Here is a 222,945-nt window from a genome sequence, read left to right as displayed (position 1 = left end):
GGCAGAACGCGCTGGTGCTCGGCTACGGCTTCATCGTGCTGGCGGGCACCATCGCGCTGCTGTACATCGCCTACAGCAAGTACGAGGACCCGTCCCTGCGGGAGCTGCGCAAGCGCCCCCGCAAGCTCGGCGACTTCCCGCCGCTGGCCGCCACGCCCCGGGTCAGCTTCCTGCTCGCCGTGATGGACGAGGAGGAGGCGATCGAGGCCTGCGTGCGCTCGATGGCCGAGCAGGACTACCCCGACGTCCAGATCATCGTGGTCGACGACCTCTCCACGGACGGCACCCGCGACGTGCTGCGCCGGCTGGAGGCGGAGCTCGGCATCACCGTGCTCTACCTGGAGAAGAACGTCGGCAAGAAGCACGCCCTGGTGCAGGCCTGCGCGATCGCCGACGGCGACGTCATGGCCTTCACCGACTCGGACTGCATCCTGGCGCCCGACGCGCTGCGCAAGTGCGTGGAGTCGCTCGTCCGACACCCCGAGCTCGGCGCCGTCAGCGGCCACTGCCGGGCGCTCAACGCGCCGCTCAGCCTCTTCACCCGGGCCCAGGACGTCTGGTACGAGGGGCAGTTCCGGGTCTCCAAGGCGGCGGAGTCCACCTTCGGCTCGGTGACCTGCGTCTCCGGCCCGCTGGCCGTCTTCCGCCGCGACGCGATCTACAACTACCTGCCCGCCTGGGCCGGTGACCGCTTCCTCGGCGCACCGTTCCGCTTCGCCACCGACCGTCAGCTCACCGGCTACGTGCTCGGCCAGAAGTGGAAGGGCCAACAGCTCAAGGACCAGTACGCCGAGTCCCCGTTCGTGACGGCCCAGGACTACCCGGCCCGCCAGTGGCGGATCGGCTACGTGCAGTCCGCCCGGGTGTGGACGAACGTGCCGGCCCGCTTCCGCCCCTTCATGAAGCAGCAGATCCGCTGGAAGAAGAGCTTCTTCCGCAACCTCTGCTTCACCGGCACCTTCATGTGGCGCCGAGGCCCCGGCCCGGCCCTGCTCTACTACGGGCACGTGCTCTGGGTGATCTCCGCGCCGATCATGGCCTTCCGGCACCTGGTGTGGGCGCCGGTCCACGGCATGGCCTTCCTGACCCTGCTGTACCTGTGCGGCGTGATCCTCAAGGGCCTCGTCTGGGGCCTGGCGTTCAAGTTCGACAACCCCGGTGACACCCGTTGGCGCTACCGGCCGGTGATGAGCCTGCTCTCCTCGCTGCTGCTGGCCTGGCTGCTGCCGTACTCGATCCTCACCATCCGACGCGGCGTCTGGTCGAGGAGTGCCACGTGAGAAACGCCCTGACCAACGCGGCGAAGTTCCTGGCCGCCGCCGTGACCACCGCCGTCGTGATCGCGATCTACGCGATCGTGCTCTCCCGAGGAAGCCTGCTGTGAACGCTCGCCGCCAGGCCGCCACCACCGCGCCGATGCCGCGCGGCTTCACCCACTGGATCTCCCGGCTGGTGCTCGCCCTCGCCGCGCTCGCGGTGCTGGCGATGCCGTTCTACGCGGGCTGGGAGTACTACACCTTCCGCCGGGACGTCACCCCGCAGGTCGCGCCGCCCGAGCTCCGCCTGGACCGGTCCACCCAGGCCGACTGGCACGGCGAGGCGGCCAAGCTGCCCGACACCGCCGCGCCCGTGGTGCTGACCTTCCACGACATCAACCCGCACAGCGACAGCCCGTACATCATCACGCCGCAGGCCTTCGACGAGCAGCTCACGGCACTGGAGGACGCGGGCTACCGCAGCCTGACCACCGACGAGTTCGTCGACTACCTCAAGGGCGGCCCGGCGCCGCTGCGTTCGGTCTACATGACCTTCGACGACGGCACCAACGGCCTCTGGGTGTACGGCGACCGGATCCTGGCGAAGCACCACATGCACGCCGCCTCGTACCTGATCACCGGCCGGGTCGACCACAACCGGCCGTACTACCTCTCCTGGGAGGAGATCTCCCGGATGGCCTCCTCGGGCCGCTGGGACTTCCAGGACCACACCCACGACCTGCACTGGCGCGGCGCGGTCGACGCCGAGGGCGCCCAGGCCTCCGCACTGGCCAACCGGCTCTGGCTGGCCGACAAGAAGCGGATCGAGACCGTCGGCGAGTACCAGACGCGCTTCCAGGGCGACATCGCCCAGTCGCTCGCCGACTTCGACGCGCACGGCCTGCCGAAGCCGCAGATGTTCGCCTACCCCTTCTCGGAGACCAGCGAGCGGGCCAACCTGCCCGTCCCCGGCCCCTCCCTCCAGGGCATGCTGGAGCAGACCTTCGCGGCCACCCTCACCGACGTCTCCAAGCGCCCGCTGCCGGCCGGCCGCCGGGCCGCCGGAGTCCGCCAGGTGCAGCGGCTGGAGGTCTACCAGAAGACCACCGCCAAGAGCCTGCTGGCCGAGATCGGCCAGTGGACCCTGGTGCCGCCGGTCGCCGACGACGCCCTCGCGAAGCCCGACGGCTGGGAGCACAACGACGGCACCAACGGCAAGGACATCGGCGCGCTCACCGGCGCCGGGCCCTACCCGAGCACCGGCGGTTACGTCTCCGCCGAATACCTCCCGCTCACCTCGGCGGACTGGAACGACTACACCGCCGAGACCACCGTCTCCGACCTCGCCGACAGCGACAACAACGTCGGCCTGACGGTCCGTACGGGCAGCGGCGACCCGCTCACGGTCAGCCTGAGCCGATCCTTCGTCGGCATCTACCGGGGCACCGGCGACAAGCGCGAGCAGGTCGCCACCAAGCCGCTGGTCGCCACCGCGACGCACCAGCTGAAGGTCACCGTCAACGGCAGCCTGACCAAGGTGCTGGTCGACGGCCGCACCGAGCTGAGCTGGACGAGCAAGGCCCAGGGCACCGAGGCCACCGGTGGCGTCGGCCTCAGCGTCCGCAAGGGCGCGGCGAGCCTGAACTGGCCGAAGTTCACCGGCCTCAAGATCGCCCAGACCCCGCCCAGCACCACCGCGGGCAACCCGAGCGCGCTCGGCGTCGCCCAGGCCGTGCTGCTCGACCCCGGCGCCAGCTGGGACTCGGCCCCCGGCCAGCCCTCCGGCATGAAGATCGGCGGCGACGGCCTGGCCCCGCAGGGCCTGGCGCTCTCCGACTACGCCGCGTACGAGCAGGCCCGCACCTCGGGCTGGACGAAGTACACCGTGCACGGTGTCATCGGCCGCCTGAACAGCCCGCAGGTCTCCGCCGCCGTCTGGGTCCGCGTCGGCAGCCCGCAGGCCGTCAGTGTCGAGGTCTCCCGGCGCGGTGTCCGGGTGCTCTCCGGCAGCGCGGACAGCCGCAAGGTCGTCGCGACCAAGCCGCTGGCCGACTCCGACCACCACGACATCGTCATCACGGTCGGCAGCGAGGCCACCTGGATCACGGTCGACGGCACGGTCCACCTCCAGCTCGCCGCCAAGGGCGAGACCGGCGGCGTCGCCTTCTCCGCCTACCGGGACGTCACCCGGCACGCCTGGCCGACCGCCAAGACCCTCAAGGTCCTTCCCGCCACGGAGGTTCGATGAGCACGCCGGAGCCCGAGGACGAGACCGCCCAAGAGCTCCGGCCGGCCGCCCGCCGCCCGATCTCGCGGCGGGTACTGCTGCTGGGCGGCCTCGCCGTCCTGCTCGGCGGCGGCGCCATCGCCGCCTGGGAGCTGTTCGGTGACCATGCGGACGGCAACGGTGACGACGGCGAAGACACCGACGCCTTCCGCGCCGCCTTCCCGCGCGACGGCCTGGTCACCAACGAGTACGCCTTCCGCAACCCCGACGCCAAGGGCGCCCACAACGACCCCGACTGGGTGGTCACCAGCGGCTCGCTCTTCGCCCACGGCGGAGCGGGCTGGACGGGCCTCCCCGACGGCCAGTCGCCGGGCGTCTCCTCCGACCAGCACAACGGCTCCTCGGTGTTCCGGCTGGTCACCAGACGCCGCGACTTCCGGGACTGCACCGTCAAGGTCGAGGTCCGGTTGCAGCCGCCCGGCACCACCTCCCGCACCCCGAAGCAGGACTGGGACGGCGGCCACATCTGGCTGCGCTACCGCGCCCCGGACGACCTGTACGCCATCAGCTTCCGGCGGCGGGACGGCGTGGTCGTGATCAAGCGGAAGACCCCCGACCCGGCCGGCATCGGCGCGGCCGGGGAGCAGGGCGACTACGTCACCGTCGCGGAGGGCAAGGCCGCCTTCCCGTACGGGGAGTGGCACACCGTCACCGCCAGCGCGGTCAACCACCCGGACGGCGTCCGGCTGGTGCTCGCGATCGACGGCCGCACGGTGCTCGACACCATCGACAAGGACGCCAAGCGGATCAGCCTCCCCGGCGGTGTCGGCCTCCGGGTCGACAACACCGAGCTGGACTTCCGCAACTTCACCGCCGACCCGGCGGCAGGTCTGTAGCACCTCCGACCGGCCGCCCGCTGTTCGCCCTCGGCGCAGCGGGCGGCCGGTTTTCCGCCGGACTGGGCCGTTCCGGTGGCACCGATGAGTACAAATGGCCCCGTACCGTACTCCTTGCCCCACCCCCTCCTCATATGATCAGAGCGACATGCGTCATCCTTGGTGATGCAAGTCATGAGGACAGGTACCGCCACACCCACCAGGAGGAAGCACGTGGACGACGTTCTGCGGCGCGCCGCGCTGTTCGCGGCTCTCGACGACGAGCAGGCCGGCGAGCTGCGCGCCTCCATGACCGAGGTGACGCTCGCCCGTGGCGAGTCGCTGTTCCACGAGGGCGACCCGGGCGACCGGCTGTACGTCGTCGCCGAGGGCAAGGTCAAGCTCCACCGGGCCTCGCCCGACGGCCGGGAGAACATGCTCGCCGTGCTCGGCCCCAGCGAGATGATCGGCGAGCTCTCGCTCTTCGATCCCGGCCCGCGCACCGCCACCGCCACCGCCCTCACCGAGGTCAAGCTGCTGGGCCTCGGCCACGGCGACCTCCAGCCCTGGCTGCACGCCCGCCCCGAGGTGTCCGTCGCGCTGCTGCGCGCGATCGCCCGGCGGCTGCGCCGCACCAACGACGTGATGTCCGACCTGGTCTTCTCGGACGTGCCCGGCCGGGTCGCCAAGGCGCTGCTCGACCTCTCCCGCCGCTTCGGCGTGCAGTCCGAGGAGGGCATCCACGTCGCCCACGACCTCACCCAGGAGGAGCTGGCCCAGCTGGTCGGCGCCTCCCGCGAGACGGTCAACAAGGCCCTCGCCGACTTCGCGGGCCGTGGCTGGCTCAAGCTGGAGGCCCGCGCGGTCGTCCTGATGGACGTCGAGCGGCTCTCCCGCAGGTCTCGCTGACGCACGCACGTGGGGAGGGTGGGGCGCAGAGATCTGCGCCCCACCCTCCCCACGTGCGTTCAGGCTCAGATGAGGCCGTGGTCCTCCAGGTACCCCAGCTGGGCCCGGACGGACAGCTCCGCCGCGGGCCACAGCGCCGGGTCCACGTCCGCGTAGACGCGGGCCACCACCTCGGCCGCCGTCCGGCAGCCGGCCTCGACGGCGGTCTCGACCTGGGCCAGCCGGTTGGCGCGGTGCGCCAGGTAGTAGTCGACGGCGCCGAGCGCGTCGACCAGCACCGGGCCGTGGCCCGGCAGGATCGTCCGGACGTCGCCCTCGGCCGCCATGGTGTGCAGCCGCCGCAGTGAGTCCAGGTAGTCGCCGAGCTTGCCGTCCGGGTGGGCGACCATCGTGGTGCCCCGGCCGAGCACGGTGTCGCCGGTGAGCACCGCGCCGTCGGCGGGCAGCAGGAAGGTGAGCGAGTCCGCGGTGTGTCCCGGGGTGGCGAGCACCCGCAGCTCCAGCCCGCCGATCTCCAGCGTCTGGCCGCCCCGCAGCCCCTCCGCCCCGAGCCGGTGCGCCGGGTCGAGGGCCCGCACCTCGGTGCCGGTGAGCTCGGCGAAGCGGGCGGCACCCTCCGCGTGGTCGTGGTGCCCGTGGGTGAGCAGCGTCAGCGCGACGCGCTTGCCGCGCTGCTCGGCCGTCTCGATCACCCGGCGCAGGTGCGCCTCGTCCAGCGGCCCCGGGTCGACGACCACGGCCAGCTCGGAGTCGGGCTCGGAGAGCAGCCAGGTGTTGGTGCCGTCGAGCGTCATCGGCGACGGGTTGGGGGCCAGGACGCAGTACGCCCGTGGGGTGGCCTCGCCGCCGACGGTGGCGGCGGGGTCACCCGGGAGGAGACCGCTCACCGGCCGCCCTCACCGATGAAGCCGAGTTCACGGACCAGGGGGCGCTTGCCGGGCAGCTCCGCAGGGCCGGCCTCCGGTTCGGCGGCACGGGGCGTCAGGCTCCGCGCGACGAACGTACGGGCGGTGAGGCTGCGGGCAGGCATGCTGCGCGGCGTCCGGGGAGCCACGTCGTTGTGGGTCATCGGGCGAGTCCTTCCTCGGCTGGGACGGTGTCCCTCGGTCTACTTGTCGACATTCTGATCGGGTGGACCGCTCAGGTCCGATGCTGGGGCTCCCCGCCTCAGCGGGGGAACTCACCGTCGATGGTCAGCTCCTCATACCCCGACCATCGCACTGTGATCCGCTCCCCGGCCAGCTCGGCCCGCCCCAGGACGGGCTCGACCTTCCGGTCGGCCGCCGCCGCGAGTGCCTCGTCGGCCGTGCCGCAGCCGAGCAGCTCGCGCAGCACCGTGACGGTCGGCGGCAGCATGCCGTAGCGGCCCTCCGCGTGGCCCCGGACGGCCTCGGCGGGTGCCAGCCACGCCGTCCGGTCGGCCTCGCCCACATCCCGGGCGGCCTGCTGGCCGGCCGGCAGCCGGGCGACGAAGAACCAGGTGTCGTACCGGCGCTCCTCGAACTCCGGAGTCACCCAGCGTGCCCAGCCCCCGAGCAGGTCGCTGCGCAGCACCAGGCCCTCGGCCTTGAGGAAGTCGGCGAAGGAGAGCTCGTGCGACTCCAGGGCCGCCCGCTCGGCCGTCCAGTCCCGGGCCTCGGTGACGGAGTCGGCGTCGGGCCCGCCCAGCAGCACCCCGGCCTCCTCGAAGGTCTCCCGGACGGCCGCGCAGACCACGGCCTGCGCCGTCGGGGCGTCCAGCCCGAGCCGCTCACCCCACTCGGCGGGCGACGGGCCGGCCCAGCCGAGCTCGGCCTCCGCGTCCCTCGGGTCGACCCCGCCACCGGGGTAGGCGTACATCCCGCCCGCGAAGGCCATCGTGGCGCGGCGGCGCAGCAGGTACGCCTCCGGGCCGTGCGCAGTGTCCCGCAGCAGCACGACCGTCGCGGCCGGCTTGGGCACGACGGGCGTCAGCTCGCCGGCCGCGACCGAGCGAATCCGGGCCGGCCAGGAGGGCGGCATGGGCAGCGAGCTTCGATGATCCATGCCCGGATGCTACGCACGCCAGGGGCGGGGTTGGAAGAGCCCAACCCCGCCCACTTACCGCTGCTGCTTCTTGCCTGCTCAGGCCCCGGCGGTGACCCGGACCTGAATCTCGACCTCGACGGGCGCGTCCAGCGGCAGCACCGCGACGCCGACGGCGCTACGGGCGTGCACGCCCGCCGCGCCGAGCACCTCGCCGAGCAGCTCGCTCGCACCGTTGATCACACCGGGCTGGCCGGTGAAGTCGGGGGCGGAGGCGACGAAGCCGACCACCTTGACGACCTGCTCGATCCGGTCGAGGTCACCGATCACGGACTTCACGGCGGCCAGCGCGTTGAGCGCGCAGATCTGCGCGAGCTGCTTGGCCTCCTCGGCCGTCACCTCGGCGCCGACCTTGCCGGTGTGCTGCATCTTGCCCGCGACCATCGGCAGCTGGCCGGAGGTCAGCACGTGGTCGCCCGAGCGGACGGCCGGGACGTACGCGGCGACCGGCGGGACCACCTCGGGGAGGGTCAGGCCGAGCTCGGCCAGCTTGTCCTCAACCTTGCTCATCAGCTCTTCTCCCGCTTGAGGTAGGCAACCAGCTGCTCGGGGTTGTTCGGGCCCGGGACGACCTGGACGAGCTCCCAGCCGTCCTCGCCCCAGGTGTCCAGAATCTGCTTGGTGGCATGCACGAGCAGCGGCACGGTGACGTATTCCCACTTGGTCATGGGGGTGACTCTAGACGAGTGGCGGCCCCCGGTGATCCGGATCCGCCACCGGCGTCGACCAGGTGCACAGGTGTGAGGTGAGCCACAAAGCGGGCATGAATCCGCCCGGCCGCCCGGGTGCTCCCGGCATCGGGGGCGGTCCCTGGTTACCCTCGCGGGAGGGCACCTGGTGGTGCAGTCCTTCGGAGACGGACGGAGACCGAGCGTGGCGAGCACCCCCGGCCCACCGGACCAACCCCCAACGGAGCAGCACGGAGCGGGCCGACAGCAGCCCGAGCAGCGCGAGCCCGACTGGGAGGGCGTGCGCCTGCACGTCGTCAGCGGCAAGGGCGGCACGGGCAAGACGACGGTCGCCGCCGCGCTGGCGCTGGCCCTGGCCGCCGAGGGCGGCCGCACGCTGTTGATCGAGGTGGAGGGCCGCCAGGGAGTCGCCGAACTCTTCGGCATCGCCGCCCTGCCGTACGAGGAGCGCAAGGTCGCGAGCGTCTCGCGCGCGCAGCTCGGCCTCCCGGGCGGGGGCGGCAGCGGCGAGGTCTTCGCGCTGGCCATCGACACCGAGCAGGCGCTGCTCGAGTACCTCGACATGTTCTACAAGCTCGGCCGGGCCGGGAAGGCGCTCCAGAAGGTCGGCTTCGTCGACTTCGCGACGACCATCGCGCCCGGCGTCCGGGACGTGCTGCTGACCGGCAAGGCCTGCGAGGCGGCCCGCCGCAAGGGCCCGGACGGGCGCCGGGCCTACGACGCGATCGTGATGGACGCGCCGCCGACCGGCCGGATCACCAGGTTCCTGAACGTCAACTCCGAGGTCGCCGGGCTGGCCCGGTTCGGCCCGATCCACGGGCAGGCCCAGGCCGTGATGCGGGTGCTGCGGTCGCCGGAGACGGCGGTGCACCTCGTCACGTTGCTGGAGGAGATGCCCGTCCAGGAGACCGTCGACGGGGTGTCCGAACTGCGCGAGGCGCAGCTGCCGGTGGGCGGGGTGCTGGTCAACATGGTCCGCCCGCCGATACTGGACGCCGCCGCCGTGACGGCCGTCGACGGCGACCACCGCGAGGAGGTCGCGCTCGCCCTCGCCGAGGCCGGCCTCGGCGGCCGGGCCCGGACGAAGAGCGGCGAGGCGGTCCGGGCGGCCGTCGAGCCACTGCTCGACCCGCTGCTGGCGCAGGCCCGGGAGCACGCCGAGCGGGTCGAGCTGGAGCGCGAGCAGCGGGCCGATCTCCAGCACCTGCGGCTGCCGACGTACGAGCTGCCGCTGCTCGGCGAGGGCGTGGACCTCGGCGGGCTCTACCGGTTGGCGGGCGAGCTGAAGCGACAGGGGGCGGCATGAGTACCCGGCAGACGGCTGCGCAGCAGGCAGCAGTGCAGCAGGCGGCGGTGCGGCGCGGCGCGGCGCAGCTGGACGTGGACGCGCTGATCGACGACCCGAAGACCCGGATCGTGGTCTGCTGCGGCTCCGGCGGAGTCGGCAAGACCACCACGGCGGCGGCGATCGGCCTGCGCGCGGCCGAACGGGGCCGCAAGGTCGTCGTGCTGACGATCGACCCGGCCCGGCGGCTGGCCCAGTCGATGGGCCTGACCGAGCTGGACAACACCCCACGGGTCGTCAAGGACGTCACCGGGCCGGGCGAGCTGCAGGCCATGATGCTGGACATGAAGCGGACCTTCGACGAGGTCGTGCTGGCCCACGCCGACCCGGAGCGGGCCAAGGCGATCATGGAGAACCCGTTCTACCAGTCGCTCTCGGCCGGGTTCGCCGGCACCCAGGAGTACATGGCGATGGAGAAGCTCGGCCAGCTGCGGTCGGCCGAGCAGTGGGACCTGATCGTCGTCGACACGCCGCCCTCCCGCTCGGCGCTGGACTTCCTGGACGCCCCGAACCGGCTCGGCTCCTTCCTGGACGGCAAGCTGATCCGGATGCTGACCGCCCCGGCGAAGGTCGGCGGGCGCAGCGCGATGAAGTTCCTGAACGTCGGCGTCGGCCTGCTGACGGGGACGCTGGGGAAGATCTTCGGCGCCCAGCTGCTGACGGACATCCAGACCTTCGTCGGCGCGATGGACTCGATGTTCGGCGGCTTCCGCGAGCGCGCGGACCGCACGTACCAGCTGCTCAAGGCACCCGGCACGGCCTTCCTGGTGGTGGCCGCACCGGAGCGGGACGCGCTGCGCGAGGCCGCGTACTTCGTCGACCGGCTGGCGGCGGACAGCATGCCGCTGGCCGGGCTGGTGCTCAACCGGGTGCACGGCACCGGCGCTCCGCAGCTGACGGCGGAGCGCGCGTTGGCGGCCGCCGAGGCACTGGAGGAGAACGGCTCGCAGACCAGCTCGGTGGCGGCCGAGACGCTGGCGGCCGGGCTGCTGCGCCTGCACGCCGAGCGGATGCAGGTGATGGACCGTGAGCGGCGCACCAGGGCCCGCTTCGTGTCGGTCTACCCGGACGTGCCGATCGTCGAGGTCGGCGCGCTCGCGGGTGATGTGCACGACCTCGCCGGCCTGCGCGAGATCGGTGAACGCCTGGGGCGGCCGGCTCCCTGACCGCGCTCAGGCCGTGCTCAGACTTTGCGCGGACCGTGCTCAGACCGCCTGGGCGTAGTCGGTGAGGATGATGCCCGTGGCGAGCGACTCCTCGTACTCCGTGCGTGCGGTCTCCAGCAGCCGGCGCCAGGACATCACCGTCGGCCGTCGGCGCAGCAGCGCCCTGCGTTCGCGCTCGGTCATGCCACCCCACACGCCGAACTCCACGCGGTTGTCGAGGGCGTCGGCCAGGCACTCGGTGCGCACCGGGCACCCGCTGCACACTGCCTTGGCGCGGTTCTGCGCCGCCCCCTGGACGAACAGTTCGTCCGGATCACTAGTGCGGCAGGCAGCCTGCGCACTCCAGTCGTCTACCCAGCCCATCCCGGCGCCGTCCTCTCCCGAATCGAGGCTCCCCCACGGCGGTAACGGCATATTCACCGTTGCCAGTTGAGGACGTTACGGAAGAACGACAGCGAGCAACAGCCCCGCCATGCCCAATCTCAAATGACCCGATCGGACTATGGGTATCTGACACCTCACTCGTTGGAGTGATCGCAGGTCGCAGGCCTTGTCAGGGCCGCCCGGACCACTCTCGTCACGCTCTGCCATGTCGGCGGGGGCAGTGGGGGCTACCAAACCGCCTGAATCAGTTCAATTCGGGCAAACCTCATCACCCACAAGAGTGATGATGATGAACGGAGTGCAGCTGTCGCAGTGTTGTGACAAGCGTAGGCGAACACCTGCCCCCATGTCCGGGATTCGGGCACGTAGTCTTCTCCCCATGGCATCTCAGCGATCAGCGGGGTCACCGCTTGACAAGGCCGGGCTCGGAGTGAAGCTCCTGGGCATCAGTGTGCTGGCCGGGATTCTGGTGGCCGGCATGGCCCTCCCGGCCGTCGGCGCACTCGGTCTGACCGCCAAGGACACCGCGGAGAGCCTCGGCAACCTCCCGGACGACTTCAAGCAGCCGCCGCTGTCGCAGGCTTCGTACATCTACGACAACAAGGGCAACCAGATCGCCAAGGTCTTCGACCGGGACCGCACGGTCCTCACCAAGGACCAGATGGCGCCGATCATGCGCCAGGCCCAGGTCGACATCGAGGACAACCGCTTCTTCGAGCACGGCGCCGTCGACGTCAAGGGTGTCCTGCGCGCCATAGGGAAGAACGCGGAGTCCGGCTCCGCCTCCCAGGGCGCCTCGACCCTGACCCAGCAGTACGTGAAGAACGTCAACGTGGAGAAGGCCGGCGACGACTCCGCCGCCTTCGCCGAGGCCACCAAGAAGAGCCTGGGCCGCAAGATCCAGGAGCTGAAGTACGCCATCAAGTTGGAACAGGACCTGTCCAAGGAGGACATCCTCACCAACTACCTGAACATCACCTTCTACAACCACCAGGCCTACGGCATCGAGGCCGCGGCCGGCCGCTACTTCAGCAAGAGCGCCAAGGACCTGACCCTCCCCGAGGCCGCGATGCTGGCCGGGCTGGTGCAGAACCCCTCGGCGTACGACCCGCTGGCGCACCCGAAGGCCGCCCAGGCCCGGCGCGACACGGTGATCAACAAGATGCTCGAGTACAAGCACATCACCCCGGAGCAGGCCAAGGAGGCGCTGGCCGCGCCGCTCGGCATCCACTACCGGGAGCCGCTGAACGGCTGCATCACCGCCTCGGCGGGGATGGGCTTCTTCTGCGACTACGTGCGCCACGTGGTCAAGCAGGACCCGGCCTTCGGCAAGACCGCCGCCGACCGGCAGAAGCTCTGGAGCCAGGGCGGCCTGAAGATCAAGACGACCATCGACCCGGACAAGCAGGCGGCGGCGTACAGCGCGGTCACCAAGCGGGTCTTCCCGACCGACGACGTGTCGGCCGCGATGACGATGGTCAAGCCCGGCACCGGCGAGATCCTGGCGATGGCGCAGACCCGCCCGTACGGCCTGGACGGCAAGCAGAACCAGACCGTCCTGAACCTCAACGTCGACCTCGCCATGGGCGGCGGCAGCGGCTTCGCCCCCGGCTCGACCTTCAAGCCGATCCTGGCTGCGGCGGCCCTGGAGGCGGGCATCCCGATCACCCAGGAGTACCCCTCTCCGCAGAAGATGGACTACCCCAAGATGTCCACCTGCGGCGGCACCTGGAACGAGAAGGGGGTGCCGATCGAGAACGAGAGCAAGAGCGAGGTCGGCCCCTTCCAGATGAAGGAGGCGATGGCCAAGTCGGTCAACACCTACTTCGTCCAGCTCGGCCAGGAGGTCGGCCTCTGCCCGATGAAGCAGATGATCAACAAGGTCGGCATCAAGAACCTGGCCAGCGGCGCCGCGATCAAGGAGGTCCCGTCCTCCGTCCTCGGCACCCTGGAGGTCAGCCCGCTGAAGATGGCCGCCGTCTACGCCACCTTCGCCGCACGCGGCCTGCACTGCGACCCGGTCGCGATCACCTCGGTCGTCAGCGCCGACAACAAGAACCTCGACGTGCCGAAGGCCAACTGCACCCAAGCGATGCTCGAGACCACCGCCGACGGCGTCAACACGCTGCTCAAGACCGTGACCGAGAAGGGCACCGCGGCCGGCATCAAGATCGACGACGGCCGCCAGTTCGCCGGTAAGACCGGTACCACCGACCACCGGTACGCCGCCTGGTTCGACGGCTACACCCCCGACCTCGCGACCGCCGTCTGGCTCGGCGGCCCGACCGGCAACGTCTCGATGCGCGACATCCACATCGGCGGCCACTACCGCGACCAGGTTTACGGCGCCGACGGCCCCGGCCCGATCTGGCAGGACGCCATGAACGACGTCCTCCCCGGCACCCCGAAGAGCACCTTCACCCTGGTCAACATCCCCGACCCGACCCCGACGCCGGACCCGAACGCCACCCCCACCGACACCCCGTCGACCCCGTCCAACGACGCGGCCACCAACGCGGGCGGCCTCATCGGCGGCGGCTTCACCCTCCCGCCGGGCACCATCGGAGGCGGCGGCGCCACCCCGCCGAGCGGCAGGCCGTCCAAGCCCGGCCACCACTAGGCACCAGCGCACGGAGAAGGGGTGCCCCCGGACTCTCGTCCGGGGGCACCCCTTCTGTCCTACTGTCCTACTTGAGCAGCGCGGCCTTCACGGCGGCGGCCACCCGGCCGCCCTCCGCCAGGCCCGCGACCTTCGGCTGCACCAGCTTCATCACCGCGCCCATCGCCTGCGGCCCGGACGCACCGCTCTCCGCCACCGCGGCGGCCACGATCGCGGCCAGCTCCTCGTCGCCGAGCTGCTTCGGCAGGTAGGCGTCCAGCAGCTCGCCCTCGGCCCGCTCCAGCGCGGCCGACTCGACCCGGCCCGCCGCGTCGAAGGCCGTGGCGGCCTCCCGGCGCTTCTTCGCCTCCCGGGCGATCACCTTCAGCACCTCGTCGTCCGAGAGCTCGCGCTTGGTCTTCCCCGCCACCTCCTCACTGGTGACGGCGGAGAGCGTGAGCCGGATGGTGGACGAGCGCAGCTCGTCCCGGGCCTTGATCGCAGCCGTGAGGTCCTCCTGCAGCTGCTGCTTGAGCGTCTTCATGCCCCAGATCCTCGCAGCTGGCGAATGCTCCCGCGCGCCAATTTCCCTCGTCGCCTTCCCGCGTCCCCTCCCGCGCCCCCGGAGCGCGCAGGTACCCGATTCGCAAAGACGGCGTGAGGGTGAACGGCTTTTTGCATGTCGATGCGGGCTGAGCGCCCGGCGGCCCTTGCCGAGGCGCAGGCCGCTCCCCTACTTTCGACCACCATGCCTGCCTCCCCGACGATCAGTGTGATTGTGGCCGCCTACGACCTCCAGGGGCACCTGGAGAACTGTCTGAAGTCGATCCTGACCCAGTCCTTCCGGGACGTGGAGGTCATCGTCGTCCTGGACCGGTCCGCCGAGTGCCCCGCCGAGCTGGTGGACGCCTACGCCCAGCGCGACGGGCGGGTCTCGGTCGTGCGACTGGACGACTCCGCCGGCATCGGCCGGATCCGCAACGCCGGGGCCGAACGCGCCACCGGCGACTACCTGCTCTTCCTGGACAGCGACCACGTCGTCATGAGCGGGACGCTCCAGGCCATGGCCGACCGGCTGCGAGCCGACGACCCGGACATCCTCCTCTTCGGACACACCCGCCTGCACCGCGGCCGCTCCTGGCCGGGTGCCGCGGCCGGGCTACTGGCCCAGCAGGGGTCACAGCCCTTCGCCGCAGCCGACCAGCCCGAGCTGTTCGGCGCGCCCGCCCACGCCTGGGACCGCCTGTTCCGCCGCGACCTGTGGACCCGGCAGGCCCTCACCTTCCCGGACGGTCTCCACGAGGAGATCGCGGTCGTGCACCGCGCCATGCTCGCCGCCGAGCGGATCACCGTGCTGAAGTGGGAGTGCGTCCAGCTCCACCGGCGGCACACCCAGCACCCCGCAGGATCACCCGGCGGCACCCACTTCGACGTCTTCGACCAGTACGAGGAGAGCTTCGGCCTGCTGAAGGAGCGCAGCGAGCTGGACGCGGCGGCCCCCTTCCTCTTCACCCGGATGATCCGTCACCACCTCTTCCTCCTCAACCTCTCCGGATGCCTCTCCCGCACCGAGCGCCCGCAGTTCTTCCAACGCGCCAGCGAGCACTACCGCCGCTTCCTCCCCGACCGCTACGAGCGCCCCGACGGCCGCGAAGGCGTCAAGTTCCAGCTGGTCGCGAGCGGGACGTACAACGCCTTCGGGGCCGCCAAGCTCCCCAACCTCGCCCGCAGCGTCGTCAGCCGCGTGCGGTAGGCGCGTCCGGTGGGCGCGTCCGGTGGGCCCGAGCGGTGGGCCCGAGCTCGTCCGCTGATCCGGGGTCAGGAGTACGAACCCCGTCGTACCGGTGAATGTCCGGCGTCTGCGACCATGGACCGATGCGACCGCTGTACTCCGTCCCCCTCGGAATCGCCGCCACCGGCGCCGCCTGCCTCGCCTACTCCGCCGGTTACGAGGTCCGCTCGTTCCGGCTCCGGCGGGTCGAGGTCCCGATCCTGCCCAAGGGAGCCCGCCCGCTCCGGGTGCTCCAGGTCTCCGACATCCACATGGTCGGCGGCCAGGGCAAGAAGCAGCGCTGGCTGCAGAGCCTGGCCGGGCTCCGGCCCGACCTCGTCGTGAACACCGGCGACAACCTCTCCGACCCGCTCGGCGTACCGGCGACCCTGGACGCGCTCGGGCCGCTGATGGACTTCCCCGGGGTTTACGTCTTCGGGTCGAACGACTACTACGGGCCCGCCAAGAAGAACCCTGCCCGGTACCTGAAGGCCCTGCAGAGCGGGGTGCACGGGCTGAACAACCCGGACGGCTCCGGACGACGCGGCATCACCGGCGCGGTCCACAACCCCTGGCAGAAGCTCCGCGACGGCTTCGACGCGGCCGGCTGGCTCGACCTCAACAACTCCCGCGGCCGCCTCACCCTGGCCGGCCTGGACGTCGAGTTCACCGGCCTGGACGACCCGCACATCCGCCGCGACCGCTACGCCGAGGTCACCGGCGGCCCCTCCCCCGACGCCGACCTCTCCCTCGCCGTCGTCCACGCCCCCTACCTCCGCGTACTCGACGCCTTCGCCGCCGACCGCTACCCCCTGATCCTCGCCGGGCACACCCACGGCGGCCAGCTCTGCATCCCCTTCTACGGCGCCCTCGTCACCAACTGCGACCTCGACGCCAAGCGGGTCAAGGGCCTCTCCGAACACCGCGCCGGCGGCCACCGCTCCTACCTCCACGTCTCGGCCGGCTGCGGCACCAACCGCTACACCCCAGTCCGCTTCGCCTGCCCCCCCGAGGCCACCCTCCTCACCCTCACCCCCCGCCCCTGACCTCCAGCTCAGAGCCACGCCGAATCGGATTTCGTCTCTCGGCGTGCGTCCGGTAGAGTTCTACTCGTTGCGCCGGACAAAGGAGCAACAAACGCAGGACCGGGGTGTGGCGCAGCTTGGTAGCGCGCTTCGTTCGGGACGAAGAGGCCGTGGGTTCAAATCCCGCCACCCCGACCCAGGTCAGAGGCCCTATCGGAGAAATCCGGTAGGGCCTCTGACGTATGTGCAAGCACGAAAGTACAGCAACTACTCCGGCTGCTGGCGACCTTCACCAATCGACGGGTCAGCCTCCCTGCGAAGCAAGCGGCCTGACAGACCCGGGTTCGACGTAATTCGTGGTTTCTAGAGGTCCTGCCGGGTTGAACACGCAGGTCATCGGGCTGCGGTGGGCCCTGAAGCCCAAGAGTGCCTAGAGACGCGATTTTTATGATTCGCCTGCGCTGGCCTGTGGCTTCGACCTATCGTCTGGAGTCGTGTACGTGAAGACGACGAAGCGAGAGAACAAGTCCGGGACGGTCCGGTACCTGCACCTCGCCCACAACGAGTGGGATCCGGCGAAGGGGCGGGCGGTGCCGAAGGTGCTGTTCACCTTCGGCCGCGAGGACGACCTGGACCGCGACGCGGTCAAGCGCCTGGTCGCGTCTCTATCGAGGCTGCTGGAACCGGGGGACGCCCTGGCCGCGACTGCCGCGTCGGACCTGGAGTTCATCTCCTCGGTGCCGTTCGGCGGCGCCTACGTGCTCGACCACCTGTGGCGCCGACTGAGGATCGACCAGATTGTGGCCCGGGTCGGGCAGCCCAAGCGGGGCCGGCGCCGGGACATGACCGCGACCGAGCGGGTGCTGTTCGCCCTGGTCGCCAACCGCGCGCTGGCCCCGTCCTCCAAGCTCGCGGCGGCGGAGTGGGTCACGAACGACGTGCACATCGACGGCCTGGCTGAGGCCGGCGAACAGGCCTGCTACCGGGCGATGGACTGGCTGCACGAGGTGAAGGACGACCTGGAGAAGCAGGTGTTCGACGAGGTCGCGAACCTGCTGAACCTGGAGGTGGACCTGCTGTTCTTCGACACCACCAGCACCTACTTCGAGCTCGAGGAGCCTGACGAACCGGTCGCCCGCGACAACACCGGCCGCAGGCTGGAGGGCGACGGCCAGGCAGACGACGACGCGAAGCCGGTCGGGTTCCGCACCTACGGCAAGTCGAAGGACTCCCGCGACGACCTGCCGCAGATCGTGATCGGCATGGCCGTCACCAGGGACGGCATCCCCGTGCGCTGCTGGTGCTGGCCGGGCAACGCCTCCGACCAGGCACTGATCCGGCAGGTCAAGGACGAGATGCGGGACTGGACCCTCTCCAAGATCGTGTGGGTGGCCGACCGCGGCTTCTCCTCGGCCGAGAACCGCCGCTACCTGCGCAAGGGCGACCACGCCTACATCATCGGCGAGAAGCTCCGTTCCGGGAGCCCCGAGGTGCAGGCCGCGCTGTCCCGGCAGGGCCGCTACCAGGACGTCGGCGAGAACATGCGCGTCAAGGAAGTGCGGATATCCGACACCGACCGGTTCGTGATCTGCCACAACCCCGAAGCGGCCGAGCGTGACCGGCACATGCGTGAACAACTCGTCGCCCAACTAGGCGACTTGATCGCCGGCACCGACAAGCTCAGCGACTTCAAGCGGGGTGAACTGCGCGGGAGGATCGCCGACAAGCCCGGCCTGAACCGCTACCTGCGTGCCACCCCGGCCGGCAAGCTCCGCATCGACCAGGCGAAGACCAAGGCCGAGGAGAACCTCGACGGGAAGTACCTCCTGCGCTGCTCGGACCCCCACCTGACCGCCGAGGACATCGCGCTCGGCTACAAGCAGCTGCTGGAAGTCGAGCGCGGCTGGCGCGACATGAAGCAGATCATCGACCTGCGGCCCGTCTACCACCGCCTCGAAGAACGCATCCGAGCCCACGTCATCCTGTGCTGGCTCGCACTCCTGTTGATCCGGATCACCGAGACCACCACCGGCGACACCTGGCCGCACATCCGACGCGAGCTCGACCGCCTCCACCTGGGCACCTTCGCCGGCCCTGCCGGAACCTTCCAGCAGGTCACCGCCCTGACGAAGCCCCAGCGAGACCTGCTCGCGAAGCTGCAGATCCCCGTCCCCAAGCAGGTCGTCGCGCTTCAGCCCGCAACCCGCTGACCAGCAGAAACGTGACCGCCTAGAGAAACGCCCTCCAGGCGGTTACAAGCATGTCCGCCCAGGTCAGACCCCGGATTCGCCACTCCAGGCTGCCGAATTATGTCGAACCCGGGACAGAGGATCGAGCTACCCGGACACCGGGCGGGAGACAGCCGCCTGGGAATCCGGCCAACCGTCCCGAGCTTCGCAAAGGCGCCTGGAACAGTTGACGGTCCGCGTACGGCTCGGGGACCGACCAGAGCACCCTTCCCCCGCTATCCGGAGGGCGCCGAACGCTCACCTGGCCCCACAGCAAGGCGGGTATCCCGATCCCGCCAGGTTCGAGCCGGACCGAGAGCAACCCGGGCATCACCGAAGGCTCTTCGCATGCCGGCACCGGACACTGGCTTCGTCTCCGGCGAACGGCTCTCCCGGATCCGGCCACGGTCGGGTCCGGAGACAGGTCCTCGATCATGACTGTGACCCTCAATGCCCGCTGCCCTGGATCCCGCCGTCCGGCACTCTCTTGTGCCCGTCGGCGTGCGGGCCGGACGCCTGGACAGAGCCTGGTGGCCCCGCTCGCGTGATCTTCTTCTCGAACTTCCCTCCCTGACAGCCGAACTCGGCGAGCGGTGGGTGGGGCCGGGTGACCCGAATCACCGTGAACCCCGCGCAGTGGCCGGTCATCCCTCGACGCATCCCGGTCACGGGGCGCACCGTCAATGCAGGCTGGTTCACCACCGAGTAGGACGAACACATGATCGCGGCGTACTCGTACGCCCCACGTCGGCTGAATCTGCTGGTCGCCCGCCGTCGACGGATGCCACGACGCCGCGTGGATGTCGGAGGCGGCCGACCCTGCCAGCACCCGGACCGCGAGTGAACTGCTCGCTGCCGGGACGTACGGCGGTGCCGCAGGGCCCTACTCCGACTTCCTGCCATCAGCGGCCGCGCCGGGTGCCGGCCTCGGCGAGGCCCGAAGGCGCGCGGACGTCGCCCGGAGCCGGGCTGCTTCCTGGCCGGCGCCGGCTTTGCCGTAGCCCGCGACCCCTTGTCCGGCCGAGGCCGGATGCGTCACTCGCGCGACCACTCGCTCTCAGCCTGGGGCTCGCCAATGGGGTCGGTCCCCTCCCAGAGACGGATCCTGATCGCCCGAGGGCCGGGAGCGGGGTGGGAGAGCGTGCGGACGAGTACCTCCCTCAGGTGGTTGGCCGCCTGCTGGGGCGAGCCGTCGTGCTCCACGGGGTTCGGCATGGGAGCGTCGTCGTGCCTGGACCAGCGGCCGCGGTCGTCCTGGGTCTCGAGTTCCCACGCGTAGCACGGCATCCTGGCCTCCTGTGACGACGGACCCCCTCGGACCGTAAGGGCCGGAGCGGGCGACGGCGACCGGTGGACGCCACTGCGCCGGTCAGTACTCGGAGCCGCTTCGCAGGTAGGTGCCTGTGACCTGGAGCCACGCCGAGACGCTGAAACACGCCTCGACCGCGTGCGGAGTGTCCTCGAAAACACGCAGGATCCGCAGTGCCCCGCTCGGGTGCAGGTGGTACTCGTACGTGAAGCCGTCGGTAGTGTCCTGGTACTGCATGTCCAACGGCCCCTTCGACGGCTCCGAGGGCGACCGGGCCTCGGTCGAGAGTTTCACGTAGACGGACATGTCCGTGCCTCGCATTCCCTGCCGGCCAGGGAAATCTGCGGGAGCTGACGGGCCGGGGCGTCATCACACGCATCCGTGTTGAAACCGCTGCTCACAGCAGGTCCGAGGTGCTCGGTCCGCGCGACATCGGAGCAGACAAGTCGGCACAGATGTCGCGTGAACGGTGCCACCACGCGCCATCGAGCGTCTTCTCGCGAAATCGCGTCGTCTCCGGACGGAGCAGGACCGTATGCAGCGAGTCCCATCCCGCTGTCCCCACGGTACTCCGCTCACACCCTCCGATCCGGCCGCCTCTGGACGCCACGGTGGAGCCGGGTGCCGGCCACCTCAGCGCCACTCGACCAGGAACAAGGTGGCGTCGTCACTCGTCCGCCCACCCCGCTGCTTCTTGAGGACATGGGAGAGCGCGCGCACGACCGCTCGTACACCGACCTCCGACCGCTCGACACGGTCGACCCAGTCGATGAGTTGCTCCTCCCCGAACTGCTCTCCGCCGGCACCGCGCTCCTCGACCAGGCCGTCGGTGAAGCACAGGACCCGGTCGCCGTGCCGCAGCACCCGCTCGCTGATCACCGGGTCCTCGCCACCGAACCCGACCGGCAGCGTCGTCTCGCTCGCCAACCGCTCGACCACGGCGTGGTCACGGATCAGCAACGGCTCGGGATGTCCCGCGTTGACCCACTGCAGGTGGCCGGTCGCGGTATTCAGACGCATCATCTGTGCTGTGACGAAGTGATCGGGCCCGAACTGTTCGGCGATGGCCCGGTCCATGAACGCATAAATCTCGGCCAGTCCGATGTCTGCGCGCCGGGCGTGCCGGTACGCGCCGATGGCAACGGTCGCCATGGTGGCGGCGTCAAGCCCGTGGCCCATCGCGTCGATCGTGGCAACGTGCAGGATGTCGTCGTTGAGCGCGTAGTCGATGCTGTCGCCGGCCACCTGGTAGGCGGGTTCGAGGATGCCGGCCACGGCGACCTGCGGGACAGTCATCGTCAGCGGGGGCAGCAGGGACCACTGGATCTCGGCAGCCACGCTCATCGGTTCGAGGCGCCGGGTCTGGAAGATCCGGTCGGTGTAGCTGCTCTTGATGATCAACAGAGCCGCGACCACACTGGCGAACCGGCGCAGGAACCGCCGGTCGTCGTCATCGACGGCGTCCACGGTGAGCGCCATCACTCCGACCTCGTCGCCGCCGCCCAGCAACGGCAGATACATCCGCACCCCGTCGGCTTGCGGCACCTCGACCAGCGCGCCGCGCAGGAAGGCCGCACCCGCATCGGAACCGCCGATCGGCTCGGGCTCCCCAGTGACCAGGCCCCGGCCCGGCAGCGGCACGAGCACCAGCTGGCCGTAGTCCTGCAGGAGGATCGACACGTCACGGCCGCCGAACCGGTCCAGCTCGCCGACGACCAACGGGGCGAGCAGCCGGGGCGAAAGCTCATGGGCCAGGTCGAGCAGCCTCCCCAGCGCATCGTCACGGAACCCCTCCGACCGGTCCGGCTCCCCAGCGCCGGGCTGCCGCTCACCGCTCATCTGCGCTCACCGCCGGTTCCATCCCGGTTGCACGGGCACCGGGAACAGCCTCGATCTGCCCCGACACCCGGGTGCGGTCATCAGGCCGGTCCTTCCATTACGCCCGACGCCGACGCACTTCGCTCGCTCGAACCCGCCGAGTCGCCCCCTTCCCGGACCATTGCGCCGCTCGGCTGCCGATTGGGGCGAGGAGGCGGATGGGATACCGGAGCCCGCATCCTGGCAAAGGCACGATGGGCGCTGAACCCGGACCTACCCGGCCCGACCGATGTCACCCGGCCGGGCCTTACGGTTGATCAACTACTCCGGCGCTTCCACATCCCTTTCGGTCGCAAACGTCGGCTGGCTCCCGTCATCACTGATCGTGTCATCGGGGTGCCTGCCGTCGAGCGTGGCACCGAGCTTCCGAAGCGCGTTACGCGTCTGCTCCGAGTGACCCGACGCTACCAGCGCCGCACTCCGGCCCTGCAGACTGAAGGCCCACCCCGGCATCGAGGTCGTATGCCGGGACGGGGCCGGGGGCTTCGCCCAGGCCGTCGCAGACACCGACCCCACAATCGTGCAGGTCTACGACCGCTGGCACCTGTGGCACGGCCTGGCCGAGGCGGTGTTGAAGGAGGTCGGCGCCCACAGTGCCTGCTGGGCCAAGGCCGTCCCGCCCCTGCGGGAGGGCACGCGTGCGCACACCACCCGCGAGCGGTGGCAGCAGGTCCACCAGCTGACGGGTCGAGGCCGACCGCGTCACCCTCTCCCCGCGCCGGGTAGCCCGCCTCCTACTCACCGACCCCTCCCACCCGTACGAGGACAAGCAGGTGCTGCGTGACCAGCTCGCCGCGCGGGACACGCCCTCCTACGCCGACGCATCCTGCTCAGCTGACGTCCGGCCAGAAACGATCACCCACTACGAAAATCTTGGTACGCCCAGGATTACGCCGTCGCAGGTCAGGACGGGTCTGAACCCCGGCGGACAGCGTTCGTGAGAATTGCCCCGGCGCGGATGGTGGCCGTCTGGTCAGGTGTCCGGGGTGGGTTCCTGTCGGCGGAGTTGCTCGTTGATGCGCAGGGCTTCTTCGAGTTGGTCTTCGAGGATGATGATGCGGCAGGCGGCGTCGACGGGTGTGCCCTGGTCGACGAGGTCGCGGGCGCGCATGGCGATCCGCAGCTGGTAGCGGGAGAAGCGGCGGTGGCCACCCTCGGAACGTAGTGGGGTGATGACGCCCTGCTCGCCGAGGGCGCGTAGGAAGCCGGCGGTGGTGCCGGTCATCTCGGCGGCGCGGCCCATGGTGTAGGCGGGGTAGTCGTCGTCGTCGAAGTTGCTGGTGGTGTCGGGGGTGTGGGGTCGGTTGGTTTCCGTGGTCACTGCACCTCTTTCTGGTACCTGGTTCGGGAACGCGTGGAGGGGCCCCGGCGCCATTGCGGCTCCGGGGCCCCGAAGGGGAACTTCACCATCTACCGGCCCTGGGCCGGTCCTTGTGTCCGCAGCTCCTCGGGGGAGGAGGGTTGCGGGGATCGCGTATGCGTGACCGGAAACCACCGTCCTTCGTACTGTGAGGGGTCTGCGGTGTCCGCCCGGACGAAGAACTGCTCATCTCACGGGCCGGGCGATCCTGATGGCGCTTGCGCCCTCCGTTCTTCCTCTACGGACATCCTGCGAACTGCTGGAACTTCGGTACTGCCAACTGCTGGTACTGCGTACTGCCTGGTTAACACGGGTACTGCTCGGTACTGCGTACTGCTGTGGTGGCCGTACCGGCCCACCGTCAGGTCCGGTAGCCAGCCCCGTCGCCCGTCCTGCTCCACTGCTTGGCTTGGAACCCCACTGCCCGGACCTCCCAGCACGCGCGCCCGCAGCCCGGCGCCTTTGCTGAGACCCTGCGTCCTGCACAATCATTGGTGACTGCGAATCAACTGCACCTGCGCTTACAGCGGTACCGCCGGTTGGTGGCCCCTGATCACTGCGGGCCACCTGGCACGGCCGCCAGTCCCGTCGCCGTCCTGCACCTGCCCTGGCTTCGCGACTCCGCCGCCGCACCCGGTTCTTGCGTCACTGCCTCACGCCCACCAGCTCGGCGTGTACTCGGGTACTGCCGTACTGCTTTCTCTACTCCCTGCGGTACCGCCGGTGGCGGCCCCTGATCACTGCGGGCCGCCCGGCCCGGTCGCCAGTCCTGTCGCCGCCCTGCACCAACCCTGGCTTCAGAACCCCACAACCGCGCCGACCTGCGAACTTCCTGTACTGCTCCCCCCAGTTCGTGTCTGGTGGGACCTGCTGACTGCTGACTACGAGAGGAACACTAGCCCCGCCCTGCCGTGATGTCTACTTCGGCCAGCAGAGATTTTTCCGTGTTCGACGAGGAGATAACCTTCGGGGTCGAGTCGGCGCAAACCGCGCCCCTCGTAACCTGCGCGACCACCAGAAGCCGACCGGCAGGAGGGGGCCAGCACCCCGTGACGACGATCCGAACACCCGAGCCCCACACCCAGGCACCCCTGCTCGCGGCGCTCGCCGAAGCCGTCCGCGACCGCGACGAACGGACCCTGCGCCGACTGCTGGCCCGCCTGGCGGAACAGATCGCCTTCACCGACCTGCCCAGCCTGCGCGGCGCGCTCGAAGCACGGCGCCGCGGCGGCCGACCGCAACCGCACCGGCTGCCCGAGCGGTCCGTGTAAGCCGGCGGGTGCCGCGAGGTCGCACGACTGACCATGCCGTGTAACGCTCGATGCTCGTACCGTCACCCTGCAGCACGGTGGGATCCCCGAGCGGAAGGCCCGGCTATGAGCGAGACCTCCGACAAGATGCAGCACAAGGCGCAGGAAGTCGTTGGTGCGGCCAAGGAAAAGGTCGGCGATGCGACCGGGAACGACCGCCTCAAGGCCGAGGGGCAGGGCGATCAGGCCGAGTCGAAGGTGAAGCAGGCCGTCGACGAGACGAAGGACAAGGCCCAGGAAGGCGTCGAGAAGATCAAGGGCATGTTCGACCGGTGACCCGGGCGGTCACAGGTCGGCGAGGGCGGCCAGGACCGCGGAGGTGTCCCAGCGGGCGATGGCGAGGGTGGTGTTGAGGGTGTGGGCGACGGCTTCGACGAAGGCGGGGCCAGTGACCACCCCTTGGTCCCGCTCCGAAAAGTACAGCAGCAAAGTACAGCGACCAGCCCAGCCGACAGTGGCCACCAACGCCTCTGCCACTACCTCTGAGCTGCACAGATGACCTCAGCGACCATACTGGCTGTAATTCGGGACGAAGAGGCCGTGGGTTCAAATCCCGCCACCCCGACCCAGTAACACCAGCTCAGGGCCGGTGTCCTTCACAGGACACCGGCCCTGACTGATTTCCAGGGGCTCCTCGGGAGAAGTCCTGGAGAAAATCTTGGAAACCCTCTTCGGAGCGAACCCCTACTGACCGGCCTTCAGCAGGACGCCCAGGACGCTCACGGGCAGACCCCTCAGCCGCCGGCTCGGGGCCGAGCCCCGAGCGGGCGGTTGGTTACCGGTTGCTCGGGGCCTCGGTGACTACGGAGCGGCAGCTCAGCAGCGGTGGAGGGATTCGCAGTCTTCCCAGCGGGTGTCGGTGTCCGGGGTGGCGGAGCCGGTGGACGGAGCCATCAGGGCGCGGGGGGCGACCGGGGCGGAGGCGGCGGGGGCCTGGTGGCCGGTGGCGAGGCGGACGGCGATGGCGTCGAGGATGCTGTGCGGGACGGGGCCCGTGAAGTTGTTCAGCATCGCGGTGAAGGCGAGGTGGTGGCCGTCGGGGGTGGTGGCGTAGCCGGTGAGGTTGTCGACGCCGCTCATGGAGCCGGTCTTGGCGTGGACGTTGTTGGCGGCGGCAGTACCGCGCATGCGGGCGGCGAGGGTGCCGCCGACGAGGCGGTCGGGGTTTCCGGCGACAGGGAGGGCGTTGTACCAGGCCTGGTACCAGGACTTGGTCTGGGCGACCTTGAGGAGGCCGGTCATCTTGGCGGGGGTGATCAGGTCGTAGCGGGACAGCCCGGAGCCGTCGACCTGGCGGCCGGCGGGGGTGGTGAGGCCGTTGGCCGCCAGGAAGTTCTTGATCTGGTTGATGCCGGCGGCCCAGGTGCCCTGGTCGGCCTTGACCTTGCCGATCTCCTTGGTGAGCTGCTCGGCCATTCCGTTGTTGCTGAGCTTGAGCATCGGCACGATGAGCTCGGAGAGCGGCGCCGAGTCGTGGCTGGCCAGCGGCTTGCTGTCCCGGGTGCCGGTGACGGCCCGGACGTCACTGTGGACGACGTGCACGCCGTGGCGCTCCAGAGCACCGGCAAAGACGTCGCCGGTGTAGACGGCCGGGTCCTCGACTGTCTCCCAGAAGGTGACGGGGGCGGCGCCGACCGCCAGGCTGCCGGTCAGGTCGAGCGAGTTGACGGAACGTCGGCGCTCGACATCGGCGGTGGTGGCGCTCCCCGTGGCACCCGTGGTGATCTTGCCGTTGAGCTGCATCGGCGTCTCGGCCGGGGAGAGACTCACCCGGGCGTCGTCCCCGGCGGTGGCGCCCGGGGTGACGGTCACCTGTACGGCGCCCATGGTGTACTCGGCGTCCGGGGCGACGGTGAGGCCGGATATCTGCGGGCTGTAGCTGTACGGCTGGTCGTCCCAGGCCCAACCGGGGCCGTACGGGGTGGAGTCGTAGCGGGTGCCGTCGGCGACCACGCGGCCGGTGACGGTGGTGATGCCGGAGGCGGCGACCCGGGCGGCGAGGTCGTCGAGGTCCTGGGGCCGCAGGCTGGGGTCGCCGCCGCCGCGCAGGAGGAGGTCACCGACCAGCACCGGCCCGTGCACGCCACCGGCGGTGCGGACCTCGGTGGTGAACCGGTGGTCGGCGCCGAGCAGATCGAGCGCGGCGGCGGAGGTGACGGTCTTGAGGGTGGACGCCGGGGTGAGCAGGGCGTCGGGCTGGTGCTTGTAGACCACCTGGCCGCTGTCGGCATCGATGATCTGCACGCCGGCCTGAGCGTTGGTCAGCCGGGCGTCGGAGAGGATCGTGTCCAGGTCAGCGGTGAGCGTGGGGTCGGCGGGAGCCGGGGTGGTGTCGGCCTGGGCGGATCCGGCGAGCAGGGATGCGGCGAGCATCACCACGGCGAGCGGCAGAGCGCGGCGCTGCAGACGTGCGGACAACAGGGACTCCAAGAAGCAGGTCGGCAGGGGCGGTTCCATCACGCCCCGGCCCGCGCGCAGGCGCGGGCGGTCGACCGAAATGCCCCCATTTGTCACGATCATGCTAGCAGCAGGAGATCACTCGATCTGATGGCATGTCATGGCTAGTCACGCGCTGAGGCCCGGAAAGGTTTCACCTCGGCGAACAGGAAGGCGAGAGGGAAGGCGCAGCTCGCGCCGCCCGGGGCTCAGCCACTCGAGGCGTGCCAGTGCGGGCGCCCCGACTCGAGGATGCAGGTGATCGATCGACCGTCAGCGGCGGTGGTGGTCTTTCCGAGATCGGCCTGTCGACAGATCTCGCCCTCCTTGTAGCAGTTGCCTGCGTTGCTCCGGATGCTGCACGTGCCCCCGCCCGCCGAGGTGCTGGTGACGTCTCCGCCGTCGGGCGTTCGGGGCGTGACAGCCGGAAGAACGGGTTGCGGTTCGACCGACGTCGGGCCTTCGGGGGAAGTTGCAGGCGGCTCGACGGTGACTGTCGTGGTGACCGGCGAAGGCAGAGCCGTAGGAGTCGTCACCGCCGGCGGGCTCCCCGGCGACGCCGGCGATGTGGGTGCTGTCGGTGCTGTGGGTGCCGTGGGTGCCGTCGGTGCTGTGGGTGCCGTGGGTGCCGTGGGTGTCGTGGGTGCGGTCGACCCACAGGCTGCGAGCGCGCACGAGGCGACGAGCCCGGTGAAGATCACGAGAATACGGCTGCCGTCCATAGTCGGAGACTAGGCCGGGTTCCCGATCCCGGCCCTCCGGGCTGCACCGTTCGCAGACGATCGAGCCGACCGAGGCCGGACTGAGGGGGGTGCTCAGGACATGGTCGGGCTGCGGCGTTCGAGGAGGGTGACGTCGCGCCAGGTGCCGTGGTGGCGGCCGATGCGTTCGCGGGTGCCGATGGTGCGGAAGCCGGCTCGGTGGTGGAGGGCCAGGCTGGTGGTGTTCTCGGGGAAGATGCCGGCCTGGAGCGTCCAGATGCCTGCGGCTTCGGTGGAAGTGATGAGGGCCCGGAGCAGTGCCTTGCCGACTCCCCGGCCGCGGGCGGTGGGGTGGACGAAGACGGAGTGCTCGACCACACCCTCGTACGCGCACCGGTCGGAGACCCGTACGACTGCCGTCCAGCCCAGAACCTGGCCGTCGGCATCGGCGGGCGCGAGAGCGACCAGGCGGTGGTCGGGGAGCTTGGCGGCGTCGAAGGCCGCCCAGGTGGGGGCGGCGGTCTCGAAGGTCGCGTTGCCTTCGTCGATGCCGAACTGGTAGATCGCCAGGACCTGTTGGGCATGCTCCGGCAGCATCGGGACGACCCGGATGTCGGCGGCGGGGTCGGAGTCGGGGGTCATGCCCGTGTCTCGATGCCGAGTTCGGCGATCAGGCCCCGGATGCGGTGCTCGATCTCGTCGCGGATCGGGCGAACGGCCTCGACACCCTGCCCGGCCGGGTCCTCCAACTTCCAGTCCAGGTAGCGCTTGCCGGGGAAGTACGGGCAGGCGTCCCCGCAGCCCATGGTGATCACCACGTCGGAGGCCTGCACCGCCTCGGCGGTCAGCACCTTGGGGGTCTCGGCGGAGATGTCGATGCCGACCTCGCGCATCGCCTCGACCACGGACGGGTTCACGGTGTCGGCTGGCGCCGAGCCGGCCGAGCGGACCTGGACACGGTCCCGACCGAGGTGGGTGAGGAAGGCGGCGGCCATCTGGGAGCGGCCTGCGTTGTGGACACAGACGAACAGCACGGACGGAACGGCGGGAGTACTCACGGCAAGTTCTTCCCTTGATCGCGAAGGAGTGAGAAGGAGCGAGAAGGCGTGCGAGGGAGAGCAGCGGGTCAGTGACCGGAGGTGGCGAGGTGGTGCTCGCCGTGCGGGACCACGACGACGTCGCCGGACGGCGCCGAGCGACCGAAGCACACCGCGACCAGGCCGATGCCGACGGCCGCGCCGACGAGCTGGGCGCCGACGAAGGGCAGCACCGAGCCGGGGGCGATCCCGGCGAAGGTGTCGGTGAAGGTCCGGCCGATGGTCACCGCCGGGTTGGCGAAGCTGGTGGAGGACGTGAACCAGTAGGCCGCACCGATGTAGGAGGCGACCGCGACCGGGGCGAAGTGCGCGCGGCCGGTCCGGGCAAGCCCGAAGATCAGCAGGATCAGGCCTGCGGTCGCCACGACCTCGGCGAGCCAGAGATGCGAGGCAGACCGCTCGTGGGCCGACAGGCGTACCAGCGGCTCGGCGAACATCGCGTCCGCCAGCACCGAGCCGCCGATCGCACCGGCGATCTGGGAGGGGACGTACGCGGCGACCTCGCGGAGACCGGGGCCGTCGCCGCCACGCCGACCGGTCCACCAGGCGGCGAGGGTGACGGCGGGGTTGAAGTGGGCGCCGGAGACCGGGCCGAGCAGGGCGATCAGTACGCCGAGGCCGAAGACCGTGGCCAGTGAGTTGGCCAGCAGCTGCACGCCGACGTCGTGGGAGAGCTCGGTGGCTTGGATGCCCGAGCCGACCACGACCGCGACCAGCGCGGCCGTCCCGACGAACTCGACGGCCGCGCGGCGGCCCAAGGGAGCGAGGTCGGTCATCTGGAGCCCCCGAGGGTGGCCGGAGCCGAGGCCGCCGGGGTCTCCAGCAGCGCCGACAGGCGGGCCAGGGCTGCGGGCAGCACCCAGTAGTAGACCCAGGTGCCCCGTCGCTCGGAGCCGACCAGGCCAGCTTCGCGCAGCACCTTCAGGTGGTGCGAGATCGTCGGCTGGGACACGTCGAACGGGCCGGTGAGGTCGCAGACGCACGCCTCGCCGCCCTCGTGCGAGGCGATCAGCGACAGCAGCCGCAGCCGCACCGGGTCCGAGAGCGCCTTGAACATCTTCGCCAGGTCGACGGCGGCCTCTTCACCCAGCGGCTCGCGGACCATCGGCGAGCAGCATGCCACCGCCTCGTCCTGGCCGAGCACCCGCAGTTCCAGATTCGACATACATCTATGTTGACAGCCATCTATGCGAGTGGCAACCTCGGCCATATCGACAGCTGTCGATATACGCCCGATCAGGGGAGACCGCCATGTCCCGCGTCCAGCTCGCCCTTCGCGTCGCCGATCTCGAAGGCTCGATCGCCTTCTACTCCAAGCTGTTCGGTGCCGAGCCCGCCAAGCGCCGCCCCGGCTACGCCAACTTCGCCATCGCCGAACCCCCGCTCAAGCTCGTCCTCCTCGAAGGCCGACCGGGCGAGGACACCCGCCTGGACCACCTCGGCGTCGAGGTCGCCACCACCGAGGACGTCACCGCCACCACCGACCGCCTCAAGGACGCGGGCCTGGCCACCTTCGAGGAGAACGACACCTCCTGCTGCTACGCCCTCCAGGACAAGGTCTGGGTCACCGGCCCCGGCAAGGAGCCCTGGGAGGTCTACGTCGTCAAGGCCGACGCCGAGACCCTCGGCAAGAGCGCCGCAACCGACGGCGACGGCGACGCCTGCTGCGGCAGCTGACCACGGGCGGGGCGTACGGACCGAGCGTACGGACGCCGGGTCAGCCGCCCGAGTAGCCCAGGGAGCGGGCGGCGGCGGCGAGGCGGCGCGCGGCCTCGGTCAGTTCGGCGGTGTCCGCTGCGGCCGCGAAGCCCAGCCGGACGTGGGTGTTCGGCGCCTCGGCCGGGAAGTAGCGGCGGCCCGCGTTGACGGCCACCCCTTGAGCCCGCGCCGCGTCCGCGAACGCCGAGTCGGTCAGCACCGTGCCGGCGAGTGCCGCGTCGGCGGGGACGGCAGGCAGTCGGAGCCAGAGGTGCAGGCCGCCGCCCGGCAGCCGTACGGGCGTCCAGCCGGGCAGTTCGCGCTCCAGCGCGTCGGCCAGCGTGGCGCACCGGTCGCGCAAGGCGGCGGAGAGGGCGCGTAGGTGACGGTCCCAGGCCGGGGTGCTGACGAGTTCGACGGCCGCCTCCTGCAAGGGCCGGGCGACGAAGAAGTCGTCGACCCGCCGCATGCCCTGCAGCCGCCGCATCACCGGGCCACGGGCGATCAGCGCACCGATCCGCAGGCTGGGCGAAGCCGGTTTGGTGAGCGAGGTCAGGTGGACGACGGTGCCGTCCCGGTCGTCGGCGACCAGCGGGCGCGGCACCGAACCGCCGTGGCCGAGGTGGCGGGCGAAGTCGTCCTCGATGACGAACGCCCCGGCGGCGCGGGCGATGTCGACGACCTGGCGGCGCCGGTCGGGCGCGAGCACGGTGCCGGTGGGGTTGTGGAAGGTCGGCTGGCAGTAGAGCAGCCGGGCCCCGGTCATGGCGAAGGCGTCGGCGAGCAGGTCGGGCCGGATGCCGTCGTCGTCCATCGGGACGGGTACGGGGCGCAGCCCGGCGGCGCGCGCGGCGGCGAGTGCGCCGGGGTAGGTGGGCGACTCGACCAGGACGGGGCTTCCGGGGACGGCGACCGCCCGGAACAGCATGGAGAGAGCGCCCTGGCCGCCGCCCGTGACGAGCACGTCCTCGGGGCTCACCCCGCTGCCGGCCTGGCGGGCGAAGATCGCGCGCAGCGGCGCCAGCCCGGTGGCCGGGGCCCGGTGCCAGGCGTCCGGACGGCGGGCGGCGCGGGCGAGCGCCGCACCGAGGGCCCGGGTGGGCTGGAGGTTCTCGTGCAGGTAGCCGCCGGAGAGGGCGATCACGCCTGGGGGCAGTGCGCCTGACTGGCCGTCGGTCTCGTCGGCGTCGGCGGCCGGGTCGTGATCGCGGCCGCTCAGGGCGACCGCCTGCCAGGAGGTGTCCGGGGCCTCGTCGGCGCGGCGGGGGCGGCGGGCCACGTACGTGCCGCTGCCGGGTCGGGTGACGACGGCGCCCTCGGCGGCGAGCTGGGCGATCGCACGGGAGACGGTGACCGGGCCGACGCCGTGACGGGCGATCAGGTCACGGCTGCTGGGCAGTCGTTCGCCGACGGCGAGCCCGGCGATCTGCGCGCGGAGCAGTGCCACCAGCACCTCAGTACTGCTACTGTCGGACATGAAGATAGACGATAGCGCTTTTCCCTCGGAGTCGGAACCGCTCCTCGACCTCGCCGCCCTGCGGGCCGACACCCCGGGCTGCGACTCGGTGATCCACTTCAACAACGCCGGCTGCGGGCTGCCGACCCGCCCGATGCTGGGGGCGATGCTCGACCACCTGCTCCTGGAGGCCACCATCGGCGGCTACGAAGCCGCTGCGGCCCGCTCCGAGGAGGTCGCCGACTTCTACGCCGCGACCGCCGCACTCCTCAACACCCGGCCCGGCAACATCGCCTTCGCGGGCAGCGCCACCCACGCCTACACCAAGGCCCTGTCCGCGATCGACTTCAACCCCGGCGATGTCGTGCTCACCACCCGCAACGACTTCATCTCCAACCAGATCGCCTTCCTCGCCCTGCGCAAGCGCCATGGCATCGAGATCGTGCACGCCCCCGACCACCCGGACGGCAGCGGCGTCGACGTGGCGGCGATGGCCGCGCTGATGCGCGCCCGCCGCCCCCGCCTGGTCGCCGTCACCCACGTGCCCACCAACTCCGGCCTGGTGCAGCCGATCGCCGAGATCGGCCGGCACTGCCGGGAGCTGGACCTGCTCTACCTGGTCGACGCCTGCCAGTCGGCCGGCCAGTACCCGCTCGACGTGGCGGAGATCGGGTGCGACCTGCTCACCGCGACCTGTCGCAAGTTCCTTCGCGGGCCCAGGGGTTCGGGCTTCCTCTACGTCTCCGACCGGGTACTGGGCGAGGGGTACGAGCCGCTCTTCATCGACATGCACGGCGCCCGCTGGACGGCCCCCGGCAGCTACCGGCCGGTCGACACCGCAGCCCGGTTCGAGGAGTGGGAGTTCCCGTACGCGACCGTCCTCGGATGCGCGACCGCCGTCCGCTACGCCCTGCGGGTCGGGCTGGAGCCGATCTCCCGTCGCACCCCCGCCCTGGCGGGGCGGCTGCGCGAACGGCTGGCCACCGTCCCCGGCGTGTGCCTGCTGGACGGTGGCCCGGCGCCCGCCGCACTGGTCACCTTCGCGATCGACGACTGGCAACCACAGCCGTTCAAGGCGGCACTGGACGCGCGGCGGATCAACTCGGCGCTGAGCTTCCGGGAGTTCGCGCAGTTCGACTTCGCGGACAAGGACGTCGAGTGGTGCCTGCGCCTGTCGCCGCACTACTACAACACCGAGGAAGAGGTCGACGAAGTCGCCTCTGCTGTAGCGGAGTTGGCTGCCAGCGGCGGCCGTACGACGGTGGGTTCCTGATGCAACCGGTCACCACCGCCGACGACGCCGAGGCTCCCGTCACCGCGCCCCAAAGCCTTTTGCGCAACGGGGACTTCCTCCGGTTCTGGCTCGGCGAGACGGTGTCACTGCTCGGCACCCAGGTCACCAACCTCGCCCTGCCGCTGACCGCCATCCGCGCCTTCGGCGCAACCGACGCACAGGTCGGGCTGCTGCGCTTCCTGCAGCTCGTCCCCTACCTCGGGCTCGCCCTGCTGATCGGGGTCTGGACCGACCGGGTGCGGCGACGGCCCGTCATGCTGGCCGCCAACCTGGTGCGGCTGGTGCTGCTCGGGCTCGTCCCGCTGCTCTACTGGCGGGACGCACTCGACCTCACCACGCTGCTGGTGATCGCCTGCGCGGTCGGCATCGCCTCCGTCGTCTTCGACGTGAGCTGGATGTCGTACGTACCGGTGCTGGTGCGAAGCCCCGAGCACTACGTCGAGGCCGGGGCCAAGATGGGCATCAGCTCCTCCGCCGCCGACGTGGCCGGGCCCGGACTCGCGGGCGTCCTGGTGTCGACGCTCACCGCGCCGGTGGCCCTGGTCGTGGACGCCTGCTCGTACGCGGTGTCGGTCGTCTCGCTGCTGCTCATCCGCACCCGCGAGCCCCGCCCCGAGCCGACGGCCGAACGCCACCTGCTGCGCGAACTCCGGGACGGCCTGGGCTGGGTGATGCGGAACGCCGTACTGCGGGCGCTCGCACTGGTCGGGTTCTGCTGCAACTTCTCGATGGTCACGGTGTGGACGATGTTCCTGCTCCACTGCACCCACGACCTGCGCCTCGACTCGGCCACCCTGGGCGGGATCTTCGCGACCGCCTCGGTGGGCGGGTTGATCGGCGCGGTGATCTCGGGTCATCGCGCGCTTCCCGCTCGGCCGCACCTACCTGATCGCCCAGTCCGCCCTGCTGCTCGGGCCCAGCCTGATCGCGCTGGCCGGCGGCCCACGGCCGGTGATGATCGCGATGTTCGTGCTGTCCTTCTTCATCACCTATCTCGGCCTGGGCGTGGCGGGCGTGATCATCGTCAGCCTGCGCCAGGCCCTCACGCCGCAGTCGATGATGGGCCGGATGACGGCCGCGTTCCGGACGCTGCTCTTCGGCGGCGGCGCGCTCGGCGGTCTCACCGCCGGGCTCCTCGCCGACCGGATCGGCGCCCGGGAGGCACTGACCGTCGCCGCGATCGGCTCGGCCGTGGTGGTCGTCGGCCTGGTCGTCTCGCCGGTCAGCCGACTGCACTCGCTGCCGACGGCCCCACCCGGGGAGGCCGAGGCCAAGGCCGGGACCAAGGCCCGGGAACGAGGCCCGTTCCAGGGCGCCCGGACGCCGTCGAAGCCGTGAGCCGCACGCCGCTGACGGGCTCCGCACGTGGCGGAGCCCGGTCGGCTCACGGCTGGATGTTGTGGTTGAGGTGGAACAGGTTGCCCGGGTCGTAGGCGCGCTTGGCCTCGACCAACCGGGCGTAGTTGTCCCGGTAGTTGTCGGTAACGCGTCCCTGGTCGTCGGCGCCCATGAAGTTCACGTAGCCACCGGGCAAGGACTCCGGAGCGAGCGCCGCGTAGTACTCCCGCACCCAGGCGGTGTTCGCGGCGTTGTCGGCCGGGTCGGGCCACATGCCGGCGATGACCGTCGCGAAGTTCGCGTCGCGGTAGGAGAACGCGGTTGCGTCCGGGGACACCCGGTGGCAGGCACCGTTGATCGGATAGATGTGGCAAGTCGCGTTGACGGTCGGCACCTTGGGGCCGTGGACCGCGTGCGCGGCGATCGCCGCATCGGTGAGTTCGGTCGCGAATGCGGCCTTCCAGTAGTGCTGGAGCCCCGGCGGCAGCAGCGCGTCGAACATCCCCTGGAGGGCCGGATACGGCATGGTCCCGGCGAACTCGAACGCCACCGGCGCCGCGTCCCGGAAGGGCTGGATGGCCTGTTCGCCCTGCTCCAACGGCCCGGACCAGCACAGCACTTCGAGGATGAAGGTGTCGCCGTGCCGGTTCTCCGGGATGAACGGCAGCGGGGGCGCGATCTGGAAGGCCGGGAAGGCTCCGAGCTGCTCGGGCGCCGTCGCGATGTACTCGCGGTAGTGCCGCAGCACCGCCTCCGTGTGCTCCAACTCGTGGAAGAAGAGCCCGACATGGACCTGAGACAGCGGGCTGAGTCGATACTCGAAGGAGGTCACCGCGCCGAAGTTGCCACCGCCACCGCGCAGAGCCCAGAACAGGTCGGGGTGCTCGTCCGCGCTGGCGACCAACAACCGGCCGTCAGCCGTCACCACGTCGGCCGAGAGCAGGTTGTCGCAGGTCAGACCGAGACCACGGGCCAGGTGGCCGAAGCCGCCGCCGAGCGTCAGCCCGCCGACCCCGGTCGTGGAGATGACCCCGCCGGTCACCGCCAGCCCGAAGGCATGGGTCGCCGCATCGAGGTCGGCGAGCGTTGCCCCGCCCTCGACCCGCGCCGTCCGCCCGGCCGGGTCCACCCTGACCCCGCGCATCCCGGACAGATCCGCCACCACGCCGCCCTCGCACGTCCCGTACCCGGGAACGCTGTGCGAGCCGCCTCGTACGGCCAGATCGAGCCCGCTCTCCCGGGCGAAGGCGACCGTCGCCAACACGTCGCCCGCGTTCGCGCAGTGCACGACGGCCGCAGGTTTCCGGTCGATCATCCCGTTGTAGACCCGGCGGGCCTCGTCGTAGGCGCCATCACCCGGAGTGATCACCGCTCCGTGCACCTGGCTCGCCAGTTCGTCCATCGTCGGTCTGCCCATCGCGTACTCCAACAGCCGTGCGGACCCCCTCGGTCGGCCGGAACGCGGCATACGCATGTCGACGCCGCCCCAAGGTCGGCTTCTTCCTACGCTACGCCTGCACGGCGCCCCGAGCAGCCCAGGCGATCCACGGGCCCGGCCGGGCAGTCCGCCGGCCCTGCCGGTCCCCCGCGCGGACGGACCCTCGCGCCCACCGGAGCCCTGCGTCCGGATCTGATTGAACATCAGTAGGGGTAGCACCACCTCGGATTGACGGGGTACCACGATTGGTTGGGAAGTGACGACGGAGAAGACTCAGGGCATGCGAACTCTCCAGCACACAGCAGTGCTCCTCACCGCCACAGCCGTCCTCTCCACCACCCTCCTCGGCCTGGCCGCCCCGAGCGCGGTGGCTGCCCCGAGCGCGGTGGCCGCGCCCCGGCCGGCCCCGCTCGCCTGGGGCAGCTGCGCGGGCTCCGGCCTCGATCCCCGCCAGCAGTGCGCCACCCTCACCGTGCCGCTGGACTACGGCGATCCGGGCGGGCCCGCGATCAGCCTGGCGGTGTCCCGGATCGCCGCCGGCTCGCAGCAGCGCCGGGGCGCACTGCTGATGATCCCCGGTGGGCCGGGCGGCTCGGGGGTGAACGGCCCGAGCAAGGCCGCCAAGCAACTACCGAAGTCTGTGCTCGACAGGTACGACGTGATCGGCTTCGACCCGCGCGGGGTCGGCAGGTCCACCCCGGTCGACTGCGGGCTGCCGCACGAGCTCCTGTCCCAGTCGAGGCTGCTCCCCTGGCCCGCCGCCGACGGCTCGATCACCGCCAACACCGCCACGGCCCGCCAGATAGCCGAGACCTGCGCCCGTAACGGAGGCCCGGTGCTGCGCAGCATCAGCACCGCCAACGAGGCGCGCGACATCGACCGCATCCGCCAGGCCCTCGGCGAGCGCAGGCTCGCCGCCTGGGGCGTGTCGTACGGCACCTACGCCGGGGCCGTCTACGCCACGATGTTCCCCCAGCACACCGACCGGATCGTGCTGGACAGCAACGACGACCCGGACCCGAGCCGGGTCGGCCGTGGCTGGCTGGCCGCCTACGCGACCGGCGCGGAGGACCGCTTCCCGGATTTCGCGGCCTGGGCGTCGGCCCCCGGCAATCCGGACCGGGTGGCCGATGACCCCCAGGCCGTCCGCAAGCTCTACCTCGATCTCGCCGCCCGGCTGGATCAACAGCCGATACCGTGGCCGGGCGCGAACCCGGACGTGCTCGACGGCAACGTGCTGCGCCAGACGATGTTGAACAGCCTCTACGCCGACGCCCAGTTCCCCGGGCTGGCCCGGCTGATGCTCGCCGCCGAGGGTCTCCGCCCGCTGCCCGCCGCAGTCACTCCTCCCGACCAGGCCGTGCAGAACAGCATCGCCGTCTCGGTCGGGACGCTCTGCAACGACGTCAGCTGGCCCAGCGCACCGGGCGACTACGCCCGCACCGCCGCAGCCGACCGGGCCGCACACCCGCTGACGGCCGGCATGCCCGCCAACATCATGCCGTGCGCGTTCTGGCCGTACCGCCCGGCCGAGCCCCCGGTCCGAGTCACCCCCGACGGCCCGGCGAACGTCGTACTGGTGCAGAACCTCCGCGACCCGGCCACCCCGTACGCCAAGGCCCTGCGCCTGCGCCAGGCCTTCGGCGACCGGGCCCGGATGATCACCGTCGACTCGGGCGGCCACGACGCGTACGCAGCCAACGGCAACGCCTGCGGCGACGTACTGGTCACCGACTTCCTGCTCACCGGCCACCGCCCCACACAGGACACCTTCTGCCCGCCCGCACCGCCACTCACCCCCAGCGCCCCGCACCGTGGATGAAGGCGAGTCCTGGGCGCGCCGGCGACACCAGGGCAGGCACCCGACCCAAAGTGGTGTGTAACATCGGCACCCCTTCGCCGCGTCCTTGACCCGTCAGGGTGTACGAGCAAGGGGTGGGGATGTTCCGCAGCAGTGCCACAACCGGCGGCGACGAGGCCGAGTTCCTCGCGTTCGCGACGGGGCGTCACGGCCAGCTCTACCGCTCGGCCTGCCTGCTCACCGGCGGCGACACCTACCTCGCCGAGGATCTGGTGCAGGAGACCCTGAGCCGGATGTACGCCGTCTGGCGCCGGACCAGTTGGCTGCCGGGGCTCTCGCTGGGCAAGCGGATCGACAACCCCGTCGCGTACGCGCACAGCGTGCTCGTCCGCCAGTTCCTCTCGCACAAGCGGCGGCTGAGCAACACCGAGCGGCCGAGCGGCGAACTGCCCGACCTCCCCGGCCGGACAGCCGATAACGACCTTCGGGTGGCCCTGCTCCAGGGCCTCGCCCTGCTGCCCCCCAAGGACAGGGCGGTGCTCGTCCTGCGCTACTGGGAGGACCGCAGCATCGAGGAGACGGCCGAGCTGGTCCGCTCCAGCCCCGGCGCCGTCCGCACCCGCAGCACCCGCGCGCTGGGCCGCCTGCGCGAGCTGCTCGGCGAGCACGAACTCGCCCTCCTCGGCTGACGCCACCCGCACGCCTCCCCTCCCACAGCCCCTCCGTACAGAGAGACGGTGCCCCGCCATGCCGGCCGACCCGCACCAGGACCGAACCGCCTTCGACGACGTCCTCTCCGATGCCTTCTCCCAGACCGGCGAGGCCTTCCGTCCGCCCGCCACGCCCCGGCTGGACGAGGTCGTCGCCGAGGGCCGTCGACTGCGCCGCCGCCGGGCGACCGGCATCGCCGGGGGCGTCACGGCGCTGGCCCTGATCGGCGCGGGCAGCGTCCTGGTCATCGGCGCCGGCGCCCCGGCCGCGAGCGGCCCGTCAACAGCGCTCGTGACCGGCCCCACCTCGACCCCGAGCCCGACCCCGACCAAGCCCAGCCCTTCAGCCACCCAGGCGGCCGCCCGAGGGCTGGCCCCCGGTCAGGTCTTCGCGGCCCTCAAGGCGCTGCTGCCCGCCGGACAGCTCACCGACACCGGCAACAAGTCGCCCGAGATGGCCGCCATGACCGCCAACTTCGCGAGTGCCGTCTTCGACGACGGCCACGGCAAGGCCGCCCTCTCCCTCAGCCTCTCCCGAGGCGCCTCACTCTCCGACGGCAACGCCGCCTGCCCGTCCAAGGCGTACATCCCGTACGACGACTGCCAGGCCAGCAGCCTGGCCGACGGCTCGGCGCTGGTCCTGCTCAAGGGCTACGAGTACCCGGACCTGCGGACGTCCACCAAGGCCTGGACGGCCACCCTGACCGGAAAGGACGGCCGGCGGATCGAGCTCACCGAGTGGAACGCGGCCCAGGACAAGGGCGCGTCCGTCAGCCGGGCGACGCCCCCGCTCGACTTCCCGCAGCTCAGCGCCCTGGTCAGCGACCCGTCGTGGAACGCACTGCTCGCAGCCGTCCCGCAGCCGCCGACGCACACCGGGCAGCGCCCGGCGGAGCCCACGAAGATCCAGATCCTGAGCACCGCCGCCGCCCTGCTGCCCGCCGGGCTGACCGAGACCGACCCCAGCGGGCAGGACGGCTTCGCGAACTTCACCGTGGACGACGGCCACGGCCGGAGCCTCGTCGAGATCAACGTGCAGGACTGGCGCACGCACATGCAAACCGCCGACGGCAGCCAGCAGCCGCCCGACCCCACCTACGCCCACGCCACCACTCTGCCCGACGGCACCAAGATCGCCGTCGACCCGAACGCCGACAGCGGCGGCAAGGGCGGCACCGGCCTGGTCCGCCGCAGCGTCGACGTGCTCCGCCCGGACGGCACCCGGGTCGTCATCGCGGCCCTCAACGGCCCGAGCCCCCGCCTCGCCGCCTCCCGGCCGCAGCCCGCGCTGACGCTGGACCAGCTGAAGGCGATCGCCACCAGCCCGACGTGGGTGCTGCCCGCAGACCACTGACCCGGCACGCCAGCGCTCCAGCTCCCCAGCCCCCTCACACAAGGCATCCAGACGACTACCTTGAGTGGCAGCCTTCCCTGATTCCTCTTAACTTCGAGCCGGTGCCACCGCGCGCCCACCGGCTCCGCAGGAATCCTGGAAGGCAGGCCACACCCCGATGCCGACACGTCCACCCCGTCTCCTCCCGTGCGCCGCAGTCGCTCTCCTCACCTGTCTGGGTGCGGCGCCCCCGGCCGTCGCCGCAGCACCCCCCGACCGAGGGACGAGCTGGCACCTCGTCCACCCGGGCGAGTCGATCCAGGCCGCAGTCGACTCCGCCCAGCCGGGCGACGGCGTCCTGATCCTCCCGGGCACCTACCGGGAGAGCGTGCAGATCACCACCTCGCACCTGACCCTCCAGGGGCTCGGCCAGGACACCGTACTGACCCCGCCCGACCAGGCCGCCCCGCCATCCACCCAACCGCCCACCGGCGCCGCCGACTGCGCCGCCGCCGGTCACGGACTGTGCGTCACCGGCACGCCCGAGCACCCCGTGGCGGGCGTCAGCATCGTGTCGCTGACCGTCCAGGGCTTCCTGAAGAACGGCATCAACGCCTCGGGGACGGACGGCCTCCATGTGCACGGCGTGCTCGCCCTGGCCAACGGGCAGCAGGGCATCAGCCAGGAGAAGTCCGTCCGGTCGGTGGTGCAGGACAACGACGCCCGCGACAACGGCCAGGCCGGGGTCTTCCTCGCCAACGCCGCGAACGAGGAGGGTGGCGCGATCGACACCCAAGGCGCCCTGGTCAGCGACAACCGGCTCAGCGGCAACCGGCTCGGCGTGGTGATCCGCCGAGCCCGTGAGCTAACCGTCGAGCACAACACGATCTCGGGCAACTGCGGCGGCGTCTTCGTCATCGGCGACGAGAACACCCCCCGGGCCGGCGCGCTGACCGTACGCCGCAACACGGTGACCGGGAACAACAAGTACTGCCCGCCCAACCCCCGGCTCGGCCTGATCCAGGGCACCGGCATCCTGCTGACCGGCGCCGAGGACAGCCTCGTCACCGAGAACCGCGTCGAGGACAACGCCGGCCCCTCGCCGATGTCCGGCGGCATCGTCCTCTTCCACAGCCTGGTCGGCACCCCGAACGCGCGGATCACCGTCCGCGACAACGTCGCCCTGCGCAACGGCCCGGCCGACCTCGCGGACCGCGACACCGGCCCCGGCAACACCTTCACCGGCAACACCTGCGGCGTCTCCGAGCCCGCCGGCCGCTGCTGAACCCCTCCCGCACAAGAGAGGTGGCCATGCCCACCACCAACACCAGCACCAGCACCACAGCCCCAACCACACCCACCACACCCCAATCCTCCATGCGCCTGCGCGAGTTGGTCTTCGGCGCAGCCTGCGCAGCCGCCGTCCGTGCGGCCGCCTCCCTGCGCATCGCCGATGCACTGGGCGAACACCCCATGAGCGTCGACGAGTTGGCCAAGGCCGTCGGGGTCGAACCCAGGCCGCTGCGCCGCCTGCTGCGCGCCCTGTCCTGCTACGGCGTCTTCACCGAGACCGCCGACGACAGCTACGCCCACACCGACATGTCGCGCCAGCTCCGCGAGGACGCGCCGGACAGCCTGCGCTACATCGCGCTCTGGTGCACCGAGCCGTGGACGTGGCAGGCGTGGCCCCGGCTCGACGACGCCGTCCGCACCGGCCGGAACATCTTCCCCGACCTCTACGGCAAGGAGTTCTTCGACTACCTGCACGACGACGCCGGGGAGTCCGCCCAGGTCTTCGACAAGGCCATGACGCACTCCTCCCGGCAGTCGGCCACCGATCTCGCCGGCTTCCTGGACCTCACCGGAGTCAGCACCGTCGCCGACATCGGCGGCGGCCAGGGGCACGTCCTGGCCAGCCTCCTGGAGAAGTACCCGGCCGTGCACGGCACGCTGCTCGACTTGCCGCAGGTGATCGCCCACGCCGACCCACGGCTCCGCCCGGGAGGCGAACTCGCTGGCCGGGCCCGGCTGGTGGCCGGTGACTGCCGGGCCGGCATCCCGGTGCAGGCCGATCTCTACATCATCAAGAACATCCTGGAGTGGGACGACGACAGCACCCGCCGCACCCTGCTGGGCGTGGTCGCCGCGGCCCGCCCCGGCGCCCGGGTCGTGGTGGTCGAGAACCTCGTCGACGACAGCCCCTCGATGCGCTTCACCACCGCGATGGACCTGCTCCTGCTGCTCAACGTGGGCGGCGCCAAGCACTCCAGGGAGAGCCTGCTCACCCTGCTGACCGCCGCCGGGCTCCGGGTCGACACCGTCCGACCGGTCAACCCGTACCTGCACGCCTTCGAGGCCACGGTGACCTGAACAACATCGCCTGAACAACTGAGATCCAGAAGGGGCGCGGAGAGATCTCCGCGCCCCTTCTGGATGATCAGTTGACCAGGTCAGGCTCCCGGTCGCTCCCAGCGGTAGAACTCACGGGCCATCGCGTCCTTGGGCTCGCGCCAGGTCGCGGGGTCGTAGGCCTCCACGTACGAGGTGAGCCGTTCGCTCACCTCGCGGAACTCCGGGTGTCCGGTCAACTTCGAGACGGCGGGGCCGGGTTGGCGGTCGGCCTCGATGAGGTGCAGATAGAGGTCGCCGAACTGGAAGAGGCTCCGGCCGGTCACACCGATCAGCTGCGGCAGTTCGCCGCGGTCCGAGGTCTCGAAGACCCTCGCGATGTCGGTGGCCGACCCGGGCTTCATCCGGGCGACGATCAGGGCGCGGTGCACGGCAGTTCAGTCCTTTCCGGCCTGCTTCTCGACCTTGTCCCGGATGAGCGCCAGCTGCGTCCGGGAGTTGCGGTTGATGTGGTTGGTCATGCCCTCGTCGTCGACCGGCGCGGTGGGCTTCATGGCGAAGTCCTGGATCCAGCGCATCCGGGTGCCGTCGGGCACCTCGGCGTACTCCCAGCGGATGTCCATGAACTCGAACGGCCCCGGCTCGACCCGCCGGGCCCGCACGGCGAGCGCGTCGCGGTCGGTCTCCCGCTCGGAGACCCAGCTCCAGACGGTGCCGTTCTCGTCGGGGTGCATGGTGAGCCGGAAGGTCGTGCGGGTGCCGTCGCGGTCGAGCACCTCCACGGCGGCGTACTCGCTGAAGAGCTGCGGCCAGTTCTCCAGGTCGTTGGTGATGTCCCAGACCAGGTCCAGCGGAGCGGCGATGACGATCTCGTTGTCGGTGTGGCCGGGCATCTCAGACTCCCTTGACGGCAGGCGAGTTGACGGCATCCAGCAGCTCCTGCGGTGTCCCGGGCAGGTCGCTGCCGAGCTTCAGGCCGTACCGGTTCTCCAACTCGGCGACGATCCCCAGCACCCCGAGCGAGTCGACCCCGAGCTCGTCGAAGCCGATGCCGGGCTCGGCGACGGTCTCGGCCGGGACGGTGACCCCGGCCCGGTTCTTGATCAGCAGGGCGAGTTCGTCGTACGTGAGTTCCATCAGGGTTCTCCTCAGGAGGTAGTGGCCAGCAGAACAGTCAGTCGGTGAGTACGTCGGTCAGAAGGTCAGTAGGTTCAGTAGGGGCGGCGCAGCACGAGCGCCGCGTTGGAGCCCATCAGGCCCCGGCTCAGCACCAGGGCGGTCCGCAGCTCGGCGGAGCGGGCGTAGCCGGTCACCAGGTCGATGTCGTGACAGAGGTCGGTGACGTTGGGGGTGGGCGGTACGAGGCTCTGCTCCATGGCGAGCACGGCGGCCGCGGTGTCGATCATCGGTGCCCCGCAGTACGCGCGGCCGGTGCCGGCCTTGGGAGCGGTGACGGGGACGTACGCGGCGTACTCGCCGAGTGCGTCGGCCAGGGCGAGGGCCTCGGCCCGGTCGGCGGCCGGGACACCGAGGGCGTCGGCGAAGACGACGTCGATCTCGTCGGGGGCGCAGTGGGCCTCCTCCAGGGCGCCCCGGATCGCCCGCGCCAGGCCCTGCCGGGATTCCTCCCAGCGCGAGGCTCCGGTGAACGTCGCTGCGTGGCCCGCGAGTTCGGCCCGGATGCGGGCGCCCCGGGCGCGGGCCGTGCTCTCCTCCTCGACCACGAACATCGCCCCGCCCTCGGCCGGCACGAAGCCGCAGGCCGCCGAGCTGAACGGCAGGTAGGCCCGCTCCGGGTCGTCGCTGAGGCTCAGCTCGGGGTATCCGAGCTGGCAGACCATCGAGTACGGGGCCAGCGGGGCCTCGGCCGCGCCGACCACGACGGTGTCGGCGCCGCGCCGGATCGTCCGGGCGGCGTGGGCGAGCGCGTCCAAGCCGCCGGCCTCGTCGCTGGCGACCACCGCGCAGGGGCCCTTGAAGCCGCCCCGGATCGAGATCTGGCCGGTGCTGGCCGCGTAGAACCAGGCGATCGACTGGTAGGGGCCGACGAACTGCGGCCCGGTGCCCCAGAGTTGCTGCAGCTCACGCTGGCCGAACTCGCCGCCGCCGGAGCCCGCCGCCGTGACGACGCCGATCCCGAACGGCGACCCTGCCTCCCGGTCGAGCCGGGCATCCTCCAACGCGAGGTCGGCAGCCGCCATGGCGTAGTGGGTGAAGCGGTCGGTCTGGACGAAGTACCGGCCCTCGATGGCCTCTTCGGCGTCGAACCCGCTGACCTGGCCGGCCACCCGGATCGGCAGGTCCTGACAGCCCTCACGGGTGACGGGGCCGAGCACACTGGCGCCCTCGCGGGTCGCCTTCCAGAAGTCGTCGGCCCCGATGCCGTTCGGGGCCAGCACTCCGATGCCGGTCAGCACGGCCCGGCGGCCGGGCAGTACGGCGCTCATGCCGCCGCCCCCGCGCGCCGGAGCACCACGGCGGACTGGAAGCCGCCGAAGCCGCTGCCGACGGAGAGCACGTTGTTCAGCGGCTTCGGCCGAGCCGTCCGGGGCACGTAGTCGAGATCGCACTCCGGGTCGGGTGTCTCGTAGTTGGCCGTCGGCGGCACCACGTTGTGGACCATCGCCAGGGCGCAGGCGACGAGTTCGATCGCCCCGATGGCGCCGAGCGAGTGCCCGACCATCGACTTGATCGAGCTCATCGGCGTCGCGTACGCGTGCGCGCCGAGCGAGCGCTTGACGGCGGCGGTCTCGTGCCGGTCGTTCTGCTTGGTGCCCGAGCCGTGCGCGTTGACGTAGTCGATCTCGCTGCTGTCGACCCGGGCGTGGGCGAGCGCGCGGTCGATCGCCTCGGACATCTCGCGGCCCTCCTGCGTCAGCCCGGTCATGTGGTACGCGTTCCCGAAGGTCGCGAAGCCGCTGATCTCGCAGTGCACCCGGGCCCCGCGGCGGCGGGCGTGGTCGAGCTCCTCCAGGACGAGCACCGCGCCGCCCTCGCCGAGCACGAAGCCGTCCCGGTCCGCGTCGAAGGGGCGGGAGGCGTGCGCCGGGTCGTCGTTGCGTTCGGAGGTCGCGTGGATGGCGTCGAAGCAGGCGACGGTGATCGGGGAGATCGGCGAGTCGGCGGCCCCGGCGACGCAGATGTCCGCCCGCCCGTCCTCGATGGCGTGGAAGGCGTAGCCGATCGCGTCCAGGCCCGAGGTGCAGCCCGTCGAGACGGTCTGCACGGGGCCGCGCGCGCCGGTCTGTTCGGCGACGGCGGAGGCGAGCGTGCTCGGCGAGAACGCCCGGTGCAGGTGCGGGTCGGCCTTGCGGTGGTCGACGGCCCAGCGGGCGCCGCGTTCGCTGACGGCGGTGTAGTCCTGCTCCAGCCGGGTGGTGCCGCCGACGGCGGTGCCGAGCGAGACGCCGACCCGCCAGGCGTCCTCGACGGCCAGGTCGAGCCCGGAGTCGCGGACGGCCTCGGCGGCGGCGACCAGGGCGAACTGCACGTACCGGTCGGAGCGTGCGATCTGCTCGGCGCTCAGGCCGCCGGCCACCGGGTCGAAGTCGACCTCGGCGGCGATCCGGGAGCGGAAGCCGGCCGGGTCGAAGAGCGTGATGCCCCGGGTCGCCGTCCGGCCGGCCGTGAGCAGCTCCCAGAACGCCGCGGTGCCGACGCCTCCGGGAGCCACGATGCCGATCCCGGTGACGGCCACCCGCCTGGTCATGCGACGACCCCGCTGTGCTCCGGCCGGTCGGGCGGCAGTGCGCCCTGGCCGTCCTCGGTGTCGACGTGCCCGAGCTCGGGCCGGGGGGCGAGCGGGCCGAGGTGGAAGACCATCCTGGCCTCGGTGCTGCCGACGTTGCGGAAGCGGTGGCGCATGTTGACCGGGATCATCAGGCCCTGGTCGGGGCGGAGCGGGTGCGGCTCGCCGTCGAGGTCGACCTCCAGCTCGCCGCACACGACGTACACGAACTCCTCCGAGTACGGATGGTAGTGCTCACCGATCCGCTCCCCCGGCCGCACGATGGCCAGGCCCATGAAGCCACTGGTCGCACCGACCGCCGTCGGGGTGAGCATCGCCCGCAGATCGCCGCCTCGGCGGCGGTTGGGCGCGACCTCGTCGACGTGCACGACACGTGGGTACTGGGTGGTCATGGCAACTCCTCACTCTGGTGACGGTGTGTCGGGTCCGATGGGCTCAGGCGTCCTTCGCCCGGCGGTCGGTGACCAGGGCCATCGAGCACTCGGCGGCGAACCGGGCCGTCCCGGCGCCGCTGCGCAGGTCGTGGCCGTCCAGCTCGACCAGGCGGGCGAGCACCGCCGTGGCACGCGGCCCGACCACCCCGAGCGCCAGGGCGGGCACCGACTCGGGCGCCGCCGTGAGGTCGACCACCCGGACGACGGTGTCCTCCCGCTGGAAGACGGTGGCCGCCGCGAGCGCCGGGTTGCCCTCCTCGACCGCCAGCCGGTCCTGCCTGGCCAGCAGCCCGGCCACCGCCGCGCCGCAGCCCGGCCGGACGGGGTACAGCAGGGCGTACCTGGTCACGGCACCCGGCTCGCCGTCGGCGGCCACATGGTGCACCGCCGGGAGGGCAGCGTGCATGAAGAACGCCCGCGCCGACTCCGGATCGCCCAGGTCGCGGTCCTGCTCCAGGTACGGGTTGATCGCCTCCTCCACCGCCCGTACCTCGGGCTGCATGGCGACGTGCCGCAGCGCGGCCCCCAGATCGCCCGCCACCTCGACGGAGCGCACCACCCGGTTGCCGCGCATGAAGAGCGAGGTCCGGCAGAGCCGGGTGTGCTCGTCCACCTGCGCCGCCGGGGAGCTGTAGCCGGCCAGGATGCGAGCCACCTCCCGCTCGCTGCCGGGCTTCACGGTGAAGGTCAGGGCGTGCCGCACGGTGCCGTCCAGCACCGGCTCCGGCCCGTCGTAGGTCTCCGACCCGGTGGTCTCCCGCATGATGCTGAACCGCAGCGAACGGGTGTCCCTGACGCACCCGTGCAGCGGCTTGACCATCGCCCGGTGCGCCTCGCTGTCCACCCAGGCCAGGAACGGCTGCGCGCTCTCCCACTCACTGGTGATCAGCCACTGCGAAGGGTCCTCGATGGACTGGCAGAGCTGGTCGGTGACATGGCCCGGCACTGCGGCCACCTGGTGGCGCAACTGCTCGTACGCCTGGAGGAAGCGCTGTTGCGCGCCGTCCATGATGTCGCACAGCAGGACGACGCGGAGCCTGCTGGGGGTGAGCCCGGGGCGGCGCGAGACGGGTTCGGTCAGGGTCGTCATGTTCCGTTTCTCCTTGGACGGTTGAGGCTCCCGGTGCCGAGGCCCCCGGTGCGTCTCTCTCGCGACTCAGGGTCACCATCGCTGAAGCCTGAGGTCGATCGTGCTGGCCCGGCGTGGGCGGCGCGAGGGCTGGAAGCCATCCGAGCGAAAAGGCCGCCGCCTGGCTCCGCTGACCGAGCGTGATCGCCCGGCAGGACGGAGTCTGGGAGCATCCGAACGCGCAGAGACTGGAGCTACCGATGAACCCGAAGGTCGACGCCGAGGTACCCGTCCTCGTCGTGGGAGGCTCGCTGGTGGGGCTGTCCGCCTCACTCTTCCTGGGCCGGCTCGGCGTACCGCACCTCCTGGTCGAGAAACACTCCGGCACCTCCCACCATCCGCGCGGACGCGGCAACAACGTCCGCACCATGGAGGTCTACCGGGCGGCCGGGGTCGAGCAGTTGATCCGCGAGGCGGCCTCCGTGCTGGCCGACAACCACGGCATCCTGCAGGCCGACACCCTCGCCGGGGCGGACCAGGAGTGGCTGTTCAAGGAGATCGACCCGGGCGGCGCGATGGCCCGCTTCAGCCCGACCGGCTGGTGTCTGTGCAGCCAGAACGACCTGGAGCCCGTGCTGCTGGAGCAGGCCCGCGCACTGGGCGGCGACCTCCGCTTCGGCACCGAGCTGCTCTCCTTCGAGCAGGACCCCGACGGGGTGACGGCCGCCGTGCGGGACCGGTCCACCGGCGTGCGGCAGACCGTCCGCGCCCAGTACGTGATTGCCGCCGACGGGCCGCGCAGCCCCGTCCGGGAGCGGCTCGCGATCGGGCAGACCGGGCGCGGCGACCTCTTCCACAACGTCAGCATCACCTTCCGTGCCAAGCGACTTGCCGATGTCGTGGGCGAACGGCGGTTCATCGCCTGCTACTTGACCAATCCCGAAGGCGCCGGGGCTCTACTGCCCGTCGACAACCGGGAGTTGTGGGTCTTCCACGCGCCCTGGCACCCCGAGCAGGGCGAGACGCTCGACTCCTTCACCGACGCGCGCTGCATCGCCCACATCCGGGCCGCCGCCGGGGTGCCCGACCTGGAGGTCGAGATCACCGGCAAGGCCCCCTGGCACGCCGCCGAGCGGGTCGCCGAACGCTACGGCGCCGGCCGGGTCTTCCTCGCCGGGGACTCGGCGCACGAGATGTCACCGACCGGTGCGTTCGGCTCCAACACCGGCATCCAGGACGCCCACAACCTGGCCTGGAAGCTCGCCGCCGTGCTCGGCGGCTGGGCGGGGCCGGGCCTGCTCGACACGTACGAGCAGGAACGCCAGCCCGTCGCACGGGCGACCAGCGCCCGCGCCGCCGCCCGCTCCGCCGAGCACCGCCACCCCGGCTACGCGGCGCTGCCCGGCACCGGGCGCCAGCAGAACGTGCTGGCCGTCGCCCTCGGCTACCGCTACCCCGTCGGCGCCGTGGTCGGCACCGACCCCGCCTCGCCGACCGTGCCCGACAGCTTCGAGGCCACCGGCGCCGTCCCCGGCTCCCGGGCCCCGCACCTCTGGGTACGCCGGGACGGCGTCCTGCTCTCCACCCTCGACCTCTTCGGGGACTCCCTCGTCCTCCTCACCGGCCCCGACGGCGCCCCTTGGCAGGCCGCCGCCCACCGGCTCGCCGACCGCGACCACCTCCCCCTCGGCGCCCACCGCTTCGAGGCCGACCTCACCCCCGAGCCGGGCGCCGACTGGGCCACCGCCTACGACCTCCGCCCCGGCGGCGCCGTCCTCGTCCGCCCGGACGGCTTCGTCGCCTGGCGTACCGAGACCCTCCCCGCCGACCCGGAGACGGTGCTCGCCGAGGCCCTGCGGGCCGTACTCCGCACCTGAGGCGCCAACGCGCCGCCGCGCCTATCGCTCGCGCCGGAGGACGTCCACCAGGGCGAGCAGGAGGGCCAGCAGGACGAAGCCCAGGGCCACCGCCAGGCCGCGCTGGAAGCCGCCCGCCCAGTCGCCGGGGTGGTCGGTGAGGGAGGAGAAGAAGACCGAGCCGACCGCCGCGACGCCGACCGCCGAGCCGATCCGCTGGGCGGTCTGCAGGACACCCCCGGCGCTGCCCGCGCGGGAGACGGGCACCTCGCTCAGGGTGAGGGTCTGGTTCGGGGCGATCACCAGGCCACTGCCGACCCCCGAGACCAGCAGCGGGAGGGCCGTCACCCAGCCGACGTGCGGCCCGGACCACAGGTGCACGGCCGCCCCCGCCGCCGTCAGCCCGAGGGCGACCAGCGCGAGCCCGGCCGTCACCAGCGGGCGCCCGTACCGGTGGACCACCCGGCCGCCGAAGGCCGCCGCCGCGCCGGAGCCGACCGCGAAGGGGGTGATCGACAGACCGGAGAGCAGTGCGCTGTAGTGCTGCCCCTCCTGGAGGTAGAGGCTGAAGATGAAGAACACCGCCGTGAACCCGGCGAAGTAGACCAGCGAGAGCAGCACTCCGAGCGAGTACGAGCGGGCCCGGAAGAGACTCAGCCGCACCACCGGCTCCCGGCGGCGCCCGTACCGCAGCTCCCAGCCGGCGAAGGCCGCGTACAGCACCGCCGCCGCGAGCACCAGCAGCCACTTGCCGCCGCCGTGCCAGTCCTCCTGGACGAAGGGCAGCAGGAGGAGCAGCGTGGCGGCCCCGAGCAGCAGCACGCCGACCGGGTCGAAGTCCCGGTGCCGCACGGCGGGCAGGCGCGGGGGCGGCAGCAGCCGGTAGGCGAGCGGTAGGGCGGCGACGCCGATCGGCAGGTTGACGTAGAAGACCCAGCGCCAGCCCTCGCCGGCGCCGAAGGCGGCGATCAGCAGGCCGCCGAGCAGCGGGCCGACGGCCGTCGAGATGCCGATCGCGGCGCCGAGCAGGCCGAACGCCCGTCCACGTTCGGGGCCCTGGAAGAGCTGCTGGATGAAGCCCGAGACCTGCGGCACCAGCACCCCGCCCGCCAGGCCCTGGGCCAGCCGGGCGGCGACCAGCCAGGCCTCGTTCTGGGCGGCTCCGGCGACCGCGCTGGCGGCGGTGAAGGCTGCGAGCCCGGCCATGAAGACGGCCCGGCGGCTGCGCGCGTCACCGAGCCGCCCGGCCGGGACGAGCGCCAGGCCGAAGGCGAGCGAGTACCCGGAGAGCACCCACTGGACACCGCTGTCCGACAGGTGCAGCCCGCTGCGGACGGACGGCAGGGCGACGTTGACGATGCTGACGTCCAGCAGCGTCATGAACCCGGCCACCAGGCAGACAGCGAGTGCCTGCCAACGGTGGTCGGTGCGCTTGACCGCCGACGCGCCGCTCGGCAGGGGTGGTGTGCTCACGACTCAGTATCCGAGCCACGGCGGGCAGCAGGCAGTGCGCCACGCTCACGACCGGCAATGAGCCGACTACTGCTGGTTACGCCAGGCCGAGCGCGCGGTCCTGCTCGGCCTCGGCCTCGCGGCGGACCAGGCGGAACCACATGAAGACCACGAAGGCCGCGAAGACGAACCACTCCAGCGTGTAGCCGAGGTTCTGGAAGGCCCGCAGGCTGAGGCCGTCGCCGCCCTGGGGCTGCACGGTCGGGACGGCGGTGAGGCCGTCCGGGACGGAGTCGGCGGCGACCCAGCCGTCGTACGTCGCGTACGGGAGGACGTTGACCAGGGCCGCCGGGCTGATCGTGCCCAGCTGTCCGGCGGGCAGGCCACCGGCCACCGCGCCGTTGCTGCCGGTGTTCTCGGGTGCCTGGAGGCGTCCGGTGACGCTCACCTGCCCGGTGGGGGCAGCGGGGGCGCGCGCGCTGTCGGGGGCGCCGGGGGCCCACCCCCGCACCACCGTGACGGCCCGGCCGTCGGCGGTGCGCAGCGGGGTGAGCACGTAGTACCCCACCTTGCCGCCCACCGCGCGGTCCGGGACGAGCAGCTGGTGCGCCTGGTCGTAGCTGCCCGTCGCGGTGACGGGACGGCCGACGGTGTCGGTGCCGACCTGCGGCTGCGCCTTGGTCAGCACGGTGTCCAGCGGTGCGGCCTGCCCGGGGGCGGCGGCCGTACGGGTGGCCTCGTGGTGGGTCGACGCCCTGGCCTCGAAGCGCCCGAGCTGCCAGGAGCCGAGCCAGAGGCAGACCGCGATGGCGACCAGTCCGACGGCGGTGCCGCCCAGCCAGCGCGGAGTCAGGAGAAATCGGTACACACCATCACCGTAACGACCGTCTCCGCCGCCCCGACCGCAGGGGTCACCCCCGGGTATGGCCCTGCTCGGTCTCGATCTCCTGCGGGGCCGCCCGGTAGAGGGTGCCGCTGTGGGCCCCCGGAATCGCGAGGGTGACGACGGCGCCGCCCGTCGGCGGGGTGTGGACCAGCGTGACGGGGCCCGACGCCGGGTCGCTGCCCTCGGGCACCAGGGCGAACTGCACCTGGTAGCCGTCCAGCGGGTCGAGCTTCAGGACGTGCGGGGCGGTCGTCGGGTCCGGCAGGGCCGGGGCCGGGTCGCCCAGGCGGTAGTCGAGGATCCGGATCTTCGGCTTGGCCCCCGCCGCACCGGCGATGTCGAGCCGGAGGCCGCCGCCGCCCGTCACGTTGCAGATGTGCGAGGTGGTGTTGAAGACGGTGATCCAGCCGTAGACCGCCCCGTGGGCGTCAGGCGGGGCGAGGTGGGTCGCCGTCTGTCCGAGATCCGCGCGCAGGCAGTCCGGGTAGCCGGTGGCGTCGGCGGCCGGAGGCGGGGGGGTGGAGGTGGCCCGGTGGTCGGCGTACGTCGACACGCCACCGGCCAGCAGCAGGACGGCGGCGGCGGAGACGCCGGTCGCGAGGGCCGTCCGCCGGGCGCGGCGGCGCGGCACCTCCCGGCGGATGCGGCCCAGGGCGCTCGGGTCGGGCCGCACCTCGGCCACCGAACGGTGCAGCAGGGCCCGGATCTCGTCGGCCCCGGCGTCGGCCAGGAAGTCGTCAGTCATTGGTCGTCCCCATCCGGAGGCGGAGGGCCGCCAGGCCCCTCGAGCCGTACGCCTTCACCGAGCCGACCGAGATGCCGAGCAGGTCGGCGGTCTGGGCCTCGGTGAGGTCCGCGAAGTACCGCAGCACGAGCACCTCGCGCTGGCGGCGTTGCAGGCCCTTGAGCGCGCGCTTGAGCTCGTCCCGCTCAAGCGCGTCGTACGCACCCTCCTCGGCGCTGGCCATGTCCGGCATGGGTTTGGGCAGCAGGCGCAGGCCGAGGATGCGCCGGCGCAGCGTGGAGCGGGAGAGGTTGACGACCGTCTGCCGCAGGTAGGCGAGCGTCTTCTCGGGGTCGCGGACGCGGCGCCGGGCCGCGTGCACCCGGATGAACGCCTCCTGCACGACGTCCTCGCAGGAGGAGCGGTCGTCCAGCAGCAGCGCGGCGAGGCGCAGCAGCGACTGGTAGTGGGCCTGGTACGTCTCGGTGAGCTGGTCGACGGTGGCGCCGACTGCCTCGGCGACGACGGATGTCGACAGGTCGTCCACCGGTACCGGTGTGATCACCTGCACGCTCGACGGCGCCCTTCGTATGGGTCGCGCCCCCACCATTACGTATGCCACACCCGTCCGACACTCGAGCACCCGTCATGGTTGCCCTGCCTGGCCCATGAATCCGGGGGAGTTTCTCAGATGTGCTCGGCGGCGACCAACTCGGCGATCTGCACTGTGTTCAACGCCGCACCCTTGCGCAGGTTGTCGCCGCAGAGGAAGAGGTCGAGCGCGGCCGGGTCGTCGAGCGAGCGGCGCAGCCGCCCCACCCAGGTCGGGTCGGTGCCGACGGCGTCGTTGGGGGTGGGGTACTCCCCGGCCTCGGGGTTGTCGAAGAGCACGACGCCGGGCGCGTCCCGGAGGATCTCCTGCGCGTGCGCCCGAGTGACCTCGCGCTCGAAGACGGCGTGCACGGCGAGCGAGTGCGTGGTGATGACGGGGATGCGGACGCAGGTCGCGGAGACCTTGAGCTCCGGCAGGCCGAGGATCTTGCGCGACTCGTCGCGCACCCTCTGCTCCTCGGAGGACCAGCCGCCGGGCAGCACCGAACCCGCCCAGGGCACGGCGTTCAGCGCGAGCGGCGCCGGGAAGGGCCCGTTGTCGGCGATGACGGCCCGCAGGTCACCGGTCTGCTCACCGACGGCGGCCCCCGCGACCCGGCCGAGCTGGTCGCGCAGCGCGTCCACTCCCCGGCGGCCGACGCCGGAGGCGGCCTGGTACGAGGCGACGACGAGCTCGCTGACGCCGTACTCGGCGTGCAGCGCGCCGATCGCGACGATCATGGTGAGGGTGGTGCAGGCCGGACCGGCGATGATGCCGCGCGGCCGGATGCGGGCCGCCGGTGCGTTGATCTCGGGGACGACCAGCGGCACCGCCTCGTCCATCCGGAAGGCCGCCGAGGTGTCGACCACCACGACGCCCTTGGCGGCGGCGATCGGGGCCCACTGCGCGGCGACGGCGTCCGGGACGTCGAACATCGCGACGTCGATGCCCTCGAAAGCCTCCTCGGAGAGCGCGAGGACCTCGGCCTCGACCCCCCGCACGGTGAGCCGGCGCCCGGCCGAGCGGGGCGAGGCGATCAGCCGGATCTCGCCCCAGACGTCCTGACGGGAGGAGAGGAGGCCGAGCATCACACTGCCGACAGCGCCGGTGGCGCCGACGACGGCGAGGCTCGGCCGCCTCTCCGAGGTCACCGTCCGGTCCCGCCGTAGACGACCGCCTCGTCGGTGTCGCTGTCCAGACCGAAGGCCGTGTGCACGGCGCGGACGGCCTCGTTGACGTCGTCGGCGCGGGTGACGACCGAGATCCGGATCTCCGAGGTGGAGATCAGCTCGATGTTGACCCCGGCCTCCGAGAGCGCCTCGAAGAAGGTCGCCGTGACGCCCGGGTTCGAGCGCATGCCGGCGCCGACCAGCGAGATCTTGCCGATCGCGTCGTCGTAGCGCAGCGACTCGAAGCCGATGCCCTCCTTGACCCGGCCCAGCGCGTCGATGGCCTTCTGGCCCTCGGTCTTCGGGCAGGTGAAGGAGATGTCGGTGAGGCCGGTGGATGCAGCGGAGACGTTCTGCACCACCATGTCGATGTTGACCTCGGCATCCGCGATGGCGCGGAAGATCCGGGCCGCCTCGCCCGGCTTGTCGGGCACGCCGACGACCGTGACCTTGGCCTCGGACGTGTCGTGGGCGACTCCGGAGATGATGGCCTGCTCCATCTCGCCCCCTTCGGGCTCGTTCGGGTTGATGCTGCTGACGATGGTCCCCGGAAGGCCGGAGAAGGACGAGCGTACGTGAATCGGGATGTTGTAGCGCCGGGCGTACTCCACGCAGCGGTCCAACAGCACCTTGGAGCCGGAGGACGCCAGCTCCAGCATGTCCTCGAAGGCGATCCAGTCGATCTTGCGGGCCTTCTTCACCACGCGCGGGTCGGCGGTGAAGACGCCGTCCACGTCGGTGTAGATCTCGCAGATCTCGGCCTTGAGCGCGGCGGCCAGCGCCACCGCCGTGGTGTCGGAACCGCCACGGCCCAGCGTGGTGATGTCCTTGCTCACCTGCGAGACGCCCTGGAAACCGGCCACGATCGCGATGTTGCCCTCGTCCAGGGCGTTGCGGATGCGGCCGGGCGTCACGTCGATGATGCGGGCCTTGTTGTGGACGGAGTCGGTGATGACCCCGGCCTGGCTGCCGGTGAACGACTGCGCCTCGTGGCCCAGTGCTCTGATCGCCATGGCCAGCAGCGCCATGGAGATCCGCTCCCCGGCCGTCAGCAGCATGTCGAACTCGCGCCCGGCAGGGATCGGAGACACCTGCTCCGCGAGTTCGATCAGCTCGTCCGTCGTGTCGCCCATCGCGGACACCACGACGACGACCTCATGGCCGGCCTTCTTGGTGTCGACGATTCGGCGGGCTACGCGCTTGATGCCCTCGGCATCCGCAACGGATGAGCCGCCGTACTTCTGCACGACAAGGCCCACGTGCGCTCCTCGACTTGTGTCGTCCGAGCCCCCAGGGGAAGGGGGCTCTGCGGTCGGCGCCAGTCTAGCGAGCAGGGCCTCTCCAACTGCTCTATTCCATATGATGAGACACCGATATCGCCTGGTGATCACAGGTGCGAGAGCCCGACGGGCAGGTGTGCGGAGGATGCCCCGCGGGCCCGGAGAATTGCCGCCGCAGCGGCCCGGCGGCCCCGGTTTTCACGCCGACCGGGACGCGCCGGGATCTTCGTCACACCCGGGTAGGCCTTACTCGCCTAGATCCCGAGCTCGGCCGCCATCAGGTCGCCCGCCTGCTGCTCCAGCTGCTCGTCCGTCAGCCCGTCGTCGTCGGTGTCCGCACCGTCCAGCGCCGCCCCGATCGGGCTGTCCAGCCGCACGTGCGCGATCAGCGACTGCAGCGCGCGCAGCACCGCCGTGCAGGTCGAGCCCCAGTTGGAGAGGTACGAGAACTGCCACCACCAGAGCGCCTCGCTGACCCGGCCCTCGTTGTAGTGCGTCAGCCCGTGCCGCAGCTCACTGACCACCCCGGCGAGGTCGTCCGAGATCCGGAAGGCGTTCGGCTTCTCCGGCGGCCCGTACGGGTCGAAGACCTCGTGGTAGACGTCGATCGGCGCGAGCAACTCGGCGAGCCGCTCACGCAGCTCGACGCCGTCCGGCTCCGGGCCCGCGTCGGGCTCGAAGCGGTCCTCCGGGACGACGTCCTCGATCGCGCCCAGCCGGCCACCGGCCAGCAGCAGCTGCGACACCTCCAGCAGGAGCAGGGAGACGGCGCTGCCCGGCTCGTCGCCCTTGGCGACCTCCGTCACGGCGAGCACGAAGCTCTCCACCGAATCCGCGATCTGCACCGCGAAGTCGTCGGGTTCCTTGGTGTGGGTACGGTCAGACATCGAGCAGTCGTCTCCCTTCGAAGGCCCGGCCGAGGGTGACCTCGTCGGCGTACTCCAGATCCCCGCCGACGGGCAGACCGCTCGCCAGCCGGGTGACCTTCAGGCCCATCGGCTTGCAGAGCCGGGCCAGATAGGTCGCGGTCGCCTCCCCCTCCAGATTGGGGTCGGTGGCCAGGATCAGCTCGTTGACCGTACCGTCGGCGAGCCGCGTCAGCAGCTCCCGGATCCGCAGGTCGTCCGGCCCGACGCCCTCGATCGGGCTGATCGCGCCGCCCAGCACGTGGTACCGGCCGCGGAACTCGCGCGTCCGCTCGACCGCCACCACGTCCTTCGGCTCCTCGACAACGCAGATCACCGAGAGATCGCGCCGCGGGTCGAGGCACACCTTGCACATCTCGGCCTCCGCGACATTGCCGCAGACCGCACAGAAACGGACCTTGTCCTTGACCTCCAGCAGCGTGTGCGCCAAGCGGCGTACGTCCACCGGGTCGGACTGCAGGACGTGGAAGGCGATCCGCTGCGCGCTCTTGGGCCCGACGCCGGGCAGCCTGCCCAGCTCGTCGATCAGGTCCTGAACAACGCCCTCGTACACGTCACGCCTTCCGTTTCCACCGGCCGCCCGGCCGGTCTGTGGTGCTCCGGTGCCATCATCCAACGATTCGGGCGCCGGACACACCGTCCGACGCCCGACCCGCCCATAAATCTGGGCTGCTCTTTACCGAATGCCGCTGCTCGGAAGTCGCTGCCCCAGAAGTCGCTGCCTCAGAAGGGGAGCGCTCCGCCGAGGCCCTGCGTCAGCGGGCCCATCCGCTCGCTCTGGAGCTTCTGCGCGGCCGCAGAGGCGTCCCGTACGGCCGCGAGCACCAGATCCGCCAGCGTCTCGGTGTCCTCCGGGTCGACGGCTGCGGGCGCGATCGTCAGCGCCACCAGCTCACCGGCACCCGTCACCGTCGCCTCGACCAGGCCGCCGCCAGCCGAACCGCTCACCTTCGTCTCGGCCAGCTCACGCTGCGCCTTGCCGAGCTCCTCCTGCATCTTCTGCGCCTGCTTGAGCAGCTGCTGCATGTTGGGCTGGCCGCCACCAGGGAACACGGGTCACTCCTGCCTGTGCACAGGCTGTGCACGGAAAACAATGTCGGAACCGCCGGGCCCGGCCGACCGGCCCCGACTCCTGCCGAGCCTACGCTCCGGGCTCAGAGCAGGAGGTCCATCTCGATTTCCACGGTGTCCGGATCGGGCCCGTACGGCCGGGTGCGGCCCGTCCGGACGAAGCCACGCCGCTCGTAGAAGGCAGCGGCCCGGCTGTTCGACTCGTGCACCTCCAGGAAGATCCGCTCCGCAGCGCCCTCCGTCCGGGCCCAGCCGAGCACCTCGTCCAGCAGCGTGTCCGCGACCCGCAGCCCCCGCCCCCGATGCTCCGCGTGCACCCAGACCCCGACCAGCACGGCCAGCCCCGGCTCGGTGAGGTACGCCCCCATCGTCCCGACCCAGCCGCCCTCCGGTCCGACCGCGACCACCCCGAACCGGCCCGGCTCATTGGCCCGGACGGCCCGGAAGCGCCACTCGCTCTCGTCGTACGCGAGCGCCTGCGCGTGGGTCTCCAGGTACGCGAGCGGCGTGTCCGCCAGCATCGCCAGCCGGATGGTGCGGACGCGCTCCCAGTCGGCGCGGGCGATCCGCTCCGTCCGGTACTCGGCCTGGTTCTCGGTTGTCGACATCTAGCGGCTCACCCGTTGTGGTGGATTTCCTCGAGGACGGTCGCCCCGAGCTCCCGGACGATCAGCTCCTGCGGGGACACCGTCTCCGCCTTCAGCACCTGGTCGTCGGCCTGCGGCACGTACTCGTCCTCGGGGGCGGTCGGCTGCGACGAGGAGGCGGGCGGGCGCGGCGGCTCGGGCTGCCGGGCGGGAGCCTGGGGCTGCTCCTGTTGCGGCTGGTACTGCTGGTGCTGCTGGTTCTGCTGAGACTGTTCCGGCTGGGCCGGTGCCTGCTGGAACTGGACCGGGGGCTGCTGCGGTGCCGGCTGCTGCTGGAACTGCTGCTGCGGTGCCGGCCGGAGGGCCTGCGCCTGCGACGGCGGAGCCGCCGCCGTGCTCCCGCCGCCGGAGGGGTCGACGATGCACTCGACCCGCCAGTCCACGCCGAGGGCGTCGGCCAGTGCCTGCTTCAACACGTCGTCGCTGTTGCTGCCGACGAAGCTGTCACGGGCGCCCGCGTTGATGAACGAGACCTGCAACGTGCTGCCGTCGAACCCGGCGACCTGACCGTTCTGGCTGAGCAGGATCCAGGTGAAACGGCGCCGGTTCTTCACCGCCTCCAGGATCTGCGGCCAGAGCTGCCGGACCTGCCCCGCACCCTGCTGCGCCGAGGCCGACGGCTGGCCGCCCTGCGGCACCGCCGCGACCGGCACGGGCTGCGGGGTCGGCACGGATTGGGGGGCCGGGGCCTGCTGCTCCTGTGGCTGCTGCGGCTGTGGCTGCTGCGCGACTGGGGCGCCGCCGGGCGCCGGGAAGCTGCGCGGGATCGGCCACGCGCCGGGAGCGGCGGCAGGGGCGGGAGCGGGAGGCTGCTGGGGCTGCTGGGGCTGCTGCTGCACCGGGGCGGGCGCGGTGGGCGCGGGCGCCGTGGGCGCTGGTGCCTGCACCACAACCTGCTCCACCGGCGTAACCAGGGGGCTGGCCGGGGGCGCGAAGCTCGCCGCTTGCGCCGGGGCGGTCAGGCCGCCGACGGCTGCGCGCCGCTCCAGCTTGTCCACCCGGGCGAGCAGCGACAGCTCGTCGTCGTACGCACCGGGCAGCATCACCCGGGCACAGATCAGTTCCAGCTGGAGCCTCGGCGCGGCATTGCCCCGCATCTCGGTCAGACCGGTGTTGGCGATGTCGGCGGCCCGGCTCAGCTCGGCCGAGCCGAAGCGGTCGGCCTGGGCCTGCATGATCGCGACCCGGTCGGCGGGGGCGTCGATCAGCCCCTTCTCCCCCGCGTCCGGGACGGTCGCCAGGATCACCAGATCCCGCAGCCGCTCCAGCAGGTCCGTCACGAACCGGCGTGGGTCGTGCCCGCCCTCGACCACCCGGTCGATGACCTGGAAGACCGTCGCGCCGTCGCGGACGGCGAAGGCGTCCACCACCTCGTCCAGCAGCGCCGAGTCGGTGTAGCCGAGCAGCGAGGTCGCCATCTGGTACGTCACGCCGCCCTCGTCGGCACCGGCGAGCAGCTGGTCCATCACCGACATCGAGTCACGAACCGAGCCGGCGCCCGCCCGGACGACCAGCGGGAAGACCGTGTCCTCGACCTGGATGCGCTCGCGCCCGCAGACGTCCGCGAGGTAGTCGCGCAGCGTGCCGGGCGGGACGAGCCGGAAGGGGTAGTGGTGGGTGCGGGAGCGGATCGTCCCGATCACCTTCTCCGGCTCGGTGGTCGCGAAGATGAACTTGAGGTGCTCCGGCGGCTCCTCCACAACCTTCAGCAGCGCGTTGAAGCCGGCCGAGGTCACCATGTGCGCCTCGTCCAGGATGAAGATCTTGTACCGGCTGTGGACCGGCGCGAAGAAGGCCCGCTCCCGCAGCTCACGCGCGTCGTCCACGCCACCGTGCGAGGCGGCGTCGATCTCGATCACGTCGATCGAACCGGGCCCGCCCGTCGCCAGGTCAGTGCAGCTCTGGCACTCCCCGCAGGGCGTCGGCGTCGGACCCTCGGCACAGTTCAGACAGCGGGCCAGGATGCGGGCGCTCGTCGTCTTGCCGCAGCCGCGCGGGCCGCTGAACAGGTAGGCGTGGTTGACCCTGTTGTTGCGCAGGGCCTGCTGGAGCGGAGCGGTCACGTGCTCCTGCCCGATGACCTCGGCGAAAGTCTCGGGGCGATAGCGGCGGTACAGGGCTAGGGACACGCCACCGACGATATCGGGACGGGCAGACAAACGCGGAGCCCGTCATCCCCCCGGGCGCCCAGAGACCCTCCGGGCATGCAAAGACCCCCCGTGCACCCGCCAGAGCCCTCCTACCCTTGCTGCCTTCCGGCCCTGGGGGAGTTCAGAGAGATAACGCCACACGAGGGGCTGCCCCAAGAGTACCGGATCGCGGCCCCGACTCGCACCGCCCACCCCCGCCATCCATCCGCAGGCACCCACCTGCGACCACCTGCAGATAGGTGGTCGCGAGCACCCCAAAACATGTACTAAGCTCTCCCACGGAGGATTCGCCTAGTGGCCTAGGGCGCACGCTTGGAAAGCGTGTTGGGGGCAACCCCTCACGAGTTCGAATCTCGTATCCTCCGCCTCTGCCCGCCAGGGCAGCTCGAAGGCCCCGACCGCCCAGCGGTCGGGGCCTTCGGCGTTGCAGGGATGCGTCCGGCCAGGTGCTGATACCGGCGGCCTTCAGCAGGTCCACTCGAGGGTTGGGCGCGCCCCTCAGCCTGGGTCTATCCAAGGACGGTCTGTGAGCCGCAGTGGTGCGCGACGGTCTCGGCGAACGCGCGAGCCAGCGGGGAGAGGGCGTCCCAGCGGCGCACTGCCCAGCCCGCCGTGAGGGCCGGGAGCGCGGGGATGGGGATCAGCCGCAGGTCCGGGTGTCCGGGACCGCTCCAGGCAGGCAGGGCCGGGACGACGGCGTGGCCAAGTCCCAGCTCGGCCAGAAGGATCGCGGTGTCCCAATCGGTGACGCTGGTGTCAAACACCGGCCGGATCCCGGATTCCGCAAGCCAGGCGCCGAGTTGCAGGCGGGAGGTCGAGTTCTCCGGGAGACCGATGAGCCGGGCGTCCTGCAGGTCAGCCGGTTCCAGGAAGGGCTTGGCCGCCAGAGGATCGGCCGCCGAGACGGCAAGCGCCCAAGGAAGCTCGACAACAGGGCGCTGCTCGATAGTGCGAGTCGCGGGACCCAGGGTGATCCAGGCGAGGTCGACGCCGCCGGCAGCGAGCGCCTCGAAACAGCCGCGATTGGAGGTTTCGGTCTGGAATTCGAGGCTGGCCTGGGGATAGCGCCGCCGGAAGTCGACGACGGCAGCGGACATGAAGTGCCGGACGGTCGTGGCCCCTGTTGTGACCCGCACCGATCCGCCTTCCGCACGTGCTACTTCTTCGAGCCGGCGCAGTGCGTGGTCGATGCACCCCAGGCCCTCGGTGACCGCCGCGTGCAGCATGCGTCCGGCCGGAGTCGGCACCACCCCGCGCGTGTGTCGTTCGAGCAGGCTCAGGCCCAACTCCCGCTCAAGCCGCTTCACATGCTGACTGACGGCGGACTGCGTGCAGGACAGGTCGCGGGCCGCCGCACTCAGTGAGCCGGCCTGGCAGACCGCGGTGAAGACACGGAGATCGTCAAGAGTCACAGCGACCCAAGGTATCGCTTGGGTATGTGCCAGCAAATCCGTGGATTGACTTGGGTTTCCGGGATGCTTGATCATCGATGCAGGGCCCAGGGCGGCAACCCGCCCGCTGCTTTCACCCGATCCGGACGCGGTGAACGCATGGCGGGTGCCGACCCGTAACGCGCCGAGGGGGAAAGCACGGTGGTCCATCCGCAGTTCCCACCGCCGGCCCTCCGCCCCACCGCACACGTCTCCCAAGGACGACAGGAGCACACGTGACCAGAACCAACCTGACGGTGGCCATCCTCGGACCGGGCGGCGTCGGAGGTCTGATCGGCGCGCTGCTCGCCCGTGACGGACACCGCGTCATCTGCCTGGCCAGCGAGGAGACCGCCGCCGTGCTGAGGAAGGACGGCCTGCGCATCGAGAGCGCCCAGTACGGGGACTTCACCACAGCAGTCGAGGCCGACACGCAGCTGCGAGAGCCGGTGGACGCCGTCTTCGTGACGGTCAAGCAGACCGCCCTCGACCAGGCGCTCGACCGCGTCCCGGCCGATTCCCTCGGCGACGCGATCGTGATCCCGTTGCTCAACGGCCTCGACCACCTCACCCTGCTGCGCAAGCGCTACCCCTCGGCCAAGGTCGTCGCCGGGACGATCAGGGTCGAGGCCACCCGCACCTCACCGGGGTGCATCATCCACACCAGCCCCTTCGCCAACCTCGAACTGGCAGCACCGTTCGACGACTTCGCGGACCATCTACGGCACGCCGGCCTCGGCGTGATCCTGCGCACCGACGAGACCGCGATGCTCTGGGACAAGCTCGCCTTCCTCGCCCCGTTCGCCCTGCTGACCACCCGACACCAGGCCGATGTCGGGACCATCCGTAGTGACCGGCGCCCCGAACTGCTCGCCGTGCTCGACGAGATCATCGCCGTCGCACAGGCCGCCGGCACACCGGTGACGACCGACACCGTGCTCTCGTTCTTCGACCGGGCCCCGCACACGATGAAGTCCTCGATGCAACGTGACGCCGAGGCCGGCCGCCCGCTCGAACTCGATGCCATCGGCGGGGCGGTCCTGCGCGCCGGAGCCGCACACGGGATCGAGACCCCGGCCACGGCCCAGCTGGTTGCCGAGGTAGCTCGCCGGGCGAACCCGGAGGCCTGATGCGGCCGATTGACCTGGCCGACGACGGTAACGCGAAAAGCGGCGGCGGCCCTACGGCGGCATGGCCCACCGTCGAGGAGTTCCTACGCGCCCGGGGCGCCGGCGAGATGCCCCACCCCGGCGGAACGCTCCTGGACCACCTGATCCGCGTCGCGCGCCTCCTGGGCGAGTGGGGCGCCGATCCGGACCTGCAGGCCGCGGGACTGTGCCACGCGGCATACGGAACCGACGGGTTCGACCAAGCCCTGGTGGACACCACCGAGCGCGCACTCCTCGCCGAGCTGATCGGCGAACGGGCCGAGGCACTGGTCCACCTCTACGCGAGCTGTGACCGCGGCGTCGTGTATCCGCGCTTTGCGAGCGGGCGACCGGTGGTCTTCCGCGACCGCTTCACCGGCCGTGAGCACACCCCACCGGAACCGGACGTGCGTGCCTTCCTCGAGATCACTGCCGCCAACGAACTCGACGTACTGGCGCACAACGCCGACCTCGCCGACCGCTACGGCCCCGCCCTGCACCGGCTGTTCACCCGCTCGCGCGACCTGCTCTCCGCTACGGCGCGGGATGCCTGCGTGCAGCAGCTCAGCCGGTACGCCCCCGACGCGGGGCCGGGGATCCGGATCACCGGCCTGGACCACCTGGTACTGACAGTCGCCGACATCGCACGGACCATCGACTTCTACGAACGCGTCCTGGGCATGCACCCGGTCACCTTCGGCGACGGACGCCGTGCGCTGGCCTTCGGCACCAGCAAGATCAACCTCCATCAGGTCGACCGCGAGCTTCTCCCGCACGCCACGCATCCCACCCCCGGCAGCGCCGACCTGTGCCTGGTCACCGATACGCCGCACGGGCAGATCCTGGCCCACCTTGCCGCCAGCGGAGTACTCGTGGAGGAAGGCCCCGTGCCGCGCACCGGTGCCCAAGGCCCGATCACCAGCACCTACCTGCGCGACCCGGACGGCAACCTGATCGAGATCAGCACCTACGACCGTCAGCCACCGACCAATACCTGGATCTGAGCTGTCTGCCTGTCGGTGAAGCCGACCCGCAGTCGTCATCGAACCCCGGGACCGCCGGGCGTGGCCGCACTGCGAGGACCCCGCACGTCAGGACGCCTGCGACCACCCCCGAACGGCCGGACGGACAGTTGAAACCGTGTTTGGGGGCAACCCCTCACGAGTTCGGATCTCGTATCCTCCGCCTCTGCCCGCCAGCGCAGCTCGAAGGCCCCGACCGGGCAATCGGTCGGGGCCTTCAGCGTTCCGTGGTTGCCGTTCTGGTTGCCGTTGCCGGGCGATCTCAGGCGGTCATGGCGTCGCGGACCTTGGCGGTGTCGACGAACTGCTCGAAGCGGACGATCATTCCGCCGCGGACGACGAAGTGATGGGCGACGCGGACGTCGATCGCCTTCTTCGTGCTCTTGTGGGTGGCGGTGTAGCGGGCCAGGACGACGACGTTCTCGCCGTCGACGACGTAGGTGTCGTCGTGGGCGGTCCAGTCGTCCCAGTCGGCGCCGAGGCGCTCCATCACGGCGGAGGTGACGCCGGTCGGGGTGCGGTAGGTGCCGGCCAGCGGGAAGCCGGCCATCTCGGTCCATTCGACGTCGTCGGCCAGGGTGGCGCGCAGCTCTTCGAGGTCGCCGTGGGCGGAGGCGAGGTACTGGCGGCGCACCACGTCGGCAGGGGCGGTGGAGCGGCTGAAGTCGTCAGAGGTCATGGCGGTCAGCCCCAGGCCATTTCGCCCTTGGCGACCTTGGCGCCGATCTGCGCGGCGATCAGCATCCCGGACTTCGGGTACAGCGCGACCAAGGCGTCGGTCAGGCTCGCGCCGTCGGCCGCACGCGCCAGTTCGGCCTCGAACGCCTTCAGGTAGTCGCGGGTGTAGGTGATCGCGCTGATGTCAGCAGCGGTGCCGGGAAGGCGGTGGCCGGGCACGACCAGGGCCGGGTCCAGGGCTGCCATCTCCGCCAGCAGCTCGATCCAGGTGGTGCGCTGCTCGGGCTTGGCGGTGTCGGCGGTCCAGACGTGCTCCTGCTGGAAGACCAGGACGCCGCCGACGATCGCGCGGTGCTCGGCCTGCCAGAGGTAGTGCCGGTCCGGCAGGCCGGTCGGGCCGCCCCTGAGCTCGAAGCGGTGGCCCTCGAGGCTGATGTCGCCGGTCAGCGGCTCCATCGCCACCAGGCGGGTCGGCCGGTTGACGCCGACCGGCTCCCAGGCGGCGAGCTTGCCCTCGAAGCTCTGCGCGATGTGCTCGACGACCAGCGGTGTGGCGAGGATCCGCGCGTCGGGGAAGGCATCCGCGACGACCTCGGCTCCCCAGTAGTAGTCCGGGTCGGCATGGCTGATGAACACGGTGGTGAGGGTCTTGCCGGAGTCGAGGATCTCGGCGACCAGGCGGTGGCCGTCGGCACGGGTGAAGCCCGCGTCGACCAGCAGGGCCTCGCGCTCACCGACGATCAGGGTGGCGGTCTTGTTCTTGGTGCCGACCGGGAAGTCCAGGTCGATGACCTTGAAGTCGAGGGTGGTCATGCAGAGGTGCTCCTTGTCAGGAGAGTCCGAAGGAACGCGACCACGGCGCCGGGGTGATGGCAGTCCCAACAGGGCCCTCGGGTGTGGCGCCGTCCACGTCCTGCAAGGAGTCCAACACGCGACGCCATGGGCGGCATGCGGAGCGGCCTCGGGCCTCGGGCCTCGGTTTAGGGGCTCAGCCATTGGCGAGGTGAACACGTGGTCAGCGGAGCCGGTGCCGGTCCGCCCAGGCGGCGACGGCTCCGGCGATCGCGAGCGGCTGGTCCTCCGGGGTGTGGTGGCCGGCGACCCCGTCGTGGTGCTCGATCTCGAGAGCGGCGATGTTCTCCGCGCACCAGTCGACGATCGCCGGGCTCATCATGACTCCGGGGCCGGGGGCGAAGGTGAGGAGCAGTTTGGGCACGTCCGCGCTCGTCGTCAGCCACTTGTCGTACGCCTCGATCCTGGCCACGACATCGGCGGGGTCACCGCCCAGCGGCATCGATCGCGGCCACTGGAGCAGCGGGCGGCGGCTCTCCCTGGTGGGGTACGGGCGGCGGTAGACGTCCAGGTCGGCCGGGGTGAGCGGGGTGGCGACGGTGCCGGGCAGCGCCTGCTCGATGAAGGCGTTGTCGTCGAGGATCATGGCCTCGCCCACCTGGGGTGTCTTGATCGCCCGGAAGAGCGGGCGGCCGCCCTCGGGGAACTCCTCCCAGGTCATCGTCTTGACGATGGTCTCGGTGAAGGCGATGCCGCGCACCCGGTCGGGATGCCGGGCGGCCCAGTCGAAGGCAAGGGCGCCACCCCAGTCGTGTCCGACCAGCACGACGTCTTCGAGGCCGAGCGCGTCGAACCAGGCGTCCAGATAGCGGGCCTGGTCGGCGAACGTGTAGGCAATGTCCGGCTTGCCCGACTCACCCATGCCGATCAGGTCCGGGGCCAGCAGCCGGCCCGGTCCACCGACGGCGGGGAGGACGTCCCGCCACAGGTGGGAGGAGGTGGGGTTGCCGTGCAGGAAGACCATCGGCACACCGGCGCCGCGCTCCCGGTGGAACATGGTCGAGTCGAGTACAGGCTGAACGGGCATGGTGGCTGGTCCTGTCAGGTGTAGGGGTGCGTCGGTCGGTCCACCGCGGCCTCGGCCCGGTCTCGGGAAGGCCCGGTCTCGGGAGGCCCCGGAGGTCAGCGGAAGGCCGGGGCGGTGCGGGCGGCCCAGTCGGCGACGGTGCGCGGCGCCCGGCCGAGGATGCGCTCGACGGCGGAGCTCACCTCCTGCTCGGCGGGCAGCGGACGGCCGAGGATGGCGAGGGTGCCCTCCACCACCGGTTCGGGCATGAACGTCAGCATCTGCGCGCGGGCCTCGGCGCGGGTCTGCTCGACGAACCGCACCGGCGTGCCCAGCGCGTCACCGATCGCCTCGGCCCGCTGCTGCGGGGTGACCGGGGCAGGCCCGGTGAGGTCGTACGTGCGGCCCGCATGGCCGCTCTCGCGCAGGACGGTGGCCGCGACCTCGGCGACGTCCGCCGGGTCGACGGTGGGCAGCCCGACATCTCCGAACGGCGCAGCGGCCGTGCGCTGCGTACGGATCGTCTCGGCCCACGCGAAGGCGTTGGAGTTCAGACCCCCCGACCGCAGGATCGTCCACTCGAGGCCCGAGCGGCGCACCGCGTCCTCGAAGGCCGCCGGATGGCGGTAGACCTCCGGTCGCGTCCCGACCCCCTGGGAGGAGAGCAGGACGACGCGCCGCACTCCGCCCGCCTCGGCGAGGTCGAGGATGCCCTGCGGGTCGTCGCCGGCGACGAGCAGGAACAGCGCCTCGGCGCCGTCGAGGGCCGTGCGCAGGCTCTGCGACTCGGCGAGGTCGGCCTGCAAGTGCCGCACACCGTCGGGAAGTTGGGCCGGGCGGCGGGAGACGGCAGTCACCTGCTCACCGGCCTCGACGAGGATCCGCACGAGCTCCTGGCCGACGTTCCCGGTCGCACCCGTCACAACGATCATGAGAACTCCACGGTGAGTGAGTAAGTTAGTTGGCTGACTTAGGTGAGACCCTAGCCGACGCCGCGTCACGCGTCTACAGTTAGTCAGGTGACTCACTCAGAAAGTGCCCCGCGATCGCGAGGCAAGCGGGAACGACTGGCGGCCGCCGCAGCCCAGGTGCTGCACGAACAGGGCGTCGAACAGACCACGCTCGCCGACATCGCCCGAGCGGCCGACGTCCCGGTCGGCAACGTCTACTACTACTTCAAGACCAAGAACGAGCTGGTCGAGGCGGCGATCGACGCGCACGCGCAGAATCTCCAGGCCATGATCGGCGCACTCGACGCGCTCCCCGCCCCCCAGGACAGGCTGAAGGCACTGCTGAACGGCTGGGTCGACCAGCGCGAGCTCACGGCCCGGTTCGGATGCCCCACCGGCACCCTGGCTTCGGAGCTCGACAAGCGCGCCGACGGCCTCGACCAGGCAGTCGCCAAGGTCATGCAGGTCCTCATCGACTGGGCCGAGCAGCAGTTCCAGGCGATGGGACGCGACGACTCCCGCGAACTCGCGGTCGCCCTGATCGCCGCGTACCAAGGCATCTCCCTGCTCACCAACACCTTCCGCTCCCCCGAGCTCATGGCCACCGAGGGGCGCCGCCTGGAACGCTGGATCGACTCGCTCACCTGACGACCGGAGCAGCCGCCCCCACCCGGCGGGCGGGGTTCAGGTCGTGGCCCGCCGGAGCGGCCAGGCCAGCGCGGCGTGGAAGCGGCGGGCTCCACTCGGCATCCGAAGGACCCCGACAACTAGCGACCGCACGATCGGGGCTCGACTCCCTGGCCGGGTAGTGGCGTCACTTCCGAGCCCATTCATCAGGGCTCAGCCGGCTGGTCACGGCAGCAGGCTCGGGTCGATGCTCCAGCGCAGCAGCTCTGCTCCGTCCAGTTGGACGAGTTCCCGGGCAGTGCGGTGATGGTGGGTCGGCCGGAAGTCCGGGACGGAGGCCAGGCGGACGCCTTCCGAGGGGTCCCAGATCTCCAGGCCGGGTGGGGAGGCCGAGAAGAGCAGCCCGCCGTCGCTGAAGAACCGGCCGTCCGGACCACCGAATGCCGTGGTCTCCAGGGCCTTGGCGAGACCGGACGTGCGGTGGCTGGGCCCGTCGATGTCGAAGATCCTGGCTCCGGGCGCGATCTCGTAGTCGTCCTCGCCCAGGCCGCCGACCGCGACCCGGCGTTCGTCGATCCAGACGACCGGCCGGCCCCAGTAGTGAGTGCACAGGGTCAGGCACAGCAGGCTGGGGCCGTCCTCGGACTCGTAGGGGTTCTCGTCCAGCCAACGGGACAGGCTCCAGGCGGTGACGACCCCGGAGGGCGCCCAGACCCAGCCGTCGTCCGCGACATGCCTGCCGTCCGGGCTGACGGTGAGGGCGCCGTGGAAGAAGTCGAGGTCATGCGGCGGCCTCGAACTGCCGGTCCGGGCCGCCTCGAACTCCCGGACGGTGAGCAGTTGGCCGGTCTGTGGATCCGAGACGTCGAGCCGGTTCCAGCCGGTCCGATGGACCAGTACGGTCCGTCCGCGGTGTTCCGCGAAGGCTGCCGAGAACCGGACGGTGTCCGGGCGGTAGCCTCCGCCGTCCAGTGTCAGCGTCACCGTGCCGGTGGACAGGTCGAAGACCTCGCCGTGCCGGCCGTGGTCCAGCACCACCGCCGCGAACCGGCCGTCCGGCGAGACGTGCAGACGGCGTACCTGCTGACGGCCGGCCCAGGGCTCTGCATCCTCCTGGACCTCGACCGTCGAGCGGGCCAGCACGGTCCAGGTGCCGCTGTCGCTCTCCCACCGGACGATCCGACCGTCCTCGCACAGGGCCAGCCACACGGCCGCAGCCTCGTCGACAGCCGCGAGGTCGACGACCGCCCCCAGGCCGACGGGCACGGCGGTGCTCCGGACAGTCGGGTCGACGTCCCTCGGACGGTCCCGGACCTCCGGCATCCCGACCCAGCCCACCAAGTCGCCGTCCACGACATCGAAGCACTCCTCACAGACGGCATCCGTCACGACCGCCAGCCCGTCGGCCACGCAGTCCCGGCACGCCTGGCACACCCGGTCCACGGACAGACCGACGCCGGTGTACCGGGTGAAGTAGCCGAGCGGCTGCGCCGCCGCTCGGATGTGCGGGCACAGCGGTCTGCCGTACGACGGCGCCCCATGGCCACAGATCAGTTCCATCGCGTCCCCCCTCGTCAGAGCGAAGCTACCTCGCCTGGGGTGGCAGCGATCGGGTCTGGGCCTTCTGCCCTACTCGGCGAACACCTCGTCGAGGACCTGCCGGGCCCGATCCTGCTCGGCCGACGAGATCGGCCCCTGCCGACGCTCATAGTCGGCCAGGTACTCGGCCAGGATCTGGCCCCGTTGGCGGATCGCTTCGGCCGTACCTTCGGGCAGGGAGCGGCTGACTCTGGTGGCCGGCCCCTCGCCGATGCTGTAGGGCGTCTCAGTCATGGAGCCAGATTGTCGAAGAAGTAGGAATTGGGCCCATGTCCTGGCTGCCTGCGGGCGAAGTGCGGCGGCGGTCCGACTACGCCGGGGTGGTCCACTCGACGAGTTGGAAGACGATGCCGTTCGGGTCGGTCAGTTGGAAGAGGCGTTCGCCCCAGGGCTCTTCGCGCAGGGGCATGGTGATCGGGGCGCCGGCTGCGCGGAGGCGCTGTTCCTCGGCTTCGAGGCCGGTGACGGTGAGGGCGAGGATCAGGCCGCCGGCGAGGCGGTCGCGCTGCTCGGGCGGGAGGACCTCGGTGCCCTGTCGGAGCAGGACGATGTCGGCGGCGGTGCCGTCGTCGCGGGTGAGGGACGCGAAGCCGTCGGCGGACATGGCCGTCCGGTACCCGAGGTAGGTGCCGAGGAAGTCGCGGGAGGCGTCCACGTCGGCGACGGTGAGGGAAATGGTCGAGGCGGTGACGTTCAGGGTGGCTCCTGCCGGGTTCGTACGTGGCGGGGTGGGTCAGGCGGTGGTCTTCGCGTACGTGAGGACGACGTTGCCGCCCTCGAACACGCGGCTGCCGGTGAGCTCGAAGGTGTGCGGCGCGAAGTCGGCGCGGAAGAGCGGGATGCCCGCGCCCGCCACGACCGGGTACTGCTTGATGATCAGTTCGTCGATCTCGGGCAGCAGTTGACCGGCGAGGCCGCCTCCGCCGCAGAGCCAGATGCCGAGGCCGTCCTCCTGCTTGAGCTTGCGGACCAGGGTCACCGGGTCCTCGGCGGTGACCTCGACGGCTGGGTCCGGGCTGGTGGGGAGGGTGCGGGAGAGGACGATCTGCCGCAGGTGGGGGTACGGGTTGGTGAGGCCGACGGCCAGACCCGGGCCGTAGGTGCCGCGACCCATCAGGACGGTGTCGAAGTGGGTGTTGGGCGTCTCCGCAACGCCGAAGGCGGCCCGCGCCGGGGCTGGCAGGGCATCCGGGAACTCGCCTGCCAGGTACGGGATGTAGTCCTCGGTGACGTGCGCGTCGATGAAACCGAAGGTGCCGTCCGGGGCGGCGATGTAGCCGTCGATGGAGACGCCGACGAAGTAGGTGAGCTTGCGCAAGAGGATCCATTCGTTCGGGGTAAATTTACGACGAGCATAACTTTAATGAGGGAGCCAAGGTCCGTCAAGGATATTTTTACGACGGGCGTAAGATTTCCCCATGACCGTCGAACTGGGACTCCGCGAGTCCAAGAAGCAGGAGACCAGACAGCTGATCTCCGACAGCGCCACCCGGCTCTTCATCGAGCAGGGCTTCGAGCGGACCACGATCACCGAGATCGCCGCCGCCGCCCGGGTGGCCAAGAAGACCGTCACCAACTACTTCCCCCGCAAGGAGGATCTGGCCCTCGACCACCACGAGACGTTCACCCGTGGCCTGGCCCAGGCGGTCGCGGACCGGGAGCACGGCGAGACGCCGTTCGCCGCAGTGGCCCGGACCTTCCGCAGCAGCCTGCGGGAGCACAGCCCGGTCGTCGGCTTCACCGGCCCCGCGTTCGCCCGGATGGTCGCCGACAGCCCGACCCTCACCGCCCGGCTGCGCGAGCTGCACGACCAGCGCGAGGAGGCTCTCGCCGCAGCGCTGGCGGCCGCCGCCGCCGACACCGCCCCGGCCATCGCCCCCCTGGCTGCCGCCGCCCTGATCGCCGCGGCGGACCGGCTGCTGTTCCGCCGCATCCAGGAACTCACCCTGGCCGGCTGCGACGACGACGAGATCGAGGCGACGCTGACCCCGGAGGCGGACCACGTCCGGGGTCTGCTCGCCGCCGCTCTCGGCGACCGGCCCGCCGCCGTGGATTCGTGACTCCGCCGCACGGGGGATGTCAGGCCAGTTCGGCGCAGGCCGGGGAGTTGAAGCCCTTGACGATGAGCCGGACGGCGAGCGTCAGCTCCCAGGCGAAGACGGGGACTGCGGTGAGCGACCCCCAGACGGAGAGCTGCTGGTAGACGCCGAACAGCTCGGCGATCGCGGACGCGAAGATCAGCGGGCCGCCGACCAGCCCCAGGACGGCTATGAACCGGGGGACGAGCCTCGACCGGTACATCAGGTACGCGATCAGGGTCGTGTTGGCCCCGAGGACGAAGTCGGGGCCCAGCAGGAACGTCCAGTCGTGGACCGCGACGAGTGCTCTGCCGACCGCCGCGAACGAGGCCGCGTCCGCGCCCCCGGCTCCCGTCGCCTGCCGACGCAGCGTCACCACCGCCAGCAGGCTGACGATGCCGACGGCGATGACGGCGGCTTCGAGGGTGCGGAGCCCGAGGTACCCGAGGGCGACACCCTCGTTCCGGCGCTTGACGACGGGGAACAGCGTGGCTGCGGTGCCGATGACGGAGAGTGCGAGGAGCACCTCCATGAAGGCGCCGAGCAGCACGCGCCCGTCCGAGCCGGCGCCGAGGACGTAGCCGGAGTCGTGCAGGACCGGGCCGTACAGGGCGAGCCCGGCGATCGACGTGACGTGGGTGACGAGGTAGAGCACGCCCACGACTGTCGCGGTCTTTCTCGGTGCGGCCACCGGGACTCCTTCGTTGACGAGATCCGAGGGCAGAGCGCCCACGGAGAGCAGGTGTACGGCGTACACCTTTGCGTGCTCAAGCTAGGGTGTACGCCGTACACTCGTCAAGGACAGGACCGGGAGACAGTGAGATGCCCGAACAGGAAACGGCCCGGCAGACGGATGCCGGGCGCCGAGCCCCGCTCAACCGGGACCGCGTGCTGCGCGCCGCCGTGGCACTCGCCGACCGGGACGGCATCGAAGCGCTGAGCATGCGCCACCTCGCCCAGGAGCTGGACGTCGTACCGATGGCGCTCTACAAGCACGTGGCCAACAAGGAGCAACTCCTCGACGGCATGGTCGACGTGATCGTCGGCGAGATCGACGCCCCGGCCGACGGGGCCGACTGGAGGACCGCGATCCGGCAGCGCGTCCTCTCGGCCCGGCGGGCACTCCTGTGCCATCCGTGGGCGTCTCGCGTCATCGAGTCGCGGACCAGCCCCACGGCGGTCGTGCTGGACTACATGAACTCCGTCATCGGAACGTTCCGGGCGGGTGGCCTCTCCGTCGACCTCACCCACCATGTGATGCACACCCTCGGCAGCCGCATGTGGGGCTTCACCCAGGAGCTGTTCCCGGCCGCGCCGAGCGCCGAGCAGAAAGCCGAGCCGGCTGTCGACGCCGCGATGGCGGCCCGGTACCCGTTCATCGTCGAGATGGCCATGGCCGGCGCGCACCGCGAAGGCGCGATCGTGGGCGGCGGATGTGACGACCAGTTCGAGTTCGAGTTCGCGCTCGACCTGCTGCTGGACGGGTTCGAGAGGCTCCACCAGCAGGGTTGGACGTCCACCGGCCGCCCCTGACGCACCGGGGGCAGGTCAGTGACCGGTGGGGTTGGCCGTGGCTGCGGCGTCGGCGACGGTGTCGGAGTACTTCCCGAGGAACGGCGTCTTGACGTACGGGTTGCCGGGCGTGCCGCCCTGCTCCGCGATCATCGTGCTGACGGTGTAGGCGTTGGGGAGCTTCGTGCTGGCGACGACCGAGAGTTCGTCGTACTGGCGACTGCCGCCGGTCGTGCTGTGGGTGGGGTTGAGGTCGACCACGGCGTAGGCCGTCCGGCCCGCCTGGAGGGGGTAGCCCTCGCCGTCGCCGAGGTCGTTCGACACGGCGGGCTGGACGGTCTGCACCTCACCGCTGCCACCCCGCACGGTGCTGCTCCGGTCGATGGCCACGGTCGGGTAGAAGCTCAGGCCGCAGGCGGTGCTGCCGGTGTTGGTGACCTGGATCAGCCGCTTGGTCGTGCCCAGTTGGGCGTCGTACCCGGCCTTGACGCTGACCCGCTCCCCCGCGCAGGGGTGCGCGTAGGCGTAGGCATCGCTGTCGGTGCCGGCGGTGGAGCCGGTGGAGGTGCTGGAGCCGGTGGCCTTGGTGCTCGCTGCGACCGGCCGGGGCGAGCTGTGGGACGGGCTCGGGTGCGCGGTGCCGCTCGGTGCGCCGGTCGGAGCGGTGGGCTGCGCCGTCGGGGTACTGACGGACGAAGCGGCAGGCGAGGCGGCGACCGTACCGGTGCCACTCGCGCCGCCGCAGGCAGTCAGCACGAGGGCCGTCGCGACGGTGAGCAGCGTGACCGGAAGTATGCGGCGGCTGGTGATCGTGTGCTTGGTCATGCTGTCCCCCGAGAGCTTCTACGCAGGTCGTCCCCTGCCTCCCGCTACACGTCGCGATCCGCCTGATCGGTTCCGGCCCGATGGGGTCGGCCATGCCCCGGGGCCGAGGGAAGGGCTGTCCGTCTCCGAGCTCTGGACAGGCCGGGGGATGTGGTCCACGCTTCACCTCCATGGCCACCCACCTGCCGGTACAGCGACCGCGCGAGCAGCTTCACGAGGCGATCACCGCGACGGCGGAGGACATCGCCGCGCTGCTGCACGGCGCCGACCCGGCGGCCCGGGTGCCCGACTCGGAGTGGACGATCGGCGAGGCGGCCGCACACCTGGCGCTCGCCAACGAGCTGATGGCCGACCTCGCCGCCGGGGCCGAGCGCCCGTACGGCGACGGCACCCCGGGCAGCCTGGCCGAGGCCAACGCCGACTCGCTCGCCGCCTACCCGGAGCGGGCGCCCGACGCCCTGGCGGGGGCCGTCGTCGAGCACGCCCGCGCCTTCGTCGCGGCGGCCGCCGGACGCGACCCCGGGGCGCCCGTGCTGACGCCGCTGGGCCCGATGGACCTGGACACCCTCGGGTCCTACCTGCTCACCCACATGCTCGGCCACGGCTGGGATCTCGCCCGCGCCGTGCGCCGCCCGCACATGGCCGACCGGGCGCGCATCGAGCTGTGCCTGCCGTTCCTCATCGCGGCCATGCCCCGGGTGGTCGACCCCGCGGCCGTCGGCGGCCTCACCGCCCGCTACACCATCGGCCTGCGCGGCGGCCCGCGCTACGGCGCCCGCTTCGAGGCGGGCGTGCTGACCGTGACGCCGGGCGCGGACCCGCGCCCGGACTGCACCATCATCACCGAGCCGCTCACCTTCCTGCTGATCGCGCTGGGCCGGTGCAACCCGTGGGCCGCCATCGCGCGCGGCAGGATCCTCGCCTGGGGCCGCCGCCCCCGCCTCGCCCCGGCCTTCCCCACGTACTTCCGCGCGCCCTGACCGCCCCGGCGGACCAACCGGGGCCGGCAGGGGCTCAGGAGTTGCTGCGGGCCTCCGCCTGCTCCTGGAGCAGGCCCGCGATCCGGGCCAGGTCGTTGCCGATGTCGATGACGCCGTTGATGTCGGTGCTGGGGGTGGAGGCGCCGTTCACGACCAGGTAGAAGGTGTGCAGCTTGCCGTGCCCCGCGTCGAGGTATCCACCGATGCTCTGGGCGCCGATGGCCAGGCGCTGGTTCAGTGCGTCGAAGCCCGCGACCGTACCGGTCTTGGCCCACACCTTGCCGCGGCCCGGACAGGTCGGGCAGCCGTCGCACACGTGCGCCAGCAGGGCGTCCACCCCGAGGATCGGCAGCGCGAGGCGGAAGGCGTCCGCGTCGGCCGTGCCCTGCCAGTAGTGCAGGAGTTCGCTCTCCACGGTCGGTGTCACCCGGTCGACGGGGTTGCCGCCCCGGCCGTCGAGCAGCTGCGACTGGGTCGGGTCGATCCCGGCCTGGCGGAGGAAGGCGTTGAGTACGGGGAAGCCGTCCTCGCACTCGTGGCTGCCGGCCGTGACGGCCATCAGGCAGATCGCGAGGTTGGCCCCGAGGTTGTGGCTGACCTTCAGGATCAGCTTGGCGTACTTGGCGTAGTCCGGGGAGACGAAGGCCGCGACGCGCTCGGTGCCGTCGTACGAGTCCGGCAGCAGGCCGGACGGGTTCGGCCCGGTCGGCGGGGCGGTGACGGTGACTCCCGCGCGGGCCAGCGCCTCGATCAGGGCCGTCCGGCCGAAGGCCGCCGGGTCGCGGACGGCCGAGACCCGGAGCGCCGGCTGCGAGTCGGCCGCGATCGTGCCCGACAGGCTGATGTGCGTGCCGTCCGGCGAGGCGGTGACCGTGATGCTGGTGGCGCTGCCCGCCGGGACCGTCCGGACGGTGGACTCCACCTGGTACGGCGCGACCTGCGGGCGCCAGCTGAGCTGCGCCGGCTCGCCGGGGGCGGTGGGCGTGGTCAGCAGGTCGATGAGGTTGTCGTTGATGATCAGCGGGGTCGGCGTCGGGTCCAGGTCCGGGAAGGACGTGAAGAGCCGTGAGTCGACGGCGACGTCGCCCCGGATCTCGGTGAGGCCCGATCCGCGCACCTGCCGGGCAATCTCGTCCAGCCCCGCGAGCGGGTCCTCGGGGGTGAGGGTCGCGCCGGGGACGTCGTTCGCGTAGGTGTGGTCGAGGTCGGTGTACGAGACCGAGCCGTCCGGCGCCGTCCGCCCGCCCATGGTCAGGTCGCCCTGGGCGACCAGGGCGAGCGAACCGTCCAGTGCCGTGCCGTTCCGGTGGCCGATGGCCTGCACGGGCGTGGTGAAGGTGTGGTCGCTGCCGAGCGCGTGCCAGGCCCCGGACACGCTGATCAGCTTCGCCGTCGAGCCGGGGATGAAGAACTGGTCCGGGAACCGCGAGTGGATCACCTGCCCGGTGGAGTCGTCGACCTCCAACAGACCCCACTGGGCGTGCTCGTAGCCCGGCTTGGCCATGATCGCCGCGATCTCGGCACCGAGGCCGTCGTCGTGCGCGGCGGCCGGGCCCGCCGCCCCGGCCGCCACTGCGGAGACCACCAGGGCCGTGACCCAGGTACGCCAACGTCTGCGGGTCGTAGTCATGCATCCACCTGTCCGTGCGCGGGCGCGCCACTGCCTGACGGCCACTCGGTCCGGGGGACACATACCGCACCGGGCCCGCCCGCCGAACGTCCCGGCAGGCGGTTCACCCACCCGCCGCACCAGCCGGCCGTACCGACTCACCACACCGGCTCACCGCACCCGGCTCACCGCACGGGCCGGGGCCTCAGGCCGACCAGCCGCGCGAGCAGAGCACGAGCTGGTAGCCGTCCGGGTCGGCGACGGTCACGCCGTGCTCGTCCCAGTACGGGTTGTTGGGGGTGACGTGCGTGCCGCCGGCGGCCAGCATGCGCCGCACCAGGGCCTTGTCGACGGGCTCGCCCAGGTAGAGGACGAAGAGGTCGTCGACGGTGGGCGCCGGTTCGACGGGCCGCTCGGGGTCGTGGGTGAGCTCGAAGTGCCAGGGCCCGCCGGGCAGTCCGAGCATCAGGAGGTCGTGCTCGCCCGGCACGTGCTCGGCCGTGCGCCAGAGCACGTCGAGGCCGAGGCCCTCGACGTAGAAGCGTTCGGCGGCGGCGAGATCCCGGGAGGGGCGGGCGATGCGTACCCGTGTCTGTGCGTTGATCACCCGCCAGACGGTACCGGCGCCGGGCGCACCCGTCGGGCACCCCGGGCCGGTACCCGCCGGTCAGCCCTCCAGGTGGGCCAGTACGGAGCCGACGGCCCGCTCGACGGCCCGGCGCGCCTCGTCGGTGTGGTCGATCGTCTCGAAGCCGTGGTGACCCCCGGGCACGTCCACCACCTCGACGTCGGCGTTGCCCGCCTCCGCGGCGGCCAGGAACTCCGCGACCGTGCCCGCGATCTCGGCGACCTCCAGCTCCACCCGGGTCAGCACCACCGGCAGCCGCCCGGCCGAGGCGACGGCCGCCGCCGGACGGAACCGGGTCTCGCCCATCCCCCAGCCGGGCAGCGGCGCGAGGACGGGGTAGGTCAGCGCGAGGCAGCGCAGCCACTGCGGGGGCGCACCGAGCCAGTCGGCCGACAGCAGCCCGCCGCCGGAGAAGATCCAGACCGCGACGCGCTCCCCGTCCACCCGGGGATCGGCCCGCACCAGCTCGACGGCGGCGGCCACGGCCTCGGCGGACTGCGGGTAGTCGGACAGGCTGTGCAGCGGGTGGTCCAGCGTCACGCCGACCGCGCCCAGGCTCGCCACGTACCGGGCGTAGCCGACCAGGGCGGGCCAGTCCCGGGGCGTGGGCTGCACCCCGGCGGGCACCGGGCCGCCGTGCACGAACACCACCGCCGGACGCGGCCCGGCGGTCGCCGCAGCGGCCTCGGGCAGGTAGAGGTCGACCTGCCCGACGCGCTCGCGCTCCAGCTCGGGGACGTCCAGCAGGAACGGCTGGAGGTGGGCGGGCAGTTCGTCCGTCCGGACGGCCAGCCGGTGCCCCTCGCCGGCCGCGGCCCGGAGCAGCACCTCGGTCAGCTCCTCGGGCACGGACAGCATCGGCCAGTGGCCGGTCGCCAGCTCGAAGAAGCCGACCCGGGGGTCGACGAGCTTCTGCAGACGCGGGTCGCCCATCCCCAGCACGGTCTCGACCATGCCGATGCTCATCCCGTTGCCGGTGCACAGGATGCCGGAGGTCGGCACGTCGGCGGCCGCCCCGGTGAGCCGCAGCGGCTGGGTCAGGGTGCCGAGCGGCTGCGGCGCGGCCTGCCGGGTCAGGGTGTCCAGCGCCTCGGCGGTGAGCCCGGCGGTGCTGCCCAGCATCGGCCACTGGGCCGCCGTGGGCGGGGCGATCCGCCAGCCGTCCTCGGCCTGCTGGACGAGTGCCTCGCGGATCGCCGGGTCCGGCAGCAGGTCGAGCACCGACTCGCCGTCCAGCGGGATGCCCGCGTCGAGGTGGACGATCCGGGCGATCCGCTCCGGACGCCGGTCGGCGGCGCCCAGCACGGGGTGGATGCCGTAGTCGTGACCGACGATCACCACCTCGGGCGTCTCCAGCCGGTCGAGCAGCTGCACCAGGTCCTCGACGTGCGTCTCCAGCCCGGTGTCGGGGCCCGCCAGGTGCCGGCTGTCCCCCATGCCGGTGAGCGTCACCGGGTGCACCTCGGCGCCCGCCGCCCGCAGCCCGGCGGCGACCTCCTGCCAGACCGAACCGCCGGTGTAACTGCCCGAAACCAGTACGAATGCCGTCATGACCGTCTCCTCGTCAGCAGGGCTCCCCTGGATCGGCCGCCCCGGCCGTCCTGCCCTCCCCTGTACGGTAGGAACTCCCCCTGAGGGAGGTTCAAGCCTTGTCGCCCGACAGCACGCTGAGTATCGGGGAGCTCGCCGAGCACGCGAGTGTCACCGTCAAGACCGTCCGCTTCTACTCGGACCGCGGCCTGCTGCCCGAAGCGACCCGCAGCAGCGGCGGCCACCGGCGGTACGGCCCGGAGGCGCTGGACCGGCTCCGGCTGATCCGTTCGCTGCGCACCCTCGATCTGCCGGTCCCCGAGGTGAGCCGCGTACTCGAGCGCGAAGAGCTGCTGGAGGACGTCATCGCGGGGCAGCTGCGCGAGCTGGGCACGCAGCTGACGGCGCTGCGCTGGCGCGAGGCCGCGCTGCAGCTGCTGCAGGACTGCACGCCCGAGGAGCGGGCCGAGCGGCTGGCGCTGATCGGTGGCATGTCCACCCCGCCCAGCACGGCCCCGCTGGCACGCTTCTGGCGGTTCGTGCTGCCTGCGCGGCTGCCGGCCCGGCTGGTCTCCTCGATCCTCGAAGCGGCCGTCCCGCAGCCCCCGCCCGACCCGACCCCGGCCCAGGTGCTGGCCTTCGCCCGGCTGCACGCGCTCACCACCGAGAAGCGCCCCGACCTCTGCCCCCCGGACCGTCCGCAGCTCCCCGCCCACCGCCCGGCCGTGCTCTACGACGGCCTCGGCGAGGCGTACGGGCTGGCCTCGGCGAGCCTGCGCGCCGACCGGCCGCCGCACGAGGGCGACGCGCTCGACTGCTTCGTGGCCGCGTACGCGCGGTCCTTCGACACCCCCGACACGCCCGCCTTCCGCCGCAAGCTCGGCGGGCAGCTGGCTGCGGGCTCGGACCCGAGGATGGACCGCTACTGGCAGCTGACGGCCGAGCTCACCGGCTCGGCCGAGCCCACCATGGGCACCGCCCACGACTGGCTCCGCGATGCTCTGACCGCCCAGAGCGCCGCCGAGGTCTGAGCCGGCCGGCCTGGGCGCGGGTGGCCCGCGCAACGCGATCACCTGCACTGATCAACTGGTTACGAACCCTCCTGAGAGCTGTCGTGACCATGGTGGTTATAGTCTGCCCAGCCTGCCGTCACGGACCCCCGGTCGGCCGGGCACCGTGCCTCCACGACCTGGGAGATCGAACATGCCTGCCACCACCGGACGCCGCTACGGCGCTGTGGCCGCCGTCGCCGTCGGCGCACTGATGCTCAGCGCCTGTGGCTCTAGCAGTGGCAAGCTCTCACTGCACGACCAGCTGCCCGAGGCCATCCGGAAGGCCGGGACGATCCGGGTCGGGGCCTCGCTCACCGCCACTCCGGTGATCTTCAAGGGCGCGAACGGGCAGGCCGACGGCCTCGATGCCGACATCGCGGCCGCGATGGAGCAGCGGCTCGGCGTGAAGCTCGAGTTCCAGGACGTCGGTCTCTTCCAGAACGTGCTGCCCGGCGTGATGGAGAAGAAGTACGACATCGGGTTCTCGGGCATCACCGACACCCGGGCCCGCCAGCAGGGCCTCGACAAGAACGGCAAGACCGTCAACGAGGGCGTCGACTTCGTCGACTACTTCATCGCCGGCATCGCGATCATGGTGCACAAGGGGAACCCCGACAAGATCACCAAGCTCGACGACCTGTGCGGCAGGACCGTCGTGGTGAAGAAGGGCACCATCCACGACGACCTGGCCAACAGCCAGGTGAACGCCTGCAAGCGGACCGGCACCCTGACGGTCAACGAGGTCGACTCCGACGCACAGGCGCTGGAGCAGGTCCGCAACGGCACCGCGGCCGCCACGCTCAGCGACTACGCCAAGGCCCAGTACAACGCCCAGACGCTGGACAACGGCCAGAGCCTGGAGCTCACCGGCAACCAGCTCCAGCTGCGCCCGTACGGGATAGCCGTGCCCAAGAGCAGCGGCGTACTCCGGGACGTCCTGGTGAAGGCGATCAACTCGATCGTCGAGGACGGCACGTACGGCGACATCCTCGCCAAGCGCACCCTCTCGGCGGGTGCGATCCAGAACTCCGTGGTCAACGGCGGCAACTGACACGCCCTCGGCCCCGGCTGCGGCCCTGACTACAGCGCTCCGCCGTCGGCGACGCCCGTGGTCGGGGCCGCAGCCGTTGCCGGGAGCAGCTCGCGCACCAGGCGGCTCGCCTGCGGGAGTTCGGTGAGCGGCGTGCCGGTGGTGGGGAAGTGGCCGCCGGTCGGGAGGAGGGTGACGGTGGCGCCCAGGTCGCGGGCGAAGGACATCAGGTGCTCGGGGGTGGCGGCGCCGGTGACCGGGTCGTCGGCGGCGTGCAGGACCCGGACGGCGGGGGCCGCGCTGCGGATGCGGGCCCAGTCGAAGGCCGGGGCGAAGAACGGCGCGAGCGGCTCGTAGCCGACCTCCTTGGCCATGCCGGCGACCAGCACCAGGCCCGCGTACGGGCCGAAGCGCTCGGTGTCGTGCCGGGCGAGCAGGCGCAGCAGGTTGACGCTGCCGAGACTGTGGCCGACCAGGACGGTGTCGGGGGCCTGGGCCGGGTCGGTCACGGCGGTGATCGCCTTCAGCCAGGCGTCGGCGTCGGGGGCCTGCGGGTCGGGCAGGTCGGGGATGACCACGTGGTGGCCGGCCGCGGTGAACTCTGCCCGGAGGGCGGGGTACCAGATGTCGGCGCCGGAGCCGGCGAGCATGTGCGAGACCACGACGGTGCTCATGGGATGCCTCGTTCCTCAAATCGAATCGCTACGTTTCGTTTCGATTGAAGTTAGCACGCTGCTACCGTGACGTCCATGCCAGAAGCAAACGACTCTGCGCACCCCCGGACCACCCGCACCGGAGGCCGCATCCGCAGCGAGGACGCCCGCGCGGCCGTGCTCGCCGCCACCGCCGACCTGATCGAGGAGGCCGGCTACGGCGCCGTGACGATGGAAGGCGTGGCGGCGCGGGCGGGCGTCGCCAAGAGCACGCTCTACCGCTGGTGGAAGACGCGCGCCACCCTCGCCCTCGACGCCTACGGCCAGGCCGTCGCCCGCCGGATGCCCACCCCCGACACCGGCAGCACCGCCGCCGACCTGACCGCCTTCGTCGAGGAGCTCTACCGCGTGGTCGAGCACCCCTTCCGGGTCAACGCCCTGCGCGGCCTGATGGCCGAGGCCCAGCTCGACCCGGCCTTCGCCGAACAGTTCCGGAGCTGGGTCCGCAGCCGCCGGGCCATCGTCACCGACCTGCTCGCGCGCGGCGTCGCCCACGGCGAGCTCACCCCCGGCCTGGATCTCGAGCACGCCGCCGACCTGGTCTTCGGCCCCTTCTGGTACCGCCTGCTGGTCGGACACACCCCACTCGACCCCGCCGACGCCCCGGCCCACGTCCGCACCCTGCTGAGCGGTTTCGCCGCCACCCCGCCGGGCGCCTAGCGGCTCCCTCAGCCCATCGTCTTCGCGCCGTCCAGGGACTCCCGGATGATGTCGGCGTGGCCCGCATGCTGAGCCGTCTCGGCGATCAGGTGCAGCAGCACCCGCCGCGCGGACCAGGACGCACCCTGCTCGAACCACGGCCGGACCGGGAGCGGGTGCGCGGCGTCCAGATCCGGCAGGCTCACGACCAACTCGTCCGTCCGGCGGGCGACTTCCTCGTACGCACCGAGCAGCCCGGCCAGCGTCTCGCCGTCCGCCATCACGAACTGGCCCTCCCAGTCGATGGCTTCGCTCTCCATCGCCTCGGCGCCGCCGGCCACGAAGCGCATCCAGCGGGCCTCCACCACCGTGACGTGCTTGACCAGGCCGCCCAGGCTGAGCGCGCTGACGGTGGTGCGCCGGGCGGCCTGCTCGTCGGTGAGATCACGGCAGGTGTAGCGGAGGAAGCCCCGGTGCCGGGCGAGCACCTGGAGCAGTTCGGCGCGTTCGCCCACGCCAGGGAGCTGAGGGGTCGTCATGAGCGACACCCAACCACAGCGGCGGCCACAAGCGCCGCGTGACCGCACGGGCGTGTTGCGGCCCGCCGGAGCAGCGGAGTTCGGCAGGATACGGCCATGGACCACACCATCCGGCTCGCGCAGCAACCCGAGGCCGACGAGCTGCTCGGCCGCAGCCCGCTGGCGGCACTGGTCGGCATGCTGCTGGATCAACAGGTGCCCATGGAGAAGGCGTTCACCGGCCCCTACACGGTCGCCCAACGCCTCGGCCGCGACGACCTGGACGCCCACGAGATCGCCGGGTACGACCCGGAGGCCTTCGCCGCCCTGTTCGCCGAGAAACCCGCCGTGCACCGCTACCCCGGCTCGATGGCCAAGCGGGTGCAGCAGCTCTGCCAGGAGCTGGTCGACCACTACGACGGCGACGCGGCCGCCGTCTGGCGCGACGCACCCACCGGTGCCGAACTGCTCGCCCGGCTCAACGCCCTGCCGGGCTTCGGCAAGCAGAAGGCGCAGATCTTCCTCGCCCTGCTCGGCAAGCAGTACGACGTCCGCCCCGACGGCTGGCGCGAGGCAGCAGGCCTCTACGGCGAACAGGGCTGCTTCCGCTCGGTCGCCGACATCACCGGACCCGAATCGCTGAGCGAGGTCCGGAGCTTCAAGCAGGCGGCCAAGCAGGAAGCCAAGAAGGCCAAACCCTGACGGCCAGCCCCAAGGGGCGCGGGGAACTGCGTCAACGGCCCAGCACGACGCCGCCGTTGACGCCGATGACCTGGCCGGTGATGTAGCCGGCGGCCGGGGAGGCGAGGTAGCCGATGATGCCCGCGACGTCGGCGGGACGGCCCGCGCGGCCGACCAGGGTCTCGGCGACCTTGGCCGCGTGGAAGCCCTCCGACCACTGGTCGCCGAAGATCTCGGTCTCGGCGACATAGCCGGGGGCGACGAGGTTGACGGTGATGCCGTCGGGGCCGAGTTCGCGGGCCAGGCCGAAGGCCCAGCCGTGCAGCGCCGCCTTGGCGGCCGCGTACGCACCGGCCGAGTGCGCGCCCGAGCCGCCGCGCTGGGCGGCGGTCGAGCTGATCACCAGCAGCCGCGCCCCGGGGCGGCGGAGCCCGCCGAGCAGCGCGGTGGTGAACAGCACCGCCGACAGCAGATTGGCCTCCAGGCCGCTGCGCCAGGAGTCGGCGAGTGCGGCCAGGCTGTCGTCGGCGGGCGTGGGGACGGCCGACCCGGCGTTGTTGACGAGCACGTCGACGGGCCCGAGCGCGGTGATCGTCCCGGCCGCGCGGGCGATCTGCTCGGGGTCGGTCAGATCCGCGACAACCGGAATCACCCGTGCGGCGCCGACAGCGGCGTCGATCGCCTTGCGGGCCTCCTCCAGGCTCTCCGCCCGGCGGCCGACGACGACCACCCGGCAGCCGGAGGCCGCGAGTTCGGCGGCGATCGCCCGGCCGATGCCCGAGCCGCCGCCGGTCACCACGGCCAGACGGTCGCCGGGCCGCTCGGCCGCCGGTCGATCCGCCGGCGGCCAGTCCCGCATCTGCCGGTCCGTCATCTGCTGGTCCGTCATGTCGACTTCTCCCCCATAGTGCCCGTGATCGCGACGCGCCCCCGGCGTCGGACCGCCGACATTCTAGGGTCTGTCCCGATCACACGGGGAGGGCGTTTCAGCGCCGGTAGAACGGCGCGTCGTCGGGGCCGGTGAAGGCCGGGCGGTACCAGCTCGCGGTGCGCAGCGAGCTGCGGATCTCGTCGACGACGCCGAGGACGGAGGCGAAGAGGGCCATCCGGGTGGGGATTCCGTTGTCGGTCTGGCGGAAGATCGCCAGCCGGGGGTCGCTGTTGAGGTCGGTGGCCAGGTCGTTGGAGCCGGACCGGCTGTCGCGCGGCAGCGGGTGCATGATCACCGCGTCGGCGGTGCAGACCCGCTCGACCAGGGCCCGGTCGATCCGGAAGTCGTCGCTGTACGGGACGGGCTTGTCGGCGAAGCGCTCGGTCTGCAGCCGGGTCGCGTAGACGACGTCGGCCTCGCGCAGCGCGATGGCGGGCTTGTCGCTCACCTCGACCTGGTGGCCCCGGGCCGCGGCGAGCTCGAGCAGCTCGGCGGGCATGCCGAGTTCGGCCGGGGAGACGCAGGCGATGGTGAGGCCCTCGTACCGGGTGAGGAGCTTCATCAGGGAGTGCACGGTGCGGCCGTGCAGCAGGTCGCCGACGAGGGCGATCCGGCGGCCGTCCATGCTCTTGCCGAGCCGGTCGAACTCGCGGTGCAGGGTGAACATGTCGAGCAGCGCCTGCGTCGGGTGCTCGCCCGCGCCGTTGCCCGCGTTGACCACGGGGACGTTGGTCGCCCCGGCGAAGTCGTGGATGGACTGCACCTCGGGGTGGCGCATCACCACCAGGTCGCAGTAGCCGCCGACCACCCGGGCGGTGTCGGCGAGCGACTCGCCCTTGGAGATCGAGGTGACGCCGGTGCCGGTGGTGCTGGTGACGGCGCCGCCGAGCCGGAGGAAGGCCGACTCGCAGGAGAGCCGGGTGCGGGTGCTCGCCTCGAAGAAGAGGCTGGCCATCACCGCGCCTTCGAGCACCCGGGTGACCTGCTCGCCACGGGCGACGGGCACCAGGAGGTCCGCCAGTTCGAAGAGCCGCTCCAACTCGTCCCGGTCGAAGAGATCGCTGGAGAGAATGTGCTTTCCGGTCAGTGACATGGCGGCTCTGACTTCCTCTGTAGTGCTCAGCTGTCTGCTCTGCTGTCTGCTCTGCTGTCTGCTCTGCGCCGCCAGTGTACTGGGGTGAAGGCAGCCCGAACATTTGCCGAAATACCCTCCGCCGATCATTCGGCGGGGAATGGCGGCCGTGCTCGGCCCCGGAATTGCCGCCGGGCTATTGAACGGCATTGCCGGATTTTCCTGGCCTTGCCAGGTGGACGCCCGTAGAGTCTCCCCATGGCTACGGAGCACTCCCCCAGCGGCGGCGCGGACCAGCTTCCGGCGAAGATGATCGCAGAGGCCCGCAGGGCGTTCTTCGTGATGTTCGGAGTGCTCTGCGCGATCTGGGTCGTCCAGGTGGTCAACTGGGCCGACGGGTACTCGCTCACCCAGCAGTACGGGATCGTCGCGCAGCAGCCCACCCGGCTGGCCGACGTCCTCTCCGCGCCCTTCCTGCATGTCAACTGGCGTCACCTGGAGGGCAATTCCGGGCCGCTGTTCATCTTCGGCTTCCTGGCGGCCTACCGGGGCGTGAAGCGATTCCTGGGGCTGACGCTGCTGGTGGTGCTGGCCAGCGGCGCGGCGGTCTGGCTCTTCGAGCGTGATCACGTGGTGACGGTCGGCGCGAGCGGGGTGATCTACGGATACTTCGGTTATGTGGTGCTGCGCGGGCTTTTCGACCGGAATCTGATCGACAGCCTGATCGGCGTCGTGATGGGCGCCTCTTTTGCGTACATCCTCACCACCGCCGTGCCGGGCACGCCGGGCGTCAGCTGGCTCGGCCATCTGGGCGGCCTGGTCGGCGGGCTGCTCGGCGCCTGGCTGTTCCGCGACCGCGCCGGCCGCCCGGTCCGCGCCGACCGCAGCCCGAAGCCGGTAACCGCTGCCGCCGCACCGAACGCCGCTGCTCCGAGCGCCGCCGTACCGGCCCAGCCCACCGGGAAGGCCGACGACTCCCGGGCGCAGCTGCTCAAGGAGCTCGACGACCTCGGCCTCTGAGGGCTCTGCTTCCGCCGTCAGGTATAGACCAATACTCGTCCGCCGGGCTAGCGTGGCCTGGCCCGCACCCAGCACCACCTGCCCCGGAGCCGCCCTGTGGAGTCCTCCGTCCTCGCCTTCGCGACCGACCTGATCGACGAGGGGGCCGACACCTTCTTCGGCAACCTCACCGACCGGGCGGGCGTCGGCGGCGTCACGCTGGCCTCGGTCTACCACGAGGCGCGCGACGTCTTCCCGCACAACCCCCGCCGGGTGATCCGGTACCTGGAGCCCGGCGCCGCGTACTTCCGTCCGGACGCCGCCCGTTGGGCCGGGCGGCGGCTCGCACCGACGCCGTCCACCGCGATCGGCGACCGCGACCCGTTCGCCGAGGCGGCCCAGGAGGCGCAGCGGCGCGGGCTCAAGCTGCACGCCTGGACGGTCTTCTGCCACAACGACCGGCTCGGCTTCCAACACCCCGACTGCGCACCCGCCAACGCCTTCGGTGACCGCCAACTGACCGAGCTCTGCCCGGCCAACCCGGAGGTGCGGGAGTACGCGACCACGCTGGTCGCCGAGTTCGCCCGCTACGGCGTGGACGCGATCCGCGCCGAGTCGCTGCACTTCCACGGCCTGCGCCACGGCTACCACCACGAGCGGTACTTCGAGCAGCTCGGGCCCGTCACGGAGGCCCTGCTCGGCCTCTGCTTCTGCGACCACTGCCTGGCCCGCGCGCAGGCCCTGGGCGTCCCCGCCGCCGAGACCCGGCAGGCCGTCCAGGACGAGCTGCGCGCCCGGCTGGCCGACGAGCGGCGGGCCGCCGACCCGACCCCGCTGGACGAGCTGGCGGGCGGCGCCGTCGCCGCGTACATCGACGCCGCGCTCTCGACCGTCACCTCGCTGACGGCCGAGGTCACCGAGGCCGCAGCGCAGTTGGGCATGCGGCTGACCTTCATGGACGGCGGCGGCCCGGGGAAGGGCTGGCTCTCGGGCATCGACCTGTCGGCGATCGGCAAGGCCGCGCACCAGATCGAGACCCTCGGCTACGCGAAGACCCCGGAGGCCGTCCGGGAGAAGGTCGCCGCCTATGCCCTGCACGGCATCCGCCCGGCGGAGATGGCCGTGATCCTGCGCCCGATGACCCAGGACTGCGACGGCCCGGCCAACCTCGCCGCGAAGATCGACACCCTGCGCCAACTCGGTGTCCCCGAGGTCGAGTTCTACAACTACGGCCTGATGCGGCTCTCCTCCCTCGACCGGATCGGCGCCGCACTCCGGTAGCGGCGTGTGACAGCTGTCATTCCCGATTCGTGATGCCCCGCTCTGCCGCCCGTACACCGCGCACGGCAGAGTGGTGGTCAACACACGGACCACGGGGGACAGCATGAACATCTTCAAGAAGAAAACCGCACCGACCGAAGAACTCGACACCACCGGCCTGGTGGCCGCCGACTACAAACTGCCGGTCTGGTTCTTCGGCTTCGAGGGCGTGCTCGCCGGGGCCTTCGACATCATCAAGGCCGTCCACTGGGCCTGGCCCGCGCTGATCGTCCTGCTGGTCGTGAACATCGCCGTCTCGCTGACGATGATGCGCCGTCGGCTCCGGCTCGCCAAGGCGCTGTGGCGCGGCAAGGAGACCCGCAAGATCGTCATCGGCCTGGTCGCCCTCCGCGTGGGCAGCCACTTCGTGATGGCCGCCCTCGGCCTGGGCATCGACACCCCCCTCGGCCACGGCCTCTTCGCCGTGGTGATGGCCGGGGTGACGATCGGTCTGCTCGCCTACACCCAGCACATCGCGCTGCGCAGCCTCGGCCTGGCCGGCACCGCAGCGGCCGCGCCGGTGGCCGCCTGACCGGCTGACCGCCTACGCCGCCCGCCGCCCGCTCAGCGGCGCCGCTTGGAGGTGCCGAAGAGGCTCCGGGTGATCTCCCGGCCCAGCTGCGTGCCGGCCGAGCGGGCGAAGGACTTGAGCGCCGGGCTGTGCAGCAGACTGCCGAGCAGGCCGCCCTCGTCCCGTCCCGGCTCCATCTCTGCCTCGGGCGCCGATTCGCGCGCCGGGGCGGGTGCCGGAGCCTCCGGCGCAGGGGCCGGCGCGGCGGCGGCGTCTCGCGCCGCCAGTTTCTCGTACGCCGACTCGCGGTCGACCGCGTCCCGGTAGCGGGCCGTCAGCGGTGACGCGTCGACCGCCGCCCGCAGGGCCGTCTCCTCGACCGGGCCCATCAGCGACTGCGGCGCCCGCAGCCGGGTGGCGGCGACGGGGGTGGGCGCGCCCTTCTCGGAGAGGACGGTCACCACGGCCTCGCCGGTGCCGAGCTGGGTGAGCACCTCGGTGAGGTCGTACGAGGACTTGGGGAAGGTCGAGACCGTCGCCTTGAGCGCCTTGGCGTCGTCGGGGGTGAAGGCCCGCAGCGCGTGCTGGACGCGGTTGCCGAGCTGCGCGAGCACCTCCCCCGGCACGTCGCGCGGGGTCTGGGTGACGAAGAAGATCCCGATGCCCTTGGAGCGGATCAGCCGGACGGTCTGGGTGATCGCCTCCAGGAACGACTTGGACGCACCCGTGAAGAGCAGGTGCGCCTCGTCGAAGAAGAACACCAGCTTCGGCCGGTCGAGATCGCCGACCTCGGGCAGCTCCTGGTAGAGGTCGGCGAGCAGCCACATCAGGAAGGTCGAGAAGAGTCTCGGCCGGTCCTGCACCGAGGGCAGCTCCAGCACGGAGACGATGCCCCGGCCGTCCGGGGCCTTGCGCAGCAGATCGGCGGTGTCGAGCTCGGGCAGGCCGAAGAAGGCTCCGGCGCCTTCGTTGTCCAGCAGCGTCAGCGAACGCAGGATGACCCCGGCGGTGGCGGCGGAGAGCCCGCCGACCGTCTTGAGCTCCGCCTTCCCCTCGGGCGAGGTGAGGAAGGTGATCACCCCGACCAGGTCCTTGAGGTCGTCGAGCTCCCACCCCTGCCGGTCGGCGTAGTGGAAGACCAGGCCAAGCGAGGCCTCCTGGGTCTCGTTCAGATCCAGCACCTTGGCGAGCAGCAGCGGGCCGAAGCTGGTGACGGTGGCCCGGACGGGGATGCCGACGCCCTGCCCGCCGAGGGCGTAGAACTCGCTGGGGCAGCCGAGGGCCCGCCACTCCTGCCCGACCTCGGCGGCGCGGGCGGTGACCCGCTCGCCCGGCTCGCCGGGGGCGCTGATGCCGGAGACGTCCCCCTTGATGTCGGCGAGGAAGACGGGGACACCCTGGGCCGAGAGCTGTTCGGCGATCAGCTGGAGCGTCTTGGTCTTGCCGGTGCCCGTCGCCCCCGCGACCAGCCCGTGCCGGTTGAGCACGGCGAGCGGGATGCGGACCTGCGACTCGGGGTACGCGGTGGTCCCCTGGATCACCGCCCCGAGATCGAGGGCCGGCCCGGTGAAGGCGTACCCGGCGGCGATCTGCGCGGCAACGGCGGACGGTGACCCGGCGGACGATTCGGCAGGCGACTCAGCAGTCATGGCGGCGGGCTCCCGGGAGGCGGAGAACTGGGGGACTGAAAGGGCATTTCCTATGTAATCGCTACGAATCACCGAACGCAGGCCAGGCCACGCTTGCTGGGCCTGACGGCGCGGTGACGGTAGGCTTTCCGTGTGATCTTCAAGCGCATCGGCAACGCACGGCCGTACCCGGATCACGGCCGGACCAGCACCCGCCAGTGGGCGGACGTCGCGCCACGTCCGGTGCGGCTGGACCAGCTGGTGACCACCAAGGGCCAACTGGATCTGGAGACCCTGCTCGCAGAGGACTCCACCTTCTACGGGGACCTCTTCGCCCACGTGGTGAAGTGGCACGGCGATCTCTACCTGGAGGACGGTCTGCACCGCGCCGTCCGCGCCGCCCTGCAACAACGCCAGGTGCTGCACGCCCGCGTCCTGGAAATGGACTGACTCCCCTTCACAACTTCTCCCCACTCCGGCGGCGGTGCCGGTACATCCTTTCGAGTGCCGCCGTACTCCAGATGATGATCATTTTGTACCTTCGCAGTCGGAGTGGCACTAGTCTTCCGAGTACGGCCGGAGCTGGGGCGTCATGCCCACCCGGCCGTACCCGTCACTGGCCCGTACCCGCACTGGCCGTACCCGTCACCGAGCCTGTCCAGGCACGAGGGGGAGACAGACTGTGAGCATGTTGACTCCCCAGGGGTTGAAGGGGAAGCAGTACCGGATCACCGGTAACTCCTACCCGCGCCTGGGCCGCCCGCCCCGCAAGAGCAAGAAGATCCTGGCCGCGATCGGCTCGCTGCTCGCGCTCGCGCTGATCGCGCTCGGCGGCGTGCAGCTGGTGGACATCTTCAGCGGCAAGGGCAAGCACTCCACCGCCCAGGCCTGCGCGACCACCTCCGCCTCCGGCAAGCCACTCGCCGCGCCGGTCGCGGCCTCCGGCGCAGCGTCCGCCCCGGCGGCCGCCTCCGGTGCGCCCGCAGCCCCGGGCGGCCCCGCTCCCGGGTCGACCAGCACCGCCGTCCCGCAGCCGCCGACGGTCACCGTGAACGTCTACAACGCCACCGCCAAGGCCGGGCTCGCCGCCCGTACGGCGGACGAGCTGAAGAAGCGCGGCTTCGTCATCGGCAAGGTCGGCAACGCACCGGCCGCCCTGGACAAGAAGGTGCCCGGCACCGCACAGGTCGTCAGCGGCCCGGCCGGGCTCGGCGCGGCCAAGCTGCTCGGCTCCCAGGTCGCCACCGCCGTCACCACGGCCGACACCCGCGCCGACGCCACCGTCGACTTCGTGATCGGCGACAGCTACGCGGACCTGCTCGACCCGACCCAGGCCGCGGCGGCGCTCGCGCTGGCGACCAAGCCGTCCCCGGCGGCCTCGCCGGCCCCCGGCAGCTGCTGAAGCGCTCGCACCGGCGTCAACCACGAGGGGCGCGGGGAACTGCGCGAAGCGGAAGACTTGTTGCCTTCCGGATTCGCGCAGTTCCCCGCGCCCCTGTTGTAGCCGGCCAGTTGCCTGAAGCTAGCCGGCGGTGCCGTAGAGGCGGTCGCCCGCGTCGCCGAGGCCCGGCACGATGTAGCCGTTCTCGTTCAGGCGCTCGTCCAGGGCGGCCGTCACGATGGTGACGGGCAGACCGGCCAGCTCACGCTCCATCACGGCCACGCCCTCCGGCGCGGCCAGCAGGACGACGGCGGTGACGTCGGTCGCGCCACGCTCGATCAGCATCCGGATCGCCGCGACGAGCGTGCCGCCGGTCGCGAGCATCGGGTCGAGGACGTAGACCTGACGGCCGGAGAGGTCGTCCGGCATCCGGGTCGCATAGGTGGACGCCTCCAGCGTCTCCTCGTTGCGGACCATGCCCAGGAAGCCGACCTCGGCGGTCGGGAGCAGCCGGGTCATGCCGTCGAGCATGCCGAGCCCGGCGCGCAGGATCGGCACCACGAGCGGGCGGGGGTAGCTGAGCCGGGTGCCGATGGTGACCGCGACGGGGGTGGTGATCTCCACCTGCTCGGTCCGGACGTCCCGGGTGGCCTCGTAGGCGAGGAGAGTGACGAGCTCGTCGGTCAGCCGCCGGAAGGTCGGCGAGTCGGTGCGCTCGTCGCGCAGGGTGGAGAGCTTGTGGGCCACCAGCGGGTGGTCGACGACATGGAGACGCATGTTCCGACCATATCGGGCACGGGCGCATGCACACGACACCGCGACACCCCGGCGGCGAGCCTGCGATATGTCCGAACCGAGACCTTTCCTGTGGTATCAACCCGACTCTTCTGGGAAGGTCGGACCGTATGAAGAGCAACCCGGACGCCGGGGCCGGCTCGACAGAGGCCCCCGAAGAGAACGCGCCCCCGCCCGAGACCGAGGCCCAGCGCCGTCGACGGCGGGCCGTCTTCCTGCGGGAACTCGCCGAAGCCCGCGAGTTGCGCGCCCGGGTGCAGCCACGGCGGACGAAGGAGCGCCGGATGCGCGAGGCCTTGCGGATGCGCACCTTCCGAATCTGACGAGGTGGACCGCCGGGATCTGACGAGCTCCCGGCCGGATCCTCGGTTGTCGACCGGCCATTCCGACACGACCTGCAAAGACGCGGTGCCGAACACCCCCCGCGAGGACCAGCTTTCTGTCACGATGCCGGTGGGACGGTCCGAATGGACGGGCCGCCTCTGGCGCGGGGGCGGCCAGTCCGCGTTCGCCCGAGATCGCCTACAGCCGAGACCAAGCTTGGGAGAGTCCCCGGTGTACTTCGCTGCTGTGCTTGCTCGCACCGACGACGGGTGGGAAGCGAGCGAACCAGAACTCGACAACGTGGAAACCGTGGCCGATCTGGCCGATCTGGCCCGAGATTCCGCCCGGGACGACGACACCGTCCTGGTCCTGATCGAGCAGGAGGACACCTGGTTCGCCATCCTCCGGGTGGACGGCGAGGAGGACCCGAGGATCTTCGTCTCGGACGCCGCCGCAGCCGCCCGCAGCTCCTACGGGTCGATGCTCACGGACGAACTGATCGGTCGTGACGACGACGAGGACTTCGACGACCTCGACGACCTCGTGGCGGACCCGGACGACGAGGACGGCGAGGCCGAGCCCGACGAGGACGACGTCCGCGCCGACAGCGGGCCCGCCGGAGCCGTCGGCCCGCTCGGCGACCCGGAGCTGCTGGCCGACCTCGGGGTGACCGCCCCGGCCCTGCGCGCCCTGGACGGCGACGCGATCACGGTGATCGCCGACGCCCTGGGCTGCACCGAGGTGCTGGAGGCCGTCCGCTAGGGCCTGCCGCACGGCGCGGGGTGGTCGGACCGAGCAGGCCCGGTGGCGGACACTGGAGCCATGCAGACCGCCCCGCTCCCGGCTCCCGTGCGCCCCGACCCCGTACGCGACCCCTGGCGTGACCTGATGCGCCTCGCCATGGCCGAGGCCGCGCTGGCCCCGGCCACCGGCGACGTCCCGGTCGGGGCGCTCGTCCTCGGCCCCGACGGCACGGTGATCGGGCGCGGCCACAACGAGCGGGAGGCCGTCGGCGACCCGACGGCGCACGCCGAGGTGGTGGCCATCCGGCAGGCCGCCGAGCAGGTCGGCGAGTGGCGGTTGAGCGGCTGCACGCTGGTGGTGACGCTGGAGCCGTGCACGATGTGCGCGGGCGCGATCGTGCTCTCCCGGGTCGACCGCGTGGTGTACGGCGCGTACGACGAGAAGGCCGGCGCGGCCGGCTCGCTCTTCGACGTGATGCGGGACCGCCGCCTCAACCACCGCCCCGAGGTGATCTCCGGCGTCCTGGCCGGGGAGTGCTCGGAGCAGCTGCTCGCGTTCTTCGGCACCCAGCGCCTGGATACGGATTTCGTCCCCGGCCGGGCCGTCCGGTAGAGTTCCCCTCGGTAGCGTGTCCGAGCGGCCAAAGGAGCACGCCTCGAAAGCGTGTGTGGGGGCAACTTCACCGTGGGTTCGAATCCCACCGCTACCGCCACTGAGCAGTAAAAACGAAGGGCCCCGACCGGCAACGGTCGGGGCCCTTCGTCGTGGCGGTCTCAGTTTTGGTCTCAGTTGGCCGGATTCGGGCCGACCTCCGGGGCCCCCGGCTCACCCGGTTCGCCGCCGGTGGAGTCCTTGACCACCTCCCAGATGAGACCGCCGATCTGCTTCGCCACGTCCCGCCGGATTCGGGCCGTCACGTGCTGGTACCGCCTGGTCATCGCGGAGCTGGACCACCCCATGATCTCCATCACGATCCGCTCGGGCACACCGAGCAGCAGCAGGATCGTGCCAGCGGTGTGCCGGGCGTCGTGCAGCCGTCCGTCCCGGATTCCCGCCGCCGCGAGCAGCTGCTTCCACCGGTCCCAGTCGGTACGCGGGATCAGCGGCAGGCCGGTCTCCGAAGCGAAGACCCAGCCGCCTTCCACCCACTCCTGCCGGGCGGCCAGCCGCTCCCGCTCCTGCTCCTCCTTGTGGAGCAGGAGCAACTTCACCAGCTGATCCGGCAGGCCGATCAGCCGCTTGCCCGCCCGCGACTTGGTCAGGGCGGCGTCCTCGTTCGTGTGAATCCGCTCCGGGCAGCGGCCGGCGTGCTTCCGACCGCAGGGCTCGGTGCAGCCGTGCGCGTACTTCGGCCGCTGCCGGGCTTGCCGCACCCGGAGTGAGCCCACCTCCAGGTCGACGTCCCGCCACTGGAGACCGAGCGCCTCACCCTGCCGCAGGCCGAGCGCCAGCGCGATGGCCCAGCGCCCGCTGTTGCGGCTCTTGGCCGCCTCCAGCAGCAGGGACTGGACCTCCTCCACCTCGTACGGCTCGACCTCCTCCTCTTCGACCCGGGGCGCGACGGCGAGAGAGGCGACGTTCCGGGTGAGGTGGCCGCGCCGGATGGCCTGGTTGAGCGCCGTCCGGATGGTGCGGTGGGCCTGGTGAGCGGTGGCGGGCTTGCTGCCGTTGGCCTGCATCTTCACGTACAGGCGCTCCAGGTGCTCCGGCTCCAGCTTCTCCAGCCGGTGAGCACCGAGCCCGGGGATCAGGTGAACGTTCACAGCCACCCGATAGCCGGAGAGGGTGTTCGGCCGGACGTGCAGGGCCGCGATGTTCTCGACCCAGTGCGTGAGCCAGGACGCGACGGTCCAGGACTTCCCAGCCTTCCGCACGTTCCCCCCGTCGCGCTGCCGCTCCAGGTCCCGGACCTTCTTCGTCACCTCCGCCCGGGTCTTCCCCCGGACGTGGCGACGGTCCGGGGAGCCGTCGTCCTTCACGCCGACGGTCACGCGGCCGTGCCACTTGCCGTCCTTGTCCTGGTAAATGCTGGAACCGCCGTTGGGCTGACGGGTTGCCAAGGGTGCTGTCTCCTCAGGATGCGATGTGGTGGTTGGCGACGCTGTTCATCAGGCGGCGCAGGTACTCGGCCAGGACTTCGGCAGGAACTCGGCGGAGTCGGCCGATGGGGACGGTGGGGATCTCGCCGTCCCGGATGAGGGCGTACATGGTGGTGCGGCCGATGCTGAGGCGGCGGGCGGCCTCTTCGACCGTGAGGGCGACCAGGGTGAGGTCTTGGTCCGGCACGGCCGGCGCGGTGCCGCTGGCCTCGGGCACGGTCAGGGCTGCGGGCGTGGCGGTGGTCATGCTCGGTCCTTCCGTGGTGCTGTGGGCGGCCTTGGGGCGTGACAGAACCTCCAGAACTGACAGAACTCCCTGTCGGGGCTGTGAACTGGGGGTTTGTGGCCGGGATGGGGTGTGACAGAACCGGTCCAAAACTCCGACAGAACCCCCGGCCAGACGGGCGGCCCGGGGCGGGAGGGGGTTGTGTCAGAGTTTTGGACCCGTTCTGTCACGCGGGTCGTGCGGGCGTTTGCGCTGGTCAGAGCGGGTGATCTGGGGTTGTGTCAGTTCTGGAGGTTCTGTCGCGGGCTGGAAGTGAGGGTGGGGTGGGTCTGGTAGCGCGGGGAGGGCGGCCGGCCGCCGCGTCCGGTGCGGGCCGGGGGCGCTTCCTGCCTGATCCAGCCGTGCTCTTCCAGCAGGGTCAGGGCGGGGTCAAGGTCAGCGACGGCCGGGAACTCACCCCGGGACAGGGCCCGGAACAGCTCCCGCTTGCTGATCACCAGCGCGTCGGCGGTCTCCAGGTGCGCGAGGACGGCGCGGGCCTTGCCAAGCGCGGGGTCGTTGCCCATGGCGTCGAACACCGCAAGGGCGTGGGCGGTGTAGTAGTCACCGATCCCGCAGGCCGCCGTCATCGTCTCGGCGACGATCGGGCGGGTGTACCCGTCGTCCGGGTGGGCGGCGAGGTGGAGTAGTCCGGCGACGCGGGCGATCGCGCCGTCCAACTTGCTGGCCCAGGTGTCGATGTGGGCGAGCGGCCCGCTCGGCCGCATCTGCACCTCGGTGGCGTTCTGGTGCTCCAGCAGCACCGCGTCGGCCTCGGGCGTGAGGGTGAGGACGGCCGGGTCGGTCCACCCGGCCAGGGCCAGGGTGAGCGTGCCCAGCGTCTTGGCGTAGGTGTCGGCCACCGCCTCGGGGATCAACTCCGGGGTGAGGTTGCGGAAGCCGACCATGCTGCGGGGCATCGCGTAGAGGAAGCGGGCGAGCAGCCCACGCCCTTCGAAGCCCTTGGCCTTGGCGATGTCCCGGAACACGGACGGCTGGACGGCGATCCCCATGGTCAGCGCGGGGGCTTCGAGGAACTGAGCGTCCCGGGCCTGCCGGTTGACCCGCAGCATGTCCCCCGCGTGGCCCTTGAGGAACACCTCCAGGTTGGGGGTGCCGGAGTAGCGGCCCGCGATGATGTCGAAGATCCCGCCCTCAGCGGACAGAACGGCCATCCGGCCGCCCTGGTCGGCGAGCAGGGTGGCCAGGTTCTCGGGGGTGACGTCGTCCGCGACCAGCTGCGGCCGGGCCGGGACGCTGGTCTCCTCGGCGGCCTCGGCCAGCTCGATCGCCTCCCGGGTGAGCTGGGCACGTTGTTCGGGCTCGGCGTTCGCCGCCCGCGCGGCGGCCTTCTCGGCAGCGGAGCGGGAGAGCTTGGCAGTGGTCTCCGCCTCGGCCCGCACCGTGCTGCTCTGCTCGATCAGGACCTTCTCCACTGCGAGCAGGGGGCGAGTCAGCTCCGCGACGACGGCGCTCTTGCGGTTGCCCGGGGGCAGGGCGGTGACGGTGAACAGGTTCACCGGCTCGCGCCAACGGCCCCGGACGGAGACGACGGCGCGGCCTCCACAGGCTGTGGACAGCACCGCGAGGCCGATGGAGCCGCCGAGGTCGGCGGGGGTCTGGGTCTCCTCGGCGACGGCCGCGACCATCTCCCCTACCCAGGCGGGCAGGGCGTCGACGGGGAAGGGCGGCAGGGCGATGGCCTGGCCGAGCGGGATCGGGGTGTCCCACACGTCCGTGTGCTCGGGCGGCGGCTCCAGGGCGGCCCAGTCGTCGGCGAACAGGCTGGTGACGTTGCCGTACGCGTCGTCAGGTGCGGGAGTGGGAGGAGTCAAGGGTGGTCCCCTTTCGTACAGAGAGCTGCGGCGATGCGGGGGCGGATAAGCGCTTTTCCGCCCCCGCCTCGGGGAGGGCGAGCGGAGTCGGTCAGGTGGCGCGACCGGTGGTGGCGCGGGCCAGGCCGGAGCGGATCGTGCGTTCGCAGGTGCGCCAGTCGAGGCCACAGGCGAGCCCGGCTTGCAGGAGCTCGGTCTCGGCGTCGGTGGCGGGCAGCGCGCCCGTGCGGACCAGGCGGCCGAGCGCGGCGGAGGACGCCCAGAGCCGGTTCTTGCGGCCGGGTTTGTGCTGCTCCCGCACCTTCGCCGTCTCGCCGTCCAGAGCGGCCCGGACGTAGGCGTCCAGGACCCGCACCTCACCGCTCGGGCCGGAGCCAGGGCTTGACGGGCTGGTCGCCGGAGCCGGGGACGGGGTGAGCAGGGCCAGCAGCAGTTCGGGCAGGGGTGCGATGTGCTGGGGGTCGGTGCGCGGGGTGAAGCGGTAGGCCCCGGCGGCGGTGCGGGAGCCGGGGCCTACCAGCACTCCGGCGCTGCCGCGCACGTCGATACCGGGGGCGAGTTCCCCCGAGGAGTTCTTGACCACCGCCTCGGCTGGGGCGGTGAACCAGAGGTGCCAGCCGCCGGAGGGGGTCGCGACGACGGTGGTGTGCGGGATGGTGAACCCATGCTCGGCGGCGAGGGCCCGGAAGTTGGCGGGCCCGTCGATGCCGTGCTTGACGTCGAGGTCGATGCCGACAAGGTGGTGCGGGGCACGTCCGCAGGCGATGCCGTATCCGGTGGCCCAGGGGGCGGCGTCGAACATGGCCTGCAGCACGGCGGGGCCGGTAGTGGCGTCGTGGACGCCGTGCCCGTACTGGCTACAGGTGCCCTTGCAGGTGCGGTCGTCGGGGTGGGGGCTGGGGATCGCGGGCTTCTTGGTCCGGGTGGTCGGGAAGACGGCGTGGCCGAGCTTGGCCGCGACGTGCGCGGCGCCCAGGGCCAGATGCCAGTCACCCACGGGTGGCTCCGTGCTGCTCGATCGCGTCGGCCAGCTTCTCGCCGGTGAACTCCGGGATCGTCTTGTTCGGCCAGTGGTTGGTCATGGCGGGTGCCTCTCGTGTCTGTGGGTCAGGCGGCGTCGAGCTTGCCGAGCACCACGGTGCGGGCGGGGTTGTCGGGGTCGGCCCGCACGACGAACCCCTCTCGGGTGATGCGCTCGGAGCTGTTGTTGGTGTTGGCGTTGGCACTCTGACCAGGGCCAACGTTGGCAACAACAGGGCCCCCAGGGGTGGCTGCTGCTGGGGAGGGGAGCGGGGGCACGTCCTGGTGGTGGACGCCGGGGCCGTTGCCGTCCGGTGTACGGACCCCCTCGCGGACCGGTACACCGGCCTCGGTGAGGAGGGCGCGGACGGCCCCGCGGGCGGGGGTCCAGCCGGGGTGGGAGGAGGCCAGCCGGGAGGCGATCCGGGTGAGGAGAACAGACTCCCCACCGGCCGTCAGGGAGGCCGTCAGGGCGTGGGTCTGGGCGGGGGTGGGACCGGTCGGGGCTGAGGCCTCGGCGGGCGCCTCCTCGGCCTCCTCGGTGGCCTCGGTCGCGGTGTTCTCGGCGTCCTGCTGACCGAGCACCAGGGCGGCCAGCAGCCACAGGGTCAGGCCGGTGGCTGCCACAACGGTGTGGTGGCCGTGCAGCATCGGCCAGGCCACGACGGCGGCGACCACGGTGCATCCGGCGGCGACCAGGGTCGGGGACATCGGCTTCTCGCTCTTCAGCGCTTCGAGCGCCTTGGAACGCTTCTCCGGGTCCTCGATCTCCCTCGCCTTGGCCCGGCGCTCATCCAGGGCGGCCAGCACCTCGGCGTGCTGGCCCTTGGCCTCGGCGTGCCGGGCCTTGAGCGGGGCGAGCATGCGGCGGTTGCCCCGGCCGATCGCCTTCAGCGAGATCCCGCCCAGGCCAGCCTTCGTCTTCGCCTTCAGCCGGTCGGTGTCCACGATCAGGCACCGACCAGGGACTTGATGACGGAGCCGACGACGGTCAGGGGGAGTGCCCACAGGCCGCCGGCGGCGGCGTAGACGGACGGGACGGTGGCGCCGAGTACGGAGTCAAGCAGCGGCCTCGGCTTGGTGCCGAACAGGACGATCGTCAGGACGGCGGCGACGGCGCCGACGCCAACGTTGCCGAACGCTGCTGACTGGGTGGCGGTGTGGGTGAGCGCGGCGCCGACCGTGGCCGGTGCGCTGAACGCCTGCCCCGCCCCGGCGGCGAAGATCCCGAAGATGATCATCCACCAGGCGGTGTGGTGGTCCTCGTGCTTGGCGGCGAGCTTGCCCTTGCCCCGGTGCCCGATCACGATCCACACCGCGATGGCCAGGCAGACGCCGCCGGAGCCGAATGCGCCGAACATCGAACCCATGATCAGAACTCCTTAGATGTGGTGGATGAGGTGGCCGCTGGCGGCGAGGAGGCGGTCGAGGTGCAGCAGCGAGGCGAGGACGCTGCTGACGGGGATGCGGGTCAGCAGCACGGCGCTGATCGCACGCCCGCCGCGCAGTGCGGAGATGCGCTCGGGGTGCTGCCAGCCGCCGCGCATCTTCAGGTCGATCCAGTACGTGCCGGGGAGCGCGATCAACAGGCCCACGATGAACGGCAGTTCGCTGATCTGCTGGACCAGGCCGAGCCCGTACCCGGTACTGGCGGAGACGGCGGTGAGGGTGCACCAGCGGCGAAAGCGCCGGGACCGCTCCCCCTCGCCCACCTTCCAGAGGCGGGAGGCGGCGCGCTGGTGCTGGCGGTCCTCGCGGCGGTGGCGGGCGGCGCGCTGGGGCGGGGTCTCCCCCTGCAACGCGCGCTCATAGTCGTCCTCCTGGCGGAGGCGGCGGCGCCGCTGCTCGGGGGTCTCGGTGATGCTGCGGGACAGCCCGTCCATCGCGGCGGTGAGTCGGGTCTGGCCGGCCTCGGCGGCGGCGATCCGCTCGGGCGTCCACATGGAGGCGGAGGCGTTCTGCCACGACCACCAGGTGGTCGTCTGCAAGCCGATGGTGGGCGGGTAGTTGGGCGGCGGGGGCGGAGGGGTGGTCACCGGTACCACCGGTCCCTGCGGGTCAGTTCGCGGATGGCGAGGTAGCCGATGGTCGCGTCCACCCCGATGGCGATGAGCAGGGCGAGGTAGCCCATGAGGATCTCCAGGTCAGAGGCGGTGTGCACCCCCCGCACACTTGAGGTGCGCGGGGGGTGCACACCCGCCGGGGCGGGTCAGTGGTGGCCGAGCTGGTCGTTGCTGTTGGTGGTACGGGGGGCGTAGACCACGCGGCCGGAGGCGCGGGCCTCGTCGTAGTCGGCGCCGGTCCACGTGCGGCCGGAGCTGTCGGTGTGGTCGGGGGTGTCGGTCCGGGTGGACGGCTTCGATTCGCTGCGGCGGAGGAGGGCCATCAGACGCCCTTGCCGGGGGAGGGCTCGGCGGGCTGCGGGGGCGGGGTCGGCCGGGGCTCGTGTCCGTAGCCGCCGTTGACGGTGTGGTCGCTCATGTCGGCGTCCCTTTCGGGGAGTTCGGAGCAGGGCAGGCAGGTGCCGAGGTGGCGGGGCAGCACGTATCCGGCGTCACGCCGGCAGGCGGGGCAGGTGCGACGGGCCCGGTTCGCGGCGTGGACGGCAACCCACCGGGCCGGGGTCATCGGCCGTACGGGGAGGGCGAGTTCGCGCCGGTAGAGATAGGCGGCCCGGGGACCGGTCTTGCACAGGCGGGAGCGCCAGAGGATCTGCGCGGCGACGGGCTGCCCGCCAGGGCGCAAGCCGATCGCGCGGAGCTGCCGGTAGGTCAGAAGGCCGTCTGGGGCGAGCTTGTAGGGGTAGGTGGGAGTTCCGCCGTGGCGGTGCCCGTCGGGGTCGAAGAACCGGGGCCCGCTCACTCGCCGTCGTCCGGGCTCGGCCGGTTGTAGTAGCCGGTGAGCTGCACGGGCACCTTGCCGTCCGCGAAGGTGGTGATGAGCCAGGCGGTGGTGCTGCGGTGGCCGTGGCTGACGGTGCCGGTGTCGAGGCCGAGGGCCTCGCGCCACTGCTCGAAATCGGCGAGGGCGGTGTCACCGTGCAGGCCCAGCTGGAAGCCCAGACCACCGGGCTTGTCGCCGCCGGGCCAGGACACCCACTCGAAGACGATGCGCGGGACGGGCAGGGTGGGATGGGTGCGGAGCAGGGCGAGGGCCGTGCCCGCGACGGGGATCAGATCAGCGGTGGTTCCGGTGCTGGCCACAGCAGGTGTCTCCTCGATTTCAGGCGGCGAGCGGCACGGCAGAGCCGTCCTCGCGCAGCTCGGCGTAGCGGGCGGCGATCCATCCGGCGGACCAGCCGGTCAGCTCCGCCGTGCGGCGCTGCGGCAGACGAGCGGCGTACGCGGCAGCAACGGTCTTGCGGGCCTGGCTCTCCGGCATCCGCTCAGCGACGGGCTCGGCGTCGAGCAGGTCCCGGGCCAGCCGCTCGACGGCCTCCCGGCGTTCGCGGTCGGCCCGCTCGGTGGCTTCCCGCTCACGGCGCTCACGCTCACGGGCGGCGTGCTCACGCCCGCTCATCTCGCGCTCACGGCGCTCACGCTCGGCCCGCTCGGCGCTCTCCCGCCGGGCCGACTTCTCCCGGGCGGCGGCCTCCCGGCGCTCATCCGCCTCCCGTTCCTCGCGCCGCATCCGGGCCTCGTGCTCACGGCCTTCACGGGCGAGGGCGGCCTCGTGCTCACGGCGCTCACGCTCGCGCCGCTCGGCCGCATCCTGTTCGGCGATCCGGGCGGCGAGGGCCTGCCGCTGCCGCTCCTGGGCCCGCTGGTCGCGCTCGTCCCGCTCGGCGCGGGCGGCGTGCTCACGGGCGAGCAGGGCGGTGGTGATGGCCCGCCGGTAGGCGAGGGATGCCTCCGCCGTGACGATCAGCAGCAGCGGCGCGACCGAGTGGACGGCCACCCCGACCAGGTCGCCGTCAAGGGCGGAGAGACCGATGTTGAGCAGGAGCGTCATGGTGCCGGTCATCCACCGCAGCGCGACGGGCCACCGGCCGCTGCGGCCGCCGAGGCGGGCGAGCGTGCTGTCGAGGCGGACGACGATGACCACGGCCGCGTCCACGACCAGCGGCAGGATCGGCGCCGTCCACCCCCAGCCCTTCGGACTGTGACCGGCCATCAGCGGGGTGACCGTGAGCACGCTGTAGAGGACCGCGCCGAACGTGATCGCCCACGTCCCGACGGACAGGGTCCGCTCGGCGGAACGGACCTGCTCGGGGCTCATCAAGGCCGTCACGACGACCACCTCATGAGCGCCGGTGAGCGACCGGTGAGCGCGCTCACCGGCGGCGTGAGCACGGCGTACGCGAGGACGGTCATCCGTGAACACCGTCCCGCCGCCGCCCGGACCTTCGCGGCTCGGCTCACGCCGCCAGCTCCTTCGTGCTTCCGGTGGTGCGAAGGCGACGGTCGGCGGCGGCATTGGCGTAGCGGCAGAGGTCGCACGCCACCTCGCCGCGCCGGCGGTGCCGCTGGTAGCCACGGCGGCTGCCGCATGTGACGGGCTCACGCTTCGGCTCGGTGGGCGCGGGGGTCGGCTCGACTGCGGCGCGATCGACCGACCGCCGTACCGGGTACAGCTCCCTGCGCTCCTGCGGGGTCAGGCCACCGAAGATGCCGAACTCCTCGTTGCGGGAGATCGCCAGCGCCAGGCACGCCGACCGCACCGGGCAGAACCCGCAGATCTCCTTCGCGACCCTCTCGCCGGCGGCGTCCTCCTGCTCGGGGAAGAACACGTCCGGCTCGACCTGCGTGCAGATCGCGGCGGAGAGATCGGTGTCCACACCGAGCGCCAGCTCGGCGAACTCGAAGGCCGTGGCGGCCCTCTGTCCTGCAACAATCGTCTTCACGGGTCTACCTCTTCTGTTGGGGTGGTGGCCCGAGGGGCCGCCGCGCGTTCCTTGGCCGGAGCGCGGCGGCCCGTTTTCGTGGGCCCAGACCACTCGTGACTCACGAGTAGCCATGACCCCCGACCCGCCACAGGCGGCACGGATCGGGGACCAAAGACACTCGTTCGTTGATCAGCACACTGTTGAGTTCTCAAGGAACGCTTGCTTCCTTCGGGGGGCTGTCACCCCACCCCTCCGGGCACGTTTGCGCAGGTCAGAGCAGCCCTAAGAAGGGCCCTCCTTGTCGCTTCCGCATCTCTCGGTGGCGACATGCTCAACATAGACAACCTGCCTAGGCAGGTCAAGACAGTTGGGTTTCTCGCGCATGTTGAGCACCTGTCCTAGCATGGGTGCATGAGCCTCGACCCGGATGACTCCCGCCCGCCGTATCAGCAGGTCAGCAGCTCCTTGCGGGCCTCGATCCTCACGAAGAAGCCCGGCTTCGAAACCGGCGACAAGCTCCCGTCCGGCCCAGAGCTCGCCAAGCACTTCGGCGTTGCGCGCGGCACGATCGACAAGGCCCTCGACCTGCTCAGGACCGAAGGGCTGATCGTCACCCGGCAGGGCAGCGGGTCCTTCGTCCGCGAGCGCACGTCACGGCCCGTCGGCCTCCGCCCTCACCTCGAAGCAGCCTTCGAGCAGAAGCAGGTGACGCTCGACTTCGCCGGCTTCTCCAGCGAGACCCTTCACAACGCCATGCAAGAGCCGTTGGACAAGGTCCGCTCCGGCAGGCTCGCGCCAGAGTCGATCACGGTGCGCCTGCTCCTGCCGGACACCACGGAGTCCATGGCCGTGCCGGTCCTGGTAGACGGACTCAAGGACGAACTGGCGCTCCGCGAGCGGGCCCGCCACATCGCGCTAACCAACGCCGGCGGCATCGCCCACTCGGTCGAGATGCTGGCGGAGCTCGGTCTCGTGCAGAAGGCATCGGTCCAGGTGAAGGTGCACCGGGCGTCCAGCCTCTTCAAGCTGTACATCCTGAACCGGGCGGAAGCCTTCTTCGGGTTCTACCCCCTCCGGGAGCGGACGGTGGCGATCAATGGCAACGACCACACGTTCTACGACGTCACCGGAAAGGACACTACGCTGTTCCATCACGCCGCTGGCCCGGACGACGCCTCACTTGGCTCGCAGTACGTCCAGCAGGCCCAGATGTGGTTCGACAGCGTGTGGTCCACCATTGCCTACGAGCGTCAGCCATGACCGGTGCTTCCCCGTCGCTCGCCGACGTGCTTCGCCCGGTGAAGCACGTCCTACTCGACTTCGACGGCCCGATCTGCTCGGTCTTTGCTGGCCTCCCGGCGCCGGAAGTCGCACAACGTCTTCGTCTGAGCCTGCTCGCTGCTGGTGAGCAGGCCCTGGCCAGTAGCACGACCGAGGCTGACCCGCTCGCCCTCCTTCGGCTGATCGCCGAAACCCACCCCGACCTCACATCAGCAACAGATAGCGCGCTCGCGTCGCTTGAGACTGAGGCTGTACTGATCAGTCGACCCAACCCGGGGGCCGAGTCGGTTCTGCGCGCTTGCGAAACATCCCGTCGCACTGTCTCAATGGTAAGCAACAACTCGGGCGCAGCAATCCAAGCATACCTGGAAGATCAGCGGCTCGACCGCTTCGTAACTGGCGTTTTCGGGCGAATCCCCGGTGACCCGGCGTCCATGAAGCCGAGCCCGCGTCTCCTTCTAGATGCGATGGAGGCGGTTGGCAGCAAGCCAGAGCAGTGCATTTTCATCGGCGACGCCGCCCGGGATGTGGAGGCCGGGCGCGCTGCGGGCGTGGCTACCATTGGATACGCCAATAAGCCAGGAAAGGACGTCATGCTCTCTGCCGCCGGCGCCATCTTTGTCGTAAGTTCAATGCAGATAATTGCCAATTCTCTCAATGAGTCGAGAGAACCATAGACAGCTTACAGGCGCCACGAATCCTCCGGATAAAACAATTGCGCCTTGCCTTCTAGGTAGCTGAGCGTATCGATCAACATTGGCAGCGCACACTCACGGGCCAGGGCATCAAAAAGATACGCCTGCTCAGGGTGAAGCTGCGGATCAAATGCTGACGGCTTGTACCTAACAAGAGATGATGCATAGTAGACCAGGGCATAGCGCGCAAGCTCCGCCGGCATCGGAACATCCCGAGCCCTGTAAAGACTCGGGCAGAAGTGGGCATCCAGCCAGCTATGCTGCGCGAGCGTGAAGTAGTTTCGAAGCTTCCACGTTATGCTAGCTGCACCAGCAAGGTTGGACTGCCCATTTACGTGAGGGACAAGATTCTTTGCCTCATAGAATTCCATTGCCCAAGGCAGGCGGCGACTGATACCAAATAGGTCACGCCACTTTTCGGGCGCCCCCACTTGGCGGAACTCCCTCCGAAAGATCTTGCTTGCGTTGCTGCGAACCCCAAACGGCAGCTCTCCCGTCACAGCAAGGACCGGCCACGACGAGTTGGCGTCGGAAGCCAGAAGCTGAATGAAAGAACCGTCAGTCGGATCCCCTATCCCCGTGTCATTGACCTGAGTTCCAATTTCTGGAATATTTCCCAGAAGAGCCTTGATCGGAATCCTCTGATTTATTGATATTGGAATTCCAGTCCTTCGCTCATACAGTCGAGGAAAGACACCGGCCTTGACCGTCAAGTAGTCGCCCGAGATGCTCTTGGCGTTCGTCGGATTGAAGCTGATGCCATGACCTATCCTGCCCGATATCTGGGAGACGGTAAATACATCAAGCAGCTCCGCCTTGGCAAAATTCAACATGGAGTAGTAATAAAGGAGGCATGCCGATCGATTGGGCACGCCCAGAGCTGCCTCAAAATTACTCAGAGCCTGACGTAGAAAATTTCGATACTCATACCACAGAGCATTCTTGCTTTTGAGTGAGCCGGAGAATCTATTACGGCCATGAGTCTTGATTTCAGACTGCTTCCTCAATGCTTCCAGAATGAGGGGAGTAGACGCCTCATTTGACCACGTATCCCAACCCCTATTCGGCTCGACGGGGGGCCTAAGGAGCCAGCTCGTAAATGCCCTAGCAGTAGGCAGCGGCGAACTCATATCGGGCATCCTCCATTGGATCCTTGATGCCGAATATTCTACGCTCGACAAAGCTAGCGGCGCAGGAGTTTTCGAAACGTGCGGTAGTTGACATGACCGCGCGCTATAAGGAGCGCTCCACCGGCTGCTCCGACAAGCGGTCCACTCCCCTGCTCGTCCCTTAGACTGCGCTAGACCGAAGCAGTCAACTGGCCAGCGCCAGCCCACGCCACATCTGCTGGTCTCAGTTCTGGTCTCATTCACCCGCGTTCGCCAGGGTTCACCGTGCCCCTACGGCGCTGGCCCACCTGGGGCCGGAACCCTGGCGGACCCTGCCGGACACCACTGCCCAGACCTCGAAAGCGTGTGTGGGGGCAACTTCACCGTGGGTTCGAATCCCACCGCTACCGCCAGCGAAGTACCGAAGGGGCTCACGAGGAATCGTGAGCCCCTTCGGCGTTCCCAGGGGTGCCTGCTGGCCGCGGTGGGTTGCTGCGGGCCCGAACTGACACTCTCCCTGCTGCGGCCACCCCTCGGCCGTCGGGCGTCAAGAGGGCGGTTCTATGCTGACCGGGCAGAGTCGGCAACAGGGTTGACCTGCTTGAAGAGGGAGGGCTCTGCGCCATGGAGAACCAGATCATCCACAAGGCCGCTTTCCTGCTGCACGAGTGCCACGAGCCCGAGCAGCAGGTCGTCGAGCGACTCAAGGACTACTTCCCCGAGCTGACGCTGACCGAGCGCGAGCGCTACGTCTCCGAGGCCTGGGACCAGGTGCACACCAAGAACGGTGCCGTCTGACCCACGGTCCGGCGGAGGTTGGGGCAGAGAGGTAGGAGGGGGGAGCAGCCTCGGGGGGACAGGCTGCTCCCCCGGGCGGAGGTCCCACAACCGGTGCCGCGTCGGGGGGAAGCCGCGGCGCCCGGTCCCACAGCGGGGAACTCCGGTTCCATGTACCGGCGATTCCTGCCAGATCCTCGGTACGTCACCCATCCTGCCGTCCGCACGAGCGCCGGGCATCCGGACAAAGACCTGTCCCGCGAGGACCTTCGTCCCGCCGGGTGAACGCGCCACTCACGCCGTGGGCCATCCGGTGGATAAGCTGCGGTCCAGTGGAGGGGCGCACGGGAATTCGGACCGTTGCCCACGGCTGGGGACGGCAGGGAGGCGGGCCAACGCGATGGCACAGGCGCGGAAGATCGGCATGTACCTCCTGCTCATCTTCGTCATCTACACGATCATCACGTCGCCCGCCAGGGCGGCCGAGCTCGTCCAATCGGGGTTCGTCGGGATCTCGGACGCGGCGAAGGCGGTCGGCACGTTCATGACCGGGCTGGTGAAGTAGCGGACGGGACGGGCGGTTACGGTGGCCGGAACGACCCTCAACCCGCTAGGAGCGGCATCGTGATCCGGCACCTGGTCCTGTTCAAGCTCAACGAAGGCGTCACCAAGGACGACGAGCGCGCCGTCGCGGGCGCCAAGGCCTTCGAGGAGCTCGGCGCGCAGATCGCCGAGCTGCGCGAGTGGGAGTGCGGCTGGAACACCACCGTGCGCGACATCGCGTACGACTACGCGATCAACAGCCTGGTCTCGGACCGCGACACGCTGGCCGCGTACCTCGGCCACCCGGCCCATCAGGCCGCCGCCGCCCAGTGGCGCGAGTTCGCCACCTGGGTGATCGCCGACGTCGAGGTCTGATCACCCGAGCGGCCCACAGGTCGTACCCGTAGCACCACTGCGGCCCCCGGAGCGAGCACCGCTCCGGGGGCCGCAGTGCATCCGGCTGCCGTCCCGTCAATCCACCAACACACCTATTTACGGTGCTTGCCCGGACTAGGCATGACTTGTGATGCTATGACCGATTTTGCCGGACCTGACGAGGTGGTGAGCCCCCACCCAGGACAAGGGTCACAAGCGTCGATACGTGTCGACTTTCGGGAGGGGTGACGTGCTCGTGCAGACACAGGACAGCGTGCCGGATGCGGACGAGGGGAGCGCAGCACCCTCCGGGCGGGGCGCGGTGGACGTGCGGACGCTCACCAGGGTGCTGTTCGAGCGGCTCTCCGAGCTGCCCGCCGGAGCGCCCGAGCGGGAGCGGGTGCGGGCCGCGCTGATCGAGGTGAACATCCCCCTCGTCCGGTACGCCGCGACGCGCTTCCGCAGCCGCAACGAGCCGATGGAGGACGTCGTCCAGGTCGGCACCATCGGCCTGATCAACGCGATCGACCGCTTCGACCCCGGGCGCGGGGTGCAGTTCCCGACGTACGCGCTGCCGACCATCCTCGGCGAGATCAAGCGGTACTTCCGCGACAACGTCCGCACCATGCACGTGCCGCGCCGGCTCCAGGAGCTGTGGGTGCAGGTCAGCGGCGCGATGGAGGAGCTCACCGTGACCCACGGGCGGACTCCCAAGGTGCCGGAGATCGCCGCCTGCCTGCGCATCCCCGAGGAGGACGTCCGGGCCTGCCTGGACGCCGGGCGGGCCTACAACGCCGCCTCGCTGGAGGCCGCCCAGGAGCACGAGGGCGGGCTCGCCCTGCTGGACCGGCTCGGCTACGAGGACTCCGCGCTCGCCGACGTCGAGCACCGCGACATGGTGCGCCACCTGCTCGTCCAGCTGCCCGAGCGGGAGCGGCGGATCGTCATGCTGCGGTTCTTCGCCAATCTGACGCAGTCCCAGATCAGTACCGAACTCGGCATGTCCCAGATGCACGTGTCGCGGCTACTGTCGAGAATCCTGACCAGGCTGCGGACCGGGAACTCCTGGGAGGAGTGACCGCCGGCGCTCGGCCGGGGATTGCTGGGCGTTACTGCCGAGTGACAAGTTGCGACGTTCGGGTTTGCCGGGGCGCGTGATCCGGTATTGAGCTGGAGAAGACCGACTGGCCGGGAACTGCCGCTCGGTAGTGCCCGTTGAACTGTCAGTCACAAGGGGGTGGGGTACATGTCCGGAGAGCTGGGCGGTGCTGAGATCCACGGGACGACTTCGGTCGCCGAGAAGATCCCTGCGCAGGCCGTACCAAGCATGCCGCGCGAGCCCATCGACCGGACGTTGGACACCCGCACCCTCTCCCGCGCGCTCTTCCAGCGGCTCGCCACGCTGGAGCCGGAGAGCGCGGAGCACACGTACGTCCGCGACACCCTGATCGAGCTCAACCTGCCGCTCGTCCGGTACGCCTCCGCGCGCTTCCGCAGCCGCAACGAGCCGATGGAGGACATCGTCCAGGTCGGCACGATCGGCCTGATCAAGGCCATCGACCGCTTCGACCCGGAGCGCGGCGTCGAGTTCCCGACCTTCGCGATGCCGACGGTGGTCGGCGAGATCAAGCGCTTCTTCCGGGACACCAGCTGGTCGGTGCGGGTGCCCCGGCGGCTCCAGGAGCTGCGGCTCGCCCTCACCAAGGCCGGGGACGAGCTCTCGCAGCGCCTCGACCGCTCCCCCACCGTCGCCGAGCTCGCCGTCTTCCTCGGCGTCAGCGAGGAGGACGTCGTCGAGGGCCTCGCCGTCGGCAACGCCTACACCGCCAGCTCGCTCGACTCCAGCCCCGGTGAGGAGGACGGCGACGGCCCGCTCGCCGACCGCCTCGGGTACGAGGACCTCGCCCTGGAGGGCGTCGAGTACCGCGAGTCGCTCAAGCCCCTGCTCGCCAAGCTGCCGCCGCGCGAGCGGCGGATCATCATGCTGCGGTTCTTCGGCAACCTCACGCAGTCGCAGATCGGCGAGGAGATCGGCATCTCGCAGATGCACGTCTCCCGGCTGCTGACCAAGACGCTGACGCAGCTCCGCGCGGGGCTGGTCAACGAGTAGGCCGGAGGGTCTCAGGCGAGCAGGTTGCGGCGGAGGCCCTCGAGGGTGTCCCCGTCGAGGCCGAGGCCGTCCTGCCAGAACTTCTCGAAGCTCCCCCAGCCGAGGGTGACCTCCTCGAAGGCGGCGTCCAGGTAGGAGCGCTCGGCGCGGAAGACCGGGAGCATCAGGGCCGGGTCCTTCATCAGGCCCCTGCTGCCGAAGCTGTCGACGATCGTCTCTATCAGCCTGGCGGAGCGCTCGTTGGTGAGCAGGTAGTCCTCGTAGACCGTCTCCCGCTCGACGCCGACCGCGGTGAGGGCGATCGCCGCCGCCCAGCCGGTGCGGTCCTTGCCCGCCGAGCAGTGGAAGAGCACCGGCGGCCCGTCCGGCGCGGCCAGCAGGCGGACGACCTCGGCGAAGCGCGCACGGGCGACCGGCGAGGTGACGAACCAGCGGTAGAGGCCCTCCATCATGCGCCCGGCCTTGCCGTCGCCGAGCACCTCGCGCTGCCGCTCCGCGTCGCGGCCCGCCAGGGCGTCCCGCAGGGCCACGTATATGTCGAAGTCCGCCGCGAAGATCGGCAGATGGTGCAGCGTCAGCCCGCCCGGCTCGGCGGGCTCGACGGTGACCGGCTCCGAGGAGTACTCGGCCGCCGAGATCTCGGCCACCGGCAGCCCCGGGATCACGTCCGGCCCGGCCTCCCGGACCTCGTCCAGGCTGCGCAGGTCGACCACCCGGCGCAGGCCGCCGGCGACCAGCACCGCGAGATCGGCCTCGGTCAGCCGGTTGAGCGCGTCCGCGCGCAGCGCGACGCCGTGCCTGACCGTGCGGCCGTCCCGGGTGCGGTAGCCGCCGAGGTCGCGGGCGTTCACCGCCCCTTGGAGGCCAAGGCTGCGGGCGGTCTCGACGGGCTGCTGCTCGGGCACGGAGTCCTCCAGGGGGTGCGGGCGCCGACGTACGGATGTACGAGCACGCCGGACCCGATCAGTCTAGGACGGCGTGACCGACCGGGCCGGTGAGCAGACCCGGGCCCTGGCCCCTGGGGGATCGCGTGCTACTTGACGGCGAGCCAGATCACGGCGCCGATGACGACGAGCGCCACCACGGCGATGCCGACGATCAGGCCCGTGCGGTTGCTGTTGGTACTGCCGTAGGTCGAGACGGAGCCCGGGGCCTGCGGAGCGGGGGTTTCGTCGACGAAGGCCCGGAACATCTGGGTGCTGCCGGCGGGGTCGTAGTCGTTGTCAGCCATGGCACGGACTCTAGCCAACTCGGCCGGTCGGAGGACACCCCGGACCCCCGGGTGGGTGACTCCCCGGTACGGACTTGAAACATCCGCACCGGGATTCCGGCCGCAGAGCCCTGCGCCGGTGGCCGATCCGCTTGACTGCCGATATGACGGACACCCACAGCGACACTCCCAGTGACTTTCCCGGCGACACCACTGACAAGGTCCGCCTCGGCGGCTCGGAGCTCACCGTCTCGCGCCTGTGCCTGGGCGGGAACGTCTTCGGCTGGACGGCGGACGAGGCGCAGTCCTTCGCCGTCCTCGACGCGTACGCAGCGGGCGGCGGCAACTTCGTGGACACCGCCGACGTCTACTCCGCCTGGGCCCCCGGCCACCGGGGCGGCGAGTCGGAGACCGTCCTCGGCCGGTGGCTCGCCGGCCGGGGCAACCACGACCAGGTCGTCGTCGCCACCAAGGTCGGCGGCCACCCCGCGATGCCCGGCATCTCGGCCGCCAACATCCGCACCGCGACGGAAGGCTCGCTGCGCCGCCTCGGCATCGAGCGGATCGACCTGCTCTACACCCACTGGGACTTCCCCGCGACGCCGGTCGAGGAGTTCGTCCCGGCCCTCGACGCCCTCGTCAAGGAGGGCAAGGTCCGGGCCGTGGCCGCCTCCAACATCAGCGCCGAGCGGCTGGCCCAGGCCCTCGACTTCTCGGCCCGCGAGGGCCTCGCGGCGTACGTCGCCGTGCAGCCGCACTACAACCTGGTCTCGCGGCCGACGTACGAGGGCCCGTTGGCCGGCGTCGTCGCCGCGCGCGGGCTGTCCTGCGTGCCGTACTACGCGCTGGCCGCCGGGTTCCTGACCGGCAAGTACCGCCCCGGCGGCGGCCCGGTCGACAGCGGCCGTGGCCACGGCGCGGCGGACTTCCTCTCCGACCCCCGCGCCCTGCGGGTCCTGGCCGCCCTCGACAAGGTCGCCGAGAGCCACGACGTCGCCGTGGCGACGGCCGCGCTGGCCTGGCTCATCGCCCAGCCGACCGTCGCCGCGCCGATCGCCAGCGCGCGGAAGGTCGAGCAGGTCCCGGCGCTGCTGGCCGCGATGCAGCTCCGCCTGACGGCGGAGGATCTGGAGCTGCTCGACGCCGCGAGCGAGTAGGCCCCGCGGGCTGGGGGCCCACCCGCTCGCTACGGGCGGCCGAAGTGGGTCGGGTAGTAGCCGCTGGAGAGGGTGGCCACTCGGACCGGCTTACCCGGGCGGGGGGCCTCCACGTACTGGTTGTTGCCGAGGTAGACGGCGACGTGGTGGATGCCGGAGGCGCGGCCGGTGTTGGACCAGAAGATCAGGTCGCCACGGCGCAGCCGGCCCGAGGAGATCGGGGTGGTGGCGGCGTACTGGTCGTCGGCCACCCGGGGCAGGCTGATGCCGCTGCGGCGGAAGGCCTGCTGGACGAGGCCGGAGCAGTCGTAGCCGTACGGGCCGTTGCCACCCCAGACGTACGGCTTGCCGAGCTGGGCGAGTGCGTAGCCGACGGCCGACTCGGTGCTGCCGGAGGAGGTGGCCGGGGGTGCCGGGGGCCGGGGCGTCGAAGGGGACTGCCCGGCGGACTGTCCGGTGCGGCTGAGGTAGACGTCGTAGTGGCTGGTGTAGCGCCAGTCGCCGCTGCCGTTCTTGAACCAGTATTTGGAGCCGTCGAAGCCCTGCCGGATGCCGTTGTTGCCGTTGTTGCCGTTGTTGCCGGTGGGGGCGGCGGGAGAGGTGGAGCCGGTGCGGCTCTGGTAGACGCTCTGGTGGCTGGTGTAGCGCCACTCGCCGGAGGCGTTCTTGAACCAGTACTTCGAGCCGTCCCAACCCTGCTTGGCGGGGGCGGGCATGGCGTTCGCGGTGGTGGCGCCGAGGGTGAGGCCGATCGCGCCCGCGCCGGCCAGCACGGTGGTGACGATGCAGGTGCGGCGGACCGCGCGGTGTATTCGGCCGCTGCTCACGGCGGCCGGGCGCGGATGGGAGCAGTACGAGCAGGTGCAGGGGCCGGGCCGGCCCTCCTCGAAGGTGAGCAGGCTCGGGTCGGTGGCTGACGTCACGCGGGTCGTCCTTCCTTACGCCCGGCCCTGGTGGCCGGAGGGGGTACGGGAGCGCTGACACCGGCCGGGGCCACGAAGGCGACCAGCAGGTGCTCCATCAGCGCGCTGCGGGCGGCCTCGTCCAGCTCGTGCGCCGTCGCCCGCTCCAGGCGCCGGACGGCGAGTGCGGCCGCCTCGACGGCGTCGTCGACCAGGACGGTCCGCAGGCCCGCGTCGAGATCGGCGAGGCGGCGGCGGCGCATGCTCTCGGCGACCTCGGGCGCGTAGTCGAGGGAGAGCGGCTGGACGGAGTAGACCTCCAGCCCGGCCGGGGCGGTCTCGGCCGCGAGGGCCCTGGTCAGCTCGTCGGCGAACCAGTGCCCGTCCCGCAGGGCCGGGCCGGGCGCGGCGTTGCTGTCGCACGGGAGGGTGCTGGCGGTGCGGGTCAGCACGGCGTGCGTCTGCTCGCGCAGGTAGTCCTCGTGCTCGGCGAGGCCGAGGACGGCGCGGGCGGTGTCCTTGACCCGCCAGACGATCAGCAGCCGGACCACGATCGGGGTGCCGGTGCGGTCGGTGACGGTGACGGGATCGCTGCGCCAGTGGCGCAGCCGTACGTCGACCCGGCGGCGGCGCAGGGCGGGGTTGACCCAGACCAGCCCGTGCCGGCGGACGGTGCCCCGGTAGCGGCCCCACCGGGTGAGCACCCTTGTCTCACCGCCCGCGTTGACCAGCAGCCCGCCGAGCACCAGGACGGCCAGCAGGGCCGCGCCCGAGGCGGCGGCGAGCGCGGGCACGCCGACGTCCGGGCTGCCGGTCTCCTTGGCCGCGCCGGTACGGATGTCCGGCAGCGCCCCGAAGTGCGGGATCACGCCGGTGCGGGTGAGCACCAGCAGGACGCCCGCGAGGGCGAGCAGCAGCACGGCGAGGGCGATCCAGCCCGGGACGGCGCGGGCACCGTGCTCGCGCAGGGCCGGGTCGGTCCGGGGCGGGCGGCGGGCGGAGGTGACGGCCGCCGGTGCGGTGGCGGCCGGCTTGGGGGTGACGGCCGGGGCCTTCGCCTTGGTGGGGCGCTCCAGTTCGTCGTCGACGAACTTCGAGGCCACCACGCGGGTGAGTTGGGTGGCCCCTGCCGGGAGCGGGGAGGGCAGGGCGGGGGGCCAGGAGTCGGGTCGCTGCGAAGAATCGCGGGTGACGTCCATGCACGGGTCCTCGGGGTCGGTGTGTCGCGCAACGAGCGGCCCGGATCTGACGGGCAGTGCCAGGGCTCAGGCTAAGCTGATAAGTCATCAAATGCGACATTTACGGATATAGCGTGTCGCCATTTCATGACGGCGTGTCAGTGCTCCCGTCAGCGCCTACGACGACCCGAACCACGGCTCATCACACGGCGCGTCGCCATCGTGACGGCGGCGAGCAGCAGCAGCACGCCGCAGGCGGCAGCGCGCCAGCCGTTCACCTCAGAGCGGTGCGCGGCGGCCTCCGCCGTGTCGGCGGGCGGCGCGGCGAGCGTCCGGGGCTCCACGTCGGACGCCTCGTCCGGCGCGCCCTCGGACTCCCCCGCCACCGCTGCCCCCGGGTTGGGGTTCTGCCGGGGGCCGTGCGAGGACGGCCCGGCCGACGGCTTCGAGGGGACGGCGCTGCTCGCCACCGACGGGGTGGAGGCCGACGCGGACGCGGAAGGAGACGGGGAGGGCGTCGGGGTCGGCGGGGTGGACGGTGCGACCGGAGCCGCCGGGACCGGGGCCGGGGGGATCACGATCGGGAGCACGGACGGGACGTCGGTGATCGGCGCAGGCGTGCTGCCTCCAGACGGTGCTGCCGGGGACGTGGGGGCGGCCGAAGGCATCGGCTGAACGCTCGGCGAAACCGCAGGAGCCGAAGCCGCCGGGACCGAAGCCGGAGGTAGTGAAGCCGGAGGAGCCGATGAGGCGGGCACCGAGGGAGCGGGTGCGGAGGCGGGGGCCGACGCAGGCACCGAGGCAGGGGCGGAAGCCGGGGCCGAGGCCGGTGTGCTCTTCGGGGCTCGTACCGTCGTCGGCTCCGTCGCGGTGCTGTTGCCCGCGCGGTCGGTGGCGGTGACGACGATGGTCTGGTCGCCCTCGGGGAGGTCGTGGGTGGGGGTGCAGCCCCACGTGCCGTCGGCGGCGGTGACGGCGGTGCCGAGGACGGTGCCGCGCGGGGCGCCGGTGATGGTGACGGCGGTGCCCGGCTCGGCGGTGCCGGTGAAGCGGGGGCGGGCCGACGGCAGGGTGGCGGGGCTGGTGATGACGGGCTTGTCGGGGGCGACGGTGTCGACCATCAGCGTGACGGGCTTGCCGACCGTGCGGTTGCCCGCGCCGTCGGCGGCTGCGGCGGTGAGCTGGTGGCGGCCGTCGGCGAGGTTCTCGACCGGGAGGCAGTGCCAGCTGCGGTCCGCGGCGACGGCGGTGCTGCAGAGCTCGCCGCCGACCCGGGCCGCGCCGGGCGCGGTGGCCGCGTCGGTGACGGAGACCGTGCTGCCCGGGTCGGCGGTGCCGGTGATCAGCAGGCCGGGGTCGTTGGTGTACTCGGGCAGGGTGAGCACCGGCGCGGCGGGCGGGTCGGACTTGACGGTGAGCCGGACGGCCTCGCCGCGCAGCACCACGCCGCCCTTGGTGGTCTCGACCGGTACGAGGCTGTGCGGGCCCTGGCCGAGCGGCTTGTCGGGGCGACAGACCCACGTGCCGTCGGAGCCGACCTTGGCCTGGCAGAGCGTGGTGTCGCCTTCGACGATCTCGACGCTCGCACCCTGGACGGCGCCCTCGCCGCGGATCTCCGGCCGGGCGTCGGCGACGACGGCGCCGCTGACCGGGCCGGAGATCTCGGGCTTGGCCGCGCCGACGGCGAGTTGGACGTGCTGGTCCAGCACCTCGCCGGAGTCGGCGAAGCCCGTCGCGCCGACGAGCTGGGAGGAGTCCCGGGCGAGCCGCAGCCGGGCCCAAGTCTCCCCGGCGGCCGCATTGTCGGGGACGGTCCACTCCAGCGTCGCGTTGGCGGCGCCGGCCGGGACTTCGACCTGCACCCGCTCGGTCGGGTCGAAGTGGCCGTTGTGGTCGAAGTCGACCCAGCCCGCGAGCACGGCTGGCCCGCCGCCCGGACTGACCGGCACGCTGAGGTCGTAGTACCGGCCGATGGCGGCCTCGGCGGGGAACTTCACCGTCGGGTCGGAGCCCAGGTACTCGCCGCGCCCGGGTTGGAGGGCGGGCGGAGCGGGGTTGGCCCAGGGACTGGGCCGGCCCGAGCGGTGGTCGAGCTCGACCATCGGCCCGCCGAGCCGGTCGAGTGCCTCGGGCTCGTGCACACCGGGCACCACGGGGGGCACCAGCCCGCGTGACGCCTTCGGCTGGGCGAGCGCCGTCAGCGTGGTCGACAGCCGCCCCTGGGCGGAGGCGGCGGCGTCCTGGCCGAGGAAGAGGTCGGAGACCAGGTGCGAGGCGTTGCCGAACCCCTGCGGGGCGGTGCCGAGCCCTTCGTCCAGGGTGACGGTGTACGCCTGGCGCAGCGGGGCGGGTGCGGCGGTGCTGCCGCCCTGGGCGGTGTTGCGCTGCTCGACCCGGAGGGAGACGGCGCTGACGGTGCCCGCGAGTTCGAGGCTGCCGGAGCCGTCGGCGGCACCGGCCTGGGCCGCCCGGCCGTCGGCGGGGGCGAGGGTGTTGCCGCTGATCTGCCAGCCCGTCCAGTCGGTGCGGCCGATCAGCGTCGGGGCGCCCGGGGAACCGCCGGTGACGGTCAGTCGGGCCTCGGTGGCGGTGCTGCCGTCCTTGCCGGTGACCAGCCCGGCGAGGCCGCTGACGTGCAGCCGGGGGTTGCGGACCGGCCGGGAGAAGGTGAGCTGGAGGGTGCCCATGGTGCGCCAGGAGCCGTCCGTGCCGGGGCGGTCCTCGGCGACGGAGAAGGTCTGCGCCGGGTCGCCGCCGCGCAGCCCGTCCGCGTAGCCGCCGGTGGTGGCGCGGGCCGCCGAGGCGGCGGGGGCGCCGAGTTGGCCGGGCGCGGCGGTGGCGGTCACGCCGGGCAGCGGCGCGAAGTCGAGCGCGACGGTGAGGCCCGAGGGCAGCGACGCGCGGTGCTCCTTCGTCCAGGTGTCGGGCGTCTGCTGGGCGTCCCCGAGGGCCGGGTTCCAGCCGAGCAGCAGGGTAACGGCCGCGGCCAGGGCGACGGCTCTGCCGATCCGTCGGCCCGTGGTGCCCTGTCGGCCCGTGGTGCCGTGCCGGTCCGTGGTGCCGTGCCGGTCCGCGGTGCCGTGCCGGTCCGCGGTGCCTCGCTGGGCGGTCTCGCACCCGGGCCGGACGGAGGACGTCTCGGCGGCAGGGGGGAACTGTCGGCTCATCCGGCTCTCCTTCGGTGTCGCCGCCAACCGGCGGTGCGGGTGCTCGAACTGACGGACCGTTCGGCAGTTCGGGATGGCCGAAACCATTCACCGCAACCCATAAGATCCGACAAAAGGGAATCACGATCAGGAGTCAGTCATACCGCGACACCGGTGATTAACAACGGGTAACACCCGATTGGCGGTCAATGACCCGACAGCACAGGAACTACCCCTTGAGGACGGGTTTCAGCCATCTCCGATCGCCCACAACCGAGGCCACTGCCAGCTGCTCTGATCATTCATCAGCGCACTCTGTTCGAATTGGTGGTCGGCTCAGTAGAGTCAGCCACCGTGACGATTAAGCCCGTTCTCATCCGGCATCTGTTCGAGCACATCCCGAGCACGGCCACCGGCTGAGGACCGGGCGGTGTCCTTCGACGCGGCGGTCATCCGCGCGAGCTTCGCCGTCGTGGAGCTCCGCGCCGACCATGTGGCCAAGTACTTCTACACCCACCTCTTCGCCCACAACCCGGAGCTGCGGCCGCTCTTCCCCGCCCAGCTCGCCGAGCAGCGCGACCGGCTCTTCGCCTCGCTCACGGAACTCGTGCTGCGCGCCGGCGACCTCGACGGGCTCACCGGCTACCTGCGCGCGCTCGGCCGCGACCACCGCAAGTTCCAGGCCGCGCCCGAGCACTACCCCGCCGTCGGCACGAGCCTGATCGCCGCGCTGCGGCACTTCTCCGGCCACTCCTGGACCCCGGAGATCGAGAAGGCCTGGACGGAGGCGTACACCGTCATCTCCCAGATCATGATCGACGCCGCCGCCTCGGAGCCGGCCGGCACGCCCTGCTGGTGGGAGGCCGAGGTCGTGCACCGCCGCCGGGCCGCCGTCGACGTGGTCGTGCTCACCCTCGCCCCCGGCCACCCGTACCCGTACCGGGCCGGCCAGTACCTCTCGCTCAGCTCGCCCCGGCAGCCGCAGGTCTGGCGCCCGTACTCGATCGCCAACGCCCCCCGCGCCGACGGCACCCTGGAGCTGCACATCCGGCGGGTGCCCGACGGACTGCTCTCCACCGCACTGGTCAACGACGTACTGCCAGGCGAACTCCTACGGCTCGGCCCCGCACTGGGCGACGCCTGCCTCACCCCGCGCTCCCCCCGGCCGCTGCTCGCCGTCGCCGGGGGCACCGGCTGGGCCCAGACCAAGGCCCTGGTCGAGGAGACCGCCGCGCAGTGGGCGCAGGGCTGCGGCCGCCCGATGACGGTCTACCTCGCCGCCCGCGCCGACACCGACCAGTACGACCTGGCCACCGTCCGGGAGCTCGTCCGGCGCCACCACTGGCTGGAGGTCGTGCTCGCCGCGCCCGCCGACGGCGCCGACCGCGAGGCAGCCGTCCACCTGCTCCGCGACGGCCTCACCGAGCACGGCTGGTGGGCCGGGTACGACATCCACCTGAGCGGCCCGCCCGACCTCGCCCCCGAGCTCACCGAGCTGCTGCTCGCCCTCGGCGCCGAGCCCGGCCTGATCCGGCACGACCCCGTGCCGCTGACCTTCAACCGCGCCCAGCCGCTGACCTGCTCCGAGTGGTTCCTCGACCGGCGGGACGTCGCCTGGATCAACCGCACCGACCGCAGCTGATGGAGGCTACGCCGGGAACGGCAGAAGGCCCCGGGCTGCTGCCCGGGGCCTTCTGGTCTGTGCGCTCAGCAGGATTCGAACCTGCAACCTCTTGATCCGTAGTCAAGTGCTCTATCCGTTGAGCTATGAACGCCGGTACCACTGTGCGCTGAACTGCTGTGTGCCGTACTGCGCCTTGCAAGCGAGGAGACCCCGAGCCTGGGCCCGGAGCCTCTCGATTGCAGTGCGCTCAGCAGGATTCGAACCTGCAACCTCTTGATCCGTAGTCAAGTGCTCTATCCGTTGAGCTATGAGCGCTCGCCCCGCTGGCCTGGGCCGGTGGGGCGTTCACGAGGAATACGTTACATGATGCGCGACCTGGGGCGAAATCGATTGCACCCGGACACGGCACGCGAAGGGCCCCGCCGACTGTCGTCGACGGGGCCCTTCCGATGGCGGAGGCTGAGGGATTTGAACCCTCGATGGGCTTGAAGGCCCAAACCGCATTAGCAGTGCGGCGCCATAGACCGGACTAGGCGAAGCCTCCTCCACCCGGACCACACCGGTCACCCGGTGCACTCCGTGCGAATGTGATGATGCCACAGCCTAGGGGCTCAGCACCAACCACCGACAACGTTACTAGGCGGGTCATCCGCAGCGCAAAGAAGAATGGGATACTCCAGTCTCCCGAGGAGAGCGCGAGCCGCGAGTCGCACGCCGTGACACCAGCCGTGAGGAGACCTGTCGACGTGAGCAGCAGGCCGATCCGAGGTGCTGCCCGCCTCGCCGCGATACTCGACGCCCTGCCCGATGCGCTGTTGCTGGTGAACAGCAACGGCACGGTGGTCGACGCCAACAAGGCAGCCGTGCAGACGTTGCAGGCCCCCGGCACCTCGCTGGTCGGGAGGGGCGTGCTCGACCTGCTGCCGGAGTTCGACCCCAGCCGCATCCCCGGCTCGATGCGCCCTGCGCCGCGCGAGCCCGAGGGCCTGGACCAGCCCGTCCGGATGACCGCCCGGCGCACTGACGGCTCTGCCTTCCCCGTCGAGGTGTCCGGCAACGACTTCACCGACGAGGCCGCCGCCGAGGGCCGCTACGCCCCGTACGACTCGTACCGGGACTCCGTCAGCTCGACCGGCTCCGACCTGCTGCTCCTGCTCGTCCGCGACCTCTCCAGCCGGCTCGGCGTCGAGGCGGAGCTGCGTCGCCAGCACAAGCAGACCGAGATGATCCTGCGGGCCGCCGCCGAGGGCGTGCTCGGGGTCGACCTGGAAGGCCGCGTGGTGCTGGTCAACCCGGCGGCCGCGCACATCCTCGACTACCGGGCGAGCGAACTCGGCGGGCGTGAACTCCACCCGCTCATCCAGCACTCCCAGGCCGACGGCAGCCCGCTGGCGCTGGAGGGCTCGGCACTGCTGGACACCCTGCTCTCCGGGCGCAAGCACCGGGTGCGCGGCGCCGTCCTCTGGCGCAAGGACGGCCGCCCCGTCACCGTCGACCTGACCACCGCGCCCGTCCGGGACGGCGAGCAGTTGGTCGGCGCCGTGATGACCTTCACCGACCGCACCCACGAGCTGGCCCTGACCGCCCGCAACGAGCACCTGACCGCCGTGCTGGAGAGCGAACTCGGCAGCGCGCTGACCACCCTGCACCGCCGGATCGACGCCCTCGCGGGCGACCCGGCCGGGCAGCTCTGGCCCGAGGCCAACTGGACGCTGCGCCGCCTCGCCGACGAGTGCCGCCGCTTCGGCACGCTGATAGACGGTGTGCTGGGCCACCAGCGCTTCGAGGACGACCTGGAGAGCGGGCGGACGACGCCCGAGCGCGAGCCCGTCCGGCTGGACAGCGTCGTGCAGGCCGCCGTCGAGCGGGCCGGTGAGCTGGTCGGCGCCGGGCGGGTGCGGTACTCCGTGCACGCGGCCGCCGTCGAGGTGACGGCCGACCGCGAGCGGCTCGCCCAGGCGCTGGCCCACCTCGTCGCGGACGTCAGCGGCGTCGCCCTCTCGCTGGACGGGCCGGCCGCGCCCACCGCCGAGCCGCTCGGCGTGCCCGCCCTGCCGCCGGTCGGCGGCGACACGCCGATGGTCGTGGTGGCCGCCGCCCAACGCGGCGAGGTCGCCCGGATCGAGGTCCGCGGCCCGGCCCGGCAGAGCAGCCCCGTGCACCTGCCGATCGCCCGCTCGATCGTCGAGCGGCACGGCGGTGTCCTCCAGCGCCACGAACTGCCCTCGCGAGCCGGCACGACGTACGTCGTCGAGCTGCCGCTCGACCCGGCCGCCGTCACCAAGGCGGCCTCCGAAGGGCAGCGGAGCGTGCCCAAGGAGACCGACACGGCGATGCTGCCGGACCTCCCGGAGGTGCCGCCGAGGCCGTCCGAGGCTCCGGTGGCCGGCGCGGCGGCGGACCCGCAGGAGGACGTCACGGCGGAGGCTGCGCCTACTTCTTCCTCTCCTGCTTCTGACGGGACGTCCGGCCGGGGTGCGGCGATCGCGCTCGGGCCCGGTCCCAGTGCGGAGGCCCAGCCGGTGGCGCAGCCGGTGTCCCAGCCGGTGTCCCAGCCGGCAGACCGGCCGGTGGCCGAGGCTGAGCAGGGCGAGACGGCCGGGCGTTCGGGCCGTCGGCGGAGAGCGGCGGCCGAGGCCGCCGAGCCGACCCCGGCTGCTGCGCTGTCGATCCCGGGCATCCCCGACCCCGGCACACCGCTCTACCCCGGGCTGGAGCACGCGCTGCCGCTCGCGCCGCCCGAGCCCGTCGCACCCCCGGCCGTGTCGCCGACCGGCCGCCGTCGGCGGCTGGCGCTGCCCGCGCAGGCGGAGGCACCGAGCAGCGGCGCGGAGCTGGAGTTGGCGAAGGCTCCGGAAGCCGCACCGGTACCCGTGCCCGCACAGGCTGAGCAGGTGGAGCAGCCGCAGCCGGTCGGCACCGGGCTGGGCGAGCTCTCGCCGCCGCGTCCGCTGGGCGGGTTCGCGGGCGCTTTCCCGCAGGCCTTCCCGCAGGCCCCTGCCGCTTCCCCCACCGCTTCCAGCGCCGCCGAGTTGCCCGCGGCGGCTCCGGCTCCGGCCGAGGAGCCCACCGCGCTGCTGCCGGCGGTGACCGCCACCGCTCCCGAGCCGGTCGCACAGCTCGCACAGACCACGCCGCCCGCGCCGGTCGAGCCCCGCACGCCGCCGAGGCCGGTCGCCGAGCTGGCCCGCTCCAGCGCCGAGGAGCCCGACCCGGCGGAGGCGACGATGATCGTCCCGGCCGTCGACGGCGAGGCCCGGCGGCTGCTGGTCTGGCCCGAGCCGGACCCGTCCACCAAGCTCGCGCTCCAGGCCCGGGGCTACCGCCCGGTGATCGTCCGCTCCCGCGAGGAGGTCGACGCGCAGGTCGCCGCATACCCGGCGGCGCTCTTCGTCGACCCGCTGACCGGGCCGATCACCCGGACGGCTCTCCAGTCGCTGCGCACCGCCGCGCTCAACAGCCGGGTGCCGGTGCTCGTCACCGCCGGGCTCGGGCAGGCCACCCGGGACGCCGCTTACGGCGCCGACCCCGCCGTGCTGCTGCGGGCGCTCGCGCCTCGCGACAGCGAGCAGCACGCCCCCCGGGTGCTGCTGGTCGAATCCGACCCGGACATCGCGGCGGCGCTGATCACCAGCCTGGAACGGCGCGGCATGCACGTCGAGCACGCGACCAGCGAGAACGACGCCGTCTCCCGCGCCAGCAGCGTGCAGCCGAACCTGGTGGTGATGGACCTGCTCCAGATCCGCCGCCGCCGGCTCGGCCTGCTCGACTGGCTGCGCACCAACGACCGGCTGCACCGCACCCCGCTGGTCGTCTACACCTCCGTCGACCTCGACCCGCAGGAACTGCCGCGTCTGCGTACCGGCGAGACGGTCCTCTTCCTCGCCGAGCGCTCGACCAGCGAGGACGTCCAGTCCCGCATCGTCGACCTGCTCGGCCGGATCGGCGCCCTGGGCGAGGTCACGGCCGCCGGACTCTGACGGTCCGACGGCCTGACGGCCCTTAGGGTCAGTTCTTGCCGAGGAGGGTGACGTCGAGGTGGCCCTCGGCGTACTCGGCGCGGATGACCTTCTTGTCGAACTTGCCGACGGAGGTCTTGGGGACGGTCTCGACGACGGACCAGCGCTCGGGGAGCTGCCAGGAGGCGATGCGGTCGGCGAGGAAGGCGCGCAGGTCGGCGAGGGTGGCCGTGGCGCCGGGGCGCAGGACGACGGTGGCGAGGGGGCGTTCGCCCCACTTGTCGTCGGGGACGGCGACGACGGCGGCCTCGGCGACCTCGGGGTGGGCCATCAGGTGGTTCTCCAGCTCGACCGAGGAGATCCACTCGCCGCCGGACTTGATGACGTCCTTGGCCCGGTCGGTGAGGGTGAGGTAGCCGTCGGGGGTGATGGTGCCGACGTCGCCGGTGCGCAGCCAGCCGTCGGGGCTGAACTTGTCCTCGGGGCGCTCCGGTTCGTTGCCCGCGCCGCCGTAGTAGGCGGCGGCGATCCACGGGCCGCGGACCTCCAGCTCGCCCGTGCTGCTGCCGTCGTGCGGCATGAACTCGCCGCCGGGGCCCGCGAGCCTGGCCTCGACGGAGGCGGGGAAGAGGCCCTGGGTCACGCGGTAGGGCCACTCCTGCTCGGCGGTGAGGCCGCCCGGCGGGCGGGAGAAGGCGCCGAGCGGGCTGGTCTCGGTCATCCCCCAGGCGTGCACGACCTTGATCGCGTGGCGTTCCTCGAAGGCCCGCATCAGGGCGGGCGGGCAGGCCGAGCCGCCGATGACGACCATCCGCAGCGAGGAGGTGTCGTAGGAGCCGGCGTCGAGCTCGTCGAGCAGGCCGTTCCAGATGGTGGGGACGGCGGCGCTGACGGTCGGCCGGACGCGGGCGATCATCTCGGCGAGCGGCTTCGGCTGGAGGTGGCGGTCGGGCATCAGCAGGTCGGCGCCGGACATGAAGGCGGCGTGCGGCATGCCCCAGGCGTTGACGTGGAACATCGGCACCACGGGCAGCGCGGTGTCCTGGGCGGTGAGCGCGAAGTGGTCGGCCGCGTTGACCTGGAGGCAGTGCAGGTAGACCGAGCGGTGGCTGTAGACGACGCCCTTCGGGTCACCGGTGGTGCCGGAGGTGTAGCAGAGGGCGGCGGCCCGGCGCTCGTCGATCTCGGTCTGCCACGGGTAGTCGGTGGGGCGGCCCGCTATCAGCTCCTCGTAGCCGTGCACGGTGCCCGCGAAGCCGTCCAGCAGCGAGCGGTCGGCCGGGCCGTTGACCACGATGTGCTTCAGGGTGGGGTTCAGCTGCGGCAGGATGCCGGCCAGCATCGGGAGGACGCTGCCGTCGACGATGACGACGTGGTCGGCCGCGTGGTTGACGATGAACGCCAGCTGGTGCGTGGGCAGCCGCAGGTTGAGGGTGTGCAGCACCGCACCCATCGACGGCACGGCGAGGTACGCCTCCAGGTGCTCGGCGTTGTTCCACATCAGGGTGGCCACCCGCTGGTCGCCGTCGACCCCGAGCTCGTCCCGCAGGGCGTGCGCCAGCTGAGCCGCCCGCGCGCCGACCTCGGCGTAGCTGCGGACCACCGGGCCGGTGCCGTCCCAGGTGGTGACGGTCGAGCGGCCGTGGATGGTGGACCCGTGAACCAGAATGCGGGCGACGGTGAGCTGGACATCCTGCATCGTGCTGAACACGCGGGCCTCCTTGACCGGGCGGGCGGTGGGGGCAGCCGGCTACTGGCTGGTAGGCATGGGCTGCTCAGCGCTGATTCTGGCGGTCGGGGTGGTGGTTGTCAGCCACCTCGGCCCGACTGAGAGATGCGGCTCACCCTGCTCGGGCGGTCAGGTCGCCACCAGGCCGTCGACCTGGTCGCGGTCGATCGCGACGGTGCTTCCACCGTACGTCTCGCGGACGTCGCCCTGGTGCTGGTGGATGCGCTGGTGGAAGGCCCACTGCTCGGCGCCGACCGCGCCGTTGCCGTCGGTCGACGTACGCCCGTCCCAGCGGGCGTACCAGACGGAGTCCGGCATCGGGGAGCTGCCCGCGCGGGCGGCGGCGGCGAGGTCGCTGACGCCGGAGTCGGCGCTGGAGTAGAAGCCGGAGTGGTAGCCCGCACCGTGCAGGGCCTGCGTCCAGCCGAGCGTGAAGTCGACCACCGCCTTGGCGCAGGCGGCGTCGCCCCGGGCGTACGACTCGATGTCCAGGTAGACCGGGGTGCCCTTGCCGAGCCCGAGGGCGCCCACCGCCCGGACGGCCTCGGCGGCCTCGGCCCGGCCCTGGTCCACGGCGGTGGCCGGATCGATCCGGTGCGGCTTGTGGGTGGAGTTGGTGCAGGGCGCCTGGAGCCCGACGTGGGTGGGCACCAGCTGCCAGCCCATCGCGCGGACCTGGCGGACCCACGCCGCGGTCAGCCGGGGCTGCTCGCAGGCCCGCTGGCTGCCGCTGGTGTAGATGCCGACGGCGCGGTACGGGGAGGCGGCGTACCAGTTCTTCATGACCGCCACGTCCGGGGCGCTGCACGCGTCGAAGCCGGGGCCGGTGAACACCTTCGCGGGCAGGGCCTCGCGCCGCAGGCGGGAGTCGGGCAGCACCGTCGGCGGCGGCCGGACGGCCGTGGTGGCTCTCGCGGCCAGCTCGACGGGGTGGACCTGATCGGCACTCTCGGCGCTCCCCGCGGTCAGCGGAGCCAGCGGGTCGGTGGCGAGCAGCAGGACGAGGGTGGCCGCCGTGAGGGCCGCCGGGCCTAAGTAGCGCATCCTTAGGTGGTACTGATTTGTCATCATATGAGCGGTTGCGGCGCGCCGGACGGACCGCGCGTTTCACCCGCCCGGCCGTACCCCTCCGACCCTCGCCCGGATCCTGGTAACGGGCTTGCACCAGGAACGCTCCTGACCGCAGACTCGGCAGCATGCCCACCACTGCCGACTCCTGCGAGCCGATCGTCAGCACCCCCGGAGCACCCCCGGGGAGATCCTCCGGCGTCTCGGACCAGCTGCGGCGCCTGGGGACCATCCCGGCGCCGCTTCTCTGTGTGGCGGCCATGTTCGCCGTCCAACTCGGCATCGCACTCTCCCAGCCGCTCTTCGGCCCGCTCGGCGTGACCGGCGCGACCTTCCTGCGGATCACCGTCGCCGCCGCCCTCCTGCTCGCCTTCACCCGCCCCCGGCTGCGCGGCCGCAGCCGACGGGATCTCGGCTCGGCCGTGCTGCTCGGCCTGGCCTCCGCCGGGATGACCCTGCTCTTCGCCGGGGCCGTCGACCGGCTGCCCATGGGCACCGCCGCCACCATCGAGTTCCTCGGCCCGCTCGGTGTCGCGCTCGCGCTCTCCCGGCGGGCCGGCCACCTGCTCTGGGCGCTGCTCGCCGGGGGCGGGGTCGCCCTGCTCACCCTGCTCGGGGGCTCCGGCTCCGGCGGAGGCGCGGGCGGCGGTTCGGGCGGCGGGGCGCTGGACCCGGTCGGGCTGGCCTACGCCTTCGGGGCGGCCGCCTGCTACGCCGGGTACATCCTCTTCACCGAGAAGGTCGGCGCCGCCTTCGAGGGCTTCGAGGGCCTGGCGGTGTCGTTCACCATCGCCGCCGTCGCGCTCGCCCCGTTCGGCCTCGGCCGGGCCTGGCACGGGCTGGCCACGGCCGACCACCCCGGGCTGCTGCTGCTCGGCGTCGCCGGGGTGGCGCTGCTGCTGCCGGTGCTCCCCTACCTGCTGGAGATGACGGCGCTGCGACGGATGCCGCAGCGGGTCTTCAGCGTCCTGGTCAGCCTCGAACCCGCGGTCAGCGCGCTGGTCGGGCTGGTGGTGCTCGGCCAGCTGCTCGGGGTGGCGCAGCTGGCGGGCATCGCCTGCGTGGTCGCGGCGAGCGTGGGCGCAACGCTGACGGCGCGGCGGTAGCGGCTGTTCCTGTAAGGGATGTGCTGATGGGCGGGGCCGCATGCGGCCCCGCCCATCGTGCCTGGAGGAGGTGACCCTTCCCACTCCCGGCCTGCTGTTCGGTCGTCGGTCCGTCTCCGGGCCACGGGCGCCGTACGGTCCGGGGTGCTCAGCTCACCCGGACCGGCACCCGCGGCGCGCCGACAGCGCCCCCGCTGTCAGTCGGACGTCCGCGAGCCGTCGGCGGTCAGTGGAAGACGGGCGCGAAGACGAAGTGGATGTCGCGGTTGGACTGGTCGTTGAAGACGAAGCCCGAGTTGTGGTCGACCTGGAAGTTGTTGTTCTGGTTGGAGGCACCGGAGCCTGTGGCCGTCTGCTGGGTGGCGTTGTAGTTGCCCGAGACCGAGCCGAAGATGTTGCCGCTGTCGTGGTTGGAGACGACGCTGCTGTTCGATCCGTCACCGGCCAGCGCGCCGTTGTCGGCGGCGGCAGCGCCGGCCCCCGCGATCAGCAGGCCGGCGGCGAGCGGCGCGGCGACCAGCAGGCCGACCAGTCGAGAGGTGCGAGTGCGAGCCATGAGTGCCTCCAGAGAGCTGACAGCCCGTCAGAGCTGTGCGTCAGTTCGTTCTTAATTCACTTGCTGTTAGCGGGAGTTCGCGGCCAGACGAACCCCTGCGGGCTGCGACGCCGAGACACAGACTTGCGCACCGGCTCGGCGGACCGCCAGCAGTTGATCTCCTTTTCGCCCGTTAGCGTGACTTTCCGGCCCGTACGCATACTCGGAGGAGGACGGGTTCGTGGGCAGACACACCGCCGACCACCTGGGGGTTCCCCCGGACGGCCGGAGCCGGGCGGCCCGCGCCCGACGGCGTGCGACGCGGCAGGCCGAGCAGCTGCGCGCCACCCCGGCGCACTCGCCGAACGACGCGCCCCCAGGCAGCGCTTAGAGCGTCTTGCCCGGGTTGAGGATGCCGAGAGGGTCGAAAGCGGCCTTCACCCGCCGCTGGAGCTCCAGACCGACCGGGCCGAGCTCGCGGGCCAGCCAGTCGCGCTTGAGCAGGCCCACCCCGTGCTCGCCGGTGATCGTGCCGCCGAGCCGCAGACCGAGGGCCATGATCTCGTCGAACGAGACCTTCGCGCGCTCGGTCTCCGCCGGGTCCGCGGCGTCGAAGACCACCACCGGGTGGGTGTTGCCGTCGCCCGCGTGGCTGACCACGCCGATGGTGAGGGCGTACCGGTCGGCGATCTCAGCGACGCCGCGCAGCATCTCGGCCATCCGGGAGCGCGGCACCGCAACGTCGTCGATCATCGTGGTGCCCAGCCTGTCCAGCGCGGGGAGCGACAACCGGCGTGCCTGGAGCAGGAGTTCGGACTCGGCCTGATTCTCGGCGGGCACCACCTCGGACGCCCCGGCCGCCCGGCAGAGCTCGGCCACCGCCGCGATCTCGGCCACCTGCCCCGGCCCGTCGAAGGCGACCAGCAGCAGCGCCCGGGTCGACTCGGGCAGCCCCATCCGGGCCATCGCGTTCACCGCCCGCACGGTGGTGCCGTCCATCAGCTCCATCAGCGAGGGCGTGAACCCGCCGGCCATCACCTCGCAGACCGCCTCACAGGCCGCATCCGCGCTCGGGAACTCCGCCGCCAGCGCCAACTGCGGTTCAGGGGCCGGACGCAGGGCGAGGACGGCCTCGACGACCACCCCGAGGGTGCCCTCCGAGCCGACCAGCAGCCGGGTCAGGTCGTAGCCCGCGACACCCTTCGCCGTGCGGCGGCCGGTGCTGATCAACTGGCCGTCGGCGAGCACCACTTCGAGGCCGAGCACGTACTCGCTGGTGACCCCGTACTTGACGCAGCAGAGCCCGCCCGCGCCGGTGCCGATGTTGCCGCCGATCGTGCAGGACTCCCAGCTCGACGGGTCGGGCGGGTAGGCCAGCCCGTGCTCGGCCACGGCCCGCGACAACTCGGCGTTGAGCACCCCGGGTTGGACGACGGCGATCCGGTTGACCGGGTCGATCTCCAGGATGCGGTTCAGCTTGAGCAGGCTGAGCAGGATGCAGCCGTCGACCGCGTTGGCGGCGCCGGAGAGGCCCGTCCTGGCTCCCTGCGGCACCACCGGCACGCGGAGTTCGGTGGCCGTGCGGAGCACGTGCTGCACCTGCTCGACGCTCTCCGGCAGCACGAGCACGGCGGGCTCGCCCGCCGCACAGAAGCCCGCCATGTCGTAGCGGTAACTCGCCAGCACGTCAGGGTCCGTGACCACGGCCGCCGCAGGCAGCTCTCGCAGGAGTCGATCCACCAGGTCGGTCACTACGGCCTCCGCTCTCGCGCTGCTATGCCTCCGCCAACCAGCGTAGGCCCGCCCCGCACGAACCAGGGGCGCGGGGAACTGCGCGAGTTCGGAAGGCACCGGACCGTTACTCCCGGATTCGCGCAGTTCCCCGCGCCCCTGGGGGTTAACGCCCCAGTCCGTGCAGCTGGGGGCTCGCCAGAGCGTCAGCTGAGGGCTTCGCGGCCGTGCGGGGTGCGGAAGAGGGCCGGGTCGGGGCCGTGGGCGACGATGCGCGTGGGGTTCACCATGTCGTGGGTGTAGTAGTAGTGGCGGCGGATGTGATCGAAGTTGACCGTCTCCGCGAAGCCAGGGGTCTGGTAGAGGTCGCGGATGTATCCCCAGAGGGCCGGGTACTCGCGGATCTGGCGGATGTTGCACTTGAAGTGGCCGTGGTAGACCATGTCGAACCGGATCAGCGTCGGCCAGAGGCGGATGTCGGCCTCGGTGATCTGGTCGCCGACCAGGTAGCGGCGGGTGGTGAGCCGCTCCTCCAGGGCGTCGAGCCTGGCGAACAGCGCGGTGACGGCGCGGTCGTACGTGGCCTGGGTCTTGGCGAAACCGGCCCGGTAGACGCCGACGTTGACGTCCTGGTAGATCTCCCGGCCGACCGCGTCGATCTCCTCGCGCAGCGGCTCGGGGTAGATGTCGGGGGCGCCCTCGCGGTGCAGGGCCTTCCACTCCGTGTTGAGGTCGAGGGTGAGCCGCTCGAAGTCGTTGCTCACCAGCTTGCCGCTGGCGACGTCGACCAGGGCGGGGACGCTGACGCCGCCGGTGTAGTCGGGCTCGGCGCGGAGGTAGGCCTCGCGCAGGGCGTGGATGCCGAGTACCTCGTCCTTGCCGCCGGGGTTGCCGTTCTCCTCGGAGAAGACCCAGTGGTACTCGCCGTCGATCATCTCCTGGGCGGAGTCGGTGATGGCGAGCGGGATCGCCTCCTCCAGCCCCATCAGGCTGCGGGTAAGGATCACCCGGTGCGCCCAGGGGCAGGCCCAGCTGGCGACCAGGCGGTAGCGCCCGGCCTCCACCGGCCAGCCGTCCCGGCCGTCGGCCGTGATCCGGGCGGTGAAGTGCTGCGGCACCCGGACGTGTTCGCGAGGCGCAGTCTGCTGGGTCTGCTCGGCGCTCATGATCCTTCTTCCCACTGGTTCTCAGGCGCCGGCCGGGCGCGGCCGCAACGCGGCGAGCTGCTGCTCGAACGGGATCAGCTCGTCGATCCGCTCGACCCGCTCGGGGGCCTTGCCGAGCAGCTCGGCCAGCTCGCCCGCCGCGCGGGTGACGCGGGAGCTGAGGGCGTCGGTGCCACCGGCCGTGCCCCAGTCCTCGGAGGCCGCGAAGACGGCCGTCGGCACGATCTGCGCGCGCAGGTAGGCGAAGAGCGGCCGCAGGGCGTACTCCAGGGCGAGCGAGTGACGGGCCGAGCCGCCGGTCGCGGCGATCAGCACCGGCTTGCCCGCCAGCGCGGTGTTGTCGAGCACGTCGAAGAAGGACTTGAAGAGCCCGCTGTAGGAGGCGGAGAAGACCGGGGTGACGACGATCAGCGCGTCGGCCTCGGTGACGGCCTCGATCTCGGCGCGCAGCGTCGGGCTCGGGTAGCCCGTCAGCAGGTTGTTGGTGATGTCGCCGGCGACCTCGCGCAGCTCCACGACCTTGATGTCGCACGGGAGTTGGCGGTCGGTCTCGGCGGCCAGCCGATCCGCCAGCAGGCGGGTGGACGAGGGCTGGCTCAGGCCTGCACTGACGACGACGAGCTTGGGCATCTCCGGTCCTCCTGGATTCAGCGGCCGGCAGCAGCGGCGGCGATGGCGTCGGCCTGGGCGGGGTGCACCGGCCCGGACGGCACGGTGGCCGGGCGGCCGTTGGCGAACTCCTTGCGGAGCACCGGCAGGACGTCCTCGCCGAGGATGTCGAGCTGCTCCAGCACGGTCTTCACCGGGAGGCCGCCGCTGTCGACCAGGAACAGCTGGCGCTGGTAGTCGCCGAAGGTCTCGCGGAAGCTCAGCGTCTTGTCGATGATCTCCTGCGGGCTGCCGACCGAGATCGGCGTCTGCTCCATGGTCTCCTCCAGCGACGGGCCGCCCTTGTAGACCGGGGCGTTGTCGAAGTAGGGGCGGAACTCGCGGATCGCGTCCTGGGAGTTGGGCCGCATGAAGATCTGCCCGCCGAGGCCGACGACGGCCTGCTCGGGGGTGCCGTGGCCGTAGTGCGCGTACCGGGTGCGGTAGAGCTCGATCAGCTTCTGGAAGTGCTCCTTGGGCCAGAAGATGTGGTTGGCGAAGAAGCCGTCGCCGTAGTACGCGGCCTGCTCGGCGATCTCGGGGCTGCGGATCGAGCCGTGCCAGACGAACGGCGGCACGCCGTCGAGCGGGCGCGGCACGGCGGTGAAGCCCTGCAGCGGGGTGCGGAAGCGGCCCTGCCAGTTGACGTTGGTCTCGCGCCAGAGCTGGTGCAGCAGTGCGTAGTTCTCGATCGCGAGCGGGATGCCCTGGCGGATGTCCTGGCCGAACCAGGGGTAGACCGGGCCGGTGTTGCCACGGCCGAGCATCAGGTCGACGCGGCCGTCGGAGAGCTGCTGGAGGGTCGCGAAGTCCTCGGCGATCTTCACCGGGTCGTTGGTGGTGATCAGCGTGGTGGAGGTGGAGAGGATGATCCGCTCGGTCTGCGCGGCGATGTAGCCGAGCAGGGTGGTCGGCGAGGACGGGACGAACGGCGGGTTGTGGTGCTCGCCGGTCGCGAAGACGTCGAGGCCGATCTCCTCGGCCTTGAGGGCGATCGCGACGGTGTTCTTGATCCGCTCGCGCTCGGTCGGCGGGCGGCCCGTCAGCGGGTCCGCGGTGAGGTCTCCGACCGTGAAGATCCCGAACTGCATGGTGTCCACTCATCTCCGTAGCTTGGTCGGCCGGCCGCTCACCGGAACTCCTTGGACAACATCCTGAGTCGTGGGGAATTCCGTGCGCGAACACCGGCCCCGCACTGCGTCACCTCAGCGGGGCCGGTGTTCGTCCAGCGGACGGTCAGCGGGCAGCGGCAGCCGTGGAGTTGGCCACCATCGGCGTCGAGGACTCGGCACCGGACTCGGCGAAGACGGTGGCGCCGTGCAGCCACTCGACCTTGTCGTGGAGCTGCTCGGCGGTGAAGCCGGCCAGCATCTCGTTGCGGGCCTTGGCGGCGTCGCCGACGGGGTGGTAGAGCTGACGGCCCATCTCACGGGCGAGCAGCTGGATGGCGCCGGTGCGCTCCCGCCGCTCGGCGTTGAACTTCTCGAAGCGCTGGGCGAAGTCGAGCTCGCAGCCGCCGATCAGCTCGCCGAGCACCACCGCGTCCTCCAGTGCCTGGCAGGCGCCCTGGGCGGCGTACTGGAGCATCGGGTGGGCGGCGTCGCCGATCAGCACGACCTTGCCGTCCGTCCAGGTGTCGATCGGGTCGCGGTCGCAGAGCACCCAGGCCTTCCAGTCCTCGCCGAGCTCCAGCAGCTGGCGCGGGATCTCGCCGAGCATCGGGAACTCGTTCAGCACGAAGTCCTTCTCGACGGACTTGCCGATCACGGCCTCCGTCGCGCCGTCGTCGCGGGTGGCGGCGAGGTTGAAGTACTTCCCGCTGCCGATCGGGTAGTGGACGAAGTGCCACTTCGGGCCGGCCCAGAGGGTGACGGTGTTCCAGCGCAGCTCCTCCGGCACCTTCTCCATCGGGATGACCGAACGGTAGATGGTGTGGCCGGACACCTGCGGGAAGCCGTCGCCGACCAGCTGCTTGCGGACGAAGGAGTTGATGCCGTCGGCGCCGATCAGCGCCGAGCCCTGCACGTCCTCGCCGGAGGCCAGGTGCACGGTGACGCCCATCGCGTCCTGGCTGTAGCTGAGCAGCTGGGTGCCGGTGCGCAGCTCGATCATGTCGGAGGCGCGGCAGGCCTCCAGCAGCGGCGCGTACACGTCGATCCGGTGGACGACGGCGTACGGGTTGCCGAAGCGCTCCCGGTACTCGCCGGTGAGCGGCATGGCGGTGACCTTCTCGCTGGTCGTGCCGTCCATGAAGCGCAGCTCGTCGATGTGCACGGCCCGCTCGCGGACCTCGTCGCCGACGCCGAGCTGGTCGAGCGCGTTGAACGCGTTGGGGCCGAGCTGGATGCCCGCACCGAGCTCGGTGAAGGTGTCGCGGCTCTCCAGCACGACGACCTCGTGGCCCTGCCGGGAGACGCTGAGCGCTGTCGCCAGCCCGCCGATACCGCCACCGGCGATGAGAATCTTGGCCATCTTTGGCTCTTCTTCCTCGTGAGAGTCGTGCGTAGCGGGGGGTGGGTACTCAGCTCGCCTGCGGACCGAAGAGGCGGTGGAGCTCCTCGTGGAAGCCGGGGAAGGTCTTCCCCACGCACTTCGGGTCGTCGAGCGTGATGCCGGGCACGCGCAGCCCGAGCACCGAGAAGGCCATGGCGATGCGGTGGTCCCGGTGGCAGGCGATGGTCGCCGCCACGGGGGTGCCGGGGTGGACGGTGATCCGGTCCGGACCGTCCTCGACCCGGATGCCGAGCGCGCGGAGGTTGCCCGCGACGGCGGCGATCCGGTCGGATTCCTTGAGCCTGGCGTGGCCGATGCCGTCGATGGTGATCGGGGCGTCGGCGAGGGGTGCGACGGCAGCCATCGTCATGAAGGTGTCGGAGATGTCGCCCATGTCGACCTCGAAGCCGCCGCGCAGCGGTCCGGTGCCCGTGACGGTGGTGGCGTCGGCGCCGATCTCGACCCGCGCACCGGCCTTCGCGAGCACCTCGACGAAGCGCAGGTCGCCCTGGAGGCTGTCCCGGCCCAGGTGCGGCACGGTGACGGTGCTGCCGGTGAGGGCGGCAGCGGCGAAGACGTAGCTGGCGGTGGAGGCGTCCGGCTCGATCCTGATCCGGGTGCCGGTGTACCCGCCGGTCTCCACCCGCAGGGTGCTGTCCCGGCCGTCCGTCGTCTCCGTGACCCGGGCGCCGAAGGTGCGCATCAGCGCGACGGTCATCGCGATGTACGGGCGGCTGACCAGGCCGGCGACGGAGACCGTCAGCGGCTCCCGCATCAGCGGCGCGGAGAGCAGCAGACCGGTCAGGTACTGGCTGCTGGTGGAGGAGTCGAGCTTCAGCTCGCCACCGCGCAGCCCCCGGGCGTGGACGGTGAGCGGCAGGCCGCCGCTCCCGCCGGGTTCGACCCCGGCGCCGAGCTCGGCCAGCGCCCTGGTGAGCGGGCCGAGCGGGCGGGCGGTCAGCTGCTCGGTGCCCTCGAAGCGGAACTCGCCCTGCCCTGCGGCGGCGAGCACCGGCAGGAAGCGGGCTGCCGTGCCCGCGTCCGCGCACCAGATCCGGGCCGGGCCGGTGGGGGCTCCGCCCGCACCGCCGACCTCCCAGTGGTCCGCCCCGACCTCGACGGGTACGCCGAGGTCGGTGAGGGCCGTACGGAAGGCGACGGTGTCCTCGCTCTCCAGTGGGTCGTCGAGCCGGGTGGGGCCGGCTGCGGCGGCTGCCAGGAGCAGCACTCGGTTGGTGATGCTCTTGGAACCGGGTATGCGGGCGATCACGGCGTTGCCTTCTGTTCGTCGTCAGATTCGAGCACCGAGCACGGACCTGGGGGCGCGGGGAACTGCGCGAGGGCGGAAGGCTGAGGCGCCGCCGCTCCCGCTTCGCGCAGTTCCCCGCGCCCCCCGGGGGCCCACCAGCTGCGTCAGGCCGTTGCGCCGCCGTCGAGCACGAGGTCGTGGCCGACCACGAAGCTGGACTCCTCGCTGGCGAGCCAGAGCACGGTGGAGGCGATCTCCTCCGTCTTGGCGACCCGCCCGATCGGCACGTCCTGCTGGACGCGGGCGTCGCGGTCGGCGACGGTCTCGCCGGGGCGCTGCGCCTGCTCGGTGTCGACCGAGCCGGGGCTGATCGCGTTGATCCGGACGCCGTCGCGGATGTACTCGCGGGCGGCGGTGCGGGTCAGCGTGGAGAGCGCGGCCTTGGAGGCGGCGAAGGCGCCGAAGCCGGGGACCCGGCCGTGGATGCCGATGTTGGCCGCGGTGTTGATGATGACGCCGCCACCGTTCTCCTTCATGTGGGCGATCTCGTGCTTCATCAGCAGCCAGACGCCGGTGAGGTTGGTGGAGAGGACGTCTCCCCACACCGCCTCGCAGATCTCGGCCAGCGGCGTGGGCTCACCCGTGATGCCGGCGTTGTTGAAGGCGATGTCGATCCGGCCGTGCCGCTCGACAGTGGTCTTGACCAGCCGGATGACGTCCATGCCGTGAGTCACGTCGGCGGGTATGGCGTCGGCGACGCCCCCCTCCTTCTCGATCAGAGCGACGGTATCCCTCAGATCGCTGGGTTCGCGCCCGGCCACCATCACCGTCGCGCCCTCACGGGCGAAGGCGAGTGCCGTGGCCCGGCCGATCCCGGAGCCGCCTCCGGTGACCAGGGCGACCTTGCCGTCGAAGCGTGCCGTCATCAGGTTCCTCCTGTGATGGGGGGATGTGCTCTGCGGTCTCAGGCTGCCGCGATGAGAGTGTCGAAGTCGGCTGCCGTGGCCCGGATCTCGTCGACCACGGAGCGCAGCGCATCGGTGAAGTAGGCATCCGTCGCTTCGAGGAAGCTGCTCTCCCGGAGGGCACGCTCGGTGGCCTCCGGGGCGAGGCACACGGCGATGGTCATCTGGAGCCGGCCGTCCGCGGCGCGGTCGATCTGGTTCATGATGAACTCGAGCTCGGGGTCGCCGGGCTGACGGTAGGTGATGCTCAGCTCTTCGGGCTGGATCTCGATCCGCTGGAAGACCACCCGGCCGTCCTTGAGGATCTCCCGGGTGAATCCACCGGAGAAACGATCCAGCACGTGGCACTCGGTGATCGCGGGCACATAGGCCATCGGATTCTCGGCCTTGTGGAGGAGCTGCGCCCAGAGCTGCTGGGCATCGATCTGCGTCGCGCCGGAGCCACCGTCGGAATTGACCGGAATGCTCCAGGACATGGTGACCCCGGACATTGCATCCTCTTCCTGATATCAGCCGATCCACTCTCTCTCGGATGAAACTCTGGATCAGCCCGTCAGGAAGGGTCAACGGCGGTTTTGCGACTTCGTCAGTTGATGATTACTGCGTCAACTACCAAACAACTCCTGGTCACAGCGCAGGGGATCCCGGATTTTCCCGGAATCCCCTGCGGTACATCTGGCCGACGGGCGATCAGGCGCTCTCGAAGCCGCGCTTCAGCGCGGAGGCGATCTCGACGGAGCGACGCGCCTGGAAAGCCATCGCGGCGAGGTTCTCCTCGGTCGGGCCGGAGTGGCCGTGGTTCGAGACCGAGCTGGTGCCGTACGGGTTGCCGTTGGTCTCGCCGAACTGGACCTGGTCGGCGTAGCCGGGGGCCACGATGATCGCGCCCCAGTGGTAGAAGGTGTTGTTCAGCGCGAGCAGGGTGCTCTCCTGGCCACCGTGCTGGGTGGAGGTGGAGGTGAAGGAGGAGACCACCTTGTTCTCCAGCTTGTGCTGGAACCACAGGCCACCGGCGGTGTCGATGAACTGCTTGAGTTGGGCGGCCGGGAGGCCGAAGCGGGTCGGGGTGCCGAAGAGCAGCACGTCGGCCCAGTCCAGGTCGTCGAGGGAGGCCTCGGCGATGTGGGCGGTGGCGGCGGCGTGGTCGGCCCACTCCTTCTTGCCCGCGACGACGGCGGCGGGGGCGAGCTCCGCGGCCTTGCGCAGGCGGACCTCGGCGCCGGCCTTCTCGGCCGCCAGGGCAGCTTCCTGGGCGAGCTGGTAGACGTTCCCGGTGGACGAGTAGTAGATGACGGCGACGTTCGTCACTGTACGCAACTCCTGTTCGGACGGAACTCAGAATGTGCGGGGTGCCGTGGTGCGCCCGCCATCGTGAGTTTTGCCCCGGAGCCGCCGACCCGGCAAACCGTCCTCGGGTACTTCATCACCTTGCGGCACAGGTGATTTGGACGTACACCTTTGTGCGTACACCTGACGTGGCGGCCGCCCGTGCCGCCCGCCCGTGGTGCCGGCCCGTCAGGCGATCTGCATCGTGCCCATCATCCCCATCGCGCCGTGGTCGAAGAGGTGGCAGTGGTAGAGGTACGTGCCGCGGTAGCTGTTGAAGGTGAGCTGGATCCTGACGGTCTCCCCGGCCAGCAGCGCGACGGTGTCCTTGAGGCCGGCCTCGCTCGCGTCGGGGGCCTTGCCGTTGCGCTCCAGGATGCGGAACTGCACCAGGTGCACGTGGAAGTTGTGCGGGGCCCGGACGTTGGCGTTGGTGATCGTCCAGACCTCGGTGCTGCCCCAGGCGACCTTGGTGTCGATCCGGTTCGGGTCGTACGTCAGGTCGTTGATGTACGCCATCGGGTCGGCCCGGCCGTCCTCGTCCATCCGCAGGACGAAGGTGCGGTTGACGGTGGCGATCGCGGGGGTGGGCAGGGTGCGCAGCCGGTTCGGCACCCAGCTGAAGTCGAAGGCGTCGCGGACGACGTCGAAACGCATCACCTTGCCGACCAGGTCGGCGGGGCCGGGGCCGGTGTTGTTCAGCAGCACCAGCTGGGTGCCGACGTCGTAGCGGGAGAAGTCGATGACGATGTCTGCGCGCTCGCCGGGTGAGAGCTTGAGCTGGGTGGTGGTGTTGGGCGTCGCCAACAGGCCGCCGTCGGAGCCGATCTGGGTGAAGGAGCCGCCGTCGGAGAGCGCCAGCACGAAGAACCGCAGGTTGGTGGAGTTCAGCACCCGGAAGCGGTACTTGCGGGCGGCGACCTGGAAGTACGGCCAGGGGCGGCCGTTCACCAGGATCGTCGTCCGGTTGAGGAAGTCACCCATGGTGTAGACGAGTTCGCCGGTGGTGTCGATGTTGACGTCCCGCAGCACGAGCGGCACGTCGTAGGAGCCGGAGGGCAGCGGCAGCGAGCGCTCGTTTTCGTCGGAGAGCAGGTACATCCCGGACATACCCCGGTAGACGTGCTCCGACTCCACGTGGTGCGCGTGGTCGTGGAACCAGAGCGGCGCGCCCGGCTGGTTGTTCGGGTAGGTGTAGGTCTTGCTCGCGCCCGGGGCGACGGTGTTCATCGGCGAGCCGTCGCTGTCCATCGGCACCTCGGCGCCGTGCAGGTGGACGGAGGCGACGGTGTCCAGCGCGTTGGTCTGGTTGACCACCACCCGCCGGCCGGACCGGGCCTTGATCGTGGGGCCGGGGAACTCGCCGTTGTAGGTGTGCACCTCCGTCCGCAACCCGGGGATGATCTCCTTGACGGCCTTCTGCATCGTCACCGTGTAGTAGTCGGTGGTCGAGGAGCTCGAGGTCGGCTGGAGCACCGGCGGAGTCGTCAGCGGCACGGCGAACTGCGGCGTGGTGGCCGGCCCCGCGACGGCAGCGGTGGCCGCCTCGGCCGAGCCGCGGGTCAGCAGCGGGGCTACCAGCCCGGCACCGCCGACGATTCCGGTGGTCACCACACCGGCCTTGAGCGCGCTTCTTCGTGACACCTTGCGAGAAAACATCGATCCACTCCCCGTCCCTACGCACGTGTGGGCGTTTCACGGGGAAGAATGCAGAGCCTTCACAGAATCGATCAAACGTGCGCCCCGAACATTGTCAGTTCCGGTCGACTCCGTCAGTTCTCCGATTGACAACCGGCGCTCAACTTGCTAAGGGTGAAAGGGAGTTGCACCAAGGGTGACCCAAGGGAATTCCCGGGGTCTTGACCCGGCCGGGCGGGCGCCGAATACTGAACGGCCCGTAGCCATTCGCGAACCGAACGCCCGGCCGCCGCCCGGAGGGCCCCGCGACGTCACCCGAGACCCTCCGATGACGAAGTACTGGCGGTTGCCGGTCAGCTCCTGGACAGAGCTGACTCTGTGTCATCGGCTTCCACCGACCGTGGCCCCCGGTTGCCTAAGCTGGCAAATCCCCGGGGAAAGCCGGTGAGCCAGAGTGATCCGGCGTCCAGTCCCCTTCGCGGAAGGAGCCCCACCCACCATGCGAGTAGACATGAGGCCCGGCGTGGACCGCGCTCGGCCGCGCCGCCAGTCGGCCCACCGCGCAGCGGTGCTCGGCTACCCCGTCGACCAGTCGCTCTCCCCCGTCATGCACCGCGCGGCCTACGCCGCGATGGGCCTGGAGTGGAGCTACACGGCAGTCGAGTGCGAGGAGACCGGGCTCGGATCGCTCATCGGATCGCTCGACGGCTCCTGGGCCGGGCTCTCGCTGGGCATGCCGCTCAAGCGCGCGGTGCTCCCGCTGATCGACGAGGTCACCGACCTGGCCATGGATGTCGGCGGGGTCAACACCGTCGTCTTCCGTGACGGGCGCAGCTACGGCGACAACACAGACGTGCACGGCATCCTCGCCGCGCTGCGCGACGCGGACGTGCACTCACTGACCTCGGCCGTGGTGCTCGGCGGCGGCACCGCCGCCTGCTCGGCCCTGGCCGCGCTGCGCGAGCTGGGTGTGAAGGAGCCCTCGGTCGTCGTCCGCGAACCCGGCCGGGCGGCCGAGGCGCACGCAGCGGCGGGCCGGCTCGGGATGGCCGTCGACGTGTACCCCTTCGACCAACTGGACGGGTTGCTGCACGGCGCCGGGCTGGTGATCTCCACCCTCCCCGCCGGCGCCGCCGACTCCTACGCGGCAGCCATCGTGCACTCCCGGGCGGCGATCTTCGACGTGGTCTGCTCGGCCTGGCCGACCAGGCTCGCCAAGGCGGCCGGCTTCGCGGGCAGCACCGTCGTCGACGGACTCTCGCTGCTCACCTACCAGGCCGCCCGCCAGGTGCAGTTGATGACCGGGCGCGACGACGTGCCGATCCCGGTGATGCGCGAGGCCGCGCAGGCCGAGCTGGCCCGGCGGGCAGGCTGATCCATCGTCCTCCCGCTCCACCGGCACCGTTCGCCCCCCTGCACCTTCTCTCGTACCGAGCCGTTCTCTGTCATCTCAGCTGCTCTGCCATCTTCCTGACTGTTCGTCAGGCTGTCTCAGGCCGAGAGCTCCTGGGACTTGTCGAAACCCTGCCGCCGCGCGGAGGAGAGCACCGAGATCGCGTGCGCCACCGAGCAGAGCGTGGCGTGCCGGTGCCAGCCCGCGTAACTGCGACCCTCGAAGTCCCGCATCCCGACCCGGGTCGAGACCTCGGAGAAGTCCTTCGAGACCCGCCGGGTGAGTCTGCCGAGGCGCAGCAGGGCGACCGGCGGCACCTCGATCAGGTTGGACAGCCAGAGCTCGGCCGGCTTGCCCTTCGGGCCGGACCAGCCGCCGACCAGTGTCAGCGCCCGCTCGGGCGGCAGTGCGGCGCCCGGACGACGGACGGCCGGAAGGGTCACCCGGGTGCCGCTCACCAGGATCGAGCGGGTGATCGAGTAGTCCGGGTCGACCCAGCCCACCGGGCGGGAGAACCGCTTCGCCCACTCGACCAACTGCTGTGCCTGGAAGAGGCGTTCGCCACGGCCCGGCAGGCTGAGGTCGTAGCCGACCAGCCGGGTCGAGCCGCTCACCCGCATCACGAAGGGCACGCCGCGCCGGGTGAACTCCTCGACCAGGACGGCCGAGTCGAGCTCACGGGCATCCAGCACCGCCGGTCGCCGACGCAACCCCCACTCGGGGCGCGAGAGTTCGGAGACGGTGTTGACGGCGCAGAGCTCCGGCGAGGCCGCCGAGACGTCGTCGGGGATCTTCGCCCGCTTGCGGCGGTCGGCGTCCTCCAGCCACTCGGGCGGCAGGATCAGATCCCAGTTGACGGGTGCGCTGGTGTCCTCGTTCGCGAGCCAGACGCCGTACGCCTGCTGGCTGTTGACGACTCGGCCGAGCTCGGTGCGGAAGGACTCCTCGACACCGACGGAGTGCTCACCCGCCTTCGGGATGGCCATCGAGTTGAGCACCCAGGCCTGCGGCAGCATCACCCGGTCGAGGTGGCGGGCCAGGGCCTGCCGGACGGGCTTCCAGCCCCAGGAGGAGTCGGAGATGAAGTGGTGAAGGCTCTGCTCCGCCGCGCCGTGGCCGGCCACCGAGGCCAGCGCCCGCATCGACTTGCGGCCGGGCACGGTGAGCAACCCTGCGATGTACCACTCGCCCCGGGCGCGCTGGTCGCGACGCTTCAGGGAGGCCAGCATCCGGCGGGAGAACTCCGTGACGAAGTCGTCGGCGACATCGCCCCACACGTGTTCAGGAACGTCTTTCTCTATGACACCTTCCACAGCCCCCGACTCCTCTTCTGCGCTCGCGGACACGGATGCCTCCGGTGCAAGCGGCACTCGGAGATCAGACGCGAGGTGCTGACATGAAGCACCATACAGAACCGACTGGTTGGTTTCCTAGGGCTATTCAACCACTCTTGCAAGAGCGCGTCAGGTCTGGAGCAAGTATAGATACCGCTTGGTTGGTTTGTTACGATGTCCTGCATCTGCCCCGCACGCCAAGGGCAGCCGTAGTGCCGCACGCGTGACTGCGCGCGCCCGACCAACACACCAGCGCCAGCCCATGGCCCCCGGCAGAGCCGCGGCGGCCGGCCCCGAAAGCCCCGACCGGGGCCCACGGCGGCCCGGCCGCGCCTCAACAGGAGGGGGAAGGGATTGTCCCGCCAGGAACGGGCCTCGCGCACGAGGCAGCAGATCATCCAAGCCGCGGCGGGGGCGTTCGACCTCGAAGGGTTCGCGCTGACCGGGCTGAGCGAGATCGCCCAGCTCTGCGGCGTCTCCAAGGGGGCCCTGTACTTCCACTTCGGGTCCAAGGAGCAGCTCGCCGACACCGTGATGGCCGAGTCCCGGGAGGCGCTGCGGGAGATCCTCCGGGCGGCCCGGCGGCCCGGCGGCTCCGCACTCCAGTATCTGGTCGACCTCTGCCACGGGCTGGCCGACCGGCTCGAACGGGACGTGGTCTTCCGGGCCGGCCTGCGCCTCACCGACGAACCCGGGCTCGACAAGGACCGCTACCCGAGCCCCTACCCCGCCTGGGAGCGCCTGGTCGGCCGCCAGCTGGCCAGGGCCGTCGCGGAGCAGGAGCTCCAGCCGCGGATCGAGCTGGCGGAGGCGACCACCCTGCTGGCCTCCGCCACCGTCGGCATCGAGATGCTCTCCCGCCGGGACAAGGGCTGGCTGAGCCCGCACGTCACCACCGGGCTCTGGAACGCCGTGCTGCCCGCACTGATGCCCGTGGAGCGGGTGGGCGCCGTCCGGACGGCCCGCGAGGGCGCCGCACCGGCTCCGGCCGCCCCCGCGCCGCATCACTGGGAAGAACTGCCCGAGGCCGTCGCGCTGGCCAAGGTCGCGCGGTACCAGGCGACCTGATCCGCGAACCGGGCGGCGAAGCCCGGCCCGGGAGCGAGGCCGGTGCGCCGCCACAGCCGGGAGCTCTCGTACCAGTGGTCGACCCCCAGCAGTGAGAGGCGCCGCTCCCAGCCGCCACCGCCCAGCCGCTCGGCGGCCGCTGCCAGCGTGAGGTCACCCGCCGGCAGCGGCAGGCCCAGCCGCTCGGACACCGCCGTCATCAGGTCGCGGACCATGACGGGCTCCGGATGGCAGGCGTGATAAACCTGCGGTCCGGTCGGTTTCCATGGGGCCTGCGCCAGGGCGGCGAGCACCCGGGCCAGGTCCTCCACCGAGATCATCGAGACCCTGGCCCGGCCGCCGTCGATCCAGTGCGGCAGCCGCGTCATCAGATCGGCGACGGCGGGGACCACCCAGGTGTCGCCCTGCCCGTGCACCAGGTGCGGCCGGACGACCGTGCCACCGGCCGCGAGCACCTGCTGCTCGGCGGCGAGCCGGGTGCGGCTGGTGGCGGAAACTGGTTCGAGAGCCAGTTGATTCTCCGTCACATTGCGGTGCACGCCGTCCTGGTAGATCGCCGTGGTGCTGAGCTGGACGATCCGGCGCACCCCCGCACGGGCCGCCTCGGCCAGCAGGGCGCCGGTGCCCAGCACGTTCACCTGCCGGCAGAGCTCCGGGTCACCGCCGACCTGCGCACCGAGGTGCAGCAGGGTGTCGACGCCGTCGCAGAGCCCGCGCAGCGAGGCCGCCTCCCGGAGATCCCCCCGGACGAGCTCGACCGAACCCCCGCCCGGTAGAACGGGGGTTCGGTGGTGCACCAACGCCCTTAGGCTGTACTGTTGTTCACGGCGAGTTGACTGGCCAGCAACAAGTTGGCGCAGCACCTCTCCCCCGATGAATCCGGTGCCACCGGTCACCAGGATGCGTGCCTCGTCCATCAGTTCACCTTCGCCTCGTCCAAAGTCGGAGCCTCGTCCAGAGTCAGAGCCAGAGCTGCCCGCACACCGCAGTGGTCAGCGGCTGTACTCGGCAGAGGCTGTCGGACGCATCCGGAGAATGCCCTTGGCCACGGGCTGACCCGCCTGTTCGAGTACCACGCCGACGGTCTGCTCACCGCCCTCGCCGACGCCGCCCACCCCGGCGCGCACGTAGACCGGCAGATGCGTCTCGGCGTAGCGGATGAAGATGCAGTCCAGCCCGAACGGCGCGAAGGCCGGCCCGCCCGCCACGTCCGCGGCGGCCTGTCGCATCGCCTCCACCAGCACCATCCCGGGCACGTGGTCGACCGGGTGGTCGAACAGCACCGGGTGGCGGCGGTCGGCCCGCAGCAGCCAACTGTTCGTCACACCTGTGGGCATCAGGACCGTGTTGGATACGACGCTCGTGTCAACTGCCTGCACAGGGAACTTGATTGACGGAAGATCAGCGATGAACGGCGCGCGAATGCGGGCGTACGTGGTGGGTGCCATGCAGTCGAAGCGGGCACTCCCGTCGCCGAGCCGCTCGACCCCCCGGTAGACCTCGACGTGGTAGTTCATCCCGGCCAGGATGCCGCGCCGGTAGCGCGGGTCGCAGGTCACCTCGACCGTCAGATCGGCCGGGCACCAGTCGACGGCCATCTGCTCGGGCTCCGCCTGGTAGGTCAGATCCCACATGACAAAGGGGTAGTCCAGCGGGACGCCGTAGCCCGCATGCGCAACCAGCAGACCGGCCTGCCGAACCGTTTCAGCAAGCAGCAGCGGGTCGTACACACCGTCCACGGGCCGGTAGAAGCTGTGGGTGCGCGGCCACTGCGCGCCGAGCAGGAATCTGTCCGGCGCCGTCCGCTGCCACCCGGTGAGCAGCACCTCGGAGACGGAGGCCCGGTGGACGAAGCGTCGCGGGACGGTCTGCTGGTGAAGTTCCAAGTCGCCGCCGATCGGCCGATCGGCCGTCGACAGTCCTATCGTCTCTGACAGTACTGACGTCATTTCGATTCCCCCTGGACGAGTAAGTACGAGCCACTGGCCAGTGCCGGATCGCAGGCAGTCGGACGGACGGAGCGCCTCCGGTCCAGCAGCGCTTCGACCCTTGCAGGGGAAGCGCTGCGCTCTCGGGACGCGCGTCGGCGGGCCCACGCTGCTGCAGGCGAGGGCGGCCCAGGGCACGCGGCGTGTCGCGCACGTGGCCAGGGCTGCTCTGCCAATTCGATTGTGAAACTATTGTCCGTACCCATGTAGGCCGCTCCCCCACAAGGTGCCGCCTCGGCATCCAGGCCTGCCCAGTGATTCGGCCAGGCTCGGACCCCCGCTCGGCGGGACGGAACTTCAGACACTGCTTGTCGGAACGTGGTCCCTATCAGCTAGCGTAGAGTACCATCCGGTCGGTTTGTAGTGGGGGAGCGTTAATAGTCGGGAGAACAATGGCTCAGCAGGCGCGAGCGGTGAAGACACGGCGGGAGATCATCAGGGCTGCGGCCGAGGTCTTCGACCAGCGCGGCTACGCTGCCGCCACCATGGCCGAGATCATCGCGGCCGCAGGCGTGACGAAGGGCGCCGTCTACTTCCACTTCGCATCGAAGGAGGAACTGGCGCAGGCCGTCATCGACGTCCAGTCCGAGTGGTTCAACACCGGCGCGGACCCGGCCTCCGGCTTCCAGGCGGTCATCGACGCCACCATGATCTACGCCAACGCGCTGATCAACGACGTCGTCGTCCGGGCCACCAACAGACTGGTCATCGAGCGGGGCAGCTTCGACACGCCCAACACCGAGCCGTACCTGGCGGACATCATGACCGTCCGCGACCTGCTCGTCCGGGCCGACGAGGCCGGTGACCTGCTGCCCAGGGTCGACCCGTACGTGGCCGCCCAGACCATCACCGGTGCCTTCACCGGCATCCAGCTGAGCTCGCAGGTGCTGTCGCACCGGACCGACCTGATCGAGCGGCTGGTCAACATGTGGAAGCTCATGCTGCCCGGTCTGGTCAAACCCGAGCGGCTGCTGACGCTGGACCCGACCGGCTCCCCCCAGGTCGAGCTCGCACAGCCCTGAGGCAACCCTGAAGCGGCCCTGCGGGGCCCCCGCGGGGCCCTCATACTGTGCGAACCGCCCGGTCGGCCGCCACCGCCGGGCCGTAGTTCGTCACCTTCCGGCGCCCGGGTGCTCAGACCCCTGCCCCGGCCTCTGCGCCGGCCTCTGCGCCGGCCTCTGCGACGGCCTCTGCGACGACCGGGAACAGCGCCGCGACCCGCTCGGCCACCACGCGCGAGGGGCCGTCGCCGGAGACCGTGTGCGTGGCCAGCCGCCGGTAGATCGGCGTCCGGACGGTCAGCAGGGTCCGCAGCCGGGCCTGCGGGTCGTCGACCAGCAGCGGGCGGCTCGCGGCCGAGCCGATCCGGGTGGTCAGCTGGGCGGCCGAGACCGCGAGGTGGATCACCGTGTGCCCGCGCAGCAGGCACTGGGTCGACTCCTCCAGCACGGCGCCGCCGCCGAGCGCCAGCACCCCGTCGTGCTCGCGCAGGGCCCGGTGCACCACCGCCCGCTCCCGGACGCGGAAGTGCGCCTCGCCCTCCTGCTCGATGATCTCGCGGATGCGCAGGCCCGAGACGGCCTCCAGATCCCGGTCGGTGTCCCGGAAGCCCACCCCGAACCGCCGGGCGAGCAGCCTGGCCACGGTGGTCTTGCCTGCCCCGGGTGCACCGATCAGCACGGCTACCGGTCTGGTCATGGGAGTTCTCCTTGGGGAGACGGCCGCCCCGGTCCGAGCCCGGTCCGTGCCCGGTCTAAGGGTGGCCCGGTCTAAGCGTGCTCTGCGAAGGCCAGCCCGAGGCGGGCGAGGCCGGGGAGGCTGTGCGGGCCCTCGACCGTCGCCTCGACGTCGAAGGCGTCGCGGTGGGTCGGCGGGTAGCCGATCAGTTCGGCGGCCCGCGCCGGGATGGGCCGTGCGGCGGCCTCGGCGGACTCCCAGAACAGCACCGCACCCCAGCGGTTGGTGCTCTCGTCCGCGAGCCAGGCCTTGAACACCAGCCCGGGTACGGTGGCGAACCGGTCGACCGCCTCCTCCCGGAGGAAACCCCGCAACTCCTCGATGGTGCGGGCGGATGCGCTCAGGTCCCACCAGACGACTACGGCACGCACGGTTCGGCTCCTCGGGGGTGGACTGGCGATGGACGGACGGTGGCCCCGGCGCCGCGCGCAGGGCACGGCAGGGCGCGGCGGGGCGCGAAGGCGCTGCGCGAAAGGGCAGACATGTGCTCGGGCCGGTCGAGCGGCGGAAGGGGGGTCGCCGCCCGACCGGCCCGAGCGGACCGGCTCGGAAGGGCGAATCAGACCGAGCCGGCCAGCAGGGAGATCAGCGCGTCGCTGATGATCGCCAGGCCGTCCTGGCTGAGCACCGACTCGGGGTGGAACTGCACCGAGCGGAAGCCGGGGCCGCGCAGCGCGTGGATCTGGCCGGTCGCCTCGTCCCGGCTCACGCTCACCGCGCTGCCGAGCCCGGGGACATGGGCCTCGTCGCGCTCGCTGTGCCCGGCGAAGGTGTTGTAGAAGCCGACCAGCTCGGTGCTGCCGAAGAAGTCGATCTTCTTCTGCACGCCCTGGTTCGGCCGGTCGCGCCGGACGAGGTCGAAGCCGAGCACCTTGCAGAGCACCTGGTGGCTCAGGCAGACCGAGAGGAACGGCGTACCGCTGCCCAGCAGTTGGCGGGTCGCCCCGTGCAGGTGGGTGATCTTCGGGTGGTCCAGCTCCTGCGGGTCCCCCGGGCCGGGGCCCAGGATCACCAGGTCGTACCCCTCGAAGCTGTACTCCTCGTCGAAGCGCCGGACGGTGACGTCCAGCCCGAAGGAGCGCAGCTGGTGGTCCCACATCGCGGTGAAGGTGTCCTCGGCGTCGACCACCAGCACCCGCTTGCCCGCCAGCTCCGCCAGCGGGCGCCGCCGCTCCTCGGTGTCCTCCAGCCAGAACGGCGCCAGCGAGATGTTGCGCTGCGCCAACGCGGCCAGCACGTCGGGGTGCTGGGCGAAGGAGGGGCGCGTCCGGCTGCCCCTGGCCGGCGCCGGGGTGCCGCGCAGCGCGGCGACCGCACCGGCGACCTTGGCGCGCGTCTCGGCGACCTCGGAGGCCGGGTCGGAGTCGCGGACGAGCGTCGCGCCGACCCCGATCCGGACGGTGCCGGCGTTGTCGATCTCCGCGGTGCGGATCAGGATGGACGAGTCCATGGTGCGGCCGCCGTCGGCGTCGCGGCCGATCAGCGCGACCACACCGCTGTAGTAGCCGCGGCCGTTCGGCTCGTACCGGCGGATCACCTTCGCCGCGCTCTCCAGCGGGCTGCCGGTGACGGTCGGGGCGAACATCGTCTCGCGCAGGATGTCCCGGACGTCCCGCTCGGTGCGGCCCTCGATGAAGTACTCGGTGTGTGCCAGGCGCGCCATCTCCATCAGGTGCGGGCCGGTCACGCGGCCGCCCGTCTCGCTGATCCGGGCCATCATCTTGAGCTCTTCGTCCACCACCATGTAGAGCTCGTCGGCCTCCTTCGGGTCCGCCAGGAAGGAGAGCACGCCGCTCAGCGTCGGGCCGGACTCCGGGTACCGGTAGGTGCCGCTGATCGGGTTCATCACGGCGACGCCGTCCGCCAGGCTGACGTGCCGCTCCGGGGTGGCGCCGACGAAGGTGCGGGTGCCGGTGTGGATGACGAACGTCCAGTAGACGCCGCACTCGCGCTCCAGCAGGCGGCGGAAGAAGGTCAGCGCGGCGGCCGTCGAGTAATCATTGATCTCGATCATGAACTCGCGCCGGATGACGAAGTTGGCGCCCGCGCCCTGGCCGATCTCCTCGGCGATGATCTCCCGGACGATCTCCGCGTACGCCTCGTCGTCCACGTCGAACGTGCCGTCACCGAGGTCGAGTTGAAGATCTGGGAGCCGCTCCAGCAGCCCCGCGAGCGACACCCGGCCCTGCTCCGCCACGGACAGCGTGATCAGCGGCGCACCGTCGTCGGCCGCCGCGAAGCCGCGCTCGGCGATCTGGCGGTACGGGACGAGCGCCAGCACCTCGTGCTCCGCCCGGCCGGTGCCGGCCGCCAACACGCCCTCCGTCCCCAACGGGATGTCAGCCAGCGCCTCGACCTCCGCGACCGAACCGACCAGCACGTCGACCTGGTCGGCCGCTCCCGTCTCCGGGCGGTAGAGCAGGGCGAACGCGGGAGGCCGGGGCGCCAGGATCTGCTCCAGCAGCGCCTCGCCCGACTGGGTCTCCGAGTACGTCATGGTGCTTCCCTCCGTTGTGAGTTGCGGTCGGACAGGCGCCGGGCGCGAGGCCGTCAGCCGAGCTCGGTGAGCACCGTCTTGGTGGTCACCGTCATCGCGCAGCGCTCCGCTGCGTACTTCAGCGCGGAGCGGTGGTACTCCAGGGAGAAGTCGGCGACGGCGTCCCCGACCAGGAAGGGCTGGATGTCGTACGTGAAGGCGTCGCAGGTCGTCATCAGCACGCCGACGTGGGCGTACACGCCGCAGACGATCAGCTGGTCGCGGCCCTGGGCGCGCATGAAGTCGAGCAGCTCGGTGCGGTGGAAGGCGCTGTAGCGCCACTTGGTGAGGACGAGATCGCCCGCGGCCGGCTGGATCGGCGAGACGACCTGCTTGTGCTCCGGGGAGACCGTCATACCCGGGCCCCAGAAGTCCTTCAGCAGACCGCGCTCGGCCTCCGTCATCCCCCCGGGCTGCGCGGTGTACGCGACCGGGACGCCGAGCTCGGCGGCGCGCACGCGCAGCTCCGTGACGTTGCGGACCAGGTCGGTGACGGGGGACTCGCCCTCCGCGAACGGCTGGAGGAAGTACTTCTGCATGTCGTGGATGAGCAGCACCGCCCGCTTCGGGTCCACCGTCCACCGTGCGGTGTTCTCGGGCAGGTCGCCCTGCGAGGGCATCGGGTAGGGCGAGATGGCCGGGATTCCCATGGAGGGTGTCCTTTCAGGGAGCAGGTCTCACGGAAGGTGGCTCGTCGGGCGGCGGGCTCGGGCGCGGGCTCGGGCTCGGGCTCGTCGGGCGGCGGGTGGTGCCGGGTGCCGCCGGTGCCGGGCTGAACTGGTCCGGCCTCGGCGGCACCCCGGTCGGTGGGCTCTGTGGCGCTGCGGCGTCAGTGGCCGAGCGCCGCACCGCCGTCGACCGTCAGGTCGTGCATGGTGATGTGCGCGGCCTGGTCGGAGAGCAGGAAGAGCACGGCGTCGGCGATGTGCGTCGGCTGCGCGATCCGGCCCAGCGGGATGCCGACCCGGAAGGCGGAGGCGACGCCCTCGATGGACGCCTGAGCGGCGCTGCTGTCCTCCCAGAGGGCGGTCAGCATCGGCGTGTCGGTGGAGCCGGGGGCGACCACGTTGCAGCGGATGCCGAACTTGGAGACCTCCAGCCCCAGGCACTTGGTGAACATGGTCGCCGCGGCCTTGGAGGCCGAGTACGCGGACATGTCCAGCCGGGCCGTGCCCGCCGCGTTCGAGGCGACGGTCACGATGGCGCCGCCCCGGCCGCCGTTCACCATCCGGTTGACCACCGCACGGGAGACGAAGAAGACCCCGGTGGTGTTCACCGCGAAGGTGGTGGCCCAGTCGTCGTCGGTGAGCGCCTTGGCCTGGCCCAGGCGCAGCACGCCCGCGCCGTTGACCAGGTAGTCGATCGGGCCCAGGTGCTGCTCGACCTCGTCCATGACGGCCTCGACCTGGGTGCTGTCGGTCACGTCGATCGGGAAGGGCTCCGCCCGCCCGCCTTCGTTCCGCAGCTCCTTGGCGAGCTCGTCGAGCCGGTCGAAGTTGCGGTCGACCAGCGCGACGGTGACTCCGCGCGCCGACAGCGCGCGCACGACGGCCTCACCGATGCCACCGGCGGCGCCGGTGACGACCGCGACCTTGTTTTCCATCCCATAGACATTCATAGCGACCCCAAAAATCGAGGATGATCGACCAGAGTCGGCCGGATGTGGTGATGCGCCGGTGCACGAGACCCAGGAGCCCGGATCTGACGCCCGGATCTGGTGCACAGATCTGTATCTGGTGCACGGATCGGGTCGCTTCGCAGATCGGGCCTTTGCACGGATCGGTCCATTTGCGTGAACCGGCGCGACACAGTTCAGCCCTTTCGCCGAATGGGCTCCGGAATTCCGGCTCCCCCTGGCGAATCTCCGTCGATCGGGCTGCGCTGAGCTGATCGGCGATTTGTCCCGCAGTTCTCAGCCGCGCCAGGAGGCGGCGATCTCGAGCGCCTGCCCCGGGTTGAGCCGGGGGTCGCAGAAGCTCGTGTACTTGTCCCCGACCTGCGCCAGGAAGCGCTCGTCGTGGACGCACTCGGTGACGTCGTCCGGCGTCGTCTCCAGGTGCAGCCCACCGACCACGGCGCCCGCCTCGGTGATCGCCTTCCGGAACTCGGCGACCTCGCGCAGGACGGTCTCCACCAGACGGGTCTTGAGCCCGTCCGGCCCGCTGACGGTGTTGCCGTGCATCGGGTCGGTCAGCCAGACCACCGGGTGGCCGGCCGCCTTGACGGCCGCCGCCATTGCCGGCAGCTTGGCCGCGACCTGGTCGGCGCCCATCCGGGCGATCAGGGTGAGGCGGCCGGGCTCGCGCTGCGGGTCGAGCCGCTCGCAGAGCTGGAGCAACTCGTCCAGCGCCATGCTCGGGCCGACCTTGGAGGCGACCGGGTTGGTGACCGAGGCCAGCAGCGCGACGTGGGCGCCGTCGAGCTGGCGGGTGCGGTCGCCGATCCACGGGAGGTGGGTGGAGGCGAGGTACTTGCGGCCGCAGTCGTCGATGCGCAGCAGCGGCACCTCGTAGTCCAGCAGCAGCGCCTCGTGGCTGACCCAGACCGGCGCGCCGACGGCGCCCAGCTCGGCGGCCGCACGCTTGCGCAGGGTGGCCATGGCACCGCTGGCGGCCTTGTACCCGGCCAGCAGGCGGCGCGGGTCCGGGCGGCGCAGGGCGGGGTCGGGCTCCGGGCTGTTGACCATGTGGCCGCGGTAGACCGGCAGCTCGACGCCGTCGACCAGCTCGGTCGGCTTCGAACGCGGCTTGCCGAACTGGCCCGCCATCCGCCCGATCCGGACCACCGGAAGCAGGGTGTTCATCGTCATCACGCCGGCCAGCGCCTCGAGCAGACCGACCTTGCGGGTCACGTAGCCCGGCTCGCACTCGGCCGGGTCCTCGGCGCAGTCACCTGCCTGGACGACCTGGAGCTTGCCCTCGGCGACCTCGGCCAGCAGCGCACGCAGCTGGCGGACCTCGGTGGAGCTGACCAGCCCGGGGCAGTCGGCGAGTTCTGCGTGGATCTCGTCGAGGAGACCTGCGTCCGTGGGCTCCCACTCCGGCTGCTGGTGGGCGGGAAGCGACTTCCAGAAGTCGATCCCACCCTCCGGCAGTGCCGAATCGGCGACTGCCGGCCGCGGCGCAATTGCGTCGCTGATCATCCAGAACCTCCATGGTTACGAATTCTGCTCTTGCCTGGGCATTTCTGGAACGCTCCCGGAAGTCGGCTCTACCGGCTTTCACCGTGGGACTTCCATTTCCTTGAGTCTGAGCAGGCCGATCAGGAGGGTCAACGGCCCTCGGAAAACTTCGTCAAGTGTCTTCAACTCTGTCATTTGCGGCCATTTACGCAGGCTGTCGTCAGGTATTCGCAATTCCCGAACAAATGTCGCCCGATCCATCAGGAAATCAATTGCCGGAAAACTCGCCCGGAAATGCCGTCAGACTGTGATCAGTTTCCGCACCGGGCCCGGTACTCCGGCAGATACGACACCCGGGCGGAAGTAGGCCGCCCAGTACGTCAGGTCGGGCGAGCGCCCTCGACCGGCCGGGCGCGCGAACGCCCAAGGGCCCGATCACCTCATGGGGGGAGGATGATCGGGCCCTTGAGCGGCCGTCTCGGGGGAGTCACCGTGCCGGGGGGTCACGGTCCGACGGCCGGGCAGTGGTTCAGCTCGGTGGGCGGGGTGCTCTCTTCGCCAGGACCGAACGCGCATGGGCGGCGACCCGCACCGCCGTGAAGCCGAGTTGCTCGTACAGGGTCTGGTACGGCGCCGAGAGACCACAGCGGCCGAGCCCGACCGACTCACCGGACGCACCGACCATCGCGTACCAGCCGAGCGACGCCCCGGCCTCGACCGAGACCCGGGCCGGCACCTCCGGAGGAAACACCGACGCCCGGTACTCCTCGTCCTGCGCCTCGAACCAGACCGCACACGGCATCGAGACCACCCGGGTCGGCGTACCCTCCCGCTCCAGGATCTCCCGTGCCCGCAGCGCCACCGGCACCTCGGCCCCCGTCGCCACCAGGATCACCTCGGGGAAGCCCGCCCCGGCCTGCGCCTCGACGAGTACGTACCCGCCACGCGCAGCACTGTCGGCAGCGGTGGGCCGGGCGACGGGCTGCGGCTCGGTGTGCATCGCGGTCATCGGAAGGCTCAGGGCTCCTCTCCAAGTGCTGCATGGCATTTGGTGCTCCAGAACGCGTCCGGACGATACGCCCGACAGTGACCGACTCTCCTTCAGCCCGGCCTGCGCCCACAACCCCCCACTGCCGACTCCGTCACCTGCCCTGTCGTCTCAGCCTTCGACCCGCGTCGTAATTGCCTTCCCGGCAACAGCCGTTGGTGTCTCCGCGGCTGCCCAGTGCGGGGTCACGACCCGCCGTCCGGGGTTGATCCAGCCGCTCGCGGCCTTGCAGGCGAAGAGCGGCACCACCGGCAGCGAGAGCATCCAGAGCCCGACGCTGGCGGGCGAGTAGATGTACCACTGCCATCCCGTCGGGAACACCACCCCGGGCAGTACCAGCAGCACCACGAGCACCGCCCAGCTCCCGAGCACCACCAGCGCGGCCCGCGCCGCGACCCTGATCCCGCGCATCTGCCGAACTCCTCGTGCGGTGGAAGATCCGCCAACCAGCGTCTCTTCAGGCCAGCACTGTACCGGTGGCTTGAGCGGAGGTGGTGCGGCTCCTGCGGACCGGCCTGGCGCAGCTGCCCAACCGTGCGGTCGGACCCGCGAAAGTCTCGGGGGGAATAGCTCGCATGCGGACTTTCGCCACGTTCACGCCTCCTCCATGTCGTAAGTTCCGGGCCGTCGAACGGAATCCGCGCGCCGTCTTCGCGCACAGTCTTCGAGGGGGAGCCATGTCGAGCACCGGGGCCGTGCCCAGGACCGGGGACCACTTACCCGAGAACCACGTACCCGGGAGCCGCTTACCCGGGTCCGGTCTGCCGGCGGGCGGCGGGGCGCTCGGGGTGCGAACCATGGTGCTGGTGACGCTGGTCACCGTGCTGAGCAAGGGGCCGCTGTTCCTGCCCGGGGCGGTCAGCGACCTGCTGCACCGGGATCTCGGCCTCGGGCCCGGCAGCATCGGGCTGATCATCGCGCTGTACTGGACCGGGTCGACCTACGGCGCGTACCTGAGCCGGAGCGGGGCCGACGGCGGGGTGGTCGAGCGGCGGCTCGGGGTGGCGCTGCTGGCCACCGCGACCGTGCTGGTGGCCACCGGGGTCTGGCCGCTGGTCGGGCTCTGGGTCGGGGCGGTGATCGGCGGGCTGGTGTACGGCTACACGCAGCCGCACACCAACTTCCTGCTGGTGCGCCGCTGCGCGCCCCGGGTGCAGGGGGTGGCCTTCGGCGTCAAGCAGGCGTCCATTCCGCTGGCGGTGCTGTTCTACTCGCTCGCGGTGCCCTCGATCGCCGTCCCGGCGGGCTGGCGCCCGCTGTTCGTGGTGGCCGGCCTGCTCTGCGCCGTCCAGGGCGGCTACCTGCTCACCTTCACCACCGCCCGGGGCACCCGCTCGAAGGCCCGCCGGGCCACCGAACGGCTCTCGCTGGACCGGCAGTTGTTCGCGCTGGCGGCAGCCGGCGCCTGCGGGGCGGCGGTCGGCAACAGCCTCGGCGGCTTCCTGTTCTCCTCGCTCACCCACAGCGGCAACAGCACCCTGACCGCCAGCCTGCTGGTCTCCGGCGGATCGGTCCTCGCGGCCGCCGTCCGGATCGTGGTCGGCCGCCGGGTCGACCGCTCGCCCACCCGGCCGCTCCGGCTGCTGATGCTGCTCTTCCTGCTCGGCGCGGCGGGCACCGCCCTTCTCACCGTCCCCCTCCTCCCGGCCCAACTCGCGGGCACCCTGCTCGCCTTCGGCGGCGGCTGGGGCTGGGCGGGCCTGCTCCACTACAGCGCCTCCGTCGCCTACCCGGGCCACGAGGCCGCCGCCACCGCCTACACCCAGATGGGCGTCTCGATCGGCGGCGCCATCGGCCCCCTGGGCTTCGGCCTACTGGTCTCCGCCACCGGCCACACCTTCGCCTGGTGGAGCATGACGGCCCTCGGCCTGGCCGCCTGCTTCTCCCTCACCCGGGCCACCCGCAACCAGGGCTGACAGGACAGGAATTGAAGAGGGCGGGTACCGGCCGAAGCCGGTACCCGCCCTGATCAGGGGTTTCCCCCACCTGCGGAGAGCGTGGGATTTGAACCCACGGTGCGGGGTCGCCGCACGACAGTTTTCAAGACTGTTCCCTTAGGCCGCTCGGGCAGCTCTCCTGGCGGAGGTCAGCCTAACGGGTCCGGAGGGGTTCGGTGCACCTGGTTTGACGGTCGGGCTCAGTTGTCGCCCTTGCGTTCGCCGAGGGTGATGGTGGTCTTGCCGGGCTTGCCGTCGCGGGTGTACTCGACGGTGACCTGGTCGCCCGGCTTGTACGTCCAGATCTCGCTGACGAGCGTCGGGCCGCTGTCGATCGGGTGGTCGCCGAGCTTGGTGATGACGTCGCCCGCCTTGAGGCCGGCCTTGTCGGCGGGGCCGCCGGGGGTGACGGCGGGGGTGTTCTGCACGGGGCCGGTCTGGATCTGGGCGCCGTCGCCCTTGTAGTCGTCGTTGCGCAGGACGCCGAAGATCGCGTAGACGGGGGTGCCGGTACGGATCAGGTCCTGGGCGACGCGCTTGGCCTGGTTGATCGGGATCGCGAAGCCGAGGCCGATGCTGCCCGCCCGGCCGGTGGAGCCACCGGTGTTGGACTGGATCGCCGAGTTGATGCCGATCACCGCGCCGTCGCCGTTCAGCAGCGGGCCGCCGGAGTTGCCCGGGTTGATCGAGGCGTCGGTCTGGAGCGCGTTCATGTACGAGTTCTGCGCACCGGTGTCGTCGCCGGAGGCGACCGGGCGGTCCTTCGCGCTGACGATGCCGGTGGTTACGGTGCCTTCGAGACCGTACGGGGCGCCGATGGCGATCGTCGAGTCGCCGACGGCGACCTTGTCGGAGTCACCCAGCGGCAGCGGGACGAGCTTGTCCTTCGGCGGGTTGTCGAGCTTCACGACCGCGACGTCGTACCCCTGGGCCCGGCCGACCACCGAGGCGGAGTACGAGGAGCCGTCGGAGAACTTGACGGTCAGCTTGCCGCCGTTGGCCGCCGGGGCGACCACGTGGTTGTTGGTGAGGATGTGGCCCTCGGTGTCGAAGACGAAACCGGTGCCGGTGCCGGACTCCTGGGAGCCCTGGGCCTTGATGGTGACGGTGCTGGGCAGCGCCTTGGCGGCGATCCCGGCGACCGTGCCGGGGGCGCGGTCGATGTTCTTCTGGGTGTCGCCGACGCTGACCGTGGTGCTCGTCCGGCTGGAGCCGGTGTTGGCGGAGCCGCCGTCCCGGTCCGCGACGCCGACGCCGATGGCGCCGCCCGCGATGCCGGCGACCAGCGCGACCGCCGCGACCAGGGCGACCAGCCCGCCGCGCTTACGGCGCGGAGCCGGCACGGGCCCACCCGGGAAGTCCGGACCGCCGGGGTGCCCGACCCCGCCGCCACCGACCGGCGTGCCCCAGCCGCCGAGCGGCTGGCCTGCGCCGAAGGGGTGGTGCGGCTCGCCCTCGACGGGCGCACCGTGGGGGGCACCGACGGGCGCACCGTGGGGCTCGCCGACGGGCGCAGCGGCAAGCGGAGCGGCAAGCGGAGCGGCAGCCGGAGCCGCCGGAGCCGCGTAGGGGTTGTCGGCGGCCGGGGCGGCGGCCGGGGCCGGAGCGGCGTACGGGTTCTCCGGGGCGGCCGCGGCCACCACGGGCGGCGGCGCGTCCAGGTACGAGGAGGCCGGCCCGGCGGGCGGCGGCGCGTCCAGGTACGAGGGTGCCGGGGCCGCAGCGGCGGGTGCCGGCGGGGTGGGCGCGCTCGGCTTGTCGAACGAGAGCGTCGGCGCGGACTCGGTGACGGGCGCGGCCTCGGCCGGCGCTGCGTCATGAGCCGGACCCACCGCCCCCTGGCCGGTGGAGGGCTTCTGCTCCTCCGGCCCGGTGGACCCACTCGCGTGCTCGGTGCTCACGGACGACCTCCATAGCTGACAGGACCTTGGCCCATAGTTTTTCGCATGTCGGATTCAGTTGTCGTAAGGAGCCCCCTGAAGAAGTCATAAGAATCCTTACGGACCACCGACAACGGCAGCTCAGCACCGTCCCGGAGTGTGGACCCCGGCCCCCTGGCCTTGGCGTTACCGCCGTGGGCGGCTAGCCTGGCGCTCCAAACTGACACGCGGGAGCTTGGACCATCCAGGCTGAGAGTGCGCTGATCGACCGTACGCCATCCGAGGCGGATCATCCGATGATCCACCGGAACAGAGGCCGGGCGAGGGAGCGCAGACCGCTCGAACCTGTCCGGGTAATGCCGGCGTAGGGAGAATCGGCCATGACGGCTGCCCCGCCCCTCGATGCCCTCACCACCTCCGTGGAACGCCCCGAGGCCCCGCTCACGCTCGACACCGCACCGCCGCGCACCCTCGGCTTCCGCGACCAGTTCGCCCTCTGGGGCAACCTCGGCGTCAGCCTGATCGGCTTCACCAGCGCCGCGACGGTGCTCGGCGCCCCCGGCTCCGAGCTGTCCTTCACCGCCGCCGTGACGGCCATCCTGGTCGGCACCGTGATCGGCACCGCGATGCTCGGCGTCGCCGCCCTGATCGGCGCGCGGACCGGCGCTCCGGCGATGACGGTGCTGCGCGGCCTCTTCGGCACGAAGCTCAGCTACCTGCCGACCGTCCTCAACATCGCCCAGTGCATCGGCTGGGGCGTCTACGAGCTGACCGTCATCGCGATGGGCGCCCAGACCGTGGTCGGCACCGAGGGCTGGCGCTGGCTCTTCGTCGTGCTCGCCGGGGCGCTCACCACCGTGCTGACGATCTGGCCGCTCGGCGCGATCGCCGTGCTGCGCAAGTACGTCGCGATCGCCGTCGGCGTCGCGCTGGTCTACTTCACCGTGCAGCTCGGCCGCCAGGGCTTCCCCGACCCGGGCGCCGGCAACTGGACCGGCTTCCTGCACGCGACGGACGCGATCATCGCCGTCTCCATCTCGTTCGTCCCGCTCGCCGCCGACTACACCCGGCACTCCCGCACCCCCGGCACCTCCTTCTGGGGCACCTTCTCCGGCTACACCGTCGCCCAGGTCTGGTGCTACGTGCTCGGCTTGATCGCGCTGCTCCAGTCGCAGGGCGACCCGTCGAAGATCTTCTCCTCCTTCACCGGCGTCGCCGCCGGGTGGGCCTTCCTGCTGGTGCTGGTGCTGCGCGAGACCGACCAGTCGTTCGCGAACGTGTACTCGACCGCGATGTCCGTCCACAACCTGCTGCCGAAGGTCGACCGCCGCCTGCTCACCGGCGGGATCGGCGTGCTGGTGACGCTGCTCGCGCTCCGGATCAAGGAGTTCACCGACTCCTACTACGCCTTCCTCGGCCTGATCGGGTCGGTCTTCGTGCCGCTGCTGGCCGTCCTCGCCGTGGACTTCTTCCTCGGCGCCGGCCGCCGTGGCTGGAACCTCGCCCAGGACGCCCCCGCCCGCTGGCTGATGCTGCTGCCCTGGGCACTCGGCTTCGCCGTCTACCAGTTCCTCGCCCCGACGGCGATCGCCGGCTGGTGGACGGACTTCTGGACGAATGTGCAGACCGCCGTGCACTTCACCCCGCAGGAGTGGAGCTCCGCCTCGCTCTTCAGCTTCCTCGTCCCGGCGCTGGTGACCTGGCTGATCACCCTGGCCCGCCGCGACCGCGGCTGACCCCGGAGCGGCCAGCGTTCACCCGGAGTTCCCGGTGCCGTGGGCTGCTGATCACCGCAGCACTCGTAGGGTGGTGACGTGGACACCCGTCACCTCCCCGCACCCGCCGCGCCGCCCGCCGGGCCCGACCGCACGGCCGTGCAGGTCGTCGCCCACCGGGGCTCCTCCGCCGCCCTCCCCGAGCACACCCTGGCCGCCTACGAACGGGCCGTCGCCGAGGGCGCGGACGCGCTGGAGTGCGACGTACGGCTGACCGCCGACGGGCAGCTGGTGTGCGTGCACGACCGCACGGTGCGCCGCACCTCGGACGGCACCGGCACGGTCTCCAAGATGACGCTGGCGCAGCTGGAGAAGCTGGACTTCGGCTCCTGGAAGGCGGGCGCCGAGCCGCAGCCGGTGCTCACCATGGCCCAGCTGCTGGAGCTCGCCGTGGACGCCGGGCGGCGGGTGGAGCTCGCCATCGAGACCAAGCACCCGATCCGCCAGGCGGGCCGCCTGGAGGCCGAACTGCTGCGCATGCTGGGCCACTACGGCCTGCTGCCCAAGGCCCCCGAGGACTCGCAGATCCGGATCATGAGCTTCTCCCAGCTCGCCGTCCGCCGGGTGCGCAGCGCCGCCCCCGCCGTGCCGACGGTGTACCTGCTGGACCGGAAGCTGCCACTGCTCGGGCGGCGGCGCACGCTCCCCGGCGGTGCCCCGATCGCCGGGCCGGGCATCGACCTCGTCCGGGCCGACCCGGGCCTGGTGCGGGCCCTGCGGGCCGCCGGGCACCGGGTGCACGTCTGGACGGTGGACGAGCCCGCCGATGTCGAGCTCTGCCTGGAGCTGGGCGTGGAAGCGATCATCACCAACCGCCCGCGCGAGGTGCTCACCCAACTCGGCCGATAGCGGAATTTGGCGTACGCGGGCGCGGCCGAGGGGGCGCGCACCACCTCTCCACGCGGAATTACGTCACCTTTCACAACCGTCCGTGAGCAGGGAATCACCATTTGCGCACCGAGAGTTGCGGTGCTCGTAATTGTCTCGTCGCGATCGCCCGGCAGTCGTTTCCGACGCATTCCCAGGGGGCATCCATCCCTCGGTAATCGCTGAAGGAGGTCCGGGGGTGGCACTGATGGTGGCGCACGAGGTGCCGGCTTCATCGACCCTGGCAGTGCCGCACAAGCCAGCCAGTGTCGGCGTCGCACGGCGGCGCCTGCGCAGTGATCTGGGAGACCGCGAGATACCCGACACTGTGATCGACGACGCGGTACTGATCCTGTCCGAGCTGCTCAGCAATTCCTGCCGGTACGCCCGCCCGTTGGGGCGGCTCCGCGATCTCGATCTCGAGCAGCCCGACGCACTTCTCGTCGGGGCGCACTCCCCCACCCGGCGCGGCGTGGCCTGCGCCGAGCCGGAGCCGGAATCCGGCGGCGTGCTGGTGAGTTGGCGGATGCACCGGGACGGCTCGCTCACCCTGGAGGTCACCGACGGCGGCGCCGTCACCCGGCCGGCACCCGCCCGGCCCTCCCTGACCTCCCGGGGCGGCAGGGGCCTGAGCATCGTCGGCGAACTCGCCAGCGACTGGGGCGTCCGCGACGCACCGGGCCAGGTGACGGTCTGGGCCGCCCTCCGGGCCTCCTGAGGCACACGGAGCGGCCCTGGGCAGTGCATGGCTGGCTCACCGGGGGATGCCACCGGAAGTAGGCTGCCGGGAGCAAGTGTCACCGTCCCCGGGAGAGCCGCACCATGGCCAAGAAGGCCGCGAAGAAGTCGCCGCAGCGCAGCCAGTCCACCACCGTGACGTCGGGGGAGATCCCCGTCGTCGGCGCGCGGGAGGACTGCCCCTGCGGTTCGGGCCGCCGGTACAAGGCGTGCCACGGCCGGGAGGCCGCGCACGCCGTGCAGGAGCTGGTGCACCGTCCGTTCGAGGGGCTGCCGGGCGAGGCGGACTGGGTCGCGCTGCGCGAGCTCGTCCCCGCCGCGACGGTGCCGCTGACGCTGGCCGCCGGGGTCGTGGACGGCGCCGTCGGCGAGGTGCCGTCGGTGACGCTGGCGACGGTGCTGCCGCTGGCCTGGCCCGCGCTGCGCCGCCAGGACGGCTCGATCCTGCTGGGCCTGCAGACGCAGTCCTCCTCCGGTGACCTGAGCCGTGACCTCGGGGACGCCCTCGAGCTGGCCCTGAGCACCGAGCCGGGCTCCCCCGTGCCCGCCCGCCGGACCGTGCCGGGCGGCCGCCGGCTGCAGGAACTCCTCGACGTGCAGGCCGGGTTCACCCCGGACGTGCACACCGGCTTCGAGTTCTGGCTGGAGGACGCGGAGGCCGCCACCGGTGAGGTCGCCGCCTCGCTGGAGCGCGCCAACGCCTCGGCCATCCCGACCGAGAAGCTCACCGGCGTCGACTCGGCGTACTGGTGCCAGGCGTCGGACAAGAACCACCTGCGCTGGGTCATGACGGTGCCCGAGGAGCAGCTGCTCGACGCGCTGGCCCGGCTGACCGCCGCCGAGCAGTCCTCGCTCGGCGCCGACACCCGGCTGGTCGGCTCGTTCCGCGCGCACGGCCTGACCGTGCCGGTCTGGGACCTGCCGTCGGAGATGACCGCCGCCGAGTGCGAGAAGCCGGCCGCGGAGTTCGCCGAGCGCCTCGCCGCGACCCTCGCGGTCACCGACCCGGCGCCGCTGACGGCCGAGGAGCGCCGGGCCCGCGCCAACCTGGTGAACCGTCAGGTCACGCTGAACTGACCGCGCCCCACCGGGTTCCGGGCGCCTCCGGGCATCGCCGGGCGGCTTCAGGGCTGAAATGTGACTCGCGTCACATTTCGGCCCGCTCGGGGAAATCGCCAGGTCGCGAGCCATCTGGACAAATTGGCTCGGACGCGGATCTTTGTTAGCATTTAAACAGTCCGGTCGCTGGTGCATCCCCCGTCGCCAGCGGCCGGATTTCTCCATTTCCGGATCCGCTGGGTGCATTTCCGGCCATCAGCCCGGAACAGCTCAGAACGCGAGCCGGCTGCCGTCCGAAGGCGCCGTACTGGCCGCGATCAACGCCCCCAGCAGCGTGCTGATCTGCGGCAGCATCGGCCGGTCCTCGACCGGCGGGCGGAGCCACCGCACCGGGCCGGTGCCCGTCCGGGAGGGCGGCAGCACCAGGAAGCCGTCCGGCCCGTGGTAGCGCAGCGAGCCCGGCACCCACGGCTGCTCGGCCAGCAACTCCCCCAGCTCGTCCAGGGAGTACGGAGCGACCAGCAGGACGAAGCGGGTCGGCGTGGCGAGCACCGGGCCGACCGGCACTCCGTGCAGCCGGAAGTACTCCATCGCCCGAGCGCCCGCCTGCGCGGGCAGGCTCACCGCGCAGACCGTACGCCCGGTGGCGACCAGCACCGAGGACTCCGGGCTGCGCTCACCCCACCACCAGGCGACCATCCGCGCATCTGTGCTGGCCGCGAGCAGCGGCGGATCGTGCGGGTGCGCGCCCGGTGAGGGGCAGCACGGGTCGCCGCAGGAGCAGGAGCCGAGCAGCCCCGGCACCCCGTAGGCACCCGGCACCACCGGCCACCCCCTGGCGGCGGCCGCCAAGGCGGTGCCGAGCAGGGCCGCTCGGGCTCGCCGGCGGCCGCCGGGCAGCCGCAGCCACCGGGGCAGGCTGAGCCGGTGGCCCGTGCGCGTACGCCGGAGTGAACTCAACCGGAGGGGGCGCATCCGCTGCATGAGCGCTCGTTCCTTTCCGCGACCGTTGGGCTCGGGACCGTCAGACCGTCAGAACACGGCACCGAGGCGAGTGAGGCGCCACGACGACGAGGCGCTCACCTGAGCGCAGCACCACGACAAGAGCGACAGGCACGACACGAAGGGCGGGACCTATGAGAGGTCGGCCCCTGGAACGAGAATCCACCATGCGACCAGATGGACGCTGCTCGGAAGCTGCTGGTTCCACCGTACGAGTGAGTGGCGCCCGGCTGGGCGGGCGGGCGCGCGGCCGAAGCATACGATCCGGACGGCCACTTGACCGACCGTCGGAAGAAGCTGACTCGGTGACTGTGCCCGGCGGCCCGCCGCTCCACTCCTCCCGGGCCCACGGGCCTGCGTCAGCTCTCTGGACATGCCCCGATCGGCCTGTGTACAAGTGGTGGATTCATGCCGAAGTAGAGACATAGAAACTGTTTTGGGCGGTCTTGGGGGTCCTGCGTGACACGTACCAGTGTGTGGGGAGTTGGGACATGACCGACGCCAAGCCGCTCGACCTGCCGGCGAGCGCGGTGCAGCTGAGCAGCCCGCCGAGCGGGCTGCCGGGCAGCGGCGGACTGCCCGCAGGCGGCGCCAGGCCGCTGGTGCCCGCCGCCGTCCGGGGCGCGGAGCGCTTGCAGGACCGTTTGGCCGGACACCCGTCCGAATCCGCCGCGTCCGAATCGGTTGCGGGCGCCCGCAGCCGCGAGCACGTGAACACCCCCGACTACGCCGACCTGCACGAGCACACCGCGCGGCTGGCCGCCGCCCGGGGGCTCGCGGCCACCCTGGACACCGTACTCGCCTCGGGCGCCGCGCTGCTCGGCGCCCGACGGGGGCTCATCACCACCACCGCGCGCGGCGCCGGGCGGGCCGTCGGCCTCGGCCTGGACCGGTCCGGGCTCGGCGCGCTGGAGACCGTACCCGCCGAGCACGGCCCGTTCGCCGGGCTGCTCAGCCGGTCGGGCGGCGCCGGGCAGCTGCTCATCGCCGACCTCACCGCCGACCCCGCCACCGACCCGGCCGTCGGCCCCCGGCTGCACGAGGTCGCCGCCCAACTCGGCCTCGGCGCCTGCTACGCACTGCCGCTCGTCACCGAACAGGACGGCCCGCTCGGCGCCGCCGTCTGGTTCTACGACGAGGCCACCGAGCCCGACGAGAGCCGCCGTCGGCTCGTCCAGCTCTACTGCGACCTCGCCGCCCCGCTGCTCGCCACCCAGCTCGCCGCCGAGCGCGCCCGGCAGTCCACCGAGGCGCTCCGCCGGGGCCTGCTGCCCGACCGCCTCCCCGGCGTGCCCGGCCTGCGGCTGGCCGCCCGCTGCGTCCCCGCCGGTCTCGACCACGCCGTCGGCAGCGACTGGTACGACGCCATCGCGCTGCCCGACGGCTCGCTCGGCCTGACCGTCGGCAGCGTGCTCGGCGACGGCCCCGGCGCCGGGCCGGACTCCGCCCCCGGCGCGGCGACCGCGATGGGCCGTGTCCGGGCGGCGCTGCGGGCGTACGCCGTCCTGGAGGGCGAGGACCCGGTCTCCGTCCTCGGCGATCTGGAGCTGCTGCTCAAGACCACCGAACCGAACCGCTCCGCCACCGCCGTCTACGCCTGGGTCGAGCCCGACGAGCGCCGGATCACCCTCGCCGGGGCCGGGCACTGCCCGCCGGTGCTCGTCACCCGCTACGGCGCCAACTTCGTCGAGACCTCGCTCTCCGCGCCGCTCGGCATGCTCAGCTGCTGGGAGGCGCCCGGCGTCGAACTGGGCGCCGAACGCGGCGACCTGCTGCTGCTCTACACCGAGGGCCTGGCCCGCCGCTTCGGCCCCACCCTGCACGCCGGGCAGGCCGCCCTGCGGCGCGCCGCCGCCGACGCCCCGCGCGACGTCCGGCACGACCCGGAGCTGTTCTGCGCCCACCTGCTCGCCCGGTGCGGCGAGGCCGAGGAACCGGCCCGGGACGACCTGGTGCTGCTCGCCGCCCGCTTCGAGTAGCCCGCCGGGCACCGGCCCGATCAGTGTCCGGGCAGGTCATCCGTACCATGGGACCGACGGCCGCCCACCTGCGTCGCGATCCGACGTGTCACGGGCGGCACCACTCGCAAGGAGGCGACGTACGTGACCGAGGACCGTAGCCCGGCGGCATCCGACAACCCCGAAGGTGCCGTGGACAGCGACGCCGACGAGCCGATCAAGGGCCGCAAGAACGGCCTCTACGGCGAGGTCTCCGACGAGCTCGCCGCTTCGATGAAGTCCGGCTGGGGCGACACCGAGCTGCGCGACCTCAAGCCGGTCGAGCAGGCGGCGTACACCGCCGAGCGCCGCGCCAAGCTCTCCGCCCGGTACCCCGGCGAGCGCCTGGTCGTCCCCGCCGGGAACCTGCGCACCCGGGCGAACGACACCGAGTACTCCTTCCGCGCCGCCAGCGAGTACGTGCACCTCACCGGCGACCAGACCGAGGACGCCGTACTCGTCGCCGAACCGGTGGCCGACGGCCACGAGTTCACCCTCTACCTGCTGCCGCGCTCCAACCGCGAGAACGGCGAGTTCTGGCTCGACGGCCAGGGCGAGCTCTGGGTCGGCCGCCGGCACAGCCTCGCCGAGGCCTCGGCGCTGCTCGGCCTGCCGACCCGCGACGTCCGCAAGGCCACCGCCGACCTGACCGCCGCCACCACCACCCCGACCCGGATCGTCCGCGGCTACGACGCCGGCCTGGAGGCCGCCGTCGACACCACCGAGCAGCGCGACGACGAGCTCAAGGTCTTCCTGAGCGGCCTGCGGCTCGTCAAGGACGACTGGGAGATCGGGCAGCTGCGCGCCGCCTGCACCTCCACCGTCAACGGATTCACCGACGTGGTACGGGAGTTGGGCCAGGCCGTGGCCACCTCCGAGCGCTGGATCGAGGGCACCTTCTGGCGCCGCGCCCGGGTCGAGGGCAACGACATCGGCTACGGCTCGATCTGCGCCGCCGGCCCGCACGCCACCACCCTGCACTGGGTCCGCAACGACGGCGACGTCCGCCCCGGCGAACTCCTGCTGCTGGACGCGGGCGTGGAGACCCACACCCTCTACACCGCCGACGTCACCCGCACCCTGCCGATCAACGGCCGCTTCAACGCACTCCAGCGCAAGATCTACGACGCGGTCTACGACGCCCAGGAGGCGGGCATCGCCGCGGTGAAGCCCGGCGGCCGCTTCCGCGACTTCCACGACGCCTCGCAGCGCGTGCTCGCCGAGCGCCTGCTCGCCTGGGGCCTGCTCGACGCCGCCCAGTACGACGTCGAGAAGGTCCTGGAGCTCGGCCTCCAGCGCCGCTGGACCCTCCACGGCACCGGCCACATGCTCGGCCTCGATGTCCACGACTGCGCCCAGGCCCGCCGCGAGGACTACGTCGACGCCCTGCTGGAGCCCGGCATGTGCCTCACCGTCGAGCCCGGCCTCTACTTCCAGCAGGACGACCTGACCGTCCCCGAGGAGTACCGCGGCATCGGCGTCCGCATCGAGGACGACATCCTCGTCACCCCCACCGGCAACGAGAACCTCTCCGCCGGCCTCCCCCGCACCGCCGACGCCGTAGAAGCCTGGATGGCCTCCCTGACCGGCTGATCCCCCCGGCACACCTGCCCCCGGGCCCGCACACGGGCCCGGGGGCACTGCTATCCCTTGACCACCACGGCCTGCACGGACGCGCTGCCGACCGACTTGTGACTGCCCTGCGAGTCGCTGGGCAGGAAGGCGTCGGCGCCCACCTTGAAACGGGCGAGCTGATCGCCGGGAGTCAGCTTCATCCGGTAGTTGAGAGTCCGGCTCTGGCCCGGAGCCAGCGAGAACGCCGCCTTCGCGCCGGTCGAGGCGTAGTCCATGCCGCCGCCCCGGGACAGCGGCAAGGTGGTCCAGCCGCTCCCGTCCTGGCGCTCCATCGTCCCTTGCAGCATCGGGACGGGGTCGTTGATCTCGTACCCGAACGTCGCGACCACAGGCTCGATCGCCGCGTACGACGAGGTGGAGGTGTTGGTCCAGATCACCGCGAAGGACACCTCCGCACCGGAGTTCGGTACCTTCCCCCCGGCGGTCGGCCCGTCGATGGTGACCTTGACGGGCTTGTTCGCCGAGACCTGCGGCTGCACGGCGTACCCGCTGAAGTCCATGCTGTCGATGATCGACTGCAGGTCCTGCTGGTAGTCCGCCTTCAGTCCGTCGGCGGCCACGAACACCCGCTGGTCGGCGAGCCCCCACATCTGGGCGGTGAAGCGGTCGGTGGCGTTGCAGGAGACCTGCCAGGTGGTCTTCGCGGCCGCCAGGCCACCCACCTTGGCGGCTGCGAAGGTCGGTTTGCCGATCGAGAGGTAGCCGGTCGGGAGGTCGTGCGGGTGACCCCAGACCGGGCAGTACGGCTGGTGCGACCACCCGCTGTCCGACGCCAGATCCCCTATCGTCGGCCATTCGCCGTGCTCGGCCTCCGAGGCGTCGACGTACGCGGCGAGGTCCACGCCGTACGGCGTGCAGCCGCTGAGCCCCGTGCCACGGGTCTGCCCGGGGGCCACCAGGCAGAGGTGCGAGGGGCCGTTCCCGGCCGCGGTCGTCCAGCCGGGCGGCAGTTGCATCGCGATGCCCCGGAAGGTGAACGCCGTACCGGTCGGTTCACTCGGCGTCCCGGAGTCCGTGGGCGACTGGCTCGCGGTCGGCGACGGGGAGGCCGATGACGGCGAGGGGGACGGGGACAGCGAAGGGGTAGGGGTGGCGCTGACGCTCACGGCCGGTGGGGTGGCGTCCCGGTCGGCCACCGGGTGGGTGTCGAGGGTGACCACGCCGATGGTTGCGGCGGCGGCGAGGGCGAGGAGGGAGACGGTCACGGTGCGGAGGGGGCGTCGGCGGCGGGCGGGTGGGGTGGCTGGGCGCAGGTCGTGGGCGGTGATCTGGGCGGCGCGGGTGGCGAGGGCCTCGCGGAGGAGGCGTTCGGTGGGGGTCTCGGGGGTGTGCTCGGGGCTCATCGGACGTTCTCCAGGTGCTTCTCCAGGGCGTCCAGGGCGCGGCTCGCGGTGGACTTCACGGTGCCCCGGGAGAGCCCCAGGGTCTCGGCGATCTGTGCCTCCGACAGGTCGGACCAGTAGCGCAGCACCAGCACCTCGCGCTGGCGTGGCGTCAGCTCCTGGAGGGCGACGAGCACCCGCCGGTGCTCGTCGCCCAGCACCGCGAGGTCCTCGGCCGACGGTGCGTCGGCCTCGTGCGGCGGCACGTACTCCCGGGCGGTCTTCCGGCGGCGCAGGACGGAGCGGGCGCCGTTGACCACCGAGGTGCGGAGGTAGCCGAGGGCGTTGTCGAGGTCGTCGAGGGTCTCGCCGTGGCGCTGGTAGAGCGCGGCGAACGCCTCCTGCACGACGTCCTCGGCGAGGTCCTGGTGGTCGACCAGCAGCACGGCCATCCGGACGAGGCCGAGCCGGTGGGCGTGGTAGAGCTGGGTGAGCGTGGGCCGCTCGTCGTCTGCGGGGCGGCCCCCGCGCAGCAGCCGGAAGCCCTGGCGCCGCGCCGGGCCGGTCAGGTCGTCGGGGGCGGGGCTCGACGTGCTGAACAGCACCCGCAGCACCCCCCGCGCGGTGCGCCGGCGCCCGGAGAGGGCGAGTGTCGGCGCGATCGCCATGGACATACGTGTTCCGCTTTCCCCCAGGGTCGGGCACCTGCCGGCGTCCGCCCACACAGTGATCAAGGTCGATGATCGAGGCGATTGTGCCTATGCGCCTTCGGGCTCAGCGGCGACGCCTGGTCCAGGAGGTGTCACGGGGAGCGGAAATCAGGGCAGAGCGGTTGAAAACGGGCGCGTTCATGGCGTGAGTCCCCCGGGTGTGGAGTGTTCGGAAATTCGACGAGCCGGTTTCCCTGGCTCTCACCCTGATAGACGTCCGACGCCGTCCGAGGTTGCATTGACTTTCGAAGAAACTCTGTCAGCAGACCAGGCCGAGGTCGGCGGGGGTGGCATTGGCGGGGTCGATCGGCCGGCGGCCCTCGGTGGGCCAGCCCTCGCGGACCCAGTACTCCAGGCCGCCGATCATCTCCTTGACGTCCCGGCCGAGGGCGGCGAGCTTCATCGCGCCCTTGGTCGAGCCGTTGCAGGCGGGGCCCCAGCAGTAGACGACCAGCAGGCCCGGCGGCAGTTCGGCGACCCGCTCGGGGGTGATGTCGGCGATCGGGAGGCTGATCGCACCCGGGAGGTGGGCCTTGCGGTGCGAGCCCTCGACCCGGACGTCGACGATGGTGAAGTCCTGGAGGCCGTCGCGGAGCGCGTACCAGACGTCCGCCGGGTCGGCCTGGCAGGCGAGGCGCTCGGCGAAGAACGCGAAGGCCCGCTCGGGGCTGGCGGCCGGGATCGCGGTGACGGGCGAGGTGGCGGCGGGCGAAGTCGTGACGGGCGAAGTCATGGTGGTCATGTCCGGGCTCCTGGTGGTCGGTTGTGCTCTGCGGCGGTCCTGCCTGCGATGCATTGATCTTCCGATCCGGACACCGGACCCCGACAGTGGCGGGAACGACTATGCTCGCCAAGATCCCGCCAGTCAGGTGCCCAGGGGAGTACGCGCCATGGCCATGAACCACCCGTCCACCGGCCCGGTAGCCGTGACCATCGGCCCGCCGCCGGAGCCCGTGCACACCGTCGCGGTGTACGCGTTCGACGGCATGGCGCCGTTCGAACTCGGTGTCGTGGTCGAGGTGTTCGGGCTCGCCCGGCCCGAGCTGGCCGGGCTGCTGGCAGCACCCTGGTACGGGTTGAAGGTCTGCGCCGACCGGCCGGACACGCCACTGCGGGCCGTCGGCGGCTTCTCCCTCACCGCCCACCACGGCCTGGACGAACTCGCCGCCGCCGACACCGTGATCGTGGTGGCCGTCCCCAACACCTTCAGCGGGGAGGTATCCCCCGGGCTGGTCCGGGCGCTGCGCACCGCCCACGAGCGCGGCGCCCGGATCGTCTCGATCTGCTCCGGCGCCTTCGCGCTGGCCGCCGCCGGGCTGCTCGACGGCCAGGAGGTCACCACCCACTGGCGCTACGCCGAGCTGCTCCAGCAGCGCTACCCGTCCGTCCGGGTCAACCCCGACGTGCTGTACGTCGACAACGGCGACGTGCTCACCAGCGCGGGCAGCGCCGCCGGGATCGACCTCTGCCTGCACCTCGTCCGCCGCGACCACGGCGCGAAGGTCGCCAACACCGTCGCCCGCCGGTTCGTCGTGCCGCCCCACCGGGCGGGCGGTCAGGCCCAGTTCATCGAAGCCGCCGTCGCCCCGGTCGAGGAGGAGGACGACGGCGTGGCCCGCAGCATGCAGTGGGCCCTCGACCACCTCGCCGAGCCGCTCACCGTCGCCGTGCTCGCCAAGGCCGCCCGGATGTCGGACCGTTCGTACCTGCGGCACTTCACCGCCCGCAACGGCACCAGCCCGATGCGGTGGGTGATCACCCAGCGGATCGCCGCCAGCCTGCCCCTGCTGGAGTCCCCCGAGGGGACGGTCGAGGAGATCGCGGTGGCCGTCGGCTTCGAGAGCGCCGCGACCTACCGCCACCACTTCGGCCGGGCGATGCGGACCTCCCCGACGGCCTACCGCCGCACCTTCGGCCGGGCCGCCTGAGCCTTCACGCGGTTCAGCGCCCGGTGGCGCGGTCCGCGTTGGCGATGATCGCGTCGTGCAGCCACTGCGCGAGGCCGGGGGCGACGGCCTCGTAGGTGGCGGTGAAACGCGGGTCGCCGACGTACATCGCGGCCAGGCAGCGGTGGATCTCGTACGTGCAGTCGTAGTAGTTGTCGACGATCTGCTGCCGGTGCTCCTCGGCGAGGTCCATCGCCTCGGCGCTGCCGGGGGCCAGCCCGGCGGTGAGAGCCGACGCCAGGCGCTGGTTGAAGACCTCACCCTCGGCCTTGATCCGCTCCCAGTCGGCCTTGCTGTACCGGCCGGTGCGGCGCTGCGACTCCTTCCAGGCGTCCGAGTCGCCGTAGCGCTGCTCGGCCTCCGTCTCCCAACTCTCCTGGTAGTCCGGGCCGAAGACCTCGAACTTCTCCTCCGGGCTCAGCTGGATACCCATCTTCTTCGCCTCCATGGCTTCCTCGACCGCCGCCGCCAGGGCCCGGAGCCGACCGATCCGTGCGCTGATCAGCTCGTGCTGCCTGCGCAGGTGCTCGGTCGGGCTGACCGAGTGGTCGTCCAGGATGGCCGCGATCTCCTCCAGGGGGAACCCGAGTTCGCGGTAGAACAGGATCTGCTGCAACCGGTCGAGATCCGCGTCCGCGTACCGGCGGTAGCCGGCCGGCGTGCGGCCTCCTGGTGACAGCAGCCTGATCTCGTCGTAGTGGTGCAGCGTCCGCACGGTCACGTTGGCGATCCGTGCGACCTCACCCACCGAGTACGTGCTCATCGGGGTCGCTCCCTTCCTTCTGCGCTCCACCCTGCCGCCTCACGCCACGTGAGGGTCAAGCGCACTGCTCCGATCCTCCGACTGCGGGCCCCCGACCTGCCGGTCAGTTGGTCATACCGGCTGATTGACGGCCCGGACGGGGTTGGCGACCATGACCGCATGACGACCCCACCCCTCGCCAGACGCCTCGCCGCCGAGTGCGTCGGCACCGCCCTGCTGGCCGCCGTCGTGATCGGCTCCGGCATCCAGGCCACCGGCCTCAGTCAGGACGGCGGGGTGCAGTTCCTCGGCAACGTGACCGCCTCGGTGCTGGCACTCGGCGTGCTGATCCTGCTGCTCGGCCCGGTCTCCGGCGCCCACTTCAACCCGCTGGTCTCCGCCGCCGCCTGGTGGCACGACCGCCGCACCGGCACTGGCACCGGCACTGGCACCGGCCTCACCGGCCGGGAGACCGGCGCGTACGTGCTCGCGCAGCTGCTCGGCGCCGCCGCCGGGGCGGGCCTGGCGAACGTGATGTTCGCGCGCCCGCCGCTCCAGCTCTCCGGCCACCACCGGGCCTCCGCCCAGCTCTGGCTGGCCGAGGCGGTCGCCACCGGCGTGCTGATCCTGCTGGTCTTCGGCCTGACCCGCACGGGCCAGGCCCGGTACGCCCCGCTCGCCGTGCCGGCCTGGATCGCCGCCGCCTGCTGGGGCACCTCCTCGGGCAGCTTCGCCAACCCCGCCCTCACCGTCGGCCGCGCCCTCACCGACAGCTACACCGGCATAGCGCCCGGCTCCGTCCCCGGCTTCGCCCTCGCCCAGGCCCTCGGCGCGGCAGCCGGTCTGGCCCTGGTCACCGTCCTGTTCGGCCGGGCGCCGAGCACGGCCCCGGCCGCAATGGCCCCAACGACCGAAGCGAGCCCGACGCCGGAGTACGCGGAGCAGAGCTGAGCAGGGCTGACCCGGCCCGCGTCAGTCGGCGATGCCGGTCTCCGCGCTGACCTTCTCGATCCGGACCCGGACCAGCAGCTCACCCGGGACACCGTTGCGGGCCGCGTACTCCTCGGCCCGCTCCTCACCCATGTACCGCGCGGCGATCAGCCCGGCCCACTTCCGGACCTCCGGCAGGTCGCTGCCGAGCGTCGCCCGGCCCTGCACCAGGGCGAAGGCGAACGGCGGCCGGTCGTCGTCCACGCAGAGCATCACCCGGCCGTCCCGGGCGAGGTTGCGGCCCTTCACGGTGGACTGCCCGGTGTTGAACACGAGGTCGTCGCCGTCCAGCAGGAACCAGACCGGCGCGACGTGCGGCCGCCCGTCCGCCCTGGTCGTGGCGAGCTTCGCGGTACGCGTACCGGCGGAGAGGAAGGCCCGCCACTCGGGCTCGGTCATGTGCGTCATGACCCCACCGTACGGTCGGCGGGCCGCTCCTGGCCGCAGGTCAGGCGTGCGCGCCCGAGCCCTGCACCTCTCCGGCAGCCTGGTCAGCCCGCTCGAAGAACTCGTCGGCGACGGCCCGCGTCCGGGGCAGGTCACCGAGAGGCTCGCCGACGATGCGGCTCGCGAGCTCGACGGCCAGCTGCACGACGTCCTCGCGCAGCTCGGCCTCGGCGATCACCCGGTCGGCAGCCAGCTGCACCTTCACGGCGGCGACCAACTCGTCGCGCTGCTGCTGCCCTTCGGCCCGCACCTCGGCCAGGAAGGCGGCGCCCTGCTCGGTGGCGGTCTGCCGGATCTGCGCGGCCTCCTGCCGGGCGGCGGCCAGCTCGGCGCGGTACTCCTCGTAGACCCGCTGCGCCTCGGCCTGCGCGGCCTCGGCCCGTGCGGCGCCACCCACGATGACGTCCTCGCGTTCGGCGAGCAGCCGCTCGATCCGGGGCAGCAGCACCTTCCCGAGGACACCGAATATCAGGAAGAAGCAGATCAGGCCGAGAACGAGCTCATAGTTGTCAGGCGTCAGAGGTCCCATACCCGCAATTCTAACCGGGCTGTTCGAACACCCCTGAGAGGGTCGCCCCGGACTCCGACATGTCACGACTTGTCAATTGAGCCATGGCCAAGGACAGTTCAACCCAGCTCAGCTCAGCCCAGCTCAGCTCAGCGAGTCGATCAGAGCGAGCACGTCATCGACCGATCCGGCCGGGTCGGTGAGCGGGTAGAGCACTCCCCGTACGGTCCGCTCCCGGTCGACGACCAGGGTCACCCGCTTGAGGCGGTCGACCCCGGCGGCCCGGAAGGTCGGGAGGCGCAGGGCGGCGGCGAACTGCGACTCGGCATCCGAGAGCAGGGGGAACTGGATGCCCTCGTGTGCCGCGAACTCCGCGAGCTGGTCGGGCCGTCCGGTGCTGACGCCGTACACGGCGGCGTCGCGCCGGGTGAAGTCGGCCAGCCTGTCCCGGTACGTGCAGGACTCCAGCGTGCAGCCCCGGGCGCCGGGGATGTCACCCCAACCGGGCGGGAGCGCCTGCGAGTCGGGCACGTACGCACCCGGGTAGCAGTACAGGATCGTCCAGCGGGCATCCGAGACGGGGTCGACGGCGGGCCCCACGCCGGCCGCGCGGGCGGAGGGCAGCCGTAGCTCGGGCACCCGCGCCCCGACCAGGCCGTGCACCCGGCGGGCCTCGGCCGAGCCGGGCTCGCTCGTCGCCGAGAGGGTGCCGTCGCCCAGCAGGTGGCGCGAGCCCCAGTCCTGGAGCGCGACCAGCACCGGCAGCAGCCCCCGGCCCGAGGCGGTGAGGTGGTACTCGTAGCGCGGCGGCCGGGGGCTGTAGAGGCGCTTCTCCAGCACCCCGTCCTCGACCAGCGCGTTCAGCCGCAGTGTCAGCACCTTGCGGCTGATCCCGAGCCGCTCCTGCAAGGCGTCGAACCGGTGGACCCCGGCGGCGACGTCCCGGACCACCAGGAGCGTCCAGGCGTCGCCGACCACACCCAGAGCCTGGGCGATCGAGCAGTCGGTGTCGCCCGTCAGTTCCGAGTAGCGCATGGCCCCATCTTCCCTCAGTCACCTTGATCGCTATAGTGAGTCCCTAAAGGGAACTTACTCTCGGGGGCGGAACATGGCTGTGCAGAACGTCGGGACGAGCAGCAGACCGGGTGAGCGGCCGAGCAGCACCGGAGCCTTCTGGCGCTACTGGGCGGCCTCGACCATCAGCAACACCGGCGGCGCCGTCACCACCGTCGCCCTGCCTCTGCTGGCCGTCACGACCCTGCGGGCCTCCAGCTTCCAGGTCAGCCTGCTCACGGCCGCCGGGGATGTCGCCTGGCTGCTGATCAGCCTGCCCGCCGGGGTGCTGGTGCAGCGGCTGCCGCTGCGCGGCGTCCAGGTCGCGATGGACCTCACCCGGGCCGCCGCCGTCCTCTCCGTCCCCGTCGCGGCGGCGCTCGGGGTGCTCTCGCTGACGCAGCTGGTGCTGGTCGCCCTGGTCGTCGGCCTCGCGCGCGTCGTCTTCGACGTCGGCAACTCGTCCTTCCTGCCTTCGATCGTCAGCAAGGACGAGCTCACCGCGCGCAACAGCCTGACCTCCGCCTCGGCCTCGGCCACCCAGCTCGGCGGGCCCTCGCTCGGCGGCGTCCTGGTGCAGTTCGTCGGCGGCGCGGCGAGCATGCTGGTCGACGCTGTCAGCTACCTCGCCTCGGCCCTGCTGCTGCGGAGCATCCCCGGCGCCCCGCGCACCACCACCACCGGCGGCGCCGCCCGCGCCCCCTTCCTCGAACAGGTCAAGGACGGTCTGCGGTTCGTCGGCCGGCACCCCGTGATCCGCCCGTGCGTCGCGGCGGCCACCCTGATCAACTTCTGCTGCGGTGCCTTCGCCGCGCTCACCCCGGTCTTCCTGGTCCGCACGCTCGGCGCCCCGGCGAGCCTGGTCGGCGTGCTGATGGCCACCGAGGGCGCCGGCAGCCTGCTCTTCGCCGCCGTCACCACCCCTCTCGCCCGACGCCTCGGCAGCGCCCGCGCGGTGCTGCTCTCCAGCGCGGTCGTCACCACCACCGCCTTCCTCATGCCGCTCGCGGGCCACCGCTGGGGTCTCGCCCTCTTCGCCCTGGGCAACGCGGGCTTCGCGGCCGGCGTGGTCGTCCTCAGCATCCTCACCCGCACCCACCGGCAGACCGTCACCCCGCCGGAGCTGCTGCCCCGGGTGATGGCCTCCGTACGCTTCATCTCCTGGGGCGCCCTCCCCTTCGGCGCGCTGGCCGCCGGGCTCGCCTCCACCGCCTTCGGCCCCCGCAGCGCCCTCCTGCTGACCTGCACGGTGCTGCTGCTCGTCCCGACGGTCCTGCTGCTCAGCCCGCTGCGCCGGCTCCGCGACCTGACCGGCTGATCCACCGACCGGCTGAACGGGTGACCGGGCCGCTTATCGGTGCCGCATAGGACCCCCCGGCAGACTCACCGACGGAAGATCGATCGCCGGTGCCCGCGCACCGACCCAGCCCTCGGGGAGTCCTCTTGAACCACGCGGTTCTTCTTCACCGTGCCGCCGTGGCCGGTATCACGGCCGTCGTGCTGGCCGGGGTGCTCGCCGCACCGGCCACCGCCTCGACCACCGGCCCGACCGGCCGCAGCATCACCGCCAACGTCAGCACCACCGGCCTCTCGGCGTACTCCGGCATCGAGCGCGTCTCGGACGACGACGGCAGCAACCCGGCGGCGACGCAGGCCGCGCTGGACGCCTGGACGCCGGAGGCCATGCTGGCCGCCGTCCCGGCGGACGAGGCCCCGCAGTCCGCTCAGTCCACTCAGTCCACTCAGTCCGCGCAGGGCGCTGCGACGGCCAAGTCGACTGCCCCTCAGGCCCTCTGGCGTTCGCAGCCGAAGCCGTCCACCACCGGCCGCCCGGCAGCCGGTGCGCCGTCCGGCCCGCTGACCGTCACCTCGGCGGGCTCGGCGAAGGCCCCGGCCCCGGCCACGGCCGTCACCGGTCGGCTCCGCTCGAACGTCGCCAGCACGCCGACCACCGGCCTGCCGACCGTCGGCGCGCTCTTCTTCGACGTCGGCCCGGTGCACGAGCGCTGCACCGGTACGGTCATCAACACCGGCAGCCGCAACGTCGTCGCCACCGCCGGGCACTGCCTCTGGAACAAGCTGGTCAGCTGGCTGCCCGCGACGGTGATGCCGACCCCCGTCTTCGTCCCCGGCTACCACGACGGCCAGTCGCCGTACGGGAAGTGGTCCGTCAAGACCCGCTACTACGCCAGCTCCTGGCGCAACAACCTGAACCCGGACTACGACTACGGGTTCATCGTCCTGAACGACTCCAACGGAAAGCGCGTCCAGGACGTCGTCGGCGCCAACGCCTGGCGCACGGACGCCGGCTCGGCCAACCAGGTGGAGATCACCGGCTACCCGGACAACCGTGACCAGCCGCTCCAGTGCTTCACCAGCACCTCGAAGTACGCCAACTACGCCTCCCAACTGGTCTTCCCCTGCGACAACTTCCACACCGGCGTCTCCGGCTCCCTGCTGATGCAGAACTTCGGCGCCTCCGACCCGACCACCGGCACCGCGATCGCCTCCCTCGGCGGCTACCAGGAGGGCGGCAACACCGACAACGTCTCGTACGCCGTCCTCTGGAACTCCAGCACCGCCGCCCTGATCAACTCCGCCATCACCGGGCAGTGACCTCCGGAACCCCCTGATCCCTCCTCGACCCCTCCTCAACCCCGTACGGCAACGGCCGGCGGCACGGTGCCCCACCACCGAGCCGTCGGCCGTTCGCATCCCGTCTTTTTTCGGGGCGACCGTGCATGAACGGCCACCGCCGGAGGAATGATCATGCCAAAGAGGGCCGACAGGGCGGGTGGTGCAGCGTGGTGACCTTGGCGGAGTTCATCGATGCCTCGGTGGAGTTGACCGGCTTCGACGCAGGAGAGTTACGGGCCACCGGCATGGCCGACCGGTACCACGCGGCCGCGCTGGAACACCTCGGTGCCGCGCTGCTGCGCCTGCTCACCGCCCCTGCCGAGACCGGTGGCGAGGCCGACGGCGAGGCGCTGGAGACGGCCAGGGCCGTCACCCACCTCTGGTACACCGGCAGTTGGCCCGGCGCGGCGACCCACCTCTCGGCCGAGACCTACGCGCAGGGGCTGGTCTGGCGGGCGTTCGACGGCACGGCCCCCGGCATCGCGCCCCAGGGGCACGGCAGTTGGGCCGAAGAGCCACCCGAAGCCGCCGGGCAGCAGCGGTGAGCGGGCCGTGGGACGTGATCGTGGTCGGCGCCGGGTTCGCCGGCTCCCTGGTCGCCAAGCAGCTGGGCGACCAGGGCTGGAGCGTCCTGGTGCTGGAGGCCGGGGCCCGCCAGGAGCAGCACGGCGACCCGCTGGAGCGATTCCGCTCCGCGACCTTCAAGACACCCAACTCGCCCTACCTGAGCACGGATTCGGCACCTTCGCCGGATGTCACCGACCTCACCGGCAGTGCCGGGGGCGGCTACCGCGCAGGCGGGTACCTCGTGCAGCGCGGCCCGCTGCCGTACGCGAGCGGCTACCTGCGGGCCAACGGCGGTACCGGGCTGGCCTGGACGGGCCTGGCGCCCCGGATGCACCCCGAGGACTTCCGGGCCGGAGACTTCGGCCACGGCCGCAACTGGCCGATCGGCTACCAGGATCTGGAGCCCTACTACCGGGCGGCGGAGGCCGAGATCGGGGTGGCCGCCGACCTGGACGAACAGCGCCAGGCCGTCGGCCTGCCCTTCCCCGAGGACTACCGCTTCCCGATGCGCGCCATCCCTCGCAGCTACCTGGACGCGACCCTGGCGAAGGCCCTGGACGGCCGGTACGTACGGGAGCCCGGGGCGGCCGCCCCGACCCGCCTCCAGGTCGTCACCACCCCGCACGCCCGCAACGGCCGCCCCCGGACGGCCGCGGCCGTCGGCCCGCTCTGCGCCGGTCACGCCAGCTGCGTGCCGATCTGCCCGTCCGGCGCCAAGTACACCCCGCTCCGGACGCAGGCCGGTTGGGCCGCCTCGGTCACCCTGCGGACCCGCGCCGTCGTGACCCGCGTCCTGGTCGGCGACGGCGGCCGGGTGACCGGGGTCGAGTACCGCAGCGGCGAGGCCGGGGCCACCACCCGCACCGCGCACGCCCGGCTCGTCGTCCTGGCCGCGCACGCGATCGAGAACGCCAAGCTGCTGCTGGTCTCGGGGGCGGCGAACCGCAGTGACCAGGTCGGCCGCAACCTGATGGACCACCCGGTGCTGCTGACCTGGGGGTTGATGCCGCACCGGATCGGCCCGTACCGGGGCCCGGGGTCGACCTCGGGGCTGGAGGGGTTCCGCTTCGGACCGGCCCGGACCCGGCGGGCGCCATTCCGGATCGAGATCGGCAACTGGGGCTGGACGTGGGCGCTGGGCCCGCCCGAGGCCCGCGTCGCCGAACTCCTGCGCAGCGGCGGGCCGGACGGCCGGGGCCTGTTCGGTGCGGAGCTGCGGCGCACGCTCGGCGACCGGGTCGGCCGCGAGTTCGCCCTCCAGTTCGAACTGGAGCAGGACGCGGACCCGTCGAACCGCGTCACGATCGACCCGGACTTCCTCGACGCGACGAGCGTGCCGCGCCCTGTGCTGCACTACGACCTGTCCGACCACGTGAAGCGGGGCATCGCCGCCGCCAAGGCCGTCTCGGACCGCATCTTCACCCTGCTCGGCGCCGAGGACCACACCCGCTTCGACCCCGGGGCCGCCTGGCCCGGCCACTTCGAGTGGGAGGGGCAGTCGTACGCGTACCGGGCCGCCGGGCACGGCGCGGGGACGCACATCATGGGCGCCTCGCCCGCCGACTCGGTGGTCGACCACTGGCAGCGCTGCTGGGACCACCCCAACCTCTACGCCGTCGGCTGCGGCAGCCTGCCGACCGTCGCCACCTCGAACCCGTCGCTGACCATGGCCGCTCTCGCCCTGCGCAGCGCCGACCGGATCCACCGCGATCTGCTCACCGACCACCGCCCCGCCACTCTCCGAGGAGCCGACCGACCATGAGCCAGAGTTCTCCGCTCCCCCTGCCGCCCGTGCCGGCGCCGTACCAACTCCCCTTCCACTACGGCGCGCTGCACAACATCGGCCTCGACTTCCTGGTCGCCCCCGGCCCGGTGCGGAGCCTGCTCGCCGAGCACCACCCCGCGCTGGTGGCCGCCGAGTTCGAGGGGCTGGCCTGCGTCTCGGTCAACTACCAGCTGTACTTCGCGCAGTACCCGAACGGCGGCGGCATCACCCAGGAGATCGAGGTCAACGTCGTCGCCCACCCCGAGGGCGCCGAGGGCCGACTGCCGGAGCTGCGGTACGCGGAGTACGCGCGGGGCTTCGACCAGACCAAGCTGCTGGGCATCGCCCGCATCCACGTGCTCTGCGACAACCCGCTCGCCATCGATGCGGGCCGCAAGCTCTACGCCGAGCCCAAGTACCCCGGCTGGTTCGAGAGCACCATGCCGTCGCTCAACGGCCCCGCGGAGGAGCGGACCTGGTCGGTCACCTGCAAGGCGGCCGGTTTCAGCGCCGACCGCACCGGCATCGACCGCCGACCCGACACGCTGTTCTCCTTCACCGCCGACCTGACCGGCCTGGCGCCCGAGCCGGTCACCAACACCCCCATCACCGGCTACGGCACCGACCCCCGGCACGGCCTGCTCGCCGGGCCGATGAACGTCTACCAGCCCTACCGGCACCACACCCCGGACACCGCCGACCGCGTCCGCCTCACCGTCGCCGACCACAGCTCGGCCGTCGGCCGTGACCTCGCCCTGCTGGTCGGCGACGCCCCGGCCGTCGGCGTCTGGACGTACCAGTCCGCCCCGGTCGCCGCCCACAACCGGCCGTACTACGTACCGTCCAAGCCCTGACCGGGTGCGGGGTCGCGCGCCGTGGCCGCGCCGCTGCCACCCACCCGGGTGATGCTGGAAGCGGCGACCGTCACGCGCGCCGACCCCGCACCCGAAGGAGCGTCGAGATGTCCGAGATCGCCTTCGACTTCGACACCACCGCGACCCGCGCCACCCTGCTCCAGGCCCTGAACACGCACGACGGCCTGATCTCCTGGTGGACCACCGGGGTCGACCGCAAGGACGAAGTCCTGCTCTTCGACTTCCCCGGCGTCCCGGAGCCGTTCCAGCTGCGCCGCGACGAGGCCACCGAGGACCGCGTCGTCTGGACCTCCGTCGGCGCCTTCCCCCCGCACTGGTCCGGCACCACGATCACCTGGACGCTCTCGGCCGGTGCCGGCGGCGCCCCCGCGCACGTCGCCTTCCGCCACACGGGCTGGCAGGACGACGACCCGGGGCTGCCCCAGGCCACCGAGACCTGGGGGCAGCTGATGGACCGCCTCAAGAGCTACGCCGAGACCGGCACCGCCCAGCCCCTGTTCACCCTCTAGTGCCGCCCCCGGCGATCACCCGGATCTGCCCGAACAGGCCGGGCTCCCTGCCCTTGCCGACACCGGGCAGCGCCCCGCGCGACGGGGCGCTGGGGTCAGCTCCGGTCGGTGACGAAGGACGGGGTCGGGGCGGGCAGGCCCTGGATGCCGAGCTGGCCGAGGGCCTTCTCGTACGCGTCGAGGGCCTCCGACTTGTGACCCAGGAGCTTCCAGAGGTCGCCGGCGTCCCGCCAGACGCCGGCCGTCCCCCGGGTGCCCGGCAGCTGGCCCAGCTGGCGGACGACCGCCCGCAAGGTGGTCTCGGCTGACTCCATGTCCCCCGCCAGGTGCTGGGCTCGGGCCATCAGCACCCTGACCGAGGCGGCCGCCTCCGGCGGGTCGTTGCGCATCAGCCCGAGCGACCGGCTGGCGTGAGCGGTCGCCTGGACGGGGTCGCCGAGCTGCACGGAGACCTGGGCGAGCAGCGCCTCGGCGCTGGCCTGTTCGGCGGCCGTGCCGACCTCCAGCAGGACGGTGTGGGCCTCGCCGAGGAGTGTCCTGGCCCGGTCCAGGTCGGGTGCCTCGGAGGCCATCATGAAGTTGGCGTGGGCCGCCTTGAGCATCGCCTGGTGCCGGACGTTGTCACTCTCGGCCAGCAGCATCAGCGCCCGCTCGGTGAGCGCGAGGGCCTCCTTGCTCCGGCCCCGGGAGTTGGCGACCAGCGCGGCGTTCCAGTAGACGACGCCGCGCCCGACCCGGGAGTCGGTGCTCTCGGCCGTGCTGATCAGCCGGTTGGCGAGGATCTGCGCCTGCATCAGGTCCCCTCGGACCTGATAGGAGCCCAGCAGGGTGGCTCCGAGCTGCATGTGGTCGTCGGTGACGTCCAGACCGAGACTGTCGAGGGTGCGCATGGCCCGCTCGCCGATCTCGACGCTGAGCATCAGGTCGCCCGCGTTGCGGTGGCAGCGGCAGAGCGCCACCGCCAGCTGGGCCCAATCCGCCGAGCCCGGCACGGTGGCCGGGTCGTCGAAGAGCGTGGTCAGCAACTGGATCGCCGCCTCCATCCGCCCCAGCTTCTCGAAGGAGAGCGCCTGCCCGATCCGGGCCCGCCGCACCATCGCCTCGCCGAGAAACGGCGCCGAGGCCAGCGCCTCGCTGTACGACTGCAGGGCCTCGCCGTTGGAGCCGTTGCGCATCGCCATGTCACCGAAGGCGATCTTCAGCTCCAGCTCGTGGATCCTGGCGTCGTCCCGTCCGGTCTTCAGGTACTCGACCGAGCAGCCCACGCGCTCGGCAAGGCTCTGGAGGACGGCGGGGGAGGGTGCGCGCTTTCCGGTCTCGATCAGCGAGACGTAGCTGACCGAGAGGTCGGATGAGGCGAGGTCCTGCTGGTTCAGGCCCTTCTTCTGGCGTAGCTCACGGAGGCGCTGCCCGATGCCGTTCGTCCCGCTCTGTGTCTGCTCCATGCTTCTCCGGTCGACGAGTGTTGTGACCCTGATGGCCAGCCCTCGGGGCACTCGCTTGACTCATGTTTTTACAGAATCTATCAGCCCACGCCAAGTGGGCCAGCAGGCTTTGTTAAGTGAGCTTGCCTGCACAGGGGTGCCCCCCGAGCCCAGCACGGGGCCTCCTGGCACCTTCCGGCCAGGACCTCGTAAACCCTCATGTGACATCGATTGACAAACACTGTCACACTCGATTGACTCTAGTAGTCAACCGCAGTCAAGCGTCGAAGGCAGAGCGAGCAGCCATGCACCGGATCCTTCTCCCCGTAGCCGCGATCACCCTGGCCCTGGCCGGTCTGGTCGCCTCCGTCTCAGGCGCCTCCGCAGCGACCGCGAGCGACAGCGGCGCCGGCCTGGAGACCAGCGTCACGACGACCGCCACCCCCACCCCCGCAGGCCCCCCGCTCATCTGCTGCTGACCGAAAGGACCGTGAGATGCGCGTCGAACTGCTGACGAGGGACTACCCCTCAGAGGCCCAGATCGACACCAGCGGCCCCACCATCGAGCTGACCGCCGCTCTGCGACGCCATGTCAAGGTCGGGGTCCGATGCTTCGGCGAGGGGTCCGCGGAGCCGGACACCTACGCCTACAAGGGGCCGGAGAGTCTGGGGCAGGGGTACAGCGCGCTCCAGTTCCTCGGTGCCGGGCTCGGAATGGCGGACGACTGCTTCGCCGCCGACCTGGTGCACAGCCACACCTGGTACACCAGCACGGCGGGGCACGTCGCGGGCCGCCTCTACGGCATCCCGCACGTGATGACGCTGAGCGACCTGGAGCCGCTCAGGCCCGGCGAAGCCGAGCGGCCCGGCAGTGACCACGCGCTCTCCGGCTGGATGGAGCGGGCCTCCGCCCACGAGGCCGACGCGGTGATCACCGGCTCGGCCGCGATGCGCGAGGACGTCCTCTCCGTCTACCCCGACGTGTCCCCGGACCGGACCCACGTGATCCACCCGGGCATCGACACCGAGCTCTGGCGACCGGACCACGGGACCGCCGCGCTGGAGCGCTTCGGCATCGACCCGGACCGCCCGTTCGTGCTCTTCGCGGGACGCGCGACGCAGCGGCAGGGGCTGCCGCACCTGCTCCGGGCTGCCTTCCGCTTCCGGCCGGACGCCCAGCTCGTGCTCTGCTGCGACCAGCCCGAGAACCCCGGGGTCCGGCGCGAAGTCGACTTCCTGGTCGATGAGTTGAGCCACCAGCGATCTGGGGTGGTGCGGATCGAGGGGATGCCCGAGCAGCCCGATATGCGGCAGCTGCTGGCCCAGGCCCGCGCCTTCGTCTGCCCCTCGCTCCGCGACCCGATCGGCACCGTCAACCTGAAGGCGATGGCCTGCGGGACGGCCGTCGTGGCGACGGCCGTCGGCGGCATCCCCGAGATCGTGGAGGACGGGAACACCGGCCTGCTGGTCCGCTACGAGCAGCGGGCCGACGGCAGCGGCGACCCCGTCGACCCCGAGCGGCTGGCGCAGGAGCTGGCGCTGTCGGTCAACGCCCTGATCGACGATCCGGTGCTGGCCGAGCAGTTCGGCGCGGCGGGCCGGCAGCGCGCGTCCGAGGAGTACTCCTGGGACGAGGTGGCGGCCCGGACGCTGAGTGTCTACCAGCAGCTGACCACCGAGCGGTAGCCGCGGGTAGCCGCGCGGGGAATGCGGGACTTTCAGCCCGCCAGCGGTGATGCGGTCTCAATTACCGGCCACCCCCGGGTTCGGGCGTATTCCGCCAACTGCGGATCACCGCCCAGGACCCGGGGATTTCCCACCACTCCGAGCGTTCGCAAGGAGTCGTGGTGGTCGCCGTATCCGAAGCAGCGGAAGGCGTCCAGGCCGAGCTTTGTCATCGTTTCGACCACCGTGCAGGATTTGCTCGTATCGCCGTCGGCAGTTATCCGGAGACAATCGTCAAAACCCCGGACCATGTCGTCGATCATCGCCGCGGCCGATGACCCCGCGGCCCCCCAGCCCCCCGGGAGATCCGTGCCAGGCACGGGGAGTACCACCACGATCAGGTCGCCGGCGCTCCGATGTCGCTCCACTGCTGCTCTGGCGGCCTCGAAGGATTCCCACGAGATCAGCTCCAGATCGAAGAATGCAGCGCGCTGACCTTCTTCTCGCATGTCCCCCGTGCCCCCCGATTTTGTTGTGGCCATGCCGGTCGACCGCCGGGCGCTCGACCGGACGTCGGCCATGGGCCTCAAAGCGAAGATAGCGCACTGGGTGATCAAGGGGCGACGGTACGTCGCATGATTTCACCTGATGAACCACCATGCGCGTCCCCCTTAATTCGCCACGAGCCCGGCATTCATCCCACTGCGCCGAAATTGCCCAAGTCGTGCCAAGCCGGATGATCTTCCCCTCGGCGCGGCCGTCGGCCGGTCGGATAATTGACTTAAGACTTGACTAAGAGTCAATCAATTAGTTGAATCTACCCGTCGGACGGGAGGTCGCCCACCAGGGCCGACCCGGCAGGAAGGAGCCACAGGTGACGCAGCATGCGGCAGGAGTTGTTTCCGGGCACCGGGTTGGTGTTCGCTCCAAGGGCCGCTGCGTCGCGCTGACAGGAAAGACACCAGGATGACGATGCGAAGGACCACCCGCCCGGCGCCGCCCGCGCCCGTGGTGACGCCCGGCCGTGCGCAGCCCTTGGGGGCCCGGCCGGACACCGACGGCGTGAACTTCTCCGTCTTCGCCGAGCACGCGACCCGGGTCGAGCTCCTGCTGTTCGACGGCCACGACGCCCCCGCGCCGAGCCGGGTGATCACCCTCGACCCCGATCTGCACCGCAGCTACCAGTTCTGGCACTGCCACGTCGCCGGCCTGGGCGCGGGCCAGGTCTACGCATACCGGATGGACGGGCCGGCCGGCGGCAAGGACTCCGGCCACCGGTTCTCCCCGCAGAAGGTCCTGCTCGACCCGTACGCGCGGGCGAACGTCAACACCCTCTGGGAGCGGCTGCGCGCAGGCGGGCCGGAGGACAACTGCGCGTACTCGATGCGCAGCATGGTCGTCGACCTGGACGGCTACGACTGGGAGGGCGACGAGCCGCTGCGCACCCCGCACGCGGACACCGTCATCTACGAGCTGCACGTCGGCGGCCTCACCGCCTCCCCCAGCTCGGGGGTCGCCCACCCGGGGACGTTCGCCGGGGTGGTCGAGAAGATCCCGTACCTCAAGGAGCTCGGCATCACGGCGGTCGAGCTGCTGCCGGTCTTCGACTTCGACGAGCGGCAGGTGCTGCGGACCGGACCGGACGGCGCCCCGCTCCACAACTACTGGGGCTACGACCCGTTCGGCTTCTTCGCCCCGCACACCGCGTACTGCTCGGACCAGCGCCAGTGCACCCACATCACCGAATTCCGGGACATGGTGAAGGCCCTGCACCGGGCGGGCATCGAGGTGATCCTCGACGTGGTGTTCACCCACACCTCCGAGGGCGACGAGAACGGGCCCACCATCAGCTTCCGGGGGCAGGGCAACGAGGCGTACTACCACCTGTGGCCGCAGGACCGACGGCGCTACATGGACTTCACCGGGCGCGGCAACGCCGTCAACGCCAACCACCCGGCGGTGGCCAAGTTCATCATCGAGTGCCTGCACTACTGGGTGACCGAGCACCACGTGGACGGCTTCCGCTTCGACCTTGCCTCCGAGCTGTCACGCGGCGCGGGGGGTTCGGAGATGGAGGTGCCGCCGGTGCTCTGGGCCATCGAGTTCTCGGGGGTGCTCTCCGAGACGAAGATCATCGCCGAGCCGTGGGGCGGCGGCGGGCTCTACCAGGTCGGCCGCTTCCCCGGCCGTCGCTGGGCGCAGTGGAACGCGCCCTACCGGGACGACGTCCGGCGCTTCGTCCGGGGCGAGGGCGGGCTGCTCCGGGCCGTCGCCAGCCGGCTCGGTGGCTCCCCCGACCTGTTCGGCCGGGGCGGCGAACGCCCCACCAACAGCGTCAACTTCGTCACCAGCCACGACGGCTTCACGCTCAACGACCTGGTCAGCTACGACGTGAAACACAACCGCGCCAACGGTGAGTGCGACGCCGACGGCGCGGTCGAGAACTTCAGCTGGAACTGCGGCGTGGAGGGGCCCACCGACGCGCCCGACGTCGAGCGGCTGCGCCTGCGGCAGATCAAGAACCACACGGCGCTGCTGCTGCTCAGCCGGGGCATCCCGATGCTGCTGGCCGGGGACGAGTTCCGCAACAGCCAGGGCGGCAACAACAACGCGCACTGCCAGGACAACGCGGTCTCCTGGCTGGACTGGGACCAGGCCGAGAAGGAGACCGACCTGCGGCGCTTCTTCCGCGAGATGATCGCGCTCCGCAAGCGTCACCGGGCCCTGCGGGCACCGCAGTTCTTCTCCGGCCGGCCGGACGGCGGCGGGCGCTCGGACGGCCGGGGCCACCCGGACGTGGTCTGGCACGGCACCCGCCTCGAACAGCCCGGCTGGGACGACCCCGCCGCCCGCGCCCTCGCCCTCACCCTGGTCGGCCTCGACGGCGGGCCCGACCTGCACGTCCTGCTCAACATGGACCGCACCGGGCTGGACTTCGAGCTGCCCACCGACCGAGGCCACGGCTGGCTCCGGCTGGTCGACACCGCCCTACCTTCGCCGCAGGACGTCCTGCCGCCCGACGCCCGGGAGATGGTCGACAATACGACGTACCGGGCCGACGGCCACAGCGTCGTCGTCCTCGCCGCCTTACCGTCCACCGGCTGACCGGCTCGGTCCGGTCGTCGGGCCGGTCAGGAGCCGGGCCGGTCAGGAGTTGGGCCGGTCAGGAGCCGGGCCGGTCCGTTCACCACATTGTCATGGACCTGACTGCACGTCAGGTTCCAGCACCCGCGAAGGGAGACACGTCATGTCCCAGCAGAGCTTCGCCACGTTCCTACTCGCCCTCCAGGACGATGACGCGATGCTCCGGAGGTACCGCTTCGAGAGCCTGCACCGTCTCTCCTTCAAGGCCCGCATCGAGGGCTACGACTTCACCGGCGAGGACGTCCTCGCCGCCGTCCTCGCGCTGGAGATGGCCGTCATCCTGCTCAAGGAGGACGACGGCGCCGACGGCATCACCAGCCTCTGGTGCGACCGCTGGGGCACCACCTACCTGGAGTACCTGGTCGACAAGGTGGCCGGCCGGTTCACCGAGGCCGAACTCCACCACCTCCTGAACCAGGACGAACAGGCGGCCTAGCCCTGACCGGCCTGGCCGCTCGCCGCCCGGTAGCGGCCGGGGGTGGTGCCGAACTCGCGGCCGAAGGCGTGGGAGAGGGCGTACGGGGTGCCGTAGCCGACCCGGCGGGCGATGGCGGCCAAGGGGTCCTGGGTGTCGCGGAGGAGGGTGGCGGCGAAGGTGAGGCGCCACCAGGTGAGGTAGCCCATCGGCGGGCGGCCGACCAGGGTGGTGAACCGGCGGGCGAGGGTGGCGCGGGACACGCCCACCTCGGCGGCCAGCCGGTCGTTGGTCCAGGGGGCGGCCGGCTCCGAGTGCAGGGCCCGCAGCGCGGCGGCCGCGACCGGGTCGGTCAGCACGCCCGGCCACGCTCCGCCCGCGCTCCCGGCCAGCCAGGAGCGGATCATGTAGACGAGGAGCAGGTCGAGCAGGCTCGGGACGGCGCTGCAGGCCCCGGGCCGCTGCTCGCCGAGCTCCCGGCCCAACAGGTCGATCGCGGCCCGGAGCTCGGGGTGGCTGCCGACCCGGGTGGGGAGATGGACGACCTGCGGCAGCTCCGCCATGAGCGGGTGCACCCGGCTGCGGTCGAGCCGGTACTTGCCGCACAGCAGCTCGACCTCGCGAGCGCCGCTCCGGTCCGGGGGTGGCGCGCTCCCGGTGAGCCAGTGCTCGAACGGCACCGCCCGCCCGAGCGCGGCCTCGTCGGCCTCGGCGTCGGCGAGCACGTGCCCGGCGCCGTGCGGCAGCAGCACCGCATCACCCGCGCTGAGCGTGAGCGTCGTGCCGTCCTCGGCCAGCAGCCGGCAGGCGCCCCGGAGCACGACATGGAACCCGGCGCCGTCGTACGGAGCCAGCTCGGTGGACCAACTCCCACTCACCCGCACACGGTTGGAGGAGGGCCGCCCGATGCGTACGGCCGAAATCGCATCACTCACCACGTCCATCGGCCCAGCGTACCCATGGGCGCAAGGGTGAGCCGCTGACGTATTCGGATGAGCGGTATGAGCATTGAGAGGCTCAGTCGATCTCCGTAGCTTGGAGCACATGAACAGTGAGAGCGTGCAGCGCACAGCGCTGGGAGATGTCGAGATCATTCGTGTCGTCGAGTGGACGGGAGAGTTCATCACCGGCCGGGCGCTGGTCCCGGACGCCCCGGCGCAGTTGTGGCAGGACAACGCGGACTGGCTCGCACCGGACCACTGGAGCCCCGGGACCGACCTGGCGTCCGTCACCCTGCAGAGCTGGGTGCTGCGCAGCGGCGGGCGGACGGTGCTGGTCGACACCGGGGTGGGCAACGGGCGTGAGCGCCCCGGCAATCCGCTGTTCCACCGGCAGGAGGGGGACTTCCTCGGGCGGCTGGCCGCCGTGGGTGTCCGCCCGGAGGAGGTGGACGTCGTCGTCAACACCCACATCCACGCCGACCACGTGGGGTGGAACACCAGGGACGCCGGGGGCGAGTGGGTGCCGACCTTCCCCAACGCCCAGTACCTGCTGCCGGCCGCCGACGTCTTCCACTTCGGCCCGGAGAACGACTACGCGAACGGGCGGCGCGAGGACGACCGGCTGATCTTCGAGGACAGCATCGCGCCCGTGATCGCTTCCGGGCAGGCCGTGCTGTGGGACGGCAGCCACCGCATCGACGCCCACCTAGGCCTGGAGGCGGCGCCCGGTCACACCCCCGGCTCGGCCGTCCTGCGGCTCGACTCCGGCGGCGACCGGGCGGTCTTCGTCGGCGACCTGATGCACAGCCCGGTGCAGATCCTCGCTCCCGGCTGCAGCAGTTGCCTCTGCCTGGACCCGGCGGAGGCTGCGGTCAGCCGTCGCCGCATCCTCGAACGTGCCGCGGATCAGCAGGAGTTGGTCGTCCCGGCCCACTTCGGCGGTACGGGGATCGTGGAAGTCCGGCGGGAGGGCAGCGAGTTCGCACTCGGCCGCTGGGTGGGCTGACCGGCCCAGGGGGTGACGGGGCCTACGGGACGCCGGCCAGCGCGCTGCGGTCCAGCTTGCCGTGGGGGGTGAGCGGCAGGTGCGGGAGGTAGTGGATCTGCTGCGGCAACAGGTGCGCGGGCAGGTGGTCGGCCAGGTGCGCGCGCAGGCCACGGGTGGAGCAGACGGCGGGGTCGGCGACCACGTACGCGGTGAGGGACTGCTCGTCGGGCAGGTCGCCGGTGACCAGGCAGGCGGCGGTCAGGACGCCGGGGGCGGTGCGCAGGGTCGCCTCGATCTCGCCGAGCTCGATCCGGAAGCCGCGCAGCTTGACCTGGCCGTCCTGGCGGCCCAGGTAGTGCAGGCTACCGTCCGGGTCTGCGACCGCCCAGTCGCCGCTGCGGTAGTGGCGGCCGCTGCCTTCGGGAGCTTCGACGAACCGGGCGGCGGTCAGCTCCGGGCGCTCCAGGTAGCCGTGGCTGACTCCGGCGCCGCCGACCCAGATCTCGCCGGGCTCGCCCTGCGGCACCGGCAGGCCGTCGGGGTCGCGGAGCGAGACCGTCAGGTGCGGCAGTGCCCGGCCGATCGGTGTCCGGCCGGGGCGGGCGGCGGCGAGGAGCTCCGGGGTGAGCGGGCAGTGCGTGACGTGCACGGTGGTCTCGGTGATCCCGTACATGTTGACCAGCGCGGCGCCGGGGGCGGTGCCGGACTGCCACCAGCGGTGCAGGTCGGAGGGGCAGAGCGCCTCGCCGCCGAAGACCACGTGGCGCAGCGCGGGGAGGCGCAGTTGCCCGGCGGCGGCCTCGGAGACCAGATGGCCGAAGGCGGAGGGCACCTGGTTGAGGAAGGTGACGGCGCGGTCGGCGAGCAGCCGGGCGAACTCCTCCGGGTCGGCGGCGGTGTCCCGGTCGACCACCACGGCGTGGCCGCCCTGGAGCAGCGGGCCCCACAGCTCCCAGACGCTGAAGTCGAAGCTCCAGGAGTGGAAGAGCGTCCACACGTCGTCGGTGCCGGTGCCGAAGAGCGGGAGCGCCGCGTCGAGCAGGGCCAGTACGTGGGTGTGGCCGACCGGGCAGCCCTTCGGCTTGCCGGTGGAGCCGGAGGTGTAGATCGCGTACGCGGTGTCGGCAGGAGTGACTGCCCGCGTCGACGTCGCCGAGGCGGCTCCGGTGCGGGCGGCCAGCGTGAACGGGCCTGCGGTGCCGATCGGTTGCTCACCCGGAAGGAGGGCGGTGTCGGTCAGTACGAGCCCGGCTCCGGAGTCGTCCAGCAGGTGGTCCTGCCGGGCCTTCGGGTAACCGGGGTCGACCGGCAGGTAGGCGGCGCCGGAGCGGAGGATGCCCAGGATGCCGCCGGGGGCGTACCGGGTGCGGTCGGCCCGGAGGGCGACGAGCTGCCCGGGGGCGGTCCGGCCGGCCAGCAGCTCGGCCACCTGGTCGGCCAGCGCGTCGAGTTGACGGTACGTCAGTTCACCGTCGGCGTCGGAGACCGCCGTCCGGTCGCCGTGGCGGGCGGCCACGGCGGCGAAGCGGGTGTCGATCCGGTCGGGCGGGCTCACGGTGGTCACCTTGGCCTCCTGGGGCGGGAGTTGGGGGGTCATCCGACGGTCTCCAGCACGGCTGCGGCTGCGGGCTGGACGGCCAGGGCGTGCACCAGGTAGCTGGCGACGTCGCCCGGCGTGGTGTTGCGGCCGAACACCCGGTCGGCGCCGAGCTCGGCGGCGGCCGAGGGGTCGAAGCGCGGGCCGCCGACCACCAGCAGCGGGCGCTCCTCGTCGGTGAACTCGGCCCGCAGCTCGGCGCTGAGCTCCTTGACGTTGGTGATGTGCGCGTCCCGCTGGGTGACGGCCTGGGAGACCAGCACGGCGTCGGCGCCCTCGGCGCGGGCCCGGCGGACGAGATCCGGCACGGCGACCTGGGCGCCCAGGTTGAGCACCTTCATCGCCCGGTAGTACTCCAGGCCCTTCTCGCCCGCGAAGCCCTTGATGTTGAGGATGGCGTCGATGCCGACGGTGTGCGCGTCCGTCCCGATGCAGGCGCCGAGCACCACCAGCTTGCGGCCGAGGTGCTCGCGGATCGCGGTGTCGGCCTCCTTCGCCGAGAGCAGCGGGTACTCGCGCTCCAGCACCGGGACGGAGCGGAGCTCGACCTCGTGCGTCACCGCGCCGTAGACGACGAAGAAGCTGAAGTCGGGGCCGATCGGCTTGGCGTGCACCAGCATCGGCCGGTCCAGGCCCATCTTCTGGGCCAGTTGCAGCGCGGCGCCCTCGGCGAGCGGGCCGTGCGTGAGCGGCAGGGTGAAGGACAGCTGCACCATGCCGTCGTCGGTGGTGTCGCCGTACGGTCGGACGACGTCCTGGCTCATCGCGGGGTGTCCCTCTCCTCGTCAGCGGTGGCGTCGGCGGTTCCGGTGCCGGTGTCGGTGGCGTCCAGCAGCTCGATCGCGGGGTTGCGGTAGCCGTCTGCGCGGGCGACGACGCCGTCCGCGCCCCGGCCGCCGTCGGCGGGGCGGCGCATGCCGCCGAACGTCCCGGCGGCGATGGCGTCGAGCAGGCCCCGGCCCTTGATCTGCTCCAGCAGGTCGACGGCCTCGCCCAGCACCTGGGCGGCGCGGCTCGCGATGAACCCGCCGGGCGCGGGGTGGAAGTCCTCGGTCAGCCCACCGGCCGCGTCCATCACGTAGCGGACGTTGCGCAGCGCGAGATCCCGGTCGGACAGGAAGGGCGTGACGACGGCCTCGGTCATCATGCCGACCAGCAGGATGCTCTGCTCGGTGAGCGCCCCCGCGAGGTTGAAGAAGCCGTTCAGCAGGTAGCCGTGGAAGACGTCGCCGGTCATGTGCCGGGTCGGCGGCATCCACTTCAGCGGGGCGTCGGGGAAGAGCTCCCGGGCGAGCAGCGCGTGGGCCAGCTCCAGCCGGAAGGACTCGGGGCGGGCCGGGTCGATCTCGAAGGCGTGCCCGAGGCCGAGCTGCCCGTCGAGCAGCCCCGCCTCCTTGGCGAAGTACTCGTTCAGCAGCTGGCTGGCCGTCACCGTGTGGGCGGCGTCGACCGCGTCGGCGGTGGTGAGGTAGTTGTCCTCGCCGGTGTTGATGACGATCCCGGCGCGGGCGTGCAGCTGCCGGGAGAACCGCTGGTCGACGAAGGTGCGGACGGGGTTGATGTCGCGGAAGAGGATGCCGTACATCGAGTCGTTGAGCATCATGTCCAGCCGCTCCAGACCGGCCAGCACGGCGATCTCGGGCATGCAGAGGCCGGAGGCGTAGTTCGTCAGCCGGACGTACCGCCCGAGTTCGGCGGAGACCTCGTCGAGTGCGGCCCGCATCAGCCGGAAGTTCTCCTGCGTCGCGTACGTGCCCGCGTAGCCCTCCCGGGTGGCGCCCTCCGGGACGTAGTCCAGCAGCGACTGGCCGGTGGAGCGGATCACCGCGATCACGTCGGCGCCGCCCCGGGCGGCGGCCTGGGCCTGCCGGATGTCCTCGTAGATGTCGCCCGTCGCCACGATCAGGTAGATCCAGGGGCCGCGCGGGTTGCCCCAGCGGCCGACCAGCTCGGTGCGCTCGTCGCGGCGGCGGTCGATCCGGTCGAGGCCGTGGCCGACGGCGCGGCGGGCGGCGGCCTCGGCCTGGACGGCGGCCGCGCCCTCCGGCACCCGGAACGGCACGGTACCGGTGGCGGCACGGGCGGCCAGCTCGGTGAGGTCGGCGTACTCGCCGCTGCGCAGCGCGTCCCAGACCGGGAGGCAGATGCCGTGCTCCAGGCCGGTCCGGTCGCGGACGGCGTCCACCAGCCGGTTCGCCCAGGGGATGCCCTCGGCGTCGGCACCGCTCAGCCCGGCCAGCCGGAGCGTGGCCCGCTCGACGGCGACGGTGGTGTGCGAGTTGGCCAGCTCCACGACGGGGCGGCCGGCCTGGTGCGCCAGCTCGCGGGCCCGCCGGACGAGGGCCGGGTCGAGGCCCAGCTTGTCGGCGCGGCCGCTCGGGACTGGGCTGAGGGTGGCGGTCATCGGGCCCCTCCGGAGCTCTCGGTGCGGAGCCTGCGGTCGAACAGGGCGCGGACGCCCGGCTCCTGGCGGATCAGGTCGAGCGCGTGGTCGGCGTGGCCGGGCTGGTAGCCGTTGCCGATCAGCATGGTGACGTCCCGGGCCAGGCCCTCGGCGCCGAGCGCGGCGGCGGGGAAGGAGGTCGCCATCGAGAAGAACACCACCCGCCCGCCGTCCCTTGTCGCCAGCACGGCGGAGTGCTCGCAGCCGGGCACGTCGGTGCAGACCACGGTGAGGTCGGCGGGCCCGCCGTGCTGCTCCAGCAGTGCGGCGAGCCGGACGGCGTCCCGCGCGTCGGCGCGCAGCACGAGGTCGGCGAGCCCGCTGCGGGTGAGCGCCTGCTCCTCCGCCAGGGTCGGCACGACGCCGATCAGCCGCCCGGCACCCGCGCGGCGGGCCGCGGCGAGCGACAGCGAGCCGGACTTGCCGGCCGCGCCCAGCACCAGCACCGTCGGTGCGGGGCCCGGCAGTTCGGCCACCTGGCGGGCGGTGAGCGCGGGTGCGCCGCACACGTCGAGGACGGAGAGCGCCAGCTCGTCGGGCAGATCCGGCGGGAGCACCGCCGCGATCGACCGGCCGAACAGGATCGCGTGCCCCCGGGCCGGTACGCGCTCGCCGAGCCCGTCCCAGCCGCGCAGGCCGTCGGTGATCTCCAGCGGGGTCAGGGTGAGCGACACCAGGGTGGCGACCCTGTCCCCCGGGCGCAGCCCGAGCGGGGACTCGGGGCCGCTCTCCGCGACGGTGCCGATCAGCATGCCGCCGGAGCCGGTGACGGGGTTGTGCATCTTGCCGCGGGCGGCGACGATCGCGCAGACCTCGGCGCGGACGGCCGCGCCGTCGCCGCCGTGGCGCTCGGACAGTTGGCGGTAGGAGGCGGCGTCGAGGTTGAGGCACTCGATGTCGACCCGCACCTCGTCGGCGGCCAGCCGGGGGTCGGGGTCGAGCCGCCAGGCGGCCTGCGGCAGCACCCCGGCGGGTTCGAGCACCCGGTGCAGGCCCAGGTCGGCGCCCGGTGCGGAGCGGGTCACCAGGCACCTGCCGTACGGGCCTCGTCGGTGTCCCACCAGCGGCGGCCGGCCTCGGGCAGGGTGTGCACCGGGTCGTAGTAGTGGTGGGTGCGGCCGAGCGCGTCCTGGTCGTCGTGCTCCACCGAGGTGCGGTAGTTCTTCCGCCAGGAGGAGATGCCGCGCTCCCGGTCGTACGAGTCGACCTGGTGCACCCAGCGCTTGCCGACGTACGGGACGTCGCAGACGATCCGGGGTGTCGCGAAGCCGGGCAGGTAGCCCATGATCGCGTGCTGGAGCTGCTGCGCCTTGTCGAGCGAGAGCCGCCAGTGCTCGGCGCCGGGGATCATGTCGCAGAGGTAGAAGTAGTAGGGCATGATCCCGGCGTTGTCGAGCAGCCCGAAGCAGAGGTCGAGCAGTGCCTCGGGGGTCGCGTTGACGCCCTCCATCAGCACGCCCTGGTTGCGGACGTCCCGCAGCCCGGCGTCCAGCAGCGCGCGGGACGCCTCGGCGACCAGCGGGGTGACCTGCTGGGCGGCGTTGGCGTGCGTGTGCATCGCGAGCGAGACGCCGCGCGAGCGGGCCTTGGCCGCCAACTCGGCCATGCCGTCCAGGAGATCGGGCGCCAGCCAGTGCTGTGGGAGGCCGATCAGGCCCTTGCTGGCAAGCCGGATGTCGCGGATCGACTCGATGTCCAGCAGCCGGTCGAGGAAGGAACGCAGGCGCGGCCAGGGCACGTTGGCGACGTCGCCGCCGGAGACCACCACGTCGCGGACGGTCGGGGTGGCCCGCAGGTAGTCGATCATCCGGTCCAGCCGGTCGGCCGGGCGCAGCACGAAGCGGTACTTGGTGACCTGCGGGGTGGAGTTGCCGACCAGGTCCATCCGGGTGCAGTGTCCGCAGTACTGCGGGCAGGTGGTGACCAACTCGGCCAGCACCTTGGTCGGGTAGCGGTGCGTCAGGCCCTCGACCACCCACATCTCCGCCTCGTGCAGCGAGTCGCGGGAGGCCAGCGGGTGGCTCTCCCGGAGCGGGTGCCGGTCGGAGGCAACGGGCAGCATGTACCGGCGGACGGGGTCGCCGTACCAGGCGGCCGTCGCGGGCGCGCTGCCCGGGGCGATGGTGTTGAGCACCTGCGGCGGGAGCAGCAGCGACATCGTCGCGTGCTCGCGCTGGTCCAGCTCGAGGTCGGCGTAGAACGCCTCGTCGAGGCCGGGACCGGCCACCTCGCGGAGCTGCTTGACGGTCTTGACGCAGTTCGCGCGCTGCCACTGCGGGTCGCGCCACTGCGCAGCGGTGACGGTGCGCCAGCCGGGGAAGCGCGTCCAGTCCGGCTCGACGGCCTCGCGGTGACGGTACTGGTAGGGCTGCGGCAGCGCTTCGGTGATCGCGGGCGCGCTGGGGAGGACGGTGTTCGCCATGATGCCTCGGTCTGTGTGGGGCCACCGGCGAACGGGCGTCCGGGGCGCGGGGAGGGTCCGCCCGTGGGGGGCCGGATGAAGGAGCGCCCGCCGCGCAGCGGCTGATGTCTGCGGCGGGCCGAGCCTGGGCGGTGCCGACGCGGGGGCACCCCCGGCCGAAGGCTGGGGGCGAGTCCATGCGGAGCATCGGCGACTGAGGAGAAGCCGTCCAGGGGAGAGTCCGGGCGTCGCGACGCCGGCCCCCCACGGGCGGACCCTCCGGGGTCAGTTGGCGAGCTGGTAGACGAAGAGGCCGTCGGCGTCGGGCATCCGGGTGAAGCCGGCGCGCTCCATGACGCGCTGCGACGGCAGGTTGTCCGGGTCCGTGGTGGCGATCACCCGGTCGACGCCGGGCTGGGTCAGGGCCCAGCGGGCGAGGGCGCCGAGGGCCTGGGTGGCGTAGCCGTGGCCGCGGGCGGGCTCGACCAGGTCGAAGCCGATCTCGGCCTGCCCGTCCTGCGGGCCGCCGTGGAAGCCCATGCCGCCGACCACGACGGCGTCCTCGGCGCGGGTCAGCAGGTACATCCCCCAACCGGGCTGGTGGAGCCCGGCGGCAGCGGCGCCGACCAGCATCCCGGCGGCGGCGCGGGTGCCCTCGCCGGGCTCGCCGCCGAGCCAGTCGAGCCCGGCGGTGGAGCCCGCCTTGAGCTGTGCGGCCTCCTCCGGGAGCACCTCGCGCAGCTGGACGGTGCCCGCCGGGATCAGCAGGACGGCCGGGCGGGCCCGGTCCTCGGCGACGGCGGCGCGCACCGAGGCGGGGCGCAGGTCGGTCCACTCCTGGCCGATCCGGTCCAGGCAGGACTTCTCGTCGCCGGTCCAGCCGGTGGGCTGCCAGCCGGCCGGGAGGGCGGCCGACTGCGGCCAGACCGCGTACTGCTGCTCGGTGTTGAGGATGACGAGGTGGCTCACGGGTGGTTCTCCTTCGAGGGGTACGGGGGCGGACGGTCAGCCGACGGGGGCGATCACGTCGAGTGCGTCCAGCAGGCGGGTCAGCTGCTCGGCGGAGCCGAGCGAGACGCGGATGTGGCCCGGCAGGCCGAAGCGGCCGGCGTCGCGGACGAGGATGTCGTGGTCCCGGGCGAGCAGCAGCTCGGCGGCGGCCGAGTCCGGCACGGCGACGGCGACGAAGTTGGTCGCGGAGGGCAGTGCGGCCCGTCCGCGCTCCGCCAGGCGGCTCAGGAACCAGGCGCGCTGCTCGATGTTGCGGCGCTGCGTCCGCTCCAGGTGCGGGCGGTCGGCGAGCGCGGCGACGGCGGCGGCCTGCGCCGCGCGGTTGACGCTGAACGGCATGGTGCCCTGGGCCTCGCGCAGCCGCGCCACCAGATCGGCCCGACCGACGGCGTAGCCGATCCGCAGCGCCGCCAGGCCGTACGCCTTGGAGAGCGTCCGCAGGCTGAGCAGCGGCGCGGCGCCGTCGAGGTAGTCCCGCAGCTGCGGGGTGCCGGCGGGGGCGAACTCCAGGTACGCCTCGTCGACGACCAGCGGGGTGCCGGTGCGGGCGGCGGTCTCGACCAGCAGGTCCAGCTCGGCGCGGGTCAGCACGCCACCGGTGGGGTTGTGCGGGTTGCAGAGGTACGCGATGCCGGCCGCCGGCATCGCGGCGGCGAACTCGGCGACGGCGGTGGAGGTGCCGTCGAGGGCGATCTCCCGGCAGCCGCGCCGGACGGTCTCCAGGCAGATCCGGTAGCCGGGGAAGGTACCCGCGGTGGTGAGCCCCGGGCGGGTGGTGTCGCCGAGCGCGAGCGCGCTGAGCAGCACCAGCTCGTCGCTGCCGTTGGCGACGGCGACCTGCTGCTCAGCCACGGCCAGCTGCGCCGCGAGGGCGGCGGTGGGCGCCGAGCGGGCGGGGTCGGGGTAGATCTCGGTCAGTGCGAGGGACTCGCGGGCGGCGCTCAGCGCGAGCGGGCTCGGTCCGTACGGGCTCTCGCTGAGGTGCAGCCGTGCGGGGCCGGTGGCGACGGCGGGGGCGACGGCGGTGGTCATGACTTGTCGCCCACCAGGATGCCGAAGCAGAAGCTGCCGGGCTCGGCCTCCTTGGTGAGGAAGTGGTGCTCGGCCCCGGCGGGGACGTTCAGCAGGGCCGGGGAGGTCAGCTCGTGCGTGACGCCCTCGACGGTGACGTCGATCCGGGCGCCGCCCGGGTTCGGGGAGACCAGGAAGTAGACCTCGGCGACCTCGTGCCGGTGCGGGTCCGCGACGGGCTTGCCGACCAGGTGGTCGATCGGGCCGCCGGCCAGCTGCACGGGCATGCCGCCGAACATGTCGGCGGTGAGGTAGAACGGCGCCGGCACGTGGTGCCCGGCCACCGGCAGGAACTGCGGGACGTCGGTGCGGATCTCGACGGTCTGCATACGTACTACTCCCGGTCTGAGGGGTGCGGCGCGCGATCGGCGCAGGTCGGAGAGGGGCCGCCGGGTGGCGTTCGTCCGGCGTACCTGCAGCCTGGCGCATCCCCCACAACCGGAGCGACCGATTCCCGCTGACATAAACTTGCGCCGCAGCAAGTCCCCTCGGAGGCCACCCATGAACGACCACGCGGCCGATCCGCTCGCCGAACTCAGCCCGGACGCCACCGCCCTCTACGAACTCGCCCTGCGCGACGGCGTGTTGGTCGCCGGGCACGAGGCCCTGGACTGGCCGCAGGAGCGGCTGGCCGAAGCCCGGGAGCTGCTCACCCGCCTGCGGCTGCTGCACGCCTCCGGCCCCGGCCGGTGGGTGCCCGCCAGCCCGCAGGCAGCCGTCGCCGAGCTGGTCGGCCCGCTGGAGATGGAGATCCACCGCAAGCAGCTCCAGGCGGAACGGGCCCGGTCGATGCTGCTGCCGCTCCAGTCGGTCTACTTCGAGGCCCGCCAGGGCCGGGGCCAGGGCGTCGCGATCGAGCTGCTGCACGACGTCGAGCAGGTGCGGAGCATGCTCGGCGAGGTGTCACGGACCTGCTCCGAGGAGGTCTTCGTCAGCCAGCCCTCGGCGCTCACCCAGGAGACCCTGGTCGACAGCCGCCCCCGGGACCTCCAGCTGCTGGAGCGCGGCGTGCGGATGCGCACCCTCTACCCGCACGTGGTGCTCGCCAACCCGGTGGTCCAGCAGCACTTCGCCAAGATGGCCGAGCTCGGCTCCGAGATCCGGACGGCCAACGAGGTGATCGACCGGCTGATCATCTTCGACCGGCGGATCGCCTTCCTGCCGGACCGCACCCAGGGCGACGACCCGCCCGGCGCGATGGTGATCCGCGAGCCGGTGGTGGTCGAGTACCTCTACCGGACGATGGAACGCGAGTGGAGCCACGCCCGCCCGTTCACCCACACCGGCTTCGGCTACGGCGACACCGTCGACGAGGTCAAGCGCGGCATCGTCCTGCTGCTCGCCGCCGGCCACAAGGACGAGGCGATCGCGAACCGGACCAACATGTCCGTCCGCACCTGCCGCCGCCACATCGCCGAACTGATGCGGGACTGGGGAGTGGAGAGCCGCTTCCAGGCCGGCGTCTTCGCCGCCCAGTACGCGATGATCGACCGCTGAGGCCGTCAGGCCCTGGCACTCAGACCCTCACGCTGCCTCGGTCTGGGCCGGGGTCAGGCGGCGGGTGCCGTTCGGGCCGGCGAGGTCGAAGGAGAGGACGCCGAGGGCGTCGTCCAGGAGGTCCATCATCGCCCGGTGGTCGGGGCTGACACCGCTGACGGCGACCATCACGCCGGTGCCGACCGAGGCGGGGATCACCTCGCCCAGCGGGACCATCGGGGCTGCGGTCTCGATGCCCGGCAGCGTCAGGATGTCCCCGATGCCGTGCACCGCCGTCAGTGTGCCGCCCTCGCGCGGGCTCTGCGCGAAGCGGACGAAGTACACCTCGCCGTCCGGGGCCGTCTCGACCTCGACCGGGCCGCCGAGGCCGATCCGGGCCGCGAGCCGGACGGGGTTGAGGGTGCCGGTCAGCCGGGCCAGCCAGGTCTGGTAGCCGCCGAGGCGGCCGTTGATCTCGATCAGCCGGGGGCCGTCGGCGGTCAGCTTCAGCTCGGTGTGGGTGATGCCGGTGCGGACGTCCAGCGCCCGCAGCACCTGGGTGGTCAGCTCCAGCGCGGCGTCCTGCTCGGCCTCGGGGAGGCTGGCCGGCCAGAACTGGCCGAGCTCGCGGAACGGCGGCGCCAGCGGGTACTTGCCGGTGACGGCCCAGTGCGTGATCTCGCCGTCCACCACCGCGCTCTCGATGGAGATGTGGTCCCCGAACGGGCCGCAGTCGCGGCCCAGCAGGTACTCCTCCAGCACCATCGAGCCTTCCTCGGCTCCTTCGCCGCCACCGAGCAACTCGGCGACCAGCGCCGCGCCTTGGGCCGCCTCCTCGATCAGGTACGTGGACCGGCTGCCCGCACCGTCGGACGGCTTGAGCACGGCGGGGAGGCCGACCTCGGCGAGCGCCGCCGCCCAGTCGGCGGGCTCACGCAGCAGCGCCGAGCGGACGGTGTCGACGCCGCGCTCGCGCAGCCGGGAGCGTTGGGCGTACTTGTCGCGCAGCAGCCGGACGGTCTCCGGCCGGTGGAACGGCAGGCCGAGGCGTACCGCCAGCTCGGCGGTGGTGTGCAACACCACCTCGCTGAAGGTGATCACGGCGTCGGGGCGGTGCCGGGCGAGCTGTGCGGCAGCCGCGTCGAGGTCGTCGCCCACGTGGACGACCTCGGTCAGCTCCTCCAGGAACTCACCGATCTGCTCGGTGTGTTCGGAGCGGCAGACCGCCAGGACGACGTCGCCCAGCGGTTCCAGGTTCTCCAGGATCTCCATCGGCGTCACCGACCCCTGGTCGTAGACGACGGCGATCACCGGGCGCTCGGTCACAGCTGCTCTCCTTCGGGTTGCGGGGGGTCGGGCGGAGGTCGGGCGGGGGTCGGGGGTCGGGCGGGGGTCAGTCACTGTCCTGGTCGGCCTCTTCGGCGTACCGGACGCCGGAGAGCGCGGCAGCCAGCACCGGGCGGGGTGCGGCCGTCGCGGGCGCCGGCCCGTCGCCGACTCCGAACAGCGGCAACGCCGGTGTCACGCCGTGCAGCTCGGTCCGGATCTCGCGGTGTTCGAGCCAGCGCTCGGCGGAGAGCCGGTAGCGGTCGCTGACCGCCCGCTCGCCCCGGACGCCGTTGATCTGCGTGCCGTCGGGGACGAACCCGAACTTGCGGCAGACGGCCTGCGAGTTCTCGTTGCCCCGGCGGACCACCGAGAAGGCCTGCTCGGCGCCGAGCCCGGCGAAGGCCAGCTCCAGCGCGGCGGCGCGGGCGTGCCCACCGAGGCCGAGGCCCTGGTGGCGCAGCCCCAGCCAGGAGGTCAGCAGCACCTCACGGGTGGCGCCGAAGTCGCGGGCGCCCAGGCTCTGCGAGCCCACCACCTGACCGTCGTGCACCACGACCAGGTAGAGCGTCCAGTCGTCCGGGGTCCAGGAGGCCATCGCGTTCCAGTGCCGCTGGAGCACCCGGCGGGCGACGGTCTGCGGATCGCCGTCCGTCCACTGGGAGAAGAACGGCATGAAGCCGGGGGCGTGCACGCCTTCGACGGCCTGGTCGGCCAGTGCGTCGAGATCGGCCTCGGTCGGGTGGCGCAGCTCGATCCGCGAGGTGCGTGCGGAGATGTCGTACAGCGGCCAGTTGTGCATGGGGGTCCTCTCAGGCGGCGACGGCGACGGGTGCGGCAGCGGGCTCAGCGGCAGCGGGCTCGGCCTCTGCCGCCTGGACAGGCTGGTCGATGTCGGCGGTGAGCGTGGCGCGCAGGCGGGCCGCGACGACGACCACCGCCACGCACCCGGCGATCAGCACGAGCATCAGCGGCAGGCCCTTGGCGAACGGCAGGGTGGCTCCGGCGAGCGCGGGCCCGGCCACCGAACCGGTGGAGACGGCCACCGACAGCAGCGCGTTGACCCGGCCCCGGACGCGCTCCTCGGCGAGGTCGTTGAGCAGCCCGGTCACCACCGGGAAGACCAGTGCCTCACCGAGCGAGAGCAGCGCCACGCCGACCATCGCCAGGGCCAGCGCCCCGGTGCCGTGGGTGCGGCCGGCCAGCAGTACGAGGCCCCAGGCCACCGCCCAGACCGCGCCGCTGACGGCCAGCACGGTGGAGCGGCGCAGCAGCTGCATCCGCTCGCCGAGCAGGAACTGGGCCAGCACCGCGATCACGATGTTGACGGCGAACGCACCGGACAGCCCCTCCGGCCCGAGCGCGCCGCGCCCGGTCAGGTAGCCCGGCAGGCCGGAGCGGAACTGGCCGTACGTCACCATCGAGCAGATGGTCAGCGCACCGAGCAGGGCGCCGAGGTGGCGGCGCTTGAAGACCTCGCGGTAGCCGACGACCGGCTGCCCGGTCTCCTTCGGGCCGTCCCCGGCCGGGGTGACGCGGGGCAGCAGCCAGTACAGGGCGGCGCCCGCGAGCAGGAAGGTCGCGCCGTCGGCCAGGTAGAGCACGCTGTAGCGGTCGGCGGCCGCGCCCGCGTCCCAGGCCGCGATCAGGCCGCCGGCCAGCACGCCCAGCCCGGTCATCGCGTTGAACACCGCGAAGTCGGCGGAGTACGCGAGACCGCGCTCCCGGGCGGAGGCCGCCCCGGCGTAGAGGAAGCGGAGCACGGTGCCGACGCCGCTGATGCCCAGGCCGTAGACGACCGCGGCGGTGAGCGCGAGCACCACGCCGGTGGCGAGGGCGTACAGCCCGGTGCCGAGACCGGCGATGACCATCACCAGCGTCACCACCGTGCGGGGCGTCAGCCGGTCGAGCAGCGCGCCCCAGGCCAGCCCGCCGAAGACGGCGGTCGCGGCCTGCACGGCCAGCGTCACGGCGGGCACCCAGGCGGGCAGGCCACGGACCTGCTGCAGGTAGATCCAGAGGAACGGCAGGACGAGGCCGCCGCCGAAGGAGTTCACCGCGTTGACGGCGAGGATGGTGCGGGTCCGCGGGGTGAACTCGCGGTACAGGGCAAAAGGACTGGTCATTTACTCCGCCTCAAGAACGTAGAGCCACGAGTGGGGGGTGCCGAAGGGGACGATGCGGCGCGGGCGCAGGCCGGCGTCGGCGAAGAGCTGCTCGTACGTCTCCTTGGCGTGCAGCTCGACGCCCATCAGGGCGTGGGCCAGCTCGAAGCCGAGCGAGAAGACCGGCAGGGCGGTGGAGTTCTCGGCGTCCGGGCGCAGCATGGTGTCGGCCAGCACGAAGGTGCGGGCGGCCGGGAAGGCCTCGCGCAGGCGCGTGAAGATCTGCGGGCGGGTGGCCCGGTCGTTGAGCAGGTCGTGCAGCAGGAAGAAGCTCATGACGGTGTCGACCTCGGCCAGCGCCTCGCGGTGGGCGTCGCGGTGGCAGACGTCGAGCACGTCGGTGCGGATCGCCTGGACGCGGTCGGTCAGACCGGCGTCGGCGATGGTGCGCTGGGCCAGCTCGGTGGCCGGGCCGCTGATGTCCAGGCCGAGGCCGCGGGTGCCGGGGCGCTCGCCGACGACGCGGCTGACTCGGGCGGAGATGCCGCTGCCGAGGTCGGCGATGGTGCCGAAGTCGACCTCGGCGAGCACGGCTTCGAGCGTGCCGGCCATGAAGTTGCGGTCGTTCTGGCCGGAGCCGAGCGCGACCATGGCCTCGTCGCGCAGCACGTCGGTGCCGAAGTCGGCCGTGCCGGAGGTGATCCGGTGGGCCTGGCCGAAGACGTCGTGGTAGCCGCCGACGCCCCAGGTGAAGTAGCCGCGCATCCGGGCGATCTCCTCACCGGCGGGGGTGAGCACGGCGATGTCGCCGCCGTTCAGCAACCGCACCCAGCCGCAGGTGGCGGCGGCCCGCAGCACCTCGCGGAGCACCCGCTCCCGGGTCGCGGGGCCGGCGGCCCGGCAGTACGCCGGAATGTCGAAGGCCGGGTCGGCGAGCAGCCGCTCGAAGATACCGAGGCGGTCGAGGGTGTTGATCACGGTGGCGGCGACGTAGCCGTTGTAGGCCTGGTCGACGCCGACGGGGGCCGGGGTGGCGCCGTGCCAGTCGGCGGGGACGGGGGTCGGGATCCGGTGGTCCAGCAGAAGCGTCATGATCGTTGTCTCCGTACTATGACTGGGCGTCAGATTGCCGTGTGGGCAGGAAGGTTGGCGAGCTGGAGCAGATCGGCGAGCAGGGCTTCGGCGCCCGGACCGGCGATCGGCTCGTAGAGGGTGAGGGCGACGGCGAGGCCGTCGGGCCCCTCGGCGAGCACGCAGCGGGCCAGCGGGCCGCCGCGCAGCTCGAAGGACCGGCCCGCGAGGTCTCGGGCGGCGGCGGCCGGGTCGGGGTGGACGCCCGCCGCGCGGGTCAGCACCACCGGGGACGGCTCCGTCCGGGCGGACCAGCGGCCGCCGCGCTCGGCGAAGACCGTGCGCAGCTCCGGGTGCAGCCGCTGGAGGGCGGCGAAGCCCTCGGCGACGCTGCCGGGGGTGCCGGGCCCGGCCGGGAGCGACGCGACGGCGGTGACGTTGTGGTCGGCCGATCCGCTGGAGCGCACCAGGTCGTGGAAGAGCCAGCGCTGCTCGTGCGGGGTGAGCGGGCGCTGCCCCTGGGCCGCCTCGGGTGCGAGGCTGCCCGCGACGTCCCGGCGGAAGGCGTAGCCGGGCAGCCGGACCCGGCGGCCGGGGCGGCCCAGCGTGGTGTCCACGTCGAGGCCGTCGGCCCACTGCCGGGCGATCCGGTGGGCGTACGCCGCCGGGCCGTCGGAAGCGGACTCGTCGAACGGATCGTCGCAGGGCACCTCCAGCGCGTCGGCGGGGGCCGCGCGGTCGATCCGCCCGGCCTCCGCCCGCAGGGCGCGGGCGAGTTCGGCGGTGTCCCGGCCGACCGCCGCGCACCGGACGGCGAACCGCTCCCGGCCACGCTGGAGGGTGGCGGCAACGTCGTCCGGCGCCAGGGCCGGCTGCTGCTCCAAGCGGTCCGCCAGGCGGCGGCACCCCTCGGCGAGCGCCACGGCGTCGCGGGCCGACAGGGCCAGTACGCGGGGTGCTGCGGGTGAGTCGAGCACTGCGGCGGTCGGTCGCAGCGGTGCGGTGGTCTGGACGGACACGGGGGTCACACCCTCTCCGGGGCTGCGGTCGTGCGGTGCTGCTGCACCACGAGGTGGGCGTTGGTGCCGCCGACGCCGAACGAGCTGACTCCGGCGGTGCGCAGGCTGTCCGCGCCCTGCTCCCACGGGCGGCCCTCGGCGAGAAGCGAGAAGCGCGGACCGAATCTGGTCAGCTCCTCGATCGGCTCGGACACGCCCGGGGTGGCCGGGAGGTAGCCGTGGTGGACGGCGAGGACGGCCTTGATCAGACCGGCGATCCCGGCGGCGGTGTTGCAGTGGCCGATCGACGCCTTGACGGAGCCGATCGCCAGCCCGGGGCCGGTGCTGCCGAGCGCCTCGCCGAGAGCGGTCGCCTCGATGGCGTCGCCCAGGCGGGTGCCGGTGCCGTGCGCCTCCACGTACCCGAGGTCGGCGCCGGTCAGCCCGGCGGCGGCCAGCGCCTCCCGGATCACCCGGGCCTGGCCCTCGACGCCCGGCGCGGAGTACCCGACCCGGGCGCGGCCGTCGTTGTTGACGGCGCTGCCCCGGATCACCGCGTAGACCGGGTCGCCGTCCCGCTGGGCGTCCGACAGGCGGCGCAGCAGCAGGGCGCCCGCGCCGAATCCACCGACCGTGCCGGTGGCCCGGCGGTCGAAGGGGCGGCAGTGGCCGTCGTTCGCGTAGAGGAAGCCGGGGCGGTAGCGGTAGCTGCCGTCGGCGCTGCCGTCCAGCGACACCGCGCCGGCCAGCGCGTAGTCGCTGTCGCCGCTGCGCAGGCTGCGGCAGGCCAGGTGGACGGCGTAGAGGCCGGTGGAGCAGGCGGTGTCGAGCAGCAGGGCCTCGCCCCACAGGTCGTTGAGGTAGGCGAACCGGGAGGCGACGAAGGTCGGGTCGGAGCTGACCACGTCGTCGACCCGGGCGTCGCCGTCGTTCTGGATGATCCGGGGGCAGCCGGCGTAGACGCTGGTCCGGTGCGCGATGTCGCTGAGGCGCAGCGAGGCGTCCTCGACGGCGGACCAGAGCACCTCGTGCAGCACGCCGTGCTGCACGTCGCCGCTCCGGAGGTCCTCCGGGCCGAAGCCGAGCAGGTCGGCGTCGTAGCCGAGCGAGTCGAGCATCCCCCAGCGGGCCACCCGGCGGGTGCCGTCGGGGAGTTCGGTGACGACCGGGCCGGAGCCCTCGGTGTAGCAGTCGCGGCCCGCGACCAGGTTCGCCCAGTACGCGGAGAGGTCGGACGCCCCGGCGAAGCGGGCGCCCATGCCGACCACGGCGATCGCGTCGTCGTCCTCGGCCCGGCGGCGCGGGGCGGCGGCCGCCCGTACCGGCCGCTGCTCGGCCTCGGCGCCGCCGAGCAACCTGGTCTGGGCGCGGACGGTGGTGTGGCGCAGCAGGTCGGCGATGGTCGGCTGGGTGCCGGTGGCCCGGCGCAGTGCCTCGCGCAGCTTGACCAACATCAGCGAGTGGCCGCCGACGTCGAAGAAGTTGCTGTCCGGGCCGAACGGGCGGCCGTCGAGCAGCTCGTGCCAGACCGAGGTCACCGTCGCCGTCAGGTCGCCGTCGGTCGACTCTGCCAGCTCTGCCGGCTCTGCTGCGACGACGGGCGCCGCGGCCGGCTCGGTGCGGCCCGGCGCGGGCAGCCGCCGCCGGTCGATCTTGCCGTTCGGGGTGAGCGGCAGCTCGTCCAGCAGCAGCAGGTACGAGGGGACGGCGAAGCGCGGCAGGACGGAGGCCAGGTGGGCCAGCAGCTCGTCGGTGCCGACCAGCCGGTCGAGGACGGCGTACCCGACGATCTCCTTCTCGCCGTGCCGGTTGACCCGGCTGGTGACGAACCCGGCCCGGACGTCGGGGTGGGCGCGGAGCGCGGCCTCCACCTCGCCCAGCTCGACCCGCTGACTGCGGATCTTGACCTGGTTGTCGGCCCGGCCGATGAACTCCAGCTCGCCGTCGGCCGTCCAGCGCACCCGGTCGCCGGTGCGGTAGAGCCTGGCGCCCTCGGCGTCGCTGAACGGGTCGGGGGCGAAGCGCTCGGCGGTGCGCTGCGGGTCACCGAGGTAGCCCCGCGCCACCCCGGTGCCGCCGAGCACCAACTCGCCCGGCACGTAGGGCGGGGTGGGCACCGAGGTGCCCTCGAAGACGACCTGGAGACGGCTCTCCGGCACGGCCCGGCCGATCGGCAGGGTGCGGGCGCCCGAAGGGACTTCGGTGATCGGGTGCCAGGAGGAGGTGAACGAGTTCTCGGTCGGCCCGTAGCTGTGCAGCAGCGTGCCGGGGCGCACCCAGCGCAGCGCCCGGGTGATGTGCGGCACCGATATCAGCTCGCCGCCGAAGTACACCCGGCGCAGCGACTGGAGCAGGTCGGGGGCGTCCTCGATGATCCGGTTGAGCAGCGGGGTGGTGACCAGCAGGGTGGTGACGGACAGCTCCCGTACGGCGGTGCGCAGTTCGGTCGGGCTGAGCACCAACTCCTTGTCCAGGACGGCCAGTCGGGCGCCGTGGGTGAGCGCGCCCCAGATCTCGTAGGTGGCGCCGTCGAAGTTGAGCGGCGAGAGGTGCGAGAAGGTCTCGTCCGGGCCGATCGGCAGGAAGTCGGGGCGGTGCATCATCCGGATCACGCCGCCGTGGTGCAGCACGACACCCTTGGGGCGGCCGGTCGAGCCGGAGGTGTAGAGCACGTTGAAGGCGGTGAGCGGCCCGGCCGAGGTGACGGGCGGGAGGACGGGCAGGCAGCGGGCGGCCCGGGTGATCTCCGGGACGCTGTGCACCGGCAGCCCGGTGGCCCGGACGCGACCCTGCTCGTCCGGCTCGGTGACGACCAGCCGGGGCCGGGCGTCGCCGAGCACCAGCGCGAGCTGGGCGTCGGGGTAGGCGGGGTCGAGCGGCAGGTACGCCGCGCCGGCCAGCGCGACCGCGAGCATCATGGTGACGGTCGGGATGCCCGGACGGAGCAGCAGCACCACCACGTCGTCGGTCCTGACGCCCTGCGTCCGCAGCCAGTGGGCCGCCTGGGCGGCCCGCTCGGTCAGCTCGCGGTAGCTGACCGACTCGCCGTGGTGGGTCACCGCGACGGCGTCCGGGGCACGCTTCGCCTGGTCGAGGACCAGCTCGGCGACGGTACGGGCCGAGGCCGAGGGGGCGCCCGGTGCGGGCTCTTCGGCACCTGCGCCGGTCGGGGCGAGCCCGGCGAGCAGTTCGAGGCAGCCGGTGTCCTCGCGGGCGGCGGCGGCCAGCAGCCCGTCGAGCTGCTCCAGCATCAGTTCGGCGGTCGCGGTGGTGTAGAGCGAGCTGTCGTGGTCGACCCGCAGCCGCAGGCCCTCCGCCGACTCGACGGCGGCCAGCGCCAGGTCGAACTTGGCGGCCCCACCCGGGATCTCGACCTGACTGACCGTCAGATCGCCGAGCTCCCAGTCGGAGCGGAGAGCGGGCTGGTGCAGGAAGACGGCGGAGTACGCGGGGGCGGAGCCGGCCGGCGGGGCGCCGTGCTCGGCGAGCGCCTCCATGGCGTCCAGCACCTGGTCGCGCAGCAGCGCGGCGTGCGCGTCGAAGCCGCGCTCGGGGCGGAAGTCGGAGCGGATCGGGAGCACCCGGGTGAACAGCCCGACCACACCCTCACTGCCGGGCTCGTACCGGCCGGAGAACGGCATGCCGAGCACCCCGTCCTGCTCGCCGGACCAGGCGTTCAGCAGCAGGCTCCAGGCGGCGAGCAGGGTGACGGCGGTGGAGACACCCGCGCGGGCGGCGAGCCCCCGGACGGCGGTCAACCGCTCGGCGGGCAGCTCGCGCTCGGCCCAGGCGGCCGCGCCACGGGCGCCCCCCTCGGCCCGCACCAGGTCCGGCAGCGGAGCCAGCACGGCGGGCTCGCCGTCCAGCAGCCCGCGCCAGCCCTCCAGGGTGCCCGCATCGGCGACCGGGTCGGCCGACACCGGGGTGGGCTGCGGGTCGCGGCCCTCGGTGCGCGCCCGGTAGTACGACAGCAGGTCGTCCGTGAGCAGCCCCATCGAGTCGCCGTCGGCGACGATGTGATGCACCGTCAGGACGAGTAGCGCGGCATCCGGGTGGTTCAGCAGGTCGGCGCGGAGCAGCGGCGCGGAGCCCGGGTCCAGCGGCCGGGTGGCCGCACCGGCGGCCTCGCGCACGGCCTCCTCGTGCGAGTACGGGCCGCTCCCCTGGACGGAGTTGAGCGGCACGGGCGAGCCGGGCTCGGCGATCCGGTGCAGGGTGCCGTCGACCGTCTCGAACCGGCCGGCCACCGCCGGGTGGCGGACCAGCAGGTCGGCCAGGGCGAGCCGGAGCGCGGCCTGGTCGACCGGGCCGCCGAACCGGAGCGCCAGCGAGATGTTGTAGCGCCCGGAGTCCGGCTCGCACTGGTCGGCGAGCCAGATCTCCAACTGGGCGGCGGAGGCCGTCATGCCGGGGCCCCGACCGGGGTGGCGGCCAGCGCGGCGGCCTGGTCGGTGACGGTCAGGTTGGTGAAGAGCAGCCGCATCGGGACGGGACGGCCGAGCTCGGTCTTCAGGATCCGGCTGATCCGCAGCGCGGCGCCGGAGTGCCCGCCGACCCGGTGGAAGTTCTCGTCGTCGGAGAACTCGTCGTGGCCGAGGGCCTCGGCCCAGGCCTGGCGCACGGAGGAGACGAGGGCGGCCGGTGCTGCGGTGGTTCCCATGGCGGTGTGCGTGCCTTCCGTACGGAGCAGACAGTCGGGGAGCGGGCGGAACGGGTTCACCGGGAGGTACCTCCAGTCGGGACGGCCTTGCGGTAGGTGGCGTCCACCGACTCCCAGAGCAGCGGGAAGAGGGTGCGCTCGGACATCGTCCGCAGGGCGGCGATGGACTGACCGCGCAGGCTGTGCGGCAGGCTCGGGCAGGACTGCCCGTCGGCCTGGTCACGGGATTCGGGGTGGCCGCCCAACTGGGTCTGGACGAGCCGGAGATGGCGCTGCTTCCAGGACACGACGACACCGTCGAGGCGGATCATCGCCTGCCGGACGAGCGCCAGCTCGGCCACCGCCCTGCCGTCTTCGGCGGGCCGCTCGGAGCGCCCCTGCGCGGTGATCAGGTCCTCGGTGGTGAGGCCCTCGCGGCCGAGCGCCTCCGTCATGCCCTGCCAGAGCGGCCCGGCCGCCCGGCGCAGGTTGCGGGCACCCGGGGAGTCGAGGCCGGTGGTGTTCTCCGGGAAGGTGTCGCGCATCAGCAGCAGGTTGCGCTGCGGCAGGTGCTCCAGCATCACGGTCAGCGCCTGGAGCGGGATCTCGCCCATGTCGGTGGCCCGGTTGAGCACCTGCGAGGCGAGCAGGTAGTCGCCGTCCGCCAGCAGCCGCAGCGCCCGGCGCATCTCGAAGTGCATCTCGCACCAGGCGTACTCGCTGATCAGGTGCACCACCTGGAAGAGCCGCTGGTCCGGGTGGACGAGCTGCTCCTCGGGCAGCAGGGCGGAGAGGGCGCTGGTCAGCCGGGTGTCGTCCTCGTAGCTGCTGCCACGGTCGTACTCGAAGACGAGGAGACGGTCCTCCTCCTCCGGATTCATCATGCGGCGGGCGGCCCCGGGCCGTCCGGTCTCGACTCGCTTGCTCATGCTGGCTCGTGTCTCTGAGTGATCGGGTGCTGGAGTGCTGGGCTGCTGGAGTGCTGGGGTGCTTCGGTTCGCGGGCGGGGTCAGCCGACGCCGGTCGGCTGCTGCGCCATCGCCGGGAACAGCCGGTTCGCGATGACGGCGCCGAGGTACGGCACCCCTTCGGTGGAGCCGGTGCCGGTCCGGGTGCCGATCATGCGGACGGCGAGCCGGTAGTGGGTCTGCTTCCAGCGCTGGTGGACGGCCTCCAGCTGCTGAGCGGCCGCCAGCACCGACGTACGGTCGGCCTCCGCCGGGCAGTGCTCGGCGATCAGCTCCTGCCAGCTGCCCTGGACGGTCGGGCGGCCGTTCAGCACCGCCTCCCGCACCCGGGGCACGGAGGTGAAGGCGGCCGAGTCCAGCCGGGCCTGTCCGGGCCGCGAGCAGAGCGACTCGAAGGTCTTGTAGCCCTCGGACTGGATGGCGCTGGCGCCGTCGGTGAACTCCCGGAAGATCTGGAACGACTCCGGCTGCATCGTCGCGAGCAGCGAGAACAGCGGCAGCGACTCCTTCAGGACGTCGGCGACGGTCGCGACGGCGATCGCCGCGTCACCGGGCCGGGCCTCCCGCAGCTGCCGGACGGCCTGGTCGAGCGCCCCGGCCATGAAGGTGAAGGTCGCCTCGAAGCTCTGCAGCACCCGGAGGAAGAGGTACTCGTCGTGCAGCACGTACACCGGCTGCACGCTCGCCGTGAGCAGCAGCCGCTCCTGCCCGGTCGCGGTCGCCAGCACGGCGGCGGCCAGCTCACCGGCGGGGGTGCGCCCCGGCGTGGCGGCCACGGCGGTCGGGTCCACCACTCCGGGCGCGAGCGCCCGCAGCGCGGCGGCCTCCATCACCCGGACGGCCAGCCGCTGCCGCTTGTCGAGCACCCCGCTCTCCGGCAGCATCTCGCGCGGGTCGGTCGGGCAGCCGTCGGCGGCGGCCCGCTCGAACTCGATCAGGTCGGCGAGCAACAGCAGGACCGTCCGGTCCCGGTGGCGCCGCAGCTCCTCCCAGTCCGGCCGCTCGGTGTCGGCGGCCTCGGGGGCGGCCGGCCGGCGGAGCAGGCTGAGCGCGGTGTAGCTCTGGTAGTCGTAGCGGCCGTCGTGCTTGTCCAACACCACGTCCAGGAACCGGGTGAGGAAGGCGGCGGACGGCTCGGCCCCGGCCTCCCAGCCCGCCAGCTCCCGGCAGCCCGCGAGCCGCTCCAGCAGCTCGGGCGCGAGGAAGTGCTTGCCGACGGCCCGCAGATGGGCCAGCAGCGAGTCGTACGGGAAGGTGTCGGCGGTACCGACGGCACTGCTGCTACTGCTGTTACTGCTGTTACTGCTGCCCAGCCAGGCGAAGAGCTCCCGGTCGAGCCGGGTGGCGGCCCCCGTGTCGAGCATGACGCTGGTGTTCATTACAGCCCCCCTGCTGACGATGGTCACTGCCAGCCGGTGTCGGCCGAGGACACGGAGACGGACACGGAGGTCAGAAGCTCTGCTGCACGCATGGTCAACTACGCTTTCGTTCCAGGGCACTGGTGGTGCGGGGGGCGGCCGGGGCGATTCCCTCTCGGCCGATGCCAGGAACTCTGCTGGACCACGAGCGGCATATCCACAACTCGCCGCTGTCAGCAAACTGCACGACAGCAATTACCCGCCGGGGGCCGATATTCAGAGCCAAAATATAGGCCCGCCATCGAATTCCGATCGCCGCCGTGGCTACGCTCGCGCCCAGAACGGAAGAGGGGGGAATTTCGTGCGCGCCACCGGCATCCCGCAGGCCTCGGCTCCAGTGTGCCCTGATCCGGGCCTCCCGTACAACCACTGGGAGTTGTTGCGTCATCAGGAGCCGATATTCCGCCATCAGCCATCGGGTGGAGCGCCGGTAAGGGTGCTGACCAAGCACGCGGACATCTCCTGGGTCGCACGGAATTCGCAGATCTTCTCCGCCGACGAGCCGCCTTCCCCGTCCTCTCAGACTTCCCCGGATTTCTGCTGGCCGTCGGATCTGGCCTGGAACACCCCGGCCACGGACCGCAAACTCCCCCAACTGCTGGGGGCGTTTCTCACCCCCCGGACCATGGCGGCGTTGGAGAAGAGCTGCCGGGCGCTCGCCACCCGCTCGGTCGCGCAGTTCGTGCAACGGCTCGACGAGCACGGCGAGGCGGACATCGACCGCCATCTCGGCGCCCGGCTCACCCTGGCCGCCGTCCGCGAACTGGTCGGGGCGCCTGAACAGGGCTGGGACGACCCGGCCAACTGTCATGAAACTTCAGAGAGTTCGACCGACGCCGAGTACGACCGGCAGACCGAGGCGCTGCACCAGCACGTCGCGGCCCTGGTCAGGGCCAGGCCCACCGACCCTCCGCCGACGGCCCGGGAGGTGGACCACGCCGTGGCCGGCCTGCTCGTACCGGGCTGCCGCACCACCCGCACGGCGATCTCCGGCGGCGTCCGAGCGCTGCTGGAACACCCCGCCGAGGTGGGCAAGTTGGCGGCCAACCCGGGCTTGGTGAGCTCGGCCGGCGAGGAGATCCTGCGCTGGACCACCGACTCGCTCCAGCTCGCCCGGGGGTGCACCCAGGACATCGAGATCCGCGGGCAGCAGATCCGCAAGGGCGAGACCCTCGTCCTGTGGCTCCGGGCGGGCAACCGGGACGGCGACGTCTTCCCCGACCCCGACCGCTTCGACATCGGCCGCTTCCCCAACCCGCACTTCGCCTTCGGCGGCTACCGTGGACACATCTCCCCCGGGGCGAACCTCGCCCGGGTGCAACTCCGCGCCACCCTCCGGGCGTTGCTCCCCGTCCTGCCCACCCTGGAGCTGCTCGGGCCGACCGCGCCCGGAGTGACCGCCGTCAGGCGCCGCGCGTGAGCACCGATCCGCGCCCCGCCGGGCTGTTCGCGCGGCTGCTGCCACCGACGGTCGCCGTCGCGGAGAGCTTCCACGACGAGCTCCCGGGCCGGCTGTACCCCGCCGAGGAGGCGGTGATCGCGCAGGCCGTCGCCTCCCGGCGGCACGAGTTCACCACCGGGCGGCTCTGCGCCCGGCTGGCCCTGACCCGGCTCGGCCTGCCACCGACGCCGATCCCCACCGGCCCCAGCGGCGAACCGTGCTGGCCCGACGGCACCCTCGGCAGCATCACCCACTGCCCCGGCTTCCGCGCCGCCGCCGTCACCAGCACCGGCCGGGCCACCGCCCTCGGCATCGACGCCGAGCCGGACCATCCGCTGCCCGCCGACCTGCTGGACTCCGTCGCCTCCCCCACCGAGCAGGCTCTGCTCCGCGCCCTCGAACGCTCCGCCCACCAACCGGTCAACTGGGGTCAACTGCTCTTCAGTGCCAAGGAGAGCGTCTACAAGGCCTGGTACCCGCAGGGGCAACGCGTACTGGAGTTCTCCGAAGCCGAGGTCACCCTGCACCCCGACGGCCACTTCTCCGCCCGGCTGCTGCTCCCCAGCGCCGAGCGCGAACAAGGCCTGCGCACCGAGTACTCCGGCCGCTGGCTGGCCCAGCACGGCCTGCTGCTGACGGCCGTCCACCACTGAAGGCAGCCCCCGCAGAGTGTCGACTCCATCATGCCTGGCCAGAGACCCCGGCGGTAGGACGGAGCGCACGCTTTTCCGCCCTTGTCCGCACCCCCGGGCAGCCCGCAGACTCGACCACATCCACTCCCCCGGCTCACGTGCCGACGCCCCCACCGGGCTCGGCACGTACCTCGTGCTGCCCGGGAGTGGAACGGACAAGGGGGCAACGATGGACCAGGACACCGTACTTCGAGCGCGCGTGAAGCTGCTCAGCACCAACCGTCGGGTACTGCGCGGGCCGGACGCCCTGTGGGTCTACCGGACACTGACCGAGGTCAACCCGGCCGTCCACGGATCGAAGCTCGCCCACGTGCTGGTGGAGGCAGCCCGCTCACCCCGGCTCGCCGAACTGCCCGCCGTACGCCGGGCGCTGCTGGAGGAGGCCGTGGCGGTGGCCCAGCTGCTGGACGCCGACAACCCCTTCCGCGAGAAGGTGCTCGCCGCCGCCCTCGACGCCCTCCAACGTGTCCCCGGGGCCGACACCGAGTCAAGCTAGGGTGCCTGGATGAGCGTTCATGTCGTGATCGGATTCGGGCCCGCCGGGGCTGCCACTGCTCGGCTGCTGGCCGAGCAGGGCCATGCCGTACGGGTCGTCACCAAGTCCGGCCGGAGCCCCGAGCCGGGGATCGAGCACCTCGCGCTGGACGCGGCGGACAGCACGCGACTGGCCGAGGCCGCCCAGGGCGCGACCGCGATCCACAGCTGCGGCGCGCCGCCCTACCACCGCTGGAAGGACGAGTGGCCGCCGCTCGCCATGTCGCTCTGCGCGGCGGCCGAGGCGACCGGGGCCGTCCTGGTCATGCTGGGCAACCTCTACGGCTACGGACCCGTCGACGGTCCACTGACCGAGGAGCTGCCGCTCGCGGCGACCGGCCCCAAGGGGCGGGTGCGCGCCGCTGCGTGGGAGCAGGCCCGGCAGTTGCACGAGCAGGGGCGGATCAGGGCGGTCGAGATCCGGGCCTCGGACTTCTTCGGGCCCGGGGTGACCGACGGCGGGCACCTGGCCGGGCGGGTCGTGCCGCGCCTGCTGCGCGGCAGGTCGGTCTCCGTCCTGGGCGATCCGGACGCCCCGCACAGCTGGAGCTACCTCCCCGACGTCGCCGCCGCCATGGCGGAGGTCGCGGGCGAGGAGCGCGCCTGGGGACGGGCCTGGCACGTCCCGACCGGGCCCGCGCTGTCCGCCCGGGAGATGGTCGGCCGGCTCGCCACCGAGGCGGGGACGGCGCCGGTCGCCGTGCGCGGGCTGCCCCGGGCCGTGCTGCGGGCCCTCGGGCTGTTCTCGCCGCTGCTCCGCGAACTCCAGGAGGTGAGCTACCAGTTCGACCGGCCGTTCGTGGTCCGTTCGAGCGCCTTCGAGGACGAGTTCGGGATCCGCCCCACCCCGGTCGAGGAGCAGGTGGCGGCAACGGTCGCCTGGTGGCGCGCCGCTCGAAACACAGGCTGAGAGCGGCCCTTCATGCCGAAACCCGCCCGGTCCGACGGGGGTTCGAACCGGGCGGGAGCTGTCGGCCAACGCTGCCGAGTCTACGGCAGGCGGTCGCAGCCGGGGTGTGTCAACGCATTTTTGCCGTCAGATCGCGGCCGACCGCCGGGCCGAGGGCCGGAGGTAGACGGCCCAGGTCAGCACGGAGCAGAACGCGTACGCCGCGAGGAAGGCCAGGTACGCGGCGTTGCCGTTGTGGGCGGTGAGGAAGGACTGCCGGAAGGCGATGTTGACCAGGACTCCACCGAAGGCACCCACCGCACCGGCCAGGCCGATCAGGGCCGAGGCCCGGCGGCGGGCGTCGAGCGCGGCCGTCGCGGCGTCGAGACCGTCCGCGACGGCGGCGCGGGCCTTGGCCTGGAAGACGGCCGGGATCATCTTGTAGGTGGAGCCGTTGCCGACACCGCTCAGCACGAACAGGGCCGTGAAGCCGGTGAGGAACAGCGGCAGCGAGCCAGTGTGCGAGGCGGCCAGGACGAGACCGGCGCCCGCCGCCATCGCCACGAAGACCCCGAGCGTCACCCGGGCCCCGCCCCAGCGGTCGGCCATCCTGCCCCCGACCGGCCGCGCCAGCGAGCCCAGCAGCGGGCCGAGGAAGGTCAGGTACGCGGCCTTGACCGGGGAGTCGAACTGGTGCGGGAACTGCACCTGCAGCACCTGCCCGAAGGCGAAGCCGAAGCCGATGAACGACCCGAAGGTTCCGACGTAGAGCACCGACATCACCCAGCTGTGCGGCTCGCGGGCCACCTCGCGCAGCGCCCGGCGGTCGTTTCGCAGCGAGGTCAGGTTGTCCATCCGCAGCGCGGCGCCGAGCGCGGCCAGCACGATCAGCGGCAGGTAGACCAGCGGCACCAGCCTGGGGTGCGCCGCGCCCGCCGTGGCCAGCACCGACAGCCCGAGCAGCTGCACCACGGGGACGCCGAGGTTCCCGCCGCCGGCGTTCACCCCCAGCGCCCAGCCCTTGAGGCGCTCGGGGTAGAAGGCGTTGATGTTCGCCATCGACGAGGCGAAGTTGCCACCGCCCACCCCGGCCACGCAGGCCACCGCCAGCAGGGTCCCGTACGAGACGCCGGGCCTGAGCACCACCCCGGCCAGCACCGTCGGCACGAGCAGCAGCAGTGCGCTGAACACCGTCCAGTTGCGGCCGCCGAACCGCGCGACGGCGAAGGTGTAGGGCAGTCGCAGCAGCGCGCCGAGTGCCGTCGGGACGGCGGTCAGGGTGAACTTGCCTGCGGCGTCGATGTGGTAGCGCGGGCCGAGGAAGAGGACCAGGACGGACCACAGGCTCCAGACCGAGAAGCCGATGTGCTCCGAGAGCACCGAGAAGACCAGATTGCGCCGGGCGACCTTGGCGCCCGTCGCCGCCCAGAAGGCCGGGTCCTCGGGGCGCCAGTCGTCGATCCCGGCCGAACGGGCGCCGGCCGGGCGGCTGACGGGCACGGCTCTCTCGACGGTGCTCATGCCCTGCTCCCGGCCTCGACGCGGGTGCGGTCCGTGCCGCGCACCGGCCAGACCCGGAGCACGGCCCGGCTCCCGTCGGGTGCGGTGTCCTCGTCCAGGCAGCGGCCGTCGCGCAGGTCGAAGACCTGCTTGTACATCGGCGAGGCGACGGTCGGGGTGTCGCCCCGGCTGCCGACGATGCCGCGCGAGAGCACGTAGGTGCCGCTGAACGGGTCGTGGTTGTCGACGGCGTAGAGCGCCCCGGCGCGGTCCCGGAAGACCGCGACCTGGTCGCCGTCGAGCAGCACGGCGACGCCGCGCCCGGGGGTCAGGTCGTCGTACGCGCAGACGTGCTGCCAGCGCGAGCCGTCGTGGATCTCCACCTTCACTGCGTCGCTCATGCGGTGCGTACCTCCAGTCGGGGTCCGGAGACCAGGGTGAGGATGTGCCCGTCCTCGCCGGGGCGGGCGGGGCGGATCTGGCCGCGCTCGGGGACGAAGGTCACGGCGGGGTCGGGTGTCCCGGGCGCGTTCACGAAGGAGGCGAAGCGCCGTAGCCGGTCGGGGTCGGCCAGGGTGGCCGCCCACTCGTCCTGGTAGCTGCCGACGTGGCGCTCCATCAGCTCGTCCAGGTCGGCGCAGATGCCGAGCGAGTCGTCGAGGACGACCGCCCGCAGGTGGTCGAGGCCGCCCTCCAGGCGCTCCAGCCAGGCGGCGGTGCGCTCCAGGCGGTCGGCCGTGCGGATGTAGAACATCAGGAAGCGGTCGATCGTCCGGATCAGCGTCTCGCGGTCCAGGTCGGCGGCCAGCAGGTCGGCGTGGCGCGGCGTCATGCCGCCGTTGCCGCCGACGTGCAGGTTCCAGCCCGTGGACGTGGCGATGATGCCGAAGTCCTTGCTCTGCGCCTCCGCGCACTCGCGGGCGCAGCCGGAGACCGCCGACTTGAGCTTGTGCGGCGAGCGCAACCCCCGGTAGCGGAGCTCCAGTTCGATGGCGAGCCCGACCGAGTCCTGCACCCCGTACCGGCACCAGGTCTCGCCGACGCAGGACTTCACGGTGCGCAGCGACTTGCCGTACGCGTGCCCGGACTCGAAGCCGGCGTCCACCAACCGCTGCCAGATCGGCGGAAGTTGGTCGACGCTCGCGCCGAACAGGTCGATCCGCTGGCCGCCGGTGATCTTCGTGTAGAGGCCGTAGTCGCGGGCGATCTCGCCGATGGTGATCAGCCCCTCGGGGGTGACCTCACCGCCGGGGATGCGCGGCACCACCGAGTACGAGCCGTTGCGCTGGAGGTTGGCCAGGAAGTGGTCGTTGGTGTCCTGGAGCGCCGCCTGCTCGCCGTCCAGGATGTGGCCGCCGCCGAGGCTCGCGACGATCGAGGCGACCGTCGGCTTGCAGACGTCGCAGCCCTCGCCGGTGCCGTGCTGCGCCAGCAGCTCGGAGAAGCTGGTCAGGCCCTTGACCCGGACGATCTCGTAGAGCTCGGAGCGGGTGTGCGCGAAGTGCTCGCACAGCCCGGTGTCGACGCTGACCCCGGTGGCCGCCAGCTCCTCGGTCACGATGGTGCCGAGCAGCTTGACGCAACTGCCGCAGCCGGTACCGGCCTTGGTGCACTTCTTGACCTCCGGCACGCTGCCGCAGCCGTGCTCGGAGACGGCGGCCCGGATCTCGGCCTTGCTGACGTTGTGGCAGGAGCAGACCACCGCCTCGTCCGGCAGGGCGACCGGCCCGCTCTGCGCGAACCCGGCTGGCAGCACCAGCTGTTCGGGCGCGGTCTGCAACGGCTTGCCGCCGATCGCGAGCGGCCGCAGCACCCCGTACGCCTCGGTGTCGCCGACCAGGACGCCGCCGAGCAGCGCGCCGTCCCGCCCGATGACCAGCTTCTTGTACACGCCCGCCCGGCTGTCGCTGTAGAGCACCTCCAGCGCGCCCTCGGTCACGCCGTGCGCGTCGCCGAAGCTGGCCACCTCCACGCCCAGCAGCTTGAGCTTGGCGGAGGTGTCGGCGCCGGTGAAGCCACCCGGCTCGCCGGCCAGCGCGCGGGCCGCCGTCTCGGCCATCTGGTAGCCGGGGGCGACCAGCCCGTAGACCCGCCCGTCGGCGGCGAGCGCGCACTCGCCCACCGCCCAGATCTGCGGGTCGTCGGTGCGGCACTGGGCGTCCACCACGACGCCGCCGCGCTCGCCGACGGCCAGGCCGCAGTCGCGGGCCAGCTGGTCGCGCGGGCGGACCCCGGCGGAGAAGACCACGAGATCGGCGGGCAGCTCCCGGCCGTCGGAGAGCGTCATGGCCCGCACCCGGCCGTCGGGGCCGGTCTCGACCTGCTGGGTACCCGCGCCGGTGTGCACGGTGACGCCGAGCTCCTCGATCTTGCGGCGCAGCAGCGCGCCACCGCCCTCGTCCACTTGGACGGCCATCAGGCGCGGCGCGAACTCGACCACGTGCGTCTCCAGGCCCATCGCCGTGAGCGCGCCCGCCGCCTCCAGGCCGAGCAGCCCGCCGCCGACCACCGCACCGACCCGGGCCCGGCCCGCGTCGGCCCGGATCGCGTCGGCCCGGATCGCCTCCAGGTCCTCGATGGTGCGGTAGACGTGGCAGCCGTCGGCGTCGTGACCGGGCACCGGCGGCACGAACGGGTACGAGCCGGTGGCGAGCACCAGCGCGTCGTAGCCGACGGTGTGCCCGGCGCGGGTGGTGACCGTCTGCGCGGCCCGGTCGACCGTGGCGGCCGGGTCGCCGAGCCGCAGCTCGATGCCGTGCTCGGCGAGGAAGCCGGGCGGGCAGAGCGACAGCTCCTCGGCGGTGGTGCCGGAGAACCAGGAGGTGAGGTGCACCCGGTCGTAGGCGGGCCGGGGCTCCTCGGCGAGCACGGTGATCCGCCAGTCGGCCGCGCCCGGCTGCTCCACCAGGGCCTCCAGGAAGCGCTGGCCGACCATTCCGTGCCCGACCAGTACGAGGTCCCTCGATCGGCGCTGTGTCGTCATCTTCGGACTCCTCAGGGGGTGGCGGTGAGCAGGTGGAGGGGGTGGTCGAGGAGCGGGTCGTCCCGCTCGTAGGCGCCGGTCAGGGCGCCGACGGTGGCCAGGTCGCCGAGCAGGATGCCGCCGACCAGCCGGTCGCCGCGCAGGACGAGCTTCTTGTAGCTGCCCCGGGTGGCGTCGGTGAGGCGCAGCGCTTCGAGGCCGGGCTCGGCGGTCTCGTCGACCTCGCCGAAGGCCGCGTACTCCAGCCCGCCCGCGCTGAGCCGGGCCAGCGGGCGCGAGCCGGTGTAGCGGGCGTCCGGGTCGGTGCCGGAGAGCCGGGCGGCCAGCACGTCGGCCTGGTCCCAGGCGGGCGCCGACAGGCCGTGCACGGTGCCCCGGTGCTCGGCGCAGTCGCCGATCGCGTGGGTGTGCGGCGCGGACGCCGCCAGCCGGTCGTCGACCAGCACTCCCGTGCCGACGGCCAGCCCGGCCGCGTGCGCGAGCGCCGTACGCGGCCGCACGCCGCAGGCGAGCACGACCAGGTCGCAGCCGAGCACGTAGCCGTTGGCCAGCTCGACGCCCTCGACCCGGCCCGCGCCGGGCAGTGCTCGGGCGCGGTTGCCGAGGTAGACCTCGGCGCCCAGCCGGCGCAGCCCGTCGCGCAGTGCCGCCGCGGCCCCGGGGTCGAGCTGGCGCTCGATCAGGTGCGGCCCCTGGTGGACGATCTCGACCGCCACCCCGAGCGCGGCCAGCCCCCGGGCGACGCTGACGCCGAGCACCCCGCCGCCGACCACCACCGCGCGCCCGGCCTTGGCGGCGTCCTCGGCGAGCCGGGCGCAGTCGGCCAGGGTGCGCAGCGAGTGCACGCCGTCCCGGAGCCCGAGCCCGTCGGCCCGGCGCAGGCCGCGCACCGGCGGCAGTACGGGGTTGGCGCCGGTGGCGAGCACCAGCTCGTCCCAGCCCTCTTCGGTGCCGTCCGCGAGCCGCAGGCTGCGGGCGGCGAGGTCGAGCCCGACCACCTCGCAGCCCGTCCGGAGCTCCGCCGGGCCGGTCGGGAGCCCGATCGCCTCGGCGTCGTAGCGGCCGGTCAGGACGTCCGCGAGCAGCACCCGGTTGTAGGGCGCGCGGGCCTCCGCGCCGTACAGCGTCACGGTGCCGGTGCCGCCCAGGGCGTGGTACCGCTCGGCGAACCGCGCCCCGGCCATTCCGCCGCCGACGACGGCGATCCGCTCGCTGCGACGTGCGTTCACGAAGCCGCTGTTCAAGAAGCTGCTGTTCATGAGGCCACCTCCGCCGCGGCACGCTCCACGCGGACGGCGCAGAGCTTGAACTCGGGCATCTTGGACGTCGGGTCGAGGGCCGGGTTGGTCAGGGTGTTGGCGCGGCCGGGGCCGGGCCAGTGGAACGGCATGAAGACGGTGTCCTGCCTGATCGCCCCGGTGATCCGCGCGGGCGCCACCGCCCGGCCCCGGCGGCTGGTGACGGCGAGCAGCTCGCCCTCCACCACCCCGAGCCGGTCGGCCAGCCGGGGGTGCAGCTCGACGAACGGGCCGGGCGCGGCGGCGTTGAGCGCCGGCACCCGGCGGGTCTGGGCGCCGCTCTGGTACTGGGCCAGCACCCGCCCGGTCGTCAGGTAGAGCGGGTAGTCCCCCGCCGGCTCCTCCGCCGCCGGGCGGTGCGTGACGGCGGCGAACCGCGCCCGGCCGTCGGGGGTGGCGAAGCGGTCGAGGAACAGCCGTGGCGTGCCGGGGTGCCCGGCGTCGGGGCAGGGCCAGAAGACGCCGTCCTCCGCGCGGATGCGGCGGTAGTCGATGCCCGCGTAGTCGGCCTGGCCGCCCGCCGAGGCGCGCCGCAGCTCGTCGAAGACCAGCTCCGGGTCGTCGGGGAAGTCGCTCGCGGAGCCCAGCCGCCCGGCCAGCTCCCGGAGCACCCACAGGTCGGTGCGGACACCCTCCGGCGCGCTGAGCGCCCGCTCGCGCAGGATCACCCTGCCCTCCAGGTTGGTGGTCGTGCCGGTCTCCTCGGCCCACTGGGCGGTCGGCAGCACCACGTCCGCCAGCTGGGCGGTCTCGGACAGCACCAGGTCGCTGACCACCAACAGGTCCAGCGCGCGCAGCCGTTCGGTGACGTGCCCCGCGTGCGGCGCGGAGACGACCGGGTTCGAGCCCATCACCAGCAGTGCCCGTACGCCGCCGGGCTGCCCCAGCCCGTCCAGCAGCTCGTACGCCGAACGCCCGGAGCGCGGCAGGCTGTCGGGGTCGACGCCCCAGACCCCGGCGACGTGCTCGCGGGCCGCCGGGTCCTCGATCGAGCGGTAGCCGGGCAGTTGGTCGGCCTTCTGGCCGTGTTCGCGGCCGCCCTGGCCGTTGCCCTGGCCGGTCAGACAGCCGTAGCCGGAGTACCGGCGCCCGGCCTTGCCGGTGGCCAGGCACAGGTTGATCCAGGCGCCGACGGTGTCGGTGCCCTTGCTCTGCTGCTCGGGGCCGCGCGCGGTGAGCACCATGCCGGTCGCTGCCCGGCCGAACAGATGGGCCACCTCCAGCAGTTGGGAGACCGGGATGCCGGTCAGCCGCTCGACCCGCTCCGGCCAGTGCGCCATCGCGGCGGCCCTGGCCGGCTCGAAGCCGGAGGTCCTGGCGTCGATGAACTCCTGGTCCGTCAGACCGTCCGCGATCACCAGGTGCAGCAGCCCGAGCGCCAGCGCCAGATCACTGCCGGGCCGCAGCTGGAGGTGCAGATCGGCCTGCTCGGCGGTGGGGGTGCGACGCGGGTCGACCACGATCAACTTGCCGCCACGCTCTCGCAGTTCACGGAAGTAGCGCATTGCGGGCGGCATCGTCTCGGCCGGGTTGGCGCCGACCAGGATCAGGCAGTCGGTCTCGGGGATGTCGGCCAGCGGGAAGGGCAGCCCCCGGTCCAGGCCGAAGGCGATCCGGTGCGCGGCGGCGGCCGAGGACATACAGAACCGGCCGTTGTAGTCGATGCTGGCCGTCCCCAGCGCGACCCGGGCGAACTTGCCGAGCTGGTACGCCTTCTCGTTGGTGAGCCCGCCGCCGCCGAAGACCCCGACCGCGTCCGCACCGTGCGCCCGCCGGGTCGCGGAGAACCCCTGCGCGATCCGGTCCAGCGCCTCGCCCCACCCGGCCGCCCGCAGCGGGCCGCCGCGCCGGTCACGCAGCAGCGGCGCGGTCAGCCGGGCGCCCGGCGCGAGCACCGCCGCCGCCGAGCGGCCCTTGCCGCACAGCGCCCCGCGATTGACCGGGAAGTCGGCCCGCTCCAGCACCTCGACCTGCGCGCCGTCGGCGTGCAGGCGCATCCCGCACTGCAACGAGCAGTACGGGCAGTGGGTGTCGGTCGTGGTCGTCATGGGGACGACGATGACCGCCGGGCGTTTCGCCGCCGCGTCCCCCGTGTTGCACGGGCGGTACGCGTCCCTCACAGCCCTGGTGTGCCGAGGTGGGCGGGCCGACATCCGCGTAACACGAGGGGCCGTTTCGCTTACCTCCACGTGATCACCGGGCAACAGCGCCGAAACCCGGCGGCCGGATCCTGCGGTATGGCTACCAGCACCGGACACCACGGACCCCTGACCGGCTTCACGATCGGGGTGACCGCCGCGCGCCGCCGCGACGAGCTCGTCACCCTGCTCGGCCGACGCGGCGCCCGCGTCGTCGAGGCACCCGCGCTGCGCATCATGGCGCTGGAGGACGACATCGCGCTGCGCCGGGCGACGGAGGAGTGCCTCGCCGCTCCGCTGGACTACGTCGTCGCCACCACCGGCGTCGGCTGGCGCGGCTGGGTGAGCGCGGCGGACGGCTGGGGTCGGGGAGCGGCGCTGACCGAGGCCTGCCGGGGCGCGGTGGTGCTCACCCGTGGCCCCAAAGCGACCGGCGCGGTGCGGGCCAGCGGTCTGGACGAGACCTTCTCGCCCAGCTCCGAAGCCACCGACGAGCTGCTGACCTGGCTGCTGGCCCGCCCGCTCGCCGGCCGCCGCGTCGCGGTGCAGGAGCACGG

General features: G+C 71.9%; 214 protein-coding genes, 7 tRNA genes, 1 other RNA gene and 2 pseudogenes (2 of these 224 only partly in view). 87 read left to right on the top strand and 137 right to left on the bottom strand.

Going from position 1 to position 222,945, the window contains the following annotated elements; genetic code table 11:
- The 4 genes from ACR68M_RS18180 to ACR68M_RS18165 form a co-directional block, all read left to right on the top strand.
- Window positions 1-1,280, top strand: the 3' portion of a protein-coding gene (locus ACR68M_RS18180; RefSeq protein WP_441245141.1) for a glycosyltransferase. The gene continues 505 nt to the left of window position 1, outside the view; only the last 1,280 of its 1,785 coding nucleotides appear in the window; its start codon lies off the left edge, out of view; the stop codon is at window positions 1,278-1,280.
- A 100-nt stretch (window positions 1,281-1,380) separates the two neighbouring features.
- The gene (locus ACR68M_RS18175; protein WP_441245140.1) at window positions 1,381-3,504 is read left to right on the top strand and encodes a polysaccharide deacetylase family protein; all 2,124 of its coding nucleotides are present in this window, start codon (window positions 1,381-1,383) and stop codon (window positions 3,502-3,504) included.
- A complete protein-coding gene (locus ACR68M_RS18170; RefSeq protein WP_441245139.1) occupies window positions 3,501-4,379 on the top strand; it encodes a family 16 glycoside hydrolase in 879 nt (292 codons plus the stop codon). Before ACR68M_RS18175 ends, ACR68M_RS18170 begins: the two co-directional genes overlap by 4 nt.
- A gap of 213 nt (window positions 4,380-4,592) precedes the next feature.
- A complete protein-coding gene (locus ACR68M_RS18165; RefSeq protein WP_280718543.1) occupies window positions 4,593-5,267 on the top strand; it encodes a Crp/Fnr family transcriptional regulator in 675 nt (224 codons plus the stop codon).
- 65 nt (window positions 5,268-5,332) lie between these two features.
- On the opposite strand, the gene ACR68M_RS18160 is transcribed toward ACR68M_RS18165, so the two are convergent.
- The 5 genes from ACR68M_RS18160 to ACR68M_RS18140 all read right to left on the bottom strand — a co-directional run bounded on the left by ACR68M_RS18160 (window position 5,333) and on the right by ACR68M_RS18140 (window position 7,999).
- The gene (locus tag ACR68M_RS18160) at window positions 5,333-6,154 is read right to left on the bottom strand and encodes an MBL fold metallo-hydrolase (RefSeq protein WP_441245138.1); all 822 of its coding nucleotides are present in this window, start codon (window positions 6,152-6,154) and stop codon (window positions 5,333-5,335) included.
- Window positions 6,151-6,336, bottom strand: coding sequence for a hypothetical protein (locus ACR68M_RS18155; protein ID WP_441245137.1), 186 nt, complete (start codon window positions 6,334-6,336; stop codon window positions 6,151-6,153). Before ACR68M_RS18155 ends, ACR68M_RS18160 begins: the two co-directional genes overlap by 4 nt.
- Before the next feature lie 98 nt (window positions 6,337-6,434).
- Window positions 6,435-7,292 (bottom strand): NUDIX hydrolase, encoded by an 858-nt coding sequence (locus tag ACR68M_RS18150; protein WP_441245136.1) that lies wholly within the window; start codon window positions 7,290-7,292, stop codon window positions 6,435-6,437.
- A 78-nt stretch (window positions 7,293-7,370) separates the two neighbouring features.
- Complete coding sequence (locus tag ACR68M_RS18145) at window positions 7,371-7,841, bottom strand: RidA family protein (RefSeq protein WP_441245135.1); 471 nt, start codon at window positions 7,839-7,841, stop codon at window positions 7,371-7,373.
- Entirely contained in the window at window positions 7,841-7,999 is a 159-nt protein-coding gene (locus tag ACR68M_RS18140) for a DUF4177 domain-containing protein (protein ID WP_095874066.1), read from the bottom strand. Before ACR68M_RS18140 ends, ACR68M_RS18145 begins: the two co-directional genes overlap by 1 nt.
- A 301-nt stretch (window positions 8,000-8,300) precedes the next feature.
- Between ACR68M_RS18140 and ACR68M_RS18135 the strand changes: the two genes are divergently transcribed.
- Complete coding sequence (locus ACR68M_RS18135; RefSeq protein ID WP_441251642.1) at window positions 8,301-9,326, top strand: ArsA-related P-loop ATPase; 1,026 nt, start codon at window positions 8,301-8,303, stop codon at window positions 9,324-9,326.
- Complete coding sequence (locus ACR68M_RS18130) at window positions 9,323-10,531, top strand: ArsA family ATPase (RefSeq protein ID WP_441245134.1); 1,209 nt, start codon at window positions 9,323-9,325, stop codon at window positions 10,529-10,531. The genes ACR68M_RS18135 and ACR68M_RS18130 overlap by 4 nt, the downstream gene beginning before the upstream one ends.
- A gap of 39 nt (window positions 10,532-10,570) precedes the next feature.
- Here ACR68M_RS18130 and ACR68M_RS18125 read toward each other — a convergent pair whose 3' ends face one another.
- Window positions 10,571-10,894, bottom strand: coding sequence for a WhiB family transcriptional regulator (locus ACR68M_RS18125; RefSeq protein ID WP_174805546.1), 324 nt, complete (start codon window positions 10,892-10,894; stop codon window positions 10,571-10,573).
- A 400-nt stretch (window positions 10,895-11,294) separates the two neighbouring features.
- Here ACR68M_RS18125 and ACR68M_RS18120 point away from each other — a divergent pair, with 400 nt between their 5' ends.
- Window positions 11,295-13,535 carry a transglycosylase domain-containing protein gene (locus ACR68M_RS18120; RefSeq protein ID WP_441245133.1) on the top strand — a complete coding sequence of 747 codons (2,241 nt, stop codon included), beginning with the start codon at window positions 11,295-11,297 and terminating at the stop codon, window positions 13,533-13,535.
- 67 nt (window positions 13,536-13,602) lie between these two features.
- Here ACR68M_RS18120 and ACR68M_RS18115 read toward each other — a convergent pair whose 3' ends face one another.
- The gene (locus ACR68M_RS18115) at window positions 13,603-14,058 is read right to left on the bottom strand and encodes a GatB/YqeY domain-containing protein (RefSeq protein ID WP_441245132.1); all 456 of its coding nucleotides are present in this window, start codon (window positions 14,056-14,058) and stop codon (window positions 13,603-13,605) included.
- 204 nt (window positions 14,059-14,262) lie between these two features.
- On the opposite strand from ACR68M_RS18115, the gene ACR68M_RS18110 reads away from it, so the two are divergent.
- From ACR68M_RS18110 to ACR68M_RS18085, 6 genes and pseudogenes are all read left to right on the top strand, one after another.
- Window positions 14,263-15,267 (top strand): glycosyltransferase family 2 protein, encoded by a 1,005-nt coding sequence (locus tag ACR68M_RS18110; protein ID WP_441245131.1) that lies wholly within the window; start codon window positions 14,263-14,265, stop codon window positions 15,265-15,267.
- A 122-nt stretch (window positions 15,268-15,389) separates the two neighbouring features.
- Window positions 15,390-16,331, top strand: a complete 942-nt coding sequence (locus ACR68M_RS18105) for a metallophosphoesterase (protein ID WP_441245130.1) — start codon at window positions 15,390-15,392, stop codon at window positions 16,329-16,331.
- 100 nt (window positions 16,332-16,431) lie between these two features.
- Window positions 16,432-16,505 (top strand) — tRNA-Pro (locus ACR68M_RS18100).
- Between the two features lie 299 nt (window positions 16,506-16,804).
- Window positions 16,805-18,520, top strand: a complete 1,716-nt coding sequence (locus tag ACR68M_RS18095; RefSeq protein WP_441245129.1) for an IS1634 family transposase — start codon at window positions 16,805-16,807, stop codon at window positions 18,518-18,520.
- Window positions 18,521-18,988: 468 nt separating this feature from the next.
- Window positions 18,989-19,081 (top strand): annotated as a pseudogene (locus tag ACR68M_RS18090) (hypothetical protein); the annotation flags it as partial.
- Window positions 19,082-19,145: 64 nt separating this feature from the next.
- Complete coding sequence (locus tag ACR68M_RS18085; RefSeq protein ID WP_441245128.1) at window positions 19,146-19,247, top strand: DUF5994 family protein; 102 nt, start codon at window positions 19,146-19,148, stop codon at window positions 19,245-19,247.
- Window positions 19,248-19,907: 660 nt separating this feature from the next.
- Here the strand turns inward: ACR68M_RS18085 and ACR68M_RS18080 are convergent.
- The 3 genes from ACR68M_RS18080 to ACR68M_RS18070 form a co-directional block, all read right to left on the bottom strand.
- Complete coding sequence (locus tag ACR68M_RS18080) at window positions 19,908-20,153, bottom strand: hypothetical protein (RefSeq protein ID WP_441245127.1); 246 nt, start codon at window positions 20,151-20,153, stop codon at window positions 19,908-19,910.
- 327 nt (window positions 20,154-20,480) lie between these two features.
- Entirely contained in the window at window positions 20,481-21,686 is a 1,206-nt protein-coding gene (locus ACR68M_RS18075) for a PP2C family protein-serine/threonine phosphatase (RefSeq protein WP_441245126.1), read from the bottom strand.
- 1,012 nt (window positions 21,687-22,698) lie between these two features.
- Window positions 22,699-22,968, bottom strand: coding sequence for a helix-turn-helix domain-containing protein (locus ACR68M_RS18070; RefSeq protein ID WP_441251641.1), 270 nt, complete (start codon window positions 22,966-22,968; stop codon window positions 22,699-22,701).
- A 1,166-nt stretch (window positions 22,969-24,134) separates the two neighbouring features.
- Here ACR68M_RS18070 and ACR68M_RS18065 point away from each other — a divergent pair.
- On the top strand, window positions 24,135-24,356 hold the full coding sequence (locus tag ACR68M_RS18065) for a hypothetical protein (protein ID WP_441245125.1): 222 nt from the start codon (window positions 24,135-24,137) through the stop codon (window positions 24,354-24,356).
- 105 nt (window positions 24,357-24,461) lie between these two features.
- The gene (locus tag ACR68M_RS18060; RefSeq protein ID WP_441245124.1) at window positions 24,462-24,671 is read left to right on the top strand and encodes a CsbD family protein; all 210 of its coding nucleotides are present in this window, start codon (window positions 24,462-24,464) and stop codon (window positions 24,669-24,671) included.
- Window positions 24,672-25,211: 540 nt separating this feature from the next.
- On the opposite strand, the gene dacB (ACR68M_RS18055) is transcribed toward ACR68M_RS18060, so the two are convergent.
- Complete coding sequence (gene dacB, locus ACR68M_RS18055; RefSeq protein WP_441245123.1) at window positions 25,212-26,813, bottom strand: D-alanyl-D-alanine carboxypeptidase/D-alanyl-D-alanine endopeptidase; 1,602 nt, start codon at window positions 26,811-26,813, stop codon at window positions 25,212-25,214.
- A 507-nt stretch (window positions 26,814-27,320) separates the two neighbouring features.
- On the opposite strand from dacB (ACR68M_RS18055), the gene ACR68M_RS18050 reads away from it, so the two are divergent.
- The gene (locus tag ACR68M_RS18050; protein WP_441245122.1) at window positions 27,321-27,566 is read left to right on the top strand and encodes a hypothetical protein; all 246 of its coding nucleotides are present in this window, start codon (window positions 27,321-27,323) and stop codon (window positions 27,564-27,566) included.
- 80 nt (window positions 27,567-27,646) lie between these two features.
- Here the strand turns inward: ACR68M_RS18050 and ACR68M_RS18045 are convergent, their stop codons facing one another.
- The 4 genes from ACR68M_RS18045 to ACR68M_RS18030 all read right to left on the bottom strand — a co-directional run bounded on the left by ACR68M_RS18045 (window position 27,647) and on the right by ACR68M_RS18030 (window position 29,794).
- The gene (locus ACR68M_RS18045) at window positions 27,647-28,174 is read right to left on the bottom strand and encodes an N-acetyltransferase family protein (protein ID WP_441245121.1); all 528 of its coding nucleotides are present in this window, start codon (window positions 28,172-28,174) and stop codon (window positions 27,647-27,649) included.
- Window positions 28,171-28,590 carry an arsenate reductase ArsC gene (locus tag ACR68M_RS18040; RefSeq protein WP_441245120.1) on the bottom strand — a complete coding sequence of 140 codons (420 nt, stop codon included), beginning with the start codon at window positions 28,588-28,590 and terminating at the stop codon, window positions 28,171-28,173. The genes ACR68M_RS18045 and ACR68M_RS18040 overlap by 4 nt, the downstream gene beginning before the upstream one ends.
- A gap of 68 nt (window positions 28,591-28,658) precedes the next feature.
- Window positions 28,659-29,405, bottom strand: a complete 747-nt coding sequence (locus ACR68M_RS18035; protein ID WP_441245119.1) for an aquaporin — start codon at window positions 29,403-29,405, stop codon at window positions 28,659-28,661.
- On the bottom strand, window positions 29,402-29,794 hold the full coding sequence (locus ACR68M_RS18030; RefSeq protein WP_441245118.1) for an ArsR/SmtB family transcription factor: 393 nt from the start codon (window positions 29,792-29,794) through the stop codon (window positions 29,402-29,404). The genes ACR68M_RS18035 and ACR68M_RS18030 overlap by 4 nt, the downstream gene beginning before the upstream one ends.
- Window positions 29,795-29,880: 86 nt before the next feature.
- Here ACR68M_RS18030 and ACR68M_RS18025 point away from each other — a divergent pair, with 86 nt between their 5' ends.
- A complete protein-coding gene (locus ACR68M_RS18025) occupies window positions 29,881-30,306 on the top strand; it encodes an ArsI/CadI family heavy metal resistance metalloenzyme (RefSeq protein ID WP_441245117.1) in 426 nt (141 codons plus the stop codon).
- A gap of 40 nt (window positions 30,307-30,346) precedes the next feature.
- Here ACR68M_RS18025 and ACR68M_RS18020 read toward each other — a convergent pair whose 3' ends face one another.
- Window positions 30,347-31,804, bottom strand: coding sequence for a PLP-dependent aminotransferase family protein (locus ACR68M_RS18020; protein ID WP_441245116.1), 1,458 nt, complete (start codon window positions 31,802-31,804; stop codon window positions 30,347-30,349).
- Between ACR68M_RS18020 and ACR68M_RS18015 the strand changes: the two genes are divergently transcribed.
- The 3 genes and pseudogenes from ACR68M_RS18015 to ACR68M_RS18005 all read left to right on the top strand — a co-directional run bounded on the left by ACR68M_RS18015 (window position 31,803) and on the right by ACR68M_RS18005 (window position 34,415).
- Window positions 31,803-33,056: an aminotransferase class V-fold PLP-dependent enzyme gene (locus ACR68M_RS18015; RefSeq protein ID WP_441245115.1), complete on the top strand. Its 1,254-nt coding sequence runs from the start codon at window positions 31,803-31,805 to the stop codon at window positions 33,054-33,056. The two genes, ACR68M_RS18020 and ACR68M_RS18015, sit on opposite strands and share 2 nt — an antisense overlap.
- Window positions 33,056-33,874, top strand: a pseudogene (locus ACR68M_RS18010) (MFS transporter); the annotation flags it as partial. The gene ACR68M_RS18015 and the pseudogene ACR68M_RS18010, both read left to right, overlap by 1 nt.
- Before the next feature lie 166 nt (window positions 33,875-34,040).
- Window positions 34,041-34,415: a hypothetical protein gene (locus ACR68M_RS18005; protein WP_441251810.1), complete on the top strand. Its 375-nt coding sequence runs from the start codon at window positions 34,041-34,043 to the stop codon at window positions 34,413-34,415.
- Between the two features lie 46 nt (window positions 34,416-34,461).
- Here the strand turns inward: ACR68M_RS18005 and ACR68M_RS18000 are convergent, their stop codons facing one another.
- Entirely contained in the window at window positions 34,462-35,832 is a 1,371-nt protein-coding gene (locus ACR68M_RS18000) for an FAD-binding oxidoreductase (protein ID WP_441245114.1), read from the bottom strand.
- Window positions 35,833-36,133: 301 nt separating this feature from the next.
- Between ACR68M_RS18000 and ACR68M_RS17995 the strand changes: the two genes are divergently transcribed.
- The 5 genes from ACR68M_RS17995 to ACR68M_RS17975 all read left to right on the top strand — a co-directional run bounded on the left by ACR68M_RS17995 (window position 36,134) and on the right by ACR68M_RS17975 (window position 42,067).
- A complete protein-coding gene (locus ACR68M_RS17995; RefSeq protein WP_441245113.1) occupies window positions 36,134-37,675 on the top strand; it encodes an alpha/beta hydrolase in 1,542 nt (513 codons plus the stop codon).
- A 119-nt stretch (window positions 37,676-37,794) separates the two neighbouring features.
- The gene (locus tag ACR68M_RS17990; RefSeq protein ID WP_441245112.1) at window positions 37,795-38,343 is read left to right on the top strand and encodes a SigE family RNA polymerase sigma factor; all 549 of its coding nucleotides are present in this window, start codon (window positions 37,795-37,797) and stop codon (window positions 38,341-38,343) included.
- Between the two features lie 58 nt (window positions 38,344-38,401).
- Window positions 38,402-39,718, top strand: coding sequence for a hypothetical protein (locus ACR68M_RS17985; RefSeq protein WP_441245111.1), 1,317 nt, complete (start codon window positions 38,402-38,404; stop codon window positions 39,716-39,718).
- Window positions 39,719-39,875: 157 nt separating this feature from the next.
- Window positions 39,876-40,982, top strand: coding sequence for a right-handed parallel beta-helix repeat-containing protein (locus tag ACR68M_RS17980; protein ID WP_441245110.1), 1,107 nt, complete (start codon window positions 39,876-39,878; stop codon window positions 40,980-40,982).
- A 26-nt stretch (window positions 40,983-41,008) separates the two neighbouring features.
- Window positions 41,009-42,067: a methyltransferase gene (locus ACR68M_RS17975; RefSeq protein ID WP_441245109.1), complete on the top strand. Its 1,059-nt coding sequence runs from the start codon at window positions 41,009-41,011 to the stop codon at window positions 42,065-42,067.
- 80 nt (window positions 42,068-42,147) lie between these two features.
- Here ACR68M_RS17975 and ACR68M_RS17970 read toward each other — a convergent pair whose 3' ends face one another.
- The 7 genes from ACR68M_RS17970 to ACR68M_RS17940 all read right to left on the bottom strand — a co-directional run bounded on the left by ACR68M_RS17970 (window position 42,148) and on the right by ACR68M_RS17940 (window position 47,318).
- Complete coding sequence (locus ACR68M_RS17970; protein WP_441245108.1) at window positions 42,148-42,477, bottom strand: TcmI family type II polyketide cyclase; 330 nt, start codon at window positions 42,475-42,477, stop codon at window positions 42,148-42,150.
- 6 nt (window positions 42,478-42,483) lie between these two features.
- Complete coding sequence (locus ACR68M_RS17965; RefSeq protein ID WP_441245107.1) at window positions 42,484-42,939, bottom strand: SRPBCC family protein; 456 nt, start codon at window positions 42,937-42,939, stop codon at window positions 42,484-42,486.
- Window position 42,940: 1 nt separating this feature from the next.
- Entirely contained in the window at window positions 42,941-43,183 is a 243-nt protein-coding gene (locus ACR68M_RS17960) for an acyl carrier protein (protein WP_441245106.1), read from the bottom strand.
- A gap of 74 nt (window positions 43,184-43,257) precedes the next feature.
- Window positions 43,258-44,493, bottom strand: a complete 1,236-nt coding sequence (locus tag ACR68M_RS17955; protein WP_441245105.1) for a beta-ketoacyl synthase N-terminal-like domain-containing protein — start codon at window positions 44,491-44,493, stop codon at window positions 43,258-43,260.
- Window positions 44,490-45,755 carry a beta-ketoacyl-[acyl-carrier-protein] synthase family protein gene (locus tag ACR68M_RS17950; protein WP_441245104.1) on the bottom strand — a complete coding sequence of 422 codons (1,266 nt, stop codon included), beginning with the start codon at window positions 45,753-45,755 and terminating at the stop codon, window positions 44,490-44,492. Before ACR68M_RS17950 ends, ACR68M_RS17955 begins: the two co-directional genes overlap by 4 nt.
- A complete protein-coding gene (locus tag ACR68M_RS17945; protein WP_441245103.1) occupies window positions 45,752-46,186 on the bottom strand; it encodes a cupin domain-containing protein in 435 nt (144 codons plus the stop codon). The genes ACR68M_RS17950 and ACR68M_RS17945 overlap by 4 nt, the downstream gene beginning before the upstream one ends.
- Window positions 46,187-46,229: 43 nt before the next feature.
- Window positions 46,230-47,318, bottom strand: a complete 1,089-nt coding sequence (locus ACR68M_RS17940) for a SchA/CurD-like domain-containing protein (protein ID WP_441245102.1) — start codon at window positions 47,316-47,318, stop codon at window positions 46,230-46,232.
- Between the two features lie 239 nt (window positions 47,319-47,557).
- On the opposite strand from ACR68M_RS17940, the gene ACR68M_RS17935 reads away from it, so the two are divergent.
- A complete protein-coding gene (locus tag ACR68M_RS17935; RefSeq protein WP_441245101.1) occupies window positions 47,558-49,174 on the top strand; it encodes an FAD-dependent oxidoreductase in 1,617 nt (538 codons plus the stop codon).
- 21 nt (window positions 49,175-49,195) lie between these two features.
- On the opposite strand, the gene ACR68M_RS17930 is transcribed toward ACR68M_RS17935, so the two are convergent.
- From ACR68M_RS17930 to ffs, 12 genes are all read right to left on the bottom strand, one after another.
- On the bottom strand, window positions 49,196-50,626 hold the full coding sequence (locus tag ACR68M_RS17930; RefSeq protein ID WP_441245100.1) for an MFS transporter: 1,431 nt from the start codon (window positions 50,624-50,626) through the stop codon (window positions 49,196-49,198).
- A gap of 76 nt (window positions 50,627-50,702) precedes the next feature.
- Window positions 50,703-51,473 carry an SURF1 family protein gene (locus tag ACR68M_RS17925; protein ID WP_441245099.1) on the bottom strand — a complete coding sequence of 257 codons (771 nt, stop codon included), beginning with the start codon at window positions 51,471-51,473 and terminating at the stop codon, window positions 50,703-50,705.
- A 43-nt stretch (window positions 51,474-51,516) separates the two neighbouring features.
- Window positions 51,517-52,236: a hypothetical protein gene (locus tag ACR68M_RS17920; RefSeq protein WP_441245098.1), complete on the bottom strand. Its 720-nt coding sequence runs from the start codon at window positions 52,234-52,236 to the stop codon at window positions 51,517-51,519.
- Complete coding sequence (locus ACR68M_RS17915) at window positions 52,229-52,825, bottom strand: SigE family RNA polymerase sigma factor (RefSeq protein ID WP_441251640.1); 597 nt, start codon at window positions 52,823-52,825, stop codon at window positions 52,229-52,231. Before ACR68M_RS17915 ends, ACR68M_RS17920 begins: the two co-directional genes overlap by 8 nt.
- Before the next feature lie 77 nt (window positions 52,826-52,902).
- Window positions 52,903-53,958: an aspartate-semialdehyde dehydrogenase gene (locus tag ACR68M_RS17910; protein WP_441245097.1), complete on the bottom strand. Its 1,056-nt coding sequence runs from the start codon at window positions 53,956-53,958 to the stop codon at window positions 52,903-52,905.
- Window positions 53,955-55,235: an aspartate kinase gene (locus ACR68M_RS17905; protein ID WP_441245096.1), complete on the bottom strand. Its 1,281-nt coding sequence runs from the start codon at window positions 55,233-55,235 to the stop codon at window positions 53,955-53,957. The genes ACR68M_RS17910 and ACR68M_RS17905 overlap by 4 nt, the downstream gene beginning before the upstream one ends.
- 275 nt (window positions 55,236-55,510) lie before the next feature.
- A complete protein-coding gene (locus ACR68M_RS17900; protein ID WP_441245095.1) occupies window positions 55,511-56,143 on the bottom strand; it encodes a DUF5063 domain-containing protein in 633 nt (210 codons plus the stop codon).
- The gene (gene recR, locus ACR68M_RS17895; protein WP_441245094.1) at window positions 56,136-56,735 is read right to left on the bottom strand and encodes a recombination mediator RecR; all 600 of its coding nucleotides are present in this window, start codon (window positions 56,733-56,735) and stop codon (window positions 56,136-56,138) included. Before recR ends, ACR68M_RS17900 begins: the two co-directional genes overlap by 8 nt.
- A 170-nt stretch (window positions 56,736-56,905) precedes the next feature.
- Window positions 56,906-57,235, bottom strand: coding sequence for a YbaB/EbfC family nucleoid-associated protein (locus ACR68M_RS17890; protein WP_104817032.1), 330 nt, complete (start codon window positions 57,233-57,235; stop codon window positions 56,906-56,908).
- 101 nt (window positions 57,236-57,336) lie between these two features.
- Complete coding sequence (locus tag ACR68M_RS17885; RefSeq protein ID WP_441245093.1) at window positions 57,337-57,861, bottom strand: GNAT family N-acetyltransferase; 525 nt, start codon at window positions 57,859-57,861, stop codon at window positions 57,337-57,339.
- Between the two features lie 8 nt (window positions 57,862-57,869).
- Window positions 57,870-60,029, bottom strand: coding sequence for a DNA polymerase III subunit gamma and tau (locus tag ACR68M_RS17880; RefSeq protein WP_441245092.1), 2,160 nt, complete (start codon window positions 60,027-60,029; stop codon window positions 57,870-57,872).
- 76 nt (window positions 60,030-60,105) lie between these two features.
- Window positions 60,106-60,202: signal recognition particle sRNA small type (ffs, locus tag ACR68M_RS17875), an RNA gene on the bottom strand.
- A gap of 128 nt (window positions 60,203-60,330) precedes the next feature.
- Here ffs and ACR68M_RS17870 point away from each other — a divergent pair.
- Window positions 60,331-60,415 (top strand) — tRNA-Ser (locus ACR68M_RS17870).
- Between the two features lie 144 nt (window positions 60,416-60,559).
- On the opposite strand, the gene ACR68M_RS17865 is transcribed toward ACR68M_RS17870, so the two are convergent.
- Window positions 60,560-61,462: a LysR family transcriptional regulator gene (locus ACR68M_RS17865; protein ID WP_441245091.1), complete on the bottom strand. Its 903-nt coding sequence runs from the start codon at window positions 61,460-61,462 to the stop codon at window positions 60,560-60,562.
- A 254-nt stretch (window positions 61,463-61,716) separates the two neighbouring features.
- Between ACR68M_RS17865 and ACR68M_RS17860 the strand changes: the two genes are divergently transcribed.
- Together ACR68M_RS17860 and ACR68M_RS17855 are read left to right on the top strand one after the other, a co-directional pair.
- Complete coding sequence (locus tag ACR68M_RS17860) at window positions 61,717-62,610, top strand: ketopantoate reductase family protein (protein WP_441245090.1); 894 nt, start codon at window positions 61,717-61,719, stop codon at window positions 62,608-62,610.
- On the top strand, window positions 62,610-63,632 hold the full coding sequence (locus ACR68M_RS17855; protein WP_441245089.1) for a VOC family protein: 1,023 nt from the start codon (window positions 62,610-62,612) through the stop codon (window positions 63,630-63,632). The genes ACR68M_RS17860 and ACR68M_RS17855 overlap by 1 nt, the downstream gene beginning before the upstream one ends.
- 280 nt (window positions 63,633-63,912) lie before the next feature.
- Here ACR68M_RS17855 and ACR68M_RS17850 read toward each other — a convergent pair whose 3' ends face one another.
- The 4 genes from ACR68M_RS17850 to ACR68M_RS17835 form a co-directional block, all read right to left on the bottom strand.
- Window positions 63,913-64,329, bottom strand: coding sequence for a nuclear transport factor 2 family protein (locus ACR68M_RS17850; RefSeq protein WP_441245088.1), 417 nt, complete (start codon window positions 64,327-64,329; stop codon window positions 63,913-63,915).
- A gap of 5 nt (window positions 64,330-64,334) precedes the next feature.
- A complete protein-coding gene (locus ACR68M_RS17845) occupies window positions 64,335-65,141 on the bottom strand; it encodes an MBL fold metallo-hydrolase (RefSeq protein ID WP_441245087.1) in 807 nt (268 codons plus the stop codon).
- A 202-nt stretch (window positions 65,142-65,343) separates the two neighbouring features.
- Complete coding sequence (locus ACR68M_RS17840) at window positions 65,344-66,207, bottom strand: haloalkane dehalogenase (protein WP_441245086.1); 864 nt, start codon at window positions 66,205-66,207, stop codon at window positions 65,344-65,346.
- Between the two features lie 95 nt (window positions 66,208-66,302).
- Window positions 66,303-67,118 carry an SDR family oxidoreductase gene (locus ACR68M_RS17835; protein ID WP_441245085.1) on the bottom strand — a complete coding sequence of 272 codons (816 nt, stop codon included), beginning with the start codon at window positions 67,116-67,118 and terminating at the stop codon, window positions 66,303-66,305.
- An 87-nt stretch (window positions 67,119-67,205) separates the two neighbouring features.
- Between ACR68M_RS17835 and ACR68M_RS17830 the strand changes: the two genes are divergently transcribed.
- The gene (locus ACR68M_RS17830) at window positions 67,206-67,784 is read left to right on the top strand and encodes a TetR/AcrR family transcriptional regulator (protein ID WP_441245084.1); all 579 of its coding nucleotides are present in this window, start codon (window positions 67,206-67,208) and stop codon (window positions 67,782-67,784) included.
- A 204-nt stretch (window positions 67,785-67,988) separates the two neighbouring features.
- Here ACR68M_RS17830 and ACR68M_RS17825 read toward each other — a convergent pair whose 3' ends face one another.
- The 4 genes from ACR68M_RS17825 to ACR68M_RS17810 form a co-directional block, all read right to left on the bottom strand.
- Complete coding sequence (locus ACR68M_RS17825; RefSeq protein ID WP_441245083.1) at window positions 67,989-69,323, bottom strand: hypothetical protein; 1,335 nt, start codon at window positions 69,321-69,323, stop codon at window positions 67,989-67,991.
- A 69-nt stretch (window positions 69,324-69,392) separates the two neighbouring features.
- The gene (locus tag ACR68M_RS17820) at window positions 69,393-69,596 is read right to left on the bottom strand and encodes a hypothetical protein (RefSeq protein WP_441245082.1); all 204 of its coding nucleotides are present in this window, start codon (window positions 69,594-69,596) and stop codon (window positions 69,393-69,395) included.
- Between the two features lie 76 nt (window positions 69,597-69,672).
- On the bottom strand, window positions 69,673-70,059 hold the full coding sequence (locus ACR68M_RS17815) for a VOC family protein (RefSeq protein ID WP_441251639.1): 387 nt from the start codon (window positions 70,057-70,059) through the stop codon (window positions 69,673-69,675).
- Between the two features lie 36 nt (window positions 70,060-70,095).
- The gene (locus ACR68M_RS17810; protein ID WP_441245081.1) at window positions 70,096-70,680 is read right to left on the bottom strand and encodes a dihydrofolate reductase family protein; all 585 of its coding nucleotides are present in this window, start codon (window positions 70,678-70,680) and stop codon (window positions 70,096-70,098) included.
- A 100-nt stretch (window positions 70,681-70,780) separates the two neighbouring features.
- On the opposite strand from ACR68M_RS17810, the gene ACR68M_RS17805 reads away from it, so the two are divergent.
- Window positions 70,781-71,422 carry a TetR/AcrR family transcriptional regulator gene (locus tag ACR68M_RS17805; protein WP_441245080.1) on the top strand — a complete coding sequence of 214 codons (642 nt, stop codon included), beginning with the start codon at window positions 70,781-70,783 and terminating at the stop codon, window positions 71,420-71,422.
- Between the two features lie 19 nt (window positions 71,423-71,441).
- Here the strand turns inward: ACR68M_RS17805 and ACR68M_RS17800 are convergent, their stop codons facing one another.
- Window positions 71,442-72,131 (bottom strand): DUF4386 domain-containing protein, encoded by a 690-nt coding sequence (locus tag ACR68M_RS17800; protein WP_441245079.1) that lies wholly within the window; start codon window positions 72,129-72,131, stop codon window positions 71,442-71,444.
- 131 nt (window positions 72,132-72,262) lie between these two features.
- Between ACR68M_RS17800 and ACR68M_RS17795 the strand changes: the two genes are divergently transcribed.
- The gene (locus ACR68M_RS17795) at window positions 72,263-72,973 is read left to right on the top strand and encodes a TetR/AcrR family transcriptional regulator (RefSeq protein ID WP_441245078.1); all 711 of its coding nucleotides are present in this window, start codon (window positions 72,263-72,265) and stop codon (window positions 72,971-72,973) included.
- Window positions 72,974-72,988: 15 nt separating this feature from the next.
- Here ACR68M_RS17795 and ACR68M_RS17790 read toward each other — a convergent pair whose 3' ends face one another.
- Window positions 72,989-73,777 (bottom strand): DUF4232 domain-containing protein, encoded by a 789-nt coding sequence (locus ACR68M_RS17790; protein WP_441245077.1) that lies wholly within the window; start codon window positions 73,775-73,777, stop codon window positions 72,989-72,991.
- A 170-nt stretch (window positions 73,778-73,947) separates the two neighbouring features.
- Between ACR68M_RS17790 and ACR68M_RS17785 the strand changes: the two genes are divergently transcribed.
- Window positions 73,948-74,757 (top strand): maleylpyruvate isomerase family mycothiol-dependent enzyme, encoded by an 810-nt coding sequence (locus ACR68M_RS17785; RefSeq protein WP_441245076.1) that lies wholly within the window; start codon window positions 73,948-73,950, stop codon window positions 74,755-74,757.
- A gap of 34 nt (window positions 74,758-74,791) precedes the next feature.
- Here the strand turns inward: ACR68M_RS17785 and dacB (ACR68M_RS17780) are convergent, their stop codons facing one another.
- From dacB (ACR68M_RS17780) to ACR68M_RS17770, 3 genes are all read right to left on the bottom strand, one after another.
- The gene (gene dacB, locus ACR68M_RS17780) at window positions 74,792-76,387 is read right to left on the bottom strand and encodes a D-alanyl-D-alanine carboxypeptidase/D-alanyl-D-alanine endopeptidase (RefSeq protein WP_441245075.1); all 1,596 of its coding nucleotides are present in this window, start codon (window positions 76,385-76,387) and stop codon (window positions 74,792-74,794) included.
- Window positions 76,388-76,571: 184 nt separating this feature from the next.
- Window positions 76,572-76,973 carry a VOC family protein gene (locus ACR68M_RS17775; RefSeq protein WP_441245074.1) on the bottom strand — a complete coding sequence of 134 codons (402 nt, stop codon included), beginning with the start codon at window positions 76,971-76,973 and terminating at the stop codon, window positions 76,572-76,574.
- A 60-nt stretch (window positions 76,974-77,033) separates the two neighbouring features.
- Window positions 77,034-78,545 (bottom strand): alpha/beta fold hydrolase, encoded by a 1,512-nt coding sequence (locus tag ACR68M_RS17770; RefSeq protein WP_441245073.1) that lies wholly within the window; start codon window positions 78,543-78,545, stop codon window positions 77,034-77,036.
- 98 nt (window positions 78,546-78,643) lie between these two features.
- On the opposite strand from ACR68M_RS17770, the gene ACR68M_RS17765 reads away from it, so the two are divergent.
- Together ACR68M_RS17765 and ACR68M_RS17760 are read left to right on the top strand one after the other, a co-directional pair.
- Window positions 78,644-79,555 carry a helix-turn-helix domain-containing protein gene (locus ACR68M_RS17765; protein ID WP_441245072.1) on the top strand — a complete coding sequence of 304 codons (912 nt, stop codon included), beginning with the start codon at window positions 78,644-78,646 and terminating at the stop codon, window positions 79,553-79,555.
- A 172-nt stretch (window positions 79,556-79,727) separates the two neighbouring features.
- A complete protein-coding gene (locus ACR68M_RS17760; RefSeq protein ID WP_441245071.1) occupies window positions 79,728-80,627 on the top strand; it encodes a transporter substrate-binding domain-containing protein in 900 nt (299 codons plus the stop codon).
- Window positions 80,628-80,656: 29 nt separating this feature from the next.
- On the opposite strand, the gene ACR68M_RS17755 is transcribed toward ACR68M_RS17760, so the two are convergent.
- Window positions 80,657-81,280, bottom strand: coding sequence for an RBBP9/YdeN family alpha/beta hydrolase (locus ACR68M_RS17755; RefSeq protein ID WP_441245070.1), 624 nt, complete (start codon window positions 81,278-81,280; stop codon window positions 80,657-80,659).
- A 75-nt stretch (window positions 81,281-81,355) separates the two neighbouring features.
- On the opposite strand from ACR68M_RS17755, the gene ACR68M_RS17750 reads away from it, so the two are divergent.
- Window positions 81,356-81,979, top strand: coding sequence for a TetR/AcrR family transcriptional regulator (locus tag ACR68M_RS17750; protein ID WP_441245069.1), 624 nt, complete (start codon window positions 81,356-81,358; stop codon window positions 81,977-81,979).
- A gap of 8 nt (window positions 81,980-81,987) precedes the next feature.
- Here ACR68M_RS17750 and ACR68M_RS17745 read toward each other — a convergent pair whose 3' ends face one another.
- Window positions 81,988-82,497, bottom strand: a complete 510-nt coding sequence (locus tag ACR68M_RS17745) for a DinB family protein (protein ID WP_441251492.1) — start codon at window positions 82,495-82,497, stop codon at window positions 81,988-81,990.
- A gap of 96 nt (window positions 82,498-82,593) precedes the next feature.
- Between ACR68M_RS17745 and ACR68M_RS17740 the strand changes: the two genes are divergently transcribed.
- Window positions 82,594-83,178 (top strand): HhH-GPD-type base excision DNA repair protein, encoded by a 585-nt coding sequence (locus tag ACR68M_RS17740; protein ID WP_441251491.1) that lies wholly within the window; start codon window positions 82,594-82,596, stop codon window positions 83,176-83,178.
- Window positions 83,179-83,209: 31 nt separating this feature from the next.
- Here the strand turns inward: ACR68M_RS17740 and ACR68M_RS17735 are convergent, their stop codons facing one another.
- Window positions 83,210-84,046 carry an SDR family NAD(P)-dependent oxidoreductase gene (locus ACR68M_RS17735; RefSeq protein ID WP_441251490.1) on the bottom strand — a complete coding sequence of 279 codons (837 nt, stop codon included), beginning with the start codon at window positions 84,044-84,046 and terminating at the stop codon, window positions 83,210-83,212.
- Between the two features lie 97 nt (window positions 84,047-84,143).
- Complete coding sequence (gene pyrB / locus ACR68M_RS17730; RefSeq protein WP_441251489.1) at window positions 84,144-85,181, bottom strand: aspartate carbamoyltransferase; 1,038 nt, start codon at window positions 85,179-85,181, stop codon at window positions 84,144-84,146.
- Window positions 85,182-85,418: 237 nt separating this feature from the next.
- Here pyrB and ACR68M_RS17725 point away from each other — a divergent pair, with 237 nt between their 5' ends.
- The 3 genes from ACR68M_RS17725 (at window position 85,419) to ACR68M_RS17715 (ending at window position 88,011) form a co-directional block, all read left to right on the top strand.
- Entirely contained in the window at window positions 85,419-86,180 is a 762-nt protein-coding gene (locus tag ACR68M_RS17725) for a rhomboid family intramembrane serine protease (RefSeq protein WP_441251488.1), read from the top strand.
- A 96-nt stretch (window positions 86,181-86,276) separates the two neighbouring features.
- The gene (locus tag ACR68M_RS17720) at window positions 86,277-87,440 is read left to right on the top strand and encodes a hypothetical protein (protein ID WP_441251487.1); all 1,164 of its coding nucleotides are present in this window, start codon (window positions 86,277-86,279) and stop codon (window positions 87,438-87,440) included.
- A gap of 103 nt (window positions 87,441-87,543) precedes the next feature.
- Window positions 87,544-88,011 (top strand): hypothetical protein, encoded by a 468-nt coding sequence (locus ACR68M_RS17715; protein WP_441251486.1) that lies wholly within the window; start codon window positions 87,544-87,546, stop codon window positions 88,009-88,011.
- 32 nt (window positions 88,012-88,043) lie between these two features.
- Here ACR68M_RS17715 and ACR68M_RS17710 read toward each other — a convergent pair whose 3' ends face one another.
- Complete coding sequence (locus ACR68M_RS17710) at window positions 88,044-89,639, bottom strand: helicase HerA-like domain-containing protein (RefSeq protein WP_441251485.1); 1,596 nt, start codon at window positions 89,637-89,639, stop codon at window positions 88,044-88,046.
- 132 nt (window positions 89,640-89,771) lie between these two features.
- Here ACR68M_RS17710 and ACR68M_RS17705 point away from each other — a divergent pair, with 132 nt between their 5' ends.
- Together ACR68M_RS17705 and ACR68M_RS17700 are read left to right on the top strand one after the other, a co-directional pair.
- Window positions 89,772-90,068, top strand: coding sequence for a type II toxin-antitoxin system VapB family antitoxin (locus ACR68M_RS17705; protein WP_350529411.1), 297 nt, complete (start codon window positions 89,772-89,774; stop codon window positions 90,066-90,068).
- Window positions 90,069-90,306: 238 nt separating this feature from the next.
- Window positions 90,307-91,020: a LytR C-terminal domain-containing protein gene (locus ACR68M_RS17700; protein ID WP_441251484.1), complete on the top strand. Its 714-nt coding sequence runs from the start codon at window positions 90,307-90,309 to the stop codon at window positions 91,018-91,020.
- Between the two features lie 120 nt (window positions 91,021-91,140).
- Here the strand turns inward: ACR68M_RS17700 and upp are convergent, their stop codons facing one another.
- The gene (gene upp / locus ACR68M_RS17695; RefSeq protein ID WP_441251483.1) at window positions 91,141-91,776 is read right to left on the bottom strand and encodes a uracil phosphoribosyltransferase; all 636 of its coding nucleotides are present in this window, start codon (window positions 91,774-91,776) and stop codon (window positions 91,141-91,143) included.
- Between the two features lie 128 nt (window positions 91,777-91,904).
- Here upp and ACR68M_RS17690 point away from each other — a divergent pair, with 128 nt between their 5' ends.
- From ACR68M_RS17690 to ACR68M_RS17675, 4 genes are all read left to right on the top strand, one after another.
- Window positions 91,905-92,117 carry a hypothetical protein gene (locus ACR68M_RS17690; protein WP_441251482.1) on the top strand — a complete coding sequence of 71 codons (213 nt, stop codon included), beginning with the start codon at window positions 91,905-91,907 and terminating at the stop codon, window positions 92,115-92,117.
- Window positions 92,118-92,349: 232 nt separating this feature from the next.
- Window positions 92,350-92,880: a tRNA adenosine deaminase-associated protein gene (locus ACR68M_RS17685; protein ID WP_441251481.1), complete on the top strand. Its 531-nt coding sequence runs from the start codon at window positions 92,350-92,352 to the stop codon at window positions 92,878-92,880.
- A gap of 60 nt (window positions 92,881-92,940) precedes the next feature.
- Window positions 92,941-93,474 (top strand): tRNA adenosine(34) deaminase TadA, encoded by a 534-nt coding sequence (gene tadA / locus ACR68M_RS17680; protein WP_441251480.1) that lies wholly within the window; start codon window positions 92,941-92,943, stop codon window positions 93,472-93,474.
- A gap of 10 nt (window positions 93,475-93,484) precedes the next feature.
- Window positions 93,485-93,574: transfer RNA gene (locus tag ACR68M_RS17675), tRNA-Ser, on the top strand.
- Between the two features lie 73 nt (window positions 93,575-93,647).
- Here ACR68M_RS17675 and ACR68M_RS17670 read toward each other — a convergent pair.
- The 13 genes from ACR68M_RS17670 to ACR68M_RS17610 form a co-directional block, all read right to left on the bottom strand.
- A complete protein-coding gene (locus ACR68M_RS17670) occupies window positions 93,648-94,922 on the bottom strand; it encodes a tyrosine-type recombinase/integrase (RefSeq protein WP_441251479.1) in 1,275 nt (424 codons plus the stop codon).
- 13 nt (window positions 94,923-94,935) lie between these two features.
- A complete protein-coding gene (locus ACR68M_RS17665; protein ID WP_441251478.1) occupies window positions 94,936-95,208 on the bottom strand; it encodes a helix-turn-helix domain-containing protein in 273 nt (90 codons plus the stop codon).
- Between the two features lie 260 nt (window positions 95,209-95,468).
- On the bottom strand, window positions 95,469-97,061 hold the full coding sequence (locus tag ACR68M_RS17660; protein WP_441251477.1) for a YfjI family protein: 1,593 nt from the start codon (window positions 97,059-97,061) through the stop codon (window positions 95,469-95,471).
- 91 nt (window positions 97,062-97,152) lie between these two features.
- Window positions 97,153-98,058, bottom strand: coding sequence for a bifunctional DNA primase/polymerase (locus ACR68M_RS17655; RefSeq protein ID WP_441251476.1), 906 nt, complete (start codon window positions 98,056-98,058; stop codon window positions 97,153-97,155).
- 110 nt (window positions 98,059-98,168) lie between these two features.
- Window positions 98,169-99,029: a hypothetical protein gene (locus ACR68M_RS17650; RefSeq protein WP_441251475.1), complete on the bottom strand. Its 861-nt coding sequence runs from the start codon at window positions 99,027-99,029 to the stop codon at window positions 98,169-98,171.
- A 2-nt stretch (window positions 99,030-99,031) separates the two neighbouring features.
- The gene (locus tag ACR68M_RS17645; RefSeq protein ID WP_441251474.1) at window positions 99,032-99,451 is read right to left on the bottom strand and encodes a hypothetical protein; all 420 of its coding nucleotides are present in this window, start codon (window positions 99,449-99,451) and stop codon (window positions 99,032-99,034) included.
- Window positions 99,452-99,463: 12 nt separating this feature from the next.
- Window positions 99,464-100,117, bottom strand: a complete 654-nt coding sequence (locus tag ACR68M_RS17640) for a hypothetical protein (protein ID WP_441251473.1) — start codon at window positions 100,115-100,117, stop codon at window positions 99,464-99,466.
- Entirely contained in the window at window positions 100,114-100,242 is a 129-nt protein-coding gene (locus ACR68M_RS17635) for a hypothetical protein (RefSeq protein ID WP_441251472.1), read from the bottom strand. The genes ACR68M_RS17640 and ACR68M_RS17635 overlap by 4 nt, the downstream gene beginning before the upstream one ends.
- 48 nt (window positions 100,243-100,290) lie before the next feature.
- Window positions 100,291-100,467 carry a hypothetical protein gene (locus tag ACR68M_RS17630; protein ID WP_441251471.1) on the bottom strand — a complete coding sequence of 59 codons (177 nt, stop codon included), beginning with the start codon at window positions 100,465-100,467 and terminating at the stop codon, window positions 100,291-100,293.
- Window positions 100,467-100,943: an RRQRL motif-containing zinc-binding protein gene (locus tag ACR68M_RS17625; protein WP_441251470.1), complete on the bottom strand. Its 477-nt coding sequence runs from the start codon at window positions 100,941-100,943 to the stop codon at window positions 100,467-100,469. Before ACR68M_RS17625 ends, ACR68M_RS17630 begins: the two co-directional genes overlap by 1 nt.
- A complete protein-coding gene (locus tag ACR68M_RS17620; RefSeq protein ID WP_441251469.1) occupies window positions 100,940-101,284 on the bottom strand; it encodes a hypothetical protein in 345 nt (114 codons plus the stop codon). Before ACR68M_RS17620 ends, ACR68M_RS17625 begins: the two co-directional genes overlap by 4 nt.
- A 19-nt stretch (window positions 101,285-101,303) precedes the next feature.
- Window positions 101,304-102,299 (bottom strand): DUF2637 domain-containing protein, encoded by a 996-nt coding sequence (locus tag ACR68M_RS17615; RefSeq protein WP_441251638.1) that lies wholly within the window; start codon window positions 102,297-102,299, stop codon window positions 101,304-101,306.
- 139 nt (window positions 102,300-102,438) lie between these two features.
- Window positions 102,439-102,924, bottom strand: coding sequence for a WhiB family transcriptional regulator (locus ACR68M_RS17610; protein WP_441251468.1), 486 nt, complete (start codon window positions 102,922-102,924; stop codon window positions 102,439-102,441).
- A 393-nt stretch (window positions 102,925-103,317) separates the two neighbouring features.
- On the opposite strand from ACR68M_RS17610, the gene ACR68M_RS17605 reads away from it, so the two are divergent.
- Both ACR68M_RS17605 and ACR68M_RS17600 read left to right on the top strand, forming a co-directional pair.
- The gene (locus tag ACR68M_RS17605; protein WP_441251467.1) at window positions 103,318-104,166 is read left to right on the top strand and encodes a GntR family transcriptional regulator; all 849 of its coding nucleotides are present in this window, start codon (window positions 103,318-103,320) and stop codon (window positions 104,164-104,166) included.
- The gene (locus ACR68M_RS17600) at window positions 104,163-104,864 is read left to right on the top strand and encodes an HAD family hydrolase (RefSeq protein ID WP_441251466.1); all 702 of its coding nucleotides are present in this window, start codon (window positions 104,163-104,165) and stop codon (window positions 104,862-104,864) included. Before ACR68M_RS17605 ends, ACR68M_RS17600 begins: the two co-directional genes overlap by 4 nt.
- A gap of 5 nt (window positions 104,865-104,869) precedes the next feature.
- Here ACR68M_RS17600 and ACR68M_RS17595 read toward each other — a convergent pair whose 3' ends face one another.
- Window positions 104,870-105,889 carry a YaaC family protein gene (locus tag ACR68M_RS17595; RefSeq protein WP_441251465.1) on the bottom strand — a complete coding sequence of 340 codons (1,020 nt, stop codon included), beginning with the start codon at window positions 105,887-105,889 and terminating at the stop codon, window positions 104,870-104,872.
- A 726-nt stretch (window positions 105,890-106,615) separates the two neighbouring features.
- Here ACR68M_RS17595 and ACR68M_RS17590 point away from each other — a divergent pair.
- From ACR68M_RS17590 to ACR68M_RS17570, 5 genes are all read left to right on the top strand, one after another.
- Window positions 106,616-106,789, top strand: coding sequence for a hypothetical protein (locus ACR68M_RS17590; RefSeq protein ID WP_441251464.1), 174 nt, complete (start codon window positions 106,616-106,618; stop codon window positions 106,787-106,789).
- 379 nt (window positions 106,790-107,168) lie between these two features.
- On the top strand, window positions 107,169-107,333 hold the full coding sequence (locus ACR68M_RS17585) for a hypothetical protein (RefSeq protein ID WP_168219611.1): 165 nt from the start codon (window positions 107,169-107,171) through the stop codon (window positions 107,331-107,333).
- A 59-nt stretch (window positions 107,334-107,392) separates the two neighbouring features.
- Entirely contained in the window at window positions 107,393-107,686 is a 294-nt protein-coding gene (locus tag ACR68M_RS17580; RefSeq protein ID WP_441251463.1) for a Dabb family protein, read from the top strand.
- A gap of 250 nt (window positions 107,687-107,936) precedes the next feature.
- Window positions 107,937-108,764, top strand: coding sequence for an RNA polymerase sigma factor SigF (locus tag ACR68M_RS17575; protein WP_441251462.1), 828 nt, complete (start codon window positions 107,937-107,939; stop codon window positions 108,762-108,764).
- A gap of 168 nt (window positions 108,765-108,932) precedes the next feature.
- Window positions 108,933-109,796 carry an RNA polymerase sigma factor SigF gene (locus ACR68M_RS17570; protein ID WP_441251461.1) on the top strand — a complete coding sequence of 288 codons (864 nt, stop codon included), beginning with the start codon at window positions 108,933-108,935 and terminating at the stop codon, window positions 109,794-109,796.
- An 11-nt stretch (window positions 109,797-109,807) separates the two neighbouring features.
- Here the strand turns inward: ACR68M_RS17570 and ACR68M_RS17565 are convergent, their stop codons facing one another.
- Complete coding sequence (locus tag ACR68M_RS17565) at window positions 109,808-110,701, bottom strand: tyrosine-protein phosphatase (RefSeq protein ID WP_441251460.1); 894 nt, start codon at window positions 110,699-110,701, stop codon at window positions 109,808-109,810.
- A gap of 128 nt (window positions 110,702-110,829) precedes the next feature.
- Window positions 110,830-111,027: a hypothetical protein gene (locus tag ACR68M_RS17560; protein WP_441251459.1), complete on the bottom strand. Its 198-nt coding sequence runs from the start codon at window positions 111,025-111,027 to the stop codon at window positions 110,830-110,832.
- 143 nt (window positions 111,028-111,170) lie between these two features.
- On the opposite strand from ACR68M_RS17560, the gene ACR68M_RS17555 reads away from it, so the two are divergent.
- Window positions 111,171-112,163, top strand: coding sequence for an aldo/keto reductase (locus ACR68M_RS17555; RefSeq protein WP_441251458.1), 993 nt, complete (start codon window positions 111,171-111,173; stop codon window positions 112,161-112,163).
- 29 nt (window positions 112,164-112,192) lie between these two features.
- Here the strand turns inward: ACR68M_RS17555 and ACR68M_RS17550 are convergent, their stop codons facing one another.
- From ACR68M_RS17550 to ACR68M_RS17540, 3 genes are all read right to left on the bottom strand, one after another.
- Window positions 112,193-113,086 carry a C40 family peptidase gene (locus ACR68M_RS17550; protein WP_441251457.1) on the bottom strand — a complete coding sequence of 298 codons (894 nt, stop codon included), beginning with the start codon at window positions 113,084-113,086 and terminating at the stop codon, window positions 112,193-112,195.
- The gene (locus ACR68M_RS17545) at window positions 113,083-114,264 is read right to left on the bottom strand and encodes an SPFH domain-containing protein (RefSeq protein ID WP_441251456.1); all 1,182 of its coding nucleotides are present in this window, start codon (window positions 114,262-114,264) and stop codon (window positions 113,083-113,085) included. Before ACR68M_RS17545 ends, ACR68M_RS17550 begins: the two co-directional genes overlap by 4 nt.
- Window positions 114,265-114,413: 149 nt before the next feature.
- Window positions 114,414-117,410 carry an Ig-like domain-containing protein gene (locus ACR68M_RS17540; RefSeq protein ID WP_441251455.1) on the bottom strand — a complete coding sequence of 999 codons (2,997 nt, stop codon included), beginning with the start codon at window positions 117,408-117,410 and terminating at the stop codon, window positions 114,414-114,416.
- Between the two features lie 409 nt (window positions 117,411-117,819).
- On the opposite strand from ACR68M_RS17540, the gene ACR68M_RS17535 reads away from it, so the two are divergent.
- Entirely contained in the window at window positions 117,820-119,031 is a 1,212-nt protein-coding gene (locus ACR68M_RS17535) for a globin domain-containing protein (RefSeq protein WP_441251454.1), read from the top strand.
- Between the two features lie 60 nt (window positions 119,032-119,091).
- Here the strand turns inward: ACR68M_RS17535 and ACR68M_RS17530 are convergent.
- The 3 genes from ACR68M_RS17530 to ACR68M_RS17520 all read right to left on the bottom strand — a co-directional run bounded on the left by ACR68M_RS17530 (window position 119,092) and on the right by ACR68M_RS17520 (window position 119,557).
- Window positions 119,092-119,164: transfer RNA gene (locus ACR68M_RS17530), tRNA-Arg, on the bottom strand.
- A 91-nt stretch (window positions 119,165-119,255) separates the two neighbouring features.
- Window positions 119,256-119,328 (bottom strand) — tRNA-Arg (locus tag ACR68M_RS17525).
- 135 nt (window positions 119,329-119,463) lie between these two features.
- Window positions 119,464-119,557 (bottom strand) — tRNA-Ser (locus ACR68M_RS17520).
- Between the two features lie 202 nt (window positions 119,558-119,759).
- On the opposite strand from ACR68M_RS17520, the gene ACR68M_RS17515 reads away from it, so the two are divergent.
- A complete protein-coding gene (locus ACR68M_RS17515; RefSeq protein WP_441251453.1) occupies window positions 119,760-122,993 on the top strand; it encodes a PAS domain-containing protein in 3,234 nt (1,077 codons plus the stop codon).
- Window positions 122,994-123,021: 28 nt separating this feature from the next.
- On the opposite strand, the gene ACR68M_RS17510 is transcribed toward ACR68M_RS17515, so the two are convergent.
- Window positions 123,022-124,683, bottom strand: a complete 1,662-nt coding sequence (locus tag ACR68M_RS17510) for a long-chain fatty acid--CoA ligase (protein ID WP_441251452.1) — start codon at window positions 124,681-124,683, stop codon at window positions 123,022-123,024.
- 147 nt (window positions 124,684-124,830) lie between these two features.
- Window positions 124,831-125,745: a DUF1906 domain-containing protein gene (locus tag ACR68M_RS17505; protein WP_441251451.1), complete on the bottom strand. Its 915-nt coding sequence runs from the start codon at window positions 125,743-125,745 to the stop codon at window positions 124,831-124,833.
- A 152-nt stretch (window positions 125,746-125,897) separates the two neighbouring features.
- On the opposite strand from ACR68M_RS17505, the gene ACR68M_RS17500 reads away from it, so the two are divergent.
- Window positions 125,898-126,875 (top strand): EamA family transporter, encoded by a 978-nt coding sequence (locus tag ACR68M_RS17500; protein ID WP_441251450.1) that lies wholly within the window; start codon window positions 125,898-125,900, stop codon window positions 126,873-126,875.
- A gap of 226 nt (window positions 126,876-127,101) precedes the next feature.
- Here the strand turns inward: ACR68M_RS17500 and ACR68M_RS17495 are convergent, their stop codons facing one another.
- Window positions 127,102-127,431: a hypothetical protein gene (locus ACR68M_RS17495; protein ID WP_441251449.1), complete on the bottom strand. Its 330-nt coding sequence runs from the start codon at window positions 127,429-127,431 to the stop codon at window positions 127,102-127,104.
- 220 nt (window positions 127,432-127,651) lie between these two features.
- On the opposite strand from ACR68M_RS17495, the gene ACR68M_RS17490 reads away from it, so the two are divergent.
- Entirely contained in the window at window positions 127,652-127,801 is a 150-nt protein-coding gene (locus ACR68M_RS17490; protein WP_441251448.1) for a hypothetical protein, read from the top strand.
- Here ACR68M_RS17490 and ACR68M_RS17485 read toward each other — a convergent pair.
- The 10 genes from ACR68M_RS17485 to ACR68M_RS17440 all read right to left on the bottom strand — a co-directional run bounded on the left by ACR68M_RS17485 (window position 127,798) and on the right by ACR68M_RS17440 (window position 138,647).
- Entirely contained in the window at window positions 127,798-129,162 is a 1,365-nt protein-coding gene (locus ACR68M_RS17485) for an FAD-binding oxidoreductase (RefSeq protein WP_441251447.1), read from the bottom strand. The two genes, ACR68M_RS17490 and ACR68M_RS17485, sit on opposite strands and share 4 nt — an antisense overlap.
- Before the next feature lie 185 nt (window positions 129,163-129,347).
- Entirely contained in the window at window positions 129,348-130,307 is a 960-nt protein-coding gene (locus ACR68M_RS17480) for a glutathione S-transferase family protein (RefSeq protein WP_441251446.1), read from the bottom strand.
- A 21-nt stretch (window positions 130,308-130,328) separates the two neighbouring features.
- The gene (locus tag ACR68M_RS17475) at window positions 130,329-130,937 is read right to left on the bottom strand and encodes an FMN reductase (protein WP_441251445.1); all 609 of its coding nucleotides are present in this window, start codon (window positions 130,935-130,937) and stop codon (window positions 130,329-130,331) included.
- Window positions 130,938-130,954: 17 nt separating this feature from the next.
- Window positions 130,955-132,046, bottom strand: coding sequence for an LLM class flavin-dependent oxidoreductase (locus tag ACR68M_RS17470; protein ID WP_441251637.1), 1,092 nt, complete (start codon window positions 132,044-132,046; stop codon window positions 130,955-130,957).
- 145 nt (window positions 132,047-132,191) lie between these two features.
- A complete protein-coding gene (locus tag ACR68M_RS17465) occupies window positions 132,192-133,427 on the bottom strand; it encodes a 3-hydroxybenzoate 6-monooxygenase (protein WP_441251444.1) in 1,236 nt (411 codons plus the stop codon).
- 49 nt (window positions 133,428-133,476) lie between these two features.
- Window positions 133,477-134,718 carry a 3-phosphoshikimate 1-carboxyvinyltransferase gene (gene aroA, locus ACR68M_RS17460; protein ID WP_441251443.1) on the bottom strand — a complete coding sequence of 414 codons (1,242 nt, stop codon included), beginning with the start codon at window positions 134,716-134,718 and terminating at the stop codon, window positions 133,477-133,479.
- 143 nt (window positions 134,719-134,861) lie between these two features.
- The gene (locus ACR68M_RS17455; RefSeq protein ID WP_441251442.1) at window positions 134,862-135,623 is read right to left on the bottom strand and encodes an SDR family NAD(P)-dependent oxidoreductase; all 762 of its coding nucleotides are present in this window, start codon (window positions 135,621-135,623) and stop codon (window positions 134,862-134,864) included.
- A gap of 38 nt (window positions 135,624-135,661) precedes the next feature.
- Window positions 135,662-136,153: an AtaL-like protein gene (locus ACR68M_RS17450; protein ID WP_441251441.1), complete on the bottom strand. Its 492-nt coding sequence runs from the start codon at window positions 136,151-136,153 to the stop codon at window positions 135,662-135,664.
- Between the two features lie 199 nt (window positions 136,154-136,352).
- Window positions 136,353-136,970 carry an NAD(P)H:quinone oxidoreductase gene (wrbA, locus tag ACR68M_RS17445; RefSeq protein ID WP_441251440.1) on the bottom strand — a complete coding sequence of 206 codons (618 nt, stop codon included), beginning with the start codon at window positions 136,968-136,970 and terminating at the stop codon, window positions 136,353-136,355.
- A 207-nt stretch (window positions 136,971-137,177) separates the two neighbouring features.
- The gene (locus ACR68M_RS17440; RefSeq protein WP_441251439.1) at window positions 137,178-138,647 is read right to left on the bottom strand and encodes a multicopper oxidase family protein; all 1,470 of its coding nucleotides are present in this window, start codon (window positions 138,645-138,647) and stop codon (window positions 137,178-137,180) included.
- Between the two features lie 478 nt (window positions 138,648-139,125).
- Between ACR68M_RS17440 and ACR68M_RS17435 the strand changes: the two genes are divergently transcribed.
- Window positions 139,126-140,001, top strand: a complete 876-nt coding sequence (locus ACR68M_RS17435) for a shikimate dehydrogenase (protein WP_441251438.1) — start codon at window positions 139,126-139,128, stop codon at window positions 139,999-140,001.
- 116 nt (window positions 140,002-140,117) lie between these two features.
- On the opposite strand, the gene ACR68M_RS17430 is transcribed toward ACR68M_RS17435, so the two are convergent.
- Window positions 140,118-141,332: an IS701 family transposase gene (locus ACR68M_RS17430; RefSeq protein ID WP_441251437.1), complete on the bottom strand. Its 1,215-nt coding sequence runs from the start codon at window positions 141,330-141,332 to the stop codon at window positions 140,118-140,120.
- Window positions 141,333-141,707: 375 nt separating this feature from the next.
- Between ACR68M_RS17430 and ACR68M_RS17425 the strand changes: the two genes are divergently transcribed.
- Window positions 141,708-142,421 carry a ScbR family autoregulator-binding transcription factor gene (locus ACR68M_RS17425; protein ID WP_441251436.1) on the top strand — a complete coding sequence of 238 codons (714 nt, stop codon included), beginning with the start codon at window positions 141,708-141,710 and terminating at the stop codon, window positions 142,419-142,421.
- Here ACR68M_RS17425 and ACR68M_RS17420 read toward each other — a convergent pair.
- Complete coding sequence (locus tag ACR68M_RS17420) at window positions 142,358-143,338, bottom strand: NAD-dependent epimerase/dehydratase family protein (protein WP_441251435.1); 981 nt, start codon at window positions 143,336-143,338, stop codon at window positions 142,358-142,360. The two genes, ACR68M_RS17425 and ACR68M_RS17420, sit on opposite strands and share 64 nt — an antisense overlap.
- Before the next feature lie 75 nt (window positions 143,339-143,413).
- Window positions 143,414-144,370: a ScbA/BarX family gamma-butyrolactone biosynthesis protein gene (locus ACR68M_RS17415; protein ID WP_441251434.1), complete on the bottom strand. Its 957-nt coding sequence runs from the start codon at window positions 144,368-144,370 to the stop codon at window positions 143,414-143,416.
- Window positions 144,371-144,822: 452 nt separating this feature from the next.
- On the opposite strand from ACR68M_RS17415, the gene ACR68M_RS17410 reads away from it, so the two are divergent.
- Window positions 144,823-145,431: a ScbR family autoregulator-binding transcription factor gene (locus ACR68M_RS17410; protein ID WP_441251433.1), complete on the top strand. Its 609-nt coding sequence runs from the start codon at window positions 144,823-144,825 to the stop codon at window positions 145,429-145,431.
- A gap of 112 nt (window positions 145,432-145,543) precedes the next feature.
- Here ACR68M_RS17410 and ACR68M_RS17405 read toward each other — a convergent pair whose 3' ends face one another.
- The 8 genes from ACR68M_RS17405 to ACR68M_RS17370 form a co-directional block, all read right to left on the bottom strand.
- Window positions 145,544-146,107 (bottom strand): shikimate kinase, encoded by a 564-nt coding sequence (locus ACR68M_RS17405; protein ID WP_441251432.1) that lies wholly within the window; start codon window positions 146,105-146,107, stop codon window positions 145,544-145,546.
- A 71-nt stretch (window positions 146,108-146,178) separates the two neighbouring features.
- Entirely contained in the window at window positions 146,179-146,517 is a 339-nt protein-coding gene (locus tag ACR68M_RS17400) for a hypothetical protein (RefSeq protein WP_441251431.1), read from the bottom strand.
- A 188-nt stretch (window positions 146,518-146,705) separates the two neighbouring features.
- Window positions 146,706-148,643 (bottom strand): anthranilate synthase family protein, encoded by a 1,938-nt coding sequence (locus ACR68M_RS17395; RefSeq protein WP_441251430.1) that lies wholly within the window; start codon window positions 148,641-148,643, stop codon window positions 146,706-146,708.
- Between the two features lie 53 nt (window positions 148,644-148,696).
- On the bottom strand, window positions 148,697-149,332 hold the full coding sequence (locus ACR68M_RS17390; RefSeq protein WP_441251429.1) for an isochorismatase family protein: 636 nt from the start codon (window positions 149,330-149,332) through the stop codon (window positions 148,697-148,699).
- A 179-nt stretch (window positions 149,333-149,511) separates the two neighbouring features.
- Window positions 149,512-150,285, bottom strand: a complete 774-nt coding sequence (locus ACR68M_RS17385; RefSeq protein ID WP_441251428.1) for a 2,3-dihydro-2,3-dihydroxybenzoate dehydrogenase — start codon at window positions 150,283-150,285, stop codon at window positions 149,512-149,514.
- A 309-nt stretch (window positions 150,286-150,594) separates the two neighbouring features.
- Window positions 150,595-151,824 carry a 3-deoxy-7-phosphoheptulonate synthase gene (locus ACR68M_RS17380; protein WP_441251427.1) on the bottom strand — a complete coding sequence of 410 codons (1,230 nt, stop codon included), beginning with the start codon at window positions 151,822-151,824 and terminating at the stop codon, window positions 150,595-150,597.
- A 508-nt stretch (window positions 151,825-152,332) separates the two neighbouring features.
- Entirely contained in the window at window positions 152,333-152,812 is a 480-nt protein-coding gene (locus tag ACR68M_RS17375; protein ID WP_441251426.1) for a transketolase-like TK C-terminal-containing protein, read from the bottom strand.
- A gap of 150 nt (window positions 152,813-152,962) precedes the next feature.
- Window positions 152,963-153,262 (bottom strand): hypothetical protein, encoded by a 300-nt coding sequence (locus ACR68M_RS17370; protein ID WP_441251425.1) that lies wholly within the window; start codon window positions 153,260-153,262, stop codon window positions 152,963-152,965.
- A 386-nt stretch (window positions 153,263-153,648) separates the two neighbouring features.
- On the opposite strand from ACR68M_RS17370, the gene ACR68M_RS17365 reads away from it, so the two are divergent.
- Window positions 153,649-154,767 carry an MFS transporter gene (locus ACR68M_RS17365; protein ID WP_441251424.1) on the top strand — a complete coding sequence of 373 codons (1,119 nt, stop codon included), beginning with the start codon at window positions 153,649-153,651 and terminating at the stop codon, window positions 154,765-154,767.
- Between the two features lie 73 nt (window positions 154,768-154,840).
- Here ACR68M_RS17365 and ACR68M_RS17360 read toward each other — a convergent pair.
- A tRNA-Ser gene (locus tag ACR68M_RS17360) sits at window positions 154,841-154,928 on the bottom strand.
- A gap of 60 nt (window positions 154,929-154,988) precedes the next feature.
- Window positions 154,989-156,689: a S1C family serine protease gene (locus tag ACR68M_RS17355; RefSeq protein WP_441251423.1), complete on the bottom strand. Its 1,701-nt coding sequence runs from the start codon at window positions 156,687-156,689 to the stop codon at window positions 154,989-154,991.
- A 359-nt stretch (window positions 156,690-157,048) separates the two neighbouring features.
- Here ACR68M_RS17355 and ACR68M_RS17350 point away from each other — a divergent pair, with 359 nt between their 5' ends.
- From ACR68M_RS17350 to ACR68M_RS17335, 4 genes are all read left to right on the top strand, one after another.
- Window positions 157,049-158,404, top strand: coding sequence for a purine-cytosine permease family protein (locus ACR68M_RS17350; protein WP_441251422.1), 1,356 nt, complete (start codon window positions 157,049-157,051; stop codon window positions 158,402-158,404).
- 78 nt (window positions 158,405-158,482) lie between these two features.
- Window positions 158,483-159,292 (top strand): glycerophosphodiester phosphodiesterase, encoded by an 810-nt coding sequence (locus ACR68M_RS17345; RefSeq protein WP_441251421.1) that lies wholly within the window; start codon window positions 158,483-158,485, stop codon window positions 159,290-159,292.
- A 217-nt stretch (window positions 159,293-159,509) separates the two neighbouring features.
- On the top strand, window positions 159,510-160,028 hold the full coding sequence (locus tag ACR68M_RS17340; RefSeq protein ID WP_441251420.1) for an ATP-binding protein: 519 nt from the start codon (window positions 159,510-159,512) through the stop codon (window positions 160,026-160,028).
- A 104-nt stretch (window positions 160,029-160,132) separates the two neighbouring features.
- Window positions 160,133-161,125, top strand: a complete 993-nt coding sequence (locus ACR68M_RS17335; protein WP_441251419.1) for a DUF5926 family protein — start codon at window positions 160,133-160,135, stop codon at window positions 161,123-161,125.
- 252 nt (window positions 161,126-161,377) lie between these two features.
- Here the strand turns inward: ACR68M_RS17335 and ACR68M_RS17330 are convergent, their stop codons facing one another.
- Window positions 161,378-162,091 carry a bifunctional DNA primase/polymerase gene (locus ACR68M_RS17330; RefSeq protein ID WP_441251418.1) on the bottom strand — a complete coding sequence of 238 codons (714 nt, stop codon included), beginning with the start codon at window positions 162,089-162,091 and terminating at the stop codon, window positions 161,378-161,380.
- Window positions 162,092-162,600: 509 nt separating this feature from the next.
- On the opposite strand from ACR68M_RS17330, the gene ACR68M_RS17325 reads away from it, so the two are divergent.
- Together ACR68M_RS17325 and ACR68M_RS17320 are read left to right on the top strand one after the other, a co-directional pair.
- Window positions 162,601-164,088 (top strand): PP2C family protein-serine/threonine phosphatase, encoded by a 1,488-nt coding sequence (locus ACR68M_RS17325; protein ID WP_441251417.1) that lies wholly within the window; start codon window positions 162,601-162,603, stop codon window positions 164,086-164,088.
- Between the two features lie 171 nt (window positions 164,089-164,259).
- Window positions 164,260-165,699 (top strand): aminopeptidase P family protein, encoded by a 1,440-nt coding sequence (locus tag ACR68M_RS17320; RefSeq protein ID WP_441251636.1) that lies wholly within the window; start codon window positions 164,260-164,262, stop codon window positions 165,697-165,699.
- A 50-nt stretch (window positions 165,700-165,749) separates the two neighbouring features.
- On the opposite strand, the gene ACR68M_RS17315 is transcribed toward ACR68M_RS17320, so the two are convergent.
- The 3 genes from ACR68M_RS17315 to ACR68M_RS17305 form a co-directional block, all read right to left on the bottom strand.
- On the bottom strand, window positions 165,750-167,084 hold the full coding sequence (locus tag ACR68M_RS17315) for a hypothetical protein (RefSeq protein WP_441251416.1): 1,335 nt from the start codon (window positions 167,082-167,084) through the stop codon (window positions 165,750-165,752).
- The gene (locus ACR68M_RS17310; protein WP_441251415.1) at window positions 167,081-167,737 is read right to left on the bottom strand and encodes an RNA polymerase sigma factor; all 657 of its coding nucleotides are present in this window, start codon (window positions 167,735-167,737) and stop codon (window positions 167,081-167,083) included. Before ACR68M_RS17310 ends, ACR68M_RS17315 begins: the two co-directional genes overlap by 4 nt.
- Window positions 167,738-168,032: 295 nt before the next feature.
- A complete protein-coding gene (locus ACR68M_RS17305; protein WP_441251414.1) occupies window positions 168,033-168,515 on the bottom strand; it encodes a rhodanese-like domain-containing protein in 483 nt (160 codons plus the stop codon).
- 211 nt (window positions 168,516-168,726) lie between these two features.
- Here ACR68M_RS17305 and ACR68M_RS17300 point away from each other — a divergent pair, with 211 nt between their 5' ends.
- Window positions 168,727-169,701: a helix-turn-helix domain-containing protein gene (locus tag ACR68M_RS17300; protein ID WP_441251635.1), complete on the top strand. Its 975-nt coding sequence runs from the start codon at window positions 168,727-168,729 to the stop codon at window positions 169,699-169,701.
- A 13-nt stretch (window positions 169,702-169,714) separates the two neighbouring features.
- On the opposite strand, the gene ACR68M_RS17295 is transcribed toward ACR68M_RS17300, so the two are convergent.
- Window positions 169,715-170,482: a MerR family transcriptional regulator gene (locus tag ACR68M_RS17295; protein ID WP_441251413.1), complete on the bottom strand. Its 768-nt coding sequence runs from the start codon at window positions 170,480-170,482 to the stop codon at window positions 169,715-169,717.
- Between the two features lie 159 nt (window positions 170,483-170,641).
- Here ACR68M_RS17295 and ACR68M_RS17290 point away from each other — a divergent pair, with 159 nt between their 5' ends.
- Window positions 170,642-171,412: an aquaporin gene (locus ACR68M_RS17290; RefSeq protein WP_441251412.1), complete on the top strand. Its 771-nt coding sequence runs from the start codon at window positions 170,642-170,644 to the stop codon at window positions 171,410-171,412.
- A 21-nt stretch (window positions 171,413-171,433) separates the two neighbouring features.
- On the opposite strand, the gene ACR68M_RS17285 is transcribed toward ACR68M_RS17290, so the two are convergent.
- From ACR68M_RS17285 to ACR68M_RS17275, 3 genes are all read right to left on the bottom strand, one after another.
- Window positions 171,434-171,850: a PPOX class F420-dependent oxidoreductase gene (locus ACR68M_RS17285; protein WP_441251634.1), complete on the bottom strand. Its 417-nt coding sequence runs from the start codon at window positions 171,848-171,850 to the stop codon at window positions 171,434-171,436.
- 49 nt (window positions 171,851-171,899) lie between these two features.
- Window positions 171,900-172,427, bottom strand: coding sequence for a F0F1 ATP synthase subunit B (atpF, locus tag ACR68M_RS17280; RefSeq protein WP_441251411.1), 528 nt, complete (start codon window positions 172,425-172,427; stop codon window positions 171,900-171,902).
- 123 nt (window positions 172,428-172,550) lie between these two features.
- Window positions 172,551-173,441, bottom strand: a complete 891-nt coding sequence (locus ACR68M_RS17275) for a winged helix-turn-helix transcriptional regulator (RefSeq protein WP_441251410.1) — start codon at window positions 173,439-173,441, stop codon at window positions 172,551-172,553.
- A 73-nt stretch (window positions 173,442-173,514) separates the two neighbouring features.
- Between ACR68M_RS17275 and ACR68M_RS17270 the strand changes: the two genes are divergently transcribed.
- From ACR68M_RS17270 to ACR68M_RS17245, 6 genes are all read left to right on the top strand, one after another.
- Window positions 173,515-174,777, top strand: coding sequence for an MFS transporter (locus ACR68M_RS17270; RefSeq protein WP_441251409.1), 1,263 nt, complete (start codon window positions 173,515-173,517; stop codon window positions 174,775-174,777).
- Window positions 174,778-174,935: 158 nt separating this feature from the next.
- Window positions 174,936-176,075, top strand: a complete 1,140-nt coding sequence (locus tag ACR68M_RS17265; protein ID WP_441251408.1) for a hypothetical protein — start codon at window positions 174,936-174,938, stop codon at window positions 176,073-176,075.
- Window positions 176,076-176,272: 197 nt separating this feature from the next.
- Complete coding sequence (locus ACR68M_RS17260; RefSeq protein WP_441251407.1) at window positions 176,273-176,641, top strand: hypothetical protein; 369 nt, start codon at window positions 176,273-176,275, stop codon at window positions 176,639-176,641.
- The gene (locus ACR68M_RS17255) at window positions 176,638-178,425 is read left to right on the top strand and encodes a GMC family oxidoreductase (protein WP_441251406.1); all 1,788 of its coding nucleotides are present in this window, start codon (window positions 176,638-176,640) and stop codon (window positions 178,423-178,425) included. The genes ACR68M_RS17260 and ACR68M_RS17255 overlap by 4 nt, the downstream gene beginning before the upstream one ends.
- A complete protein-coding gene (locus ACR68M_RS17250; protein ID WP_441251405.1) occupies window positions 178,422-179,282 on the top strand; it encodes a hypothetical protein in 861 nt (286 codons plus the stop codon). Before ACR68M_RS17255 ends, ACR68M_RS17250 begins: the two co-directional genes overlap by 4 nt.
- Before the next feature lie 107 nt (window positions 179,283-179,389).
- Window positions 179,390-179,812, top strand: coding sequence for an SRPBCC family protein (locus ACR68M_RS17245; RefSeq protein WP_441251404.1), 423 nt, complete (start codon window positions 179,390-179,392; stop codon window positions 179,810-179,812).
- 95 nt (window positions 179,813-179,907) lie between these two features.
- Here the strand turns inward: ACR68M_RS17245 and ACR68M_RS17240 are convergent, their stop codons facing one another.
- On the bottom strand, window positions 179,908-181,257 hold the full coding sequence (locus tag ACR68M_RS17240; protein ID WP_441251403.1) for a helix-turn-helix domain-containing protein: 1,350 nt from the start codon (window positions 181,255-181,257) through the stop codon (window positions 179,908-179,910).
- Between the two features lie 284 nt (window positions 181,258-181,541).
- On the opposite strand from ACR68M_RS17240, the gene ACR68M_RS17235 reads away from it, so the two are divergent.
- Both ACR68M_RS17235 and glgA read left to right on the top strand, forming a co-directional pair.
- Window positions 181,542-181,715 carry a hypothetical protein gene (locus tag ACR68M_RS17235; RefSeq protein WP_441251402.1) on the top strand — a complete coding sequence of 58 codons (174 nt, stop codon included), beginning with the start codon at window positions 181,542-181,544 and terminating at the stop codon, window positions 181,713-181,715.
- 16 nt (window positions 181,716-181,731) lie between these two features.
- Window positions 181,732-182,922, top strand: coding sequence for a glycogen synthase (glgA, locus tag ACR68M_RS17230; RefSeq protein ID WP_441251401.1), 1,191 nt, complete (start codon window positions 181,732-181,734; stop codon window positions 182,920-182,922).
- Window positions 182,923-182,954: 32 nt separating this feature from the next.
- On the opposite strand, the gene ACR68M_RS17225 is transcribed toward glgA, so the two are convergent.
- Window positions 182,955-183,518, bottom strand: a complete 564-nt coding sequence (locus ACR68M_RS17225; RefSeq protein WP_441251400.1) for a hypothetical protein — start codon at window positions 183,516-183,518, stop codon at window positions 182,955-182,957.
- Window positions 183,519-183,873: 355 nt separating this feature from the next.
- Here ACR68M_RS17225 and glgX point away from each other — a divergent pair, with 355 nt between their 5' ends.
- A complete protein-coding gene (gene glgX / locus ACR68M_RS17220) occupies window positions 183,874-186,006 on the top strand; it encodes a glycogen debranching protein GlgX (protein ID WP_441251399.1) in 2,133 nt (710 codons plus the stop codon).
- Window positions 186,007-186,148: 142 nt separating this feature from the next.
- Window positions 186,149-186,481 (top strand): hypothetical protein, encoded by a 333-nt coding sequence (locus tag ACR68M_RS17215; protein WP_441251398.1) that lies wholly within the window; start codon window positions 186,149-186,151, stop codon window positions 186,479-186,481.
- On the opposite strand, the gene ACR68M_RS17210 is transcribed toward ACR68M_RS17215, so the two are convergent.
- Window positions 186,478-187,404 (bottom strand): AraC family transcriptional regulator, encoded by a 927-nt coding sequence (locus ACR68M_RS17210; protein WP_441251397.1) that lies wholly within the window; start codon window positions 187,402-187,404, stop codon window positions 186,478-186,480. The genes ACR68M_RS17215 and ACR68M_RS17210 overlap by 4 nt on opposite strands.
- 100 nt (window positions 187,405-187,504) lie before the next feature.
- Here ACR68M_RS17210 and ACR68M_RS17205 point away from each other — a divergent pair, with 100 nt between their 5' ends.
- On the top strand, window positions 187,505-188,407 hold the full coding sequence (locus ACR68M_RS17205; RefSeq protein WP_441251396.1) for an MBL fold metallo-hydrolase: 903 nt from the start codon (window positions 187,505-187,507) through the stop codon (window positions 188,405-188,407).
- Between the two features lie 22 nt (window positions 188,408-188,429).
- Here the strand turns inward: ACR68M_RS17205 and ACR68M_RS17200 are convergent, their stop codons facing one another.
- The 8 genes from ACR68M_RS17200 to ACR68M_RS17165 all read right to left on the bottom strand — a co-directional run bounded on the left by ACR68M_RS17200 (window position 188,430) and on the right by ACR68M_RS17165 (window position 197,241).
- Window positions 188,430-189,953, bottom strand: a complete 1,524-nt coding sequence (locus tag ACR68M_RS17200; protein ID WP_441251395.1) for an amino acid adenylation domain-containing protein — start codon at window positions 189,951-189,953, stop codon at window positions 188,430-188,432.
- A 29-nt stretch (window positions 189,954-189,982) separates the two neighbouring features.
- A complete protein-coding gene (locus tag ACR68M_RS17195; protein WP_441251394.1) occupies window positions 189,983-190,750 on the bottom strand; it encodes an OAM dimerization domain-containing protein in 768 nt (255 codons plus the stop codon).
- Window positions 190,747-192,390, bottom strand: coding sequence for a lysine 5,6-aminomutase subunit alpha TIM-barrel domain-containing protein (locus ACR68M_RS17190; protein ID WP_441251393.1), 1,644 nt, complete (start codon window positions 192,388-192,390; stop codon window positions 190,747-190,749). Before ACR68M_RS17190 ends, ACR68M_RS17195 begins: the two co-directional genes overlap by 4 nt.
- The gene (locus ACR68M_RS17185) at window positions 192,387-193,454 is read right to left on the bottom strand and encodes an L-erythro-3,5-diaminohexanoate dehydrogenase (RefSeq protein WP_441251392.1); all 1,068 of its coding nucleotides are present in this window, start codon (window positions 193,452-193,454) and stop codon (window positions 192,387-192,389) included. The genes ACR68M_RS17190 and ACR68M_RS17185 overlap by 4 nt, the downstream gene beginning before the upstream one ends.
- Window positions 193,451-194,851: a KamA family radical SAM protein gene (locus ACR68M_RS17180; RefSeq protein ID WP_441251391.1), complete on the bottom strand. Its 1,401-nt coding sequence runs from the start codon at window positions 194,849-194,851 to the stop codon at window positions 193,451-193,453. Before ACR68M_RS17180 ends, ACR68M_RS17185 begins: the two co-directional genes overlap by 4 nt.
- Window positions 194,852-195,115: 264 nt before the next feature.
- On the bottom strand, window positions 195,116-195,799 hold the full coding sequence (locus tag ACR68M_RS17175; protein ID WP_441251390.1) for a GNAT family N-acetyltransferase: 684 nt from the start codon (window positions 195,797-195,799) through the stop codon (window positions 195,116-195,118).
- 36 nt (window positions 195,800-195,835) lie between these two features.
- The gene (locus ACR68M_RS17170; RefSeq protein WP_441251389.1) at window positions 195,836-196,873 is read right to left on the bottom strand and encodes a pyridoxal phosphate-dependent aminotransferase; all 1,038 of its coding nucleotides are present in this window, start codon (window positions 196,871-196,873) and stop codon (window positions 195,836-195,838) included.
- Window positions 196,870-197,241: a cupin domain-containing protein gene (locus ACR68M_RS17165; protein ID WP_441251388.1), complete on the bottom strand. Its 372-nt coding sequence runs from the start codon at window positions 197,239-197,241 to the stop codon at window positions 196,870-196,872. The genes ACR68M_RS17170 and ACR68M_RS17165 overlap by 4 nt, the downstream gene beginning before the upstream one ends.
- A gap of 172 nt (window positions 197,242-197,413) precedes the next feature.
- Between ACR68M_RS17165 and ACR68M_RS17160 the strand changes: the two genes are divergently transcribed.
- Window positions 197,414-198,409 (top strand): hypothetical protein, encoded by a 996-nt coding sequence (locus tag ACR68M_RS17160; protein WP_441251387.1) that lies wholly within the window; start codon window positions 197,414-197,416, stop codon window positions 198,407-198,409.
- A gap of 27 nt (window positions 198,410-198,436) precedes the next feature.
- Here the strand turns inward: ACR68M_RS17160 and ACR68M_RS17155 are convergent, their stop codons facing one another.
- From ACR68M_RS17155 to ACR68M_RS17115, 9 genes are all read right to left on the bottom strand, one after another.
- On the bottom strand, window positions 198,437-199,714 hold the full coding sequence (locus tag ACR68M_RS17155) for an ATP-grasp domain-containing protein (RefSeq protein ID WP_441251386.1): 1,278 nt from the start codon (window positions 199,712-199,714) through the stop codon (window positions 198,437-198,439).
- A gap of 67 nt (window positions 199,715-199,781) precedes the next feature.
- Complete coding sequence (locus ACR68M_RS17150; RefSeq protein ID WP_441251385.1) at window positions 199,782-200,516, bottom strand: GNAT family N-acetyltransferase; 735 nt, start codon at window positions 200,514-200,516, stop codon at window positions 199,782-199,784.
- 10 nt (window positions 200,517-200,526) lie between these two features.
- Window positions 200,527-201,840: an MFS transporter gene (locus ACR68M_RS17145; RefSeq protein WP_441251384.1), complete on the bottom strand. Its 1,314-nt coding sequence runs from the start codon at window positions 201,838-201,840 to the stop codon at window positions 200,527-200,529.
- Complete coding sequence (locus tag ACR68M_RS17140) at window positions 201,841-202,911, bottom strand: methyltransferase (protein ID WP_441251383.1); 1,071 nt, start codon at window positions 202,909-202,911, stop codon at window positions 201,841-201,843. It abuts the gene before it with no gap.
- 29 nt (window positions 202,912-202,940) lie between these two features.
- A complete protein-coding gene (locus ACR68M_RS17135; protein ID WP_441251382.1) occupies window positions 202,941-203,909 on the bottom strand; it encodes a CurL C-terminal domain-containing protein in 969 nt (322 codons plus the stop codon).
- Window positions 203,910-203,914: 5 nt separating this feature from the next.
- Window positions 203,915-208,294: an amino acid adenylation domain-containing protein gene (locus ACR68M_RS17130; RefSeq protein ID WP_441251381.1), complete on the bottom strand. Its 4,380-nt coding sequence runs from the start codon at window positions 208,292-208,294 to the stop codon at window positions 203,915-203,917.
- On the bottom strand, window positions 208,291-208,548 hold the full coding sequence (locus ACR68M_RS17125; protein ID WP_441251380.1) for an acyl carrier protein: 258 nt from the start codon (window positions 208,546-208,548) through the stop codon (window positions 208,291-208,293). The genes ACR68M_RS17130 and ACR68M_RS17125 overlap by 4 nt, the downstream gene beginning before the upstream one ends.
- 56 nt (window positions 208,549-208,604) lie before the next feature.
- Window positions 208,605-209,456 (bottom strand): hypothetical protein, encoded by an 852-nt coding sequence (locus ACR68M_RS17120; RefSeq protein ID WP_441251379.1) that lies wholly within the window; start codon window positions 209,454-209,456, stop codon window positions 208,605-208,607.
- 80 nt (window positions 209,457-209,536) lie between these two features.
- The gene (locus ACR68M_RS17115) at window positions 209,537-210,874 is read right to left on the bottom strand and encodes a tryptophan 2,3-dioxygenase (protein ID WP_441251378.1); all 1,338 of its coding nucleotides are present in this window, start codon (window positions 210,872-210,874) and stop codon (window positions 209,537-209,539) included.
- 475 nt (window positions 210,875-211,349) lie between these two features.
- On the opposite strand from ACR68M_RS17115, the gene ACR68M_RS17110 reads away from it, so the two are divergent.
- From ACR68M_RS17110 to ACR68M_RS17095, 4 genes are all read left to right on the top strand, one after another.
- Entirely contained in the window at window positions 211,350-212,333 is a 984-nt protein-coding gene (locus ACR68M_RS17110) for a cytochrome P450 (RefSeq protein WP_441251377.1), read from the top strand.
- On the top strand, window positions 212,330-213,007 hold the full coding sequence (locus ACR68M_RS17105) for a 4'-phosphopantetheinyl transferase family protein (RefSeq protein WP_441251376.1): 678 nt from the start codon (window positions 212,330-212,332) through the stop codon (window positions 213,005-213,007). Before ACR68M_RS17110 ends, ACR68M_RS17105 begins: the two co-directional genes overlap by 4 nt.
- A gap of 208 nt (window positions 213,008-213,215) precedes the next feature.
- Entirely contained in the window at window positions 213,216-213,542 is a 327-nt protein-coding gene (locus ACR68M_RS17100; protein WP_441251375.1) for a hypothetical protein, read from the top strand.
- Window positions 213,543-213,551: 9 nt separating this feature from the next.
- Window positions 213,552-214,490 (top strand): NAD-dependent epimerase/dehydratase family protein, encoded by a 939-nt coding sequence (locus ACR68M_RS17095; RefSeq protein ID WP_441251374.1) that lies wholly within the window; start codon window positions 213,552-213,554, stop codon window positions 214,488-214,490.
- A 126-nt stretch (window positions 214,491-214,616) separates the two neighbouring features.
- Here ACR68M_RS17095 and ACR68M_RS17090 read toward each other — a convergent pair whose 3' ends face one another.
- The 5 genes from ACR68M_RS17090 to ACR68M_RS17070 are packed head-to-tail and all read right to left on the bottom strand — an operon-like array spanning window position 214,617 to window position 222,298.
- Window positions 214,617-215,990 carry a nitrate/nitrite transporter gene (locus tag ACR68M_RS17090; protein WP_441251373.1) on the bottom strand — a complete coding sequence of 458 codons (1,374 nt, stop codon included), beginning with the start codon at window positions 215,988-215,990 and terminating at the stop codon, window positions 214,617-214,619.
- Window positions 215,987-216,370 (bottom strand): nitrite reductase small subunit NirD, encoded by a 384-nt coding sequence (gene nirD, locus ACR68M_RS17085; protein ID WP_441251372.1) that lies wholly within the window; start codon window positions 216,368-216,370, stop codon window positions 215,987-215,989. Before nirD ends, ACR68M_RS17090 begins: the two co-directional genes overlap by 4 nt.
- Window positions 216,367-218,952, bottom strand: a complete 2,586-nt coding sequence (nirB, locus tag ACR68M_RS17080; RefSeq protein WP_441251371.1) for a nitrite reductase large subunit NirB — start codon at window positions 218,950-218,952, stop codon at window positions 216,367-216,369. Before nirB ends, nirD begins: the two co-directional genes overlap by 4 nt.
- A gap of 11 nt (window positions 218,953-218,963) precedes the next feature.
- Window positions 218,964-220,211 carry an NAD(P)/FAD-dependent oxidoreductase gene (locus tag ACR68M_RS17075; RefSeq protein WP_441251370.1) on the bottom strand — a complete coding sequence of 416 codons (1,248 nt, stop codon included), beginning with the start codon at window positions 220,209-220,211 and terminating at the stop codon, window positions 218,964-218,966.
- Window positions 220,208-222,298: a molybdopterin oxidoreductase family protein gene (locus ACR68M_RS17070; RefSeq protein ID WP_441251369.1), complete on the bottom strand. Its 2,091-nt coding sequence runs from the start codon at window positions 222,296-222,298 to the stop codon at window positions 220,208-220,210. Before ACR68M_RS17070 ends, ACR68M_RS17075 begins: the two co-directional genes overlap by 4 nt.
- 189 nt (window positions 222,299-222,487) lie before the next feature.
- Here ACR68M_RS17070 and ACR68M_RS17065 point away from each other — a divergent pair, with 189 nt between their 5' ends.
- Window positions 222,488-222,945, top strand: the beginning of a protein-coding gene (locus ACR68M_RS17065; RefSeq protein ID WP_441251368.1) for a uroporphyrinogen-III synthase. The gene runs 667 nt beyond the window's last position; 458 of the gene's 1,125 nt are visible here — the first part of the coding sequence; its start codon is at window positions 222,488-222,490; its stop codon lies beyond the right edge, outside the window.

This window comes from Kitasatospora sp. McL0602, assembly GCF_052076145.1.
Taxonomy (GTDB): domain Bacteria; phylum Actinomycetota; class Actinomycetes; order Streptomycetales; family Streptomycetaceae; genus Kitasatospora.
Note: the sequence above shows the minus strand (reverse complement) of the source record. Positions and strands in the feature narration are given on the sequence as shown.

Bases quoted from the DNA above. Each gene is read 5' to 3' on its own strand.
- ACR68M_RS18170 (WP_441245139.1), top strand. From the start codon at position 3,501: ATGAGCACGCCGGAGCCCGAGGACGAGACCGCCCAAGAGCTCCGGCCG.
- ACR68M_RS18155 (WP_441245137.1), bottom strand. From the start codon at position 6,336: ATGACCCACAACGACGTGGCTCCCCGGACGCCGCGCAGCATGCCTGCC.
- ACR68M_RS18150 (WP_441245136.1), bottom strand. From the start codon at position 7,292: ATGGATCATCGAAGCTCGCTGCCCATGCCGCCCTCCTGGCCGGCCCGG.
- ACR68M_RS18145 (WP_441245135.1), bottom strand. From the start codon at position 7,841: ATGAGCAAGGTTGAGGACAAGCTGGCCGAGCTCGGCCTGACCCTCCCC.
- ACR68M_RS18140 (WP_095874066.1), bottom strand. From the start codon at position 7,999: ATGACCAAGTGGGAATACGTCACCGTGCCGCTGCTCGTGCATGCCACC.
- ACR68M_RS18130 (WP_441245134.1), top strand. From the start codon at position 9,323: ATGAGTACCCGGCAGACGGCTGCGCAGCAGGCAGCAGTGCAGCAGGCG.
- ACR68M_RS18125 (WP_174805546.1), bottom strand. From the start codon at position 10,894: ATGGGCTGGGTAGACGACTGGAGTGCGCAGGCTGCCTGCCGCACTAGT.
- ACR68M_RS18120 (WP_441245133.1), top strand. From the start codon at position 11,295: ATGGCATCTCAGCGATCAGCGGGGTCACCGCTTGACAAGGCCGGGCTC.
- ACR68M_RS18115 (WP_441245132.1), bottom strand. From the start codon at position 14,058: ATGAAGACGCTCAAGCAGCAGCTGCAGGAGGACCTCACGGCTGCGATC.
- ACR68M_RS18110 (WP_441245131.1), top strand. From the start codon at position 14,263: ATGCCTGCCTCCCCGACGATCAGTGTGATTGTGGCCGCCTACGACCTC.
- ACR68M_RS18105 (WP_441245130.1), top strand. From the start codon at position 15,390: ATGCGACCGCTGTACTCCGTCCCCCTCGGAATCGCCGCCACCGGCGCC.
- ACR68M_RS18080 (WP_441245127.1), bottom strand. From the start codon at position 20,153: ATGTCCGTCTACGTGAAACTCTCGACCGAGGCCCGGTCGCCCTCGGAG.
- ACR68M_RS18075 (WP_441245126.1), bottom strand. From the start codon at position 21,686: ATGAGCGGTGAGCGGCAGCCCGGCGCTGGGGAGCCGGACCGGTCGGAG.
- ACR68M_RS18070 (WP_441251641.1), bottom strand. From the start codon at position 22,968: ATGGGCCGCGCCGCCGAGATGACCGGCACCACCGCCGGCTTCCTACGC.
- ACR68M_RS18060 (WP_441245124.1), top strand. From the start codon at position 24,462: ATGAGCGAGACCTCCGACAAGATGCAGCACAAGGCGCAGGAAGTCGTT.
- ACR68M_RS18045 (WP_441245121.1), bottom strand. From the start codon at position 28,174: ATGACCCCCGACTCCGACCCCGCCGCCGACATCCGGGTCGTCCCGATG.
- ACR68M_RS18035 (WP_441245119.1), bottom strand. From the start codon at position 29,405: ATGACCGACCTCGCTCCCTTGGGCCGCCGCGCGGCCGTCGAGTTCGTC.
- ACR68M_RS18030 (WP_441245118.1), bottom strand. From the start codon at position 29,794: ATGTCGAATCTGGAACTGCGGGTGCTCGGCCAGGACGAGGCGGTGGCA.
- ACR68M_RS18025 (WP_441245117.1), top strand. From the start codon at position 29,881: ATGTCCCGCGTCCAGCTCGCCCTTCGCGTCGCCGATCTCGAAGGCTCG.
- ACR68M_RS18015 (WP_441245115.1), top strand. From the start codon at position 31,803: ATGAAGATAGACGATAGCGCTTTTCCCTCGGAGTCGGAACCGCTCCTC.
- ACR68M_RS18020 (WP_441245116.1), bottom strand. From the start codon at position 31,804: ATGTCCGACAGTAGCAGTACTGAGGTGCTGGTGGCACTGCTCCGCGCG.
- ACR68M_RS18005 (WP_441251810.1), top strand. From the start codon at position 34,041: ATGTTCGTGCTGTCCTTCTTCATCACCTATCTCGGCCTGGGCGTGGCG.
- ACR68M_RS18000 (WP_441245114.1), bottom strand. From the start codon at position 35,832: ATGGGCAGACCGACGATGGACGAACTGGCGAGCCAGGTGCACGGAGCG.
- ACR68M_RS17995 (WP_441245113.1), top strand. From the start codon at position 36,134: ATGCGAACTCTCCAGCACACAGCAGTGCTCCTCACCGCCACAGCCGTC.
- ACR68M_RS17990 (WP_441245112.1), top strand. From the start codon at position 37,795: ATGTTCCGCAGCAGTGCCACAACCGGCGGCGACGAGGCCGAGTTCCTC.
- ACR68M_RS17985 (WP_441245111.1), top strand. From the start codon at position 38,402: ATGCCGGCCGACCCGCACCAGGACCGAACCGCCTTCGACGACGTCCTC.
- ACR68M_RS17980 (WP_441245110.1), top strand. From the start codon at position 39,876: ATGCCGACACGTCCACCCCGTCTCCTCCCGTGCGCCGCAGTCGCTCTC.
- ACR68M_RS17975 (WP_441245109.1), top strand. From the start codon at position 41,009: ATGCCCACCACCAACACCAGCACCAGCACCACAGCCCCAACCACACCC.
- ACR68M_RS17965 (WP_441245107.1), bottom strand. From the start codon at position 42,939: ATGCCCGGCCACACCGACAACGAGATCGTCATCGCCGCTCCGCTGGAC.
- ACR68M_RS17960 (WP_441245106.1), bottom strand. From the start codon at position 43,183: ATGGAACTCACGTACGACGAACTCGCCCTGCTGATCAAGAACCGGGCC.
- ACR68M_RS17955 (WP_441245105.1), bottom strand. From the start codon at position 44,493: ATGAGCGCCGTACTGCCCGGCCGCCGGGCCGTGCTGACCGGCATCGGA.
- ACR68M_RS17950 (WP_441245104.1), bottom strand. From the start codon at position 45,755: ATGACCAGGCGGGTGGCCGTCACCGGGATCGGCATCGTGGCTCCCGGA.
- ACR68M_RS17945 (WP_441245103.1), bottom strand. From the start codon at position 46,186: ATGACCACCCAGTACCCACGTGTCGTGCACGTCGACGAGGTCGCGCCC.
- ACR68M_RS17940 (WP_441245102.1), bottom strand. From the start codon at position 47,318: ATGACGACCCTGACCGAACCCGTCTCGCGCCGCCCCGGGCTCACCCCC.
- ACR68M_RS17935 (WP_441245101.1), top strand. From the start codon at position 47,558: ATGAACCCGAAGGTCGACGCCGAGGTACCCGTCCTCGTCGTGGGAGGC.
- ACR68M_RS17920 (WP_441245098.1), bottom strand. From the start codon at position 52,236: ATGACTGACGACTTCCTGGCCGACGCCGGGGCCGACGAGATCCGGGCC.
- ACR68M_RS17915 (WP_441251640.1), bottom strand. From the start codon at position 52,825: ATGGTGGGGGCGCGACCCATACGAAGGGCGCCGTCGAGCGTGCAGGTG.
- ACR68M_RS17900 (WP_441245095.1), bottom strand. From the start codon at position 56,143: ATGTCTGACCGTACCCACACCAAGGAACCCGACGACTTCGCGGTGCAG.
- ACR68M_RS17885 (WP_441245093.1), bottom strand. From the start codon at position 57,861: ATGTCGACAACCGAGAACCAGGCCGAGTACCGGACGGAGCGGATCGCC.
- ACR68M_RS17855 (WP_441245089.1), top strand. From the start codon at position 62,610: ATGCGGCCGATTGACCTGGCCGACGACGGTAACGCGAAAAGCGGCGGC.
- ACR68M_RS17850 (WP_441245088.1), bottom strand. From the start codon at position 64,329: ATGACCTCTGACGACTTCAGCCGCTCCACCGCCCCTGCCGACGTGGTG.
- ACR68M_RS17845 (WP_441245087.1), bottom strand. From the start codon at position 65,141: ATGACCACCCTCGACTTCAAGGTCATCGACCTGGACTTCCCGGTCGGC.
- ACR68M_RS17840 (WP_441245086.1), bottom strand. From the start codon at position 66,207: ATGCCCGTTCAGCCTGTACTCGACTCGACCATGTTCCACCGGGAGCGC.
- ACR68M_RS17835 (WP_441245085.1), bottom strand. From the start codon at position 67,118: ATGATCGTTGTGACGGGTGCGACCGGGAACGTCGGCCAGGAGCTCGTG.
- ACR68M_RS17825 (WP_441245083.1), bottom strand. From the start codon at position 69,323: ATGGAACTGATCTGTGGCCATGGGGCGCCGTCGTACGGCAGACCGCTG.
- ACR68M_RS17820 (WP_441245082.1), bottom strand. From the start codon at position 69,596: ATGACTGAGACGCCCTACAGCATCGGCGAGGGGCCGGCCACCAGAGTC.
- ACR68M_RS17805 (WP_441245080.1), top strand. From the start codon at position 70,781: ATGACCGTCGAACTGGGACTCCGCGAGTCCAAGAAGCAGGAGACCAGA.
- ACR68M_RS17795 (WP_441245078.1), top strand. From the start codon at position 72,263: ATGCCCGAACAGGAAACGGCCCGGCAGACGGATGCCGGGCGCCGAGCC.
- ACR68M_RS17790 (WP_441245077.1), bottom strand. From the start codon at position 73,777: ATGACCAAGCACACGATCACCAGCCGCCGCATACTTCCGGTCACGCTG.
- ACR68M_RS17785 (WP_441245076.1), top strand. From the start codon at position 73,948: ATGGCCACCCACCTGCCGGTACAGCGACCGCGCGAGCAGCTTCACGAG.
- dacB (WP_441245075.1), bottom strand. From the start codon at position 76,387: ATGACTACGACCCGCAGACGTTGGCGTACCTGGGTCACGGCCCTGGTG.
- ACR68M_RS17770 (WP_441245073.1), bottom strand. From the start codon at position 78,545: ATGACGGCATTCGTACTGGTTTCGGGCAGTTACACCGGCGGTTCGGTC.
- ACR68M_RS17760 (WP_441245071.1), top strand. From the start codon at position 79,728: ATGCCTGCCACCACCGGACGCCGCTACGGCGCTGTGGCCGCCGTCGCC.
- ACR68M_RS17755 (WP_441245070.1), bottom strand. From the start codon at position 81,280: ATGAGCACCGTCGTGGTCTCGCACATGCTCGCCGGCTCCGGCGCCGAC.
- ACR68M_RS17750 (WP_441245069.1), top strand. From the start codon at position 81,356: ATGCCAGAAGCAAACGACTCTGCGCACCCCCGGACCACCCGCACCGGA.
- ACR68M_RS17745 (WP_441251492.1), bottom strand. From the start codon at position 82,497: ATGACGACCCCTCAGCTCCCTGGCGTGGGCGAACGCGCCGAACTGCTC.
- ACR68M_RS17740 (WP_441251491.1), top strand. From the start codon at position 82,594: ATGGACCACACCATCCGGCTCGCGCAGCAACCCGAGGCCGACGAGCTG.
- ACR68M_RS17735 (WP_441251490.1), bottom strand. From the start codon at position 84,046: ATGACGGACCAGCAGATGACGGACCGGCAGATGCGGGACTGGCCGCCG.
- pyrB (WP_441251489.1), bottom strand. From the start codon at position 85,181: ATGTCACTGACCGGAAAGCACATTCTCTCCAGCGATCTCTTCGACCGG.
- ACR68M_RS17725 (WP_441251488.1), top strand. From the start codon at position 85,419: ATGGCTACGGAGCACTCCCCCAGCGGCGGCGCGGACCAGCTTCCGGCG.
- ACR68M_RS17715 (WP_441251486.1), top strand. From the start codon at position 87,544: ATGAACATCTTCAAGAAGAAAACCGCACCGACCGAAGAACTCGACACC.
- ACR68M_RS17710 (WP_441251485.1), bottom strand. From the start codon at position 89,639: ATGACTGCTGAGTCGCCTGCCGAATCGTCCGCCGGGTCACCGTCCGCC.
- ACR68M_RS17700 (WP_441251484.1), top strand. From the start codon at position 90,307: ATGTTGACTCCCCAGGGGTTGAAGGGGAAGCAGTACCGGATCACCGGT.
- upp (WP_441251483.1), bottom strand. From the start codon at position 91,776: ATGCGTCTCCATGTCGTCGACCACCCGCTGGTGGCCCACAAGCTCTCC.
- ACR68M_RS17690 (WP_441251482.1), top strand. From the start codon at position 91,905: ATGAAGAGCAACCCGGACGCCGGGGCCGGCTCGACAGAGGCCCCCGAA.
- tadA (WP_441251480.1), top strand. From the start codon at position 92,941: ATGCAGACCGCCCCGCTCCCGGCTCCCGTGCGCCCCGACCCCGTACGC.
- ACR68M_RS17665 (WP_441251478.1), bottom strand. From the start codon at position 95,208: ATGACCACCGCCACGCCCGCAGCCCTGACCGTGCCCGAGGCCAGCGGC.
- ACR68M_RS17645 (WP_441251474.1), bottom strand. From the start codon at position 99,451: ATGGGTTCGATGTTCGGCGCATTCGGCTCCGGCGGCGTCTGCCTGGCC.
- ACR68M_RS17630 (WP_441251471.1), bottom strand. From the start codon at position 100,467: ATGGCCCTCCTCCGCCGCAGCGAATCGAAGCCGTCCACCCGGACCGAC.
- ACR68M_RS17615 (WP_441251638.1), bottom strand. From the start codon at position 102,299: ATGAGCCCCGAGCAGGTCCGTTCCGCCGAGCGGACCCTGTCCGTCGGG.
- ACR68M_RS17605 (WP_441251467.1), top strand. From the start codon at position 103,318: ATGAGCCTCGACCCGGATGACTCCCGCCCGCCGTATCAGCAGGTCAGC.
- ACR68M_RS17600 (WP_441251466.1), top strand. From the start codon at position 104,163: ATGACCGGTGCTTCCCCGTCGCTCGCCGACGTGCTTCGCCCGGTGAAG.
- ACR68M_RS17590 (WP_441251464.1), top strand. From the start codon at position 106,616: ATGGAGAACCAGATCATCCACAAGGCCGCTTTCCTGCTGCACGAGTGC.
- ACR68M_RS17585 (WP_168219611.1), top strand. From the start codon at position 107,169: ATGGCACAGGCGCGGAAGATCGGCATGTACCTCCTGCTCATCTTCGTC.
- ACR68M_RS17570 (WP_441251461.1), top strand. From the start codon at position 108,933: ATGTCCGGAGAGCTGGGCGGTGCTGAGATCCACGGGACGACTTCGGTC.
- ACR68M_RS17560 (WP_441251459.1), bottom strand. From the start codon at position 111,027: ATGGCTGACAACGACTACGACCCCGCCGGCAGCACCCAGATGTTCCGG.
- ACR68M_RS17555 (WP_441251458.1), top strand. From the start codon at position 111,171: ATGACGGACACCCACAGCGACACTCCCAGTGACTTTCCCGGCGACACC.
- ACR68M_RS17545 (WP_441251456.1), bottom strand. From the start codon at position 114,264: ATGGACGTCACCCGCGATTCTTCGCAGCGACCCGACTCCTGGCCCCCC.
- ACR68M_RS17540 (WP_441251455.1), bottom strand. From the start codon at position 117,410: ATGAGCCGACAGTTCCCCCCTGCCGCCGAGACGTCCTCCGTCCGGCCC.
- ACR68M_RS17505 (WP_441251451.1), bottom strand. From the start codon at position 125,745: ATGCGCTACTTAGGCCCGGCGGCCCTCACGGCGGCCACCCTCGTCCTG.
- ACR68M_RS17500 (WP_441251450.1), top strand. From the start codon at position 125,898: ATGCCCACCACTGCCGACTCCTGCGAGCCGATCGTCAGCACCCCCGGA.
- ACR68M_RS17495 (WP_441251449.1), bottom strand. From the start codon at position 127,431: ATGGCTCGCACTCGCACCTCTCGACTGGTCGGCCTGCTGGTCGCCGCG.
- ACR68M_RS17480 (WP_441251446.1), bottom strand. From the start codon at position 130,307: ATGAGCGCCGAGCAGACCCAGCAGACTGCGCCTCGCGAACACGTCCGG.
- ACR68M_RS17475 (WP_441251445.1), bottom strand. From the start codon at position 130,937: ATGCCCAAGCTCGTCGTCGTCAGTGCAGGCCTGAGCCAGCCCTCGTCC.
- ACR68M_RS17470 (WP_441251637.1), bottom strand. From the start codon at position 132,046: ATGCAGTTCGGGATCTTCACGGTCGGAGACCTCACCGCGGACCCGCTG.
- ACR68M_RS17465 (WP_441251444.1), bottom strand. From the start codon at position 133,427: ATGGCCAAGATTCTCATCGCCGGTGGCGGTATCGGCGGGCTGGCGACA.
- ACR68M_RS17455 (WP_441251442.1), bottom strand. From the start codon at position 135,623: ATGACGGCACGCTTCGACGGCAAGGTCGCCCTGGTCACCGGAGGCGGC.
- ACR68M_RS17450 (WP_441251441.1), bottom strand. From the start codon at position 136,153: ATGTCCGGGGTCACCATGTCCTGGAGCATTCCGGTCAATTCCGACGGT.
- ACR68M_RS17440 (WP_441251439.1), bottom strand. From the start codon at position 138,647: ATGTTTTCTCGCAAGGTGTCACGAAGAAGCGCGCTCAAGGCCGGTGTG.
- ACR68M_RS17435 (WP_441251438.1), top strand. From the start codon at position 139,126: ATGCGAGTAGACATGAGGCCCGGCGTGGACCGCGCTCGGCCGCGCCGC.
- ACR68M_RS17420 (WP_441251435.1), bottom strand. From the start codon at position 143,338: ATGGACGAGGCACGCATCCTGGTGACCGGTGGCACCGGATTCATCGGG.
- ACR68M_RS17415 (WP_441251434.1), bottom strand. From the start codon at position 144,370: ATGACGTCAGTACTGTCAGAGACGATAGGACTGTCGACGGCCGATCGG.
- ACR68M_RS17405 (WP_441251432.1), bottom strand. From the start codon at position 146,107: ATGACCAGACCGGTAGCCGTGCTGATCGGTGCACCCGGGGCAGGCAAG.
- ACR68M_RS17395 (WP_441251430.1), bottom strand. From the start codon at position 148,643: ATGACGTACTCGGAGACCCAGTCGGGCGAGGCGCTGCTGGAGCAGATC.
- ACR68M_RS17390 (WP_441251429.1), bottom strand. From the start codon at position 149,332: ATGGGAATCCCGGCCATCTCGCCCTACCCGATGCCCTCGCAGGGCGAC.
- ACR68M_RS17385 (WP_441251428.1), bottom strand. From the start codon at position 150,285: ATGGAAAACAAGGTCGCGGTCGTCACCGGCGCCGCCGGTGGCATCGGT.
- ACR68M_RS17380 (WP_441251427.1), bottom strand. From the start codon at position 151,824: ATGATCAGCGACGCAATTGCGCCGCGGCCGGCAGTCGCCGATTCGGCA.
- ACR68M_RS17375 (WP_441251426.1), bottom strand. From the start codon at position 152,812: ATGACCGCGATGCACACCGAGCCGCAGCCCGTCGCCCGGCCCACCGCT.
- ACR68M_RS17370 (WP_441251425.1), bottom strand. From the start codon at position 153,262: ATGCGCGGGATCAGGGTCGCGGCGCGGGCCGCGCTGGTGGTGCTCGGG.
- ACR68M_RS17365 (WP_441251424.1), top strand. From the start codon at position 153,649: ATGGTGCTGGTGACGCTGGTCACCGTGCTGAGCAAGGGGCCGCTGTTC.
- ACR68M_RS17350 (WP_441251422.1), top strand. From the start codon at position 157,049: ATGACGGCTGCCCCGCCCCTCGATGCCCTCACCACCTCCGTGGAACGC.
- ACR68M_RS17335 (WP_441251419.1), top strand. From the start codon at position 160,133: ATGGCCAAGAAGGCCGCGAAGAAGTCGCCGCAGCGCAGCCAGTCCACC.
- ACR68M_RS17330 (WP_441251418.1), bottom strand. From the start codon at position 162,091: ATGCAGCGGATGCGCCCCCTCCGGTTGAGTTCACTCCGGCGTACGCGC.
- ACR68M_RS17325 (WP_441251417.1), top strand. From the start codon at position 162,601: ATGACCGACGCCAAGCCGCTCGACCTGCCGGCGAGCGCGGTGCAGCTG.
- ACR68M_RS17315 (WP_441251416.1), bottom strand. From the start codon at position 167,084: ATGAGCCCCGAGCACACCCCCGAGACCCCCACCGAACGCCTCCTCCGC.
- ACR68M_RS17310 (WP_441251415.1), bottom strand. From the start codon at position 167,737: ATGTCCATGGCGATCGCGCCGACACTCGCCCTCTCCGGGCGCCGGCGC.
- ACR68M_RS17305 (WP_441251414.1), bottom strand. From the start codon at position 168,515: ATGACCACCATGACTTCGCCCGTCACGACTTCGCCCGCCGCCACCTCG.
- ACR68M_RS17295 (WP_441251413.1), bottom strand. From the start codon at position 170,482: ATGAGCACGTACTCGGTGGGTGAGGTCGCACGGATCGCCAACGTGACC.
- ACR68M_RS17290 (WP_441251412.1), top strand. From the start codon at position 170,642: ATGACGACCCCACCCCTCGCCAGACGCCTCGCCGCCGAGTGCGTCGGC.
- ACR68M_RS17285 (WP_441251634.1), bottom strand. From the start codon at position 171,850: ATGACCGAGCCCGAGTGGCGGGCCTTCCTCTCCGCCGGTACGCGTACC.
- atpF (WP_441251411.1), bottom strand. From the start codon at position 172,427: ATGGGACCTCTGACGCCTGACAACTATGAGCTCGTTCTCGGCCTGATC.
- ACR68M_RS17275 (WP_441251410.1), bottom strand. From the start codon at position 173,441: ATGCGCTACTCGGAACTGACGGGCGACACCGACTGCTCGATCGCCCAG.
- ACR68M_RS17270 (WP_441251409.1), top strand. From the start codon at position 173,515: ATGGCTGTGCAGAACGTCGGGACGAGCAGCAGACCGGGTGAGCGGCCG.
- ACR68M_RS17250 (WP_441251405.1), top strand. From the start codon at position 178,422: ATGAGCCAGAGTTCTCCGCTCCCCCTGCCGCCCGTGCCGGCGCCGTAC.
- ACR68M_RS17245 (WP_441251404.1), top strand. From the start codon at position 179,390: ATGTCCGAGATCGCCTTCGACTTCGACACCACCGCGACCCGCGCCACC.
- ACR68M_RS17240 (WP_441251403.1), bottom strand. From the start codon at position 181,257: ATGGAGCAGACACAGAGCGGGACGAACGGCATCGGGCAGCGCCTCCGT.
- ACR68M_RS17235 (WP_441251402.1), top strand. From the start codon at position 181,542: ATGCACCGGATCCTTCTCCCCGTAGCCGCGATCACCCTGGCCCTGGCC.
- glgA (WP_441251401.1), top strand. From the start codon at position 181,732: ATGCGCGTCGAACTGCTGACGAGGGACTACCCCTCAGAGGCCCAGATC.
- glgX (WP_441251399.1), top strand. From the start codon at position 183,874: ATGCGAAGGACCACCCGCCCGGCGCCGCCCGCGCCCGTGGTGACGCCC.
- ACR68M_RS17215 (WP_441251398.1), top strand. From the start codon at position 186,149: ATGTCCCAGCAGAGCTTCGCCACGTTCCTACTCGCCCTCCAGGACGAT.
- ACR68M_RS17210 (WP_441251397.1), bottom strand. From the start codon at position 187,404: ATGGACGTGGTGAGTGATGCGATTTCGGCCGTACGCATCGGGCGGCCC.
- ACR68M_RS17205 (WP_441251396.1), top strand. From the start codon at position 187,505: ATGAACAGTGAGAGCGTGCAGCGCACAGCGCTGGGAGATGTCGAGATC.
- ACR68M_RS17195 (WP_441251394.1), bottom strand. From the start codon at position 190,750: ATGAGCCAGGACGTCGTCCGACCGTACGGCGACACCACCGACGACGGC.
- ACR68M_RS17190 (WP_441251393.1), bottom strand. From the start codon at position 192,390: ATGACCGCCACCCTCAGCCCAGTCCCGAGCGGCCGCGCCGACAAGCTG.
- ACR68M_RS17180 (WP_441251391.1), bottom strand. From the start codon at position 194,851: ATGGCGAACACCGTCCTCCCCAGCGCGCCCGCGATCACCGAAGCGCTG.
- ACR68M_RS17170 (WP_441251389.1), bottom strand. From the start codon at position 196,873: ATGACCACCGCCGTCGCCCCCGCCGTCGCCACCGGCCCCGCACGGCTG.
- ACR68M_RS17165 (WP_441251388.1), bottom strand. From the start codon at position 197,241: ATGCAGACCGTCGAGATCCGCACCGACGTCCCGCAGTTCCTGCCGGTG.
- ACR68M_RS17160 (WP_441251387.1), top strand. From the start codon at position 197,414: ATGAACGACCACGCGGCCGATCCGCTCGCCGAACTCAGCCCGGACGCC.
- ACR68M_RS17150 (WP_441251385.1), bottom strand. From the start codon at position 200,516: ATGCACAACTGGCCGCTGTACGACATCTCCGCACGCACCTCGCGGATC.
- ACR68M_RS17145 (WP_441251384.1), bottom strand. From the start codon at position 201,840: ATGACCAGTCCTTTTGCCCTGTACCGCGAGTTCACCCCGCGGACCCGC.
- ACR68M_RS17140 (WP_441251383.1), bottom strand. From the start codon at position 202,911: ATGACGCTTCTGCTGGACCACCGGATCCCGACCCCCGTCCCCGCCGAC.
- ACR68M_RS17130 (WP_441251381.1), bottom strand. From the start codon at position 208,294: ATGACGGCCTCCGCCGCCCAGTTGGAGATCTGGCTCGCCGACCAGTGC.
- ACR68M_RS17125 (WP_441251380.1), bottom strand. From the start codon at position 208,548: ATGGGAACCACCGCAGCACCGGCCGCCCTCGTCTCCTCCGTGCGCCAG.
- ACR68M_RS17120 (WP_441251379.1), bottom strand. From the start codon at position 209,456: ATGAGCAAGCGAGTCGAGACCGGACGGCCCGGGGCCGCCCGCCGCATG.
- ACR68M_RS17115 (WP_441251378.1), bottom strand. From the start codon at position 210,874: ATGAACACCAGCGTCATGCTCGACACGGGGGCCGCCACCCGGCTCGAC.
- ACR68M_RS17100 (WP_441251375.1), top strand. From the start codon at position 213,216: ATGGACCAGGACACCGTACTTCGAGCGCGCGTGAAGCTGCTCAGCACC.
- ACR68M_RS17095 (WP_441251374.1), top strand. From the start codon at position 213,552: ATGAGCGTTCATGTCGTGATCGGATTCGGGCCCGCCGGGGCTGCCACT.
- ACR68M_RS17090 (WP_441251373.1), bottom strand. From the start codon at position 215,990: ATGAGCACCGTCGAGAGAGCCGTGCCCGTCAGCCGCCCGGCCGGCGCC.
- nirD (WP_441251372.1), bottom strand. From the start codon at position 216,370: ATGAGCGACGCAGTGAAGGTGGAGATCCACGACGGCTCGCGCTGGCAG.
- nirB (WP_441251371.1), bottom strand. From the start codon at position 218,952: ATGACGACACAGCGCCGATCGAGGGACCTCGTACTGGTCGGGCACGGA.
- ACR68M_RS17075 (WP_441251370.1), bottom strand. From the start codon at position 220,211: ATGAACAGCAGCTTCTTGAACAGCGGCTTCGTGAACGCACGTCGCAGC.
- ACR68M_RS17070 (WP_441251369.1), bottom strand. From the start codon at position 222,298: ATGACGACCACGACCGACACCCACTGCCCGTACTGCTCGTTGCAGTGC.